This is a genomic window from Nocardia asteroides (assembly GCF_021183625.1).
GTDB classification, from domain to species: Bacteria; Actinomycetota; Actinomycetes; order Mycobacteriales; family Mycobacteriaceae; genus Nocardia; species Nocardia asteroides_A.
Window position 1 is genome coordinate 5082307 of the sequence record NZ_CP089214.1, and the last position, 227831, is coordinate 5310137.

Annotated in this window: 215 protein-coding genes, 3 tRNA genes, 3 rRNA genes and 3 pseudogenes (2 of these 224 only partly in view); 126 read left to right on the forward strand and 98 right to left on the reverse strand. The window is 71.4% G+C overall.

Annotation, left to right across the window (positions count from 1 at the left end):
• The 5 genes from LTT61_RS23535 to LTT61_RS23555 form a co-directional block, all read left to right on the forward strand.
• On the forward strand, positions 1-31 hold the final stretch of the coding sequence (locus tag LTT61_RS23535) for a 5-(carboxyamino)imidazole ribonucleotide synthase (RefSeq protein ID WP_332909201.1). 1190 nt of this gene lie to the left of the window's left edge; only the last 31 of its 1221 coding nucleotides appear in the window; its start codon lies off the left edge, out of view; it ends in the stop codon at positions 29-31.
• Entirely contained in the window at positions 24-524 is a 501-nt protein-coding gene (gene purE, locus LTT61_RS23540) for a 5-(carboxyamino)imidazole ribonucleotide mutase (protein WP_233016227.1), read from the forward strand. Before LTT61_RS23535 ends, purE begins: the two co-directional genes overlap by 8 nt.
• A 22-nt stretch (positions 525-546) precedes the next feature.
• A complete protein-coding gene (locus tag LTT61_RS23545) occupies positions 547-1221 on the forward strand; it encodes a TetR family transcriptional regulator (RefSeq protein ID WP_233016228.1) in 675 nt (224 codons plus the stop codon).
• 133 nt (positions 1222-1354) lie between these two features.
• Entirely contained in the window at positions 1355-2512 is a 1158-nt protein-coding gene (locus LTT61_RS23550; RefSeq protein WP_233016229.1) for an acyl-CoA dehydrogenase, read from the forward strand.
• A 184-nt stretch (positions 2513-2696) separates the two neighbouring features.
• A complete protein-coding gene (locus LTT61_RS23555) occupies positions 2697-2939 on the forward strand; it encodes a hypothetical protein (protein ID WP_233016230.1) in 243 nt (80 codons plus the stop codon).
• Position 2940: 1 nt separating this feature from the next.
• On the opposite strand, the gene LTT61_RS23560 is transcribed toward LTT61_RS23555, so the two are convergent.
• Positions 2941-3222 (reverse strand): GNAT family N-acetyltransferase, encoded by a 282-nt coding sequence (locus LTT61_RS23560; RefSeq protein WP_233016231.1) that lies wholly within the window; start codon positions 3220-3222, stop codon positions 2941-2943.
• Positions 3223-3262: 40 nt separating this feature from the next.
• Positions 3263-4621 (reverse strand): FAD-binding oxidoreductase, encoded by a 1359-nt coding sequence (locus tag LTT61_RS23565; RefSeq protein WP_233016232.1) that lies wholly within the window; start codon positions 4619-4621, stop codon positions 3263-3265.
• A gap of 149 nt (positions 4622-4770) precedes the next feature.
• Between LTT61_RS23565 and LTT61_RS23570 the strand changes: the two genes are divergently transcribed.
• Both LTT61_RS23570 and LTT61_RS23575 read left to right on the forward strand, forming a co-directional pair.
• Entirely contained in the window at positions 4771-5073 is a 303-nt protein-coding gene (locus LTT61_RS23570) for a hypothetical protein (RefSeq protein WP_233016233.1), read from the forward strand.
• A gap of 56 nt (positions 5074-5129) precedes the next feature.
• Entirely contained in the window at positions 5130-5633 is a 504-nt protein-coding gene (locus tag LTT61_RS23575; protein ID WP_233016234.1) for a GtrA family protein, read from the forward strand.
• 3 nt (positions 5634-5636) lie between these two features.
• On the opposite strand, the gene LTT61_RS23580 is transcribed toward LTT61_RS23575, so the two are convergent.
• Genes LTT61_RS23580 through LTT61_RS23590 form a run of 3 tightly spaced genes read right to left on the reverse strand, consistent with a single transcriptional unit; the run spans position 5637 to position 7568 of the window.
• Positions 5637-6275 carry a Type 1 glutamine amidotransferase-like domain-containing protein gene (locus tag LTT61_RS23580; protein WP_233016235.1) on the reverse strand — a complete coding sequence of 213 codons (639 nt, stop codon included), beginning with the start codon at positions 6273-6275 and terminating at the stop codon, positions 5637-5639.
• Positions 6275-7108 (reverse strand): maleylpyruvate isomerase family mycothiol-dependent enzyme, encoded by an 834-nt coding sequence (locus LTT61_RS23585; RefSeq protein WP_233016236.1) that lies wholly within the window; start codon positions 7106-7108, stop codon positions 6275-6277. Before LTT61_RS23585 ends, LTT61_RS23580 begins: the two co-directional genes overlap by 1 nt.
• A gap of 28 nt (positions 7109-7136) precedes the next feature.
• Positions 7137-7568 carry an HIT family protein gene (locus LTT61_RS23590; protein WP_233016237.1) on the reverse strand — a complete coding sequence of 144 codons (432 nt, stop codon included), beginning with the start codon at positions 7566-7568 and terminating at the stop codon, positions 7137-7139.
• A 375-nt stretch (positions 7569-7943) separates the two neighbouring features.
• On the opposite strand from LTT61_RS23590, the gene LTT61_RS23595 reads away from it, so the two are divergent.
• From LTT61_RS23595 to LTT61_RS23605, 3 genes are read left to right on the forward strand one after another with little or no spacing between them, the layout of a single operon-like run.
• Entirely contained in the window at positions 7944-9059 is a 1116-nt protein-coding gene (locus tag LTT61_RS23595) for a Re/Si-specific NAD(P)(+) transhydrogenase subunit alpha (RefSeq protein WP_233016238.1), read from the forward strand.
• On the forward strand, positions 9059-9370 hold the full coding sequence (locus LTT61_RS23600) for an NAD(P) transhydrogenase subunit alpha (protein ID WP_233016239.1): 312 nt from the start codon (positions 9059-9061) through the stop codon (positions 9368-9370). The genes LTT61_RS23595 and LTT61_RS23600 overlap by 1 nt, the downstream gene beginning before the upstream one ends.
• 5 nt (positions 9371-9375) lie before the next feature.
• On the forward strand, positions 9376-10797 hold the full coding sequence (locus LTT61_RS23605; RefSeq protein WP_233016240.1) for an NAD(P)(+) transhydrogenase (Re/Si-specific) subunit beta: 1422 nt from the start codon (positions 9376-9378) through the stop codon (positions 10795-10797).
• 25 nt (positions 10798-10822) lie between these two features.
• On the opposite strand, the gene LTT61_RS23610 is transcribed toward LTT61_RS23605, so the two are convergent.
• Positions 10823-12016 carry an MFS transporter gene (locus LTT61_RS23610; protein WP_233016241.1) on the reverse strand — a complete coding sequence of 398 codons (1194 nt, stop codon included), beginning with the start codon at positions 12014-12016 and terminating at the stop codon, positions 10823-10825.
• A gap of 110 nt (positions 12017-12126) precedes the next feature.
• Here LTT61_RS23610 and LTT61_RS23615 point away from each other — a divergent pair, with 110 nt between their 5' ends.
• Entirely contained in the window at positions 12127-13080 is a 954-nt protein-coding gene (locus LTT61_RS23615) for an AraC family transcriptional regulator (protein WP_233016242.1), read from the forward strand.
• Between the two features lie 26 nt (positions 13081-13106).
• The gene (locus tag LTT61_RS23620; RefSeq protein WP_233021160.1) at positions 13107-13511 is read left to right on the forward strand and encodes an acyl-CoA thioesterase; all 405 of its coding nucleotides are present in this window, start codon (positions 13107-13109) and stop codon (positions 13509-13511) included.
• On the opposite strand, the gene LTT61_RS23625 is transcribed toward LTT61_RS23620, so the two are convergent.
• Positions 13500-14300 (reverse strand): SDR family oxidoreductase, encoded by an 801-nt coding sequence (locus LTT61_RS23625; RefSeq protein ID WP_233016243.1) that lies wholly within the window; start codon positions 14298-14300, stop codon positions 13500-13502. The two genes, LTT61_RS23620 and LTT61_RS23625, sit on opposite strands and share 12 nt — an antisense overlap.
• Before the next feature lie 10 nt (positions 14301-14310).
• On the reverse strand, positions 14311-14799 hold the full coding sequence (locus LTT61_RS23630) for an Lrp/AsnC family transcriptional regulator (protein ID WP_233016244.1): 489 nt from the start codon (positions 14797-14799) through the stop codon (positions 14311-14313).
• A 136-nt stretch (positions 14800-14935) separates the two neighbouring features.
• On the opposite strand from LTT61_RS23630, the gene pdhA reads away from it, so the two are divergent.
• The 3 genes from pdhA to LTT61_RS23645 all read left to right on the forward strand — a co-directional run bounded on the left by pdhA (position 14936) and on the right by LTT61_RS23645 (position 18516).
• Entirely contained in the window at positions 14936-16048 is a 1113-nt protein-coding gene (gene pdhA, locus LTT61_RS23635) for a pyruvate dehydrogenase (acetyl-transferring) E1 component subunit alpha (RefSeq protein WP_233016245.1), read from the forward strand.
• Positions 16045-17019: an alpha-ketoacid dehydrogenase subunit beta gene (locus LTT61_RS23640; protein WP_233016246.1), complete on the forward strand. Its 975-nt coding sequence runs from the start codon at positions 16045-16047 to the stop codon at positions 17017-17019. The genes pdhA and LTT61_RS23640 overlap by 4 nt, the downstream gene beginning before the upstream one ends.
• A gap of 66 nt (positions 17020-17085) precedes the next feature.
• On the forward strand, positions 17086-18516 hold the full coding sequence (locus tag LTT61_RS23645; RefSeq protein WP_420094828.1) for a dihydrolipoamide acetyltransferase family protein: 1431 nt from the start codon (positions 17086-17088) through the stop codon (positions 18514-18516).
• A 98-nt stretch (positions 18517-18614) separates the two neighbouring features.
• On the opposite strand, the gene LTT61_RS23650 is transcribed toward LTT61_RS23645, so the two are convergent.
• Positions 18615-19814, reverse strand: coding sequence for a benzoate/H(+) symporter BenE family transporter (locus tag LTT61_RS23650; protein ID WP_233016248.1), 1200 nt, complete (start codon positions 19812-19814; stop codon positions 18615-18617).
• Positions 19815-19955: 141 nt separating this feature from the next.
• Between LTT61_RS23650 and LTT61_RS23655 the strand changes: the two genes are divergently transcribed.
• Entirely contained in the window at positions 19956-20759 is an 804-nt protein-coding gene (locus LTT61_RS23655) for a sulfurtransferase (RefSeq protein WP_233021161.1), read from the forward strand.
• A 1-nt stretch (position 20760) separates the two neighbouring features.
• Here LTT61_RS23655 and LTT61_RS23660 read toward each other — a convergent pair whose 3' ends face one another.
• The gene (locus LTT61_RS23660) at positions 20761-21459 is read right to left on the reverse strand and encodes an HNH endonuclease family protein (protein WP_233016249.1); all 699 of its coding nucleotides are present in this window, start codon (positions 21457-21459) and stop codon (positions 20761-20763) included.
• A gap of 158 nt (positions 21460-21617) precedes the next feature.
• Between LTT61_RS23660 and LTT61_RS23665 the strand changes: the two genes are divergently transcribed.
• Positions 21618-24380, forward strand: coding sequence for a DEAD/DEAH box helicase (locus LTT61_RS23665; RefSeq protein WP_233016250.1), 2763 nt, complete (start codon positions 21618-21620; stop codon positions 24378-24380).
• A complete protein-coding gene (locus tag LTT61_RS23670) occupies positions 24377-25096 on the forward strand; it encodes an SWIM zinc finger family protein (protein ID WP_233016251.1) in 720 nt (239 codons plus the stop codon). Before LTT61_RS23665 ends, LTT61_RS23670 begins: the two co-directional genes overlap by 4 nt.
• A gap of 168 nt (positions 25097-25264) precedes the next feature.
• Here the strand turns inward: LTT61_RS23670 and LTT61_RS23675 are convergent, their stop codons facing one another.
• Together LTT61_RS23675 and LTT61_RS23680 are read right to left on the reverse strand one after the other, a co-directional pair.
• On the reverse strand, positions 25265-26752 hold the full coding sequence (locus LTT61_RS23675) for a flavin-containing monooxygenase (RefSeq protein WP_233016252.1): 1488 nt from the start codon (positions 26750-26752) through the stop codon (positions 25265-25267).
• On the reverse strand, positions 26749-27585 hold the full coding sequence (locus LTT61_RS23680) for an SDR family NAD(P)-dependent oxidoreductase (protein ID WP_233016253.1): 837 nt from the start codon (positions 27583-27585) through the stop codon (positions 26749-26751). Before LTT61_RS23680 ends, LTT61_RS23675 begins: the two co-directional genes overlap by 4 nt.
• Positions 27586-27688: 103 nt before the next feature.
• Here LTT61_RS23680 and LTT61_RS23685 point away from each other — a divergent pair, with 103 nt between their 5' ends.
• Positions 27689-28321 (forward strand): TetR/AcrR family transcriptional regulator, encoded by a 633-nt coding sequence (locus LTT61_RS23685; RefSeq protein ID WP_233016254.1) that lies wholly within the window; start codon positions 27689-27691, stop codon positions 28319-28321.
• A gap of 3 nt (positions 28322-28324) precedes the next feature.
• Here LTT61_RS23685 and LTT61_RS23690 read toward each other — a convergent pair whose 3' ends face one another.
• A complete protein-coding gene (locus tag LTT61_RS23690) occupies positions 28325-29413 on the reverse strand; it encodes an amidohydrolase family protein (RefSeq protein ID WP_233016255.1) in 1089 nt (362 codons plus the stop codon).
• A 184-nt stretch (positions 29414-29597) separates the two neighbouring features.
• On the opposite strand from LTT61_RS23690, the gene LTT61_RS23695 reads away from it, so the two are divergent.
• The 7 genes from LTT61_RS23695 to LTT61_RS23725 all read left to right on the forward strand — a co-directional run bounded on the left by LTT61_RS23695 (position 29598) and on the right by LTT61_RS23725 (position 36205).
• On the forward strand, positions 29598-29777 hold the full coding sequence (locus LTT61_RS23695) for a hypothetical protein (RefSeq protein ID WP_233016256.1): 180 nt from the start codon (positions 29598-29600) through the stop codon (positions 29775-29777).
• Between the two features lie 31 nt (positions 29778-29808).
• Complete coding sequence (locus LTT61_RS23700) at positions 29809-30651, forward strand: alpha/beta hydrolase fold domain-containing protein (RefSeq protein ID WP_233016257.1); 843 nt, start codon at positions 29809-29811, stop codon at positions 30649-30651.
• 106 nt (positions 30652-30757) lie between these two features.
• On the forward strand, positions 30758-32257 hold the full coding sequence (locus tag LTT61_RS23705) for a CoA-acylating methylmalonate-semialdehyde dehydrogenase (RefSeq protein ID WP_233016258.1): 1500 nt from the start codon (positions 30758-30760) through the stop codon (positions 32255-32257).
• A gap of 2 nt (positions 32258-32259) precedes the next feature.
• Entirely contained in the window at positions 32260-33399 is a 1140-nt protein-coding gene (locus LTT61_RS23710) for an acyl-CoA dehydrogenase family protein (RefSeq protein WP_233021162.1), read from the forward strand.
• A 36-nt stretch (positions 33400-33435) separates the two neighbouring features.
• On the forward strand, positions 33436-34527 hold the full coding sequence (locus LTT61_RS23715; RefSeq protein WP_233016259.1) for an enoyl-CoA hydratase/isomerase family protein: 1092 nt from the start codon (positions 33436-33438) through the stop codon (positions 34525-34527).
• On the forward strand, positions 34524-35417 hold the full coding sequence (mmsB, locus tag LTT61_RS23720; protein ID WP_269821789.1) for a 3-hydroxyisobutyrate dehydrogenase: 894 nt from the start codon (positions 34524-34526) through the stop codon (positions 35415-35417). Before LTT61_RS23715 ends, mmsB begins: the two co-directional genes overlap by 4 nt.
• Complete coding sequence (locus LTT61_RS23725) at positions 35414-36205, forward strand: enoyl-CoA hydratase (protein ID WP_269821790.1); 792 nt, start codon at positions 35414-35416, stop codon at positions 36203-36205. The genes mmsB and LTT61_RS23725 overlap by 4 nt, the downstream gene beginning before the upstream one ends.
• Before the next feature lie 180 nt (positions 36206-36385).
• Here LTT61_RS23725 and LTT61_RS23730 read toward each other — a convergent pair whose 3' ends face one another.
• Both LTT61_RS23730 and LTT61_RS23735 read right to left on the reverse strand, forming a co-directional pair.
• On the reverse strand, positions 36386-37477 hold the full coding sequence (locus LTT61_RS23730) for a hypothetical protein (protein ID WP_233016260.1): 1092 nt from the start codon (positions 37475-37477) through the stop codon (positions 36386-36388).
• A gap of 68 nt (positions 37478-37545) precedes the next feature.
• Positions 37546-38112 carry a MarR family winged helix-turn-helix transcriptional regulator gene (locus LTT61_RS23735; protein WP_233016261.1) on the reverse strand — a complete coding sequence of 189 codons (567 nt, stop codon included), beginning with the start codon at positions 38110-38112 and terminating at the stop codon, positions 37546-37548.
• Between the two features lie 90 nt (positions 38113-38202).
• On the opposite strand from LTT61_RS23735, the gene LTT61_RS23740 reads away from it, so the two are divergent.
• Both LTT61_RS23740 and LTT61_RS23745 read left to right on the forward strand, forming a co-directional pair.
• A tRNA-Cys gene (locus tag LTT61_RS23740) sits at positions 38203-38277 on the forward strand.
• Between the two features lie 22 nt (positions 38278-38299).
• Positions 38300-38701, forward strand: coding sequence for an Imm7 family immunity protein (locus tag LTT61_RS23745; RefSeq protein WP_233016262.1), 402 nt, complete (start codon positions 38300-38302; stop codon positions 38699-38701).
• A 34-nt stretch (positions 38702-38735) separates the two neighbouring features.
• Here LTT61_RS23745 and LTT61_RS23750 read toward each other — a convergent pair whose 3' ends face one another.
• Positions 38736-39515: a hypothetical protein gene (locus LTT61_RS23750; protein ID WP_233016263.1), complete on the reverse strand. Its 780-nt coding sequence runs from the start codon at positions 39513-39515 to the stop codon at positions 38736-38738.
• 176 nt (positions 39516-39691) lie between these two features.
• Here LTT61_RS23750 and pyrE point away from each other — a divergent pair, with 176 nt between their 5' ends.
• Complete coding sequence (gene pyrE / locus LTT61_RS23755) at positions 39692-40231, forward strand: orotate phosphoribosyltransferase (protein ID WP_233016264.1); 540 nt, start codon at positions 39692-39694, stop codon at positions 40229-40231.
• Positions 40232-40333: 102 nt separating this feature from the next.
• Here the strand turns inward: pyrE and LTT61_RS23760 are convergent, their stop codons facing one another.
• From LTT61_RS23760 to LTT61_RS23790, 7 genes are all read right to left on the reverse strand, one after another.
• Positions 40334-40582 carry a type II toxin-antitoxin system RelE family toxin gene (locus LTT61_RS23760; RefSeq protein WP_233016265.1) on the reverse strand — a complete coding sequence of 83 codons (249 nt, stop codon included), beginning with the start codon at positions 40580-40582 and terminating at the stop codon, positions 40334-40336.
• A gap of 29 nt (positions 40583-40611) precedes the next feature.
• Positions 40612-40896: a type II toxin-antitoxin system Phd/YefM family antitoxin gene (locus LTT61_RS23765; RefSeq protein ID WP_233016266.1), complete on the reverse strand. Its 285-nt coding sequence runs from the start codon at positions 40894-40896 to the stop codon at positions 40612-40614.
• Between the two features lie 92 nt (positions 40897-40988).
• Complete coding sequence (locus tag LTT61_RS23770) at positions 40989-41159, reverse strand: hypothetical protein (protein ID WP_233016267.1); 171 nt, start codon at positions 41157-41159, stop codon at positions 40989-40991.
• A gap of 213 nt (positions 41160-41372) precedes the next feature.
• Positions 41373-42560, reverse strand: a complete 1188-nt coding sequence (locus LTT61_RS23775; RefSeq protein ID WP_233016268.1) for a helix-turn-helix transcriptional regulator — start codon at positions 42558-42560, stop codon at positions 41373-41375.
• A 107-nt stretch (positions 42561-42667) separates the two neighbouring features.
• Positions 42668-42740: transfer RNA gene (locus tag LTT61_RS23780), tRNA-Arg, on the reverse strand.
• 49 nt (positions 42741-42789) lie between these two features.
• Positions 42790-43512, reverse strand: a complete 723-nt coding sequence (locus LTT61_RS23785) for a DUF305 domain-containing protein (RefSeq protein WP_420094689.1) — start codon at positions 43510-43512, stop codon at positions 42790-42792.
• A complete protein-coding gene (locus LTT61_RS23790) occupies positions 43509-44420 on the reverse strand; it encodes a DUF3105 domain-containing protein (protein ID WP_233016269.1) in 912 nt (303 codons plus the stop codon). The genes LTT61_RS23785 and LTT61_RS23790 overlap by 4 nt, the downstream gene beginning before the upstream one ends.
• Positions 44421-44515: 95 nt before the next feature.
• On the opposite strand from LTT61_RS23790, the gene argS reads away from it, so the two are divergent.
• The 29 genes from argS (at position 44516) to LTT61_RS23935 (ending at position 75494) form a co-directional block, all read left to right on the forward strand.
• Positions 44516-46174 carry an arginine--tRNA ligase gene (gene argS / locus LTT61_RS23795; protein ID WP_233016270.1) on the forward strand — a complete coding sequence of 553 codons (1659 nt, stop codon included), beginning with the start codon at positions 44516-44518 and terminating at the stop codon, positions 46172-46174.
• A 46-nt stretch (positions 46175-46220) separates the two neighbouring features.
• Positions 46221-47639, forward strand: coding sequence for a diaminopimelate decarboxylase (lysA, locus tag LTT61_RS23800; RefSeq protein WP_233016271.1), 1419 nt, complete (start codon positions 46221-46223; stop codon positions 47637-47639).
• Between the two features lie 73 nt (positions 47640-47712).
• Positions 47713-49062 (forward strand): homoserine dehydrogenase, encoded by a 1350-nt coding sequence (locus LTT61_RS23805; protein WP_233016272.1) that lies wholly within the window; start codon positions 47713-47715, stop codon positions 49060-49062.
• The gene (gene thrC / locus LTT61_RS23810) at positions 49059-50153 is read left to right on the forward strand and encodes a threonine synthase (RefSeq protein ID WP_233016273.1); all 1095 of its coding nucleotides are present in this window, start codon (positions 49059-49061) and stop codon (positions 50151-50153) included. Before LTT61_RS23805 ends, thrC begins: the two co-directional genes overlap by 4 nt.
• 26 nt (positions 50154-50179) lie before the next feature.
• The gene (gene thrB / locus LTT61_RS23815; RefSeq protein ID WP_233021166.1) at positions 50180-51109 is read left to right on the forward strand and encodes a homoserine kinase; all 930 of its coding nucleotides are present in this window, start codon (positions 50180-50182) and stop codon (positions 51107-51109) included.
• A gap of 456 nt (positions 51110-51565) precedes the next feature.
• Positions 51566-53776, forward strand: a complete 2211-nt coding sequence (gene rho / locus LTT61_RS23820; protein ID WP_233016274.1) for a transcription termination factor Rho — start codon at positions 51566-51568, stop codon at positions 53774-53776.
• 6 nt (positions 53777-53782) lie between these two features.
• The gene (locus LTT61_RS23825; RefSeq protein ID WP_233016275.1) at positions 53783-54100 is read left to right on the forward strand and encodes a hypothetical protein; all 318 of its coding nucleotides are present in this window, start codon (positions 53783-53785) and stop codon (positions 54098-54100) included.
• 207 nt (positions 54101-54307) lie between these two features.
• On the forward strand, positions 54308-54550 hold the full coding sequence (gene rpmE, locus LTT61_RS23830) for a 50S ribosomal protein L31 (protein WP_233016276.1): 243 nt from the start codon (positions 54308-54310) through the stop codon (positions 54548-54550).
• Between the two features lie 81 nt (positions 54551-54631).
• Positions 54632-55702, forward strand: a complete 1071-nt coding sequence (prfA, locus tag LTT61_RS23835) for a peptide chain release factor 1 (RefSeq protein ID WP_233016277.1) — start codon at positions 54632-54634, stop codon at positions 55700-55702.
• 33 nt (positions 55703-55735) lie between these two features.
• Entirely contained in the window at positions 55736-56596 is an 861-nt protein-coding gene (gene prmC / locus LTT61_RS23840; protein ID WP_233016278.1) for a peptide chain release factor N(5)-glutamine methyltransferase, read from the forward strand.
• Positions 56597-56629: 33 nt separating this feature from the next.
• Positions 56630-57295 carry an L-threonylcarbamoyladenylate synthase gene (locus LTT61_RS23845; RefSeq protein WP_233016279.1) on the forward strand — a complete coding sequence of 222 codons (666 nt, stop codon included), beginning with the start codon at positions 56630-56632 and terminating at the stop codon, positions 57293-57295.
• 20 nt (positions 57296-57315) lie between these two features.
• Entirely contained in the window at positions 57316-58455 is a 1140-nt protein-coding gene (locus LTT61_RS23850) for an MraY family glycosyltransferase (RefSeq protein WP_233016280.1), read from the forward strand.
• A gap of 66 nt (positions 58456-58521) precedes the next feature.
• The gene (locus LTT61_RS23855) at positions 58522-58938 is read left to right on the forward strand and encodes a hypothetical protein (RefSeq protein WP_233021167.1); all 417 of its coding nucleotides are present in this window, start codon (positions 58522-58524) and stop codon (positions 58936-58938) included.
• 237 nt (positions 58939-59175) lie between these two features.
• Positions 59176-60024: a F0F1 ATP synthase subunit A gene (gene atpB / locus LTT61_RS23860; protein ID WP_233016281.1), complete on the forward strand. Its 849-nt coding sequence runs from the start codon at positions 59176-59178 to the stop codon at positions 60022-60024.
• Between the two features lie 75 nt (positions 60025-60099).
• Entirely contained in the window at positions 60100-60348 is a 249-nt protein-coding gene (locus LTT61_RS23865; protein ID WP_233016282.1) for an ATP synthase F0 subunit C, read from the forward strand.
• Positions 60349-60353: 5 nt separating this feature from the next.
• Entirely contained in the window at positions 60354-60914 is a 561-nt protein-coding gene (locus LTT61_RS23870; RefSeq protein ID WP_233016283.1) for a F0F1 ATP synthase subunit B, read from the forward strand.
• 19 nt (positions 60915-60933) lie between these two features.
• Positions 60934-61743 carry a F0F1 ATP synthase subunit delta gene (locus LTT61_RS23875; protein WP_233016284.1) on the forward strand — a complete coding sequence of 270 codons (810 nt, stop codon included), beginning with the start codon at positions 60934-60936 and terminating at the stop codon, positions 61741-61743.
• Positions 61744-61793: 50 nt separating this feature from the next.
• A complete protein-coding gene (atpA, locus tag LTT61_RS23880; RefSeq protein WP_233016285.1) occupies positions 61794-63431 on the forward strand; it encodes a F0F1 ATP synthase subunit alpha in 1638 nt (545 codons plus the stop codon).
• Between the two features lie 41 nt (positions 63432-63472).
• Positions 63473-64447 (forward strand): F0F1 ATP synthase subunit gamma, encoded by a 975-nt coding sequence (locus LTT61_RS23885; RefSeq protein ID WP_233016286.1) that lies wholly within the window; start codon positions 63473-63475, stop codon positions 64445-64447.
• Positions 64448-64477: 30 nt separating this feature from the next.
• Positions 64478-65926: a F0F1 ATP synthase subunit beta gene (gene atpD / locus LTT61_RS23890; RefSeq protein WP_233016287.1), complete on the forward strand. Its 1449-nt coding sequence runs from the start codon at positions 64478-64480 to the stop codon at positions 65924-65926.
• A gap of 6 nt (positions 65927-65932) precedes the next feature.
• Complete coding sequence (locus LTT61_RS23895) at positions 65933-66310, forward strand: F0F1 ATP synthase subunit epsilon (RefSeq protein WP_233016288.1); 378 nt, start codon at positions 65933-65935, stop codon at positions 66308-66310.
• Between the two features lie 198 nt (positions 66311-66508).
• Positions 66509-66931, forward strand: a complete 423-nt coding sequence (locus tag LTT61_RS23900) for a DUF2550 domain-containing protein (protein WP_233016289.1) — start codon at positions 66509-66511, stop codon at positions 66929-66931.
• Between the two features lies 1 nt (position 66932).
• A complete protein-coding gene (locus tag LTT61_RS23905) occupies positions 66933-67529 on the forward strand; it encodes a cob(I)yrinic acid a,c-diamide adenosyltransferase (protein WP_233016290.1) in 597 nt (198 codons plus the stop codon).
• A 113-nt stretch (positions 67530-67642) separates the two neighbouring features.
• The gene (murA, locus tag LTT61_RS23910; RefSeq protein WP_233016291.1) at positions 67643-68908 is read left to right on the forward strand and encodes a UDP-N-acetylglucosamine 1-carboxyvinyltransferase; all 1266 of its coding nucleotides are present in this window, start codon (positions 67643-67645) and stop codon (positions 68906-68908) included.
• Positions 68909-69299: 391 nt separating this feature from the next.
• A 16S ribosomal RNA gene (locus LTT61_RS23915) occupies positions 69300-70818 on the forward strand.
• Positions 70819-71086: 268 nt separating this feature from the next.
• A 23S ribosomal RNA gene (locus LTT61_RS23920) occupies positions 71087-74221 on the forward strand.
• Between the two features lie 64 nt (positions 74222-74285).
• A 5S ribosomal RNA gene (gene rrf / locus LTT61_RS23925) occupies positions 74286-74402 on the forward strand.
• Together the 16S, 23S and 5S rRNA genes form the textbook arrangement of a ribosomal RNA operon.
• 79 nt (positions 74403-74481) lie before the next feature.
• Positions 74482-75174, forward strand: a complete 693-nt coding sequence (gene nucS, locus LTT61_RS23930; RefSeq protein WP_233016292.1) for an endonuclease NucS — start codon at positions 74482-74484, stop codon at positions 75172-75174.
• A 23-nt stretch (positions 75175-75197) separates the two neighbouring features.
• Positions 75198-75494 carry an ATP/GTP-binding protein gene (locus tag LTT61_RS23935; RefSeq protein WP_233016293.1) on the forward strand — a complete coding sequence of 99 codons (297 nt, stop codon included), beginning with the start codon at positions 75198-75200 and terminating at the stop codon, positions 75492-75494.
• 90 nt (positions 75495-75584) lie between these two features.
• Here LTT61_RS23935 and LTT61_RS23940 read toward each other — a convergent pair whose 3' ends face one another.
• Together LTT61_RS23940 and mce are read right to left on the reverse strand one after the other, a co-directional pair.
• Positions 75585-76586 (reverse strand): hypothetical protein, encoded by a 1002-nt coding sequence (locus tag LTT61_RS23940; RefSeq protein ID WP_233016294.1) that lies wholly within the window; start codon positions 76584-76586, stop codon positions 75585-75587.
• 86 nt (positions 76587-76672) lie between these two features.
• Positions 76673-77158, reverse strand: coding sequence for a methylmalonyl-CoA epimerase (gene mce / locus LTT61_RS23945; protein WP_233016295.1), 486 nt, complete (start codon positions 77156-77158; stop codon positions 76673-76675).
• A gap of 93 nt (positions 77159-77251) precedes the next feature.
• Between mce and LTT61_RS23950 the strand changes: the two genes are divergently transcribed.
• From LTT61_RS23950 to LTT61_RS23960, 3 genes are all read left to right on the forward strand, one after another.
• Positions 77252-78439 carry an acetyl-CoA C-acetyltransferase gene (locus LTT61_RS23950; protein WP_233016296.1) on the forward strand — a complete coding sequence of 396 codons (1188 nt, stop codon included), beginning with the start codon at positions 77252-77254 and terminating at the stop codon, positions 78437-78439.
• A gap of 78 nt (positions 78440-78517) precedes the next feature.
• Positions 78518-78886: a DUF3817 domain-containing protein gene (locus LTT61_RS23955; protein ID WP_233016297.1), complete on the forward strand. Its 369-nt coding sequence runs from the start codon at positions 78518-78520 to the stop codon at positions 78884-78886.
• Between the two features lie 90 nt (positions 78887-78976).
• On the forward strand, positions 78977-79843 hold the full coding sequence (locus LTT61_RS23960) for a tetratricopeptide repeat protein (protein WP_233021168.1): 867 nt from the start codon (positions 78977-78979) through the stop codon (positions 79841-79843).
• Positions 79844-80143: 300 nt separating this feature from the next.
• Here the strand turns inward: LTT61_RS23960 and glgB are convergent, their stop codons facing one another.
• The 4 genes from glgB to LTT61_RS23980 all read right to left on the reverse strand — a co-directional run bounded on the left by glgB (position 80144) and on the right by LTT61_RS23980 (position 86280).
• Positions 80144-82303 carry a 1,4-alpha-glucan branching protein GlgB gene (glgB, locus tag LTT61_RS23965; protein ID WP_233016298.1) on the reverse strand — a complete coding sequence of 720 codons (2160 nt, stop codon included), beginning with the start codon at positions 82301-82303 and terminating at the stop codon, positions 80144-80146.
• A complete protein-coding gene (locus LTT61_RS23970) occupies positions 82300-84303 on the reverse strand; it encodes an alpha-1,4-glucan--maltose-1-phosphate maltosyltransferase (protein ID WP_233016299.1) in 2004 nt (667 codons plus the stop codon). The genes glgB and LTT61_RS23970 overlap by 4 nt, the downstream gene beginning before the upstream one ends.
• A 95-nt stretch (positions 84304-84398) precedes the next feature.
• A complete protein-coding gene (locus LTT61_RS23975) occupies positions 84399-84980 on the reverse strand; it encodes a GNAT family N-acetyltransferase (RefSeq protein WP_233016300.1) in 582 nt (193 codons plus the stop codon).
• Positions 84973-86280, reverse strand: coding sequence for a hypothetical protein (locus LTT61_RS23980; RefSeq protein WP_233016301.1), 1308 nt, complete (start codon positions 86278-86280; stop codon positions 84973-84975). Before LTT61_RS23980 ends, LTT61_RS23975 begins: the two co-directional genes overlap by 8 nt.
• Before the next feature lie 213 nt (positions 86281-86493).
• Between LTT61_RS23980 and LTT61_RS23985 the strand changes: the two genes are divergently transcribed.
• From LTT61_RS23985 to LTT61_RS24005, 5 genes are all read left to right on the forward strand, one after another.
• Positions 86494-86697, forward strand: a complete 204-nt coding sequence (locus LTT61_RS23985; RefSeq protein ID WP_233016302.1) for a hypothetical protein — start codon at positions 86494-86496, stop codon at positions 86695-86697.
• A complete protein-coding gene (locus LTT61_RS23990) occupies positions 86694-87134 on the forward strand; it encodes a hypothetical protein (RefSeq protein WP_233016303.1) in 441 nt (146 codons plus the stop codon). Before LTT61_RS23985 ends, LTT61_RS23990 begins: the two co-directional genes overlap by 4 nt.
• Positions 87131-87406, forward strand: a complete 276-nt coding sequence (locus LTT61_RS23995) for a hypothetical protein (RefSeq protein WP_233016304.1) — start codon at positions 87131-87133, stop codon at positions 87404-87406. The genes LTT61_RS23990 and LTT61_RS23995 overlap by 4 nt, the downstream gene beginning before the upstream one ends.
• A 129-nt stretch (positions 87407-87535) precedes the next feature.
• Positions 87536-90109: an alpha-glucan family phosphorylase gene (gene glgP, locus LTT61_RS24000; protein WP_233016305.1), complete on the forward strand. Its 2574-nt coding sequence runs from the start codon at positions 87536-87538 to the stop codon at positions 90107-90109.
• Positions 90110-90169: 60 nt separating this feature from the next.
• Positions 90170-91792 (forward strand): NCS2 family permease, encoded by a 1623-nt coding sequence (locus LTT61_RS24005; protein ID WP_269821791.1) that lies wholly within the window; start codon positions 90170-90172, stop codon positions 91790-91792.
• A 1-nt stretch (position 91793) separates the two neighbouring features.
• On the opposite strand, the gene LTT61_RS24010 is transcribed toward LTT61_RS24005, so the two are convergent.
• The 3 genes from LTT61_RS24010 to LTT61_RS24020 all read right to left on the reverse strand — a co-directional run bounded on the left by LTT61_RS24010 (position 91794) and on the right by LTT61_RS24020 (position 95808).
• A complete protein-coding gene (locus tag LTT61_RS24010) occupies positions 91794-93836 on the reverse strand; it encodes an ATP-dependent DNA helicase (protein ID WP_269821792.1) in 2043 nt (680 codons plus the stop codon).
• A gap of 63 nt (positions 93837-93899) precedes the next feature.
• Entirely contained in the window at positions 93900-94466 is a 567-nt protein-coding gene (locus tag LTT61_RS24015; protein ID WP_233016307.1) for an isochorismatase family protein, read from the reverse strand.
• Between the two features lie 28 nt (positions 94467-94494).
• On the reverse strand, positions 94495-95808 hold the full coding sequence (locus LTT61_RS24020; RefSeq protein ID WP_269821793.1) for a nicotinate phosphoribosyltransferase: 1314 nt from the start codon (positions 95806-95808) through the stop codon (positions 94495-94497).
• Positions 95809-95955: 147 nt separating this feature from the next.
• Here LTT61_RS24020 and clpS point away from each other — a divergent pair, with 147 nt between their 5' ends.
• From clpS to rdgB, 10 genes are all read left to right on the forward strand, one after another.
• Positions 95956-96309, forward strand: coding sequence for an ATP-dependent Clp protease adapter ClpS (gene clpS / locus LTT61_RS24025; RefSeq protein ID WP_233016308.1), 354 nt, complete (start codon positions 95956-95958; stop codon positions 96307-96309).
• Positions 96310-96329: 20 nt separating this feature from the next.
• On the forward strand, positions 96330-96899 hold the full coding sequence (locus LTT61_RS24030; protein WP_233016309.1) for a DUF2017 domain-containing protein: 570 nt from the start codon (positions 96330-96332) through the stop codon (positions 96897-96899).
• Entirely contained in the window at positions 96896-97936 is a 1041-nt protein-coding gene (locus LTT61_RS24035) for a P1 family peptidase (RefSeq protein ID WP_233016310.1), read from the forward strand. The genes LTT61_RS24030 and LTT61_RS24035 overlap by 4 nt, the downstream gene beginning before the upstream one ends.
• A gap of 80 nt (positions 97937-98016) precedes the next feature.
• The gene (locus tag LTT61_RS24040; protein ID WP_269821794.1) at positions 98017-98430 is read left to right on the forward strand and encodes a M67 family metallopeptidase; all 414 of its coding nucleotides are present in this window, start codon (positions 98017-98019) and stop codon (positions 98428-98430) included.
• A gap of 25 nt (positions 98431-98455) precedes the next feature.
• Positions 98456-98767 carry a MoaD/ThiS family protein gene (locus LTT61_RS24045; protein ID WP_233016311.1) on the forward strand — a complete coding sequence of 104 codons (312 nt, stop codon included), beginning with the start codon at positions 98456-98458 and terminating at the stop codon, positions 98765-98767.
• Between the two features lie 4 nt (positions 98768-98771).
• The gene (locus tag LTT61_RS24050) at positions 98772-99734 is read left to right on the forward strand and encodes a PLP-dependent cysteine synthase family protein (protein WP_233016312.1); all 963 of its coding nucleotides are present in this window, start codon (positions 98772-98774) and stop codon (positions 99732-99734) included.
• Between the two features lie 40 nt (positions 99735-99774).
• Complete coding sequence (locus LTT61_RS24055) at positions 99775-100443, forward strand: rhomboid family protein (protein WP_233016313.1); 669 nt, start codon at positions 99775-99777, stop codon at positions 100441-100443.
• Positions 100444-100514: 71 nt separating this feature from the next.
• Entirely contained in the window at positions 100515-101279 is a 765-nt protein-coding gene (locus tag LTT61_RS24060) for a cyclic nucleotide-degrading phosphodiesterase (RefSeq protein WP_233016314.1), read from the forward strand.
• Between the two features lie 44 nt (positions 101280-101323).
• Positions 101324-102097, forward strand: coding sequence for a ribonuclease PH (rph, locus tag LTT61_RS24065; RefSeq protein ID WP_233016315.1), 774 nt, complete (start codon positions 101324-101326; stop codon positions 102095-102097).
• 2 nt (positions 102098-102099) lie between these two features.
• A complete protein-coding gene (gene rdgB / locus LTT61_RS24070; protein ID WP_233016316.1) occupies positions 102100-102708 on the forward strand; it encodes an RdgB/HAM1 family non-canonical purine NTP pyrophosphatase in 609 nt (202 codons plus the stop codon).
• Here the strand turns inward: rdgB and LTT61_RS24075 are convergent.
• The 3 genes from LTT61_RS24075 to LTT61_RS24085 are packed head-to-tail and all read right to left on the reverse strand — an operon-like array spanning position 102705 to position 104388.
• The gene (locus tag LTT61_RS24075) at positions 102705-103067 is read right to left on the reverse strand and encodes a DUF3817 domain-containing protein (RefSeq protein WP_233016317.1); all 363 of its coding nucleotides are present in this window, start codon (positions 103065-103067) and stop codon (positions 102705-102707) included. The genes rdgB and LTT61_RS24075 overlap by 4 nt on opposite strands.
• Positions 103064-103462, reverse strand: coding sequence for a transcriptional regulator (locus LTT61_RS24080; RefSeq protein WP_233016318.1), 399 nt, complete (start codon positions 103460-103462; stop codon positions 103064-103066). The genes LTT61_RS24075 and LTT61_RS24080 overlap by 4 nt, the downstream gene beginning before the upstream one ends.
• 50 nt (positions 103463-103512) lie before the next feature.
• Entirely contained in the window at positions 103513-104388 is an 876-nt protein-coding gene (locus tag LTT61_RS24085) for an oxidoreductase (protein WP_233016319.1), read from the reverse strand.
• A 122-nt stretch (positions 104389-104510) separates the two neighbouring features.
• Between LTT61_RS24085 and LTT61_RS24090 the strand changes: the two genes are divergently transcribed.
• A complete protein-coding gene (locus tag LTT61_RS24090) occupies positions 104511-106541 on the forward strand; it encodes an MDR family MFS transporter (RefSeq protein ID WP_233016320.1) in 2031 nt (676 codons plus the stop codon).
• Positions 106542-107244: 703 nt separating this feature from the next.
• On the opposite strand, the gene LTT61_RS24095 is transcribed toward LTT61_RS24090, so the two are convergent.
• From LTT61_RS24095 to LTT61_RS24110, 4 genes are all read right to left on the reverse strand, one after another.
• The gene (locus LTT61_RS24095) at positions 107245-108030 is read right to left on the reverse strand and encodes an HNH endonuclease family protein (RefSeq protein WP_233016321.1); all 786 of its coding nucleotides are present in this window, start codon (positions 108028-108030) and stop codon (positions 107245-107247) included.
• Positions 108031-108170: 140 nt separating this feature from the next.
• Positions 108171-108842 carry a phosphate signaling complex PhoU family protein gene (locus LTT61_RS24100; RefSeq protein ID WP_233016322.1) on the reverse strand — a complete coding sequence of 224 codons (672 nt, stop codon included), beginning with the start codon at positions 108840-108842 and terminating at the stop codon, positions 108171-108173.
• A 69-nt stretch (positions 108843-108911) separates the two neighbouring features.
• A complete protein-coding gene (locus LTT61_RS24105) occupies positions 108912-109292 on the reverse strand; it encodes a DUF5313 family protein (protein WP_233016323.1) in 381 nt (126 codons plus the stop codon).
• Positions 109289-109762: a MarR family winged helix-turn-helix transcriptional regulator gene (locus LTT61_RS24110; protein WP_233016324.1), complete on the reverse strand. Its 474-nt coding sequence runs from the start codon at positions 109760-109762 to the stop codon at positions 109289-109291. The genes LTT61_RS24105 and LTT61_RS24110 overlap by 4 nt, the downstream gene beginning before the upstream one ends.
• A 139-nt stretch (positions 109763-109901) precedes the next feature.
• On the opposite strand from LTT61_RS24110, the gene LTT61_RS24115 reads away from it, so the two are divergent.
• The 3 genes from LTT61_RS24115 to LTT61_RS24125 all read left to right on the forward strand — a co-directional run bounded on the left by LTT61_RS24115 (position 109902) and on the right by LTT61_RS24125 (position 110767).
• On the forward strand, positions 109902-110360 hold the full coding sequence (locus LTT61_RS24115) for a hypothetical protein (RefSeq protein WP_233016325.1): 459 nt from the start codon (positions 109902-109904) through the stop codon (positions 110358-110360).
• A 69-nt stretch (positions 110361-110429) separates the two neighbouring features.
• The gene (locus LTT61_RS24120; RefSeq protein ID WP_169811498.1) at positions 110430-110585 is read left to right on the forward strand and encodes a DUF6131 family protein; all 156 of its coding nucleotides are present in this window, start codon (positions 110430-110432) and stop codon (positions 110583-110585) included.
• An 8-nt stretch (positions 110586-110593) separates the two neighbouring features.
• Positions 110594-110767: a CsbD family protein gene (locus LTT61_RS24125; protein WP_233016326.1), complete on the forward strand. Its 174-nt coding sequence runs from the start codon at positions 110594-110596 to the stop codon at positions 110765-110767.
• Between the two features lie 53 nt (positions 110768-110820).
• Here LTT61_RS24125 and LTT61_RS24130 read toward each other — a convergent pair whose 3' ends face one another.
• Positions 110821-111828, reverse strand: coding sequence for an AraC family transcriptional regulator (locus LTT61_RS24130; protein WP_233016327.1), 1008 nt, complete (start codon positions 111826-111828; stop codon positions 110821-110823).
• 70 nt (positions 111829-111898) lie between these two features.
• On the opposite strand from LTT61_RS24130, the gene LTT61_RS24135 reads away from it, so the two are divergent.
• Entirely contained in the window at positions 111899-113374 is a 1476-nt protein-coding gene (locus tag LTT61_RS24135; RefSeq protein WP_233016328.1) for a flavin-containing monooxygenase, read from the forward strand.
• Positions 113375-113377: 3 nt separating this feature from the next.
• Here LTT61_RS24135 and LTT61_RS24140 read toward each other — a convergent pair whose 3' ends face one another.
• Positions 113378-113590, reverse strand: coding sequence for a hypothetical protein (locus tag LTT61_RS24140; RefSeq protein ID WP_420094690.1), 213 nt, complete (start codon positions 113588-113590; stop codon positions 113378-113380).
• Positions 113591-113729: 139 nt separating this feature from the next.
• On the opposite strand from LTT61_RS24140, the gene LTT61_RS24145 reads away from it, so the two are divergent.
• Positions 113730-114140, forward strand: coding sequence for a nitroreductase family deazaflavin-dependent oxidoreductase (locus tag LTT61_RS24145; RefSeq protein ID WP_233016330.1), 411 nt, complete (start codon positions 113730-113732; stop codon positions 114138-114140).
• A 57-nt stretch (positions 114141-114197) separates the two neighbouring features.
• On the opposite strand, the gene LTT61_RS24150 is transcribed toward LTT61_RS24145, so the two are convergent.
• Positions 114198-114452 carry a hypothetical protein gene (locus LTT61_RS24150; protein ID WP_233016331.1) on the reverse strand — a complete coding sequence of 85 codons (255 nt, stop codon included), beginning with the start codon at positions 114450-114452 and terminating at the stop codon, positions 114198-114200.
• A 115-nt stretch (positions 114453-114567) separates the two neighbouring features.
• On the opposite strand from LTT61_RS24150, the gene LTT61_RS32710 reads away from it, so the two are divergent.
• The 5 genes from LTT61_RS32710 (at position 114568) to LTT61_RS24170 (ending at position 117172) form a co-directional block, all read left to right on the forward strand.
• Positions 114568-114702: a hypothetical protein gene (locus LTT61_RS32710; protein WP_269821795.1), complete on the forward strand. Its 135-nt coding sequence runs from the start codon at positions 114568-114570 to the stop codon at positions 114700-114702.
• A gap of 12 nt (positions 114703-114714) precedes the next feature.
• Positions 114715-115272 (forward strand): CGNR zinc finger domain-containing protein, encoded by a 558-nt coding sequence (locus LTT61_RS24155; RefSeq protein ID WP_233016332.1) that lies wholly within the window; start codon positions 114715-114717, stop codon positions 115270-115272.
• Between the two features lie 94 nt (positions 115273-115366).
• Positions 115367-115675 (forward strand): hypothetical protein, encoded by a 309-nt coding sequence (locus LTT61_RS24160; protein ID WP_233016333.1) that lies wholly within the window; start codon positions 115367-115369, stop codon positions 115673-115675.
• A 99-nt stretch (positions 115676-115774) separates the two neighbouring features.
• Positions 115775-116698, forward strand: a complete 924-nt coding sequence (locus LTT61_RS24165) for a bile acid:sodium symporter family protein (protein WP_233016334.1) — start codon at positions 115775-115777, stop codon at positions 116696-116698.
• Between the two features lie 24 nt (positions 116699-116722).
• The gene (locus LTT61_RS24170; protein ID WP_233016335.1) at positions 116723-117172 is read left to right on the forward strand and encodes a MarR family winged helix-turn-helix transcriptional regulator; all 450 of its coding nucleotides are present in this window, start codon (positions 116723-116725) and stop codon (positions 117170-117172) included.
• On the opposite strand, the gene LTT61_RS24175 is transcribed toward LTT61_RS24170, so the two are convergent.
• Positions 117169-117840, reverse strand: a complete 672-nt coding sequence (locus LTT61_RS24175; protein WP_233016336.1) for a TetR/AcrR family transcriptional regulator — start codon at positions 117838-117840, stop codon at positions 117169-117171. The two genes, LTT61_RS24170 and LTT61_RS24175, sit on opposite strands and share 4 nt — an antisense overlap.
• Before the next feature lie 104 nt (positions 117841-117944).
• Between LTT61_RS24175 and LTT61_RS24180 the strand changes: the two genes are divergently transcribed.
• From LTT61_RS24180 to LTT61_RS24190, 3 genes are all read left to right on the forward strand, one after another.
• Complete coding sequence (locus LTT61_RS24180) at positions 117945-119414, forward strand: cytochrome P450 (protein ID WP_233016337.1); 1470 nt, start codon at positions 117945-117947, stop codon at positions 119412-119414.
• Positions 119411-119602: a ferredoxin gene (locus LTT61_RS24185; protein WP_233016338.1), complete on the forward strand. Its 192-nt coding sequence runs from the start codon at positions 119411-119413 to the stop codon at positions 119600-119602. The genes LTT61_RS24180 and LTT61_RS24185 overlap by 4 nt, the downstream gene beginning before the upstream one ends.
• A gap of 75 nt (positions 119603-119677) precedes the next feature.
• Complete coding sequence (locus LTT61_RS24190) at positions 119678-120481, forward strand: SDR family oxidoreductase (RefSeq protein ID WP_233016339.1); 804 nt, start codon at positions 119678-119680, stop codon at positions 120479-120481.
• A 3-nt stretch (positions 120482-120484) separates the two neighbouring features.
• Here the strand turns inward: LTT61_RS24190 and LTT61_RS24195 are convergent, their stop codons facing one another.
• A complete protein-coding gene (locus LTT61_RS24195; protein WP_233016340.1) occupies positions 120485-121306 on the reverse strand; it encodes an SAM-dependent methyltransferase in 822 nt (273 codons plus the stop codon).
• Between the two features lie 122 nt (positions 121307-121428).
• A complete protein-coding gene (locus tag LTT61_RS24200) occupies positions 121429-122850 on the reverse strand; it encodes a WGR domain-containing protein (protein WP_233016341.1) in 1422 nt (473 codons plus the stop codon).
• A 216-nt stretch (positions 122851-123066) separates the two neighbouring features.
• Between LTT61_RS24200 and LTT61_RS24205 the strand changes: the two genes are divergently transcribed.
• Together LTT61_RS24205 and LTT61_RS24210 are read left to right on the forward strand one after the other, a co-directional pair.
• Positions 123067-123348, forward strand: coding sequence for a hypothetical protein (locus LTT61_RS24205; protein ID WP_233016342.1), 282 nt, complete (start codon positions 123067-123069; stop codon positions 123346-123348).
• Between the two features lie 30 nt (positions 123349-123378).
• Positions 123379-124218, forward strand: a complete 840-nt coding sequence (locus LTT61_RS24210; protein ID WP_233016343.1) for a DUF72 domain-containing protein — start codon at positions 123379-123381, stop codon at positions 124216-124218.
• 40 nt (positions 124219-124258) lie between these two features.
• Here LTT61_RS24210 and LTT61_RS24215 read toward each other — a convergent pair whose 3' ends face one another.
• From LTT61_RS24215 to LTT61_RS24230, 4 genes are read right to left on the reverse strand one after another with little or no spacing between them, the layout of a single operon-like run.
• Entirely contained in the window at positions 124259-125101 is an 843-nt protein-coding gene (locus LTT61_RS24215) for an NAD-dependent protein deacetylase (RefSeq protein WP_233016344.1), read from the reverse strand.
• A 21-nt stretch (positions 125102-125122) separates the two neighbouring features.
• Positions 125123-126487, reverse strand: a complete 1365-nt coding sequence (locus LTT61_RS24220) for an aldehyde dehydrogenase family protein (protein WP_233016345.1) — start codon at positions 126485-126487, stop codon at positions 125123-125125.
• 40 nt (positions 126488-126527) lie between these two features.
• A complete protein-coding gene (locus LTT61_RS24225; protein ID WP_233016346.1) occupies positions 126528-128087 on the reverse strand; it encodes an MDR family MFS transporter in 1560 nt (519 codons plus the stop codon).
• On the reverse strand, positions 128084-128590 hold the full coding sequence (locus LTT61_RS24230; RefSeq protein ID WP_233016347.1) for a MarR family winged helix-turn-helix transcriptional regulator: 507 nt from the start codon (positions 128588-128590) through the stop codon (positions 128084-128086). The genes LTT61_RS24225 and LTT61_RS24230 overlap by 4 nt, the downstream gene beginning before the upstream one ends.
• Positions 128591-128799: 209 nt before the next feature.
• Between LTT61_RS24230 and LTT61_RS24235 the strand changes: the two genes are divergently transcribed.
• The 3 genes from LTT61_RS24235 (at position 128800) to LTT61_RS24245 (ending at position 130562) form a co-directional block, all read left to right on the forward strand.
• Complete coding sequence (locus LTT61_RS24235; RefSeq protein WP_233016348.1) at positions 128800-129024, forward strand: hypothetical protein; 225 nt, start codon at positions 128800-128802, stop codon at positions 129022-129024.
• Between the two features lie 114 nt (positions 129025-129138).
• Positions 129139-129831 carry an MspA family porin gene (locus tag LTT61_RS24240; protein ID WP_233016349.1) on the forward strand — a complete coding sequence of 231 codons (693 nt, stop codon included), beginning with the start codon at positions 129139-129141 and terminating at the stop codon, positions 129829-129831.
• Positions 129832-129893: 62 nt separating this feature from the next.
• Positions 129894-130562, forward strand: a complete 669-nt coding sequence (locus LTT61_RS24245; RefSeq protein WP_233016350.1) for an MspA family porin — start codon at positions 129894-129896, stop codon at positions 130560-130562.
• 60 nt (positions 130563-130622) lie between these two features.
• On the opposite strand, the gene LTT61_RS24250 is transcribed toward LTT61_RS24245, so the two are convergent.
• Positions 130623-131255, reverse strand: coding sequence for an MBL fold metallo-hydrolase (locus tag LTT61_RS24250; RefSeq protein WP_233016351.1), 633 nt, complete (start codon positions 131253-131255; stop codon positions 130623-130625).
• On the reverse strand, positions 131252-132337 hold the full coding sequence (locus tag LTT61_RS24255) for an S-(hydroxymethyl)mycothiol dehydrogenase (protein ID WP_233016352.1): 1086 nt from the start codon (positions 132335-132337) through the stop codon (positions 131252-131254). The genes LTT61_RS24250 and LTT61_RS24255 overlap by 4 nt, the downstream gene beginning before the upstream one ends.
• 147 nt (positions 132338-132484) lie before the next feature.
• On the opposite strand from LTT61_RS24255, the gene LTT61_RS24260 reads away from it, so the two are divergent.
• The 3 genes from LTT61_RS24260 to LTT61_RS24270 all read left to right on the forward strand — a co-directional run bounded on the left by LTT61_RS24260 (position 132485) and on the right by LTT61_RS24270 (position 137658).
• Complete coding sequence (locus LTT61_RS24260) at positions 132485-133828, forward strand: LuxR C-terminal-related transcriptional regulator (RefSeq protein WP_233016353.1); 1344 nt, start codon at positions 132485-132487, stop codon at positions 133826-133828.
• A gap of 315 nt (positions 133829-134143) precedes the next feature.
• Positions 134144-136333: a hypothetical protein gene (locus LTT61_RS24265; protein WP_233016354.1), complete on the forward strand. Its 2190-nt coding sequence runs from the start codon at positions 134144-134146 to the stop codon at positions 136331-136333.
• A gap of 116 nt (positions 136334-136449) precedes the next feature.
• Entirely contained in the window at positions 136450-137658 is a 1209-nt protein-coding gene (locus LTT61_RS24270; protein ID WP_233016355.1) for a zinc-dependent alcohol dehydrogenase, read from the forward strand.
• 52 nt (positions 137659-137710) lie between these two features.
• On the opposite strand, the gene LTT61_RS24275 is transcribed toward LTT61_RS24270, so the two are convergent.
• Together LTT61_RS24275 and kdgD are read right to left on the reverse strand one after the other, a co-directional pair.
• Complete coding sequence (locus LTT61_RS24275; RefSeq protein ID WP_233016356.1) at positions 137711-139303, reverse strand: aldehyde dehydrogenase (NADP(+)); 1593 nt, start codon at positions 139301-139303, stop codon at positions 137711-137713.
• Between the two features lies 1 nt (position 139304).
• Positions 139305-140213, reverse strand: a pseudogene (gene kdgD / locus LTT61_RS32995) (5-dehydro-4-deoxyglucarate dehydratase).
• 74 nt (positions 140214-140287) lie between these two features.
• On the opposite strand from kdgD, the gene LTT61_RS24285 reads away from it, so the two are divergent.
• From LTT61_RS24285 to LTT61_RS24295, 3 genes and pseudogenes are all read left to right on the forward strand, one after another.
• Positions 140288-141193, forward strand: a complete 906-nt coding sequence (locus LTT61_RS24285; protein WP_233016357.1) for a LysR substrate-binding domain-containing protein — start codon at positions 140288-140290, stop codon at positions 141191-141193.
• Positions 141194-141303: 110 nt separating this feature from the next.
• Positions 141304-142218, forward strand: a pseudogene (locus LTT61_RS24290) (MFS transporter); the annotation flags it as partial.
• 39 nt (positions 142219-142257) lie between these two features.
• A pseudogene (locus tag LTT61_RS24295) lies at positions 142258-143166 on the forward strand (enolase C-terminal domain-like protein); the annotation flags it as partial.
• A 4-nt stretch (positions 143167-143170) separates the two neighbouring features.
• Here the strand turns inward: LTT61_RS24295 and LTT61_RS24300 are convergent.
• From LTT61_RS24300 to LTT61_RS24310, 3 genes are all read right to left on the reverse strand, one after another.
• Positions 143171-143386, reverse strand: coding sequence for a DUF4287 domain-containing protein (locus tag LTT61_RS24300; protein WP_233016358.1), 216 nt, complete (start codon positions 143384-143386; stop codon positions 143171-143173).
• A gap of 57 nt (positions 143387-143443) precedes the next feature.
• Positions 143444-143923 carry a hypothetical protein gene (locus LTT61_RS24305; RefSeq protein ID WP_233016359.1) on the reverse strand — a complete coding sequence of 160 codons (480 nt, stop codon included), beginning with the start codon at positions 143921-143923 and terminating at the stop codon, positions 143444-143446.
• Between the two features lie 131 nt (positions 143924-144054).
• On the reverse strand, positions 144055-144861 hold the full coding sequence (locus tag LTT61_RS24310; RefSeq protein WP_233016360.1) for an SDR family NAD(P)-dependent oxidoreductase: 807 nt from the start codon (positions 144859-144861) through the stop codon (positions 144055-144057).
• Between the two features lie 114 nt (positions 144862-144975).
• On the opposite strand from LTT61_RS24310, the gene LTT61_RS24315 reads away from it, so the two are divergent.
• Positions 144976-146112, forward strand: a complete 1137-nt coding sequence (locus LTT61_RS24315) for a mechanosensitive ion channel family protein (protein ID WP_233016361.1) — start codon at positions 144976-144978, stop codon at positions 146110-146112.
• Between the two features lie 89 nt (positions 146113-146201).
• On the opposite strand, the gene LTT61_RS24320 is transcribed toward LTT61_RS24315, so the two are convergent.
• The 12 genes from LTT61_RS24320 to LTT61_RS24375 all read right to left on the reverse strand — a co-directional run bounded on the left by LTT61_RS24320 (position 146202) and on the right by LTT61_RS24375 (position 157606).
• Complete coding sequence (locus LTT61_RS24320; protein WP_233016362.1) at positions 146202-147071, reverse strand: LLM class F420-dependent oxidoreductase; 870 nt, start codon at positions 147069-147071, stop codon at positions 146202-146204.
• Between the two features lie 42 nt (positions 147072-147113).
• Positions 147114-148271 (reverse strand): serpin family protein, encoded by a 1158-nt coding sequence (locus LTT61_RS24325; protein WP_233016363.1) that lies wholly within the window; start codon positions 148269-148271, stop codon positions 147114-147116.
• Between the two features lie 178 nt (positions 148272-148449).
• Positions 148450-151578 (reverse strand): helicase HerA domain-containing protein, encoded by a 3129-nt coding sequence (locus LTT61_RS24330; RefSeq protein WP_233016364.1) that lies wholly within the window; start codon positions 151576-151578, stop codon positions 148450-148452.
• Complete coding sequence (locus tag LTT61_RS24335; RefSeq protein WP_233016365.1) at positions 151575-152180, reverse strand: hypothetical protein; 606 nt, start codon at positions 152178-152180, stop codon at positions 151575-151577. The genes LTT61_RS24330 and LTT61_RS24335 overlap by 4 nt, the downstream gene beginning before the upstream one ends.
• 22 nt (positions 152181-152202) lie before the next feature.
• A complete protein-coding gene (locus tag LTT61_RS24340) occupies positions 152203-153174 on the reverse strand; it encodes a hypothetical protein (RefSeq protein WP_233016366.1) in 972 nt (323 codons plus the stop codon).
• Positions 153175-153177: 3 nt separating this feature from the next.
• Complete coding sequence (locus LTT61_RS24345) at positions 153178-153714, reverse strand: DUF4365 domain-containing protein (RefSeq protein WP_233016367.1); 537 nt, start codon at positions 153712-153714, stop codon at positions 153178-153180.
• 78 nt (positions 153715-153792) lie between these two features.
• A complete protein-coding gene (locus LTT61_RS24350) occupies positions 153793-154671 on the reverse strand; it encodes an SDR family NAD(P)-dependent oxidoreductase (protein ID WP_233016368.1) in 879 nt (292 codons plus the stop codon).
• A 181-nt stretch (positions 154672-154852) separates the two neighbouring features.
• On the reverse strand, positions 154853-155275 hold the full coding sequence (locus tag LTT61_RS24355) for a hypothetical protein (protein ID WP_233021172.1): 423 nt from the start codon (positions 155273-155275) through the stop codon (positions 154853-154855).
• A 68-nt stretch (positions 155276-155343) separates the two neighbouring features.
• Positions 155344-155607, reverse strand: a complete 264-nt coding sequence (locus LTT61_RS24360) for a hypothetical protein (RefSeq protein WP_233016369.1) — start codon at positions 155605-155607, stop codon at positions 155344-155346.
• A complete protein-coding gene (locus LTT61_RS24365; protein WP_233016370.1) occupies positions 155604-157004 on the reverse strand; it encodes a hypothetical protein in 1401 nt (466 codons plus the stop codon). The genes LTT61_RS24360 and LTT61_RS24365 overlap by 4 nt, the downstream gene beginning before the upstream one ends.
• Positions 156992-157291: a WXG100 family type VII secretion target gene (locus LTT61_RS24370; protein WP_233016371.1), complete on the reverse strand. Its 300-nt coding sequence runs from the start codon at positions 157289-157291 to the stop codon at positions 156992-156994. Before LTT61_RS24370 ends, LTT61_RS24365 begins: the two co-directional genes overlap by 13 nt.
• Before the next feature lie 3 nt (positions 157292-157294).
• Positions 157295-157606 (reverse strand): WXG100 family type VII secretion target, encoded by a 312-nt coding sequence (locus tag LTT61_RS24375; RefSeq protein ID WP_233016372.1) that lies wholly within the window; start codon positions 157604-157606, stop codon positions 157295-157297.
• Positions 157607-157739: 133 nt separating this feature from the next.
• On the opposite strand from LTT61_RS24375, the gene LTT61_RS24380 reads away from it, so the two are divergent.
• Both LTT61_RS24380 and LTT61_RS24385 read left to right on the forward strand, forming a co-directional pair.
• On the forward strand, positions 157740-158585 hold the full coding sequence (locus LTT61_RS24380; RefSeq protein ID WP_332909202.1) for a helix-turn-helix transcriptional regulator: 846 nt from the start codon (positions 157740-157742) through the stop codon (positions 158583-158585).
• A gap of 9 nt (positions 158586-158594) precedes the next feature.
• Positions 158595-160085, forward strand: coding sequence for an MFS transporter (locus LTT61_RS24385; protein ID WP_233016374.1), 1491 nt, complete (start codon positions 158595-158597; stop codon positions 160083-160085).
• Here the strand turns inward: LTT61_RS24385 and LTT61_RS24390 are convergent.
• Both LTT61_RS24390 and LTT61_RS24395 read right to left on the reverse strand, forming a co-directional pair.
• Positions 160073-161284 carry a cytochrome P450 family protein gene (locus tag LTT61_RS24390; RefSeq protein ID WP_233016375.1) on the reverse strand — a complete coding sequence of 404 codons (1212 nt, stop codon included), beginning with the start codon at positions 161282-161284 and terminating at the stop codon, positions 160073-160075. The two genes, LTT61_RS24385 and LTT61_RS24390, sit on opposite strands and share 13 nt — an antisense overlap.
• 16 nt (positions 161285-161300) lie before the next feature.
• Positions 161301-162572, reverse strand: a complete 1272-nt coding sequence (locus LTT61_RS24395; protein ID WP_233016376.1) for a cytochrome P450 — start codon at positions 162570-162572, stop codon at positions 161301-161303.
• Positions 162573-162912: 340 nt separating this feature from the next.
• Here LTT61_RS24395 and LTT61_RS24400 point away from each other — a divergent pair, with 340 nt between their 5' ends.
• Entirely contained in the window at positions 162913-163572 is a 660-nt protein-coding gene (locus LTT61_RS24400; protein WP_233016377.1) for a GTP pyrophosphokinase, read from the forward strand.
• Between the two features lie 32 nt (positions 163573-163604).
• Positions 163605-164003: a hypothetical protein gene (locus LTT61_RS24405; RefSeq protein ID WP_233016378.1), complete on the forward strand. Its 399-nt coding sequence runs from the start codon at positions 163605-163607 to the stop codon at positions 164001-164003.
• Here LTT61_RS24405 and LTT61_RS24410 read toward each other — a convergent pair.
• On the reverse strand, positions 163927-164985 hold the full coding sequence (locus tag LTT61_RS24410) for a threonine aldolase family protein (protein WP_233016379.1): 1059 nt from the start codon (positions 164983-164985) through the stop codon (positions 163927-163929). The two genes, LTT61_RS24405 and LTT61_RS24410, sit on opposite strands and share 77 nt — an antisense overlap.
• 90 nt (positions 164986-165075) lie before the next feature.
• Between LTT61_RS24410 and LTT61_RS24415 the strand changes: the two genes are divergently transcribed.
• From LTT61_RS24415 to LTT61_RS24425, 3 genes are all read left to right on the forward strand, one after another.
• Positions 165076-165609, forward strand: a complete 534-nt coding sequence (locus LTT61_RS24415; protein WP_233016380.1) for a hypothetical protein — start codon at positions 165076-165078, stop codon at positions 165607-165609.
• Between the two features lie 95 nt (positions 165610-165704).
• Positions 165705-166103, forward strand: coding sequence for a DUF3052 family protein (locus LTT61_RS24420; RefSeq protein WP_233016381.1), 399 nt, complete (start codon positions 165705-165707; stop codon positions 166101-166103).
• A 99-nt stretch (positions 166104-166202) separates the two neighbouring features.
• Positions 166203-167516, forward strand: coding sequence for a lipase family protein (locus tag LTT61_RS24425; RefSeq protein WP_332909203.1), 1314 nt, complete (start codon positions 166203-166205; stop codon positions 167514-167516).
• Positions 167517-167519: 3 nt separating this feature from the next.
• Here LTT61_RS24425 and LTT61_RS24430 read toward each other — a convergent pair whose 3' ends face one another.
• The 3 genes from LTT61_RS24430 to LTT61_RS24440 all read right to left on the reverse strand — a co-directional run bounded on the left by LTT61_RS24430 (position 167520) and on the right by LTT61_RS24440 (position 170563).
• Positions 167520-168029, reverse strand: coding sequence for a hypothetical protein (locus tag LTT61_RS24430; protein WP_233016382.1), 510 nt, complete (start codon positions 168027-168029; stop codon positions 167520-167522).
• A gap of 38 nt (positions 168030-168067) precedes the next feature.
• Positions 168068-169216 carry an alkane 1-monooxygenase gene (locus LTT61_RS24435; protein ID WP_233016383.1) on the reverse strand — a complete coding sequence of 383 codons (1149 nt, stop codon included), beginning with the start codon at positions 169214-169216 and terminating at the stop codon, positions 168068-168070.
• A gap of 126 nt (positions 169217-169342) precedes the next feature.
• Positions 169343-170563 (reverse strand): PucR family transcriptional regulator, encoded by a 1221-nt coding sequence (locus LTT61_RS24440; protein ID WP_233016384.1) that lies wholly within the window; start codon positions 170561-170563, stop codon positions 169343-169345.
• A gap of 448 nt (positions 170564-171011) precedes the next feature.
• Between LTT61_RS24440 and LTT61_RS24445 the strand changes: the two genes are divergently transcribed.
• Positions 171012-172169 (forward strand): esterase/lipase family protein, encoded by a 1158-nt coding sequence (locus LTT61_RS24445; RefSeq protein WP_233016385.1) that lies wholly within the window; start codon positions 171012-171014, stop codon positions 172167-172169.
• Between the two features lie 57 nt (positions 172170-172226).
• Here the strand turns inward: LTT61_RS24445 and LTT61_RS24450 are convergent, their stop codons facing one another.
• A complete protein-coding gene (locus tag LTT61_RS24450; RefSeq protein WP_233016386.1) occupies positions 172227-173048 on the reverse strand; it encodes a SigB/SigF/SigG family RNA polymerase sigma factor in 822 nt (273 codons plus the stop codon).
• A gap of 219 nt (positions 173049-173267) precedes the next feature.
• Here LTT61_RS24450 and LTT61_RS24455 point away from each other — a divergent pair, with 219 nt between their 5' ends.
• Together LTT61_RS24455 and LTT61_RS24460 are read left to right on the forward strand one after the other, a co-directional pair.
• Positions 173268-174785, forward strand: a complete 1518-nt coding sequence (locus LTT61_RS24455) for an MDR family MFS transporter (protein ID WP_233016387.1) — start codon at positions 173268-173270, stop codon at positions 174783-174785.
• 117 nt (positions 174786-174902) lie between these two features.
• Complete coding sequence (locus LTT61_RS24460) at positions 174903-175439, forward strand: DUF5134 domain-containing protein (protein WP_233016388.1); 537 nt, start codon at positions 174903-174905, stop codon at positions 175437-175439.
• Position 175440: 1 nt separating this feature from the next.
• Here the strand turns inward: LTT61_RS24460 and LTT61_RS24465 are convergent, their stop codons facing one another.
• Positions 175441-175770 (reverse strand): DUF732 domain-containing protein, encoded by a 330-nt coding sequence (locus tag LTT61_RS24465; protein ID WP_233016389.1) that lies wholly within the window; start codon positions 175768-175770, stop codon positions 175441-175443.
• Between the two features lie 456 nt (positions 175771-176226).
• Here LTT61_RS24465 and LTT61_RS24470 point away from each other — a divergent pair, with 456 nt between their 5' ends.
• Genes LTT61_RS24470 through LTT61_RS24495 form a run of 6 tightly spaced genes read left to right on the forward strand, consistent with a single transcriptional unit; the run spans position 176227 to position 195790 of the window.
• A complete protein-coding gene (locus LTT61_RS24470; RefSeq protein WP_233016390.1) occupies positions 176227-181251 on the forward strand; it encodes a non-ribosomal peptide synthetase in 5025 nt (1674 codons plus the stop codon).
• A gap of 25 nt (positions 181252-181276) precedes the next feature.
• A complete protein-coding gene (locus LTT61_RS24475; RefSeq protein WP_233016391.1) occupies positions 181277-185887 on the forward strand; it encodes a condensation domain-containing protein in 4611 nt (1536 codons plus the stop codon).
• 1 nt (position 185888) lies between these two features.
• Entirely contained in the window at positions 185889-186653 is a 765-nt protein-coding gene (locus LTT61_RS24480) for a thioesterase II family protein (protein ID WP_233016392.1), read from the forward strand.
• The gene (locus LTT61_RS24485) at positions 186650-187957 is read left to right on the forward strand and encodes a polyketide synthase (RefSeq protein ID WP_233016393.1); all 1308 of its coding nucleotides are present in this window, start codon (positions 186650-186652) and stop codon (positions 187955-187957) included. The genes LTT61_RS24480 and LTT61_RS24485 overlap by 4 nt, the downstream gene beginning before the upstream one ends.
• Positions 187950-192350, forward strand: a complete 4401-nt coding sequence (gene nbtC, locus LTT61_RS24490) for a nocobactin polyketide synthase NbtC (protein WP_233016394.1) — start codon at positions 187950-187952, stop codon at positions 192348-192350. Before LTT61_RS24485 ends, nbtC begins: the two co-directional genes overlap by 8 nt.
• 5 nt (positions 192351-192355) lie before the next feature.
• A complete protein-coding gene (locus LTT61_RS24495; RefSeq protein ID WP_233016395.1) occupies positions 192356-195790 on the forward strand; it encodes a non-ribosomal peptide synthetase in 3435 nt (1144 codons plus the stop codon).
• Here the strand turns inward: LTT61_RS24495 and LTT61_RS24500 are convergent.
• Positions 195787-197136: a SagB family peptide dehydrogenase gene (locus LTT61_RS24500; RefSeq protein WP_233021174.1), complete on the reverse strand. Its 1350-nt coding sequence runs from the start codon at positions 197134-197136 to the stop codon at positions 195787-195789. The genes LTT61_RS24495 and LTT61_RS24500 overlap by 4 nt on opposite strands.
• A gap of 22 nt (positions 197137-197158) precedes the next feature.
• Positions 197159-198139: an ABC transporter substrate-binding protein gene (locus LTT61_RS24505; RefSeq protein ID WP_233016396.1), complete on the reverse strand. Its 981-nt coding sequence runs from the start codon at positions 198137-198139 to the stop codon at positions 197159-197161.
• A 150-nt stretch (positions 198140-198289) separates the two neighbouring features.
• Here LTT61_RS24505 and LTT61_RS24510 point away from each other — a divergent pair, with 150 nt between their 5' ends.
• Positions 198290-198625 (forward strand): YnfA family protein, encoded by a 336-nt coding sequence (locus LTT61_RS24510; protein WP_233016397.1) that lies wholly within the window; start codon positions 198290-198292, stop codon positions 198623-198625.
• Between the two features lie 14 nt (positions 198626-198639).
• Here the strand turns inward: LTT61_RS24510 and LTT61_RS24515 are convergent, their stop codons facing one another.
• From LTT61_RS24515 to LTT61_RS24545, 7 genes are all read right to left on the reverse strand, one after another.
• Positions 198640-198939 (reverse strand): DUF222 domain-containing protein, encoded by a 300-nt coding sequence (locus LTT61_RS24515; protein ID WP_233016398.1) that lies wholly within the window; start codon positions 198937-198939, stop codon positions 198640-198642.
• An 84-nt stretch (positions 198940-199023) separates the two neighbouring features.
• Positions 199024-200106 (reverse strand): alpha/beta hydrolase, encoded by a 1083-nt coding sequence (locus LTT61_RS24520; RefSeq protein ID WP_233016399.1) that lies wholly within the window; start codon positions 200104-200106, stop codon positions 199024-199026.
• Between the two features lie 141 nt (positions 200107-200247).
• The gene (locus LTT61_RS24525) at positions 200248-200823 is read right to left on the reverse strand and encodes a class I SAM-dependent methyltransferase (RefSeq protein ID WP_233016400.1); all 576 of its coding nucleotides are present in this window, start codon (positions 200821-200823) and stop codon (positions 200248-200250) included.
• Positions 200820-201476 carry a PIG-L deacetylase family protein gene (locus LTT61_RS24530; protein WP_233016401.1) on the reverse strand — a complete coding sequence of 219 codons (657 nt, stop codon included), beginning with the start codon at positions 201474-201476 and terminating at the stop codon, positions 200820-200822. The genes LTT61_RS24525 and LTT61_RS24530 overlap by 4 nt, the downstream gene beginning before the upstream one ends.
• Before the next feature lie 94 nt (positions 201477-201570).
• Positions 201571-202503, reverse strand: a complete 933-nt coding sequence (locus LTT61_RS24535) for an acyl-CoA dehydrogenase family protein (RefSeq protein WP_233016402.1) — start codon at positions 202501-202503, stop codon at positions 201571-201573.
• A complete protein-coding gene (locus LTT61_RS24540) occupies positions 202500-203207 on the reverse strand; it encodes a glycosyltransferase (RefSeq protein ID WP_233016403.1) in 708 nt (235 codons plus the stop codon). The genes LTT61_RS24535 and LTT61_RS24540 overlap by 4 nt, the downstream gene beginning before the upstream one ends.
• A 272-nt stretch (positions 203208-203479) precedes the next feature.
• Positions 203480-203950: an SRPBCC family protein gene (locus tag LTT61_RS24545; protein WP_233016404.1), complete on the reverse strand. Its 471-nt coding sequence runs from the start codon at positions 203948-203950 to the stop codon at positions 203480-203482.
• A 205-nt stretch (positions 203951-204155) separates the two neighbouring features.
• Here LTT61_RS24545 and LTT61_RS24550 point away from each other — a divergent pair, with 205 nt between their 5' ends.
• Positions 204156-204686: a hypothetical protein gene (locus LTT61_RS24550; protein ID WP_233016405.1), complete on the forward strand. Its 531-nt coding sequence runs from the start codon at positions 204156-204158 to the stop codon at positions 204684-204686.
• A gap of 112 nt (positions 204687-204798) precedes the next feature.
• The gene (locus LTT61_RS24555) at positions 204799-205122 is read left to right on the forward strand and encodes a hypothetical protein (RefSeq protein WP_233016406.1); all 324 of its coding nucleotides are present in this window, start codon (positions 204799-204801) and stop codon (positions 205120-205122) included.
• 79 nt (positions 205123-205201) lie between these two features.
• On the opposite strand, the gene LTT61_RS24560 is transcribed toward LTT61_RS24555, so the two are convergent.
• Positions 205202-205573 (reverse strand): hypothetical protein, encoded by a 372-nt coding sequence (locus LTT61_RS24560; RefSeq protein WP_233016407.1) that lies wholly within the window; start codon positions 205571-205573, stop codon positions 205202-205204.
• 786 nt (positions 205574-206359) lie between these two features.
• Between LTT61_RS24560 and LTT61_RS24565 the strand changes: the two genes are divergently transcribed.
• Entirely contained in the window at positions 206360-207193 is an 834-nt protein-coding gene (locus LTT61_RS24565) for an abortive infection family protein (RefSeq protein ID WP_233016408.1), read from the forward strand.
• Between the two features lie 169 nt (positions 207194-207362).
• Here LTT61_RS24565 and LTT61_RS24570 read toward each other — a convergent pair whose 3' ends face one another.
• The 6 genes from LTT61_RS24570 to LTT61_RS24595 form a co-directional block, all read right to left on the reverse strand.
• Positions 207363-207842, reverse strand: a complete 480-nt coding sequence (locus LTT61_RS24570) for a transposase (protein ID WP_332909204.1) — start codon at positions 207840-207842, stop codon at positions 207363-207365.
• Between the two features lie 79 nt (positions 207843-207921).
• Positions 207922-208761 (reverse strand): hypothetical protein, encoded by an 840-nt coding sequence (locus LTT61_RS24575; protein ID WP_233016409.1) that lies wholly within the window; start codon positions 208759-208761, stop codon positions 207922-207924.
• A 16-nt stretch (positions 208762-208777) separates the two neighbouring features.
• Positions 208778-209589, reverse strand: a protein-coding gene (locus LTT61_RS24580; RefSeq protein ID WP_233021176.1) for an IS5 family transposase whose coding sequence is annotated in 2 segments (ribosomal slippage) — positions 208778-209251 and positions 209254-209589 — 810 coding nt in all. Because the reading frame shifts where the segments join, the coding sequence is not laid out codon by codon here.
• A gap of 90 nt (positions 209590-209679) precedes the next feature.
• Positions 209680-210482 (reverse strand): IS5 family transposase gene (locus LTT61_RS24585; RefSeq protein ID WP_233016410.1). Its coding sequence is split into 2 segments (ribosomal slippage): positions 209680-210146 and positions 210146-210482, totalling 804 coding nucleotides; the frame shifts between segments, so codons are not numbered across the junction.
• A gap of 96 nt (positions 210483-210578) precedes the next feature.
• Positions 210579-212171, reverse strand: a complete 1593-nt coding sequence (locus LTT61_RS24590; protein WP_233016411.1) for a caspase family protein — start codon at positions 212169-212171, stop codon at positions 210579-210581.
• Complete coding sequence (locus tag LTT61_RS24595; protein WP_233016412.1) at positions 212168-212536, reverse strand: effector-associated constant component EACC1; 369 nt, start codon at positions 212534-212536, stop codon at positions 212168-212170. The genes LTT61_RS24590 and LTT61_RS24595 overlap by 4 nt, the downstream gene beginning before the upstream one ends.
• Positions 212537-212816: 280 nt before the next feature.
• On the opposite strand from LTT61_RS24595, the gene LTT61_RS24600 reads away from it, so the two are divergent.
• A complete protein-coding gene (locus tag LTT61_RS24600; protein ID WP_233016413.1) occupies positions 212817-213632 on the forward strand; it encodes a cutinase family protein in 816 nt (271 codons plus the stop codon).
• A 30-nt stretch (positions 213633-213662) separates the two neighbouring features.
• On the opposite strand, the gene LTT61_RS24605 is transcribed toward LTT61_RS24600, so the two are convergent.
• From LTT61_RS24605 to LTT61_RS24625, 5 genes are all read right to left on the reverse strand, one after another.
• Positions 213663-214454, reverse strand: a complete 792-nt coding sequence (locus LTT61_RS24605) for a DUF2637 domain-containing protein (protein ID WP_233016414.1) — start codon at positions 214452-214454, stop codon at positions 213663-213665.
• Positions 214451-214831, reverse strand: a complete 381-nt coding sequence (locus LTT61_RS24610; protein WP_233016415.1) for a hypothetical protein — start codon at positions 214829-214831, stop codon at positions 214451-214453. Before LTT61_RS24610 ends, LTT61_RS24605 begins: the two co-directional genes overlap by 4 nt.
• Before the next feature lie 21 nt (positions 214832-214852).
• Entirely contained in the window at positions 214853-215482 is a 630-nt protein-coding gene (locus LTT61_RS24615) for a hypothetical protein (RefSeq protein ID WP_233016416.1), read from the reverse strand.
• Positions 215479-215910: a hypothetical protein gene (locus tag LTT61_RS24620; RefSeq protein WP_233016417.1), complete on the reverse strand. Its 432-nt coding sequence runs from the start codon at positions 215908-215910 to the stop codon at positions 215479-215481. Before LTT61_RS24620 ends, LTT61_RS24615 begins: the two co-directional genes overlap by 4 nt.
• Positions 215911-216080: 170 nt before the next feature.
• Positions 216081-216162: transfer RNA gene (locus tag LTT61_RS24625), tRNA-Leu, on the reverse strand.
• A gap of 381 nt (positions 216163-216543) precedes the next feature.
• On the opposite strand from LTT61_RS24625, the gene LTT61_RS24630 reads away from it, so the two are divergent.
• Complete coding sequence (locus LTT61_RS24630; RefSeq protein ID WP_269821796.1) at positions 216544-225894, forward strand: type I polyketide synthase; 9351 nt, start codon at positions 216544-216546, stop codon at positions 225892-225894.
• An 11-nt stretch (positions 225895-225905) separates the two neighbouring features.
• Positions 225906-226343: a holo-ACP synthase gene (locus tag LTT61_RS24635; protein WP_233016419.1), complete on the forward strand. Its 438-nt coding sequence runs from the start codon at positions 225906-225908 to the stop codon at positions 226341-226343.
• A 52-nt stretch (positions 226344-226395) separates the two neighbouring features.
• Here LTT61_RS24635 and LTT61_RS24640 read toward each other — a convergent pair whose 3' ends face one another.
• On the reverse strand, positions 226396-227028 hold the full coding sequence (locus LTT61_RS24640; protein WP_233016420.1) for a TetR/AcrR family transcriptional regulator: 633 nt from the start codon (positions 227026-227028) through the stop codon (positions 226396-226398).
• Positions 227029-227321: 293 nt separating this feature from the next.
• On the opposite strand from LTT61_RS24640, the gene LTT61_RS24645 reads away from it, so the two are divergent.
• On the forward strand, positions 227322-227831 hold the beginning of the coding sequence (locus tag LTT61_RS24645) for a hypothetical protein (protein ID WP_233016421.1). Its footprint extends 795 nt past the window's final position; 510 of the gene's 1305 nt are visible here — the first part of the coding sequence; it begins with the start codon at positions 227322-227324; its stop codon lies off the right edge, out of view.

Below are 227831 nucleotides of genomic sequence, written 5' to 3' on the forward strand. Positions count from 1 at the left end.
ATGGACCGACGGATGGGATCCGCATGAGTGAACCGCAGGTCGGCCTGATCATGGGCAGCGACTCGGACTGGCCGGTGATGGAGGCCGCCGCCGAGGCGCTCGCCGAGTTCGGCATCCGCTTCGAGGTGGGCGTGGTCTCCGCGCACCGCACCCCGCAGCGCATGCTCGACTACGCGAACTCCGCGGCCGAGCGCGGCATCCGGGTGATCATCGCCGGGGCGGGCGGCGCCGCGCACCTGCCCGGCATGGTCGCCGCCGCCACCCCGCTCCCGGTGATCGGCGTCCCGGTGCCGCTGAAGTACCTCGACGGCATGGACTCCCTGCTCTCGATCGTGCAGATGCCCGCGGGCGTCCCGGTCGCCACCGTCTCCATCGGCGGCGCCCGCAACGCCGGTCTGCTCGCCGCCCGCATCCTCGGCACCGCCGACCCGGCGCTGCGCGCCCGCATGGAAACCTTCCAGGCGAATCTCGAGCAACTCGTCCTCGGCAAGGACGAAGCGCTGCGCGCGACGCTGCTCGGCTGAGCTTCTCGATACGCTCGAGTCCGTGACCATCGACGAATCCGCGCGAATCCGTGCAGGCGCCGACACGGCTCGGTTCCGGCTCGCCGTGGTGGAGCAGGCGCTGCTGCTGTTCGCCCAGAAGGGCTACGAGGCCACGACCGTCGACGAGATCGCGGAGGCGGCGGGGATCTCGCGGCGGACCTTCTTCCGGCAGTTCCGGTCGAAGGAGGACGTGATCTTCGCCGACCACGAGTCGCAGCTGGCGCAGGCGGCGGCCTTCCTCGACGGCTCGGACGGCGATCCGTGGGAGGCGGTCTGCACCGCGGTGGTGCAGGTGTTCGAGCGGTTCACGCAGTGGCGGGAGATCGCGGCGCGGCGGTACCGGGTGGTGCGGCAGGTGCCCGCGCTGCGCGAGCGCGAGATCGTCACGGTGTTCCGCTACGAGCGGCTCTTCACCGACTTCCTGCGCGAGCGGCTGCCCGAGGTGCCTGACCTGAGCCGGGTGCAGTTCACCGCCGCCGTCACCGCGACGCACAACTACCTGCTGCGCCGGATGGTGCGCGGCGAGTCCGACGCGGGCGCCGCCGACCTGCGCCAGGAGCTGGCCGCGATCCCGCGCGGGGCGCCGGGCGAGGAGATGGTGGTCGCGGTCTTCCCGCGTGGCATGGCGCCTCGGCGGGTAGCCGACCTGGTGACCAGGCAACTCGGTAGTCTGTGACCCTGGTCACTATCACCGGCCACCTGGCACTGAGTGCCACTCACAAGCCCTGAGTAGCTGAAAAGCGCTCTATACTGAAGGAAAGTGTGGCACGCAGTGCCGGTGAGCACCGACAACCAGAAGTGGAGCCGTCATGGCGGGTAACCCCGATTTCGACCTGTTCAAGCTGGAGGACTTCCACGACGAGCTGCGCGCCGCCATCCGCGCGCTGTCGGAGAAGGAGATCGCCCCGTACGCCAAGGACGTGGACGAGAAGGCCCGCTTCCCCGAAGAGGCGCTGGCGGCGCTCAACGCCTCCGGCTTCAACGCCGTGCACGTGCCGGAGCAGTTCGGCGGCCAGGGCGCCGACTCGGTCGCCACCTGCATCGTGATCGAGGAGGTCGCCCGGGTCTGCGGCTCCTCCTCGCTCATCCCCGCGGTGAACAAGCTCGGCACCATGGGGCTCATCCTGAACGGCTCGGACGAGCTCAAGCAGCAGGTCCTGCCCGACATCGTGAACGGCGAGATGGCCTCCTACGCGCTCTCCGAGCGCGAGGCGGGCTCGGACGCCGCCTCCATGCGCACCCGGGCCAAGCAGGACGGCGACAGCTGGGTGCTCAACGGCTCCAAGTGCTGGATCACCAACGGCGGCAAGTCCTCCTGGTACACCGTGATGGCGGTGACCGACGCCGAGAAGGGCTCGAACGGCATCTCGGCGTTCCTCGTGCACTCCGATGACGAGGGCTTCGTGGTCGGCCCGCTGGAGCACAAGCTCGGCATCAAGGGCTCGCCCACCGCCGAGCTGTACTTCGAGAACTGCCGCATCCCCGGCGACCGCATCGTCGGCGAGCCGGGCACCGGCTTCAAGACCGCGCTGCAGACCCTCGACCACACCCGCCCCACCATCGGCGCGCAGGCCGTCGGGCTGGCCCAGGGCGCGCTGGACGCCGCGATCGCCTACACCAAGGACCGCAAGCAGTTCGGCACCAGGATCGCCGACTTCCAGAACACCCAGTTCATGCTGGCCGACATGGCGATGAAGATCGAGGCCGCCCGGCTCATGGTCTACACCTCCGCGGCCCGCGCCGAGCGCGGCGAGAAGAACCTGGGCTTCATCTCCGCCGCCGCCAAGTGCTTCGCCTCGGACGTCGCCATGGAGGTCACCACCAACGCCGTCCAGCTCTTCGGCGGCGCCGGCTACACCACCGACTTCCCGGTGGAGCGGATGATGCGCGACGCCAAGATCACCCAGATCTACGAGGGCACCAACCAGATCCAGCGGGTCGTCATGTCGCGCGCACTGCTGCGCTGATTCAACCGACTCCGGCGCTGATCCCCGGTACCGTTCGGGTATCGGGGTTCACGCGTGCGCGCGTCCGTATCCGAATCCAGGGTGTCGGGCCACCGCGTACAGGAGGACGATTTCAGGCATGAGTGGGGTGGAGATAACCGACAGATATGTCCGGCGCACTCTTCCCGGCGGGCGGGTCGAGGAAGTGAGCTGGGCGGATCTCGCGGAGGTTCGCATCATCACCAGTACCGACGGGCCCTTCGCCGACGACGTGTTCTTCGTCCTGATCGGGGCGAAGGGCAACGGCTGCGCGGTGCCGCAGTCGGACGGCGGGAAGTCGCTGCTGCACCGGCTGCGGGCGCTGCCGGGCTTCGACAACGAGGCCGTGGTGGCGGCGATGGGGTGCACCACCGATCACCAGTTCCTGTGCTGGCGGCGGTCGAACTGAGTCAGGACGCGACGAGGTCGCGGTATTCGTTGTGCGCGGCGATGAACTGCTCCACGTACCAGCAGGTGGGCAGCACGGTGAAGCCGTGCTCGCGCGAGTCGCGCAGCGCGTACTCGACCACCTCGGCGGCGACCCCGCGGCGGCGGAACTCGGGGAACGTCACGGTGTGGTTGAAATCGCGGACGGTGCCGCGCTCGGCGTAGTCGGCGTACCCGGCCAGCACCTCGTCCACATAGATCTCGAACCTGGTGTCCTCGGCATTGTGTTTGAGCTCGGTGTTCATGCCGGGTAGAACCGCGCGGCGAACCCCGATGTTCCGGTCCTCACAGGATCGCGCCGGGGTTGAGGATGCCGGTCGGGTCGAGCGCGTCCTTGATCCGCCTGGTCAGCGCCATCACGTCGGGGCCGACCTGATCCGGCAGCCAGGCCTTCTTCAACCGGCCGACGCCGTGCTCGCCGGTGATGGTTCCGCCGAGCGCGATGGCCAGGTCCATGATCTCGCCGAAGGCGCGGTGCGCCCGCGCGGTCTGCTCGGCGTCGGCCGGGTCGTGCACGATGAGCGGGTGCGTATTGCCGTCCCCGGCGTGCGCGATCACCGAGACCGTCACCGCGTTGCGCTCGGCGATCTCGGCGATCCCGGAGACCAGGTCGGCGAGCCGGGGCAGCGGCACCCCGACGTCCTCGAGCAGCAGCGGCCCGAGCCGCTCCACCGCCGGGATGGCGAACCGGCGGGCCGCGGTGAACGCCTCGCCCTCCTCCGGGTCGGCGGTGCTGAAAACCTCGGTGGCCCCTGCCTTCTCGCAGGCGGCGACCATCAGCTCGGCCTCGTGCGCGGCGAAGGCGCCCGGCGCGTCGGAGCGGGCGACCAGCAGCGCGGCGGCCGAGCGGTCCAGCCCCATGCGCAGCTCGTCCTCGACCGCGTTGACCGCGACCGCGTCCATGAACTCCAGCATGGCCGGGCGCAGCGCGGCGGTGATGGCGAGGATCGCCTCGGTGGCGGAGTGCAGGTCGGCGAAGCTCGCGACGACGGTGCTGAGCGGTGGCTGCGCGGGCAGCAGCCGCAGGGTGAGCTCGGTGATCACGCCGAGCGTTCCCTCGCTGCCGACGAAGAGCTTGGTGAGCGAGAGCCCGGCGGAGTCCTTGAGCCGCGGCCCGCCCAGCCGCACCGGGGTTCCTTCGGCGAGCACCACCTCCATGCCGAGCACGTAGTCGCTGGTCACGCCGTACTTCACGCAGCAGAGGCCGCCCGCGTTGGTGGCCGCGTTGCCGCCGATCGAGCAGATCTCGAACGACGACGGGTCCGGCGGGTACCACAGCCCGTGCTCCGCGACGGCCCGCTTGACCTCGGCGTTCAGCAGCCCGGGCTGCACCACCGCGGTGCGCGTCACCGGATCGACGCTGATCGCGCGCATCCGCTCGGTGCAGAGCACGATGCCACCCGCCACCGCGGTCGCGCCGCCGGAGAGCCCGGAGCCCGCCCCGCGCGGCACCACCGGAACGCCGTGCGCGTGCGCCCAGCGCAGCGTGGCCGCGACGTCCGCGGTGGCGGTGGCGCGGACGACGGCGAGCGGGGTGCCCGCGCCGGGATCCTTCGCCCAGTCGTGGCGGTACCCGGCCAGCACGTCCGGGTCGGTGACGACGGCGCCCGCGGGGAGCGTGGCGATCAAGTCCTGTAGCTGCACTCTTGCCACGCTAGCTGGCCGAAACACGGATTTCACCGGCGTTCGCTTGGTGGCGGGCCGGGTGCGGGGCCACAATCATCCGACAGGGGTCGCGGAGTTCGAAAACCGCGAGGGTCGGGTGTCATTCAGCGCGCAGGAGGGATTTCAGCATGACCGCTACACCGGACTACCGCGAACTCGTCACCGCGGTGATCGGCCCCGAGGTGGCCGAGGCAGGGCTGGACGACGAGACCGTGCGCCGGATCGAGGCGGGCGAGATCGACGACTGGCTGGCCGCGCTGGCGAGCTCGGGGCTCTTCGACAAGCCGACGCTGGCCGGCATCGGGGCGCAGTGGCGGCGCGATCCGCGGCTGCTGGCCGAGCTGCTGCTGGAGCACGCCGACGACCTCACCAGGCGCAGGCTGGCCGCGCTGCGCCCGGCGGGCGGCGGCCGCAGCAGCCGGATCGGCTGACGCCGGGTTCGCCCGCCGCTCACCCGGCCGTCACCTGCCGGTGGCATCCTGCGGGCGTGGGCGAACCGGCGGACCTCCGCGACGAAGCAACGGCACCCGAATCGTCGCTGGACGGCATCGCGGACCGCTTCGGCCGCTGGTGCGAGCGGGTGGTCGCGCTGCTCCCGCTCGGCCTGGACCGGCTGATCCCGCCGACCTTCCTCGGCTTCGCGCTGATCAATACCGGCACCTTCGGCGTCGACCTGCTGCTGCTGACGATCATGTACGGCGGCCTCGGGCTGCCGATCTGGTTCGCGGTGAGCGCCGCCTACGCCTGCGCCTTCGGGCTGGCCTTCGTGCTGAACCGGAGCTTCAACTTCCACTCGCACGCGCCGGTGGCCGGGCAGGCGGCGGTGTACACGGTGGTCGTGGTGGTCAACTACGCGGCCTTCATCCTCGGGGTCGGCGGCGGGCTCGTCGCGCTCGGCGTCGACTACCACCTGTCCCGGATCCTGGCGGGCGGCTGCGAGGCCGTCTACATGTACAGCGCGATGCGCTGGGTCGTCTTCCGGCGGCGCTGACGCTCAGTTCAGCAGCTCGGGCCGGCCGCCGTCGACGATCACCGCGTCGTCGTCGGTGAGGGCCCAATGCGGCTTGCCTTCGGCGCGGAAGCGCGCGGCGAGCCGGGTGCAGCTGCCGTCCGGGTCGGTGGGGGAGTCGATGTGCGGCACGATCGGGCGGTCGATCAGCCCGAGCCCGTCCCAGCGAGGTTCGGCGCCGGTGGCCGGACGCACCTCGGCCGGGTCGTCGGCCTCCTCGATGCCGTGCAGGTCCGGGCTCAGCAGGCAGGCGCCCGCGCTGTACCCGGCGTAGACGAGGGCATCGTCGGCGAGCAGCGCGGGCAGCACGGCGTCCGCGCCGCTGCGGGCGAACTGGGCGCGCAGCACGAAGGTGTTGCCGCCGCGCACCCAGAGCAGCGGGAACCCGGCGAGGGTGGCGCGCAGCTTCTCCGGCGCGCCCGCGTACTCGCGCAGGTCGACCACCTCGGGGCGGAAGCCGAGGCGCCGCAGCGGCACCTCGTCGCTGGTCACCGCGGAGTGCCAGGCGGCTGGCCAGGCGTCGCAGGCATTCGGGATCAGCCCGACCCGGCCCGGGGTGCCGACCAGCTCGAGCAGCCGGTCGGCGTGCGCGCCGAAGCGGTAGCTCGCCAGGAAGAGCCGCATCAGATGGTGAAGGCGAGCGAGCGCACGAGCCGCTTGCCGAGCTCGGTGTCGCCGCGCAGCGCGATCTCGCCCTCGTGCGCGGTGGCCGGGGTGCGGCCGCCGCCGAGCCGGGTGAAGAGCCCGGAGTCGAGGGCGATCGCGGCGTCCGGCGGGCCGTCGAGCGCGTCCACGAAACCGGCTCTGCCCGTGACCGCGACCCGCAGCGTGCGGGCGAGCGCGCCGCTCAGCTCGATCTCGATCCGCGCGCCGTCCGGCGCCTGCCCGCGCTTGACCAGCACCCGGGGGATCGAGCCGAGGAACTCCTGGAACGCCACCTCGCCGCGGCAGCCGCCCTCGGCCACGGTGACGCCGAGCGCGTCCGCGATGTCGATCTCGTGCATCCAGCAGTCGAAGAGCCGCACCCGCATGAAGCGGCCGTAGCTCACCTCGCCGATCGGCGAGGGGGTCATCGCGGCCCACGCCTCGGCGTCCAGCGCGCGCAGCGCGGCGGTGCGGCGCTCGGTCACCGAGGTGTAGAGCTCGAACAGCCCGGCGGGCGGCAGCGGGCGCAGCCGGTCCACCCAGATCTCGTTCAGCACGCCGGTCTCGTTGCGCACGTGCGGCAGCTCGCGCACGTCGACCTTGGGGCGCAGCGGGTCGGCGGCGGGCGGGCGCTCGCCGAGCAGCCAGGACTCGGTGCCGATCACGTGCGCCAGCACGTCGAAGACGGTCCAGCCGGGCAGCGCCGTCGGGGTGCGCCAGCCGGGCTCGTCCAGGTCGGCGACGAGGCGGCCGAGCGCCTGCCACTGCTCTGCCAACAGGTCGATCAGCTCGGCCTGCTCGGGTTCGCTCACCGGTGTGCTCCCTCGTGGTCGGTGTCGGTCATCGCGCGTCGAGCGCGGCCAGGCCGGCGCGGATCGCGGCGGCGGTGGATTCGGCGTCGTGCGGCCGCCGCAGCAGCAGCCCGGCGGCGAAGCGGGCCCTGTCGCCGGAGCGGCGCGGGATCACGTGCAGGTGCACGTGCCCGACGGTCTGGAAGGCGGCCTTGCCGTCGTTCAGCACCAGGTTCGCGCCGTCCGCGGCGAGCCCGCCGCGGCGGGCCGCGCGGGCCAGCCGGTGCCCGGTGCGGAAGACGGCGGCGCCGAGCTCGGGCTCCAGCTCGTCGAGCTCGGTGGCGTGGCTCCTCGGGATCACGAGCGTGTGCCCGCGGGCGATCGGTCGGATGTCGAGGAACGCCAGCACGTCCGCGTCCTCGTGGACGACGGTCGCGGGGGCGGTTCCGGCCACGATGGCGCAGAAGACGCAGTCGGTCACACCGAGCGACCTTACGGCGTACGAGCCGCGGGCGACACCCGCCATATGACACGCGTCACTCGTGTCGGAACCCCGTGTCGTGGCCGCATTCGCCGGGGGCGGGGGTACAGCGTGCCCGGCTGCCCGTTCCCGTCCGGTTTCACCTGCGGCGACGGCGGGAGGCGGCGCTCGGCGAATCCGGCGAAGCCGCGGGCACCGGGAAGACGCTGCGGAAATGCAAATTTGCGAAACCGGCGAAACAACAGTTGCGAACTTCGCCACGTGATCGGCATCTCAGCTACGCTCACCGCGGTCCGGATACAGTTGCGAGGATTCGACCTAGCTTACTCGCCAGTAACTTAGGGATCGCTGCCAGCACGAGAAGGAAACTGACAAGTGGAGACAACGCAGAGCGCAGGCGACCCGTCGCCGCGCGGCGCGCGTGTCGGGGTCGTACGCGAGTCCGGCACGGGCGAGCGGCGGGTGGCCCTGGTGCCCAAGATCGTTCCGAGTCTGCTCGCGAAGGGCGTCGATGTCGTGGTGGAGGCGGGCGCCGGAGCGGGCGCGCTGATTCCCGACGCCGCCTACGTGGAGGCGGGCGCGACCGTCGGCGACCCCTGGTCCGCCGATGTGGTGGTGAAGGTGGCCCCGCCCACCGACGCCGAGGTCGGCAAGCTGACCAGCGGGCAGACGCTGATCGGGTTCCTCGCCCCGCGCAACGCCGAGAACCAGATCGGCGCGCTGAAAACGGCGGGCGTGCAGGCGTTCGCCGTGGAGGCCATCCCGCGGATCTCGCGCGCGCAGGTCATGGATGCCCTTTCCTCGCAGGCGAACGTCGCCGGGTACAAGGCCGTCCTGCTGGCCGCCTCGGAGTCGACCCGCTTCTTCCCCATGCTGACCACCGCGGCGGGCACCGTGAAGCCGGCCACCGTGCTGGTACTCGGGGTCGGCGTCGCCGGGCTGCAGGCGCTGGCGACGGCGAAGCGGCTCGGCGGCCGGACCACCGGCTACGACGTGCGGCCCGAGGTGGCCGACCAGGTCCGCTCGGTGGGCGCGCAGTGGCTCGACCTCGGCATCGACGCGGCCGGTGAGGGCGGGTACGCCCGCGAGCTCACCGACGAGGAGAAGGCGAAGCAGCAGCAGGCGCTGGAGGATGCCATCAAGGGCTTCGACGTGGTGATCACCACCGCGCTCGTCCCCGGCCGCCCCGCGCCGCGACTGGTGACCGCCGCCGCGGTGGAGGGCATGAAGCCGGGCAGCGTGATCATCGACCTGGCCGGCGAGACCGGCGGCAACTGCGAGCTGACCGAGCCGGGGCAGACCGTGGTCAAGCACGACGTCACCATCGCCTCGCCGCTGAACCTGCCCGCCACCATGCCCGAGCACGCCAGCGAGCTGTACTCCAAGAACATCTTCGCGCTGCTCGACCTGATGCTGGCGGACGGCAAGCTCGCGCCCGACTTCGGCGATCAGGTCCTCGCCGATTCCTGCGTCACCCGTGAGGCGGTCTGATGTACACCGAACTGCTCGCGAACATCGCGATCCTCGTGCTCTCCGGGTTCGTCGGGTTCGCCGTCATCTCCAAGGTCCCGAACACCCTGCACACCCCGCTGATGTCGGGCACCAACGCCATCCACGGCATCGTCGTGCTCGGCGCCCTGGTGACGCTCGGCAAGGTGCAGGACCCCTCGATCGGCATCCAGATCATCCTGTTCGTCGCCGTGGTCTTCGGCACGCTGAACGTCATCGGCGGCTTCGTGGTGACCGACCGCATGCTCGGCATGTTCAAGGGCAAGAAGCCCGCCCCGAAGGCTGGTGAGTGAGTCCGATGGACAACTTGGTCAATATCCTCTACATCATCTCGTTCGCGCTCTTCATCTACGGCCTGATGGGGCTGACCGGCCCGAAGACGGCGGTGCGCGGCAACTGGATCGCGGCCTTCGGCATGGGGCTCGCGGTGGTCGCGACGCTCATCGCGGTGCGCGACACCGGCAACTGGATCCTGATCGTCGGCGGCCTCGTGGTCGGCGTCGTGCTCGGCGTCCCGCCGGCGAAGTACACCAAGATGACGGCGATGCCGCAGCTGGTCGCGGCGTTCAACGGCGTCGGCGGCGGCACGGTCGCGCTGATCGCGTGGGCCGAGTTCCTGGACACCACCGGGTTCTCGAACTTCAAGCACGGCGAGTCCCCGACCGTCCACATCATCGTCGGCTCGCTCTTCGCGGCGATCATCGGCTCGATCTCGTTCTGGGGCTCGCTCATCGCCTTCGGCAAGCTGCAGGAGATCCTGCCCGGCAAGCCGATCGGCCTCGGGCGGTTGCAGCAGCCGCTGAACCTGCTGCTGCTCATCGCCGCGGTCGCGGCCGCGGTGGTCATCGGGCTCGGCGCGAGCGACGGCGGCGCCGAGTGGTGGTGGATGGTGCTGCTGCTGGTCGCGGCGGGCATCCTCGGCCTCATGGTGGTGCTGCCGATCGGCGGCGCGGACATGCCGGTCGTGATCTCGCTGCTCAACGCGCTGACCGGGCTCTCCGCCGCGGCGGCCGGGCTGGCGCTGAACAACACCGCCATGATCGTGGCGGGCATGATCGTCGGCGCCTCGGGCACGATCCTGACCAACCTGATGGCCAAGGCGATGAACCGCTCGATCCCGGCGATCGTCGCGGGCGGCTTCGGCGGCGGCGGTGCTGCGCCGGGCGCGAGCGGAGACGGCGAGGCGAAGACGGCCAAGGCGACCAGCGCGGCGGATGCCGCGATTCAGATGGCCTACGCCAACCAGGTCATCGTGGTCCCCGGCTACGGCATGGCCGTGGCCCAGGCGCAGCACGCGGTCAAGGAGATGGCGGCGCTGCTCGAGGCCAAGGGCGTCGAGGTCAAGTACGCCATCCATCCGGTGGCCGGCCGCATGCCGGGACACATGAACGTGCTGCTGGCCGAGGCCGAGGTCTCCTACGACGCCATGAAGGAGATGGACGACGTCAACGGCGAGTTCAACCGGACCGACGTCGCCCTGGTGATCGGCGCGAACGACGTCACCAACCCGGCCGCCCGCGAGGACACCAGCAGCCCGATCTACGGCATGCCGGTGCTCAACGTCGACCAGGCCAGGAGCGTCATCGTGCTCAAGCGCTCGATGAACTCCGGCTTCGCGGGCATCGACAACCCGCTGTTCTACGCCGACCACACCTCCATGCTGTTCGGCGACGCCAAGAAGTCCGTCGGTGCGGTCACCGAGGAGCTCAAGGCGCTGTAGCCACGGTCCCGCCGAACGCCCCCGCTCAGGACCGAGCGGGGGCGTTCGGCGCGTCGGGGGCGACCACCCCGGCGAACCAGGAGCAGACCAGCACCAGTACCAGCGGCACCGCGAGCGCGGTGCCGAGCGGGACCAGCTCGGTGAGCCAGCCGATGATCGCGGGCCCGGCCAGCAGCCCGACGTAGCCGATGGCGAAGACCCGGGACATGTCGGTACCCGCCGACCCGCCGGAGCCGAGGTTGCCCGCGGCGGTGAAGATCTGCGGCACCCCGCCGGAGAGCCCGATTCCGCACAGCGCCCAGCCGAGCAGGGTGGCGGGCAGCCAGCCGGAGCCGACCACGAGCGCCAGCCCGAGCCCGGCCGTGACGCAGCCCCAGCGCACCACGAAGACCGGGCCGAAGCGCCCGCTCACCCGGTCCGCCACCAGCCTGCCCGCGGTCATGGTGGCGGAGAAGGCGGCGAAGGCGAGGGCCGCGGTTGACTCGGTGGTGCCGAGGTGGTCGCGGACCTGCAGCGCGCTCCAGTCGGCGGCCGCGCCCTCGGTGAGCAGCAGCACGAAGGCGATGGCGGCCAGCGCGAGAACCCGAAGCCCGCGGGCGCTGCGCGGTTTCGGCGCCGCGGCGGCCGCCGCCGGCTCCGGCTCGGGCAGCTCGCGCAGCAGCCGCGGGACCAGTGCGGCGGTGAGCAGCAGGCCGGTGGCGGCGGCCAGCACCAGGGTGAGCCGCAGGTCGAGCCCCGCGCGCTGGGTCGCGGCGCCGATCAGCGCGCCGAGGAAGCCGCCGCCGGAGAAGAGCGCGTGGAAGGCGGACATGATCGGCCTGCCGTAGGCCCGCTCGACATGCACCGCCTGGGTGTTCATCGAGACGTCGAGCGCGCCGTTGCCGAAGCCGAACAGGGCGAGCGCGAGCGCGAGGGTGAGCGGGCCGGTGGCGAAGCCGGGGCCGAGCACGCCGAGCGAGACCAGCACCGCGGCGGCCGCGACCAGCGCCCGGCTGCCGAACCGGTCGGCCAGCGGCCCGGTGATCCGCATGCCGACGATGCCCGCCCCGGCCAGCAGCAGGATGAAGGTGCCGAGCTGGGCGGGGGCCACCCCGGTGCGATCGGTGATCGCCGGGATGTGCACCACCCAGAGCGAGAGCAGCAGGCCGTTGAGCGCGAAGACGGTGAACACCGCGGCCCGCGCGGCGCGCACCGGGGGCGCCGGTGTCGTCGAGAGCATCGTCCCGACGGTACCGAAGCCGGGCGGGGCCGGAAAACCCTTTCCCGCAGCGCCGTTCCGTGCCGCGATCGTGCTCGACCGCGCGGCCGGGCGCCGTCTACCCTCGAACGGTGGACGCACTCGCCAGCCTGCTCGAGGGTCCCCGCGCCCGCGGCGCCTTCCTGATGTGCTCGCTGCTCGACCCGCCGTGGTCGCTGCGGATCCAGGACGAGGCGCCGCTCACCGTCGTCGTGATGGTGCGCGGGCACGCCTGGTTTCTCACCGACGACGGCGAGCGGCGCCGCCTCGGCACCGGCGACGTCGCGATCGTGCGCGGCCCCGATCCCTACACCGTCGCCGACGACCCGGCCACCCCGCCGCAGATCGTCATCCACCCGGGTCAGGTCACTAAAACGCCGGAGGGCGAGATCCTCTGCGAGACCCTGAGCCTCGGCGTCAGGCAGTGGGGCACCGACCCGCACGGCGCCACCGTCATGGTCACCGGCACCTACGAGTCGGTCGGCGCGGCCAGCCGCAGGCTGCTGCGCGCGCTGCCGCCGACCGTCGTGCTCGGCTCCGGCGAGGTGGACGGCAGACTGCTCGCGCTGCTGGTGGACGAGGTCACCGAGGACCGCCCGGCCCAGGGCGCGGTGCTCGATCGAGTGCTCGACCTTGTCCTGATCGCCGCGCTGCGCGCCTGGTTCGCCAGGGCAGAGGCGCCCGCCTGGTACCACGCCTACAGCGACCCGCTGGTCGGCAAGGCACTGCGGCTGCTGCAGCACAACCCCGCGCACGGCTGGACGGTGGCCGGCCTGGCCGAGGCCGTCGGCGCTTCGCGAGCGGCGCTCGCCCGCCGCTTCACCGAGCTGGTCGGCGAGCCGCCGATGGCCTTCCTCACCGAGTGGCGGCTTGCCCTCGCCGCCGACCTGCTGCAGGAGAGCGACGCCACCATCGAGGCGATCGCCAGGCAGGTCGGGTACGGCAGCGCCTTCGCGCTGAGCACAGCCTTCAAGCGGCACTACGGCGTCAGCCCGCGCGACCACCGGCAGGGCGCGGCGCCCGCTGAGCTATCGTCGGCCGGGTGACGCAGCAGTATCCCGTGCTCTGGCCGATGCCGACCCGGTGGGCGGACAACGACCACTACGGCCACGTGAACAACGTGACGTACTACTCGTACTTCGACACCGCGGTGAACGGCTGGCTGATGGCGGCCACCGGCACCGACATCAGGGAGCTGCCCGAGCTCGGCGTCGTCGCGCAGACCTCCTGCCGCTTCCACGGCTCGGTGAGCTTTCCGGACATGCTGCGGGTCGGCATCCGGGTCGCCCGGCTCGGCAACTCCAGCATCACCTACGACCTCGCCATCTTCCGGGAGACCGAGGCCGAGCCGGAGCTCGCCGCCACCGGCAGCTTCACCCACGTCTACGTGGACGCGGAGACGCGCAGGCCGGTGCCGATTCCGGAGGTTATCCGCAAGGCGGCGGCGACCATCGTGGCGGCGGAGCTACCCGCGTAGCGCGGCCTGGTAGCGGCGCATGCCGCCGATCCAGCGGTCGTAGTCGGCGCCCTTGTGCCGGTACATCTCCAGCACCTCGGGGTGCGGCAGGATCAGGAACCGCTCGGCCGCGACGCCGGCGATGATGTCGTCGGCGACCCGCTCGGGGGAGAGCACCGCGCCCGCCGTCGTCACCGCCCTGATCGCGAGGTCGCCGTCGGCCTCGGAGCCCTCGGGGACCATGCCGGTGTGCAGCAGCTGGGTGTCGACGCCCATCGGGCAGACGCAGCTCACCTTGACGCCCCGGTCGCCGTAGGTCACCGAGAGCCACTCCGCGAAGCCGACCGCCGCGTGCTTGGTGACGGCGTACGGCGCCGAGCCGAGCTGGGTGAGCAGCCCGGCCGCCGAGGCGGTGGTCACGAAGTAGCCGCCGCCGCGCTCCACCCAGCCGGGGACGAGCAGCTTCGCCGCGCGCACGTGCGCGAGCACATTGACCTCGAGCGCGGCCGCCCACTGCGCCTCGGTGGCGTCCAGCCCGCCGCCGCCCCCGATCCCGGCATTGGCGAAGTACAGCTCGACCGGGCCGAACTCGCGCTCGGCGGTCTCGATCGCGGCGCGGATGACGGCCTCGTCGGCGACGTCACCCGCCACCGCGGCGGCACCGGCCCGCTCGGCCACCGCGCGCACCGCGGCCTCGTCCAGATCGACGGCGACCACCCGCGCACCGCCCGCGACCAGCCGCTGCGTGAGCGCCGCGCCGATGCCGGCGCCCGCTCCGGTGACGACGGCGACCCTGCCCGAAATCTCCATGCCCCGCACCCTAGCCCGGCGGGCGGCCGGTCCGGGCCAGCCGCTGTAGCAGCGGGGTGCTGCGCGGGCCGACCAGCTCGCGCATGACCAGCGCCATATTGGTCCGCTCGACGCCGGGGATCTTCAGGATCTGCCCGGCGATGCGGTAGAGGTCGTCGGCGTCGGTGGCGACCACCCGGACGGTCAGGTCGGTCTCGCCGGTCATCCCGCACACCTCGGTGACCTCGGGCACCTCGGCCAGCTCGGCCACGACGGGGTCGAGCCGGTGCTGATCCACCACCACCGCGACGAAGGCGGCGAGCGGGTAGCCGAGGGCGCGCGGCTCGACCCTGCGCTCCACGCTGCCGAGCACGCCGCTCGCCTCCCAGCGGTTCAGCCTGGCCTGCACGGTGTTGCGGGAGAGGCCGAGCCGGGTGGCGAGCTCGACCCCGGTGGCGCGCGGGTTGTGCACGAGTTCGAGCAGCAGCCTGGCGTCGGTGGCATCGAGCGAACTGGACATGCGACGCAGTATGACACCGCGCGACCCCACCGGATTGCGCATTGTGCGCAGTCGTGTCGCCATCGGTTGCGCGGATGGCCTGATCGTGGATGCTGAGTGATATGGCTCACAAGGCCGGCACGACAGGAGGCGGCACATGTCCGAGAAACCGCGCGAGCGCACGTACCCCGTGCAACTGGTCCAGCCCGACGGCAGGCGCGTGCTCGACCCCGAGTACGCCGCGCTCGTCGCCGACATCGGCACCGCCGAGCTCCGCGAGTTCTACGCCGACCTGGTGATCGCGCGCCGGATCGATACCGAGGGCACCGCGCTGCAGCGGCAGGGGCAGCTCGGGCTGTGGGCGCCGCTGTACGGCCAGGAGGCCGCGCAGATCGGCTCGGCCCGCGCGCTGCGCCGGGACGACTACGTGTTCTGCAGCTACCGCGAGGCCGGGGTGGCCTGGTGCCGCGGCGTCGACCCGGCGGACATGACCCGGCTCTGGCGCGGGGTCGCGCACCACTGCTGGGATCCGGACGCCGTCGGCATGACCAACCCGGCCATCGTGGTCGGGGCGCAGGGGCTGCACGCCACCGGCTACGCCTACGCCGCGCACCTGGACGGCGCCGAACTCGCCACCGTCGCCTACTTCGGCGACGGCGCGACCAGCCAGGGCGACATCGCCGAGGCGCTCGGCTTCGCCGCGAGCTGGGCCGCGCCGGTCGTCTTCTTCTGCCAGAACAACCACTGGGCGATCAGCGCGCCGGTCCGGGTGCAGAGCGCGGTGCCGCTGGTCCGCCGGGCCTACGGCTACGGCATGCCCGGCATCCGGGTGGACGGCAACGACGTGCTCGCCGTGCTCGCGGTGACCAGGCAGGCGCTCGCGCGGGCGCGCTCCGGCGGCGGCCCCTCCTTCATCGAGGCGCTCACCTACCGGATGGGGCCGCACACCACCGCCGACGACCCCACCCGCTACCGCGCGGCCGCCGAGGCCGACGAGTGGCGTGGCCGCGACCCGATCGACCGGGTGCGCAGGCTCCTGGAGCGGGAGTCCGGCTGGGACGTGGAGTTCGAGCGCGAGGTCGGCGAGCGGGCCGATGCCGTCGCGCACCGCCTGCGCAGCGCCACGCTGGAGCTGCCGGACCCGGCACCGGAGACGCTCTTCGACCACGTCTACGCGACCCCGCACGCCGAGCTCGAACGGCAGCGGGCAGCGTTCGCGGAGTACCTCGCCGACGAGCGGGGCCCGGCGCGGCAGGGGGTGCCGGCGTGATCACCACCTTCGCCGCCGCGCTGAACGCCGGACTGCGCGCCGCGCTCGACGACGACCCGAAGGTCGTGCTCATGGGCGAGGACGTCGGCAGGCTCGGCGGCGTCTTCCGGGTCACCGACACGCTGCAGAAGGACTTCGGTGAGCACCGGGTGATCGACACCCCGCTGGCCGAATCCGGCATCATCGGAACGGCTTTCGGCATGGCGCTGCGCGGCTACCGGCCGGTCTGCGAGATCCAGTTCGACGGCTTCGTCTACCCGGCCTTCGACCAGATCGTCTCGCAGGTCGCCAAGATCCACTACCGCACGCAGGGCAAGGTGCGCGCCCCGCTCACCATCCGGATCCCGTTCGGCGGCGGCATCGGCTCGGTGGAGCACCACTCGGAGTCGCCGGAGGCGTACTTCGCGCACACCGCGGGGCTGCGGGTGGTCGCGCCGAGCACGCCCGATGACGCGTTCCACATGATCAGGCAGGCCGTCGCGCTGGACGACCCGGTGATCTTCTTCGAGCCCAAACGCCGGTACTGGGACCGCGGCGAGGTCGATGTGGAGGCCACGCCCACGCTCCCGCTCGACCGCGCGCGGGTCTGTGTCCAGGGCGACGACATCACGATCGCCGGGTACGGCGGCACCGTCGCCACCGCGCTGAAAGCGGCCGAAATCGCGGCGGCCGAGGGACATTCGGTCGAGGTGATCGATCTGCGCAGCCTGAGCCCGCTCGACCTGGACACGGTGGCGGAGTCGGTGACGAAGACCGGGCGGCTGGTGGTGGTGCACGAGGCCCAGGTCTCCGGCGGTATCGGCGCCGAACTCGCCGCGCGGATCTCCGAGCGCTGCTTCTACCAGCTGGAGTCCCCGGTGCTGAGAGTCGGCGGCTTCGACATCCCCTACCCCCCGGCTAAGCTCGAGAAACACCACCTGCCCGACGCCGACCGCATTCTGGCCGCGGTCGACCGCTCCCTCGCCGCTTGAATCGCTCCGTGAGAGGTGTCCCCCGTGCACGATGCCGCCGTTCGAGACCCCGCCACCCCCGGTCCGGTGCTGGAATTCCGGCTACCCGACCTGGGCGAGGGGCTCGCCGACGCCGAGCTCGTCTCCTGGGCCGTCGCGGTGGGCGACGAGGTGGAGCTGAACCAGGTGATCGCCGAGGTGGAGACGGCGAAGGCGGTGGTGGCGCTGCCCTCCCCGTTCGCCGGGGTGGTCGCGGAGCTGCTCGCGCAGCCGGGCGAGACGGTGCCGGTGGGATCGCCGCTGATCCGGGTCAGGGGCAAGGGTGATACCGCCACGCCGGTGAAATACTCCGCGCCGGAGCCGATTTCGGGCGCGCCGCAGGGCGGGGTGCTCGTCGGCTACGGGCCCTCCGTGGACGCGGATTCGCGGCGCGGGCCGCGCGGTGCGGCCGAGGCCGCCGGTACCGCCGCTCGCGCCGAGCCGGCCGCAGGCCGGCCGTCGGCGGTTGCCGGTGATATCGCGAATTCCTCTCTGGTGCAGCGCAATCAGGCTGCGAACGGGCGCCCGCGCTCGCCGCTCGGGGGCGACCCGAAGGCGCGCAGGGCCGCGGCGACGCCCGCGGCCCGCAAGCTCGCCAAGGAACTCGGGATCGACCTGTGGTTCCTGGCCGGCTCCGGCCCGGAGGGCGCGGTCACCGTCGACGACGTGCGCGCCGCCGTCCCCATCTCGCAGCCCCGCCGCGCGTCCGGCGCCGAGCCCGCCGATCCCGAACCGCACGTCGCCTCGGACGCGCGCACCGGCGTCATCCGCCCGGTGTCCAGGGAGACCCGCACCCCGATCGCCGGGGTGCGCAAGCGCACCGCCGCCGCCATGGTGGTGAGCGCGCGGACGATTCCGCAGGCGGGCGCCTCGACCACGGTCGATTTCACCGCCGCCATGGAGCTGCTCGACCACCTGCGCAACACCGCCTCGTTCGAGGGGCTCCCGCTCACCCCGCTCACCCTGGTGGCGAAGGCGACGCTGGTCGCGCTCGGCGACTTCCCGGACCTGAACGCCTTCTGGGACGACGCGAACCAGCAGATCGTCACCAAGCACTACGTGCACCTCGGCATCGCGGTGGCCACCGAGCGCGGCCTGCTCGTCCCGAACCTCAAGGAGGCGCACACCCTGTCGCTGCGCGAGCTCTGCCGCGAGCTGGGCTGGCTGGTCGAGACCGCGCGGGCGGGCAACGCCGCCCCCGCCGACCTGCGCGGCGGCACCTTCACCATCACCAATATCGGCGTGTTCGGGGTGGACAGCGGGGTGCCGCTGGTGAACCCGGGCGAGGGCGGCATCCTCTGCCTCGGCGCGGTCCGCAAGCGGCCCTGGGTGGTGCGCGACGAACTGGCCGTGCGCTGGGTGACCACGCTCGGCGTCTCCTTCGACCACCGGATGATCGACGGCGACACCGGCGCCCGCTTCCTCGCCGACATCGCGCACCTGCTGGAGGATCCGCTCACCCTGCTCAGCCGGGGCTGAGCCGGGGACGGGCCGCCGATCGCCCGGCGGGCTCGCGGGCTCGCGGGCTCGCGCTGCCTGCCGCGCGGTCACTCCCGGCCGAACGGCACGCGCGCTCCTCAGCCGGGGGCGACCGTGCGTCGGGACAGCGCGGCGCGCACGAGCAGCCCGGCCAGCAAGGCCCAGAACGCGGCGCCCACCCCGAGGAAGGCGACCCCGGAGGCCGCGATCAGGAAGGTCACCACCCCGGCCGTCCGATGCTCCTCGTCGGCGAGCGCACCGGTCAGCGAGGTGGCCAGGGTGGCGAGCAGCGCCAGCCCGGCGACCGTCTCCAGCACCCCCGCCGGTGCGGCCGCGACCAGCGTCACCAGCGCGGCCGATGCCGGGGCGAGCACCAGGTAGCAGCCGCCCGCGGTGAACGCCGCGACCCAGCGGCGCGCGGGGTCCGGGTGCGCGGACGGCCCCGCGGCCAGCGCCGCGCTGATCGCGGCCAGGTTGATGGCGTGCCCGCCCGCCGGGGCGCCGAGCACGGTGCCGATGCCGGTGACGGTCATCGCCGCCCGCCACGGCGTCCGGTACCCGAACGAACCGAGCACCGCCGTCCCCGGAATGTTCTGCGACGCCATGGTGACGATGTACAGCGGCACCGCGAGCCCGATCACGGCCTGCCAGCTCCAGTGCGGCCAGGTCAGCTGTAGCGCCGGGATCATGGCGCCCGCGTCCAGCGGGGTGTCGCGCACCGCGATGGCGATCCCGGCGCCGGCCGCCGCCGTGCCGAACGCCGCGAGCACCGCCCAGCGCGGCGCGAACCGGGTCAGCACCAGCCACACCGCGATCACCGGGAGCACCACCGCGGGCGAGCTGCGCACCGCCTCGACCGGCGCCAGGCACAGCGGGACGAGCACCCCGGCCAGCATGGCCTGCGCGATCGGCACCGGGATCGCGGCAACCAGCGAGCCGAGCCGCCCCCACAGCCCGGTCAGCACGATCAGCGCCCCCGTCAGCGCGAATGCCCCGACCGCAGCGGGCCAGCCGCCCGCCACCGCGCCGGTGCTCGCCAGCAGCGCCGCGCCCGGCGTCGACCAGGCCAGCGTGATCGGCATCCGGAACCAGCGGCTCAGCAGCAGCATCCCGATCGCCTGCGTCACGCAGAGCGCGGCCAGCCCGGAGGCGGCCTGCGCCTGCGTCGCGCCGACCGCGGTGATCCCGGCGAGGACCACCGCGAACGAGCTGGTGAAGCCGACCAGCGCGGTCACCACGCCCGCGCCGACTGGTTGCGCCGGGTTCGCCTGTAGTTCGGGACCGTTCACCTCCGGCATCCTGCACCCCGGCGCCCCCGATGTCCGTAGCCGGTCCCGCTGAACTGGCCCGATTCTCGTAACCCGCGCGCGCTAGGGTGGTCGGATCCGCACGCGAGGACGCGTGACCGGCGACTACGAGGAGCTGTGGTGAGCGGGGTACTGATCTTGCCGTCCGACCTGCGCGCGAAGGTGGCGGAAGGTCGGCTCCGGCTATTGGATGTGCGCTGGGCACTCGGGGATCCCGAAGGCGCGCAACATTATTCGGACGGTCACATTCCGGGCGCGGTCTTCGTCGACCTGGATATCGAGCTCGCCGCGCCGCCGTCGCCCGCCCGCGGCAGGCATCCGCTGCCCGACCTCGCCGCGCTACAGCAGTGCGCCAGGAGCTGGGGAATCAACCAGGGCGACGCGGTCGTCGTCTACGACGCCACCGGTGGCCTCGCCGCGGCCCGCGCCTGGTGGTTGCTGCGCTGGGGCGGGATCGCCGACGTGCGGATCCTGGACGGCGGGCTGCCCGCCTGGGTCGCCGCCGGTGCGCCGGTCGCGGCAGGCGCCGAGGCCGAGACGCCGTTCGGCGACGTCGTGCTGACCCCGGGCAACCTGCCGGTCATCGATGCCGACGCCGCCGCCCGATGGCCCGGCGCGCTGCTCGACGCCCGCGCCGCCGAGCGGTTCCGCGGCGAGACCGAGCCGGTCGACCCGCGCGCCGGGCACATCCCCGGCGCGGTGAGCGCCCCCACCGCCGAGAACCTGGACGGCGACGGCCGCTTCCGGCCCATCGACGACCTGCGCGCACGCTTCGCCGGGCTGGACGGGCCGGTCGCGGTGTACTGCGGGTCGGGGGTCACGGCGGCGCACCAGATCGCGGCGCTCGCCGTGGTCGGGATCGAGGCGGCGCTCTACCCGGGCTCCTGGTCGCAGTGGGCGCACGACCCCAAGCGGCCGGTGGCGACCGGGGCCTGAGCTACGGGCAGCGCGCGGCGATGTCGCGCAGCGCGGCGCTGTCGTCGGCGGTGAGCGGGAGGTCGTAGTCGGCCGCGACGCTCAGGTACTTGCCCGCGTAGAAGCAGTGGCCGGAGATGGCGGGCGGGAGCCACTCGCCCGGCGTGCCGTCGCTCTTGGCCTGGTTGGTCGCGCCTGCGGTGGCGACCAGGTTCACGGTGAGATCGTTGGCGAAGCGAATTCTTCGCGCCTGCGGCCAGGCGGCGGCGCCCAGATCCCAGGCGGCGGCCAGCGGGAAGACGTGGTCGATCTGCACGGCCCCGGCGTCGGACTTGTCGAAGGTGATGTGGGTGCCGGTGTACGGGTCGTCCAGGCCGCCCGCGAGCACCACGCAGTTCCGCGTGCCCGGGCGGAACTGCACCGCTGTCAGCTGGGCGGCGAGCACGTTGTTGCGGGTGTCGCAGCCGTCGTGCCCGCCGGGGGCGTCGCTGGCGTCGGTCCAGGACTCGCCGAAGACGCAGCCCTGGCCGTCCTTGCACCCCCGTTCGTACCCGCCGGGGTGCGGGCGCTCCGGCACCACCCGCACCTGTCCCAGCAATTGCTCGAGCTCGGCCCGGGTCGGGCTGCCCGGGGCGGGGGCCGGAGCCGGGCCGAGCACCGAACACCCGGCAGCGAAGACGACGGTGAGAGCGACGAGCAGGCGGAGCAGCGGCGCGGTCATGGCTCACCTCTGTACCGCGCGGCACCGACAGGCCGCGGTCTTCGCTGCCGGGGGCTGGGGACAGAACGGAACGCTCCACAGCGGCGCTCTTCCCGCCGGTGTCACCGGCGATCGCGGGCAGCGGGTGTGATGTCGGGGCTGGGTGCTTGGATGAGCGCATGTTGCACGCTCTGTGGTCGCCCGGCGCGGGCCTGCTGCTGTGGCGTGACGAGCGGCCGGGCGCCGAGCCGCCGGAGCCGCTCGGCGGGCTCCTCGCCCGCGCCCGCTTCCGGCACCGCGCCGAGGCGCTGCACCCGACCGGCGCCGTCGCCGAGGTCCCCGCGCACGCGCTGGCACCGGCGGCCGCCGCCGAGGTGCTGCGGCAGCGGCTCTCACCCGAGACCGCCGCAGGGGACCTGCGCTTCCTGGCGCACGTGGCGCACGGCATCGAGCGCTGGGTGCGCGCGGGCCGGGTGGTGCCGCAACTGCGCCGCGCCGACGGGCAGTGGTGGGCCCGCTGGGAACTCGTCGGCGGCGCCAGGCAGCGCGCCTGGAGCGCCGAACTCGCCGCGCTCATGCCGCCCGCCCTGCGCGTGCCGGGCAGGCCGACCGCGGTCCTGGAGGACCTGCTCGCCGAGCTCACCGACCCGATCGCCCGCTCCCTGCTCGGCACCGCCCCGCGCTCGGCGCACCCGCTGATCGCGGGGCTGCGCGACGACGAACCGGTCGAGCCCGGCGGCTACCGCCCCGCCGAGGTGCTGGAGCGCTGGCGCGCCGGGCTGGAGACCGAGGAGTACGAGCTGGTCCTCCGCCTCGGCGAACCCGACGGCGACGGCGGCGAATTCACCCTCTGGCGCCTCGAGGTCTGCATCCGCGCCGCCGACGAGGCGCCGGAGCCCGTCGCCCTGCACGGCGACCCGGTGCGGCTGCGCACCGGCATGGCGAAGCTGGAGCAGGCCAGGGCCGCCTACCCCCGGCTGCGCGACCTGCCAGGCGACGACGCCACCCTCGACCTGCTGCTACCCACCGAAGTGGTGTCCGACCTGGTCGAACACGGCGCCGCCGCGCTGCACGCCGCGGGCATCCGGCTCCTGCTGCCCCGCCCGTGGACCGTCACCGCCCCCACGCTGAAACTGCGGGTGAGCAGCCCGCCCGCCGCGGAGAGCGCCGTCGGGCTGCCCGGCATCCTCTCCTACCGCTGGGAACTCGCGCTCGGCGACACCGAGCTCACCGAGGCCGAGATGCGCGGGCTGATCACCGCCGAATCGGATCTGGTCCGGCTGCGCGGGGAATGGGTGCAGGCGGATCGCGCGGCGCTCAGCGCGGCCGCGCGGTACGTGGCCGCGCAGCGCGGCGACGAGGCGACGCTGGCCGCGCTCTTCGCCGAGCTCGCCCGCGAGCGGGTCGACGGGGTGCCGATCACCGAGGTCACCGCCACCGGCTGGGCCGCCGAGCTCTTCGACCGGCACACCGAGACCGTCGAGGTGCCCGACCCACCCGGTTTCGGCGCCACCCTGCGCCCGTACCAGCGCCGCGGCCTGGCCTGGCTGGCCACGATGAGCAGGCTCGGGCTCGGCGCGATCCTCGCCGACGACATGGGGCTCGGCAAGACCGTGCAGGTGCTGGCGCTGCTGCTGCACGAGCGCGCCGCCGCGCCGACGCTGCTGGTCTGCCCGATGTCGGTGGTCGGCAACTGGCAGCGCGAGACCGCGCGGTTCGCGCCGGAGCTACGGGTGCTGGTGCACCACGGCCCCGCGCGGCTCTCCGGCGCCGCGCTCGCGGCCGCGGCGGCCGGGGCCGATCTGGTGATCACCACCTACGCCCTGCTCGCCCGCGACGTCGCCGACCTCGCCGAATGCCGCTGGGAGCGGCTGGTTCTGGACGAGGCGCAGCACGTGAAGAACGCCGCGACCAGGCAGGCGCGCGCCGCCCGCGCGGTGCCAGCCCGGCACCGGCTCGCGCTCACCGGCACCCCCATGGAGAACCGGCTGGAGGAGCTGCGCGCGCTGGTCGACGTCGTCGTGCCCGGGCTGCTCGGCAGCGCCCAGGCGTTCCGGTCCCGGTTCGCGGTGCCGATCGAGCGCGAGGCCGATCAGAACGCGGTCACCCGGTTGCGCGCCATCACCGGACCCTTCGTGCTGCGCCGGGTGAAGACCGACCCCACCGTCATCGACGACCTCCCGGAGAAGCTGGAGATGACGGTCCGCGCCAACCTCACCGCCGAGCAGGCCGCGCTCTACCAGGCGGTCCTGGACGACATGGTGGAGAAGCTGCGCTCCGCGGAGGGCATGGCCCGGCGCGGCGCCGTGCTGGCCGCGCTCACCCGGCTGGCCCAGGTCTGCAACCACCCCGCGCACTTCCTCGGCGACGGCTCGCCGGTGCTGCGCCGGGGGCGGCACCGCTCCGGGAAGCTGGCGCTGCTGGAGGACATCGTGGACGGCGTGCTCGGGGACGGTGAGAAGGCGCTGCTCTTCACCCGGTTCCGCGAGTTCGGCGAGCTGGTGGTGCCGTTCCTGGCCGAGCGGTTCGGCACCCAGGTGCCGTTCCTGCACGGCGGGGTCGCGCGCGGGGCGCGGGACGCCATGGTCGAGCGGTTCCAGAGCGCGGACGGGCCACCGCTCATGGTGCTCTCGCTGGCCGCGGGCGGCACCGGGCTCACCCTCACCGCAGCCAACCACGTGGTGCACATGGACCGCTGGTGGAATCCGGCGGTGGAGAACCAGGCCACCGACCGGGCCTACCGGATCGGCCAGCGCCGCGCCGTCCAGGTGCGCAAGCTGGTCTGCGTCGACACGCTGGAGGAGCGGATCGACGAGATGATCGCGCACAAGCGCAAACTCGCGGATCTCACCGTCGGGGTCGGCGAGAACTGGGTCACCGAACTCGGCACCGACGAACTCCGCGACCTCTTCGCGCTCGGCGCCGAGGCGGTGGGGGAGTGAGCCCCGCTCCCCGCCGCGGCGGCGGTGCGGTGCGAGCCGCTCCACGCTGGGGGCGGGCGCTGCTCGCCGGTATCGACCGGGTGGGTGAGACCGGCAGGCTGGCGCGCGGACGGGCGGTGGTGCGGGCGGGTCAGGTACTGAGCTGGCGGGCGGAGCCGGGGGTCGTGGTCGGGGAGGTGCAGGGCAGCCAGCCGCGGCCGTTCACCGCGGCGCTTGTCGTGCGCCGCATGCGCCCGGAGGAGCTGGAGCTGCTGGTCGAGGAGATCCGCGCGACCCCGGGCACGCTCGCCGAGGTGGTCGCCGGCCTTCCGCCCGCGAGCCTGGAGCCCCTGCTCCTCCCGGACACCGCCGCCGACCTCGACTTCGACTGCACCTGCCCGGATTCCGCCCGCCCGTGCAAACACGTCGCCGCCATCTGCCACGTCTTCGCGGACCGCCTGGACGAGCACCCGCGCGACCTGCTCACCGTGCGCGGCGTCGACCCGGAGGCTCTGATCGGCGCGGTCGAACGAGAGAGCGACGCCGCCGACCCGGCCGACCCCTACGGCGAGGCACTCGAGCTCCCCGCGCTCCCGCGCCCGGCTCCGCGCCCGGCCCTGGACGATCTGGACCCGGTCCTGCTCCGCCAGGCCCTGCGCAGCACCGCACCGGACGAGGCGATCGCCGCCGCGGGCTGGAAGGATCTGGCCGCGCTGTACCGCGCGCTGGAGGAGTGATGAACACCCGGCGCCGGGGCCGAAGACACACCGGGGCTCGTGGGCGGGGCCATCGGGTGTCGAGTGGGGGCCGGAACTTCCCGGCGTCGGGTGCCGTTCTCCAGTGTGATCCGGCTGACTCCCAGCGGGAAGGCGGCGCCGCTGCCCGCCCACTGCCCTACACCCGCCTCAGGCGGCGGCGTCGAACCGGTAATCGCCCAGATCGAAGTGCCCGGCCCGCCACGCCGCCTCCAGCGTGGTCGACGGCCGCAGCGGCACGTCGCCGTGTTTGTCGAAGTAGTAGCTGTTCGCCGTCGCGCAGCTCTCCTGCCAGAACACCTGCCCGCCGCGGCGCGACAGCATCTCCCGGAAGTACCGGTCGTTGGCCGCCTCGGTGATCTCCACCCGGCTGGCGCCGCGCTCCCTGGCGTGCTCGAGGCAGCGCAGGATGTGCTTCGTCTGGTTCTCGATCAGGGTGAAGTACGAGGCGCCGTTGTAGCCGTACGGCCCGATCACGCAGAAGAAGTTGGGGAAGCCGGGAATGCTCACGCCCTCGTACGCCTGCAGCCGGTTCTCGTCCCACCACTGCTCCAGGTCGCGCCCGCCGACCCCGCGCAGGTCGAAGGTCGGCATGCTGCCCGCCTCCATCACCCGGAACCCGGTGGCCAGGATCAGCACGTCCACCTCGTGCTCGACCCCGGCGGCGGTCCGCACCCCGGTCGGGGTGACGGCGGCGATCGGGTCGGTCTCCAGCGCGACGTTCGCCCGGTTGAACGTGCTCAGGTAGTTGTTGGAGAAGCTGGGCCGCTTGCAGCCGAGCGCGTAGCGCGGAGTGAGCTTCTCGCGCAGCTCGGGGTCGCGCACCGAGCGGCGCAGGTGCGCGTGGCCGATCCGCTCCGCGGCCGCCGCGGTGGGCAGCGTGGCGTAGTAGTGCGCGGCCACCGGGAAGGTGAGCTCCACGTAGGTCTGGCTGGCCAGCCGGGTGAGCAGCTTGCCGCCGGGCAGTTTCAGGGCCAGCCGCAACGGGCCGGGCAGCGGCGCGTCCGGCCGGGGCAGGCACCAGATCGGGGTGCGCTGGAAGACGGTGAGCCGCTCCACCTCCGGCGCCACGGCCGGGATGATCTGCACCGCCGAGGCACCGGTGCCGATGATCGCCACCCGCTTGCCGCGCAGCTCCTGCTCGTGATCCCAGCGCGCGGTGTGCATGGTGATCCCGGCGAACTCGTCGATGCCGGGGATCTCCGGCGGCTTCGGCCTGGTCAGCGCGCCGGTGGCGCCGACGAGGAAGCGGGCGGTGAGCTCCGCGCCGTCGCCGGTGCGCAGCCGCCAGCGGTGCGCGGCCTCGTCGAACTCGGCCCGCTCGATGGTGGTGCCGAAGCGGATGTGCCGGCGCAGCTCGTACTTGTCGACGCAGGACTCGGCGTACGCCTTGAGCTCCCGGCCCGGCGCGTACACCCGAGACCACTCGTCCCGCTGCTCGAAGGAGAACTGGTAGCTGAAGGACGGGATGTCCACCGCGACACCGGGGTAGGTGTTCCAGTGCCAGGTGCCGCCGACGCCGTCCGCCTCGTCGACGATCAGGAAGTCGTCGAACCCGGCCCGGCGCAGCTGGATTCCGGCGCCGATTCCGGAGAAACCGGCGCCGACCACGATGATCTCGTGGTCGGCCGCGCTCATCGGACCAGCCGGTTCATCAGCCCGGCCGCGCGGGTGTAGGCGGTCGGGGCGAGCCGCTTGGTCGACCAGGCCAGCTTCGCCTCGACCTGCGGCACCACGTACAGCTCGCCGCCGTCGACCGCGTCCAGCGTGGTCCTGGCGATGGCCTCCGGGGCCCGCCCGGTCCAGCGCAGCAGCGGCCCGCCGACCTGCTCGGCGAAGCCGTCCAGCGGCGCCTCCGGGGTGAGGATATTGGTCTTGACCGCGGTCGGGCAGAGCACCGTGACGCTCACGCCGGTGCCGGAGAGCTCGGCCGCCAGCGTCTCCGACAGGGCGAGCACCCCCGCCTTGCTGACGTTGTACGCCGACATCCGGGGCGCCGTACCGAAGGCCGCCGCCGAGGCGACGTTGACGATCGCGCCGCGCCCGGCCGCGCGCAGCCGGGGGGCGAAGACGTGGCAGCCGTAGATCACGCCCCAGAGGTTCACGTCGAGGGTGCGCTTCCAGTCCTCCAGGCTCACCTCGCCGATCAGCGGGCCGCCCTGGCCGATACCGGCGTTGTTGATGACCAGCGTCGGGGGGCCGCCGAAGAACTCGTCGGCGATCCCGGCCAGCAACGCCACCTCGTCGGCGGATCGCACGTCGCACCGGGTCTCCAGCGCCTTGCCGCCGGCCTGCACGACCAGGTCAACGGTCTCCGCAGCGCGCTCCTGATCGATGTCGGCGACGAGCACCCGCCCGCCGCGCCTGCCGAGCTCGACGGCGAAGGCCCGGCCGATGCCGCTGCCCGCGCCGGTGACCACCGCGTCGGCGTTCGCGGTCCGCCGGGGGCCGCCGAAGGGATTGAGCCGCATGCACACTCCTCGGGAGTCGTGGGAGGGGCCCAAACTGGTGTCAGGTGACCCCATTGTCCGCACCTGCCACCAATCACACGCGGCCGGTGATACTTTGTCAACCGTGGCCGTACCTGTTCCCGCGCGCACCTGGGGTGGCCGCACGGCGGCCGAGCGCAGCGCCGAGCGGCGTGGCCGGCTGATCGATGCGGCGCTCGCGCTGTGGGCGGAGAGCGGCTGGGCCGCGGTGACCATGCGTCAGGTCTGTATCCGCACCGGGCTGAACGATCGCTACTTCTACGAGCACTTCGCCGATCGCGACGAGCTGCTCGGCGCGGCCTGGGACGACGTCTGCGCCGAGGTCTTCGCGCACCTGGCCGGCGCGGTGACGGCGGAGCGGCCGCCGCTGGAGATCCTGCGCGAAGCGGTGCGGCGCGCAGTGCGCTTCCAGGTCGACGACCAGAGCAGGGCCCGCATCCTGCTCGCCGACCACGCGGGCAGCGCCGTGCTCGAGCAGCGCCGCAAGCGGATGATCGGCGACGCCACCGACCTCATGATCGAGCTCTCCCGCCCCTACCTGCGTTCCGGCGTCGACGAGACCGACTTCCGGATCAGCACGCTGATCGGCATCGGCGGCTTCGTCGAGCTGCTCACCGCGTGGCGCACCGGCACCATCGAGATCGACGCCGACCGGATCGCCGAGCACATCCACCGGGTGGGCGCGGTGCTCGGCGCCCGCTTCCTCCCGGTGCCCTGAGGCTCAGCCCTCGATCCGGTAGAACCGGCGCGCGTTCGCCCCGAACACCGCGCGCAGCTGCTCCGCGCCGTACCCGGATTCGGCCAGGACCAGCGCGACCGCCTCGGCGCTTCCCGGGATCGTGGTGATCGGCTTGTCCACGGGGAAGTTGGAGCCCCAGATCAGCCGCTCCGCGCCGAAAACGCTGTGCGCGTGCGTGAGCAGCGGCCCGAACCGGTCGACCAGCGCGTCCACCGGGGTGGTCGTGCCGCGCTTGGGCACCGGGTGCCCGAGCACCGGCATGCCGAGCCCGCTCACCTTGGCCACGACACTCGGGTGCGCGGCGAGCGCGGCGGTGTCGTCGCGCCAGCGCAGCAGCAGGTCGCGGCGGGCGCCCGCGTCGGCGCCGGTGCGGCTGCCCAGCTTGCCGAAGAGCCCCGCCGGGGTGCCCAGATGGTTCAGCACGATCGGCACCTCCGGGTACCGCTGCGCCACCGCGGTGACCTGCGGGATCTGGTGCGAGTAGACCCACGCCTCGAAGCTGAGCCCGCGCTCGGCGAGCTGCGCGAAGCCGTCGAGGAAGGCCGGGTTCTCCAGCGCGTCCGGGGCCGGGGTGAAGGAGCGGACGTCGGGGTCCGGGTGGTTGGCGACCATGGTGCGGATGCCCCGCAGCACCGGCGAGGCCGAGCCGTGCGCGTCGAGCAGGGCGGCGAAGGCGGGGGCGGCGGGGTCGGCCGAGGCGATCAGCGCGGCCAGGGCCGGGGTGTCGACGCCGAACGGCAGGCTCTGCACCCAGCGGGTCTCGTCCGCCTTGCCGAGCGGGGCACTCGCGTGCCAATCCACCTCGATGTGCACGATGCCTGCCACCGGGAGCGGGCCCGCGTCGGCGCGGTAGTCGGCGGGCAGGTACGGCCTGGTGTAGGCGGTCGGGTCGCCGACGAACTCGCGATCCCGCTTCTTCGCCACCCGCACAGCGAGGTCGATCGGCACCGGCAGGTACTTGAAGAGCTTGGCCAGCGAGCTGAAGTCGCGCGGGGTGCCGAGCGGGTCCCACTGGTGGATGTGCGCGTCCAGGACGCGGAAATCGCCGAGCTCGGTACCGGCCAGCCGCATCCTGATCTCCTGTCGTCGCGGTGCGCAGCGATTGTCACACGGCCCCGGTCGCCGACCGGGCTGTTTCGCCCCCGCGTCGAGCCCGGATTCGGCTCGGCTCGAGCACAACCCGCGACTTCCGCGCCCGAAATCGCTGCAATGGCAACGACGACCGCGATCCCCGGACCCCCGCGAGGTGTGCACCGTGCCGACCCGAACCCGCACCGGCGAACTTCCCGCCCTCGGCGTGGCCGACCCGGCCGGCCTGATCGACCCGCGCGGCACCCGCTTCGCGTTCCGCCCCGAGCCGGAGCAGCCGCGGCCGCAGTTCGCCGGGGCGCCGCTGTTCGGGCTGGAGTGGCTGGCGCTCGGCGGACTCGGCTGACCAACCGCCGCGCATGCCGGAGAATCCGGGCATGTCCTGGCAGATGCACGTCCTCGCCGGCTTCATCCGGCTCACCCGGCACCGCCGCTACGCCACGGCCGAGAACGCCCGCGCCTACCTCGCCGAACCCAAGCGCCCGGCGCAACCGCCCGCCCGGCTCCGGGAGCGGCTGAGCACCCGTGCCGTCGACGGCTTCCCGGTACACACCGTCGAGCCGGAAACCGTGCGAGGCCCGGGCAGCACCGTCTACCTGCACGGCGGTGGCTACGTCGGCGCCATCGCCACCCAGCACTGGGACCTGGTGGCCGATATCGCCACCGCCACCGGCCGCCCGGTGCACGTCCCGCGCTACGGCCTCGCCCCGCAGCACACCGCCCGCGACGCGCACGCCCTGCTCGCGACGCTGCTCGCCGAACTCGACGGCCCGATCCACCTGGCGGGCGATTCGGCGGGCGCCGGGCTCGCGCTCGCGGCCGCCCTGAACGCCGCACCCACCGGCCTCACCCTGATCGCCCCCTGGCTCGACATCGCGCTCACCAACCCGGAGATCCCGGCCATCGAACGCCGCGACCCGTGGCTCTCCGCGGCCGGCCTGAGACTCTGCGGCGAGGTGTGGCGCGGCGACCTCGCCCCGGACGACCCGCTGGTCAGCCCGCTCTTCGGCGACCTCACCGAGCTCCCGCCGATCGACCTGTACATCGGCGGCCGTGACATCGCGCTGGCCGACTGCCGCCTGCTGCGCGACCGCGCACCGGCCGTTGCCATGCACGAAGAGCCGGGCGCCATCCACGACTACCCGCTGCTCCCGTTCGCACCGGAGTCCCGCGCCGCCCGCCGCACCCTGCTCGGCAATATCGCCGCCACCTTCGGCTGAGCCGGAGGATAATCGTGCCGTGGGTCACATTCGGTGACCTACCGGTAATTACTTGGACGTCCAACTATAGGATGACCGCAGAACTTCCCGAGAGAACAGGACGAACATGGTTCGCGAACTCACCCACTTCGTCGGAGGCCAGCACGTAGCCGGCACCTCCGGCAACTTCGCCGACGTCTTCGATCCGAACCTGGGGCAGGTGCAGGCCCGGGTTCCGCTGGCCGGCAAGTCCGAGGTCGAGGCGGTCATCGCCAACGCGGAGGCGGCGCAGGCGGCCTGGGCGGCCACCAACCCCCAGCGCCGCGCGCGCGTGCTGATGAAGTTCCTCACCCTGGTGCAGGACGAGATGGACAGCCTGGCCGCGCTGCTCAGCTCCGAGCACGGCAAGACCATCCCGGACGCCAAGGGCGACATCCAGCGCGGCCTCGAGGTGATCGAGTTCGCCGTCGGCATCCCGCACCTGCTCAAGGGCGAGTACACCGACAGCGCCGGTACCGGCATCGACGTCTACTCCATGCGCCAGCCGCTCGGCGTGGTCGCGGGCATCACGCCGTTCAACTTCCCGGCCATGATCCCGCTGTGGAAGGCGGGCCCGGCGATCGCCTGCGGCAACGCCTTCGTGCTCAAGCCCTCCGAGCGCGATCCATCGGTGCCGCTGCGGCTGGCCGAGCTGTTCCTGGAGGCCGGGCTGCCGCCGGGCATCTTCAACGTGGTCAACGGCGACAAGACGGCCGTCGACACGCTGCTGCACGACCCGCGGATCAAGGCGGTCGGCTTCGTCGGCTCCACCCCGATCGCGCAGTACATCTACGAGACCGCGACCGCGAACGGCAAGCGCGCGCAGTGCTTCGGCGGCGCCAAGAACCACGCGATCATCCTGCCCGACGCCGACCTCGACGATGTCGCCGATCAGCTGATCGGCGCCGGCTACGGCTCCGCCGGCGAGCGCTGCATGGCCATCTCGGTGGCGGTGCCGGTCGGCGAGGAGACCGCGGAACGGCTGCTGGAGAAGCTCACCGAGCGGGTGCACAAGCTCAACGTCGGCAGGTCCGACGATCCGGGCGCCGACTACGGGCCGCTGGTCGGCAAGGACGGCGTCGACCGGGTCGAGAAGTACATCGACATCGGCATCGAGGAGGGCGCCGAGCTGGTGGTCGACGGCCGCGGGCTGGTGGTCGACGGCGCCGAGGACGGCTACTTCGTCGGCGCGACGCTCTTCGACCGGGTGACCTCCGAGATGCGCATCTACAAGGAGGAGATCTTCGGCCCGGTGCTCACCATCGTCCGTGCCAAGGATTACGAGGAGGGGCTGCGCCTCGCCAACGAGCACGAGTACGGCAACGGCGTCGCCATCTTCACCCGCGACGGCGACACCGCCCGCGACTTCGCCTCCCGCGTGCAGGTCGGCATGGTCGGCATCAACGTGCCGATCCCGGTGCCGATCGCCTACTACACCTTCGGCGGCTGGAAGCGCTCCGGGTTCGGCGACCTGAACCAGCACGGCCCGGACTCGATCCGCTTCTACACCAAGACCAAGACCGTCACCCAGCGCTGGCCCTCCGGCCTCAAGGAGAGCAACGCGTTCGTGATTCCGACAATGGAATGACGATGTTCGACCTGGACGAGGACGAGCGCGCGATCCGGGACACGGCTCGCGAGTTCGCCGACGAATTCCTCGCACCGAACGCGCTGGACTGGGACGAGCGCAAGCACTTCCCGGTCGACATCCTGCGCAAGGCCGGGCCGCTCGGGCTCGGCGGCATCTACGTGCGGGAGGAGGTGGGCGGCTCGGGGCTGCGCAGGCTGGACGCGGTGCGGATCTTCGAGCAGCTCGCCACCGGCTGCCCCGCCATCGCCGCGTACATCTCCATCCACAACATGGCGACCTGGATGGTCGACCGCTACGGCAACGCCGAGCAGCACGAACGCTGGCTGCCCGGGCTGACCTCGATGCAGCTGCTCGCCAGCTACGCCCTGACCGAGCCCGGTGTCGGCTCGGACGCGGCGGCGCTGAGCACCAAGGCCGTGCGCGACGGCGACGACTACGTCTTCAACGGCGCCAAGCAATTCATCTCCGGCGCGGGCGCCACCGACGTCTACGTGGTGATGGCCCGCACCGGCGCGCCCGGCGCGGGTGGCATCTCGGCCTTCATCGTGCCGGGCGACACGCCCGGCATCTCCTTCGGCGCCAACGAGAAGAAGATGGGCTGGAACGCCCAGCCCACCAGGCAGGTCATCTTCGACAACGCCAGGGTGCCCGCCGCCAACCTGCTCGGCAACGAGGGCGACGGCTTCCGGATCGCGATGAACGGCCTGAACGGCGGGCGGATCAACATCGCCGCCTGCTCGGTCGGCGGGGCCCAGGCCGCGCTCGACAAGACCGTGCCCTACCTGGCCGAACGCCAGGCCTTCGGCAAGGCGCTGCTGAAGAACCAGGCGCTGCAGTTCGACCTCGCCGACATGCGCACCGACCTGGAGGCCGCCCGCACCCTGCTCTGGCGGGCCGCGGCGGCGCTGGACGCGGACGCCCCCGACAAGGTGGAGTTGTGCGCGATGGCGAAGCGGTTCGCCACCGATGCCGGGTTCGAGGTTGCGAACAAGGCGCTGCAGCTGCACGGTGGCTACGGCTACCTGGCCGAGTACGGAGTCGAGAAGATCGTGCGCGACCTGCGCGTGCACCAGATTCTCGAGGGCACCAACGAGATCATGCGGGTGGTCGTCGCCCGCGCGGTGGTAGGAGCGGCATGAGCGACGGCCGGCCGCTCCTGCCGGGAAGGGCGGAGCATGAGCGGAACGACTGATCCGGAGGTCCTGATCGAGCAGCGGGACGGCCTCGGGCTGATCACGCTGAACCGGCCGAAAGCCATCAACGCGCTGAATCACGAGATGGCGCTCGCCATCACGGACGCGCTGCGGGGCTGGGCCACCGATGACGCGGTGCGCACCGTCGTCGTCACCGGCGCGGGGGAGCGCGGGCTCTGCGCAGGCGGCGACATCGTCGCCATCCACTCCGACGCCAAGGAGCTGGGCGGCGCCACCGGCGCGGCGGCCGCGGACTCCGCGACCGGCCGGTTCTGGCGCGACGAGTACATCCTCAACGCGCTGATCGGCCGCTACCCCAAGCCGTATGTCGTGGTCATGGACGGCATCGTGATGGGCGGCGGCGTCGGCCTCTCCGGCCACGGCAGCCACCGCATCGTCACCGAGCGCTCCAAGATCGGCATGCCCGAGGTCGGGATCGGCTTCATCCCCGACGTCGGCGGCACGTACCTGCTCAGCCGCGCGCCCGGTGAGATCGGCGCGCACGTCGCGCTCACCACCGCCCGGATGACCGCAGGCGACGCCATCGCCACCGGCTTCGCCGACTACTACGTGCCATCGGAGCAGATCCCGGCCCTGCTGGAGACCCTGCGCACCGAGAGCGCCGACGACGCCATCGCCAAGTACGCGGCGGCGGCACCGGAATCGGCGCTGGCCGGGCAGCGCTCCTGGATCGACGCCGCCTACAGCGCGGCCACGGTCGAGGAGATCGTCGCCCGGCTCGAGGCGAACGACGCGCCGGAGGCGAAGGCCGCCGCGGCGGACATCCTCGGCAAGTCGCCGGTGGCGCTCAAGGTCACGCTGCGCTCGCTGCGGCACGCGCGCGAGCTCGCCACCCTGGAGGCGGTGCTGAACGAGGAGTACCGCGTCTCCATCGCCTCGCTCGCCTCGCACGACCTGGTCGAGGGCATCCGGGCGCAGGTCGTCGACAAGGACCGCAACCCGCAATGGCAGCCAGCCACCCTGGCCGAGGTCACCGACGGGCTGGTCGGGGAGTACTTCGCCGAGCTCGGCGACCGGGAGCTCGGGCTCACCACATCGGAGGACGAACAGTGAAGATCGGATTCCTCGGTCTCGGCCACATGGGTGCGCCGATGGCCGCCAACCTGGTGAAGGCGGGCCACGACGTGCTCGCCTTCGATCCCGTGCCCGCCGCCCAGGAGCAGGCCCGCACCGACGGCGCCACCGTGGTGCCGACCGCCGTCGAGGCGGTGGCCGGGCGCGAGGTGGTCATCACCATGCTGCCCAACGGCAAACTGGTGCTCGACGTCTACGCCGACATCCTGCCCGCCGCCGAGCCGGACACCCTGTTCATCGACTGCTCCACCATCGACGTCGCGGACGCCAAGACCGCCGCCGAGCGGGCGGTGGCGGCGGGGCACCGGGCGCTGGACGCCCCGGTCTCCGGCGGCGTCGCCGGCGCCACCGCGGGCACGCTGACCTTCATGGTCGGCGGCGCGGAGGCCGACTTCGCGGCCGGGCTCCCGGTGCTCGAGGTCATGGGCGGCAAGGTGGTGCACTGCGGCGGCGCCGGCGTCGGCCAGGCCGCCAAGATCTGCAACAACATGCTGCTCGGCGTCTCCATGGTCGCGCTCTCCGAGGCGCTCGTCCTCGGCGAGAAGCTGGGGCTGAGCCACCAGTCCTTCTACGACGTGGTCTCCACCGCGTCCGGCCAGAGCTGGTCGCTCACCACCTACTGTCCGGTGCCGGGCCCGGTGCCGACCAGCCCCGCGAACAACGACTACAAGCCCGGCTTCGCCACCGCGCTCATGACCAAGGACCTCGGCCTCGCCGCGAACGCGCTGCAGGCCAACGGGGTCGACGGGCAGCTCGGCGCCCTGGCCGCGGAGATCTACACCCGCTTCAACCAGACCGATGCGGCGCGGGACTTCTCGGCTATCGTCACCGATATCCGTGACCGCTCGAACCAGGAGGCCTCCGAGTGACCGATTTCGAGACGATCCTGCTGGAGCGCAAGGGCACCGCCGAGACCGGTGTCGTCGGCTGGATCACGCTGAATCGGCCCAAGGCGCTGAACGCGCTGAACGCGCAGGTGCTGGACGACATCCTCGCCGCGCTGGACGAGCTGGAGCGCGACGACGAGGTCGGCGCCATCGTGATCACCGGGTCGGAGAAGGCCTTCGCGGCGGGCGCCGACATCAAGGAGATGCAGCCCAAGTCGTACATGGAGATGTTCCTGGACGACTACTTCGCCAAGTGGGAGCGGCTCGCGCAGTTCCGCAAGCCCACCATCGCCGCGGTCGCCGGGTACGCGCTCGGCGGCGGCTGCGAGCTGGCCATGATCTGCGACATCCTGCTCGCCGCCGACACCGCCAAGTTCGGGCAGCCGGAGATCAAGCTCGGCGTCATCCCCGGCATCGGCGGGTCGCAGCGGCTGACCAGGGCCATCGGCAAGGCCAAGGCGATGGATCTGGTGCTCACCGGGCGCAATATGGGCGCCGAGGAGGCCGAGCGGGCCGGGCTGGTCGCCCGGGTGATCCCGGCGGCCGAGCTGCTCGACACCGCGCTCGAGGTCGGGCAGGCGATCGCCTCGATGTCGCTGCCGGTCGCCATGATCGCGAAGGAGTCGGTGAACCGCTCGTTCGAGACCACGCTCGCCGAGGGGCTGCGCTTCGAGCGCCGGGTCTTCCACTCGCTCTTCGCGCTGGAGGATCAGAAGGAGGGCATGAGTGCCTTCACCGAGAAGCGGAAGCCGAAGTTCGTGAATCGCTGAGTTTTACGCTTCGCGTGCCCCGGTCCGGGTTCGGGCCGGGGCACGCGGCGTTTTCGGCCGGGGGCGTGTCCGGTGTTCAGGCCGGGCGCCATGTCCCGGGCCGGGGCGTTCAGTGGGGGCGTGGTCCGGGTTCAGACCGGGCGTTCAGCGGGTGCTGTGTCCCGGGCCGGTCCGGAGCGTTCAACCCGGGGGTGTGGTCGGGGTGTCGGCGACCTCGATCGTCGCGACGGGCGGCGCGGCCGGGGCGGGGTCGTCCCGGTCCAAGAGGAGTAGCCCCGCGACGGTGGCGCCGAGTACCGCGGTGACCCCGGCGGCGGCGAGCACCGCGCGCCGGTCGCCGCGATGCTCGTGCCCCGCCTGCCTGGCCGCCTTCGCAGCCGCTGCCTTGGCGGGCAGCGCCGCCAGCGCCGCCCCGACCCGGCGACGCCGCATCCGCACCTCACCGCCGCGATGCCCGGCCGCGACCAGCACCGCCCCGCGCGCCGAGACGTACTCCGGCTCCGGGTCGTAGATCACCGGCAGATCGACCAGCCCGGCCAACTCCGCCCGCATCTCCGGATTGCGGGCGCAACCGCCGAGCAGCACCAGCGCGTACGGCGGCTCCTCGGCGTCGTCCACCAACCTGCGCACCAGCGTCGCCGAACGCCGCACGCTCTGCGAGCAGAGCTCGGCCAGGTCGCTGCGGGTGATGACGGCGCGCCCGCCGGTGTCCGGGTCGCTGGCGGTGACCACCCTGGCCCGGCTCAGCGCCTCCCGGTGCTGCCGGACGGCGTCCTCCTCGGGCTGCACGCCGTCCTGCGCGAGCCGCTGCCGGAGCAGCGTGTCGTAGCGGTCACCGCTCACCGCGGCGCTGTGCAGGCTCTCCAGGACCGTCTCGGTGCCGGTGTCGGCGTGCGTCAGGGTGAGCCCCGAGCTGCCCAGGTCGTAGAGCAGCACCGGCGCGTCGTCGCTCACCTGCCCGGAAAAACGCAGGTAGCGCAGCTGCGCCAGCGGCTCGTCCACGATGATGACCCGCTCGATCCCCGCCGCCGCCCGCACGGTGTCGGCGTGCGGCGCGCAGCGACAGGTGACCGCCGTCCCGGTGATCAGCTCGTCGCGCGCGCTCGCCGCCGCGCGCATCAACCGCACCGCCTCGAAGACGGCGGCATCGACATTGTCCGGCGTGCCGGGAACGTGGCAGCGATCGATCGGCGGCAGGTGCGGCTGATCCGAATGCGTCAGTACCGCGCGGGCGCCGCCGGCACCCGCCGATACCCCCAGCACCAGCACCATGCGTTCATGGTGGACCCTTTCCGGCACGGTGCCAAGCTCGGGCCGATATCGGTTGGCTCCCGCGGGCGTCAGTCCGGGCTGCGCACCCGATCACGGGCCGGAGCCCAGTGCGCCGGGTCTTCGCCCGCGTCGAAGTCACCGGCCGCCCGGCGGAACTCCGCGAGCAGTTCGAGCAGCGTCTGCAGCCGGTCCGGCGCCAGCCCCGGCAGCGCGAAGACATTGCTGTTCAGCGCCTCGGTGGCCGCCGCGACCAGCGCCCGCCCCGCCTCGGTGATCTCGATCAGGATGGCCCTGCGGTCGCTCGGATGCGGCACCCGCAACACCAGCCCCGCCGCCTCCAGCCGGTCGACGGTATTGGTGACGCTGGTCGGATGCACCTGCAACCGCTCGCTCGCCTTGGCCATCGGCACGGCCCCCGTGCGGCTGAAGCTCAGCAACTGGAGCAGCTCGTACCGGGAGAAGGTGAGGCCACTCGGTTTGAGTGCCTCGTCCACCCGCGCCATCACGATCTGCTGCGCCCTGACCAGCGACGTCACCGCCGCCATCCCGTCCGCGACCTCGCCCCAGCCGTGCGCCGTCCACTGGCGGTGCGCCTCCGCGATCGGATCCTGCGGCAGCGGGCGTGGGCGGGACATGGGAGTGATCATATCGGCGCCCCCTTCGAATCACCCTGAGTGCAACCGTGTTCCCGGCCCCGGTGATCGCGCAGGATCTACTCCTGTCACGCGGGCGTGGCTGAGTGGTTGAGGCGACGGTCTGCAAAGCCGTCTACGCGGGTTCGATTCCCGCCGCTCGCTCCAGGCTCGGACATAGGGTTTTCCCGTGTTCGAGTATCACGGGTGGATTTCACTGCGGTCCACCGCAGCGGCGACCGACGACGAGCCGCCGCTCCGGCTGCCGGAGATCGAGGCATTGATCGCCGAGTTCGCCGGGTACGGGCTGATGGATCTGCGGCCCATGAATGTGGGCTACTACCTGCACATGGGCGGGCATCCGAATCACGGGGCCGCTCTGCGCCCTCGGCTGGTGGAACTCTTCCGGCGGATCGGCGAACTCGCGCCGGGTTCCTACGGGCTGCTGCACACGCAAGACGACGAAGACCAGGAGCACCCGCAGGACTTCCTGGTGTACCGCATGGTGCGGGGCGTCGTGACGGTCGAGATCGACCCACACCTGTCGCCGGTCATCCCGACGCTGGAGGATCAGTGGGAGCACACCCCGTGACGGCCGCGACCGAACGCGGGAGCAATACTCCGCCTCAGGCCTGATCCTCCGCCGAGCAGACCTTCCACGTGCCATCTTCCTTCTTCACGTGCTCCTCGGTGTCGGTATCGGTGTCCGGGCTCTCGCCCGGCACCGTCAGCGTCATCCGCCCGGTGATGGTCGCGGTCGCCCGATCCCCGGTGATGACGATGTCCGTGATCTCGTTGATCACGATCGACACCTGCGTCTGATCGAACTCCCGCTTCTGATCCTCGCTCAGCGCCTCGAACTCGTCCCGATCACCCGCGCAGGCCGTCGCCGCGGCGGCCGCGAACCCGTCCTCCCCGAGGGTCTCGTAGAAGTCGCGGATCGCCACCTCGATCTTCTTCTCGTCCGAGGCAAGGGGCGTTCTCCCCTGTGCGGTGAGCACGATGCCCGCGGTGATGCCGCCCGCGATGACGAGAAACAGAACGATCAGGCCGATGATCAGCCCGGTCCGGCTCTTCCGTGGCCGAGGCTGCCCCTGGCCCGAGGGCGGATAGCCCGGTTGCTGCCCATAGTTCGGCTGCCCCCACTGCTGGCCGTAACCCGGCTGCGGATTCCCCGGCGGCGGCCCGTAGCCCGGCTGTGCGCCCCCGGGCGGCGGCCCGTAACCCGGCTGCGCGGCGCCCGGACTCTGCCCGTAGCCGGGCTGCTGATACCCGGGATTCTGACCGTAACCGGACTGACCCTGCCCGAAGCTCGGGTCGTACCCCCCGCCGGGCGGATAACCGGGCTGCTGAGCCCCCCACCCCTGATTCGGATCCGGCTGCGACCCATACGGCGGATAGCTCATAGCGTCCTCCAACCCGGCTGTTCCCGCAGCCTACGTCAGCCCCACCCGCTTCGCCCTCCACCTCGGCCAGCCGCCGCGCCTGCCTTCGGATGCTCACGACGTTGCTGCTGCGCATGTGTCATGTGATCCAGGGGCGGCGATAGCCCGCGGCGAAGCTCGCTGACAGGATCACGTCCGTGAACGATCCCGCGCTGCTCGACCTCGCCCGTGATATCGACGCCCGCTGCCGTCTGCACGGGCAGTTCACCCTGCGCTCGGGTGCCACGAGTACCGAGTATTTCGACAAGTATCTGTTCGAGGCCGACCCACCACTGCTGTTCCGGGTGGCCGAGCAGATGGCCGCTCTGCTCCCCACCGATACTGACGTTCTCGGTGGACTCGAGCTGGGCGGTGTGCCCTTGGCCACGGTGCTGAGCCAGATCACCGGCTTACCCGCGGTGTTCGTGCGCAAGCAGGCCAAGACCTACGGCACCTGCCGCCTGGCCGAGGGTGGGGAAGTCGCCGGTGCTCGGGTAACCCTGATCGAGGATGTGGTCACCACCGGTGGCGCGGTCCGCGCTGCCGCGACCGAGTTGCGGACTCGCGGCGCAGTCATCGACACCGTTGTGTGCGCCATCGACCGATCTGCGCCCGGCGAACTTCCCCTGGCCTCCGCGGCAGTCGTGGTGCGCGCGGTCCTGACCAAGTTCCTTCTCGACCAGATGAGCGGTCACTGAGCCGGACCTGCGTCCGGCTGCGAGCGGTCGATCATTGCGGGATGGCGCTGATGATAAGGGGCTGCGACACGATCAGGTGGCAGTGATTACGTGGATTGCACGCTATGTGCGATAGACATCGCGTCGGTGGCGAACCGAGTGGATCTCGACGGAACGCTTGTCCTCGTTGATGCGGTAGACGATTCGGTAGGTACCCCGCCTGGCTGAGTAGAAGCCGTCGAACGGTTCGTTCAGGGGTTTGCCGACGCGATGCGGATTCGTCGCGATCGGCCCGGAAATCGCCTCCATCGCAGCCAGGGCGACGTCCAACGGCAGATTCTCGTGAATATTGCGCCGCGCCTGAGCGGACAAGACTATCGAGTAGGGCTCCGAAGTCCCGGTCACGCGACGCCGCGCCGGCGCTTTTCGAGCTCGGCCCGCACCTGGTCGACATCGAAGGTCTCCCCCGAGGCGAAGTCCTCCCGAGACTGCCGCAGATCCGCCAATGTGTCTCTGTCGCTGAGGATCTCCAACGTCTCCTGCATCGATTCGTACTCGACAACGGAAATCAGCATCACATCGGCCCGGCCGTTGCGGGTGATCGTAAAGTGGTCGTGCTCCCGCGCCACGCGGTCAGCGAGTTCCGCGATGCGCGCCTTGGCCTCGGTGATAGGGATGATTTCCATAGGTCGAGTCTATCAGGACGACCTTTATTATGGTCAGAACTCTGACCTGTGCTGCGGATGGCTGCCTATGAGGCCGAGTTGAGACCGCCATTTCACGGCAACTCGACCTGACGCGGGGCGCGCACTCGGCATGGTGGTGGCTCGTGCTGTTCGTCTTCGTGCTGCTGCGTGGGGTAGGGAACGAGGCACAGGGCGATGATCACGCCGGCGGGCAGGGCTATTGCAATGGTCATGAGCAGCAACGTCATTGGCTCGTTGAGCACGGGGTGCGCCTCTCCACACTTGGGGCTACGTGGTAGGCGCCCGCCGCCGGGGATACAGCCAAGCAGGGGAATTGGGCGGGTTCGCTTGTCTGTGGGGCTCACCCGGCGGCGGGGCCGAGGCAGACGCTCTCAGCGTGGCGTTGATCTTCGATATGGCGGTACGAGGCGCGTTATCCGCGAACAGTTAAGAAGAGTCGAGACTGCTTGTGCTGCTTAGTATTCCAAGTTCACGAAGTCGGCCAGCTCTCGCATGTCCGGCGTGAGGGTCCGGCGCTCCGAAACCACGGTCTGCACGATGTCACGGGCGTAGCGCTGCTGAGTCAGCCACTCGGGTGCGGCGGTGCGGAGTTCGGCAAGGGTGCCCATCGCTTCGGGCCACTGGCGCAACTGGGCATGGGCGTTGGCTACGTCGAGCCGGTGCCGTAGCCGCGATGCCGACCCACCCGAAGGAACGGCGCTCGGCAGGCTCTCCGCGATGGCAAGCGCTCGTGTCGGCTGATCCGTGACCACCGCTGTCTCCACGGCAATGTGTGCCACGCTGACCGGCCCGAACGTCCGGACAGGCAAGCGCTCGAAGAATATTTCCCGGCCCACCCGGGCGGCAGCGGCACGAGCGACGGAGAGGGCATCATCGGCGGCGCCGGGGGAGTTGTCCCGCACGGCCACGTTCGCCAGATGCATGTAGACCTTGCCCCAGCGAGCGAGCTCCTTCGGAGTGGCGCGCGAAAACCGTTTCGGCTCGATCTCATCGGCCCAGTGCTCCGCGAGTTGGCGTGCGGCGTCGAGGTTTCCCTGCCGCAGATGGGACCAGACCAGTGCCTGCACGGCACCGACCACGATCTCTGGGTCGTCTGCGATGTCGAGGGCTCGATCCACGGTGAGCGCGGCGGTGTCGAACTGCCTGTTCTGAACGAGCGTCCAGGCGGTGAACCGCAGCAACCGGGCGCGAACCCCCCGGCCCTCATCCCCCAGCGCGGCGGCATCGACCAGAGCACTCGGCAGCAACGCGGCTACTTCGGCGTACCGGCACGCCTCTTCCAGCGCCGCGAGTGTCCGCATGGGAGCCTCCAGATCGGCCGCAGAGGTGCATACGGGCTCATCGGGGTGTTCACCCTCTACCCTCGGGGCCACCAGGGCGCGTCTGACAGGCTCCCAGAGGTCGAGGGTGGCGGCGCTGGCGTGCTCGGCATCGGTCGATCCGCCCGGTTGCAGCACCGATGTCCGCACCTGGAGGGCAATAGCGAGCTTCCGCAGCGTGGCGAGGCGCACCCCCTGATGCCCACCCGTCTCGAGTTGGCGGATGCGCGCCAGGCTCACCCCGGAAAGGTCGGCCAATTCCTGTTGCGTCAGGGCCCGCCGTTTCCGCACGGACTTCACGAGTTGTCCCAGCTCGGCAGTCATTCATCCAGGCTAGGCGCGGGTTTCCACCCCGTCGAGGCGAGCGGAAACGAGCCAATCCGAAAGATGCGAAAAGGCCCCGATCGCGAACGATCGGAGCCTTCGAACTGTGCCCTCGGCAGGAATCGAACCTGCGGCCTTCTGCTCCGGAGGCAGACGCTCTATCCCCTGAGCTACGAGGGCGGGATAGCGGGATGAAGCGTAACGCATGGCTCGCCACCCCGCCAAAACGTCAGTTGAGGGGCAGGGGTTTCGCGCCGCGGGCGGCGAGCATGCCGCTCATGAGCTGGGATTCGCCCTCCTGGGTCTGCACCATGGTCTGGGCGAGGCTGCGGACCGGCGTGGTCTCGGCGTGGTCGGCGGCGTAGCGGATCATCTCCAGCCCGCCCTGGTGGTGGCGGAGCATGAGCTGCAGGAAGAGGGTGTCGAGGCCGGGGCCCATGGCTTGGCGGAGGCTGGCGAGTTCCTCCTGGGAGGCCATGCCGGGCATCATCGCCACGGGAGCGGCCGCGGACGACGAGCCGCCGTGCGCGTGACCGCCTTCGGGGGAGGTCATCCAGGCCATGTGGCCGTCGGTGCTCTGCGCGGGTTCGCCCCACAGCTGGAGCCAGCCCTGCATGCGGCCGACCTGGTTCTGCTGGGTGGTGAGGATGTCGTAGGCGAGCCGCCGCACGTCGGTGTCGGTGCTGCGGACGAGCAGGACGCCGGCCATCTCCACCGCCTGCGCGTGGTGCGCCGACATGTCCTGCAGGAATCCGACGTCGACCGGGCCGGGGTCGGGCTGGCGGGGGCCGTCGATGGGGAGCCGGGCCAGCGCGCCCAGCGCGAAGCCGATGAGCATCGCGCCGAGCACGCCGAAGACCAGCAGCGCGGTGCGCTGGCGGCGGAACTGGCCCGCCAGCGATTCCGGGCGCTCGGTCGCCGAGCGCTCCGCTGTGTCGGGCTCCCCGCTCACTGCGGCACGCCGGGCGCGCCCGGCACGGGGAACTCGTTGCCGGGCATACCGGGCAGGCCGGGGATGCCGCCGGGCAGCCCGCCGCCGAGTTCACCCTGGTCGGGGGTCAGCCCGGCACCGTCCATGGGGACCGCGTCCGGCCCGGGCGGGGTGGCGTCGAAGGGCGGCGGGTTGTCGGTGTCGAAGGCGATGGTGGAGCAGTCGGCGCCGACCTCGGGGTAGGTGTAGTTGTTCAGCCGCAGCGCGGTGATGAACTGGCCGACCCGCTTGTCGTCGGCGCTGTCCAGCTTGAGCTGGTGGCCCCAGGACTGCAGCGAGACGGCGGAGTCGAGGCCGGGGAACGGCGACATCAGCGTGTACGGCTTGCCCTCGACCTTGGCGGCCAGGGTCTCGATGCCGTCGCTGTCCACCTTGTCGGGGTTGTAGGCGATCCAGACGGCGCCGTGCTCCAGCGAGTGCACCGCGTTCTCGGTGCGCAGCGCCTTGTCGTAGACGACGCCGGTGCAGGTGGCCCAGGACGAGTCGTGCGGGCCGCCGAAGGCCGGCGTCTTGTCGTAGGCGACGCGCTGGGTCGGGCCGATGTGCAGCCCGGCCGGGTACTCCTGCTTGACGACGCCGTCGATCTGGTCGGAGGGGTCCTGCCGCTCGGCGCTGGGGGTGAATCGGTCGAGCTCGGCCTGCTCCTGGTACTTGGGGACCAGGTTGTAGGCGAGCGCGCCGACGAGTGCGACAATGACCGCGGCCGCGCCGATCGTCATCCAGGGGATCTGCCGCTTCTGCAGGCCGCCGGGTCCACCGCCGCCTCTGCGGTCACCGTTCTTGCCTGACGGTGCGACCTTCCCGGCGGCGCGGACGGCTTTCGCCGACTTGGAGGCACCGGACGACCTCGGGGCGTTACTACTCGGCATCGCTCGCTGTGCTTCTTTCGACGTGACGGAAATGGGCATGGCCGCGCGGTGCCCACCTGCGGTGCACACCCGCCGAGACCATAGGATAGAGACTCGTGACTCCAGCTGACCTTGCAGATCTCCTTCGCGGTACCGCGGCGAAGGTGCTCGTCGAACGCGGGCTCGATCCCGCGGTGCTGCCCGACGAGGTCACCGTGGAGCGTCCCCGTAATCCCGAACACGGCGACTATGCCACGAATCTGGCGATGCGCGTCGGGAAGCCTGCCGGGGTGGCCCCGCGCGACCTGGCATCGTGGCTGGCCGAGGCGCTTTCCGCGACCGATGGGGTGGCCTCGGCCGAGGTCGCCGGGCCGGGCTTCCTGAACATCAGGCTGGCCGCTTCGGCGCAGGGCGCGATCCTCGAGCAGGTGCTCGCGGCGGGCACCGGCTACGGCACCGCGCAGGCGCTCGCGGGCACCAGGATCAACCTGGAGTTCGTCTCCGCGAACCCGACCGGCCCGGTCCATCTCGGCGGCACCCGCTGGGCCGCGGTCGGCGACGCGCTCGGCCGGATCCTGGCCGCGCAGGGCGCCGACGTCACCCGCGAGTACTACTTCAACGACAACGGCGCGCAGATCGACCGCTTCGCGCAGTCCCTGGTCGCCGCCGCCACCGGCGCCCCGACCCCGGAGAATGGCTACGCAGGCGCCTACATCGGCGAGATCGCCGCGCAGATCACCACCGCGCACCCCGGCGCCGCCGAGCTGCCCGAGCGGGAGCGGCTGGAGCTGTTCCGGCGCGAGGGCGTCGAGCTGATGTTCGCGCAGATCAGGCAGGCCCTGCACGACTTCGGCACCGACTTCGACGTCTACTTCAACGAGTCCTCGCTCTTCGCCTCCGGCGCGGTGGAGCGCGCGGTGAACACGCTCAAGAACTCCGGCGACCTGTACGAGAAGGACGGCGCCTGGTGGATCGCCAGCTCCGCCTACGGCGACGACCAGGACCGCGTCGTCATCAAGAGCGACGGCAACTCCGCCTACATCGCCGGTGACATCGCCTACTTCCAGGACAAGCGGGCCCGCGGCTTCGACCTGTGCATCTACATGCTCGGCGCGGACCACCACGGCTACATCGGCCGGCTCAAGGCGGCCGCGGCGGCGTTCGGCGACGACCCGGCCACGGTCGAGGTGCTGATCGGCCAGATGGTGAACCTGGTCCGCGACGGCCAGGCCGTCAAGATGAGCAAGCGGGCGGGCACCGTCGTCACCCTGGACGACCTGGTCGAGGCGATCGGCGTCGACGCCGCCAGGTACTCGCTGGTGCGCAGCTCGGTCAACTCGAGCATCGACATCGACCTGAACCTGTGGACCAGCCAGAGCGCCGAGAACCCGGTGTACTACGTGCAGTACGCGCACGCCCGCACCGCCTCGATCGGGCGCAACGCGGCGGAGTTCGGCTTCGCCGAGGTGACCCCCGATCTCGCGCTGCTCACCGCCGACGAGGAGGGCGAGCTGATCCGCACCCTCGGCGAGTACCCGCGGGTGCTCGGCACCGCGGCCGGGCTGCGCGAGCCGCACCGCGTCGCCCGCTACCTGGAGGAACTGGCAGGCGCCTACCACCGGTTCCAGACCAACAAGACCCTGCGGGTGCTCCCGCTCGGCGACGAGCCGGTCTCGCCGACCAACGCCGCCCGCCTGGTACTGGTGAACGCGACGCGGCAGGTGCTCGCCAACGGCCTCGGGCTGCTCGGTGTCACCGCCCCGGAGCGGATGTGACCACCCCCGTCGACGGCGCGCACCGCGCGGCCTGGAAGGAAGCACGATGAGCGCCCATCCCGCCGGACCCCGGCACGCCTCCGAGATCCCGAACTCGCCGAACCTGCCGCAGCGCCCGGCCGACCCGAGCGTCATGATCGACCTGCCCGCGCACGTCTGGCCGCGCAACGCCGAGCGCGGCGCGGACGGCGTCGTCACCCTGGCCGGGGTCCGGGTGGACGAGCTGGCGAGTGAGTTCGGCACCCCGCTCTTCGTGGTGGACGAGGACGACTTCCGCTCCCGCTGCCGCGACATGGTGCGCGCCTTCGGCCCGGACGCCCGCGTGCACTACGCCTCCAAGGCCTTCCTCTGCGGCGAGATCGCGCGCTGGATCCGGGACGAGGGGCTCTCGCTCGACGTCTGCTCCGGCGGCGAACTCGCCGTCGCGCTGAACGCAGGCTTCCCCGCGCACCGGATCGCGCTGCACGGCAACAACAAGTCGGTCGCCGAGCTGGAGTCCGCGGTGGCCGCCGGGGTCGGGCACGTCGTGGTCGACTCGCTGATCGAGATCGAGCGGCTGGAGACGGTCGCCGGCCGGGCAGGCACCGTGCAGGACGTGCTGGTCCGGGTCACCGTCGGCGTCGAGGCGCACACGCACGAGTACATCTCGACCGCGCACGAGGACCAGAAGTTCGGCTTCTCGATCGCGGGCGGCGACGCCATGGAGGCGCTGGCCCGGGTCTTCGAGGCGGACAACCTGCGGCTGGTCGGGCTGCACAGCCACATCGGTTCGCAGATCTTCGAGATCGACGGCTTCGAGATCGCCGCGCGGCGGATGCTCGGGCTGCTCAGGGACGCCGTGGACAAGTTCGGCGCCGAGCGCACCGCGCGGATCGCGACGCTCGACCTCGGCGGCGGCCTCGGCATCTCCTACCTGCCCTCGGACAACCCGCCGCCGCTGGACGAGTTCGCGGCCAAGCTGCGCGAGCTGGTGGTGGCCGAGGCGGCCCGCGCCGGGCTCGCGGTGCCGACCATCGCGGTCGAGCCGGGCCGCGCCATCGCCGGGCCGGGCACCGTCACGCTCTACGAGGTCGGCACGATCAAGGACGTCTCGCTCGAGGGCGGGCAGCGCAGGCGCTACGTGAGCGTCGACGGCGGGATGAGCGACAACATCCGCCCCGCGCTCTACCAGGCCGATTACGACTGCAGGCTGGTCTCGCGCTCGTCCGACGCGCCCGCGGTGGTCGCCCGGGTGGTCGGAAAACACTGCGAGAGCGGCGATATCGTGATCCGCGATACCTGGATGCCCGCCGACGCGGGCCCGGGCGACCTGGTGGCCGTCGCCGCCACCGGCGCCTACTGCTACTCGATGTCCAGCCGCTACAACCAGCTGACCAGGCCCGCTGTCGTCGCCGTTCGCGACGGGGAGGCGCGGCTGGTGCTGCGCCGCGAGACGATCGCGGACCTGCTCTCGCTGGAGGTCTGATGACGCGCGTCCGCGCGCCCCGCGCCACAGTCAAGGCGCGGGGTGCCCGGCGCATCGATACGGAGGTGGAACCATGACCGGAGTACCGCAGGCCGGGTGGGGGCCCGATCGGCCGATCGGGGTGGCCGTGCTCGGCATGGGCAATGTCGGCACCGAGGTGGTGCGCATCCTGCGCGACCACGCCGACGACCTGCGCGCCAGGGTCGGCGCGCCGGTGGTGCTGCGCGGCGTCGCGGTGCGTGGCATCAAGGATCGCGGGATCCCCGCGGAGCTGCTCACCACCGACCCCGACGCGCTGGTCGCGCGGGACGACGTCGACGTGGTGGTCGAGGTGATCGGCGGTATCGACCCGCCGCGCCGGCTCATCCTGGCCGCGCTGAACGCGGGCAAGTCGGTGGTCACCGCGAACAAGGCGCTGCTCGCCGATTACACCGGCGAACTCGCCGCTGCGGCCGAGCGCAGCCGCGCCGACCTGTACTTCGAGGCCGCGGTGGCGGGCGCCATCCCGGTGGTGCGCCCGCTCATCCAGTCGCTCGCGGGCGACCGGGTGAACCGCGTGGTCGGCATCGTGAACGGCACCACCAACTTCATCCTCTCCGCCATGGACGAGACCGGCGCCGACTACTCGGCGACGCTCGCCGAGGCGACCAGGCTCGGCTACGCCGAGGCCGACCCCACCGCGGACGTCGAGGGGTACGACGCCGCCGCCAAGGCCGCCATCCTGGCCACGCTCGCCTTCCACACCCGGGTCACCGCCGCGGACGTGTACCGCGAGGGCATCGCCAAGATCACCGCCGAGGATCTGGAGACGGCCTCCGCGGTCAACTGCACCGTCAAACTGCTCGCCATCTGCGAGCGGGTGCCGGAGGCGCCCGGCGAGCCCGCGCCCGCGGACGGCGGCAAGGAGCGGGTGTCGGTGCGGGTGTACCCGGCGCTCATCCCGCGCAAGCACCCGCTGGCCACCGTGAGCGGCGCCTTCAACGCGGTGGTCGTCGAGGCCGAGGCCGCGGGGCGGCTGATGTTCTACGGCCAGGGCGCCGGCGGCGCGCCGACCGCCTCCGCCGTGCTCGGCGACCTCGTCATGGCGGCCAGGAACAAGTTCTACGGCGGTCGCGCGCCCGGCGAATCGGTTTATGCTGAGCTACCGATCGCGCCGATCGGCGACACGCCCACCCGATACCACGTGAACCTGCAGGTCGAAGACCGGCCGGGGGTCCTGGAGAAGGTCGCGGGCGAATTCGCCGCACACGGGGTGAGCATCTCGACGGTCCGTCAGGGCGGGCACGGCGAGCTTGCGCGCCTGGTGGTCGTCACCCACCACGCGCTGGAGTCGGCGCTGGCGGATACCGTCGCCGCACTGGCGGAGATGGATTCCGTCACATCGGTCACCAGCGTCCTGAGATTGGAAGGCACCGAGGAATGAGTACGACTGGCGTCGCACCGCAGGCAGGGGTGCACTCCCGCTGGCCCGGCCTGATCGCGGCCTACCGCGGGCGGCTCGCGGGCGCGGCCGACTGGGAGCCGGTCACGCTGCTGGAGGGCGGCACCCCGCTGGTGCCCGCTCCGCACCTCTCCGAGCTGACCGGGTGCGAGGTGTACCTGAAGGTCGAGGGAGCCAACCCGACCGGCTCGTTCAAGGACCGCGGCATGACCATGGCCATGACCGATGCCAAGTACCGCGGGCAGCGGGCGGTGCTCTGCGCCTCCACCGGCAACACCTCCGCCTCGGCCGCGGCCTACGCGAGCAGGGCCGGGCTGAGCTGCGCGGTGCTGATCCCGCAGGGCAAGATCGCGATGGGCAAGCTGGCCCAGGCCGTCATGCTCGGCGCGAAGATCATCCAGGTGCAGGGCAACTTCGACGACTGCCTGGAGCTGGCCCGCAAGGTGACCTCCGACTTCCCCGAGGTCGGGCTGGTGAACTCGGTGAACCCGGCGCGGATCGAGGGGCAGAAGACCGCGGCCTTCGAGATCTGCGACGTGCTCGGCCGGGCCCCCGACGTGCACGCGCTCCCGGTCGGGAACGCGGGCAACATCACCGCCTACTGGCGCGGGTACCGGGAGTACTACGCCGACGGCGTCACCGCCGGGCTGCCGCGCATGCTCGGCGTGCAGGCCGCGGGCGCGGCGCCGCTGGTCAACGGCGCGCCGGTGAAGGATCCGGAGACCATCGCCACCGCCATCCGGATCGGCGCCCCCGCATCCTGGAACGGCGCGGTGGAGGCCAAGGAGCAGTCCGGCGGCGCCTTCCGGGCGGCCACCGACGACGAGATCCTGGCGGCGTACCGGCTGGTCGCGGCGCGCGAGGGCGTCTTCGTCGAGCCGGCGTCGGCGGCCAGCGTGGCGGGGCTGCTCGCGGCGCGCGCCGATGGCTGGCTGGAGCCGGGGCTCACCGTGGTCTGCACGGTCACCGGCAACGGCCTGAAGGACCCGGACACCGCGCTGGCCGGCATGCCGGAGGTGCAGGCGATCGCGGTCGACCCGATCCGGGTCGCGGCCGAACTCGAGCTGGCCTGACGGTGACCCCGCGCGACAGCCAGGTGCTGACGAGGACGCTGCCCGCCGAGCTCACGGCGACCGCCCGGGTCCCGGCCTCCACCGCCAACCTCGGCCCGGGCTTCGACTCGCTCGGCATGGCGCTCGGCATCTACGACGAGATCGAGGTGCGCACAACGGCTACCGGGCTGAGCGTCCGGGTCGAGGGCGAGGGCGCCGATGACGTGCCGTGGGGCCCTTCGCATCTCGTCGTCCGCGCGATCGAGCGCGGGCTGGAGGCGGCCGGCGTCTGGGCGGACGGCCTCGACGTGGTGTGCCGCAATGCCATTCCGCACTCCCGCGGGCTCGGCTCGTCGGCCTCCGCCGTGGTCGGCGGGCTGGCGGCCGGCTGCGCGCTGGCGGCCAGGTTCGACCCGGCGCTGGCGGTGCGGCCGGACCGGCTGGTGCAGCTGGCCTCGGAGTTCGAGGGCCACCCGGACAACGCCGCGGCCAGCGTGCTCGGCGGCATCGTGGTCTCCTGGACGGAGTCGGCGCAGGCGGGTGAGGTGCGCTCGTACCGGGCCGTCCGGCTGGAGCCGCACGCGACGCTGCGCCCGGTGGTACTGATCCCGCAGGAGCGCTCCTCCACCGCGCACACCCGCGGGCTGCTGCCGGAGACGGTGCCGCACGGCGACGCCGCCTTCAACGTGAGCCGGGCCGCGCTCGCCGTCGTCGCGCTCACCGAACGCCCCGACCTGCTGCTGCCCGCCACCGCGGACCGGCTGCACCAGGGGCAGCGGGCGCCCGCGCTCCCGCTCACCACGGCCTGGATCGCGCGGCTGCGGGCGGCCGGGATCGCGGCCACCGTCTCCGGGGCCGGTCCGACCGTGCTCGCCCTCACCACCAGCGGTTTCCCCGACGAACTGCGCGAGCAGGCGGCCGCCGACGGGCTCCGGGTGCTGGAGCCGGGGGTTGCCGAGGGAGTGCTGGCCGACTGACGGCGAGTCCGTCTTGCCGAGTTTCACACCGGCCAGCTATCCTGGTGATGTCCGTACATCGTGCGCATCAGACGCCGGTGCTTCATCAGGGCAATCGCTCCAGCGGGCTCCGGCCTCGAACCTCCACTCCATGGAGGTGCTGCGCAGCCGCTGCAACTGGAATGATCCTTCCCACCTTTCACCATCGGTGGTGCCCCTGGTGGTCGAGCCGCCGGTCCGGCGGGCAGGCGATACGGCACAATCCCGGCTCGGCACAGTGCCCGGGCTGCGGAACGAACCCTCGAATCAGCACACGGCACTCGAGGGAAGGAAAGGATTTCCGTGACAGATACGGACCTGCTCGCGACACCCGGGGTGGAATCCAACCCAAATTCCCCGGGCGGCCGCGAAAGTGACTCCGGGCAGATTTCGACTCTGAGCGAGAATACCGACGTCGCACGATCGGGGCTGACTGGAATGTTGTTGCCGCAGTTGCGCGCACTGGCCGGGGAGCTCGGTATCCGAGGCACCTCCGGCATGCGCAAGGGAGATCTGATCGCCGCCATCAAGGCGAATCAGGCCGGTGGATCCGCTCCGGCGCCGAAGGTGGAGAAGCCCGCCCGCGCCGAGAAGCCCGCCAAGTCCGAGAAGACGCAGGCCGCCGACCCCGCGGCCGAGGCTCCCGCGGAGCCGCGCCGGGGCCGGGGCAAGGCCGTGCAGGCGACGCTCGACGTCGCCCCGGCCGAGGTCGCGGTGGCCGAGGCGGCCGCGCCCGCGGTGCAGGCTCCCCAGGGTGCCGCGCCGCAGGCGGAGACGCCCGCGGATGCCGGGCGGACGGACGCGCCCAAGAACGACGCGCCGCAGAGCGATGCGCCGAAGGCCGATGCGGTCCGCAGCGATGCTCCGAGGAACGACACGCCGCGCAATGGCGACGCCGCCGACGGCAGGAACGCCGACGGTGCCGACTCCGGCGACGACTCCGGCCGGGACGGCTCGCAGCGTGGCCGCGGCAGGCAGCGGCGCGGCCGTGACCAGGTGCGTTCCGGTGGCGAGGCGCAGGGCGAGCCCCGCGGTGCCGGCGGGGATGCCGACGGCGACCAGGGCGACCGCGGCCGTCGCGGCCAGAACGGCCGGGGCAGCGAGAACCGGGCAGGCGAAAGCCGCGGCGGGGACAGCCGCAACGACAACCGTGGCGGGGACAACCGTGGCGGGGACAACCGCGGCGGTGAGAACCGCAGCGATAGCCGCGGCGGGGACAACCGCAGTGACAGCCGCGGCGGCGACAGCCGCAATGACAATCGCGGCGGCGACAGCCGTGGGGACACCCGCGACAACAGCCGCAACGACAGCCGCGGTGGCGACAGCCGGGGCGGCGACGCCCGTGGCGATCGCGGCAACGACAACCGCGGTGGCGACGACGAGGAGGGCCGCGGCGGCAGGCGGGGCAGGCGCTTCCGCGAGCGCAGGCGCGGCCGTGACCGCGACGGCGGCACCGGCGGCGGCCTCGGCGGCGAGACCCGCGAGCCGGAGCTCCGCGACGACGACGTGCTGCAGCCGGTCGCGGGCATCCTCGACGTGCTGGACAACTACGCCTTCGTCCGCACCTCCGGGTACCTGGCCGGGCAGAGCGACGTCTACGTCTCGATGAACCTGGTGCGCAAGAACGGGCTGCGCCGCGGCGACGCCATCACCGGCGCGGTCCGCGCGCCGCGCGACGGCGAGCAGGCCAACCAGCGGCAGAAGTTCGACCCGCTGGTCCGGCTGGACACCGTCAACGGCGGCGACGTCGAGGCGGCCAAGCGGCGCCCCGAGTTCGGCAAGCTGACCCCGCTCTACCCGAATCAGCGGCTCCGGCTGGAGACCCAGCCGAACAAGCTGACCACCCGGGTGATCGACATGATCATGCCGATCGGCAAGGGCCAGCGCGCGCTCATCGTGTCGCCGCCGAAGGCGGGCAAGACCACGATCCTGCAGGACATCGCCAACGCGATCGCGACCAACAACCCCGAGTGCTACCTCATGGTGGTGCTGGTCGACGAGCGTCCGGAAGAGGTCACCGACATGCAGCGCTCGGTGAAGGGCGAGGTCATCGCCTCGACCTTCGACCGGCCGCCGAGCGACCACACCTCGGTCGCCGAGCTCGCCATCGAGCGGGCCAAGCGGCTGGTGGAGATGGGCAAGGACGTGGTGGTGCTGCTCGACTCGATCACCCGCCTCGGCCGCGCCTACAACAACTCCTCGCCCGCCTCCGGCCGGATCCTCTCCGGTGGTGTCGACTCGACCGCGCTCTACCCGCCGAAGCGTTTCCTCGGTGCCGCGCGCAACATCGAGAACGGCGGCTCGCTGACGATCATCGCCACCGCGATGGTGGAGACCGGCTCGACCGGTGACACGGTGATCTTCGAGGAGTTCAAGGGCACCGGCAACGCCGAGCTCAAGCTGGACCGGAAGATCGCCGAGCGCCGGGTGTTCCCCGCGGTCGACGTCAACCCGTCCGGCACCCGCAAGGACGAGCTACTGCTGAGCCCCGACGAGGCGGCCGTGCTGCACAAGCTGCGCCGCGTGCTGTCCGGGCTGGACTCGCACCAGGCGATCGATCTGCTGATCGACCGCCTGAAGAAGTCGAGGAACAACCTGGAGTTCCTCATGCAGGTGAGCAAGACCGCGCCGGGCGCACTCGACGAGTGAGCTGAGGTGTTCCCGGACGGGGGTTCCGCTGCGGCGGGGCCCCCGTTCGCGGTCTCCGGGCGGGGCGAAGAAGAGCGCGCCGATCCCGGCGGCGCCCGCCACCAGGAAGGCCGTGATCACCGCGGCGGGGCCGGGGTGCGGCTGGACCGCGGCGGCCTCGGCCACCCGCATCGCGGGGGCGGGCGCGGCTTCGTGATCCGTCGCGGGCAGCGCGAGCGCGCCTGCGGCGGCGAGGACGGCGAGCAGCGCGAGAACGAGGGCGGCACCACGGACGGTCACGGTCCCTCCTCGGAGTCGGCGGCTGACGTCGCCGTTCGAATCTAGGGGCGGCAGCACCGCCGAGTCCCGAGTAGCGCACTACCCGACTGCCGGGAATGAACTGCCGGCCGGAGGCGTTTTGGGAGCGTAAGGGCTGCTCTGGCATACTGAGCGGCTGTTGCGCCTGCTTGTTCGAGCAGGGCTCCCGCCTAGTCGGTTCCGGTTCACGTCGACGTTCGTCGGCGACCCGGCGACCATTTCGAGAGGACACCCATGAAGGCCGGAATCCACCCCACCTACGTCGACACCACCGTCGTCTGCGGTTGCGGTAACACCTTCCAGACCAAGAGCACCAAGGAGTCGGGGCAGATCAACGTCGAGGTCTGCTCGCAGTGCCACCCCTTCTACACCGGCAAGCAGAAGATCCTGGACACCGGCGGCCGCGTGGCCCGCTTCGAGGCCCGCTACGGCAAGCGCGCGGGCAAGAAGGCGGATGCCGAAGCCGACGCCAACTAGCGATCACTCCGACGCCCGGCCCTGCGCGAGCAGGCCGGGCGTCGGTGTTTTGTCGGCACCCGATTCGATGAAGGAAGCACCGTGACGCAACCGTCCGCGATCGACGACATCCTGGCCGAGCACGCGGGGCTGGAGAGCCGGCTTTCCGATCCGGCGCTGCACAACGACCCGGGCGCCGCGCGCCGCGTGGGCAAGCGCTTCGCCGAGCTGGCGCCGGTCATGAGCACCTACCGCAAGCTGACGGCCGCCCGCGACGACCTGGAGGCCGCCGAGGAGCTGGCCGCCGACGACGCCTCCTTCGCCGCCGAGGTGCCCGAGCTGCGCGCGCAGGTGGAGGAGCTGGAGCGCGCGCTCGCCGACCTGCTCGCCCCGCGCGACCCGCACGACGGCGACGACGTGGTGCTCGAGCTCAAGTCGGGGGAGGGCGGCGAGGAGTCCGCGCTCTTCGCCTCCGACCTGGCCCGGATGTACCTGCGCTACGCCGAGCGGCACGGCTGGCGGGTCGAGGTGCTCGACGCCACCCCGTCCGACCTGGGCGGCTACAAGGACGCGGTGCTGTCGATCAAGAGCAGGGACCCGGCACGCGACGGCGTGTGGTCGCGGCTCAAGTTCGAAGGCGGCGTGCACCGGGTGCAGCGGGTGCCGGTCACCGAATCGCAGGGCCGGATCCACACCTCGGCCGCCGGGGTGCTGATCTACCCGGAGCCGGACGAGGTCGAGCAGGTGCAGATCGACGAGACCGACCTGCGGGTCGACGTCTACCGCTCCTCCGGCAAGGGCGGCCAGGGGGTCAACACCACCGACTCCGCTGTTCGCCTCACCCACCTGCCCACCGGCATCGTGGTGACCTGCCAGAACGAGCGCTCGCAGCTGCAGAACAAGGCGCGCGCCATGCAGGTGCTCGCGGCCAGGCTGCAGGCGCTGGCCGAGGAGCAGGCGGAGCAGGAGTCGGCCGCCGGGCGGGCGGCGCAGATCCGCACGGTGGACCGCTCCGAGCGGATCCGCACCTACAACTTCCCGGAGAACCGGATCACCGATCACCGCATCGGCTTCAAGGCGCACAACCTGGACGCCGTCCTCGACGGTGAGCTGGACCCGGTCCTGGACGCCCTCGGCAAGGCGGATCGCGAAGCGCGCATGGCGGCGGAGTAACCGCGGCGCGTCCCGGTGCGGCAGAGTGTCGGCGTGCGCCGTGTTCCCGTTCGTCCCGAGATCCAGGCCGCCGCCGAGCGCCTTGCCGAGGCCGGGGTGGCGAGCCCCCGGTTCGATGCCGAGGCGCTGGCCGCGCACGTGCTCGGCACCGAGCGCTCCCGGCTCGCGCTCGCCCCGCTGCTCGAACCCGAGCAGGTGACGCGCTACCGCGAGCTGGTCGAGCGGCGCGCGGGGCGCGTCCCGCTGCAGCACCTCACCGGCACCGCGCCGATGGGCCGGATCGACCTGGCCGTCGGCCCCGGCGTCTTCGTCCCGCGCCCGGAGACCGAGCTCCTCTTCGCCTGGGCGCTGGCCCGGCTGGAGACCAGCCACGCCCCGGTGGTCGTCGACCTCTGCACCGGCTCCGGCGCCCTCGCCCTCGCGCTGGCCGACGCCCGCCCGGACGCCGCCGTGCACGCGGTCGAGCTGGACCCCGCCGCGCTCACCTGGGCCCGGCGCAACGCCGATGCCATGGCCGCCGCGGGCGCCACCCCGATCACGCTGTACGCGGGTGACGTCACCGCCGCCGACACCCTCGCCGAGCTGAACGGCCGGGTCGACCTGCTGGTCGCCAACCCGCCCTACGTCCCCGACGGCGCCGAACTCGATCCCGAAGTGGCCGAACACGATCCGCCGCTCGCCGTGTTCGGCGGCGCGGACGGCCTCCGCGTCATCCGCGCCATGCTGCCCACGATCACCCGCCTGCTGCGCCCGGGCGCCGCGGCGGGCGTCGAGCACGACGACTCGCACGGCGCGCAGGTCGCGGCGCTGTTCACCGCCGCCGGTTACACCGCGACCACCGAGCACCGCGATCTCGCCGACCGCCCCCGCTTCGTCACCGCGACCCGTGGCTGAGCCCGGCGGACGGCGCGTGACAGGATGGGGCCCGTGAGTACCGTCTACGACTGCGCGGATCCCGATTCGCGCGCGGCCGGACTGACCGCGGCGACCAGCGCGCTGAAATCCGGGCGCCTGGTCGTGCTGCCGACCGACACCCTCTACGGCCTCGCCGCCGACGCCTTCGACTCGTCGGCCGTCGCCGCCCTGCTCGCCGCGAAGCGGCGCGGGCGCGACATGCCGGTGCCGGTGCTCGTCGGCTCCTGGAACACCATCGACGGCCTCGTCTTCTCGGTCCGCCCGCAGGCGCGCGAGCTGATCCAGGCGTTCTGGCCGGGCGGGCTCAGCCTGGTGGTGCAGCAGGCGCCGTCGCTGGCCTGGGATCTCGGCGACACCCGCGGCACCGTCATGCTGCGGATGCCGCTGCACCCGGTGGCGCTGGAGCTGCTGCGCGAGATCGGGCCGCTCGCGGTCTCCAGCGCGAACGTCTCGGGGCAGCCGCCGGCCACCACCGCCGCGCAGGCCCGCGAGCAGCTCGGCGAGCTGATCGGGGTGTACCTGGACGGCGGCCCCGCCGACCACGCGGTGGCCTCCACCATCGTCGACCTGACCGCCGACCAGCCGCGCGTGCTGCGCGAGGGCGCCGTCTCCGTTGCCGACATCGCCGAGGTGCTCGGCATGTCGCCGGAGGCGCTCGGCAGCCCCGTCTCCCGGTAGCCGGGGGTTCGAACTCACCGATGATCGGTTCGGGCGCTGTTGTCCCCCTGCGCGAGCTCGTGCTCGTGCTGCTCGTCTCCGCCACCGTCACCTTCCTCGCCACCGGTGGCATCCGGGTGCTGGCGATCGCCTTCGGCGCGGTCGCCGTCCCGCGCGACCGCGACGTGCACATCAAGCCGATCCCGCGGATGGGCGGGGTCGGCATGTACATCGGCGTGGTGGCCGCGGTGCTCTTCGCGCACCAGTTGCCCGCGCTCCGACGCGGTTTCGACTACGCACCGGACATCCCCGCGGTGCTGGCCGCGGCGACCATCATCGTCGCCGTCGGCATCGTCGACGACCGCTGGGGGCTGGACGCGCTGACCAAGTTCGCCGGCCAGGTCACCGCGGCCGGGGTGATGGCCGTGATGGGGCTCAGCTGGTACGTGGTCTACAACCCGTTCGGCAACACCACCGTCGTGCTCGACGCGCTGCAGGGCGGGCTGGTCACCGTCGCGGTCAGCGTCACCCTGATCAACGCGATGAACTTCGTCGACGGGCTGGACGGCCTCGCCGCCGGGCTCGGGCTGATCTGCGCCATCGCCGTCTTCGTCTTCTCCGTCGGGCTGCTCTACGAGCAGGGCGGCGACGTCAACACCTATCCGCCCGCGCTGCTCGCGGCCGCGCTGGCGGGCGGCTGCCTCGGCTTCCTCCCGCACAATTTCCAGCCTGCCAAGATCTTCATGGGCGACTCCGGCTCCATGCTGATCGGGCTGATGCTGGCCGCCGTCTCCACCGGCGCCTCCGGCCGGATCCCGCTCACCGGGTACGGCCCGCGCGACTTCGTCGGCCTGCTCTCGCCGCTGCTGCTGGTCGGCGCGGTCATGTTCATCCCGGTGCTCGACCTGCTGCTCGCCATCCTGCGCCGGGTGCGCGCCGGGGTCAGCTTCTCCACCCCGGACAAGATGCACCTGCACCACCGGCTGCTGCAGATCGGGCACTCGCACCGGCGCGTCGTGCTGCTCATCTACTTATGGGTCGGCGTGCTCGCCTTCGGCGCCGTCGGCACCTCGCTGATGGACCGCCGCCTTGTCGTGCTGCTGATGGCGGGCGGGCTGGTGTTCGCGCTGGTGGTGACGGCCGTGCCCGGCATAAGGCAGCGCCAGCGGGCCGAGCACTGAACCGCCTTCGGTAGAGTCGCCCCCGTGACTTCCGCGCCCCGCACCGAACCAGGTCCCGACGCGCCGATGCGCGCCGCGCTGCGGTACGGGGTGATCGGCCTCGCCGTGCTGCTGGTGCTGTCGGTGGCGCTGGCCACCGCGCTCGCGGGCACCGCCGGGCTCTGGGGCGCGCTGCTCGGCTCGGCCATCGGCGGCGGGTTCATCCTGGCCACCGCGATCATGGTGCTGTTCACCGGAAAGCTGGAGCCGAGCACCGCCCAGCTGGTGATCCTGGCGAGCTGGGCCGGGAAGCTGCTGCTGGCCCTTGTCGTGGTCGGCGTGCTGCGCCGCTTCGATTTCTTCGATCCGGTCGCGCTGTTCTTGACCGTGGTCGCCGCCTTGCTCATCGTGCTCGGCGCGGAGACCTACGGTGTCGTCAGCACGAAGGTCCCCGTCGTCGATCCGCCCGCCGGTAACACGGGCGAAACCGCTGGCCAGAGCTGAATACGCCCCACCTACACACTGTCGTAGACAACTTGGTAAAGTAAAGGTAAGCAAGCGACCGTGCGGGTGGATCCGAAACGTCCCGAACCGGCCGCTATGCTTACTGCCGTACCGGGCCGGGAGGCTCCGGTTCTGCATGTCGACGAATGTCGCCGACACACGTACAGACGCCAATGCGGAATCCCGCTCAGCTGCTGACGACCTCGCGCCGACCTGAGTCGACCACCATGATCGTCAATGTCCGATCGAACCGCGGATACGAGAGAACCCGCGGCCCGAACACGGGAGAGAACGCTGAGCGTCACCACTTTGGCCGCGGAATTCCACGCGCCATCGCTAACCGACTTCTTCCCTCCGGCGCTGCTGTTCGAGGGAACCCCGTTCGAACTCGATCGTTTGATGCTCGTTCGCCTGCTGATGACGGCGGTGCTGGTCGCGTTCCTGCTGGTGGCTTTCCGCAATCCGCGGCTGGTGCCGCGCGGCCTGCAGAACATCGGCGAGACCGCGGTGGTCTTCGTCAAGGAGCAGATCGCCGAAGAAGTGCTCGGCAAGGAGAGCGGCCGCAAATTCCTGCCGCTCATCGCGACCATCTTCTTCACGGTTCTCTTCCTGAACTTCTCCGGCATCATCCCGGGCCTGAACATCTCGTCGAACGCGCGAATCGGTATGCCGATCGTGCTGGCCGCGATCGCGTACATCACGTTCAACTACGTGGGCATCAAGAAGTACGGCTTTCTGAAGTACATGCGCAGCAGCATCGTGGTGCCGAACGTCCCGCCCGCGCTGCACCTGCTGCTGATTCCGATCGAATTCGTCTCGACGTTCATCCTGCGGCCGTTCACGCTGACCGTCCGACTCATGGCCAACATGCTGGCCGGGCACATCATGCTGGTGCTGTTCTTCAGCGCCACCTGGTACTTCCTGTTCGACGCCACGTCCTGGATGAAGGTGTTCTCGCCCTTCTCGCTGATCGCGGGAATCGGGTTCACCCTGTTCGAACTGCTGGTCGTCTTCCTGCAGGCCTACGTGTTCGCACTGCTGACCGCGGTGTACATCAGCCTCGCGCAGCACGCCGATTCTCACTGACCGCATACCGCATACCGCATACCTGCTGCACCCAGCCGACCGGCGGGTGAGCAACAGAAAGGGAATGGAAGACTCATGAGCCTCTCGTACCTGGCCCAGGAAGCTGCCAACACCGAGTCGACTTTCCGTGGCCTCGGCGCCGTGGGTTACGGCCTGGCCGCGATCGGCCCCGGCATCGGCGTCGGCATCGTGGTCGGTAAGGCGATCGAGGGCATCGCCCGCCAGCCCGAGCTGCAGGGCACCATCCGGACCAACATGTTCCTCGGCATCGCGTTCACCGAGGCGCTGGCCCTGATCGGCCTCGTGGCCGGCTTCATCTTCTGATTCCGATGAACGCCTACGCCGTATTCGCAGCGACCGAGGGCGAGGATGTGAATCCTCTCCTCCCCGCGACCTACGACATCGTCTGGTCGATCGTCTGCGTCGCCATCATCGGGTTCGTCTTCTACAAGTACGTGATCCCGCGCCTGACGAAGGTGCTCGACGAGCGCTCGGACAAGATCGAGGGCGGGATCGCACGGGCCGAGGCCGCGCAGGAAGAGGCCAAGCAGACGCTGCAGCAGTACCAGCAGCAGCTGACCGACGCCCGCACCGACGCCGCCCGCATCCGCGAGGAGGCGCGCACCCAGGGCCAGCAGATCCTCGCGCAGCTGCGCGCGGAGGCCCAGGCCGAGAGCGACCGCATCGTCGCCTCCGGCCACGCCCAGCTGGAAGCCCAGCGCCAGCAGATCCTGACCGAGCTGCGCTCCGAGGTCGGCCGCACCGCCGTCGACCTGGCCGAGAAGATCATCGGTCAGTCGGTGTCCGACGAGGCCAAGCAGGCCGCGTCGATCGACCGGTTCCTGAACGAGCTCGACCAGTCGGATGCCGGCATCGGGGTCGGAAGGTAGCGACGCGAAAGTGAGAAGCATGTACGCAGCGAGCCGAGAGGCCAGCTCCCGATCCAGGGAGGCGCTCCGGGCCGCTCTGACCGGAAGTGACAGCGCAGCCGCCACCACGGGGTCGGAACTGTTCGCCGTTGTCTCCGTGCTGGACGACCAGCGTCCGCTGCGTGTGGCGCTCGCGGACGCATCGGTGCCCGGCTCGGCGCGAGCCGAGCTCAGCGAGCGGGTCTTCGGCGGCAAGGTCAGCCCCGCCACCCTGGCGGTGCTGACCACCGCGGTCGCCCAGCACTGGTCGCGCACCTCCGACCTGGTCGCCACCCTGGTCCTGCTCGGCCAGGAGGCGTTGCTCGCCTCCGCGTCGGACGGCGCCCGGCTGGACGCGGTCGAGGACGAGCTGTTCCGGCTCGGCCGGATCATCGCCGACAACCCGGAGCTGGACCAGGCGCTCTCCGACCGGAGCAAGCCGGTGCGGGCCAAGCGCGAACTGCTCGACCGGCTGCTCTCCGGCAAGACCGAGAGCATCACCCTGACCCTCGCGGAGCAGGTTGTCTCCCGGCAGCGCGGTTCGCTCGGCGCGGCCTTCGACGACCTGTCGTCGCTGGCGGCGGCGCGGCGCGAGCAGATCGTCGCCCATGTGCGCGCGGCGGTCGAGCTGACCGAGCAGCAGCGCGACCGGCTCGCCGGTTCGCTGCGGCGCATCTACGGCAAGCCGGTCACCGTGCACGTGCAGGTCGACGCGAGCTTGCTCAGCGGCCTCGTCGTGCACATCGGCGACGACGTGATCGACGGCAGTGCCACCGGCCGACTGGAGCGGCTGCGCCGGGCGCTGGCCTAGGCGCGCCCACCCCCCGACATTCGAGACCAGACAGCGAGAGCAGGAAGAACATGGCGGAGCTGACGATCTCCACCGACGAGATCCGTAGTGCGATCGAGAGCTACACCCAGAGCTACACCCCCGAGACCTCCATCGAAGAAGTGGGTGTCGTCACCGACACCAGCGACGGCATCGCGCATGTCAGCGGCCTGCCCTCGGCGATGTCGAACGAGCTGCTCGAGTTCCCCGGCGGCGTGCTCGGCGTGGCGCTGAACCTGGAGGACCGCGAGATCGGTGCGGTCATCCTCGGTGAGTACGCGAACATCGAGGAGGGCCAGGAGGTCCGGCGCACCGGCAACGTGCTCTCGGTCCCGGTCGGCGACAAGTTCCTCGGCCGCGTGGTGAACCCGCTCGGCCAGCCCATCGACGGCCTCGGCGACATCGAGGCCGAGGAGCAGCGCGTCCTCGAGCTGCAGGCCGCGTCGGTGCTGGAGCGCCAGCCGGTCGAGGAGCCGCTGGCCACCGGCCTCACCGCCATCGACGCCCTGACCGCCATCGGCCGCGGCCAGCGCCAGCTGATCATCGGCGACCGCAAGACCGGCAAGACCGCGGTCGCGATCGACGCGATCCTGAACCAGAAGGCGAACTGGGAGACCGGCGACCCGGCCAAGCAGGTCCGCTGCATCTATGTCGCGATCGGCCAGAAGGGCTCCACCATCGCCGGTGTGAAGACCGCTCTGGAGGAGCACGGCGCGCTGGAGTACACCACCATCGTGGCGGCCCCGGCCTCGGACTCGGCCGGCTTCAAGTGGCTGGCCCCGTACACCGGCTCGGCCATCGGCCAGCACTGGATGTACCAGGGCAAGCACGTCCTGATCGTGTTCGACGACCTGACCAAGCAGGCCGAGGCGTACCGCGCCATCTCGCTGCTGCTGCGCCGCCCGCCGGGCCGCGAGGCGTACCCGGGTGACGTGTTCTACCTGCACTCCCGGCTGCTGGAGCGCTGCGCCAAGCTCTCCGACGAGCTGGGTGCAGGCTCGATGACCGGGCTGCCGATCATCGAGACCAAGGCCAACGACATCTCGGCCTTCATCCCGACCAACGTCATCTCGATCACCGACGGCCAGGTCTTCCTGGAGTCCGACCTGTTCAACAAGGGCGTCCGCCCCGCGATCAACGTCGGCACCTCGGTCTCCCGCGTCGGTGGCGCGGCGCAGACCAAGGGCATGAAGAAGGTCGCCGGTTCGCTGCGCCTGGAGCTGGCCCAGTACCGCGAGCTGGAGGCGTTCTCCGCCTTCGCCTCCGACCTGGACGCCGCCTCGCTGGCCCAGCTGGAGCGCGGTGCGCGCTGGACCGAGCTGCTCAAGCAGGACCAGTACACCCCGGTCGCGGTCGAGGACCAGATCGTCTCGATCTACCTGGTCGACGCCGGCTACTACGACACCGTGCCGGTGGGCGACGTCCGCCGCTTCACCCGGGATCTGCTCGCCGACCTGCACAGCAGCGTGCCGGAGGCGTTCGAGTCGATCGCCGGCGGCAAGGTGTTGCAGGGCGAGGCCGCCGACGCCATCAAGGCCGCGACGGACAACTTCAAGCAGGGCTTCCTCGCCTCCGACGGCAGCCGCGTGGTGAACGAGGCGGACGCGGGCGAGCTGGGCCGCGAAGAGGTCGAGTCGCTGTCGGTCACCCGCAAGACGATCGACAAGTGACGAGCAGCCCGACCACGGGAACGAAGGGAGTGTGATCAGCGATGCCCAGCTTGCGTGAACTGCGCTCCCGCATCCGTGGCGTGAACTCGATCAAGAAGATCACCAAGGCCCAGGAGCTGATCGCGACCTCGCGCATCTCCAAGGCCCAGGCGCGGGTCGCGGCAGCCAAGCCGTACGCCGAGGAGATCACCAAGGTGCTCGGCGAGCTGGCGAGCGCGTCGAAGAACCTGACGCACCCGCTGCTCAGCGAGCGGGAGAACCCGCGCCGCGCCGCCATCCTGGTCGTGACCAGCGACAGCGGCATGGCCGGTGGCTACAACTCGAACGTGCTCAAGCGCGCCGAGGAGCTCATCACCACGCTGCGCGGCGAGGGCAAGGAGCCGGTGCTCTACGTCATGGGCAACAAGGGCCTGACGTACTACACCTTCCGCAACCGTCCGGTGGTCGCGTACTGGACCGGGTTCTCGCAGCAGCCGAAGTACACCGATGCCTCGCCCGCGTGCAGGCACCTGGTGGAGGCCTTCATGGCCGGTTCGGAGGGCACCGTCGCGGCGCCGGACGGCACCGGCGACATCGAGGGCGTCGACGAGCTGCACATCGTCTACACCCGGTTCGTCTCCATGCTGACGCAGGCCCCCGAGGTCCGCAGGCTGGCGCCGATCCAGGTGAGCTTCGTCGACGAGCACATCGAAATGGGCGAGGACAGCCTCAGCGACTCGCCGAACGCCGCCGACGTGACGGCGCAGTACGAGTTCGAGCCCGACGCCGACCTACTGCTGGCGGCGCTGCTGCCGAAGTACGTCAACACGCGTATCTACGCGTCGTTGCTCGACGCGGCGGCATCCGAGTCCGCGGCTCGGCGCACCGCGATGAAGGCCGCCACCGACAATGCCAACGAACTGGCGAGCGTCCTGTCCCGGCAGGCCAACTCGGTGCGTCAGGCCCAGATCACGCAGGAAATCAGCGAGATCGTCGGCGGCGTCAACGCCCTGGCGGCCAGCTCGGACCGCGACTGAGCACATCGACATCAGGAAGAGAACCAACCAATGACCGCAGCTGTCACCCAAGACAACACGAGCCGGACCGGTGGCGCCGCAGGCCGCGTCGTCCGGGTCATCGGCCCCGTCGTGGACGTGGAGTTCCCGCGCGGCGCGATCCCCGAGCTCTTCAATGCCCTGAACGCCGAGATCACCCTGACCGCGGTGGCCAAGACGCTCACGCTAGAGGTCGCCCAGCACCTCGGCGACAACATCGTGCGCACCATCTCGATGGAGCCGACCGACGGCCTGGTCCGCGGCACCACCGTCACCGACTCCGGCAAGCCGATCTCGGTGCCGGTCGGTGACATCGTCAAGGGCCACGTCTTCAACGCCCTCGGCGAGTGCCTGGACAGCCCCGGCCTCGGCCGCGACGGCGAGCAGTGGGGCATCCACCGCAAGCCGCCGAGCTTCGACCAGCTCGAGGGCAAGACCGAGATCCTGGAAACCGGCATCAAGGTCATCGACCTGCTGACCCCGTACGTGAAGGGCGGCAAGATCGGCCTCTTCGGCGGCGCCGGCGTCGGCAAGACCGTGCTGATCCAGGAGATGATCACCCGTATCGCGCGGGAGTTCTCCGGCACCTCGGTGTTCGCCGGCGTCGGCGAGCGCACCCGTGAGGGCACCGACCTCCGGCTGGAGATGGAGGAGATGGGCGTCCTCCAGGACACCGCGCTCGTCTTCGGCCAGATGGACGAGCCGCCGGGCACCCGCATGCGCGTCGCGCTCTCGGCGCTGACCATGGCGGAGTACTTCCGCGATGTGCAGCACCAGGACGTGCTGCTCTTCGTCGACAACATCTTCCGCTTCACCCAGGCCGGCTCCGAGGTCTCCACGCTGCTCGGCCGGATGCCGTCGGCCGTCGGCTACCAGCCGACCCTGGCGGACGAGATGGGCGAGCTGCAGGAGCGGATCACCTCGACCCGCGGCCGCTCGATCACCTCGCTGCAGGCGATCTACGTGCCCGCGGACGACTACACCGACCCGGCCCCGGCCACCACCTTCGCCCACCTGGACGCGACGACCGAGCTCTCCCGCCCGATCTCGCAGAAGGGCATCTACCCCGCCGTCGACCCGCTGACCTCCACGTCGCGGATCCTGGAGGCGTCGATCCTGGGCGAGCGGCACTTCGCGGTGGCCAACGAGGTGAAGCGGATCCTGCAGAAGTACAAGGAGCTGCAGGACATCATCGCCATCCTCGGCATGGACGAGCTCTCCGAGGAGGACAAGGTCCTCGTCGGCCGGGCCCGCAGGCTGGAAAAGTTCCTCGGCCAGAACTTCATCGTGGCCGAGAAGTTCACCGGTCAGCCGGGGTCGGTGGTTCCGCTGGAGCAGACCATCGAGGACTTCGAGCGGGTCACCAAGGGCGAGTTCGACCACCTGCCGGAGCAGGCGTTCAACTCCTGCGGCGGGCTCGACGACGTCGAGGCGGCCGCCAAGCGGATCGCCGGGAAGTAGTCCGCCATGGCTGAAATGTCGGTGGACCTGGTCGCCGTCGAGCGGCGGCTCTGGTCCGGCACGGCGTCCTTCGTCAGTGCGCAGACCACCGAGGGCCAGATCGGCATCATGCCGGGCCACGAGCCGCTGCTCGGCCAGCTGGTCGAGGGCGGCACCGTGAGCATCGTGCCCGTCGACGGCGAGCGCATCGTCGCGGCGGTGCACGGCGGCTTCTTCTCGGTGACCGCCAACACGGTCCGCGTGCTCGCCGAATCGGCGGAGCTGGCGGGCGAGGTCGACGTGGAGGCCGCCCGCGGCGTGCTCTCCGATTCGGCGGCCTCCGAGGACGAGGTGCGGATCGCCCAGGGCCGGGTGCGCGCCTACGAGCGCAACGCCGAGTCCTGACTCCGCGCAAGCGCTACATCCACTGTCGGCGGCGAGAATTTCTCGCCGCCGACAGTGGCTTTTCCGCCCTTGTTCAGGCGATGTTCGGCTGCGGCCGGGCGACCCGGGATTCCGGCACTTCCGGCTCGTGATTGAATGGCGACGAGGGACCCGCGAATCGGCGGTGCGAGCGAGAGGACCACAGCATTGGGAACCGGGATGATTCTGTTGATCATTCTGGTGTTGCTGCTCGTCTGTCTCGCCCTCGCCTCCAGCTATCGCCTGATCATGTTGCGGCGCGGCGGAACCGCCGCGATCCTGCGGGTGCTGCCCGCCCGCGGCGGCTCGGGCTGGCGGCACGGCCTGATCCGCTACGACGAGGATCGCCTCATCTTCTACAAACTCACCAGTCTCAGATTCGGGCCGGATTCGGTGATCACCCGGCTCGGTATCGAGATCGGTGACCGCCGCGGCCCGCGCGGCGACGAGTTCGACATCATGACCGACGACATCGTGGTGATCGCGGTGGCGGACAAGGAGGGCGAGTTCGAGCTGGCGCTCGACCGCAACTCGCTCACCGCCTTCCTCTCCTGGGTGGAGTCGCGCCCGTCGGACCGCTCCCGCCGCATGCAAGGCAGATGACATGAACGTGCACCTCACCCGGATCTACACCCGGACCGGCGACGACGGCAGCACCGGGCTGAGCGATTTCTCCCGGGTCTCCAAGAACGACCCGCGGCTCGCCGCCTACGCCGACTGCGACGAGACCAATGCAGCGCTCGGGGTCGCGCTCGCGCTCGGGGCGCCGCCGCCCGCGATCGCCGAGGTGCTGCGCGGCATCCAGAACGACCTCTTCGACGCGGGCGCCGACCTCTCCACCCCGGTGGTCGCCGAGCCGAAGTACCCGCCGCTGCGGATCACCGAGCCCTACATCGAGCGGCTCGAAGCCTGGTGCGACGAGTTCAATGCCGAACTCGCGCCGCTGAATTCGTTCATCCTGCCCGGCGGCACCCCGCTGGCCGCGCTGCTGCACACCGCGCGCACCGTCGCCAGGCGGGCGGAGCGCTCGGCCTGGGCGGCGCTCGAGGCGCACCCGGACGACACCTCGGTGCTGCCGGCCAAGTACCTGAACCGGCTGTCGGATCTGCTCTTCATCCTGTCCAGGGTCGCCAACCCGGGCGGCGACGTGCTCTGGCAGCCGGGCGGGGGGCGCGCCGCCGACGGCGGCCGGGAAGCATGAGCCGACGAACCGGGTGAGACCGGATACCGGCAACCTGCGCGGGCAGCCCACCGAGGGCAGGCGCCGCAACTATCCTTGCATCCAACGGTGCGCCGACAATGCGGAGAGGCGGCATGGAACGGTTTCTGGTCACGGGCGGTAATCGCCTGGTCGGCGAGGTCGAGGTGGGGGGCGCGAAGAACAGCGTCCTCAAGCTGATGGCAGCCGCCCTGCTCGCCGAGGGCACCACCACGATCACCAACATCCCGGACATCCTCGACGTTCCGCTGATGGCCGAGGTGCTCCGCGGCCTCGGCTGCGAGGTGACGATCGACGGCTCGGCGGTCAGTATCGACACCCCGGCCGAGCCCAAGTACCACGCCGACTTCCCGGCGGTCACCCAGTTCCGCGCCTCGGTGTGCGTGCTCGGCCCGCTCATGGCGCGGTGCAAGCGGGCGGTGGTCGCGCTGCCCGGCGGCGACGCCATCGGCTCCCGGCCGCTGGACATGCACCAGGCCGGGCTCCGGCTGCTCGGCGCGACCAGCGAGATCGAGCACGGCTGCGTGGTCGCCAGGGCCGACGAGCTGCAGGGCGCCCGGATCCGGCTCGACTTCCCCTCGGTCGGCGCCACCGAGAACATCCTGATGGCCGCGGTGCTCGCCGAGGGCGAGACGGTGCTCGACAACGCCGCCCGCGAACCGGACATCGTCGACCTCTGCACCATGCTCAGCCGGATGGGCGCCCGGATCAGCGGCGCGGGCACCTCGGTGCTCACCATCCAGGGCGTGAAGCGGCTCGCGCCGACCACGCACCGGGTGATCGGCGACCGGATCGTCGCGGCCACCTGGGGCATCGCCGCCGCCATGACGCAGGGCGACGTCCGGGTCACCGGGGTCAACCCCAAGCACCTCTCCCTGGTGCTGGACAAGCTGCGCTCAGCCGGCTCGCGGATCTCCTTCGAGCCCAACGGCTTCCGCGTGGTCCAGCCGGAGCGGCCGCGCGCGGTGAACTTCTCCACGCTGCCGTTCCCCGGCTTCCCGACCGACCTGCAGCCGATGGCCATCGGCCTGGCCGCCGTCGCGGACGGCACCTCGATGATCACCGAGAACATCTTCGAGGCGAGGTTCCGCTTCGTGGAGGAGATGATCCGGCTCGGCGCCGACGCCAGGACCGACGGGCACCACGCCGTGGTGCGCGGCATCCCGCGGCTCTCCAGCGCCCCGGTCTGGTCCTCGGACATCAGGGCGGGCGCCGGTCTGGTGCTGGCCGGCCTGGTGGCCGACGGCACCACCGAGGTGCACGACGTCTTCCACATCGACCGCGGCTACCCCCGGTTCGTCGAGCAGTTGCAGGAGCTGGGCGGCGCGGTCGAGCGCGTGACCGTTGAAAAACGTTCCTGACCAGGCGATTTGACATCGTGCAGCGAGCGACGTAACTTTTAACCCGTCAGAGCGACACGGACACCGACCCGGGAGACCGGGACACGAGGTTGGACGGTCGAGCGCCTGACGGATTTGGACACCTGCTCTTGATGAGCTAAGCTGGTCCAACAGCCGCACGGAAACTCCGGAGAATATCCGGTTCGGATGTGTGTGCGTGTGTTCTTTGAGAACTCAATAGTGTGTCGATGAATGTCAGTGCCAAATGTTTATTTGGTTCTCGATTCTTGCACCCCCGTGTGAGGGTCGGGACTTTTAGTCAGCAAATTTTTTGCTGGCGTTTTGTTTTGCTGGGTTTTCGGACTCGCGTTTTCTTTCGATTGCGCCTCTTCGGGGGTGTGGTTGTGAGTCTTCAACGGAGAGTTTGATCCTGGCTCAGGACGAACGCTGGCGGCGTGCTTAACACATGCAAGTCGAGCGGTAAGGCCCTTCGGGGTACACGAGCGGCGAACGGGTGAGTAACACGTGGGTGATCTGCCTCGCACTCTGGGATAAGCCTGGGAAACTGGGTCTAATACCGGATAGGACCACTGATCGCATGGTTGGTGGTGGAAAGATTTATCGGTGTGAGATGGGCCCGCGGCCTATCAGCTTGTTGGTGGGGTAATGGCCTACCAAGGCGACGACGGGTAGCCGGCCTGAGAGGGCGACCGGCCACACTGGGACTGAGACACGGCCCAGACTCCTACGGGAGGCAGCAGTGGGGAATATTGCACAATGGGCGAAAGCCTGATGCAGCGACGCCGCGTGAGGGATGACGGCCTTCGGGTTGTAAACCTCTTTCGACAGGGACGAAGCGCAAGTGACGGTACCTGTAGAAGAAGCACCGGCCAACTACGTGCCAGCAGCCGCGGTAATACGTAGGGTGCGAGCGTTGTCCGGAATTACTGGGCGTAAAGAGCTTGTAGGCGGTCTGTCGCGTCGTCCGTGAAAACTTGGGGCTCAACCCCAAGCTTGCGGGCGATACGGGCAGACTTGAGTACTTCAGGGGAGACTGGAATTCCTGGTGTAGCGGTGAAATGCGCAGATATCAGGAGGAACACCGGTGGCGAAGGCGGGTCTCTGGGAAGTAACTGACGCTGAGAAGCGAAAGCGTGGGTAGCAAACAGGATTAGATACCCTGGTAGTCCACGCCGTAAACGGTGGGTACTAGGTGTGGGTTTCCTTCCACGGGATCCGTGCCGTAGCTAACGCATTAAGTACCCCGCCTGGGGAGTACGGCCGCAAGGCTAAAACTCAAAGGAATTGACGGGGGCCCGCACAAGCGGCGGAGCATGTGGATTAATTCGATGCAACGCGAAGAACCTTACCTGGGTTTGACATACACCGGAAACCTGCAGAGATGTAGGCCCCCTTGTGGTCGGTGTACAGGTGGTGCATGGCTGTCGTCAGCTCGTGTCGTGAGATGTTGGGTTAAGTCCCGCAACGAGCGCAACCCTTGTCCTGTATTGCCAGCGGGTTATGCCGGGGACTTGCAGGAGACTGCCGGGGTCAACTCGGAGGAAGGTGGGGACGACGTCAAGTCATCATGCCCCTTATGTCCAGGGCTTCACACATGCTACAATGGCCGGTACAGAGGGCTGCGATACCGTGAGGTGGAGCGAATCCCTTAAAGCCGGTCTCAGTTCGGATCGGGGTCTGCAACTCGACCCCGTGAAGTTGGAGTCGCTAGTAATCGCAGATCAGCAACGCTGCGGTGAATACGTTCCCGGGCCTTGTACACACCGCCCGTCACGTCATGAAAGTCGGTAACACCCGAAGCCGGTGGCCTAACCCCTTGTGGGAGGGAGCCGTCGAAGGTGGGATCGGCGATTGGGACGAAGTCGTAACAAGGTAGCCGTACCGGAAGGTGCGGCTGGATCACCTCCTTTCTAAGGAGCACATAGCATTTCGGGTCCGAGTGTGGCCCGGTGTTGCTCACGGGTGGAACGCTGACGCTTCTTCCTCTTCGGAGGAAGGTATATCGACACACTGTTGGGTCCTGAAAGAACACGCGGAAGCGAGTTTTTTCGAGGAAGAAGAATACGACAAGACCGGTCTTCAGTCATACCGCGGGGCTTTGTGCCTTGGCTGGTGCTGAGCAGGGATGTGGTCTTGTGTGTTGTTTGAGAACTGTACAGTGGACGCGAGCATCTTTGTTTGTAAGTGTTTAAGAGCGTTCGGTGGATGCCTTGGCACCAGGAGCCGATGAAGGACGTAGGAGGCTGCGATAAGCCTCGGGGAGCTGTCAACCGAGCTGTGATCCGAGGATGTCCGAATGGGGAAACCCGGCACGAGTGATGTCGTGTCACCCGCATCTGAATGTATAGGGTGTGTGGAGGGAACGCGGGGAAGTGAAACATCTCAGTACCCGCAGGAAGAGAAAACAACAGTGATTCCGTGAGTAGTGGCGAGCGAAAGCGGATGAGGCTAAACCATGCGTGTGTGATAGCCGGCAGGTGTTGCACGTGTGGGGTCGTGGGGTCATTTTTCCCGGTTCTGCCGAGCTGGGCGACAGTCAGAAAGGTGCGTGTTAGTCGAAGTGGTCTGGGATGGCCGACCGTAGACGGTGAGAGTCCGGTAGACGAAAACATGTTCCCTGTCGTAGGTGATGCCCGAGTAGCAGCGGGCCCGTGAAATCTGCTGTGAATCTGCCGGGACCACCCGGTAAGCCTGAATACTCCCTGGTGACCGATAGCGGACTAGTACCGTGAGGGAAAGGTGAAAAGTACCCCGGGAGGGGAGTGAAATAGTACCTGAAACCGGACGCTTACAATCCGTCAGAGCCTGTGCACAGTTTGGTCTGTGGTGGGTGATGGCGTGCCTTTTGAAGAATGAGCCTGCGAGTTAGTGGCATGTGGCGAGGTTAACCCGTGTGGGGTAGCCGTAGCGAAAGCGAGTCCGAATAGGGCGTTGAGTCGTGTGTTCTAGACCCGAAGCGGAGTGATCTACCCATGGCCAGGGTGAAGCGACGGTAAGACGTCGTGGAGGCCCGAACCCACTTAGGTTGAAAACTGAGGGGATGAGTTGTGGGTAGGGGTGAAAGGCCAATCAAACTCCGTGATAGCTGGTTCTCCCCGAAATGCATTTAGGTGCAGCGTCACGTGTTTCACTCCGGAGGTAGAGCTACTGGATGGCCTAGGGGGCCCACAAGCTTACCGAAGTCAGCCAAACTCCGAATGCCGGGGTGTGAGAGCGTGGCAGTGAGACTGCGGGGGATAAGCTTCGTAGTCGAGAGGGAAACAGCCCAGATCGCCGGCTAAGGCCCCTAAGCGTGTACTAAGTGGAAAAGGATGTGGGGTCGCGAAGACAACCAGGAGGTTGGCTTAGAAGCAGCCACCCTTGAAAGAGTGCGTAATAGCTCACTGGTCAAGTGATCCTGCGCCGACAATGTAGCGGGGCTCAAGTACACCGCCGAAGCCGCGGCACTCCCACAATACATCGGCTCGATCCTGCGGGGTCGTGTCTAGTGGTGGGGGTGGGTAGGGGAGCGTCGTGCATCCTGGGAAGCAGCAGCGTGAGCTAGTTGTGGAGGGTGTGCGAGTGAGAATGCAGGCATGAGTAGCGAAAGACGAGTGAGAAACTCGTCCGCCGAATGACCAAGGGTTCCTGGGCCAGGTTAATCCGCCCAGGGTGAGTCGGGACCTAAGGCGAGGCCGACAGGCGTAGTCGATGGACAACGGGTTGATATTCCCGTACCCGTGTATCCGCGCCCAATGGCGAATCATCTGTGCTAAACGCCCTGAACCGGATCCATCACCTTCGGGTGAGGAGAGGGGGATGCGCGTGACCCTGGGTGTAGTAGTCAAGCGATGGGGTGACGCAGGAAGGTAGCTGGGCCCGGTAATGGTTGTCCGGGTGTAAGCCTGTAGGGCGTTGTGTAGGCAAATCCGCACAGCATATAGCCTGAGAGGTGATGCGTAGCCGATTGAGGTGAATTCAGTGATCCTATGCTGCCGAGAAAAGCCTCTAGTGAGTTGGTACACGGCCCGTACCCCAAACCGACACAGGTGGTCAGGTAGAGAATACCGAGGCGATCGAGAGAACTGTGGTTAAGGAACTCGGCAAAATGCCCCCGTAACTTCGGGAGAAGGGGGACCAACACTGGTGACCGGATTTACTCCGTGAGCTGGTGGTGGTCGCAGAGACCAGAGAGAAGCGACTGTTTACTAAAAACACAGGTCCGTGCGAAGTCGTAAGACGATGTATACGGACTGACGCCTGCCCGGTGCCGGAAGGTTAAGAGGACCGGTTAGCCCTTTAGGGGGCGAAGCTGAGAATTTAAGCCCCGGTAAACGGCGGTGGTAACTATAACCATCCTAAGGTAGCGAAATTCCTTGTCGGGTAAGTTCCGACCTGCACGAATGGCGTAACGACTTCTCTGCTGTCTCAACCACAGACTCGGCGAAATTGCATTACGAGTAAAGATGCTCGTTACGCGCGGCAGGACGAAAAGACCCCGGGACCTTCACTATAGCTTGGTATTGGTGTTCGGTACGGTTTGTGTAGGATAGGTGGGAGACTGTGAAGCGGGCACGCCAGTGTTCGTGGAGTCATCGTTGAAATACCACTCTGATCGTATTGGACTTCTAACCTCGGGCCATGATCTGGTTCAGGGACAGTGCCTGGTGGGTAGTTTAACTGGGGCGGTTGCCTCCCAAAATGTAACGGAGGCGCCCAAAGGTTCCCTCAGCCTGGTTGGCAATCAGGTGTCGAGTGCAAGTGCACAAGGGAGCTTGACTGTGAGACTGACAGGTCGAGCAGGGACGAAAGTCGGGACTAGTGATCCGGCACCGGCATGTGGAAGCGGTGTCGCTCAACGGATAAAAGGTACCCCGGGGATAACAGGCTGATCTTCCCCAAGAGTCCATATCGACGGGATGGTTTGGCACCTCGATGTCGGCTCGTCGCATCCTGGGGCCGGAGTAGGTCCCAAGGGTTGGGCTGTTCGCCCATTAAAGCGGCACGCGAGCTGGGTTTAGAACGTCGTGAGACAGTTCGGTCTCTATCCGCCGCGCGCGTCAGAAACTTGAGGAAGGCTGTCCCTAGTACGAGAGGACCGGGACGGACGAACCTCTGGTGTGCCAGTTGTCCTGCCAAGGGCACTGCTGGTTGGCTACGTTCGGAAGGGATAACCGCTGAAAGCATCTAAGCGGGAAGCCTGTTCCAAGATGAGGTTTCTCACCACCATCGAGTGGTTAAGGCCCCCTACAGACCATGGGGTTGATAGGCCGGAACTGGAAGCGCAGTAATGCGTGGAGGTGACTGGTACTAATAGGCCGAGGGCTTACCAACAAAGATTGCTACGCGTCCACTGTACGGTTCTGAAACAACACGGTTCGTGTTCGTTTCACAGAGTTACGGCGGTTATAGCGGCAGGGAAACGCCCGGTCCCATTCCGAACCCGGAAGCTAAGCCTGCCAGCGCCGATGGTACTGCACTCGACAGGGTGTGGGAGAGTAGGACACCGCCGGAACAAATTGTCACTGAAGGCCCCACCAATTCGTTGGTGGGGCCTTCAGTCGTTTCCGGGGACGTGATCTACACTCGGCCCGGTGCGCCTTGTGATTGCCCGTTGCCAGGTCGACTACGTGGGGCGGCTGACCGCCCACCTCCCGATGGCCCGCCGGCTGCTCATGACGAAAGCCGACGGTTCGGTGCTGGTCCATTCCGACGGTGGCTCGTACAAGCCGCTGAATTGGATGAGCCCGCCCTGCTGGGTCGAGGAACGTGGTCCGGAGTCCCCCGAGTTCCCCGAGGGCGCTGTGGCGCTCTGGGTGGTCACCAACAAGGCCGGGGAGCAGCTCCGGATCACCATCGAGGCGATCGAGCACGACTCCTCGCACGAACTCGGCATCGACCCGGGGCTGGTGAAGGACGGCGTCGAGGCGCACCTGCAGGAGCTCCTGGCCGAGCACGTGCAGACGCTCGGCACCGGCTACACCCTGGTGCGGCGGGAGTACATGACCGCCATCGGGCCGGTCGACCTGCTCTGCCGGGATGCCGGGGGGTCGACCGTGGCGGTGGAGATCAAGCGCCGCGGCGAGATCGACGGGGTCGAGCAACTTACCCGCTACCTCGAATTGCTGAATCGCGACCCGCTGCTGGCTCCGGTCGCCGGCGTGTTCGCGGCGCAGCAGATCAAGCCGCAGGCGCGGACGCTCGCCGAGGACCGCGGGATCCGCTGCCTGACCCTCGATTACAACGCCCTGCGCGGCACGGAGAGCAACGAGTTCCGGCTCTTCTGAGACCGGGCCGCTACCCTGGCGGCATGTCACGCAGAAAAGCGCGTGCCGCCCACCGGACGGACTCGCCGCGGCCGCTCGGCGATGTGTTCGGGCGGAGCGAGCCGGGGCCGGACGGGGACGAGGTCTACACCGTGCGGACCATCCCCGGCAGCCGTGCGCTCAAGCCGTACCGCTGCCCGGGGTGTGACCACGAAATAGCCCCGGGCGTGGCGCACCTGGTCGCCTGGCCCGCCTACGGCGGGGAGGAGGACCGGCGGCACTGGCACCGGGGCTGCTGGGAGGGGCGGGGGACGCGGCGCATCACCCGCCGATGGTCATGAAACTCGTGCCGGCGATACCAGCACGAAGGCCGCCCCTGCTGGGACGGCCTTCGTGGGTACTACATCGTCGCCGTCACGTCGAAGCCGACGTCAGTTGCTGAGGTTGGCGTTCTCCCGCTCCTCGACGACGTCGTCGTCCTCGTCGGCGGCTTCCTGGATGGCCTTCGGCCGCGTCCCGGCGACCGGCTTGGCGCCGTTGCCGATGGACTTGCGCTGCTGCTCAGGGGAACCGTCGAGCAGTTCGCTCTCCCGGTTGACCGCGGCGAGCATCGCGGGCACCGAATCGAGCTGGCCGCGGATGCCGAGCAGCTGGGCGAGCACCCGCCCGCGCAGCACGCGCATCTCCTCGGCCAGTTCCTTGGCGTGCGCGATCTTGCGATCGGAGGTCTGGGTGGCCGACGAGATGAGGCGGTTGGCCTCGTCCGTGGCGTCCTTGATCCGCTGCGCGGCCTCGGCGCGGGAGGTGGCCTCGAGCTCCTCCATGGCGCGGGTCAGCTTGGTGCGCCGCTCCGCCATGGTGACCTCGAAGTCCTGCTGCGCGGCCTTGCGCTTGGCCTCCGCCTCCTTGGCGATGCGATCGGACTCGGCCTGCGCGGCCTCGATGATCTTGCCGGACTCGGAGCGCGCGTTGGCGAGGGTCTGCTCGTACTCGATCTCGAGCGCCTCGCGCTTCTCCTTGGTCTCGGAGAGCAGCGACTCGTACTTGCCGCGCATCTCGGTCGCCTGCTGCTCGGCGATGGAGACCATCTCGGCCGCCTCGGCCTGCGCGAGCGCGCGGACCTCGGAGGCCTCGTCGGAGGCGAGCCGCAGCATCCGGGAGATGCGGTCGGACATGCCCTCGGCGGTGGTCGGCGGCACCGAGAGGCGGTCGACCTCCTTGCGGAGCTCGTCGATCTCGTCCCTGGCATCCTCCAGCTGGGCCGCGAGGTTGCGGGCCTGAGCGGCGGCCGCGTCGCGGTCGGTGGCGGTGACGCGCAGCTCGGCATCGAAACGGTCGAAGTAGTTACGCACCTCGTCTTGCGCATAACCCTTGCGCACAACGGTGAAGGGGAGCGCAACGAAGCGATTGCGATCGGACTCGGGTGACGACATGGCACACAAACTACAGCGTGTTGGGGATTGATGGTGACTCGACCGGGAAGGAGATTTCGCCGATTTCCCCGGTCGTGCGTCCGATACTAATTCGTGACATTCGCCTTGGGCTGCACCAACTCGATCAGCACACCCCCGGCATCCTTCGGATGGATGAAGTTGATGCGGGAATCCGCCGTTCCGCGGCGCGGCTCGCTGTACAGCAAACGCACCCCGCGATCGCGGAGATGGGTCGACACAGCCTCGATGTCGGTGACCCGATAGGCGAGCTGTTGCAGGCCGGGGCCACTGCGATCGATGAACTTCGCGATGGTCGAATTCTCGTCCAGCGGGGCCAGCAGTTGGACGGCGGTGGCGCCCGCCGGTGCGTTCGGCAGCGAGAGCATCGCCTCGTGCACACCCTGCGCCTCGTTCACCTCCCGGTGGGTCTCGATCATGCCGAGGTGCTCGGCGTACCAGGCGACGGCGGTGTCCAGATCGGGGACGGCGATGCCCGCGTGGTCGATCGCGACGACGTAGTCGCCGGGGACGATCGCTGCGGGCGTGGTGGCGGATTCGGTTACGTTGCTCACGTACTCGACGGTAGCGCGGGACCATCGATCAGGTGGTGCGGTCGTACCGGTTACCGTGGAGTACAGAACTCGACAACGAAGGTGAGGTTCGTCGTGACCACTTCCGTGATCGTCTCCGGAGCGCGTACCCCGGTCGGTCGGCTGCTCGGCGGACTCAAGGACTTCAGCGGCTCGGATCTCGGCGGCGTCGCCATCAAGGCGGCGCTGGAGCGCGGCGGGGTCGCACCGGAGCTGGTCGAGTACGTGATCATGGGCCAGGTGCTCACCGCGGGTGCGGGGCAGATCCCGGCCAGGCAGGCCGCGGTGGCGGGCGGCATCCCGATGAGCGTGCCCGCGCTGACCCTGAACAAGGTCTGTCTCTCCGGCATCAACGCCATCGCGCAGGCCGACCAGCTGATCAGGGCGGGCGAGTTCGAGATCGTGGTCGCCGGTGGCCAGGAGTCCATGAGCCGGGCGCCGCACATGCTGGAGAAGAGCCGCGAGGGCTTCAAGTACGGCGATGTCACGCTGCGCGACCACATGGCCTACGACGGCCTCTACGACATCTTCACCGACCAGGCGATGGGCGCGCTCACCGAGCAGCGCAACGCCGGTGACCGGCCCGACTTCGTGAGCCGCGAGGAGCAGGACGCCTTCGCGGCGGCCTCGCACCAGCGCGCCGCGGCGGCCTGGAAGAACGGGCTCTTCGACGACGAGGTGGTGCCGGTCTCGGTGCCGCAGCGCAAGGGCGACCCGCTGGTGATCGGGCAGGACGAGGGTATTCGCGCCGACACGACGGCGGAGTCGCTGGCCAAGCTGCGGCCCGCGTTCAGCAAGACCGGCACCATCACCGCGGGCAGCGCCTCGCAGATCTCCGACGGCGCGGCCGCGGTGGTCGTGATGAGCAAGGCGAAGGCGGAGGCGCTCGGGCTGGAGTGGCTGGCCGAGATCGGCGCCGCCGGCGTGGTCGCCGGGCCGGACTCGACGCTGCAGGACCAGCCGGCCGACGCCATCGTCAAGGCGTGTGCGCGCGAGGGGATCGCCCCATCGGAGCTGGATCTGATCGAGATCAACGAGGCGTTCGCCGCGGTCGGCATCGCCTCGACCCGCAAGCTCGGGATCGACCCGGCCAAGGTGAACGTCAACGGCGGCGCCATCGCGATCGGGCATCCGCTCGGCATGTCCGGTGCGCGCATCCTGCTGCACCTGGTGCTGGAGCTGAAGCGGCGCGGTGGCGGCGTCGGCGCCGCTGCGCTGTGCGGCGGCGGTGGCCAGGGTGACGCGCTGATCGTGCGGGTGTAGGGCCGGCGCGAGCGCGAAATTGTCCGTTGTGACCGGATCGACTACGACCCTCTGTAGTTGATCCGGCACAATGTCGGCATGAATTTCTTCGATCTGCGCAGCGTCGCCGGTAGATTCCGCTTCTTCGCCGTGCTGGAGGCGCTGTCCTGGCTCGGCCTGCTCGTCGGCATGGCCTTCAAGTACATCCCGGATCCGGGCAACGAGATCGGGGTGAAGATCTTCGGCCCGATCCACGGCGCGGTCTTCGTGCTGTTCGTGCTCTCCGCGCTGCTCGCCGCCCGTGAGCTGGGCTGGAGCCTGAAAACGACGGCGCTGGCGCTGATCTCCAGCATTCCGCCGTTCTGCACCGTGCTGTTCGAGATCTGGGCCGTGCGCACCGGCAGGCTCGGCGAGCTGAGCGCGCCCGGCACCCGCGTCGGTGCGCAGGCCGACAAGGTCGCGTCGTAGAGCGGATGGTGACGACCGGCGGGGTCGTGACAAACTGAATCCGTGACCAGACCAGCCAGTCGTCGTCCCTCGCCCGCCGTTGCCGCTGCCATGTCGGGGGCGGTCGACCTGTCCAGCCTCAAGCAGCCTCCGGCCGGTGCCCCGGGTGCCGGCAGCGGGTCGGGCGACTATGCCGTCGGGGAAGCGGATTTCGAGAACAGGGTGCTGCGCCGCTCCACGCAGGTGCCGGTCGTGGTGGTGCTGTACTCGCAGCGCAGCCCCGGCAGCGTGGAGCTGGTGCGGCTGTTCGAGACGCTCGTCGCCGAGAGCGGCGGCGCCTGGGATCTCGCGGCCGTCGAGGCCGAGGCCAATATGCGGATCGCGCAGGCGCTGCGGGTGCAGGGGATTCCGACCGTCGTCGCCATCGCGGCCGGGCAGCCGCTCGCCGATTTCGAAGGGGTGCAGCCGGAGCCGCAGGTGCGGCAGTGGTTGACCGCGGTTGTCGATGCCGTCGCGGGCAAGCTCGAAGGCGGGGAACCGGGGGAGCCGGGGGAGCCGGAGCCGGAGGAGGATCCGCGGTTCGTGGCGGCCGAGGAGGCGCTGGAGCGGGGGGATCTCGCCGGGGCCGAGGCGGTGTACGAGGCGATCATCGCGGCGGAGCCGGAGAACGACGAGGCCAAGGGGGCGTTGCGGCAGTTGCGGTTCCTCGGGCGGGCGCAGGGGTTGTCGCCGGAGGTGCTCGCTACCGCGGACGCGAATCCCTCGGATGTGGAGGCGGCTGTTCAGGCGGCCGACTTCGAGCTTTTCAATCAGCAGCCCGAGGCGGCGTTCGAGCGGTTGATCCGCACGGTCAAGGTGACGGCTGGTGATGATCGCACTGCGGCGCGGACGCGGTTGCTCGAGCTGTTCGAGCTGTTCGACCAGGGGGAGCCGTTCGTCGTCGCCGCGCGGCGCAAGCTCGCTGCCGCCCTCTACTGACGCTCCCGCCCTCCGGGCGGTCGCGTCACCGTGACGGTGTAACCCGGGCCCTGCGGGCCCGGACCCGCCCCGCTCCGCGGAACCCGCGCCCCGCTCCGCGGAACCTACGCGCCGCTCCGCGGAACCTACGCGCCGCTCCGCGGAACCTACGCGCCGCTCCGCGGGACTCACGCGCCGCTCCGCGGAACGCCCGGCGCCGGTCCGTGAACCCCGTGCGCCGCTTCGCGCGGGCGGTGCTCCGGCCCGCAGGGCCCTCGTGCTCGGTGGGGTTCGGGGCCGCCAGGCCCCGAGAAAAACCTTTTACTCTTTTTCTGGAGCCAGCCAGATGGCGGTGTTGGGGGCCAAGGCGACGGTGGCGCTGGCGGGACGCCCGTGCCAGGGGTGGGGTTCGGCGGTGACCCCGCCGAGATTGCCCATTCCGGAACCCCCGTAGTCGGCGGCGTCGGTGTTGAGAATCTCGGTCCAGCGGCCGACGTGCGGGAGGCCGACGCGGTATTCGCCGTGGGCCCCCCCGGAGAAGTTGAAGACGCAGGCCACGACCGACCCGTCCGATCCGTAGCGGAGGAACGCCAGGACGTTCGAGGCACTGTCGTCCGCCTCGATCCAGGAGTACCCGCCGGGGGCGGTGTCCTGACTCCAGAGCGCGGGGCGCCCGCGGTAGGTGGCGTTCAGGTCGCGCAGGACGCCGAGGATTCCGGCGTGCAGCGGGTTCTCCAGCTCACCCCAGTCGAGCCCGCGCTCGTGCGACCACTCCCGGTGCTGGCCGAAATCCTGCCCCATGAAGAGCAACTGCTTGCCGGGGTGCGCCCACATGTAGGCGAGCAGGGCCCGCACCCCCGCCGCCTTGGCGAAATCGTCACCGGGCATCCGGGTCCAGAGCGTGCCCTTGCCGTGCACCACCTCGTCGTGGCTGATCGGCAGCACGTAGTTCTCGCTCCACGCGTACACCAGCGAGAAGGTGACCTCGCTGTGGTGCCAGGAGCGGTGGATCGGATCGCGCCCCAGGTAGCCGAGGGTGTCGTGCATCCACCCCATGTTCCACTTCATCGTGAAGCCGAGCCCGCCGACATCGGTGCCGCGGGTGACCCCCGGCCACGCCGTCGACTCCTCCGCGACCGTGACCACGCCGGGGTGCTCCCGGTGCAGCGTGGCGTTGAGCTCCTGCAGGAAGTCGACGGCCTCCAGGTTCTCCCGCCCGCCGTGGATGTTCGGCTCCCACTGCCCGGCGCCGCGCGAGTAGTCCAGGTAGAGCATGGAGGCGACGGCATCGACCCGCAGCCCGTCGATGTGGAACTCCTCGACCCAGTACAGGGCGTTCGCGACCAGGAAGTTGCGCACCTCGTTGCGGCCGTAGTCGAAGACGTAGGTGCCCCAGTCGAGCTGTTCGCCGCGGCGCGGGTCCGGGTGCTCGTAGAGCGGCGCGCCGTCGAAGCGGGCCAGCGCCCACTCGTCGCGCGGGAAGTGCGCGGGCACCCAGTCCAGCAGGACGCCGATACCCGCCGCGTGCAGCCGGTCCACGAAGGCGCGGAAATCGTCCGGGCTGCCGAAGCGCGCGGTCGGGGCGTAGTAGGAGGTGACCTGGTACCCCCAGGAGCCGCCGAACGGGTGCTCCGCCACCGGCAGCAGCTCCACGTGCGTGAATCCGGCGTCGGCGACGTACTCGGCGAGCTGGTCGGCGAGCTCGCGGTAGCCGAGCCCGGGCCGCCAGGAGGCGAGGTGCACCTCGTAGACGCTCATCGGCTCGGCGGTGGGGTCGGCGGTGGCGCGGGCGGCAACCCAGGCGGCGTCGTCCCAGGTGTAGCTGCTCTCCGCGACGACGGAGGCGGTGGCGGGCGGCAGCTCGGTGGCGAAGGCGAGCGGGTCGGCGTGGTCGACGGTGCGGCCGTCGGCGCCGTGCACCCGGTACTTGTACCTGGTGCCCGGTCCGACGCCGGGAACGAAGAGCTCCCAGACCCCGGACGAGCCGAGCGCGCGCATCGGTGCGCTGGTGCCGCTCCAGCTGTCGAAGTCGCCGACCACGGTGACGCCGCGCGCGTTCGGCGCCCACACCGCGAACGAGGTGCCGGTGACCTCGCCGTCCAGCGTGGTGTAGCGGCGCGGGTGCGCGCCGAGCACGTCCCAGAGCCGCTCGTGCCTGCCCTCGTTGATCAGGTGCAGGTCGAGCTCGCCGAGCGTGGGCAGGAAGTGGTAGCCGTCGGCGCTCAGTACGGTCTGGCCGCCCTGGTAGGTGGCGATCACGCGGTAGTCGTCGAGCTGCGGGAAGGGGAGCACCGCGGCGAAGACCCCGTGGCCGAGCGGCTCCAGCGGGTGGTCGGTGCCGCCGACGCGCACCGCGACGCGCTCGGCGAGCGGGCGCAGCACCCGGACCGCGGTGCCGTCGGCGTGCGCGTGCGCGCCGAGCACGGTGTGCGGGTCGTGGTGCGTGCCCGCGGCCAGCAGCATCAGGTCGCGGCGCTTCATCGCAGCGTCCGGCGCTGGGCGAGTTGCGGGCGCAGCCGCTGCGGCACCGACGGCAGCGCGAGGATATGCGCGACGGCCTGCGGCGGGTCGAGCCGGACGTAGTTGGTCTGGCCCCAGTGGTACTCCGCGCCGGTGACCTCGTCGACCACCACCGGGCGGTCGTGCCACTCCCGGCCGATGGCGGGCAGATCCAGCGAGACCAGCCCCTGCTCGGCGCCGAAGGGGTTCAGGTTCACCACCACCAGCACCGCGTCCCCGGTGGCCGGGTCGAACTTGGAGTAGGCGATCAGCGCGTCGTTGTCCACGTGATGGAAGTGCACGTAGCGCAGCTGTTGAAACGCCGGGTGGGCGCGCCGGATCTCGTTCAGCCTGGTCAGCCAGGGTTGCAGTGATTCGCCGCGGGCCAGCGCGCCGGCGAAGTCGCGCGGCCGCAGCTCGTACTTCTCCGAGTTCAGGTACTCCTCGCTGCCCGGGCGCACCGCCTCGTGCTCGAAGAGCTCGAAGCCGGAGTAGACGCCCCAGCTGGGGGCGAGCGTCGCGGCGAGCACCGCGCGGATGGCGAACATGCCCGGCCCGCCGTGCTGCAGCGATTCGTGCAGGATGTCCGGGGTGTTGACGAAGAGGTTGGGCCTGGCCTCGTCGGCCTTGGCGGCCAGCTCCTCGCCGAACTGGGTGAGCTCCCACTTGGCGATCCGCCAGGTGAAGTAGGTGTAGGACTGGCTGAAGCCGCGCCGGGCCAGCCCGTAGAGCCGGGCCGGGCGGGTGAACGCCTCGGCGAGGAAGATCACGTCCGGGTCGTCCGCGCGCACCGTCGCGATCAGCCACTCCCAGAAGTCGGCGGGCTTGGTGTGCGGGTTGTCGACCCGGAAGATTCGCACGCCGAGCCCGATCCAGTACCGGACCACGCGCAGGATCTCGGCGTAGAGACCGTCCGGGTCGTTGTCGAAGTCGATCGGGTAGATGTCCTGGTACTTCTTCGGCGGGTTCTCGGCGAAGGCGATGGTGCCGTCCGGCAGCGTGGTGAACCACTCCGGGTGCGCGGCGACCCACGGGTGGTCGGGGGCGCACTGCAGCGCCAGGTCGAGCGCGACCTCGAGGTTGAGCTTGGCCGCGGCGGCGACGAAGGCCTTGAAATCGCGGACCGTGCCGAGCTCGGGGTGCAGCGCGTCGTGGCCGCCCGCGGCGGAGCCGATGGCCCACGGCGAGCCGACGTCGCCGGGCCCGGCGATCAGCGAGTTGTTCGGGCCCTTGCGGTTGACCTCGCCGATCGGGTGCACCGGCGGCAGGTAGACCACGTCGAAGCCCATGGCGGCGATCCGCGGCAGCTCCTTCGCCGCGGTCTTGAAGGTGCCGTGCACCGGCCTGCCCTCGGCGTCGCGGCCGCCGGTGGAGCGCGGGAAGAACTCGTACCAGGCGCCGAAGAGCGCGCGCCTGCGCTCCACGTGCACGGTGTGCTGCGGGCCGCGGGTGACCAGCTCGCGCAGCGGGCTGGCCCGCAGGATCTCCCCGATGTCGGTGGCGAACGCGGGGGCGACCCTGGCCGGTAGCTGCTCGGCCGAGCGGAGTGCGGCGGCCACCGCGCGCAGCTTCTCGAACTGGCGCTTCGGCACCGCCTGGGCGGCCCGGTCGAAGAGGCGGGCGCCGATCTCCAGGTCGTTGGCGAGGTCGGCGGCGGTCTGGCCGACGGCCAGCTTCTTCTCGACCGCCGAGCGCCAGGTGGCGATGGGGTCGCTCCAGCCCTCGATGCGGAAGGTCCAGGTGCCGGGGGTGGACGGGATGAAGGCGCCGTTGAAGACGTCCGGCTCGAGGTCGGGGGTCATTCGGCTGCGGACCGCGCGGGACGAGCCGGGGGCGCGGACGGTGAGGGTGGCGGCGACGGCGTCGTGCCCTTCGCGCCAGACGACCGCGCGGACCGGGAAGACCTCGCCGACGGCGGCTTTCGCGGGGCGGTTGCCGGGGATCGATGGGGCGGTGTCGTCGATGGCGATGCGGCCGGTCACGGGGATCAACCTACCGGGTGCGTGTCGGAGTCACCGGGTACGCGCGGGGGAGGGGTTTCCGATCCCGTTGCAGACTTTCTCCGGCGCCGGTCTGTTCACCCGCCGCTGGGGCCGAGCGGGAGCGGCAGGACCAGGACGTCGAAGGTCGGGGCGTCCGGCCAGTTGGGACGAAGAGTGCCGGCTCGCTGCCATCCCCAGCGACGGTATCGGGCATAGGCGCGATCGTTGTCGGGGTTCACCAGCAGCGTCGCGCGCTCCTCGTTTCGGCCGCGCAGCAGTTCGTCGTGCAGTGCTCGCGCCAGCCCGTGGCCGGTGTGCTCCACCGCGATCATGATTTCGGAGAACGCGAACGTCCGCGCCCCGTCCTCGCGGGTGAACTCGGCGAGGACGGCGCCGGCCTCGTCGAGGGTCAGCCCCTCCCACCACCCGGAGCGCTGCCCCAGCGGCCACCCCCATGCCTGCCCGACCGGCTCGCCGTCGACCGCGAGCACCAGCAACTCGAACCCCGGCGGTCGCGCCGGGGCGGTGTAGGCGTCGAATCGCTCCATGAATGCGGCGACCTGCTTGAACGGGTCGCCGGACTCGATCGCCGCGCCTTGCGAGCGCCGGAAGATCGTCTCGACGACCTCGCGGATACCTCGGGCACCGGCAGCGTCGTAGCGCTGGAACTCACTCATACACATCAACTTTCGTTGTCATCAACATGTCGAACCGTTCTCCGAATTCGCCGCCGACTGCCGCTCGTACCGGGCGCAGCGCGGTCAGGGTCCGGATAGAGGAGACTTCCCGCTCCAGCGCGGCGAGCACATGAAGCCCGGCATCCGCCGCACCGGTATGGTCGCCCAGCTGTGCCCGCGCCACGCTCAGCCAGGCCAGGCTGTTCGCCCGGTTGCGGGGCCCCGCCGGCTCCGCGCACGCGACCTCGTAGAGCGAGATCGCCTGCGGCAGGTCACCGAGATCGTGGTGCGCACCCGCCTCGTGGGATCGGATCTCGGAGTGGGTGACGAAGGCCAGCCAGGGCGGGCACTCGTCGAGTGGCTCGTGTTCGACGGCGTAGTCCATCTCCCGCCACGCCATCGCTGCGGCCCTATGGGTGCTGGCCCGGTCCCCGGCCACCCCGTGCGCGCCGGCTTCCCTGGCGGCGATCAGGGCGTGGATGCGGCCGGGCGGCTTGCGGCGCACGAGGTCGGCGGCGCGCCGGATCAGCGCCAGCCCGTAGGACGGCGAGCCGTGCCCTTTGCGGGCGAGCGCGATGGCCTGCAACGCCTCGTTCAGGCAGGCGTGCGCCAGCAGCTCGGAGTCGTCGGCGGTGGAAGCGAGCGACACCGCGTCGGTGTAGCAGCGGCGGGCGAGCGTATGCCGGTCGGAGTCGTAGGCGAGGAACCCCGCGCGCAACGCGAGATCACCGATCGCTGCCATGAGTCGGCTTCCGTCCGCCTCGCTGTAGGTGCCGTGGCGCAGCAGCGCGAGCGCGGTATCGAGCGCGGTGGCGGCGTGCTCGACCAACGGTGCCCCGCCTATCCGCTGCTCAGCCGCCCGGAGGTCTTCGGTCATTGCGGTCAGACGCGCGATCTCCGCGGCGCCGAGCCGTGGCGTGCTGGTGCCGTCCCAAGTGGGCAGGCCCGCGGCAGTGAGCGCGGCGAGCTTGCCGAAGTCACGGCGTCTCACATCGGCATCCTCCTCGATCACGGCTACAGACTGCGTAGCCGCGCTTCCAGGATGCATCGAGCGGGCGGGGCGGTGCTGGGTGAGGGCGGCGGCGAAGCGCTGCAACTGCTCGCCGGTGAGGTCGCTGAGCACGGTGTCGAGGTCCTCGGCCCGGTTCGCGCGCACGCACCTCCCGTCGACCACCCGCTCCCACTTGCGGATGGTGGGCACACCCCAGCCGAGCCGCTCGGCGAACTGCTCTTGCGTGTCGCGAAGTGCCGCTGTGCGAAGGGCTTTCACCTCGACGGAGGTCCACCGTTCGACGATCATGCGCTCCCCCTGTCAGCACCTGTCACGTCCGTGACGGAAGCGTATCGGTAGCGCATCGCCTTAGACCCTGGGTTCCGCCGTACCGGTCGATGAGTCTGAGAACGCATCCGGCGCAGGGAGGGTGCGACCGACGCCCGCCTCCGGTCCGTGCGGCCCGCCGTTCTTCGTCATCGGGCCACCGGCGCCGGGTGCTCGACGCAGCAGGGGAGAACCATGGTGAGCCAGCCGGACGATGCCGACAGATCGCGCCGCTACGACCAGCGAAGCGGGACGCGCACTTACCGGTGTACCGAGCCGCCTCCGGCGCTGCAGCGCTGGGACGCCTCGAGCCTGCTCACCCAGCACGCGGGACACGATCCAGCGCAGTGCCTGCCCTACGCCGCCGCGCTCGCGCGCCTGTCCACTCCGCTGTCGTGACCCCGGCGCGCCCTGAGCTCCCGCACTGGCGCGAACTCACAGCGGTGTTCCGCTTCCCGCTGCGCCAGCACGACACCACGCTGCTCGAGCGAGCTCGGATGCTGGCCGCGATACACCGCGTGCGCGGTGTCTATCCGGGAGATGACGCGGTCTTCGTGACCAGCAGGACCGCGCTGCGGCGCCAGATCGCGGAATGGATCATCGAGCACACCGGTGCCCGGCCCAGCGCCGCCGCCTCGTGCGCGGCCGTCATCGACGACATGGCCGCCGCGCACGTCACCGCGGAGCGGCTGTTGCGCACGGATCCGCCGCCGAGCGCCGAGCAACTGCACGCTGCGTGGTCCGATGTCGGCTACCTCGCTGGGCACTGGGCCGACCTGGTGGCCGAGGTGATCGACGGACAGCCGCCGGTGCCGTGGCCGCTGGAGCGTCGGTGATCCTGTTCGGCACTGTGGCCGCGCTGCTGCTGGCGCTGCTCGTCGTCGGGTTGTGGGACCGCTGTCGGCCCGCCCCGTCCGGCCGTCCGACCGTCGCCGACATCCAAGCACGCCTTGACGCCGAGCAGCACCGCCGATCGCGGCCGCCGACCTCGGTTGCCACCCGCGCTGACGCGCCGGTCGCCTGGACGGCGTGCGGCTCCGTAGCTGAGCAGAACGGTGCCTTCGGGAGTTCTTTCGTGACCGGATCGATCGAAAATGAGGGGAGTTGAGCGGTTGGCCGAAGAATGTGGCGCTGACCATACGGCTCGTCCGGCTTCGATGAATCGCCACGTCAGAGCCATCCGTGAAGCTCCTTCCGTGTCCTGTCGATTCCCCTTGATCCGTGTAGGGTTCCGCCCGTGAAGGCATTGCGTCGATTCACCGTCCGTGCCCATCTGCCCGAGCGGCTGGCGGCGCTGGGGGAGCTCTCCACCAACCTGCGGTGGTCCTGGCACTGGCCAACGCAGGATCTCTTCGCGGAGCTGGATCGGGAGCGCTGGGCCGAGCTCGGCCACGATCCGGTGCGGATGCTCGGCGAGGTCGCGCCGGCAAGGCTGGACGAGCTCGCGGGCGATGCGGAGTATGTCCGGCGGGTGGATGAGGCCGCTGCGGACCTGCGTGAATATCTGGAGCGGCCGGCCTGGTTCCAGCGCAACACCGACGGCGACGGGGTGCGCGGGATCGCGTACTTCTCGATGGAGTTCGGCGTCACCGAGGTGCTGCCGAACTACTCGGGCGGGCTCGGGATTCTGGCGGGGGATCATCTCAAGGCCGCCTCCGATCTGGGGTTGCCGCTGATCGGGGTGGGGCTGCTGTATCGCAGCGGCTACTTCCGGCAGTCGCTCTCGGCGGACGGGTGGCAGCTGGAGCACTATCCGGCGCTGGATCCGCAGGGGTTGCCGCTGCGGTTGCTGACCAGTGACGGGTCGCCGGTGCTGATCCACGTGGCGGTGCCGGATCAGCGGGTGCTGCGGGCCAGGGTCTGGGTGGCGCAGGTGGGGCGGGTGCCGCTGCTGCTGCTCGACAGCGATATCGCGGAGAACGATCCGGAGCTGCGCGCGGTGACCGACCGGCTGTACGGCGGCGACCAGGACCATCGGATCAAGCAGGAGATCCTGGCCGGGATCGGCGGGGTGCGCGCGGTGCGCGCCTACACCCGCGCGACCGGGCTGCCTGATCCCGACGTGTTCCACATGAACGAGGGGCACGCCGGTTTCCTCGGGGTCGAGCGGATTCGCGAATACGTCTCCGGCGGCATGGATTTCGACAGCGCGCTGACGGCGGTGCGAGCCGGGACGGTGTTCACCACGCACACCCCGGTGCCCGCCGGCATCGACCGCTTCCCGGCCGAGCTGGTGCGGCGCTACTTCGGCGGCGCGCACGGCGAGGCGGAGTCCGCGCTGCTGCCGGGGCTGGAGGTGGAGCGGATTCTGGCGCTCGGCCGGGAGAACGACCCGGCGGTGTTCAACATGGCGCACATGGGATTGCGGCTGGCGCAGCGGGCGAACGGCGTCTCGAAGTTGCACGGTGAGGTCAGCCGGGAGATGTTCGCGGGGCTGTGGCCCGGCTTCGACCCGGCCGAGGTGCCGATCGGCTCGATCACCAACGGGGTGCACGCGCCGACCTGGGCAGCACGCGAGTGGCTGGAGAAGGCGCGCGAGCTGATCGGCGCGGAGTTCGTGCAGGAGGCGCGCGGCTGGGAGCAACTGCGCGATGTCGACCCGGGCGAGCTCTGGGCGACCAGGAACACGCTGCGCGCGGGGCTGGTCGCCGAGGTGCGGCGCCGGGTGCGCGCCTCCTGGCTGGAGCGCGGGGCCGCGCCCGCCGAACTGGGCTGGGTGGACGAGGTTTTCGATCCGGGTGTGCTGACTGTCGGGTTCGCGCGGCGGGTGCCTACCTACAAGCGGCTCACCCTGATGCTGCGCGATCCGGAGCGGCTGCGGTCGCTGCTGCTGGATCCGGAGCGGCCGGTGCAGCTGGTCGTCGCGGGCAAGAGCCATCCGGCCGACGACGGTGGGAAGGCGCTGATCCAGCAGGTGGTGCGGTTCGCCGATGACGCCGAGGTGCGGCACCGGATCGTGTTCCTGCCGGACTACGACATGTCGATGGCGCGGCACCTGTACTGGGGCTGCGACGTCTGGCTGAACAATCCGCTGCGGCCGCTGGAGGCGTGCGGCACATCGGGGATGAAGTCGGCGCTGAACGGCGGGCTCAACCTCTCCATCCGGGACGGGTGGTGGGACGAGATGTACGACGGCGAGAACGGCTGGGCCATCCCGAGCGCGGACGGCGTCGCCGACGAGCAGCGCCGGGACGATCTGGAGGCGGCGGCGCTCTACGACCTCTTCGAGCGCACGGTCGCGCCGCGCTTCTACGACCGGGACGGGGCCGGGCTGCCCGCGCGCTGGGTCGAGATGGTGCGGCACACGCTGCAAACGCTCGGGCCGAAGGTGCTGGCCTCGCGCATGGTCAGGGACTACGCGGTGACCTACTACGGGCCGGCCTCGGATTCGTTCGGGCGGGTCGCGGCGGACGGGTTCGCCGGGGCGCGGGAACTGGCCGAGTACCGGCGGCGGGTCGAGCAGGCGTGGCCGGGGGTGACGGTGGTGCAGGTGGACAGCGCCGGGCTGCCGGACACGCCGGTCATCGGCGCGCCGCTCTCGCTCACCGCGCGGGTCGACCTGGCCGGGCTCGGGGTCGGGGACGTCGCGGTGCAGGCGGTGTTCGGGCGGGTCTCGGCAGCCGAGGAGCTCTCCGATGTCACCGCGGTGCCGATGGCGCACACCGGGTCGGACAACGGGTTGGAGCTGTTCACGGTGGAGACGCCGGTGCCGCTCTCCGGTGCGGTCGGGTACACGGTGCGCGTCCTGCCGCACCACGAGCTGCTCGCCTCCGACGGCGAGCTGGGGTTGGTCACCGCGCCCAACGCGTGATCGGCCGCGCTCCGGGGTACAAAGCGCTGGAGCGGATGGTTCACGAGGACGGAGAGTCCCATGGGTAGCGATTCCGAGAATCGGCACGGTTCGGGTTCCGCCGGACCGGCCGGCGCCGCAGCGGGGGGCTCGGGCGCTGCGCGGCCCGCGAGCGCGGATGCGGGCGCTGCGGCCGGTGATCCGGCGCAGCCCACCGGCGATCCGGCATCCGGTGGACCCGGCGGCGCCACGGGCGAGCAGCGGAGCACCCTGACCGACTCCGGCCCGGACGCGGGCGAACAGGGGCTCGGCTGGACCGGCGACGAGCCCGCCCCCGCACCCCCGGCACCTGCCGCGCCCGCGAAACCCCGCGGGAAGCTGGACGCGTACTTCCAGGTGACCGAGCTCGGCTCCACCTACCGCCGCGAGCTCATGGCGGGCACCGTCACCTTCCTCGCCATGTCCTACATCCTGGCGGTGAACCCCTCGATCCTCGGCGACGAGGGCCCGCTCGGCGCGCTCGGCATCCCGACCCAGGCGGTCTTCACCGCGACGGCCGTCGCCGCCGTCTTCGGCACGCTGGTGATGGGGATCTGGGCGCGCTACCCGATCGCGCTCGCCCCCGGCATGGGGCTGAACGCGTTCTTCGCGTTCACGGTGGTGCAGAGCATGGGCATCCCGTGGCAGACCGCGCTCTCCGGCACGCTGCTCTCCGGCATCATCTTCTTCGTGCTCGCGGTGACCAAGGTCCGCGAACGCATCCTGGACTCCATCCCGATGCAGCTGAAGCTCGCGGTCGGCGCGGGGATCGGGCTGTTCATCGCCTTCATCGGGCTGAAGAACGCGGGCTTCGTGGTCGCCAGCGAGGCCACCTTCGTCAAGCTCGGCGACCTCACCGAGGGCCGGACCCTGCTCGCCTTCTTCGGGCTGGTCGTGACCGTGGTCTTCCTGGTGCTCGGCAGGCACGGCGCGGTGCTGATCGGCATCGTCTCGACCACGGTGCTCGGGATGCTCACCGGCCTGGTCGAGCTCCCGGACGGCGTCGCGGCGCTGCCCCGCGGCCTGGACCAGACCTTCGGCCAGGCCATCGTGCACCTGCCGGACGCCTTCACCGGGCAGATGATCGTGGTCGTGCTGACCATGCTCTTCGTCGACTTCTTCGACGCCTCCGGCACCCTGATCGGCGTCGCCAAGCAGGCCGGGCTGCTGAATGAACGGGGCAGGTTGCCGCGCGCGGCGAGCGCGCTGGCCGCCGACTCGGTGGGCACCACCGCGGGCGCGATCATCGGCACCTCGACCACGACCGCCTACGTGGAGTCCACCGCGGGCGTCTCGGCGGGCGGCCGGACCGGGCTGACCGCGGTGACCACGGCGGGGTGGTTCCTGATCGCCATGTTCTGCTACCCGATCTTCGCGGTGGTCGCCTCGGCCGGGGAGGTGACGGCGCCCGCGCTGATCGTGGTCGGCGTGCTGATGGCCCGCTCGCTCGGCGAGATCGAGTGGGGGAATCTCGAGTACGCCATTCCGGCCTTCCTCACCATCGTGCTGATGCCGCTGAGCTACTCCATCGCCAACGGCCTCGCCATGGGCATGCTCTTCTACCCGATCGTCATGGTGGCGCGCGGCCGGATCCGCGACGTGCACCCGGTGATGTGGGTGCTCATGCTGGTCTTCCTCGGCTACTTCTTCTTCCTGGCCGAGTAGGTCAGGAGGCGGTGAGCCGGGCCAGCGCCTTGGCGACGACCTGCGGGTCCGCGGTCTCCCAGTAGGGCGGTAGCGAGGCGCGGAGGTAGCCGCCGTAGCGGGCGGTGGCGATCCGGGAATCCAGGATCGCGATCACGCCGCGGTCGTCGACGCTGCGCAGCAGCCTGCCGGTGCCCTGGGCGAGCAGCAGCGCGGCGTGGTTCGCCGCGACGGTCATGAAGCCGTTGCCGCCGCGCGACTCCACCGCCCGCTGTCGCGCGGTGAGCAGCGGGTCGTCCGGGCGCGGGAACGGGATGCGGTCCAGCAGGACCAGGCTCAGCGACGGGCCGGGCACGTCGACGCCCTGCCAGAGCGAGAGCGTGCCGAAGAGCGAGGTGGCCGGGTCCGCGGCGAAGGCCTTGACCAGCGCGCCGGTGGCGTCGTCGCCCTGGCAGAGCACGGGGGTGTCGAGCCGCTCGCGCATGGCCTCGGTGGCGGCCTTCGCCGCGCGCATGGAGGAGAAGAGCCCGAGGGTTCGGCCGCCCGCGGCCTGGACGAGCCGCTCGATCTCGTCCAGCACGGCGGGGGACATGCCGTCCCGGCCGGGGGGCGGCAGGTGCTTGGCGACGTAGAGGATGCCGGAGCGGGCGTGGTCGAAGGGCGAGCCGACGTCCAGCGACGACCAGCGCACCGTCTCGGTATCCGACGGGGCCTGCGCGCCGTTGGCGGTGCCGGTATCCGGCCGGTTCGCGGCCTGCGCGGGCAGCCCCCAGGTGCTCGCGAGGCCGTCGAAGGAGCCGCCGATCTGCAGCGTCGCCGAGGTGAGCACCACGGTGGAGGCGCCGAAGAGCCTGCTGCGCAGCAGCCCGCCGACGGAGAGCGGCGCCATCCGCAGCGTGCGCCTGGTGACCCCGCGCAGCTCGTCGGCGGCGAGCCAGATGACGTCGCGGCGGGCCGCCGGATCCGGCTCGTCGAAGGCGGAGAGCGCGCGCACCGCGCTGTCGTGCACCTCCTCCACCGCGACCAGCGCCTGGTTGCGCGCGGCCGCGGCCTCCGGGTCGCTGCCCTGCGCGGTGGTGCCGCCGGGCGGGGAGAGCGCGGTGCGGACGTTCCAGGCGGCGTCGCGGATCAGCGCGAGGACCGGGGTGGCGCTCTCCGGGAGCCGCTCCCAGCGGGCGGCGGGCAGCTCGTCGAGCACCTCGTGCCAGGCCTCGCCCGCCTCCTCGAGGCGGTCCAGCTCCCGCTCGTCCACCAGCTTGACGCAGCGCTTGGCGGCGGCGGTGACGGTGGCGGGGGCCAGTTCGGCGGTGGCGACGCCGGTGACCCGGTCGACCAGCTCGTGCGCCTCGTCGATGATCACCACGTCGTGCTCGGGCAGGATCTGGATGCCGCTGATGGCGTCGATGGCGAGCAGCGCGTGGTTGGTGACCACCACGTCGGACTGCGCGGAGTCGGCGCGCGCCTTCTCGGCGAAGCAGTCCTGGCCGAAGGGGCAGCGCGACTTGCCGAGGCACTCCCGGGAGGAGACGCTGACCTGCCGCCAGGCGCGGTCGCTCACGCCGGGGGTGAGCTCGTCGCGGTCACCGGTCTCGGTGTCGGAGGCCCAGGTGTTCAGGCGCTGGACCTCGCGGCCGAGGCGGGAGACGGCGAAGGCGTCGAAGAGCTCGGCCTCGGCCGGGTCCTCCGGGACGGCGCTGTTCATCTTGTTCAGGCAGAGGTAGTTGTTGCGGCCCTTGAGGATCGCGAAGCGGGCGGTGCGGCCGAGCGGTTTCGTGAGCGCATCGGCGAGCCGGGGGAGGTCGCGGTCGACCAGCTGGCGCTGCAGCGCGATGGTGGCGGTGGAGACCACGACGGTGCGGCCGGTGCGGACCGCGTGCCGCAGCCCGGGCACCAGGTAGGCCAGCGACTTCCCGGTGCCGGTTCCCGCCTGCACGGCGAGGTGCTCGCCGGTGTCGATGGCGTGCGCGACGGCCGCGGCCATGGTGACCTGCCCGGTCCGCTCGGTGCCGCCGAGCGCGCGGACGGCGGTGGAGAGCAGTTCCGGGACCGGCGGCAGTTCGGGCACGCGCAGCAGCCTACTGCGGTGCGCCGACATGCTCGGCGCGGGCGCGGTGCCGCGCCGAGCGGCTCAGTGGCCGAGGTCGCCGTCGAACTCCACGCCTGCGGCGGCCATGCGCTCCATGGCGACGGTCGTGGTCTCGGGTGCGACCCCCGCAGTGAGGGCGAGCAGCACCCTGGTGTCGAACCCGGCCTCGCGGGCGTCCAGCGCGGTCGCCCGGACGCAGTGGTCGGTGGCGATTCCGACCACGTCGACGGCGTCGATATCGCGCGCCCTCAACCACTCCGAGAGCGACGAACCATCCTCGGCCGCACCCTCGAACCCCGAGTAGGCGGCGGCGTACTCGCCCTTGCTGAACACCTCGTCCACGGCGTCGGTGCTGAAGTTCGGGTGGAAATCGGCGCCCGGCGTGCCGACCCGGCAGTGCGGCGGCCAGCTGTCCACGTAGTCCGGGGTGTCGGAGAAGTGGTCACCCGGATCGATGTGGTGGTCCCGGGTAGCCACCACCGCGGCGTAATCAGCGCCGAGCAGGTAGTCGCTGATCCGCCCCGCCACCGCGGCCCCACCGGTCACGGCGAGCGACCCGCCCTCGCAGAAATCGTTCTGCACGTCCACCACGATCAACGCTCGTGCCATGACTACCTCACCTCTCGGAGACCGACCTCTATTCTGCCGCGAAGGTGGTCGGCACCGCCGGTTCGCCCGCGGAGAGCTTGAGCCCCTCCCACGGCAGGCTGACCAGCCCGCGCGCCACCAGGTCGCGGCTCTCGGCCAGGCTCGGCTGGTCCGGCGTGACCTCGCCCCCGCGCACCAGCGGAACGTGCAGCTCGCGCGGGGTGAACTCGCCGGTCGCGGGCGTGGAGCCGGCCGGGAAGACGACCTCCTCGACGATGGTGCCGCTGGCCCGGGCCAGCCGGATCGCGCCCTTGGTGCCGCCGCGCGACTCCTTGTGGCTGCTCCGCTTGGCGACCGGAACCCCGTCCACCTCGACCAGCTTGTAGACCATGCCCGCGGTGGGCGCGCCGGAGCCGACGACCAGCGAGGTGCCGACGCCGTAGACGTCGACCGGCTCGGCGCGCAGCGCGGCGATGGCGTACTCGTCCAGGTCGCCGGAGACCACAATCCGGGTGCGGGTGGCGCCGAGGCCGTCCAGCTGGTCGCGGACCTGCCCGGCCAGCACCCCGAGGTCGCCGGAGTCGATCCGCACTCCGCCGAGCTCGGGGCCTGCCACCTCGATGGCGGTGGCGACGCCCTGCGTGATGTCGAAGGTGTCGACCAGCAGCGTGGTGCCGATGCCGAGCGCCCGCACCTGGCTGCGGAACGCCTCGGCCTCGTGCTCGCCGTCGCTGCCGCTGTGCAGCAGGGTGAAGGCGTGCGCGCTGGTCCCGGCGCCGGGGACGCCGTAGCGCCGCACCGCCTCCAGGTTCGAGGTGGCGTCGAAGCCGGCCAGGTAGGCGGCGCGCGAGCTGGCCGGGGCGGCGAGCTCGTGGGTGCGGCGCGAGCCCATCTCGATCATCCGGCGCCCGGCCGCCGCGCTCACCATGCGGGCGGCGGCGGAGGCGATGGCGCAGTCGTGGTTGTAGACGGAGAGGATCAGCGTCTCCAGGATCACGCACTCGGCGAAGGTGCCGCGCACCGAGAGCACCGGGGAGTTCGGGAAGTACAGCTCGCCCTCGGCGTAGCCGTCGATGTCGCCGCCGAAGCGGTACGCGCGCAGCCACTCCAGCGTCCGGTCGTCCAGGAAGCGCGCCGCGACCTCGAGTTCGGCCGGGCCGAAGCGGAATCGGGTGAGGGACTCCAGCATCCGGCCGGTGCCCGCGACGACGCCGTACCGCCTGCCGTTCGGCAATCGCCTGGCGAACACCTCGAAGGTGCAGCGCCGGTGCGCCGACCCGTCGGCGAGCGCGGCGGCGAGCATGGTCAGCTCGTACTGGTCGGTCAGCAGCGCGGTGCTCGCCCGCCCGTCGATGGTCTCCACCCGGGCCACTCTAGACATCGCCCGGCCGCTGATCGGGGAGCATGATAGGCGCGCTGGCCCCCGGCCGGGCCGGAACGGGGGCCGCGGAGCGGGAAAGGCCGCACCTCGGATGGTTGTGTATTCCGCCCGCCGTCGTACCCTGGACGCATGGCCCAGTTCGACCGAGTCGATGCCGGCGATCGCGCGGCGGCCGTTGCCGTCGTCGCGCACGCGACACCGTCGGCGACACCCGAAGCCATCGAGCGCAGCGAGATCCTGGAGGCCGTCGACCGGCCCTGGGTCACCGTGGTCTGGGACGACCCGGTGAACCTCATGCACTACGTCACCTACATCTTCCAGAAGCTCTTCGGCTACAGCAAAGCCAAGGCGACCGAGCTCATGCTGCAGGTGCACAACGAGGGCAAGGCCGTGGTGACCTCCGGCCCGAGGGACAAGATGGAGCACGACGTACAGCGGCTGCACGCCGCCGGGCTGTGGGCGACGATGCAGCGCGACGAGTGAGTGCGGCTACCGTAGGCATCGTGCGTAAGTGGAGCCGGAAGAATTCGCTGGGCGGCCTGAAACTGCGTTCCGAGATGGACGGCAGGGAGGCCGCGGTGCTGCGCTCGCTGGTCGGGGCGGTGTGCGGCCTGCTCACCGAGCGCGCCGACTCCGGCCCTGACGACGAGCTCGCCGCGCTCACCGGGATGCGGACCGGTAACTCGACCCCGCCCACCGACCCGCAGCTGCTCCGGCTGCTGCCCGATTTCCACCGCGCCGAGCCCGGCTCGCCGGACGCCGACCGGGCCGGGCTGAACAACGCGCTGCGCAGCCTGCACGAGCCGGACATCATCGAGTCCAAGGTGGCGGCGGGCGCGGTGGTGCTGCGCACGGTGCCCGAGGACGGCGGCAAGGTGACGCTCTCGCCGGAGCAGGCCGACGCCTGGCTGACCGCGCTCAACGACGTCCGGCTCGCGCTCGGCACGGTGCTGGAGATCGACGCCGACACCCCGGAGGAGCTGCAGCCGGGCGACCCGCGCGCACCGCACCTCGACGTCTACCACTGGCTCACCTGGATGCAGGACTCGCTGCTCTCGGCGCTCGCCCCGTGATCGGCCCCGGCAACGCGCTCACCGACGTGGTCGGGGTGCTCGTCGGGCACCACCACGAACTCGATCCGGAGGCCACGCTCGGCTCCGGCGCCGCCACCGGCTGCACGGTGGTGCGGGTGCCGGGCGGCGCGGTGGCCGCGGTCGACGTCCGCGGCGGCGGGCCTGGTACCAGGGAGACCGACCTGCTCGACCCGGCCAACTCGGTGCGCCGCGCCGACGCCGTGCTGCTCAGTGGGGGCAGCGCCTACGGCCTCGCCGCCGCCGACGGGGTGATGCGGTACTGCGAGGAGGCGGGCCACGGCATCCCGCTCGACCCGCTCGACCCGGCCCGGGTGGTGCCGATCGTGCCCGGCGCGGTCATCTTCGACCTGCCGGTGGGCGACTGGAACGTCCGCCCGACCGCCGAGTTCGGCTACCGCGCCGCCGCGGCCGCGAGCCGGGAGTTCGAGCGCGGCTCCGTCGGTGCCGGGGTCGGGGCACGGGCGGGCGCGCTCAAGGGCGGCATCGGCACCGCCTCCGTCCTGCTCGACATTGGGATCACGGTGGCCGCGCTGGTGGTGGCGAACCCGGTCGGCTCGGTCTTCGACCCGCGCACCGGGCTGCCCTGGGGCGCGGGCACCGACGGCGCCGAGGCGTTCGGGCTGCGCACCCCGACCCCCGAACAGCTCGCCGCGGCCAACGCGCTGCCGGTGAAGGGCACCGTGCTCAACACCACCATCGGCGTGGTCGCCACCGACGCCCCGCTGGACAAGGCAGGCTGCCGCCGGATGGCGACGACCGCGCACGACGGCCTGGCCCGCGCGGTGCGCCCGGCGCACTCGCCGCTGGACGGCGACACCTTCTTCGCGCTGGCCACCGGCACCGCCGCGCCGCCGCCGGGCCCGCTGCCGCCACCCGCCTTCCCGCCGAACCTGGGGCTGCTGGACGCGGTCTGCACCGCGGCGGCGGTGGTCGTGGAGCGGGCCATCGTGGACGCGGTGCTCTCCGCCCGCTCGATCGCCGGAATCCCCTCCTACAGCGAGCTGTTCGGCGGCTGATCGGGGTGCGCCCGCCGGGGCGGGAATAGCCGAATAAGCTGGCTCGTTGTCGAGTGCGTTGTCGCGGGAAGGGTGTTGTCGTGCTGGTGCTCAGGGCCGACCTCGTCGAGGCGATGGTGGCGCATGCCCGCGCCGACCACCCGGACGAGGCGTGCGGGGTGCTCGCGGGTCCAGAGGGCTCGGACCGCCCGGAGCGGTTCATCGCCATGACGAACGCCGCGCGCTCGCCCACCTTCTACCAGTTCGACTCCGGTGAGCATCTGAAGGTCTGGCGCGAGCTGGACAGCGCCGACGAGGAGCCGGTGGTGATCTACCACTCGCACACGGCGACCGAGGCCTACCCGAGCCGTACCGACATCACGCTCGCGCAGGAGCCGAACGCGCACTACGTGCTGATCTCCACCCGCGACCCGGAGCAGCACGAGCTGCGCAGCTACCGCATCCTCGAGGGCGAGGTCACCGAGGAGCCGGTGCGGGTCGTCGACGCCTACTGAACCCGTTCAACCCCGAGGAGAACCGATGCCGGTAACCGTGTCCATCCCGACCATCCTGCGCAACCTGACCGGCGGCGAGAAGCGCGTGCAGGCCGAGGGCGCGACGCTCTCCGCGCTCATCGCCGACCTGGAGGCGAACCACCCCGGGCTGTCCGAGCGGCTGCTCACCGACGGCAAGCTGAACCGCTACGTCAACATCTACGTCGACGACGAGGACGTGCGCTTCGCCGGTGGGCTGGAAGCCGAGGTGCCGGCGGGCGGCAGCGTGACGATTCTCCCGGCCGTCGCCGGAGGCGCACTCGGCTACACCGGGGCCGGCGCCCTCGAGATCTCCTGATCCGGTGGCACGGTACGAATCGCTGATCGCGACGCTCGGCGACACTCCGCTGGTCGGGCTGCAGAACCTCTCGCCGCGGTGGGCGGGCGAGCAGCCGGTGCGGCTCTGGGCCAAGCTGGAGGACCGCAACCCCACCGGCTCGATCAAGGACCGCCCCGCGCTGCGCATGATCGAGCAGGCCGAGGCCGACGGCAGGCTCACCCCCGGCTGCACCATTCTGGAGCCGACCAGCGGCAATACCGGGATCTCGCTGGCCATGGCGGCCAAGCTCAAGGGGTACCGGCTGGTCTGCGTCATGCCGGAGAACACCTCGGTGGAGCGCAGGCAGCTGCTCACCATGTTCGGCGCCGAGATCATCGGCTCGCCCGCGGCGGGCGGCTCCAACCAGGCGGTGGCCAAGGCCAAGGAGATCGCCGCGGCCAACCCGGACTGGGTCATGCTCTACCAGTACGGCAACCCGGCCAACGCGCTCGCGCACTACGAGACCACCGGCCCGGAGATCCTCGCCGACCTGCCCGAGATCACGCACTTCGTGGCCGGGCTCGGCACCACCGGGACGCTCATGGGCACCGGCCGCTTCCTGCGCGAGCACGTGCCAGGCATCGAGATCGTCGCGGCTGAGCCGCGCTACGGCGAGCTGGTCTACGGCCTGCGCAACATCGACGAGGGATTCATCCCCGAGCTGTACGACGAATCCGTGCTCACCAGCCGCTTCTCCGTCGGCCCGCTGGACGCGGTGCGCCGCACCAGGGAGCTGGTGCTGGAGGAGGGGATCTTCGCGGGCATCTCGACCGGCGCCATCCTGCACGCGGCGCTCGGCGTCGCGCGGAAGGTGATCAAGGCCGGTAAGAGCGCGGACATCGCCTTCGTCGTCTGCGACGGCGGCTGGAAGTACCTCTCCACCGGCGCCTACGACGGCACGCTGGAGGAGGCCGAAGAACGGCTGGAGGGGCAGCTCTGGGCCTGAGCCCCGGTACGCTCGATGCCAGAGCTACGCAGGAGGTGCCATGGTCGTCGGTCCTGGTTCGGGGTCCCCGCCGAACAGTCCATCGGTCGGCTCCCGCGCCGTCGCGGTGATCGGGAAGCTCTGGGCGCAGGCGGCCGCGCTGATGCTCGGCTTCGTCGCGCTGCTCTACGGCATCGAGGGCGTGGACAGCCTGCAGGGCGTCGACCTGGACAGCGAGGGCATCCGCCCGCGCGACCCGGACGGGCTCTGGGGCGTCATCTGGGCGCCGCTGCTGCACGGCAACTGGGATCACCTGATGGGCAACACGCTGCCCGTGCTGATCCTCGGCTTCCTCACCCTGCTCTCCGGGATCGGCCGCGGATTGGCCGCGACCGCCCTCATCTGGCTGATCGCCGGCGCCGGAACCTGGCTCATCGGCGGCGCGGGCACGGTGCACGTCGGCGCCTCCTCGCTGGTCTTCGGCTGGCTCACCTACCTCATCTCCCGTGGCTGGTTCGCCCGCAACCTCACCCAGATCGTGGTCGGGCTCGCGGTCTTCGCGATCTACGGTTCACTGCTCTGGGGCGTGCTGCCCGGCCAGCCGATGATCTCCTGGCAGGGCCATCTCTTCGGGGCCGTGGGCGGCCTCGTCGCCGGCTGGGTACTCTCCGGGGACGAACGTCGTCGCCGACGCGCCACGGAACCGCGCCCGATCGCACACCCCCGGTGACCACGTCGCACACCCGTGAGAATTTGGGGGATCCCTTCGTGACCGGTGAAACGTCGTGGCAGCATGGGGGCATGCGCCTTACCGTCCTCGGGTGCTCGGGCAGCGTGTCCGGCCCGGACTCCCCAGCGTCGGGGTATCTGCTGACCGGTCCGGACCTGACGCCGACGGTCATCGATTTCGGTCCCGGCGTGCTCGGCGCGCTGCAGAAGTACGCCGATCCCGGTGCGGTCGACATCTTCCTGACGCACCTGCACGCGGACCACTGCCTCGACCTGCCCGGCCTGCTGGTCTGGCGCCGCTACCACCCGAGCCCGCCGGTCGGCCGCGCCATCGTGCGCGGGCCGTCGGATGCCCCGCTGCGGATCGGCAACGCCTCGGCCGAGGTCGGCGGCGAGACCGACGACTGGTCCGACGTCATCGACCACCGCACCTGGCGGGAGGGCGAGACCGTCGAGTTCGGGCCGGGGCACACGATTTCGGCGCGCCGGATGTACCACCCGCCGGAGTCCTACGGGCTGCGCATCACCAGCGCCGAGGGCCGGGTCTTCGTCTACACCGGCGACACCGCCGTCTGCGACGCGGTCTTCGAGTTGGCCGAAGGCGCCGACGTGCTGATGTCCGAGGCGTCCTGGACGCACGACCCGGCGAATCGGCCGCCCGGCATCCACCTTTCGGGGCACGAGGCCGGGCTGATCGCGGCCCGCGCCGGGGTCAAGGAGCTGCTGCTCACGCACATCCCGCCGTGGACCTCGCGGGAGGACGTGATCGCCGAGGCGAAGTCGCAGTTCAGCGGGCCGGTGCACGCGGTCGCGCCCGGGGAGAGCTTCGATCTGTAGCACCGCCGCCCGGCGCCGCGCCGGGTGCGGTTAGGCTGACCCCCGTGTCGAGACGAGTGGACGGCAGGGCGGACGACGAGCTCCGCGAGGTCAGGATCACCCGCGGATTCACCACGCATCCAGCGGGATCGGTGCTGGTCGAGTTCGGCCAGACCCGGGTGCTGTGCACCGCGAGCGTCACCGAGGGAGTGCCCGGCTGGCGCCGGGACAGCGGCCTCGGCTGGCTCACCGCGGAGTACGCCATGCTGCCCGCGGCCACGCACACCCGCAGCGGCCGGGAGTCGGTCAAGGGCCGGGTCGGCGGCCGCACCCAGGAGATCAGCAGGCTGGTCGGGCGCTCGCTGCGCGCCTGCATCGACCTCGCCGCCATCGGGGAGAACACCATCGCCGTCGACTGCGACGTGCTGCAGGCCGACGGCGGCACCCGCACCGCCGCGATCACCGGCGCCTACGTCGCGCTGGTCGACGCGGTGACCTACCTCGCGGCGGCGGGCGCGCTCGCCGACCCGCAGCCGATCTCCTGCGGCATCGCCGCGGTGAGCGTCGGCGTCGTCGACGGCCGGGTCCGGCTCGACCTGCCGTACGAGGAGGATTCGCGCGCCGAGGTGGACATGAACGTGGTCGCCACCGACACCGGCACCCTGGTCGAGATCCAGGGCACCGGCGAGGGCGCCACCTTCCCGCGCTCCACCCTGGACAAGCTGCTCGACTCCGCGCTGGCCGGCTGCGAACAGCTCTTCGTGGTGCAGAAGGAGGCGCTGGCCAAGCCCTATCCCGGCACACTGCCGAAGCGCGCCGAGACCGGGAAGCGGCGGTAGCGGTGGCCCGCCGGGTGCTGCTCGCCAGCCGCAACGCCAAGAAACTGACCGAGCTGCGCCGCATCCTGGACGAGGCGGGCGTTGCCGGGATCGAGATCGTCGGGCTCGCCGACGTGCCGGAGTACCCGGAGGAGCCGGAGACCGGTGCCACCTTCGAGGAGAACGCGCTGGCCAAGGCGCGCGACGGCGCCGCGGCGACCGGGTTGCCGTGCGTCGCCGACGATTCCGGGATCGAGGTGGACGCACTGAACGGAATGCCCGGCGTGCTCTCCGCGCGCTGGTCCGGTGGGCACGGGGACGACGCGGCGAACAACGCGCTGCTGCTCGCGCAGCTGAAGGACGTCCCGGACGAGCGCAGGGGCGGGCGGTTCGTCTCCACCTGCGCGCTGGTGTCGCCGGACGGCACCGAGACCGTGGTCCGCGGTGAGTGGCCAGGACGGATCGCCCGGGAGCCGCTCGGCGAGCACGGATTCGGCTACGACCCGCTCTTCGTGCCGGAGGGTGGGGGCCGCTCGGCCGCCCAGCTCACCCCCGCCGAGAAGGACGCCGTCTCCCACCGCGGGCGAGCCCTGAAGCTGCTGCTCCCGGCCTTGACGGCGCTGGCCGACTAGAGGTCGAAGTCCCGTTTCACCTGGACGGCGTTGCGGTGCTCGACGAAGAACGAGAGCAGCGGGACGGTGCCCGCCAGCAGGGTGCCGACGGTGCGACCGAGCGGCCACCGCACCTTGACCGCGAGGTCGGCGGTGAACAGCAGGTAGACGAAGTAGACCCACCCGTGCACCACGGCGATCCAGCTCGGGGTGTCGGCGCCGAAGCCGTACTTGGCGATCATCTCGACGGTGAGCAGCAGCAGCCAGAGACCGGTGGCCCAGGCCAGCACGCGGTAGCGCAGCAGCGCGCCCGCGATCTTTCCGGCATCGGCCGTCCGCTTCGCGGGGCGGGTCTCGGCGGGGTTCTCGCTGGTGGTCAACCGGCGCTCCTGTCGGGGGTGGCCGGGCGGTTCAGCTCGGCGAGGTAGCTGTTGTAGGCGGCGAGCTCGGGATCGTCGTCCCTGGCGGCGGCGGGCCGCTCCGGCAGGATGCCTGCCGGGATCTCGCGCGCGGCGCTCGGCCGGGGCGGGGCCTCGGCCGCCTCCTCGTCGTCGCGCTCCAGCCGCACGAACCGGAAGTACGCGAAGACCACGAACCCGGCGAAGAGCGGCCACTGCAGCGCGTAACCGAGATTCTGGCCGGTGCCGCTCGACGACTCGAACCGCTCCCACTGCCACCAGCCGAGCGCCAGGCAGGCGAGCGCGGCCACGACCACCAGGGCGATCAGGGCCGGGCGGCTGTGGGCCGGGCGGTCCGGCTGAGGTGAAGCGGGCACGCTCCCACGGTACCCGCTTCTACTACAGTCGACGTAGGGCAGCTCCCCGGTCAGAGCGTGGTGCTGATCCCGGTCAGCCGCTCCGACTCCTCCCACAGCCGGCGCTGCAGCTCGGCGTCGCGGGAGAGCCTGGTCGACGGGCACGGGCCGACCGGGCCGCGGGACTGGAACAGCCAGGTCGGGCCCCAGTAGGTGTTCGGGTCGGCGTCCGGCTCGGTGGCGGCGAAGAGCGTCGACTCCGCCGCGTGCCGCGGCGAGTGCCCGACCAGCCGGATGAACGGCTTGCTCACCAGGTCCAGCGGGGTCTCGGTGCGGGTGAAGAGCTCGGTGGCCGAGACGCCCGGGTGCACGCCGTAGGAGCGCACCGCGGAGCCGTTGCTCGCCAGCCTGCGCTGCAGCTCCCTGGCGAACATCAGGTTCGACAGCTTGGCCTGCGAGTAGGCGGCGCCGCGCTGGTAGCCGCGGTGCTCGTAGTTGAGGTCGTCGACCCGGAGCCTCCCCGCCTGCTTGTGCGCGACGCTGGAGACGGTGACCACCCGGTCCCGGATCTTCGGCAGCAGCAGCGCGGTGAGCGCGAAGTGGCCGAGGTGGTTCACGCCGAACTGGGTCTCGAAGCCGTCGGTGGTGCGGGAGAACGGGACGTTCATCAGCCCGGCGTTGTTGATCAGGACGTCGAACCCGCCGGTGGACTCGGCGAAGCCGCGGACCGAGGCGAGGTCGGCCAGGTCGAGCTGCTCGACCCGGACATCGCCGTCGATCTTCTCGGCGATCGCCTTGGCCTTGTCCGCGCTGCGGCAGGCCATGATCACCGTCGCGCCCTTCGCGGCGAGCGCCTTGGTGGCCTCGGTGCCGATGCCGCCGTTGGCTCCGGTGATCACGAAGGTGCGACCGGTCTGGTCCGGGATCTGTGAGGGTTTCCACGCCATGGCGCCCACCTTGGCACACTTTCTGAGACGGGGTGCCCGGACCCCGTTCGCGCCGCACCCCCGATGGTTCGCTGCCGTGTCGCTGAGAGGGTGTTTTGCCGGGGAAGTCGCATACTGAGGCGATGAACGGTGCCGTTGCTGCCGCCACTCCGGCGGAGCCGCTGAGCCGCGCGCGCACCAATGTCGTCTTCGGCACGGTGGTGCTCGGCATGCTCATGGCCGCGCTGGACCAGACCATCGTCTCGACGGCGCTGCCGACCATCGTGGCCGATCTCGGCGGGGCCGGGCACCTGGCCTGGGTGGTCACCGCCTACCTGCTGGCCGAGGCGGTCGCGACGGTGCTCGCGGGCAAGCTCGGCGACCTCTTCGGCCGCAAGCTGGTCTTCCAGCTGAGCGCGCTGATCTTCATCGCGGGCTCCATGGTGGCCGGGCTCGCGGGCGGCATGGCGGTGCTGGTGACGGCGCGGGCGGTGCAGGGCATCGGCGCGGGCGGGCTCATGGTCACCTCGATGGCGCTGATCGCGGACGCCATCCCGCTGCGCGAGCGCGGTAAGTACCAGGGCGCGCTCGGCGCGGTCTTCGGCGTCACCACGGTGATCGGGCCGACGCTGGGCGGGTTCTTCACCGACAGCGTCGGCTGGCGCTGGTGCTTCTACGTCAACGTGCCGCTGGCGATCCTGATGATCGCGGTGGCGGCGCGCAGCATTCCGAAGGTGCGCGCCGCGGTCCGGCCGGTCGTCGACTACGCGGGGATCGGGCTGGTCGCGGTCGGCGTCTCCGCGCTCATCCTCGGGCTGGAGTGGGGCGGGCAGGAGTACCCGTGGGTGTCGTGGCAGATCATCGGGCTCTTCGTGCTCGCGGTGCTGCTGCTCGCCGCGTTCGTCGGGGTGGAGTTGCGGGCGGCGGAGCCGATGCTGCCGATGGCGCTGTTCCGCAGCCGGGTCTTCACCGTGTGCTCGGTGCTCAGCTTCATCGTCGGCTTCGCCATGCTCGGGGCCATGACCTACCTGCCCGCGTACCTGCAGTACGTGGACGGGGTGAGCGCGACCGCCTCCGGGGTGCGCACGCTGCCGCTGGTGGCCGGGCTCTTCCTCACCTCGATCATCTCCGGGCAGGTGGTGGGGCGCACCGGGCGCTACCGGATCTTCCCGATAGCGGGTACCGCGCTCATGGCCGTCGGGCTGCTGCTCATGTCGACCATGGGACGGGGGACGAGCACACTGCGGGAGTCGTTCTCGATGCTGGTGCTCGGGCTCGGGATCGGGCTCGCCATGCAGGTGCTCACCATCGTGGTGCAGAACACCGTGCCGTACGCGCAGCTCGGGACCGCGACCTCGGGGGTCACCTTCTTCCGGACGCTCGGCAGCGCCTTCGGCACCGCCGTCTTCGGCACGCTCTACAGCAACGAGCTGAGCGCGCGGCTGGCGATCGCGCTGGCCGCGAACCCGGGGGTGCCGGTCGAGGCGGCGCAGAACCCGGAGGCGCTGCGCCGGTTGCCCGCCGAGCAGGCGGCGCCGATCATCGACGCCTACGCCGCCGCCATCGACCACGTCTTCCGCTGGGTGGTCCCGGTGGCGCTGGCCGGGTTCGTGATCGCCTGGTTCCTGAAGGAGGTGCCGCTGCGGGACAGCGCCAAGGCGGCGGCGGGCGATGTCGGGGACGGGTTCTCGGTGCCGGGGCCGGACGATCGGGTGGCGCTGCTGGAGCGCGAGGTCGGTACCGCGCTGCGCCGGGCGCGGGCCGCCGGGCCGGTCGGGCCCGAGTTGCTCGCCGCCGCGGGGAGCGGGCTCGGGCGCGGGCAGGCGTGGGCGCTCGGGCAGGTGTACGTGCTGCGGCGGTATCGCGGGGAGGCGACGCTCGGGGCGATCGCACTCGCGCACCGGGTGCCGGAGGAGGTGCTGCTGCCGGTCTTCGCCGAGCTGATCGACTCCGGGTATCTGGCGCGCGGTGGTTCGCGGCTGTTGCTCACCGAGAGTGGACAGCTGGAGGTGGATCGGATTCGCGAGGCGTGGCGGCGGTGGCTGGATGCCCGGCTCGACGACTGGTCGGCCGATGATCCGGCGGATCGTGCGCTGTTGGCGCAGGCGATGGACAGTATCGCGACGAAGTTGCTCGACGAGGGGGTTCGGCAGCGGGAGCTGACCGGGGTCTAGTTCTGCTCGCCCGCAGGGGGTTTCTCGGCCTCGTCCGGAGTCACCGAACCCTGCCCCTTCGCTCCCGCGAACGGACTCGCGCCCTTCGCCTCGGGAGCCGGTTCGGCTCCGGCATCGGCGGGAGCCGCTTGCGTGCCCGCGGTCTCGCCCCCCGAGGGGGCGGTGGGTGTCGCATCCGTCGGAGCCGCTGCTGTGGTCGACCCTTCGGCGGGGGCCGCCGGAGTTGGAGGTGCCGCTGCGGTGCCCGCCTCCGCGGGGGTCACCTGACTCGCGTCCGCCGGGGCGGTCGGTGCGGCCTCACCTTCCCCGGGGGCCGATACCGGACTCGCATCCGGCGCGGGAGCCGCTTCGGCTTCGGCGGGCGCGGCCGCACTCGCGGCGGCGGGGTCCGAAGACCCGTCGGGGGAGGGGGTTCCGCCGACCGGATCGTCCGGGCCGGCGGCAGGCGCTTCGAAGGGGATCACGTTGCCGGCGAAATCGCGCTCGCCGAGCGCCGCTCGCACCGCGCTGACCAGCGCGGCGAGATCGACCCAGGTGCAGGGCGGCTCGGCGTCGAGGTTCCCGATCCGGTACCACTTCTCGGTACCGCGGTAGCGGACCAACCCGTGGCCGCTCTCGTCGAGCGAGAGATCGAGCTCGCCCGAGACCGTTCCCTCCTCTTCCGTGAGGACGGCGGCCCTGCTCTCCAGTGCGTGGATCTCGCTTATGCGAACCCTCCTCGGCTGACGCAGTCGTCGATCGCGGTTTTCAGCGCGGTCTGCTCCGCACCGTCGACGGTGAGGCCGTACTTTACCTTGATCTGCAGGTAGTGAACCACGTAGGTGCAGCGGAACTCGCCGGGCGGCAGGTAACTGGACACGTCCTGATCACCCTTGGAGCGGTTCGCCGTCGGGTCGGAGGCGACGAGATTCGTTGCGTCGTTGGCGATCGCGCGCCTGGTCTCCAGATCCTTGCCGCCCGCGCCGGAGCGCCACGCCTCGGCCAGCGGGACGATGTGCTCGGCGTCCACCTTGGCGGGATCGGTGATGAAGGCGTAGGGCTTCAGCGTCCCGGTCTTGCGGTCGACCACGCCGTAGTGGTCCTGCCAGCCGCCGTTCTTGCCGATGCTGAGCTTGCAGGACTTGGGGTCGAGCGAGACCGGGCCGGTGGCGTCGCGCAGCATCATGACGTCGCGGGTGGTGCACTTCGCGTACTGCGAGAACTCCGGGCCGAAGCCGTGGTCGAGCGGGGCGGTGTCCCAGTGCGGGAACTTGTCCCGGTCGTACCCGGCCATCTCGGCCTCCGGCGCGACCTTCAGCTGCCCGAGCAACGCCGTGGCATCGGCGGCGGGGACCCCGGCCGAGGAGACCGGGCCCTGCTTGCCGGGCACGCCGGGCTGCTCGGTCGCGGTGCAGCCGCTCAGCACCCCCGCCACCAGCAGCGGAACGACAACGGCAAACGTTCGGCGCGCACCGCGCCGAACAGGAGCAAACTTCACCACGATACCCACCGAACCGGAGTCGAACCACGAACCGCGCCACCGTACTCGGTGCTGCGGTGAACGAATGTGATTGTCGCATATGAGCTACCCCACACCGTTGTTTACGGTCTGGAATCGGGTGGCGCCGGGGTGAATTCGGGGCAACCGCCCTATTCGACCGGCGTGTCGGCGGCTTCCCGCTGGGCGGTCGGCGGCACTCCGGTCTCCAGGAAGCGGATGAGCCGGTCGATCCGGCCGGTGTGATCGACGCAGCGCTCCAGGTGCTGGCCGAGCAGCGCGAGGTCGATGGCGGCGCCGATCGGCCGGTCGGCGGGGGAGCCGGCCAGCGCGGTGCGCAACCGCCCGTGCAGCTCGCGCATCTCGGTGACGGCGGCGGCGTGGTCGGTGGCGGGGCGCCCGTTCGCGACGCCGTCGACGGCGACGGCGGTGCGCGCGGTGGCGAGCCTGCCCATGGCGCCGATCGCGTCGGCGACCGGGCCGCGCGCGATCGGCTCCGGGTGCGCGCCGTACACCAGGTCGGCGACCCCGCTGGTGAGGCTGCCGATCCGGGAGAGTTCGCCGGCGATCTGGATGGCGGTCACCACGTGCCTGAGGTCGCGGGCGACCGGCGCCTGCAGCGCGAGCAGCACGACGGTGCGCGCCTCGCAGGCGGCGTACATCTTCTGCAGCTGTTCGTCGAGCGCGAAGACCTCGTAGGTGGCGGCGAGGTCGGCGGCGGCGAGCGCGTGCGTCACCCGCTCGGCGGCGTCGTTGGCGAGCCGGCACATCTGCGTCAGGTCCTGGGTCAACGCGACGAGCTCGCGGGTGAACTGGGTTCGCACGGGCTGCATTCTCGCGCACCGGGAGCGGTGCGGGCGAGCATTGCTGGCGCGCCGCTCGCGCTCCGCGCGTCAGTGGCCGTAGCGGGCGGCGTACCTGGCGCGATCGGCGTCCGCGCGGCGGGCCTGCGCCGGATTCCGCAGATCCTGCGGGAAGCCGTGCTTCGCCAGCCGGTGCGCCCGGTTCATCGGCATGAAGGCGACCGTATAGAAGAGGGCGAGCAGCAGGGCGAGCAGCACCATCGACCCGCGCAGCCAGAGCTCGCCGGGGAAGAGCAGGAAGGCCGCGAACAGCGGAGTGAACGGGACGATGCCGCGCAGCACGTGCCTGGCCGCGGCGTGGTCGCCGGTGAGGTCGCGGCGCACCCAGTCCCGCATGGAGTCGGGGAGGCGGCGGCCGAAGGCGTAGCCGATCCAGCGGATCGGGCCGGGGCGGCGGGGTTCGCGGGTCACGGGAGCTCCTCACGGGCGGGTGGCCGGGTGGCGGCGCGCCTGGCGGCGGCGTTCACCCGGTTCAGGACGGTGTGCAGTTCCTCGAGGTCGCCGAGGGTGACGCCGAGCCGCTCGACCACCGCGGGCGGGATCTGCTCGGCGCGGGTGCGCAGCGCGCGGCCCGCGTCGGTCAGGTCGACCTGCAGGGAGCGCTCGTCCTCCGGGTCGCGGCCCCTGCTGATCAGCCCCGCGCCCGCGAGCCGCTTCAGCAGCGGCGAGAGCGTGGCGGAATCCAGTTGCAGCGCTTCGGCGATGGCCTTCACCGACATCGGCGCCTCGCCCCAGAGCGCCAGCAGCACCAGGTACTGGGGATGCGTCAGCCCCAGCGGCTCCAGCAGCGGCCGGTACACCGCGAGCACCGAGCGGTTCGCCACGGCGAGCGCGAAGCACACCTGCCGATCCAGGCGGAGCGGGTCCTCGGCAATGGTCATGCTGCGAGTTTAGCCCACGAACACTTCGTGCACTAACTGTTCGTGGGCGAAGTCATAAATTCGAAATTAGCGCAGTTTGGTCCTGAAAAAGCCGGGAATAGCTGGCCTGTAGGAAAACTCGACACCAGCAGGAAGTGTCATGATCATTCTCATCGGGCTACTGATCCTGGTCGCCGCCGTGATCGTCGGCGTCGCCGGAACCGTGGCCAATACGGGCGAGAGCCAGTACCTGGCAAGTGATTTCACGGTCTTCGACTACCACTTCTCCGGGTCGAGCGGGCTGCTGTTCTTCGACGGCATCGTGCTCGGCGCCGTGGGGATGTTCGGCTTCGTGCTGGTGGTCGGCGGCTCCTGGTTCGCCAGCAGGCGCGCGATGCTGGCCCGCCGCGAGCTACGGCAGTCCCGCAAGGAGGTCGCCGCGGCCCGCAAGGACCTGGCGGCCACCCAACCCTCGGTCCCGGTGCCGGCTCCGGTCGCCGCCGCGCCCGCTCAGAAGGTCGCATCGACCGACCAGAAGGTCGCATCGACCGAACAGAAACCCTCGTGGAGCTGGAACCGCTTCCTCAACCGATCCGGCGCGGCCACCGCGAGCAAGTAACGGCCGCGAGCGCTGCGACTCGCGTCCATCCAACCCCCTCACCCGCAGAACGAAAGTAAGGACAGGAAAATGATTGTTCTCGGCCTGATTCTCCTCCTCGTCGGCTGGCTGCTCGGCATCCCGCTGCTCACCACCGCAGGCATCGTGGTGCTGCTCGTCGGCGCCGTCCTGCTGATCGCCGGTTCGGTCGGCCGCCCGGTCGGCGGACGTAAGCACTATTTCTGACCTTCGCCATGGCATTCGAGGATCGAGTGGCCCACCGGGTGCAAGCAGCCAGGGGGAACGCGAAGAAGGTGCTCGGACGCGCGGTCGGTAATCGCCGGCTGGAGGCGTCGGGGCGCAAGGACCAGGCAACCGGCAACCTGAAGCGCGCGGCCTCGGCCGTGCGGGACGCCTTCCGGCGCTGATCCACCCTCGAGCGGGGCGGGTGCGGATTTCCGCACCCGCCCCGCTCGCGTGTTCATGGCCTGCCGCGCCGGATCGCCGTCGGGGTGCTGCCCCACCAGCGGCGGCAGCAGCGGGTGAGCGTGGCCTGCTCGGCGAGGCCGAGCAGCGAGGCGATCTGGCTCATCGGCATGGCGGTCGTGGTCAGGTAGCGCTGCGCCTGCTCGCGCCGCAACTCGTCCAGGATCGCCGCGAAACTCGTTCCCTCCCCGGCCAGCCTGCGCTGCAGGGTGCGCGGGTGCACGGTGAGCAGCTCGGCGACGACGCCGATCTCCGGCGGGGCGGTGCCGAGCAGCTGGCGGAGCGTCGTCCGCACCCGCGGCGCGGCGGCGGCGCCGTCGCCCGCGGTCTGCGCGGCGAGGAAGGCCAGCGCCAGCCGGTGCAGCGTCTCGTCGCCGCCTGCCAGCGAGCGCGTCTCCAGCCCGCGCGGCACCCGGAGCAGCGCGGCAGGCCGCCCGGCCCGAACCGGGGCGCCGAAGAAGCGTTCGTACTCGGCGAGCGGGGCGGGCGGGCGGTACGGCAGCTCCACCGAGCGCAGCCCGTAGCGCGGGGCGACGAGCCGCTGGATGGTCCGGTGTACGAAGCCGAGGCCGAGGTCGGTGCCCTGTACCGGGGCGGGCAGGTCGTCGCTGCGCACCTCGTAGCGCAGCGCGACCACGTGCTCGTCGCCGTACGGGTCCGGCTCCAGGCCGAGGCTGAGCGAGGGCGCGTGCACGAAGAGGTAGCGCGCGGTGCACTCCATGACCCCGGCGAGCGTCGGCGAGTTGCGGATGGCCAGCGCGAGCGGGCCGAGCATGTCCAGGTCCTGCCGGTAGGAGATGCGCAGCCCGAGGTCGGGGCAGCCGAGCCGGTGCGCGGCCAGCTCCAGCACCGCGGCGACGGCGGTGTCCGGCACCAGCATGTCGTCGGTGTCCAGCGCGGCGGCGGGCAGCCCGGCGGCGGCGGCCAGCGCCTCGGCATCGCCGCCCAGCTCGGCCACGGTGGCGCGGAAACCGCGCAGGCCGGCGGAGCGGATGACGGACATGTCGTCCAGGATCAAAGTTTTGTCGCGTGAAAGCAAGAGGGCCCGGCCGCGGCCGGGCACACTGGGTGCCATGACCGAACACCTCGACGTCGTGATCGTCGGCGCAGGGCTCTCCGGAATCGGCGCCGCGTACCGGTTGCAGACCGAGTGCCCCGGCAAGAGCTACGCCGTGCTCGAGGCCCGCGCGGCGCTCGGCGGCACCTGGGATCTGTTCCGCTACCCGGGGATCCGCTCGGATTCGGACATGTTCACCCTCGGCTACCCCTTCAAGCCGTGGCGCGACGCCAAGTCCATCGCGGACGGCCCGGCCATCCTGCGCTACATCACCGAGACCGCGCGGGAGTACGGCATCGACCGGCACATCCGCTTCGGCACCAAGGTGCTCGGCGCCGACTGGTCGTCGGAGGAGCTGCGCTGGACCCTGACGCTGCTGCGGACCGACGCCGACGGCCACTCCGTCGAGGCGACGGTGACCTGCGGCTTCCTCTACAGCTGCGCGGGCTACTACAACTACGACCGCGGCCACGCGCCGGAGTTCGCCGGGCGCGCCGACTTCACCGGGCAGGTGGTGCACCCGCAGTTCTGGCCGGAGGAGCTGGATTACACCGGCAAGCGGGTGGTGGTGATCGGCAGCGGCGCCACCGCGGTGACGCTGGTGCCCGCCATGGCCGCGGACGCCGAGTCGGTCACCATGCTGCAGCGCAGCCCCACCTGGATCAGCGCGGTGCCGGGCCGAGACAAGATCGCCGACAGGCTGCGCGCGACGCTGCCACCCCAGCTCGCGCACCGGCTCATCCGCACCAAGAACATCCTGTTCAGCATGGGTTTCTACCAGTACTGCCGACGCCGCCCCGAGGCCGCGCGCAAGCTGCTCACCGGGCTCACCACCCGCATCCTCGGCGACGAGAAGCTGGTGGCCGAGCACTTCACCCCGGCGTACGACCCGTGGGACCAGCGGCTCTGCGCGGTGCCGAACGCCGACTTCTTCAAGGCCATGAAGAAGGGGAAGGCGGAGGTCGTCACCGACCGGATCGACCGCTTCGTGCCGGATGGCATCCGGCTGGCGTCGGGCCGGGTGCTGCCCGCCGACATCGTGATCACCGCGACCGGGCTGGAGCTGCTCGCCTTCGGCGGCATCGCGCCCTCGGTGGACGGCGCCGAGGTGCCGCTGCCCGAGCAGTACGTGTGGCAGGGCGCCATGCTCACCGGGGTGCCGAACTTCGCCGTCTGCATCGGCTACACCAACGCCTCCTGGACGCTGCGCGCCGACCTGAGCTCCCGGCTCGTCTGCAAGGTGCTGAACTTCATGGACCGCAGGGGGTATCGGGCGGTGGTGCCGGCGCCCGCCGGCGAGCTCGGCGAGCAGCCGCTGCTCGACCTGGCGTCGGGGTACGTCCAGCGCTCGATCGGCGACTTCCCGCGGCAGGGCGACCGGCACCCGTGGAAGGTGCGGCAGAACTACCTGCTCGACTCGGCCACCACGCTCCGCACCGACCTGGGCAAGACGCTGCGGCCGGTGCGGCCGCAGGTGCCCGTGCGGGTGTGAGGCTCAGTCCGGCATCCGCCGCAGCTCCAGCAGGGTGAGGCCGAGCGCGTCGATCCTGGCCAGCAGGCCGCGCAGCGCGGCGGCGTCGGTGACCGGGCCGTACAGGGTGGTCACCGCGCCGGGCGCCCGTTTCGAGGCGGTGAGCTCGGGGAAAGCGGCGAGCGCGCGCTCGGAGAGGTCGCCGTCGATGATGAACTGGTAGCGCAACGGGCCCACCACCGCTCCTTCCGCCGATTCCCGTGCCCCGAGCCTGCCCGGCCCGGCGCGCCGCCGCGTCACCCGGAGCGGGTGAGATCGTGGGCCGGTAGCCTCGGGTCCGCGCGGACCCGCGCACCTGCCATCGGAGGGAGCGGCTGTGGCCGAGGATTTCAACGCGAAGATCATCGCCGAGTTCCGGGCCAATGCGGGGAAGGTCGGCGGGCCCTTCGCCGGCGCCGAGCTGCTGCTGCTCACCACGACCGGGGCGAAGAGCGGCGCGCAGCGGGTGAGCCCGCTGGCCCAGGCCAGGGATGGGGAGCGCTTCGTGATCGCGGCCTCGAAGGCGGGCGCCGACACCAACCCGGACTGGTACCACAACATCAGGGCCAACCCCGAGGTCACCGTGGAGTTCGGCACCGAGACCTTCCGTGCCGTCGCCACCCCGATCGAGAGCGGCCCGGAGCGCGACCGGCTCTACGGCAAGCTGATCGAGCTCATGCCCGGCTTCGCCGAGTACGAGACCAAGACCGACCGGGTGATCCCGGTGGTCGTGCTCGAGCGCGTCTGATCTGTCGAACGACGAAGGCCCGCCCGGAATTCGGGCGGGCCTTCGTCGTCCGGCGGATCAGCTGTTCTCGCAGCCGATCCCGTTGCCGTCGCGGTCCAGGTCGTACTCGTCCGGGCCGATGACCTCGACCCGGCCGCTGTAGACCGGGCCGTTGCCGCTGCCCCCGGCGCAGTCCACGTCCGAGGTGATCGGGGTGCAGGGGCGGTAGGAGGCGTGGCAGCCGGACTGCGGCGCGGCCGATGCCGGGGCCGCGGCGGCGAGGAAGGCGGAGACGGCGGCGCCGGCGACGCCGAGCAGGAGTGCGTTTCGCATTGTGTCCCTTCGTGATTCGAGCCAGCGAAAGATAGCAGCACACACCGGGCGAACGCGACGTTTCGGTGCGGATTAGGGGCAGGAACGGACCAGGTCGCTGCCGCCCGCGGTCGCGGTGAGCGACTCCGCCTCGGTCACCAGCCACTGCCCGCAGACGCAGCGCCAGTACCGCACGGTGCCGTGCGCGGAGAGCAGGGTCGGGGTGGGCCAGGAGCATGCGGTGCAGGTGACGGTCATGGCACCAGCCTGATGTAATGGTTCTATGCATTTCAACCCTTACGGCGGCGCGGCGGCCGAGCTCGCCGCCCGGCTGGTGAACGCCGCCCCTGACACCGATCTCGCCGCGCTGCTCACCGCGGCCGGCTACCTCCCGGTCGGGCCGGTGAGCGCGGCGCAGGCGGCCGAGCTCCGCCGCTGGGCGGTCCGGCTGGAGCAGGTCTTCCACGAGCCCGGGGTCGAGGTGGTGAACGCGCTGCTGGCCGAGACCACCAGCAGGCCCTACATCTCCACGCACGACGGCCGGGCGCCGCACCTGCACTACGCCGCCGATCGGGCGCCGCTGGACGAGCGGGTCAAGGCGTACACCGCGGCGGGGCTGGCCGAGCTCTTCTGCGCGGACCCGGCCCGGATCGGCGTGTGTGCCAGGGCCGGTTGCGACCTCGTCTTCGTCGACACCTCGCGCAACGGCCGCAGGCGGTTCTGCTCGGACCGCTGTGCCAACCGGGTGAACGTAGCCAACCACCGGTCCAGGTCGGCGCGGTCGGCAACCTCGCCGCACACCCGCGAACGGTTCCGATTGGAATCCGATCGCACTGGGTAACTCTGGTCGGAGATCGCCGGCCCCGCCTACCCCCGCACGTCGGGCAGCCGCTCGGCGACCGACCGCGGAACGCCGATGGAAGGAACCGATACCGATGACCGACAGCCCCGGGCCCGCAGCAGCGGACCCGCGCCACGACGTGCTCGTGACCGGAAGCCTGCTGGTTGCCGGGGAGGCGGTCTCGGTGACGGTGCACCGGCCGGCGCCGATCCCGCCGCCGCGCGGCTCCGGGTACTGGTGCAGGCTCGCGGTCGACCGGGCGCGGGCGGCGCCGGCCCAGTCGATCGTGGTGGGCCGGGATTCGGCGGGGGCGCTGGCCTCCGCGCTGACGCTGATCGAGACCAGGTTCGGGGTGAGCCCGGCGGAGTTCCTCGCCGACGCCACCATCGGCGCCGCGCGCTGACCCGCCCCAGGATTGGTGGCATGCCCGCCGCCCGCCCGCCGACCTAGAGTGGCCGCCAGCGGCGAACTGCGCCGGTAGGGGCGGGCGCGGGAGGTCGGCATGGGGTCGTGGCCGGTCACCGTGCTGCTCCCGATCGTGCTCGCGCTGATCATGTTCGGGCTCGGGCTCGGGCTGACCGTCGCCGACTTCACCGGGGTCGCCCGGTACCCGAGGGCGGTGCTGGTCGCGCTCGGCTGCCAGCTGGTGCTGCTGCCCGCCATCGCCTTCGGGCTGGTGGTGGCGACCGGCCTCGCCCCCGCCTCGGCGGTCGGGGTGATGCTGCTGATGGCCGCGCCGGGCGGGGCCACCGCCAACCTGCTCAGCCACCTGTTCCGCGGCGACGTCGCGCTGAACGTCACGCTCACCGCGATCAACGCGCTGCTCGCCGTGCTGACCCTGCCGGTGGTCGCGAATCTCGCGCTGACCTACTTCGCCCCCGCCGGGCAGGAGCGGCTCGGGCTGCAGTCGGGCAAGCTGCTCCAGGTCTTCGCGCTGGTGCTGGTCCCGGTGCTGGCCGGGATGCTGACCAGGGCGGCCCGGCCCGGGTGGAGCGCGCGGCTGGACCGGCCGGTGCGGTGGCTCGCGCTCGGCTTCCTCGCCGTGGCCACGGTGGCGGCGCTGGTCGTCGAGCGCCGCAATATCGGCGGCTACCTGGCCGAGCTCGGGGTGCTGATCCCGGCGCTCTGCGCGCTCGGCCTCGGCGTGGGCTACCTGGTGCCGATGGCGGCCGGGCTGGCGCGGCCGCAGGCGCTGGCCTGCGCCATGGAGGTCGGGATCCACAACAGCGCGCTGGCGATGACGATCGCGGTGAGCGTGCTCGGCGACCTCCGGATGGCGGTGCCCGCCGGGGTCTACAGCATCGTGTCGGTGCCGCTCGCGCTGCTCGCGGGGTGGCTGATCACAGCGGGCACCGCGCGGCCGGGGCCGGCGTCGGCACCGCGATTCCGCGCACAGTCGATTGCCCGCAACCGATCGGCTCGCTAACTTCGAAGCAGGAGGTGGTGCGGGATGTCGCGAACGGATGCGCTGGCACTGGACCAGCAGCTGTGCTTCGCCCTGTATTCGGCGTCCCGTGCGGTCACCCGGCTGTACCGGCCGCTACTGGAGGCGCTCGGGCTGACCTACCCGCAGTACCTGGTGATGCTGGTGCTCTGGGAGCGCGGCACGGTGACCGTCAAGGAGCTGGGCCAGGCGCTCGACCTGGACTCCGGCACGCTCTCGCCGCTGCTCAAGCGGCTGGAGGCGAACGGGGTGGTGGCGCGGGTGCGCTCGGCCGCGGACGAGCGCTCGGTGCTGATCGCGCCGACCGAGGCGGGCGCCGCGCTGCGCGAGCAGGCGGCCACGGTGCCGGAGCGCATCGCCTGCGCCAGCGGAATGGACCCGCGCGACCTCGTCGGCTTCCGGGATCAGCTCAGGGAGATGACCAGGATCGTCAACGAGACCGAGGTGGATCCCTAGGAGGCCGCGGACTTCTTCGTGGCCTGCAGCCGCTCGGCGAGCGCGGGGATCCGGGCCAGCATGTCCACGGCGAAGTCGGCGAGCAGGTCGACGAGGCCGTCCCGGTCGACCTCGAGCTGACCGTCCAGCCAGATCAGCACCAGCTCGGCGGAGCCCCCGGTGATGAGCTGCGAGGTGACGGCGACGGCGGCGTCCTGCCCCTGCGGGAGGTCGAGCACCACCCTGGTCTGCTCGATGATCACCTCGGCCACCCGGCGCATGCCGTCGAAGCGGCTGCGCATCAGCGCCTCGCTGCCGTACGCCTGCGCGAAGACGATCTTCGCCCGCCGCGGGTCGTCGGTGAGCTCGGTGATCAGCGCGGCGACCCCGGCGCGGATCCTGGCCTCCGGGTCGGCCGAGGTCTCGGCGATGGCGCGGCGGGCCCGGTCCAGCCCGGCCTGCTGGATGCGGAGCAGCAGCTCGGCGGCGAGCGCGTCCAGGTCGGCGAAGGCCTCGTAGAAGAAGCGCGGCCCGACCTTGGCCTGCTCGCAGACCCCGCGCACGGTGAGCGCGGAGAGCCCCCTGGTGCCGATGATGCCGAGCGCCGCGTCCAGCAGCCGATTGCGCCGATCCTCGCGACGCTCCTCCGAGGAGGCGCCCCGGTAGGTGCCGGTCGATGCGCGGGTCATCCCGCCAGCTTGGCACAGCACCAATTGGGAAACAATCGTTTACGGAAACGAACGTTTCCTCTATCGTCGTTCCTGTTCGCAAAGAAGCGAAGGGATGACCCGTCATGAGTCTTCTGCTTGCCCCGCCCACCGTCGACGGTCTCACCGAGAAGTACCGTCACGTCCGCGCCAGGGCCGCCTTCAGGGTCCAGCGGGCCGCCGTGCGGCTGGCCGACCGGATTCCGAGCCGGGTGCGGCCGCTCGCCGAGCCGCCGCCGGGCAGCGGGCTGAAACCGGTGCTCGGTGATTCCGGCCCGCCGGTGATCGGCTACACCTTCCACTCCATCGTCGACCCGCTCGGCTTCGGCCAGCGGCGCTACGACCGCTTCGGCGATGTGCAGTGGGTCGGGGTGCTCGGCCGCAAGGTGGTCTTCGTCGGCAGCCCGGCCGCCTTCGAGGCGGTGCTGCTGGACCGGAACAAGGTGATGTCGGCCGAGCGCGGCTGGGAGTACCTGATCGGCCCGTTCTTCCGCGGCGGGCTGATGCTGCGCGACTTCGAGGACCACCTGCACCACCGCCGGATCATGCAGCAGGCCTTCACCAGGCCCCGGCTGGAGGGGTACCTCGCGCTCACCACGCCGCTGCTGGAGCGCGCGGTGGCGGAGTGGGAGCCGGGCCCGCGGTTCCACGTCTACCCGGCGATCAAAAAGATGCTGCTGCAGCAGGCCACCGCGGTCTTCGCCGGCGCCGAGCTCGGCCCGATCGCGAACCGGCTGGAGCACGCCTTCGAGGACGCGGTGCACGGCGGCATGGCGATCATCAGGGCGAACGTGCCCGGTGGGGTCTGGGCGCGCGGGCTGCGCGGCAGGCGCACGCTCTCCGAGTACTTCCGCAGCGAGCTGCCCGCCAAGCGCGCGGGCGACGGCGCCGACCTGTTCAGCGTGCTGACCCGGGCGCGCAGCACCGACGGCCACGCCTTCACCGACGAGGAGGTGGTGGAGCACATGATCTTCGTGATGATGGCGGCGCACGATACGAGCACCATCGCCTCCGCCATGCTGATCTACGAGCTGGGCAGGCACCCCGAGTGGCAGGAGCGGGTGCGCGCGGAATCGCTGGCACTCGGCAAGGATTCACTGGACTACGCCGATCTGGAGCAGCTGCCGTCGCTGGATCTGGCCTTCCGCGAGGCGCTGCGAATGTGGGCGCCGGTCGGCCAGCAGGCCCGCGAGACCACCTCCGATACCGAGCTCTGCGGCCACTTCGTGCCGAAGGGGACGCTGGTGATGACCGGGCCGTTCGGGCTGATGCGCAACGCCGAGTTCTGGCACGACCCGGACACCTTCGACCCGGAGCGCTTCATCGACGGCCGCCGCGAGGACAAGTCGCACCGCTTCGCCTTTCCGCCCTTCGGCGGTGGCGCGCACAAGTGCATCGGGCTCTACTTCGGCGGCATGACCGTCAAGGCGGTGCTGCACCGGATGCTGCTGAGCTACCGCTGGTCGGTGCCTGCCGGGTACCTGCCGCCGATGGTGCCGACCACCGGCCCGACCCCGGCGGACGGGCTGCCGATCCGGCTGGAGCGGCTGGCGTGACCAGGGTGCTCGCCGACACCGAGCGCTGCGAGGGCCACGGCATGTGCGAGGCGGTGGCGCCGGAGCTGTTCCGGGTCGGCGACGACGATGTGGTGATCGTGGCGCCGGGCGAGCTCGCCGCCGCCGACCTGGAGAACGCGCGGCTGGCGGCGGACAGCTGCCCGATGGCTGCGCTGCGGCTGGAGTGAGGCGGGCTCCGGCTCCGCTAGGGTCGGGATGGCCCGCGCCCGATGGCGCGGGCTTTCGCACCACGAGGAGTTCGGATGTCGCAGACCGTCGTCGTCACCGGAGCGTCGTCGGGGATCGGCCGCGCTACCGCGGCCCTGTTCCTCGCGCAGGGGTACACGGTGATCGGCACCAGCCGCGACCCGGAGCGGATCCCGGCGGCGAACCGGATCGACGGCGTCGAGTACCGGGCGCTCGACCTCGCCGACGCGGAGTCGATCGAGGCGTTCGGCACCGGCCTTCCCGCGGTGGACGTGCTGGTCAACAATGCGGGCGAGAGCCAGTCGGGCCCGCTGGAGGAGCTGCCCGCGGACGCGCTGGACCGGCTCTTCCGGATCAATGTGCTCGGCCCGGTGCGGCTCACCCAGCTGGTGCTCCCTGGGATGCGCGAGCGCGGCGCGGGCCGGGTGATCATGGTCGGCTCGATGCTGGCCAGCTTCCCGCTGGCCTACCGCTCCTCGTACGTGGCGACCAAGGCCGCGCTCAAGGGCTTCGCGCACGCGGCGCGGCTGGAGGTCTCCCCGTTCGGGGTGGCGATCAGCACGGTGGAGCCCGGATCGATCGCCACCGGGATCGGCGAGCGGCGCACCGCCTACATCGCCGCCGACTCCGCGCACCTGGCCGACTACCGGACCATGATCAGCAAGCTCGACCACAACGAGCAGAACGGCATCGCGGCCGAGCAGGTGGCCGCGCTGATCGTGAAGGTGGCGCGGGCCCGCAGGCCGAAGCCGCTGTACGCCACCGGAAGCCGGGCACCGCTGGTCTTCGCGCTGCGCAGGCTGCTGCCCGCGGCGGCGATCCACCGGATCACCGCGCGGGCGCACGGCCTGAAGCGCTGAGCGTCAGCGCTTGTAGCCCACCCCGGCCACGATCAGCCGCTCCCAGATGGTGAGCTCGCGCTCGGCGCTGCCGATGGCGTCCGGGCCGGTGCTGTCCGGGCGCCACTGCACGGCGGGCACGATGCCGGGCTCGGCGATGTCCAGCCCCTCGAAGAAGGCCGCGATCTCGGAGTCGCTGCGCCAGCGGCCGCGGCCGAAGGTCTCCTGCAGCTTGCCCTCCGCGGCCTTGGTCTCCTCGTTGTCGCCGGAGCGGAAGTGCGAGATGAACAGCGCGCTGCCCGGCGCAACCTGGTCGCGCCAGAAGCGCACGATGCCGAGCGGGTTCTCCCGGTCCTCCAGGTGGTGCAGGATCGCGCTGAAGATCACCGCGACCGGCTGGTCGAAATCGATGAGCCGCCGCAACTCCGGGTGGTTGCGGATGCCATCCGGGTCGACCGCGTCGGCCTGGATCACCACGGTGTTGTCGTCGGTGGCGAGGATGGCCCTGCCGTGCGCGAGCACGATCGGGTCGTTGTCGACGTAGACCACCTTCGACCCCGCGGCGTGCCTGGCCGCGACCTGGTGCACGTTGTCCGAGGTCGGCAGCCCGCTGCCGAGGTCGATGAACTGCCTGATGCCGTCGGCGGCGAGCTCGCGGACGGCGCGGACCAGCACGTCCCGGTTGGTTTTGGCGATGGCGACCGAACCGGGCAGGTTGTTGATGAAGTGATCACCGATCGCCTGGTCGACCGGGTAGTTGTCCTTCCCGCCGAGCACGTAGTCGTAGACGCGGGCAATGCTTGGCTTGCTCTGGTCGATCTCGACCGAGGGGGAATTGTCGGACACAGGCGGGAACCTCACGTTCGATGGACCGTAATCGCCCCTATCCTAGGGCGCGGCGGGCCGCGATGACCGCGTGGTAGCTCGAAAGATACCGCGAGGTACCGTAATTGAGCTCGACGTGGGGTTCAGCGCAGCCTGCGGATGTCCCCGCGCACCCGGTAGAAGCCGCCGCGGCCGGACTCGGCGATGGCGTCGACCACGTAGCGCGCGCCCGCCTCCCTGATGTCCCGGGGGAACTGCACGTTCCAGCCGTCCCGGTACCCCGGCGAGACCACCCGCACCCGCAGCCCGCCGCTCTGCTCGACGCACTCCACCACGATGCCGTCGCCCGCTCTTGTGGTCACCTCGACGGTCGAGCTCGGCGCCACCGCGGAGATCTCCGGTGCCTTGATCGAGACGGTGCGCGGCAGCACGCCCTGCTCCGCGCCGCGGATCGCGCTCTCGGTGACGTCGAGGCAGGCCAGCGCGCCGGTGGTGGTGACGAGGTAGAGCCGGTCGGCGTGGTACTGCATGGAGTACGCGGAGCCGCAGCCGGTGCCGAGCTTCCAGAGCCGCTGCCCGCTCGCGTCGAAGCAGTACACCGAGGAGTGGTTGTCACCGGCGAAGACGTAGCGGCCGTCCGGCGAGGTGGCGCAGGAGAAGACCGCGGCGTCGCAGCGGTAGGTGATCGCGTCGGTGCCGTCCTTGCCGATCATCCGGACATCGTTTCTGCTGGTGCCCGCGTAGACCGCGCCGGATTCCTGCCAGCCGAAGAGCACCGGGCCGGTGGGCACCTGCCAGAGCTGCTCCCCGCGCTCCAGGCCGTACTTGCTGACGCCGAGCGAATGCCCGTGGTAGACCCCGGTGTCGTCGATCCGCACCATCCACCCGGAGTCGCCGCGGCTGCGGTGCGACCAGAGCGACTCCTCCTCGTGGTCGATCACGGTGACGCCGCCCTCGCAGTCGGAGACGCCGAGGATGCCGTCGTGGATGTCGAGCCAGTAGATGTCGACGTCGGCGGCGATCTCGTAGGCGGCGCGCGGCACCTTGCCGGAGAGGTCGTAGACCCGGCCGTCGTCGCACCCGGCGTAGATCCAGAAATCGTCCGCCACAATGCACTTGACGGCGTCCGGGAGGCGGAAGCGGCCGGTGACGGTGCCGTCGAGGGCGAGCGTGAAGACGTCGCCGGTCTCGTTGCCGACCCAGCAGCGCTCGTCGTCGACGAAGATGCCGAAGGCGGAGGCACCGGAGTCGAAGCTCCACAGCACCGGGGCCGCCTTCGCCGTGGAGCGGGTGCTGGTGATGGTGCGCCTGGTGCCCTGCCGCTTGGCGCGCTCCCCCCGCACCGCGGGGGCGTACCCCTTGCGCACCTTCTCGCCGATCTTCTTGGCCGCCGCGGCGCGCGCCTTGTCCTCGGTGGGAAAGCCGCTGACCTTGACCTGGCCCTGGTCGCCGATCCGGCCGTACCGGATGGTCACCTGGGTGCCGGTTACGCCGACCTCGTAGAACTTGTGCGCCGAACCGTCGTCCTCGGACAGTTCCAGGTAGGTGCAGGTACCGGTCGTCATCGTCTTGCCCCGCTTCGTCGTTCGGTCGATCTCGAGCGAGAAGGTAGCAATGCGAACCGACAAGCCGGGTGCGGCGGCGGAAGTGCCGGTCGGATAGCGCAAACCGTTCGGTTTGCCACGCCGATGCTGGTCGTTGACTAGGTGCTGCTTTCCCGCGCATAATCCGAGGAGATCACTGTTTGCGCAACGGTTGCGGAATCCTCAGGGGAGCCCCATATGGTCTTCAGCACGGCGCACGACATGTTCCTGCTCGCTCAGGTGGGCAACCCGACTCCGGAGGCGCCGCCGCTCTCCGGCGAGATCCTGCAGATGGTCAGGTACATCACCTGGTTCTCGATCCTGTCCGGGGTCGCCGGGATCACGGTCGCGGGCGGCAAGTTCGCCTGGGAGAAGTGGCACGGCAGCAGCTTCACCTCGCCGAAGATGATCGCCGGCGGCATGATCGGCGGGGTGGTGGCCACCAGCGCGGGCACCATCATGAACACGCTCATCTCCTGAGCGCGCACCCCGCTGCGCTAGCGTGGCGGGATGCGACTCCACGTGGGGTGTGCGATGTGGTCGCACGGGTCCTGGTTCGAGCGGCAGCCGCCTGCCGCCGAGCGGTTGCGCCGCTATGCGGAGCACTGCACCGCCGTCGAGGGCAACACCACCTTCTACGCCACCCCGGCGCGGCGCACCGCGGAATCCTGGGCTGCCCAGCTGACCCCTGAGTTCCGCTTCTACGCCAAGCTGCCGCGCCCGGTCACCCACGAGCACCGGCTCGGCGGCGGCGCGGCCGAGCTCGCCGCCTTCCTGGACGCCATGGAGCCGCTGGGCCCGAGCCTGCACGCGCTCTGGGTGCAGCTGCCGCCGACGTTCGGGCCGAACGACCTCGGCGCGCTCGCCGACTTCCTGCCCGCGCTGCCCGCGGGGCCGGGAATCGCGGTCGAGGTGCGGCACCCGGCCTTCTTCGAGGATGTCGAGCAGGCGCGGCGGCTGGTGCGGGTTCTGAACGCGGCGGGCGCCGAGTGGGTCACCTTCGACACCACGACGCTCTACGCCGCGCCGCCGCGCACCCCGGCCGAGCACGAGGCGTGGGGGAAGAAGCCGCGGCTGCCGCGCCGCACCCCCGCGCTCGGCCCGCACCCGGTGGTCCGCTACCACGGCCGCGACGACGCCGAGGCCACCGCCGCGGGCTGGGCGCCCTGGCTGGAGACGGTTTCGGGGTGGCTGCGGGAGGGGCGCTCGCCGACGGTCTTCGTACACACCCCGGACAACGGCGACGCGCTCGGCCTGGCCAGGCGCTTCCACGCCGAGGTGCGGGATCTCGTCCCGGAGCTGGAGCCGCTACCCGAGCCGGAACCGGCGGAGGCCCCGACCCTGTTCTGAGCCGACCGCCGGTGGCGCGCCCGCCGCTGAGCCCGGCGGCTCAGCCCAGGCGCTCGGCGAGCGCGGCGAGCACGGGGGAGCAGCCCGCGTCGACGGTGCGGGTGGCGCACTCGTCGCCCCTGGTGCTGCCGCGGTTCACGATCACCACCGGTTTACCCTGCTTGGCCGCGTGCCGGACGAACCGCAGCCCGGACATGACGGTCAGCGACGACCCGGCGACCAGCACCGCGTCCGCGGCGTCCACCAGCGCGAAGGCCGCGGCGACCCGGGGCTTGGGGACGTTCTCGCCGAAGTAGACGATGTCCGGCTTGAGCATCCCGCCGCAGCGCGCGCAGTCGACCATCCGGAAGGTGTCGGTGCGCGCGATCACGGCGTCCGCGTCCGGCGCGACCTCCAGCCCGTCGGCCGCGGCGGCGGCCGCGAAGCCGGGGTTGGCCGCCTCCAGCCGGTCGGCCAGCGCCATCCGGGAGATCAGCCGCTCGCAGCCGAGGCAGCGCACCCTGGCGTAGGTGCCGTGCAGGTCGATCACCGCGCGGTGCCCGGCCTTGGTGTGCAGCAGGTCGACGTTCTGCGTGATCAGCCCGGTGACCACGCCCGCGCGCTCCAGCCGGGCCAGCGCGCGGTGGCCCGGGTTCGGCCGGGAGCCGTCCATGGTGCGCCAGCCGACGTGGTTGCGCGCCCAGTAGCGCTGCCGGAACACCGGGTCGCCGACGAACTGCTGGTAGGTCATGGGGTTGCGGGGCGGGGAGCCGGGGCCGCGGTAGTCCGGGATCCCGCTGTCGGTGGAGATCCCGGCGCCGGTGAGCACGGCGAGGCTGCGCCCGGCGAGCAGTGCTGCGACGGACTCGACGGACTCGGCGCCGCGCTCCAGGACTTCGGTCACGAAGTCCAGCGTACGACCTGTTCAGGGGTGCTCGGGCGGGCTCGCCAGGTGCACAACCTTGACCGTGCTGAATTCGTCGAGCAGCTCCGGCCCGTAGCCGAAGCCGGTACCGGAGCGGCCGCGCGGCTGGGCCGCACCGCCCGGCGCCCCGCCGAAGACCGCGTTGATCTTGACCGTGCCCACCGGCAGCGCGCGCCAGGCCCGCTGCGCGTGCGCCATGTTCGCGGTGAGCACGGTGGCGGCGAGGCCGTGCTCGTCGTCGGCGGCCTCGGCCAGCCCGGTCGCGAAGTCGGGAACCACGCGCACCGGCGCGACCGGCCCGAAGGTCTCCTCGCGCAGCACCCGCATGCCCGGCTCGCACTCGGTGAGCACGGTGGCCGGGTAGTGGGCGCCGGGGCCGGGCTCACCGCCGGCCAGCACGCGGGCGCCCGCCGCGACGGCCTCGCTGACGTGCGCGTGCACGTGCGCCCGCTGCACCTCGTCGACCAGCGGCTGCGGGTCGGCGTTCCAGCGCTGCGCCGCGGCGACCAGCGCGGTCAGGAACGGCTCGGCGACGGCGCGGTGCACGTAGATCCGCTCCACCGAGACGCAGATCTGCCCGGCGTTGGCGAAGGCGCCGAGCGCGGCCTGCTCGGCCGCCCACACCGGGTCGACATCGGCGTCGACCAGCAGCGCGTCGTTGCCGCCGTTCTCCAGCAGCACCTTGGCCCCGGTGCGCGCCGCGGCCGCCGCGATCGAGCGGCCGGTGGCGGTGCCGCCGACGTGCGCGACCACGTCGACCTCCGGCGCGGCGGCCAGCGCGGCGCCGACCTCGCCCGCGCCGCCCAGGGTCTGCAGCACGCCGTCCGGCAGGTGCGCGGCGAGCAGCTCGCCGAGCCGGGCGCCGGTGCCGGGGCAGCGCTCGCTCGGCTTGTGCAGCACCGTGTTCCCGGTGACGAGCGCGGCGCCGAGCAGCCCGCAGGCGATGGCGACCGGGTCGTTCCACGGGGTCAGCGCCGCGACGACGCCGCGCGGCTCGGGGACCATGAAGTCGGTGGCGTCGGCGCCGCCGCGCAGCGTCCGGCCGCGGTGCACCGGCCCGAGCTCGGCGTACTGCACCAGGGTGCCCGCGCCCGCCTCGACGCCCTCCGCGCCGGAGGCGGCCGGGCGGCCGGTCTCCCGCTCCAGGATCGCGGCGAGCTCGTCGGCGTGCGCGCGCAGCGTGGCCGCGGCGGCGTGCAGCGCGGCGGCGCGCTCGGTAGCCGGGGTCGCCGCCCAGCCGGGCTGCGCGGCTCGGGCGGTGCGCAGGGCGTGCGCGATCTCGAGTTCGGTCGCGGTGCCGGGGTCGGCCGCATTTCCGTTCGTGCGGGTGCGCAGGCTCGCGAGGTCGATGTCGGTGTTGGTCATGGGGCCGCTGTACCCCGGGCCGGGCGGGAAAACCCGCGGGTCAGAGTGGTTCGACCGGCTCCGGCTCGCGCAGCGGGATCTCGTCGAGGAGGAGCAGCACCAGCGCGGCGAGGAAGGCGACGGCGGCGGCGGTGTAGAAGACCGGGTGCATGGCCTCGGTGAAGCCGATCAGCACCGGGGTCCGCACCGCCTCCGGCAGCGCGGCGATGCCGCTGGTGTCGCTGCGCAGCACGTCGAGCAGCGCCGGGTCGGTTCCGGCGGGCAGCGCCCCGCCCGCCGCCGCCAGGATCCGGGCGGGCAGCAGGCTGAAGAGCACGGTGAGGAACGCCGCCACGCCGAGCGTGCCGCCGATCTGCCGGAAGAAGGTCGCCGCCGCGGTGGAGGCGCCCATGTCCGCGCGCGGCGCGGCGTTCTGGATGGCGATGATCAGCGTCTGCAGACTGGTGCCGAGCCCGATCCCGACCAGCCCGCCGATGCCGAGCGGCAGCCACAGCGGGCTGTCGTGCGCCAGCTGGGCGAAGCAGAGCCCGCCGATCCCGACCAGCACGCTGCCGACGACCGGGAAGACCTTGTAGCGCCCGGTCATCCGGGTCACCCGCCCGGCTACCTGCGAGCCGAGCGTGATGCCGACGACCATCGGCAGCATCATCAGCCCCGCCATCGTCGGCGAGAGGCCCTGCACCACCTGGAGGTACTGCGGCAGCATGGCGAGCCCGCCGAACATCGCGATCCCGATCAGCAGCCCGCCCGCGATCCCCGCGCTGAAGGTCCGGTTCCGGAAGAGCCGCAGCGGGATCAGCGCGGCATCCCGCATCCGCCGCTCGACCAGGATGAACAGCGCGGTGCCCGCGGCCCCGACGCCGTAGCAGAGCAGCGCAGGCGGCGAGCTCCAGCCCCAGCTCCTGCCCTGCTCGGCGACGAGCAGCAGCGGCACCACCGCGAAGGCGAGCGCGACCGCGCCGAACCAGTCGATCCGGTGCCGCTGCGGCCGGTGCGGGGTGCTGAGCACCTTGGCGACGACGACCAGCGCCACGATGCCGATCGGGACGTTCACCAGGAAGACCCAGCGCCAGCCGGTGAGCCCGAGCAGCGTGTCGTGCGTGGCGAAGAAGCCGCCGAGCACCGGGCCGAGCACGGTGGCGATGCCGAAGACCGTCGTGTTGTAGCCCTGGTAGCGCACCCGCTCCCGAGCGGGAACCAGGTCGGCGATGATGGTGAAGGCCAGCGACATCAGCCCGCCCGCGCCCAGCCCCTGGAAGGCGCGGAAGGCGGCCAGTTGGTGCATGGTGGCGGCGCAGGCGCAGGCCGCCGAGCCGAGCACGAAGATCCCGATGGCGAGCAGGTAGAGCGGCCTGCGGCCGTAGATGTCGGCGAGCTTGCCGTACAGCGGGGTGCTGATGGTCGCGGTGATCAGGTAGGCGGTGGTGGCCCAGGCCTGCTGGTCGAAGCCGTTGAGGCTGTTGGCGATGGGCACGATCGCCACGCTGACGATGTTCTGGTCCAGCGCGGCGAGGAAGAGCCCGAGCAGCAGCCCGGAGAGCACGGTGAGGATCTGCCGGTGTTCGAGCTGTCCCGGCGTCCGCTCGATGGTGCCGGTCACCCGCGCGCCGCCGCGCCGGGCTCGGAATCCCTCGGGTCCGCCTCGATCCCGTCGTTCAGCCGGTCCAGCAGCACGGTGAGCTGCCCGACCTCGGCGGCCGACCACCCCGCCACCAGCCCGGCCAGCCACTCGCTGCGCCGCTGCCTGGCCTGCTCGAAGACGCGAACGCCGTCCTCGGTGGCGGTGAGCACGCTGGCGCGGCCGTCGTCCGGGTCGGACCGCCGCTCGACCAGCCCGAGCTGCACCAGCGTCCTGGTCTGCCTGCTGACCAGCGAGATCTCCGCATAGAGCAGGTCGGCGAGGCGCCCGGTGCGCTGCGGGCCGTGCTCGACGAGCCGGAAGAGCATGGCGTAGGCGAGCTTGTCCAGGTGCCTGGCGTCATCGGCGGCGGAGCGGTGCCGCACCCGGTTCAGCGCGCGGGCGAACCGCACCAGCTGCCTACCGAGCCGGTCGGCGGCCGCGAGTTCGGCGTCGCTCGGCGCGCCGGAATCGGCAGGAGACATGTACTTGACCACCTCAACTAGTTGCTTCCGCCAACTATAGGGTGGTGCCCGCAGAAGTGGAAACGGGATTCTCGGACATGCCGTTTCGGGAGGTTTGTCCGATAGGTGGAGTCGTCCGCGCGTTGGAGTGTTCACGTTGACGCGGTGGTGCGCGTGACCAACTATGAGGTATGGCCGTTTTCGCTTCGTGTCGCCGCTGAGCACCGCCGATGCCCGACGAATCCGATCGCGAGCAGGCCCGGTTGCTGTATGCTCTGCTCCGGCGCGAAGCCGGCGAACTCGCCAGGGTGCTGGAAGCGGATCTCACCCGCCGCGGCACGCCCAGATCGACCACCGAGTCCCGGCGGCTGACGCGTGATCTGCAGGAAATCCGGCGTTGTCTCGCGAATCTAGCGACCCGCTTTCCCGAGGTAGTCGGGACGGATCCGCACTAGATCGCGAAGTTCTGTCGCACGACCGCACCAAGCTGGTTGCCTCACCGTACTCGAGCGTTCATATCAAGTTTTCCTGGCCTGAACTCTGCGAAGAATTCTGTGATGAGGGGAAAAATGACCAACCACCGCACCACCGGTGTGCGCGTCGCCGGTATCGGCGCCGCGGCCGCCGTAGCCCTGGGACTCTTCTCGACCGGCGCTGCCAATGCCGACACCTTCGTGCCGCTGCCGGACGGCCAGAAGCTCGGCCCCGGTGTCACCGTCAGCCGCACCGGGGAGCACGCCATCGTCTCGCCCTCGCTCGCGGCCAATGGCGCGGGCCGGGTCGTGTGGGTCTCCGGCAATGCCGTCGCCGATGTCACCGCAACCCCCGAGGGTGAGATCGGGCCGTTCAACGGCCCCGCCGACGACCCGGGGAGCAACAACTCCTCCACCCACGGCGCCTCGCAGCTGAATACCGGCTACATCGTCGGTTGCCAGGTATCGATCAGCGACGAGGCCATCTCGGCCGGGCTCGGTGGCGGCCTCGGCCTGACCTTTCCCTTCGACGGGAGCGAAGCCCTCGGCGACGGCGCCTTCGAGGGCTCCATCGGCCTCGACCTCGGCCCCGGCGAGGTGAAGTTCGTGCAGATCGAGATCAAGGACATCACCGAGCCCGGTGTCTACGCGGTGGAGTACCAGGACGTGGAGATCGAGATCCAGGGCTGTGCCGGCTACGCGCAGGCCCGCGCCTACACCGTGGTCGAGATCATCGGCGACGACTACTCGAAGACGTCCCTCTACGGCCTCCCGTTCAGCATCGGCTGATCAGGTCTGTTCGGTCGAATCACACACTCGCTGAAGCGGTTTCAATCCAAGAGGGGTTACTCATGCGCAACAGCAACACACTGGCGCGGGTGGCGGGTATCGGCGCCGCCGCCACGGTCGCCGTCGGCCTGTTCTCCACCGGTGCCGCCAACGCCGACACCTTCGTCGCCCTGCCGGGCGGCAGCATCACCAAGGCGCTCTCCGACGGCACCGTGGTGACGGTGAGCCTGGTCGGCGAGTCGGCCAACATCAACCCGTCGCTGGGCTCGACCCCGGCGCACCGCAATGCGTGGGTCTCGGGCTCGGCGCAGGTCAGCGTGGAGGGCGGGGAGGATATCGGCGGCAAGATTTACCCCGGCTACGTCGTTGGCTGCCAGGTGAACATCTCCGGCGGTGGAGTGGAGGGCGCTCTCGCGGGCGGCTTCGACGTAGGGGACGAGGAATCCGTGCTCGGTGTCGAGTCCGGCGGCAACCTCTCGCTCGGCCCCGGCCAGGCGACCTCGTTCTACATCCTCGACATCGAGAAGCCGGACGACTACGGCAGCGAGGACCACGCGACCAACAACTCGTTCAAGGGCAACAACGGCTCGGTGACCTGGGCCGACTCCACCATCGGGCTGACCGGCTGCGGCGGCTACGCCCAGGCCCGCGCCTTCGTGCGGGTCAAGGTGGAGACCGATCACGTGCAGTCGGTGGTGACCCTGTGGGGCCAGCCGTTCAGCATCGGCTGACGCACCGCTCGGAGCGCGGGGCCCGGCGCGCAGGCGCCGGGCCCCTCGTCGCGAGCGGGCTCAGTGGCCGCGGGCGATCCACTCCTCGAGGTGCGGCGCCTCGGCTCCGACGGTGGTGCCGTCGCCGTGGCCGGTGTGCACCCTGGTCTCCGCCGGGAGCGTGAGGATCCGCTCCCGGATCGAGCCGATGATGGTCGGGAAGTCGGAGAAGGAGCGGCCGGTGGCGCCGGGGCCGCCGCTGAACAGGGTGTCGCCGGAGAAGAGCACCCCGGCCTCGGGCAGGTACAGGACGACCGAGCCGGGGGAGTGGCCCGGGGTGCTGATCACCCGGAGGTCGGTGCCGGCCACCGGGATGCGCTGGTCGTCGGCGAGCGGCCGGTAGGCGGCGTCCGGGTGCGTCATCCGCCAGAGCGGCTCGTCGCCGGGGTGCAGCAGGATCGGGGCATCCAGCCGCTCGGCGAGTTCGGGTGCCGCGGTGACGTGGTCGTTGTGGCCGTGCGTGCAGACCACGCCGAGCACCCGGCGGCTACCGACGGCCTCGGCGATCCGGCCCGCGTCGTGCGCGGCGTCCACGATCAGCACCTCGTCGTCGTCGCCGACCAGCCAGACGTTGTTGTCCACGTCCCAGCTGCCGCCGTCCAGGGTGAAGACCCCGGAGGTCACCACCTGATCGATGCGCAGCTCGCCGCTCACAGCACCACCACCGAGCGCAGCACCTTGCCGCCGTGCATGGTGTGGAAGGCCTGCTCGACCTGGTCCAGCCCGATCCGCTCGGTGACGAACTTCTCCAGCGGCAGCCTGCCCTGCCGGTACAGCTCGACCAGCACGGGGAAGTCGCGCTCCGGCAGGCAGTCGCCGTACCAGGACGACTTGAGCGCGCCGCCGCGGGAGAAGAAGTCGATGAGCGGCAGCTCCAGCCGCATCTCCGGGGTCGGCACGCCGACCAGCACCACGGTGCCCGCCAGGTCGCGGGCGTAGAAGGCCTGCTCGTAGGTTTCCGGGCGGCCGACCGCCTCGATCACCACGTCGGCGCCGAAGCCGCCGGTGAGCTCCTGGATGGCGGCGACCGGGTCGGTCTCCGCGGCGTTCACCGTGTGCGTGGCGCCGAGCTCCCGCGCCCACTCCAGCTTGGTGTCGTCCCGGTCCACGGCGATGATCGGCGTCGCGCCGACCAGCTTGGCGCCCGCGATGGCCGCGTCGCCGACGCCGCCGCAGCCGATCACCGCGACCGAATCGCCCCGGCTCACGCCGCCGGTGTTCACCGCGGCGCCGATGCCCGCCATCACCCCGCAGCCGAGCAGCCCGACCACGGCGGGGTCGGCCTCGGGGTCGACCTTGGTGCACTGGCCCGCGTGCACCAGCGTCTTCTCCACGAAGGCGCCGATGCCGAGCGCCGGGGTGAGTTCGGTGCCGTCGGTCAGCGTCATCTTCTGGGTGGCGTTGAAGGTGTCGAAACAGTACTGCGGGCGGCCGCGCTTGCACGCCCGGCAGCGGCCGCAGACCGCGCGCCAGTTCAGGATGACGAAGTCGCCCACCTCGACGGTGTCTACGCCGGCGCCGACGCTCTCCACCGTGCCCGCGGCCTCGTGGCCGAGCAGGAACGGGAACTCGTCGTTGATCCCGCCCTCGCGATAGTGCAGGTCGGTGTGGCAGACGCCGCAGGCGGCGACCTCGACCACCACCTCGCCCGGGCCCGGGTCGGGAATCACGATGTCGGTGAGCTCGACCGGAGCCCCCTTACTCCGCGCGACCACCCCGCGAACCTGCTGTGGCATGGCTGTTCATCCCTTCAGACGACGGTATGGACGCATGCGTGTACCCGCATGGCTACCTCGACCGTATCGGTGCGGAGGCCGGGGGTGTCCTGGCCGGACGGACAGGAAAACCTCGCCTTTCGGTTAGGTCGCCTAGACTCGGCCGCGATGGCCGAGCCCGCCGTGACCCCTGCTGACCTGCCCGCCCTGCGCGCTGTGATCGACGGCCCGCTGGCCGAGATCGCCCGCCGCTGCTCCCGGTACCTGGCCGAGCGGTGGCCGCACGACGCGCTGGTGATCTTCACCAGGGAGTGCACCGGGCGGCCGCGCAAGGTGGCGGGGGCCGCCGAGGTGGTCGACCGGGTCGGCATCGGCGAGCTGGAGGCGGTGCGCTCCGCACTCGCCCCCGGCGAGCACGCCGAGCTCACGGCGCGGCTCGGCGAGGCGGAGCGTCGCCTGTGGGCGGTGCTGGACCGGTCCGGAATCCTGCTCGTCCTGGTGCCGCGGGAACCGGCCCGGCCCGTGCGGGCCGCGCGGGCGACCGCCGGACGGGACCCCGTCGACCCGGCCGCGACCTTGCCGTGCGAGGCCGACGAGCGCTGCGCGCTGCCCGGCGCGGCCGAGCTGGCCGCCCGCTTCGGCATCGTCGCCACCTCGATCCGGCAGCAGGTGGCCCAGGCCAGCCCGGAGTACCTCACCGAGGCCCGCGCCGCCTCCGCGGAGCGATCCCGCGCCGTCGCCGAGCTCACCGCCGCGCACGAGGCCACGCTCACCGCGGTCCTCGCCACCCTGCGCGCCACCGGGCTCGACGACCGGCAGGCGCGGGCCGCCGCCGTCGAAACCGCCTCCGCCGCACTGCTCGCCGCCCGCGCGGGCAGGGCGACCGAGCGCGCGCTGGCCGAGGAGCCGCCCGCCGCCGCCTTCGACCGGCTGCGCGCCGAGCTCGCGCCGGTGCTCAGGGACACCGAGGTGCTCTTCGCCGCCCCCGGCGCGGGCGCCCCGCTGCCCGGCGAGATCGCCGTCGGCGCCAGGGCCATGACCACCGCCGTCGTGCTCGCCTTCGTCGGCCAGCCCGGGCTGCGCCGGCTCCGGGTCGGCTGGGAGCACGCCGACGCCGCGCTCCGCATCGATGTGCGCGACCAGGAATCCGGCGTCATCGACGCCGACGCCCTGCGCCGCGCCCTCGAGGGCCGGGTCCGCACGCTGCGCGCCGCGCTGGAGATCGAGGCGCTGCCCGGCTGGGGCAGCCGGGTGGCGCTGCGGCTCCCGCTCGCCGCACCCGCGGTGCGCAGGGAGCGCGGCGCGCTGGACCGGCTCAACCGGCGCGAGCGCGAGGTGCTCGGGCTGCTCGCCGCGGGCAGGCGCAACCGCGCCATCGCCGCCGAGCTGGGGGTCGCGGAGAGCACGGTCAAGTTCCACGTCACCGGCGTGCTGAAGAAACTGGCGGTCTCCACCCGCGGCGAGGCCGCCGCGCTCGGCGTGCGCGCCGGGCTGCTTCCCGGCGCGCCGTGAACACCGATCCCCTGCTGCCGGAGCCGCTTTCGGCGTGCGGCGGGGCAGACCGCCTGCCGCGCAACGCCGGTCGGTATTGATATATTTCGCCACCGTCTCCGGTGCTACGCCGAGGTGGCGATACGCTCGGCGCCGAAGTCGATCGCGCCCGCGCTTCGGGCGGGACCGTTCGGACCCGCGGGATCCGCGGAATGAGCGATAGCGAAAGGGCATGAAAGCAATTCGGCCACGACGGTGCGACGAACGGCGAAGCCGGGTACCGTACCCACGCGTGATCACTTGTCTGCCATCGTATCGTCCCGGCAGGGAGTCGCAGTGACCATCGACCAGAACAACGAAGACGATGTCACCGCGCTGGCGAGGCGGGTCGAGCGGGCGAGAGGCCGTCTCGCGTACCAGTTCGATCCGGCGCTGACCCAGGCGCTCTCGGAGGACGAACTACGCGCCGAGCGCGAACTCGCCGAGCGCATCCGCATCGAGGAGCGCGGGCAACGGTGGAAAGAGGTGCAGGCCGCCGCCTCGGCCTCGGACCGCGCCAGGCAGACCACCGAAGCCATCGAGAAGGCCGACATGCGAGATCTCCTGCTCGCCCGTAGAGCGATCGCCGCGCAGCGGCGCGAGTCGAGCCCGCACGCCAAACTCGCCTCGCTCTACCGGCATCGCGCCTGGTCGCTGCGGGCCCTCGCGGGCGTCGTCACGGCGGGCATGCTGTGGTCGGCGGTCAACGTCCAGCAGAACATCGCGCCCGGCGGCCCGTCCGACCCGCTCTTCTGGTTCAGCTACCTGCTCGAGGCGATGATCAGCGCGTGTCTGATCATCATCATGATCGGCACCAACAAGGTGGCCGAGTGGGGCGTCATCGACAACCGGCGCCAGGTGCTCGCCGCCGAGGCCGCGCTGCTGCTGCTCACCGTCTCGCTGAACACCTATCCGTATGTCCGGCTGGGCAACTGGTACGACGCCGCGGTGCACGCGGTGGCGCCGGTGATGATCGGCGTCGCGCTGCTCATCCACGACGCGGTGAGCGCCCGCTACGGCCTGGCGATCGCCAGGGCGACGGCCCAGGTGCGCGACCTGCCGGACGCCACCGACCAGATCCGCCTGCGGATGCCCGGCGCCTACCGCGGCAGCGCCATCACCGAACTCGGCAGGCCACCGATCGACGAGCCCGCCGCGCTGCCCCCGATGGCCGAGGGCGAGTACGAGGTCGTCGAAGAGGACGAGCTGCCGCCGGAGGACCCGGACAACGATCCGGACGCCGCCGAGCAGCCGGACGAGGACGAGCGCACCGAGCTCACCGGCGGCGCCGAGGGGGCGAGCGCCTTCCGCTCGCCGAATCAGCCCGCGCGGCAGCCGGTGACGGCCGAGCTCGCCGAGGTCGAGGAGGAGGCGGCCGAGGAGCCGAAGAACGCCCCGGCCAAGCGCACCAAGGCCGTCGTCAAGGCCACCAAGCCCGTGGCGGCGACGCCGCAGCGCGCTGCGGATGAGGTGGCCGCGGACGACGCCCCGACCGGCGTGATCCCGGCCATCGACGCCGAGGCCGACGTCCCCGTCGAGCCGCAGCCGGCCAAGCCGGCCCGGAAGACCGCCGCCAAGGCGGCTCGGCCCGCCGCGAAGACGGCCACCAGGACCGTCGCCGCGAAGCAGGCCCCGGTCGAGGAGGCCGCGCCCGCCGTCGAGGAGCAGCCCGCGCCGAAGCCTGCCGCGAAGGTCGCCCCGGCTGCCACGGTGCGGGTCGCGGCCGAGCCCGCCGCGGTGCGGTCGAAGCCGACCGCTGTCCCGGAGCCCGCTCCGGAGCCCGCGGCCGCCGAGCCCGTCGTCCGGCCCGCCGCCGCCCGGGTGGCCGAGCCGATCGCCGCGCCCGCGGCGCAGCCCGCCGCCGCGCGGTCCGCGCAGCCCGCGGCGGTACAGTCCGCCCAACCTGCGGCCGCACGGTCCGCGCAGCCCGCGGCGGCCCGGTCCGCCCAGCCCGCGGCGGCAGCACGGTCCGCCCGGCCTGCGGCAGCGGCCCGGTCGGCGCAGCCGGCCGCGGCGGCACGCTCCGCGCAGCCTGCCCGCGTCGCCCAGCCCGCCGCTCGGGCGGCGGGCCAGGGCAGGTCGGCCGCCGCGGCGCAGCCGGTGTCCAGGCAGGCCACCGCCCGCGCGACCGCGCCGGTCGAGGTTCCGGAGGCGGATCGCCCGGCCGCGCCGGTGATCAGCTTCGCCAGCAAGGCCGCCGCCCGGCCCACCGCGGATCTCGACCCGATCATGATGCCGATCGAGCCGACCCCCTCCCGGCCGCGCTCCTCCGGCCCGCGCACCGGCCCGCTGGCCGCCGTCGGCAGGAAGAAGAAGGCCCCCGAGCCCGAGCCCGCGCCGATCCCGGCCACCTCGGACGTCTACGACACCGGCGCGCTCCGGGTCGCCGACATGCTGGAGCAGGAGCTCGCCGAGCTCCGCGAGAAGCGGCGCCAGGCGCGCGCCGCCGGTCGCAGCAGCCGCTCCTCCTCGAGCCGGGACTACTGAACCGGCCGCAACACCGAAGCCACAGGGCCCTGACCCCCACCCGGGGGCCGGGGCCCTGTTTTCGTCTCCGGACCTCGGGTAGCCGCACCCCGACCTACCGAGCAGAGGAGAACGACGTGAAAGCAGTCGTCTGGCACGACGTCGGTGACATCCGCCTCGACGAGGTGAGCGACCCGAAGATCCAGGAGCCGACCGACGCGATCGTGCGGATCACCACCTCCGCCATCTGCGGCACCGACCTGCACCTGGTGCGCGGCACCATGCCCGGGCTGCTGCCGGGCACCGTGCTCGGGCACGAGGCGGTCGGGGTGGTCGAGGAGACCGGCTCCGCGGTGCGCGGTTTCGCGAAGGGCGACCGGGTGGTGGTGTGCTCCACCATCGCCTGCGGCCACTGCGGCTACTGCCGGGCCGGCTACTACGCGCAGTGCGATGTCGCCAATCCGAACGGCCCGCAGGCGGGCACCAGCTTCTTCGGCGGCCCCGAGGGCACCGGCCCGGTCGACGGGCTGCAGGCCGAGTACGCGCGGATCCCGTACGCCGCGACCACCCTGGTCAAGGTGCCGGACGCGGTCACCGACGAGCAGGCCATCATGGTCTCCGACGTGCTGCCGACCGGCTGGTTCGGCGCGAAGCTGGCGCAGGTCACGCAGGGTGACACGGTGCTGGTGTTCGGCGCCGGGGTGGTCGGGCAGTGCGCGATCGCCTCGGCGAAGCGGCAGGGGGCGTCCCGGGTGCTGGTGGTGGACGGCCTCGCCGACCGGCTGGAGATCGCCCGCTCGCAGAACGCCGAGCCGATCGACTTCAACGCCGAGGACCCGGTGGCCGCGGTGCGCGAGCTGACCGGCGGAATCGGCGTCGACCGGGTGATCGACGCGGTCGGCGTCGACGCCCAGCGCCCGAAGTCCGGCCCGGCGGAAGCGAACCTGCCGGTGGACGCCGATACCTTCGAGGCCGAGCGCAGCCAGGCGGCACCCGAAGGCAATACCGGCGAAGGTCAGTGGCTGGCGGGTGACGGCCCGAGCCTGGTGCTGCGCTGGGCCGCCGACGCCGTCGCCAAGGCGGGCAGCATCGGCATCATCGGGGTGTACCCGCCGGACTTCGACGCCTTCCCGGTCGGCGCGACGGTGAACAGGAATCTCACAGTCCAGGGCGGCAACTGCAACCACCGCCGCTACATCCCCGGCCTGCTCGGCCGGGTCGCGCGCGGCGACATCGACCCCACCCGCTTCATCACCCAGCGCATCGAGACGGTCGCCGCCATCGATGCCTACCGGGAGTTCGACCTGCGCCACGACGGCTGGCTGAAAACCGTGGTGAACGTCTAGGAAGCAACGACGCGCGCCCGGCCGGGCAGCCGGGCGCGCATCGCGGTGCTGATCATTCCCTGGTGAGGGAGCCGTCCACCCGCCGCCAGATGCCGAGCGGGTTCGCCGCGCGGATTTCGTCGGCGAGCAGGGCATCGGGCACGTTCTGGTAGGCGACCGGGCGCAGGAAGCGCTCGATGGCCAGGCTGCCGACCGAGGTGGTGGCGGGGGCGCTGGTGGCGGGGAAGGGGCCGCCGTGCACGACCGCGTGCCCGACCTCGACGCCGGTGGGCCAGCCGTCGAAGAGCACCCGGCCCGCCACCAGCTCCAGCTCCTCCAGCAGGGCGGCGGCCTGCTCGCGGTCGCCCGCCGCGGCGTGCACGGTGGCGGTGAGCTGCCCCTCCAGCTCGGCGGCGAGCGCGGGCAGCCGGTCGGCGCCCGCCACCCGGACCACGAGCGAGGACGGGCCGAAGACCTCGTCGCGCAGCGCCGGATCGGCGGCGAAGCGCTCCGCGTCGGTGACGAACAGGTGCGGAACGCCGGTGCAGGTATCGCTCGCGTCGGTGCCGGAGGCCGCGATGGTGACTCCCGCGCTCCCGGTCAGCCTGCGCACGCCGCTGGCGAAGGCGGAGGCGATGCCGGTGTTCAGCATGGGTGCGGCGGCCGCCCCGCCGACCGCGGCGCTCGCCGCGGCCACGAACTCGTCCGCGCCCGGCCCGTCGGCCAGGAAGACCAGCCCCGGGCTGGTGCAGAGCTGGCCGACGCCGGTGGTCAACGAGGCGACGAACTCCGCGCCGAGCTGCGCGCCGCGCTCGGCGAGCGCAGCGGGCAGCACGAAGACCGGGTTCACGCTGGACATCTCGGCGAAGACCGGGATCGGCACCGGCCGCGCCGCCGCGGCCGCGACCAGGGCGAGCCCGCCCTGCCGCGACCCGGTGAAGCCGACCGCGGCGATCCGCGGGTGCCGCACCAGCGCCAGCCCCGGCTCGACGCCGCCGTGCACCAGCGAGCAGGTGCCCTCCGGAAGCCCGTTGGCCCGCACCGCGTTCCGGATCGCGCGGCCGACCAGCTCCGAGGTGCCCGGGTGCGCGGGATGCGCCTTGACGACCACCGGGGCGCCCGCGGCGAGCGCGGAGGCGGTGTCGCCGCCCGCCACCGAGAAGGCCAGCGGGAAGTTGCTCGCCGCGAAGACCGCGACCGGGCCCAGCGGCACCCGGCGCTGCCGCAGGTCCGGCTTGGGCAGCGGGCTGCGCGCGGGGTCGGGGGTGTCCAGCCGGGCGCCGGTCCAGCTGCCCTCGCGTACAACGGCGGCGAAGAGCCGCAGCTGGCCGGTGGTCCGGCCGAGCTCGCCGCGCACCCGCGGCTCGGGCAGCCCGGTCTCGGCCATGACCCGCTCGAGCAGCTGGTCGCCGAGCGCCTCGAGCTCGGCGGCGATGCTCTCCAGGAAGGTCGCGCGCTGCTCGAGGCCGGTGCGGCGGTAGAGCTTGAAGGCTCGGTGCGCGAGTTCGGCGGCCCACGCGACGTCCGCGTCGGTCGACGGCCGGAAGACCGGGTCCAGCGTGGCGCCGGTCGCCGGATTCACGGCGCGGAATGGCGTGCCCCCGCCGGGTACGTCGGCATTGCCGATCAGCGCGGCGCCGGTCAGGAGTGTTTCGGTGGTGGTCAAATCAGCTCACCCGCTTCACGAGATCGGCCAGCTCGGCCAGTTCCACGTCGTCCAGGTCGGTCAGCGGGCTGCGCACGGGGCCGGCCGGGCGGTCGACCACCGTCATGCCCGCCTCGATGATGCTCACCGCGTACCCGGATCTCCGGTTGCGCAGCTCGCAGTAGGGGATCACGAAGTCGTTCAGCGCGTTCCGCACGAACTCGGTGTCGTTCGCGCGCACCGCCCGGTAGAAGGCGAGCGCGAACTCCGGCACGAAGTTGTAGATGGCCGAGGAGTAGGTGGTGACGCCGAGCGCCAGGTACGGCAGTGCGAAGAGCTCCGCGGTCGGCCCACATAGGTGAGCCGCTCGCCGACCCGGGCGAAGATCCTGGTCATCTGCTCGATATCGCCGACGCCGTCCTTGAAGCCGACCAGGTTCGGGCAGCTGTCGGCCAGCTCGGCGACGGCCACGTCGGAGAAGACGGCATTGGCCCGCGAGTAGATGGTGACCCCGAGCTCGGTGGCCGCGCACACCCGTTTCACGTGCTCGACCAAGCCCCTCCTGGCTCGCCTCGGTGAGGTAGGGCGGCAGCAGCAGGAGGCCGTGCGCCCCTGCCCGCTCGGCCGAGCGGGCCATCTCGACGGCGGTGGCGGTGCCGTAGCCGGCCGGTGCGATCACCGGAAGCCCGGCGGGCGCCTCCCGCACGGCGGCGGTGACGACCTGCTCGACCTCGCCGGGGGTCAGCGAGAAGAACTCGCCGGTGCCGCCCGCGGCGAAGAGCCCGGCGGCGTCGAACTGCCCGAGCCAGGCGATGTTCTCCCGGTACGCGGCCTCGTCGAACGAGCCATCGGCGCGGAAGTGGGTGACGGGGAACGAGAGCAGGCCCGAGCCGAGCTGCGCGGCGATCTCCTGCGGCGATGTGGTGGTCATGACCTCACGGTAGGAGCACCTATGATTCACGTCCAACACTGTTTTCCTCTCTATCAATACAAGGTCGGTATCGAGTGTTCACCTTCGTCCAGCTCACCCACTTCGTCGCGGTGGCCGAGGAGCTGCACTTCGGCCGCGCCGCCGAGCGGCTGCGGATGACCCAGCCGCCGCTCAGCAGGCAGATCCAGCTGCTGGAGCGGGAGGTCGGCGCGGAGCTCTTCGACCGCTCCAACCGCACCGTCCGGCTGACCAGGGCCGGCCGCGCCTTCCTCGTCGACGCCCGCAGGCTGCTACAGCAGGCCGAGCGCGCGGCGCTGGCGGTGCGCCGGGTCTCGGACGGCACCGGCGGCGTGCTCCGGGTCGGCTTCACCGGCGCCAGCGTGCACTCCGGGCTGCCGCTCGTCCTCGGCACCACCCGCGAGCTGCTGCCCGACGTCGACGTGGAGCTGCGCGAACTGGTGACGATGGACCAGGTCGAGGCGCTCTCCGAGGGCTCGCTCGACCTCGGGCTGGTCCGCCCGCCGATCGCCAGGCCGGACCTCGCCACCCGGACCTTCGTGCGCGAGGGGCTGGTGCTGGCGCTGCCCGCCGGGCACCCGCTGGCCGAATCCGGTGAGCCGGTGCCGCTGACCGCGCTGCACGGGGTCGAGATGGTGATGCACGCGCCGGTCGAGGCCCGCTACTTCCATCAGCTGGTGACCAGCGTGCTGCACGACGCGGGGGTGATTCCGCTGGTCACCCAGTACATGACCCAGGTGCACAGCCTGCTCGCGCTGGTGAACCTGGGCTGGGGCGTCGCGCTGGTGCCGGAGTCGGTGACCGGGATGCACTTCGACAACGTGGTCTACCGCGAGCTGCCCGGGGTCGCCGCGCGGGTCGAGCTGGAGCTGATCTGGCGGCAGGGCAACGAGAACCCGGCGCTGGCCCGGCTGCTGGCCGAGCTCAGGCACGATACCTTTCCTGTATCGATTCACACATAATTAGTGTTGGACGCGCATCGCGGACGATGTCGTTCACTCGGCCGATATCGGCGGACCTGGACACCGCGGTCGCCAAGTTCTTCCGCCGCGTCGTCCCGCTGTTCATCGTGATGTTGATCTGCAACCAGATCAACCGCTCCAATATCGGCTACGCCAGGGAGTACCTGGAGGCGGATGTCGGCATCGGCGCCGCCGAGGCCGGCTTCTTCCCCGCCGTGATCTTCTACCTCGCCAAGTGGCTGCCGAACTCGCACCGCGGCCGGGCCACCGCGCTCTTCGTCGCCGGGTCGTCGGTGGCGGCCGCGATCTCCGGGCCGCTCTCCGGCCCGCTGCTCTCACTGCACGGCGCGGGCGGGCTGCACGGCTGGCAGTGGATGTTCGGCATCGAGGGGCTGTTCTCGGTGGTCGTCGGCTGCGTCGCCTACTTCTTCCTCGACTCCAAGATCTCCGACGCCACGTGGCTGACCGCGGGCGAGCAGCGCGCGCTCACCGAGACCATCGGGGCCGAGGAGGTGCGGAAGGCCGCCGACTCCGGCGTCTCGCACCGCGGTTCGCGCTGGAAGATGCTGCTCGACCCGAAGCTCATCCTGCTCTGCTGGATCTACTTCGCCATCCAGCTCTCGATCTACGCCAACACCTTCTGGCTGCCGTCCATCGTGCGCCGGATCGGCGGGCTCACCGACATCACCGTCGGGCTGCTCTCCTCGCTGCCCTGGATCTGCGCGGTGTTCGCCATGTACCTCTCCTCCCGGGTCGGCGACCGGACCGGGAACCGTAGGCCGCTGCTGATCATCGCGCTGCTCACCGCCGCCGCGGGCACCTACCTCGCGGCGATCGCCTCACCCTGGCTCGCCCTGGTCTTCCTCTGCGTCGCCGCCATGGGCTTCAAGAGCGCGAGCCCGCTGTTCTGGTCGATCCCGCAGTCCGGGCTGCACCCGCTGGTGCTGGCCCCGGCGATCGCCATCATCAACTCGCTCGGCAACCTCGGCGGCTTCGTCGCGCCGTACGGCTTCGGGCTGATCAAGTCGGCGACCGGCGAGGTCACCTGGGGGCTCTACGCCCTGGCCGCCGCCTACCTCTTCTTCGTCGGCGACCGGGAGCGCACCGACCTGCCGTACCGCTCGGCCGCCGACGAGCCCGCCGACGCCGACGCCTGGAGCAGGCTCCGGCACGCCGAGGCGCTCACGCCGGATGCCGTCGTCGCGCTGGCCAGGGCGGCCGGGGAGCGCTACGGTTTCCGCGACTTCAAGCTCGAGGGCGGGGTGCTGCCCGCCCGCGAGGAGGCGGCCGCGGTGCGCGCGCTGGCCGCGGAGTTCCCGGAGGCGCGGGTCACGCTCGACCCGAACGGCGGCTGGCTGCTGACCGAGGCGATCGAGATCGGCCGCGAGCTCAGGGACGTGCTCGCCTACGCCGAGGATCCGGTCGGGCCGGAGGGCGGCTTCTCCGGGCGCGAGGTGATGGCCGAGTTCAAGCGGGCCACCGGGCTGCCGACCGCCACCAACATGATCGCCACCGACTGGCGCGAGCTCGGCCACACCGTCCGGGCGGGCGCGGTCGACATCCCGCTGGCCGACCCGCACTTCTGGACCATGGCCGGTTCGGTGCGGGTGGCCCAGCTCTGCGACGCGTTGGGCCTCACCTGGGGTTCGCACTCGAACAACCACTTCGACGTCTCGCTGGCCATGTTCACCCACGTCGCGGCCGCCGCGCCGGGCAGCATCACCGCCATCGACACGCACTGGATCTGGCAGGACGGCCAGCGCGTCACCCGCGAGCCCTACCGCATCGCCGACGGCTCGCTGACCCTCCCGGACCGCCCCGGCCTCGGCGTCGAGCTCGACGAGGAGCGCGTCGCCGCCGCCAACGAGCTGTACCTGCGCGCGGGGCTCGGTGACCGCGACGACGCGGCCACCATGCAGTACCTGGTGCCCGGGTGGAGCTTCGACAGCAAGCGCCCCGCGCTGGTGCGCTGAGCCGTCAGCTCGCCCACTTCTCCGGGTTCAGGTGGTGGGCGGCGAGCGCGGTGGCGTGGCCGTGGCCGAGCCCGTGCTCGCTCTTCAACCAGTCGACCAGCGGCTTCTGCTTGTCGTGGCCCGCGGCGGCGATGATCGCCAGCCACTCGGGGATGCTGCGGCCGTACTTCGCCTCGATGGAGGGGAAGTAGGAGGCCGGGCCCTTTGGCTTGTCGGTCATGTCGAACTCCTTCTCGCGGATCGCTTCGTCAACGGTGACGGGGCGGCGGGAGGGAATTCATCGCAGCGGGTAGGCCAGGGCGAGGAAGGCGTGCACGGTGCGGAGGAGTTCCCGACCGAGGGCGCGGTCGTCGTCGTGCGCGGGGAGCGCGAGCGACCAGCGGGTGAGGGTCTGCTCGGCCTCGGTGGCGAGGTGCAGCAGGGGGAGGCGGTCGGGCCCGAGGCCGAGGACTACCAGGCGGGCGCAGCGGTCGGCGATGTCGAGGACGGCGAGCAGCTCGGCGGGGACCGCGGTGCCGGAGTGCGCCCCCGCCAGCGCGGCGGCGCCGTGGCAGCGCTGCGCCACCTCGCCGAGCGCCGCCGCGAGCCGAGCCGAATCCGGCGCGACGAGGTTGGCGCGAACCGTCGATACCGCGGCCTCGATACCGCGCAGCCGGAGCCGGATCATCCGCGGATCGCGATCCGCGTCGAACTCGGCGCGAGCGGCGGCGATCGAGGTCGCGGCTGCTCGGACCCCGATGCTGGTCGCTGCGGTCATCCGCCCCGCCTTCCGTTCGACCCGGCCTTCCTGAACAGCCGCCCAGGAAGGAATCGGACGTAACATACTCCCGGTCCAGCTGACCCGCCACCTGGCTTTATATGGAACGGCGATTCACATGTTCCGGCGGTTCAGACCGCTTTACGCAACCCCGCGTCGACCAGCAGATCGGCCCCGGTGGTGCTGGCCGAGCGCGGCGAGCAGAGCAGCACGACGGCGTCCGCGATCTCCTGCGGATCGATCAGCCGCCCGGTCGTGAGCGCCATCATGGCCGCCGCGCCGCCGCCGAGCACGGCGTCCCGATCCGAGCCGGTGGCCGCGGCGATCACCTCAGCGGCCCCGCCCGGCTCGGTCCACCAGGGCGTCAGCACCGGGCCCGGCGAGACCGTGTTCACCCGGATGCCCCGCGGCCCGTACTCCTCGGAGAGCGCCTTGGTGAGGTTGTTGATCCCGGCCTTGGCCACCCCGTAGTCGACATTGATCGCGCTCGGCACGTGCGCGTGCGTCGAGGAGATGTTGACGATCGCGCCGCCGCCGCGGGCCAGCATGAGCGGCACCGCCGCGCGGACCGCCCGCACCGTCGCCATCACGTTGAAGTCGAACATGGCGAGCCAGTCGGCATCGTCCAGCGCGGTGAAGGAGAAGCGCGGGAGCACCGCGCCCGGCGGCGGGCCACCGGCATTGTTGACCAGCACGTCGACCCCGCCGAAGAGCTCGGCCGCGCGCTCGATCGCGCGGGCGGGGCCGTCCGGGGTGGCCAGGTCGGCGGCGACGTGCGCCAGCCGGTCGCCGGTGAGTTCGGTCAGCTCGGGGGTCGGGCGGCGGGAGACCGCGACCACCAGCGCGCCCTCGGCGCGCAGCGTGCGCGCGGTGGCGAGCCCGATGCCCTTCGACGCCCCGGTGACCACCGCGACCTTGTCCTGCAACAGAAGATCCATGCGGGAAGCCTCGCCCGTGTCGCCCTCCGGTGCTGGCGGCTTCCGGCCCTCGCGCTGGGCGGGTGGCGCGGATCGCACCCCGAGTGAGCCCGCGGCGCGTGGGTAGCCTGTCGGGTGGACCGCACCGAACGACTACACGACAAGGAGTTCTACGCCTTGGAGGACGTCATCCGGCCGCTCATCGTCTTCGGCGTCACCGTCGTGATCACCGTGCTCGCCGGGCTGGTCATGGACCGCCTGCTGCGGTACAGCGCGACGCAACGCCCGGACAACCGATTGCCGCTCCTGCTGCGGCGCCTGCAGTTACCGGTGCAGGTGCTGCTCGGAACGGTGGCCCTGCACCTCACGTACCCCCTCGCGGAACTGCATCTGAAGCAGGACGCGATGATTCGCAACATCCTCGCCACGATGGCCGTCATGGCCCTGGCCTGGACCGTCATCCGCTTCGCCGACGCGGTCGCGGAGAACACCCTCTCGGCCTACTCGCACCGCACCCAGGACATCGCCAGGGTGCGGCAGCTGCGCACCCAGCTCGGGCTGGTGCGCCGGATCATCACCTCGATCCTGGTGGTCACCACCGCTGCGGTGGCGATCCTGCTGCTCTTCCCGACCATGCGCACGCTCGGCACCTCGCTGCTCGCCTCGGCGGGCGTGATCGGCATCATCGCCGGTGTCGCCGCGCAATCCACGCTGAGCAACCTGGTGGCCGGGCTGCAGATCGCCTTCGGCGACTCGGTCAAGATCGGCGACACCGTGGTGGTCGAGGGGGAGATGGGCACGGTCGAGGAGATCACCCTCGCCTTCCTCACCGTGCGGATCTGGGACGACCGCAGGCTGACCATGCCGGTCTCGTACTTCAACAACATGCCGTACGAGAACTGGTCGCGCGGGGGGTCGCAGATCACCGGGACGGTGTTCCTGCACCTCGATCACTGCACCCCGATCGACGAGCTGCGCGACCATCTGCGGGAGTACCTGAAGCAGCGCCCGGATTGGGACGGCCGCAACTGGAATCTGCTGGTCACCGACAGCACGCCGACCAATATCGTGGTGCGCGCGTCGATGTCGGCCGCCGATTCCGACGATGTCTGGACGCTGCGCTGCGCGGTGCGCGAGGAGCTCATCGGCTGGCTCGGTGAGCACCACCCGCGGGCGCTGCCCAAGGTGGCGACCGCGGTGATCGGGGGCGGCGAATTCGAGATGCCGTCGGCGGAGAAGCGGATGCTCGACGGGGTCGGGGCGGGCCGCTGATCAGGGCCGGGTAGCGGGCTGCTTCCGAGCCCAGGCGGGGCGGTGCCACGCGGGCGAGCCGGCATTCCCAGGCTCGCCCGCGACCCGTTTCAGCCCAGTTCGGCGAGCTGCGGGACGACCGGCGCCAGGCTGTCGATCCACGCCGCGGGCGAGCCGGGCGGCGGCATGACGATGGCCTGGTGCACGCCGATCTTCGCGTAGTCGGCCAGCCCGCGGACGAAGCCGTCGTGATCGTCCGGGTTCGGCGAACCCGCCATCACGGTCACCCGGATCTCGGCGAAATCCCGGCCGACGGTGTCGCAGTGCCCGCGCAGCACGTCGAGCTTGTGCTCGACATCGGCGGCCGAGGTGCCGAACAGGTTGCAGCGGTCGGCGTACTGCGCCACCAGCCGCAGCGTCTTCTTCTCGCCGCCGCCGCCGATCAGCACCGGCGGCGTGCGCAGCGGCTGCGGCGCGCACAGCGTCTCCGCGAGCTGGTAGTGCTTGCCCTCGAACGGCCCGTTGTTCGCCGGGTCCCACATCTGCTTCGCGATCCGCAGCGCCTCCTCGAGCCGCTCGAACCGCTCCGCGATCGGCGGGTACGGCACGCCGAGGCCGAGGTGCTCGCGCTCGAACCAGGCCGCGCCGATGCCGAGCACCGCCCGCCCGCCGGAGAGCACGTCCAGCGTGCTGACGATCTTGGCGAGCAGCCCCGGGTGCCGGTAGGTGACCCCGGTGACGAGCAGCCCGAGGTCGATGGTGCTGGTGTGCGCGGCCAGGTAGCCGAGGGTGGTGTAGCCCTCGAGCATGTTCGCCTCGGCGGGCAGCCCGGTCGGCTCGATCTGGAAGAAGTGGTCCATGAAGGAGAGCCAGGTCGCGCCGGACTCCTCCGCGGCCCGGCCGACCGCGGCCAGCTCACCGGCGATGGCCGCGGGCCCGCCGTCGATGTCGAAGATGGGAACGTGGATGCCGAGCTGCATGAACCCTCCTGGGTGTCGGTGACGAACTCGGTACCGACGCTATTACCTGGAGTGCACTCCAGGGCAAGCCGACACCCAGCCCGCCACCACCGCGAGCCCGCCGGCCCGGTGCACGAGCAGGAAACCGAAGGGGCGGTCGAACCGCACCCGCAGCGCGGTCGTCGTGCGCTTCGGCGGCCGCGCCGGCCCGGCCGACCCGGCCCGCATCCCGAAGGCGCTGACCGCCGCCGCCGTGAAGCCGGTCGCGCCGAACTCCGCGAGCACGTCCTGCGCCCCCTGCTGCACCGCGAGCGGCTCCGGCGAGAGGCCGGGGAAGTGCCCGCGGGCCGGGTCGAGCGCCGCGCGCAGCCCGAACAGCTCCGGCCGCTCGAGCAGGTCGTGCTGCGAGCGGACCAGGAAACTCGGCAGCTCGACCCGCAGCGAATCCTGCTGCCGGTGGCCGTACACCTCTTCCCTGGTGAGCCCGGGGCCGTCGGCATCCAGCCCGGTGCGCACCGGGACCGCGTCGGCGAGCGCGGCGATTCCCGCGCCGAGCACCGCGCCGGGCCGCTCCGGGCCGAGCAGCAGGTGCACGTCGGCGTCGCCGATGCCCTCGACCACCAGCCGCGTCACCGGCGTCTCGGCGTCGAGCACCGCGATGTCGGTGACCCACGGGACCGTGCGGGTGAGCCCCGCCGCCCGCTGCCCGCGCCACGGGCCATCCTCCGGGGTGAGCGTGGTCTTCTGGAATTCGCTGCGCCACCGCAGGTCAGCGGCGAGCGCGGTGGCCAGTACCAGCAGCGTGCCCCGGTCGACGGTGAGCGGGAAGCGCTCGATCAGCCCCTTCGTGTAGCGGCGGGCCCAGTCGTCGAGCGCCTGCTGCCCGGTGAGCGGCGCGACCGTCCCCGCGGGCACCGACGCGCGCCACTCCGGGCGCAGCGGCAGCCCGTCGCGCACCCAGAAGCCGAGCGCGGCGGAGAGGTCGTCCGAGTTCGCCAGCAGCTCCAGCAGCCGCAGCCCGCCCGCGTGCGCTTCCGCCGCCGGAATGCCGAGCGCGGCCTCCAGCTCGGTGCGCGCAGGCCCATCGGCAGCGCCGGTGAGCAGCGCGAGCAGCGGCCACACCCCCGCGCCGGAGAGCACGAAATCGCCGGACCCGGCGGCGGCGGCCCAGCGCGCGGTCAGCGCGTTGGCGGCGGTGGACTCCGGTGAGTTGGTGCGCACGGCACCAGGATACGAAGCACCGCTATTCTCCCGGCATGCCCGACCCGGTGCCCGCGGCCCGCGCCCGCTCGATTGCTTCGTCGCCGACGAGATGAGCGCCGCCTCGGTGCCCGAGTTCGCGGGTCTCGCCGAATGTGGTTCGGCGGGGAGGTGGAGGTGCAGTTTCCGTTCTGAGGGGTCAGGGGCGGGTGGTGCGGGCTCGGGCCAGGACTTCGTCCTCGGTGAGGGCGCTGGGTGGGTGGTGGCTCAGGCACATGGGCACCGCGAGCCGGGCGAAGCCGGCGCCCTCGGTGGTGCCGTAGAAAGCGCCCGCGCCGAGCCGGGCGATGTCGTCCACCTGGCCGCCCTTCGCCCTGGCCAGCTCCGTGGCGGCCTGGATCTGGACGGGTGCGTTCAACCTGCCGAAGAACTGGGTGGCGGCATTGCCGGTGACCCGGTTGTCCAGCGCCTTCGGCGCCTGCGTCGCGTACACCATGCCGAGCCCGTACTTGCGCGCCTGCGCCGCCAGTTGCAGCGTGCTCTCGCTGGAGACCACGGTCTTGCCCTGCGGGACGAAGGTCTGCGCCTCGTCCAGCACCAGCAGCCCGCCGAGCGGGCGGTCCCCCGCCGGATTGCGCTTGATCCAGGCGAAGAGCGCCAGCTGGAGCTGGTTCACGAAGGTCTGCCGCTGCTCGTCCACCGGGAGCCCGATGCAGCTGATCACCGAGATCCTGGCCCGCTTGCCCGGGCGCGGCGTGAGCAGCATGCCGGGGTCGAGCCGGGTGCCCGCGCCGCCGAAGACCGGGTCGTTGATGGTGGCGGCGGCGAGTTCGTCGGCGATGCCGCTCGCCAGCTTGGCCGCGTCCCGGATGGTGCTGACCCCGTCGGGCAGGTCGCCGAGGAGGTCGACGAACCCGCCGAGGTCGCTGCCGCCGTCTCTGGCGAACTTCGTCAGGGCCTGGATCAGCACCGCCTTCCCGGTCGCGGTGCGGCGGCCGGTGAGCCCGGTGCGGGGGAGCAGGCCGGCCACCGATGCGTCGATCGCGATGCGGAACTCGTCCTGGTCGTCCAGGACGCCTGCCAGGTCCGGGAGCGGGTTCAGCGCGATCGGGTTGCCGGTCTCGCGGCGGGGTGTCCAGATCACCACGTCGGTGTCGTCCAGGTAGCGCTCGGCGCGGGCGGCGTCACCCTCGATCCAGCTCGGCGGTGGGGTGGGCCAGGCGTCGCCGAGGCGGGCCAGGTCGTTGTTGGTGTCGATCAAGATGGAGGAGACGCCGTGCAGTGCGGCCTCTTCCACCAGGCGGCGGAGGAGGACGGTCTTGCCGGAGCCGCTGCCGGCGAAGACAGCGGTGTGTTTGCGCAGGAGGACGAGTGGGGTGCGCAGGTCTTTGCCGGTCTGGGTCTTGCGGCCGAGGAGCACGGTGGGCTCGTCCGGGTTGTCCGGCTCGACCGGGTTTCTGGTTCCCGACGGGTCAATCACCGGCGGGGCGGGTGTCAGTTCTTTTCGGTCCGGTAGGTCGGGCCTCCGGGCGCCGGCGTCCGGTGCATGGTGACCGTTTCCCGGCTCGCCGAAGATCCGCAGGAACAGCTCGGTATGGCTGGCCGGGCGCCGCGCCGCCAACCACCCCGCCAACCCGGGTGCGCGCTCGGCGAGCAGCGTCTCCAGCGCGGTGAAGGTCTTGAGATCGGCGGCCGAGATCGGCATCGCGACCCCTTGCGCCGCTTCGAAGTCGGCGAGCGTGGTCGTGGTGACCGGCCCGGTGGAGAAGGTGGAGTTGCGCAGCACCACCAGGTGGCGCTTGGCCGCGTTCGGCTGGATCCCCGCCTCCAGCGAGGCCGAGCGCAGCCGGGCCAGCACGGCGCGGTGGTGGCTGTGCGCGATGGCGCGGAAGCTCCAGTGCTCCTCGTCCTCGCTGGCCTCGTCCAGGGTGCGGCGGAGGCGGGCGTGCAGGGCGGGGGAGACGGTGCGGTCCGGGTCGATGGTGAGTTCCTGGCTGCCCCGGTTCTGCTCCAGTACGTAGCACTGCAGGGCCGCGTTGAGCAGCGCGACCATGCGCTCGTCCTCGAACCGGGGGTCGAGCGGGCTGATCACGTCGGCGGACTCGTGGAGTGCGGTGAAGCGGGCGTCGAACGCGCCCAGTTCGGTCCGGTCCGCCGCGGGAGCCACTGCCGGTTCGGCTACGGCGCCGAAATCATCCAGCTCGACGACGGTGTCGCGTGCGAGGCATTGGGCCACGTGCTTCTCCAGTTGCTGGAGCAGCCTGCGGGGGGTGAAGTGCACCACCGGGAGGCGCTCGAACGCGGCGGGAAGCACCGGCCAGGTGGGGTACGGCGGCTCGAAGCCGATCTCGCCGTAGAGCGCGCCCAGGTGCCGCTCCACGATCGCCCTGGCGACATCGGCACCGGGCATGGTGGTGGAGAGATTCAGCTTGGTGAACCGGTCGGCGGCCGAATTCACCGCGCGATTGCTGATCAACAACCAGGAATTCGGAATGCACGCCGCGACGATCACGGTGCGCGTGGTCTCCTCGCGCATCCGCATCAGCCCGTCGGCGAGCCGGTTGGCCAGCCCGTCTTCGTCGTTCTGGTCGGACTGGGCGATGACGGTGTCGAGCTGGTCGATGGCGAGCACCACCGGCCCGGCGAGGGCGAAGATCCGGCACAGGTCGTGGAAGAGCAGCTGCGACGGCTTGCCGCGCTGTCGGAATCCCCACTCCTGCCGAGCCGATTCCTCGATGCCGTCGTCCAGGGTGAGGTAAGCGAGACCGATTTCGCGCAGCGGCCCACGCGCCCGGTAGAGCACCAGCGCGCGGAGGGTGTCGGCGCACTCGGTGGCCACCTGGATGTCGAGATCCTCGATGCGCGCGACGAAGTCCTTCAGATGTGGAGGCTGCACCTCGAGGTTGCCGCGCAGCCGCATGGTGAGCTCTTTGTCGCAACCGGTGCGTTCGGCCAGCTCTCCGAGGAGCCAGCCCAGCCGTCCGCCCTCGGCGAGCAGCCGCGAGACGATGCCGTGCACCGCACCGGCCCAGAACGACGCGCCGTCGATCAGCTTGGGCATGAAGAAGGCGCCGCCCGCCTCCTCGACCAGCTCGCGCAGCCAGCCGAGCATGTGGGTCTTGCCGACACCGCGTTCGCCGTGGAGTACCAGGCCGGTCGGCGAACGCCGCGGGTGGTCGGCCGCCCGTCGCACCGCCCGCTCGATCTGCGCGGCAGCCTTCGGATGCAGGCCGTCCACGTGATGGCTCAGCGGACTCCAGATCTCGTCCGGAGTGAGCGCGCTGCTGAACTGGATCGAGGCGAGGGCGTGGTACTGCTCCTCGTTCACCGGGCGGCTTCGATGGTGAGCAGATGCCGGGACGTACCGCCGAGTTCCACCGCGGCATCGTGGTCCCGGTCGGTCAGCGTCTTCTGATCGGCCTCGGACCGTACGTGTATTCCGTCCCGGCGTGCCAATTGCTCGATGGCCACGTCGAATTCGCTCCGCGACACGTCGGTCAACCGCTCGCGCAGTACGGCGAGCCGGATCGGTTGATCTCCGCCCTTGGTGACCGCCGCATACGCCGCCACCACGCGGCTCGGCACGTCCGGCCGAAAGATCTCGGCAACCACCTGTCCGGTGCCGTCCAGATGCCTGCGCAACCCGGCGAGCACCGAGTACAGTGCCCCACCCGCGGGGCCGGAGCGGGCGGGGCGCGTGGCGCTCATCTCGTCGGCACACCACACCGCTCCCCGATCGGTGAGCTCGTGCGCATACGTCCGCCCGACCTTCGTGCTCGCGATCAACGCGAGCGCGTTCAACTGCTCCCGCTGCGGCCGCTCCAACCGCAACCCGGCGAGCCCGTACAGCTCGGCATTGGTGAGCTCCCTCGCCTCGGCCAGCAGGACGAGCAGGACGCAGCGCTGGGTGAGGGTCAACCGGTCGGACATGCGGGTTCCGTTCTGTCGGGAGTCAGGGGTGGTCGAGCACGGTGAAACCGCCGGGTGCGGCGGCGATGCCGCGGGTGCGGCCGTCGGTGACGGTGCCCTCGGCGCGCACGGACCGGCCGTCCCGGTGTGCGGCGAGGGCGCGTTCGTAGTCGGTCTCGGTGCGGAGCCGGACCGGGACGGTGCGGCGGCGTCCGGTGGCGGTGCCGTCCAGTTCGAGCACGCCGCGCACCCGGATCAGCCTGCGCTCGCCCTCTTCGTCGTCGAAGAGACCGGTGACCGGTCCGGAGACGACGGCGGTCGCGGATTCGGCGACGGTGGCGGCGGCGTGGATGCGCGCGCCCGCGCCGGCCGGGAAGGCGACCACCTCGTGCGGGCGCGGGTCCAGCGGCGACCATCGGAAGGCCAGCTCGAAGGCGCGGGCGCGCCCGGTTCCGGCCAGGTCGGCGACGGCGAGGCAGATCGGCTCCGGCACGCCGTCGGGGGCGGTGCCGGTGTCGGCTGCCCGCCGCACCGCGGTGCAGGTGCGCAGCAGCCGGAGCACGGTGCCGCGGCCGCCGTCGGCGGGGAGGACCAGGTCGACGCCGAAGAGTTCGTCGCCGACGGCGATCCGGGCGCGGTCGAGGAGGGTGTCGGCGGAGCCGTCGTCGCCGAGGGCCTCCCGTGCCGAGTGCGCGAGCAGGTCGCGCACGGCCTGCACCGCGCGCAGCCCGGCGGGCACTGATTCGGTGGGCTCGGAGCCGCGGTAGCCGATCACGTCGAAGCGGACCCGGCCCAGGTCGCGCCAGACCGCGGCGGGCGTCCGCCGCTCGGCGTCGGCGACGCAGCGCGTGAGCTCCCTGAGCCGGGCGGCGCTGTCGGGTAACTCGAGCGCGGACGGGATCAGCACGTCGAATTCGTCCCGGCTCCAGACCTCGGCGCCCCGCCACTGCCCGGTGCCGGTCCAGCCGGTGGCGCGCAGGTAGCCGGTGATGTCGCCGATCGGCGGGATGGGCACCGGCTACCCCGCCGGTACCGCGGCGCTGCCGGTGACGAGGCCGCGCAGGCTCTCCACGGTCAACACGTTGCCCAGCGGAATCCGGACCCGGATGCTCTGCCTGGTGTCACCGACGGCGAGCGGCGGCTGCTCGCTCAGCGGCAGGTAATACCCGATAGTGCGGAGCAGCAGCCCCGCGCTGAGCACGGCGGCGTACTCACCGGTCGTCTTCGGCACGTGCACGACGAACAGGTACCGGGGCACGATCGACCCGGCCCCGGCCAGCCGGTTGTACTGCGGCTTGCTCAGCCCGTCGAAGGCCAGTGTCCCGTTCCCGATCAATGGCTTGCGCACGGTCTTGACCTGCACATCGATCCGCGGCGAGAACCCGCGCGGAGTGCGGCCCGGCAACTTCAGACACAGGTCGACCCCATCCAGATCCACATCGTCCTGCGCCCACAGCAACCCCGCCGCCGTGGCGAGCACCCGCACGTAGTCGGCACCGAACTTGCCCTGCTGGTTGTTCTGGTCGATCCCCTGTGCGCGGCTGGTGGCGAGCACCGGCATCCCCTCCCGACGGTCCGTCGAGAGACGGTAGCGATGCCGGGACCGCCGCGGTGTCGGTCGAAAAGGGGACAGCTATGCGACGACGTCCTCCAGCGCGGCGAACAGCTGCCGCTCGCGCTGCTCGTCGTAGGACTCGGGGGACGACCGCGCCTCGCGATCGCGATCGATGTACCCGCCGGTCGGGGCGGTGACCTTGCCGAGCAGCACCGCCGCCAGTTGTGCTCCCGCCGTGGTCATGTCGGTGGCGAGCGGGGTGCGGGCGAGGGCGGGGAGCGCGCGCCGGGCGACGAGGCGTTCGAAGGCTCCGGCGTTGCGGGCGAGTCCGGTACCGGGCACGAAACCCGGGTTGTAGGAGACGATGTCGACGCCGACGGGCAAGCGGCGGGCCCACTCGTGCACGAGGTACTGCACGGCGAGTTTGCTGGTCGAGTAGGCGGTGCGGCCCGCCGCGGTGCTCGCCGGGCTGCGGAAGGCGGCGGGGCGGGTCAATCTGGCCGGGTCCTGCCAGACCGGGGCCGGGACCAGCCCGAGGTTGTGCCTGAGATCCCCGAAGTGGGTGTCGCTACCGGTGAGCACGATGCGCGCCGGGGCGGTGAAGCGCTTCTCCAGGAGCCGGAGCAGCAGGTGGTTGGCGAGCACGTTCACGGTGAAGGTGGCCTCGTAGCCGTCCTCGCCGGTGGTGGTCGCGTTCGTGTACTGGATGCCCGCGTTGCCCGCGAAGCCGTGCAGCGGGGGCAGGTCGCCGCTGTCGAGCAGGGCGGTGATCCGCTCGGCGGCGGTGCGGATGCTCGCGAGCGAGCGGAGGTCGGCGGGGATCGCCGTGGCGCGCGGGTCGACGGTGGCGGGGTCGCGGGCCAGGACCACGAGGCGCAGGTCGGGTTCGGTGAGCAGGTGTTCGGCGGCGATCCGGCCGATGCCGCCGGTCGCTCCGGTCATGACGAGGGTGTGCATGTGGCCAACCTTCGGCGCCCACCGGTCTCGCAACCAGGGCCCGGCGCAACGTACGGACCGCCGGTACCTAGGCTCGGCGCGACGCGCCCGGAAATCGGCCTGCGGCCGATCGCTCGGAGCTGGCGCCTACACCGGGTGGCCGCTTCAGCGGCATTGCCTATCAGGAGATTCCGACGCCCGGTCAGCGGGCATCGGTCCAGCCGTCGCGGTTTCTGCGTTCGAAGTAGGCATCATCGGCGGCCCGGATTTCCTCGTCCGAGAGTGATCGCCCGCGGTTATCGAGCGGTTGTCGCGCGTGCAGCCGTTGGATCTGGTCGTGAATACGGGGGTCGGCCGTGTTGAGCAGCCGGTCGACTTTGCTTTTCGCATCGGCCCGCGCCCTACGGTGGCAGTCGAGCAGCGCGGCGGTGAGTTGGTTGCTACTCGAGCGCATGGCGCCGGGGGCGATCCGGAGATCGGTGATGTCGCCGCCGGCGTCGACCTCGACGAGGACACCACGCCCGTCGCCCCGACCGCGCACGGCGGCGACGGCATCAGCCAGTCGGTCACCACTGCGACGGATCTCGGCGAGTTCCCGCTCGAGTCGGCGTTCCCATTCCTGCATATCGGTCACCGCTGCGCACCTTCCCCACCTGAACTGAACCGACCGAGTTCGAATCCATTCGCACGCAGTCATTCCCGACGCTGGATCACGGTACCGACGGTGACGATGGAACGCAGGTCGGAATCCAAGACGATCGTCGTCAGCCCGGGTCGGCTGTGCAGTTCGATCGATTTGATCGTCGTGATCGTCGACAGGTCGCCGTTCTGGATAGCCACTCGATCGCCGATATTGACCGGCTCGCCCGAGAGCACGCCGGTAACGAACATCCATCCGGCCCGGCTCGGAAGAACATCGACCCGCTCGACGACCAGTCGCGAAAGCTCTTCGGTCATGGTGTGTTCCTCCGCCAGGTCTCGACGAACGCATCCTCGGCCGCGTATGCCTCGTCCTCCAGGCCGCTTGTCATCGAATTGATCTTGCCCTCCGCGTATTGACGGACATGCACATTCTCATGGGCCAGCGTACGTACCAATGTCTCCGGATCCTGAAAGGATGCCGGTCCCAGCTGCACTCCCTGGGAGTCGGTCCTCGCTATAGCGCACTGGAAGTCGAGGTAGGAGATCGTATCGGCGTCGTCGAGGATCTCGATCTTCGCGCCGCGAAGGTCGATACCCGCCAATCGGGCGTATTCCTCGATCGTCTCCATAGTTCTGGGAAGACCGATATCGCCGTCCAACACTTCACGATTGGTCAACGCTCCGCCACGCGAGAACAGGGCGTTGGGGCCGCTGCGACCGAGGAACTTCGCCCGGGCTGCCTGTACCCACGACCGAACCTTGTCGACAAGCGGTTTCAATCGTTCGACGAGTGGCCTGACGACATCGGTGACGATCCTGGCTACCCGTGCCGCGAGCTCGCCGATGATCGTGGCGATCCGGCGGGCCTTGGCGGCTGTGCGGACGGCCAGCGCGGTGTTGCCGACCCATTCCGAAACTGTCGCCGTGACCGGTGCCAATGCCAAGAAGACCGCTTCCGCGGCGACAGTTTCGACGGCGATGTCTCTGAGTTCTTCGAGGATCCGAGAATGAGCGTCATCGAGATAGTGCGCGTACTCACCGCATGCGTCGCCCAGCGCCTGACAGGAGTCGGCCAACTCGTTCAGATCGGTTTGACGAGTGGTGCAGGTCTGTACCCCGATCTCGATCTCGGCGGACTGCTGATTTCTCAGCAGATCGACTGCGCTCGGGACCGTGCCGGCCACCGTCCGGAAATCCGACGAGGCCGTGTGCCACGCAGTCTTCGCGGAATTCAATTGGTCCTGATGCCCGTTGGGCCACGCCCACCCGACCAGATCCTTGATGAGCGACCACCCGAACGGCTCCGGCATACCGTCCCCCGCCGCCGAAGCCGCGGTCTCGGGCAGGCACGGGTCCACCGACAGCGACGGTGCCGGAGGATCCGGCAGTGCTCGAAGGCTGGCGGTCGCCTCGGCGACCTGATGGTTGTAGGCACCGACCACGATCAGGTCTCTGGTCTGCCCACACGCGGTGGTCAGATTCGACGAGGTCGACAGCGCGAGCTGGGCGGCTTCGTCGTAGCCTGCCGCCCACTGCTCACCGACGCTGTCGCTGCCTGCCATCCCCTGGTGTGCCGTCAGCACCCTGAACAATCCGGAGTGGGTGGTCATACAATCGGCGGATATCTGGCCGAATACTTCCCCGGCGGAGGTGTATTCGTCCGCCCGGCACACGATGATCGGCACCGTGGGCGTCGGGGTCACTGCGGCCACATCTCCACGTTGGTCTGGACCGCGGTGGTGTAACTCGTATGCGCGCGGCGGGCTACCGCACGCAATTCATCGAGGTTCTCCCGCATCTCCTCGGCCCCGGCCAGCCACCGATCATGCACGTCACGTTGTGCCTGTGCGGCTGGGCTCGACCACGACAGATGTAGCTCGGCAACCTTGGCGTCGACCTCCTGCAGCCACCCCTCGACCTCGGTGCCGAAGGCGGCCATCGTGGTGATCGCTTCATCGAGTTGTGTGAGATTCACCCGATAGCTGTTGTCGCCCGACATCCCCTACGCCTGCTCGCCGGCGCGATTGATCGCGTCACTGCTGGCGGAGTCGCGTGCTTCGTACTCGTCGGCCGCGACCAGTAGCTTCGTCGCGGACACCTCGAGGGCCGCGACGACCTCAGCGGCACCCTGCTTCCACTCCACCCACGACTCGTCGTAGACCGACGCAGCAATTCCCTGCCAACCATCCAACAACAATTCCCGCCCCACCGTCGCATCCAAGATCTGCAGCCTGTCCCTGATGACCTGGGCCCTCTCGGAGATGAACCGCGCCGCAGCACGCAGCTGGCCCACCTCGACCCGCAACTCGAACATGCCGCCCCCCTTGCGCAGTTCCCCCACTCATCATAAGACAGCCTCCGACACCGCTCGTCTGCCGATCCGGCCGGTCTTGGCAGCTATCGGTGGTACCCAGGCGTTCGCCCGAGGGCAGGCCAGAATGGGAGCCATGTCCTTCGGCCCACTGCTACACGCTTGGCGCGACCGGCTCGACCCGGCCGACGCCGGGCTGCCCGCGGGCAGGCGCCGGGCGCCGGGACTCAGGCGCGAGGAGCTTGCGCAGCTGGCGGGTATTTCGGTCGACTACGTGCTGCGGCTGGAGCAGGGGCGCGCGACCCGTCCGTCAGCGCAGGTGGTCGGGGCTCTGGCCCGCGCACTGCAACTCTCCCGCGCCGAGCGCGACGAACTCTTCCGCGCCGCCGGGCTGCTCCCGCCGCGCGACGGGACGATCGGCACCCACGTCCCGGCGGGGGTGCAGCGACTGGTCGCCCGGTTGGGCGACGTGCCGATCGGCGTCTTCACCGCCGCGTGGGACCTCGTCTCCTGGAACCCGCACTGGTCCGCATTGCACGGCGACCCCGCCCAGCTGCCGCCCGCCGAACGCAACCTGGCTCGGCTCCTCTTCGGCCCGTACGCGGCCGCCCTGCATCCCATGCGCTCCGAGCGCGGAACGGACGCCTTCGCCGCATCGATCGTGGCCGACCTCGGGGACGCCGCCGCCCGGTACCCGACCGACCCGCACCTCACCGGCCTGGTCCGCGACCTGCGCGCGGAATCGGCCGAGTTCGCCCGGCTCTGGGCGGCCCCGACCCCGCCGCAGCCGCACGCCAGCGAGCGCAAGACCATCACGCATCCCGAGGTCGGCGAGATCACCATGGACTGCGATGTGCTGCTGGTGCCCGGCGCCGACCTGCGACTGGTCACCTACACCGCGGCGGCGGGCTCGCCGGATGCGGGGAAACTCGAGCTGCTCCGTGTCACCGGTGGGCATACGGGCACCCCGCGCCGGGGCTAGGTTGGGCGGGTGGCAACCCCCGAGCTTCCCCGGCTGGCCTCGACCCCCGGCCGCTGGATCGTGCTCGCGACCGTGCTCGGCTCGTCGGTCGCCTCGCTGGACGCGACCGTCGTCAATATCGCGCTGCCGCGGATCGGCGAATCGCTGGATACCGATGTCGCCGGGTTGCAGTGGACGTTGAACGGCTACACGCTGACGCTGGCCTCGTTCATCCTGCTCGGCGGCTCGCTCGGGGACCGGCTCGGCAGGCGCCGGGTCTTCGTGTGGGGCGCGATCGCCTTCGGCATCACCTCGGTGCTCTGCGGCGCCGCGACCAGTATCGAGATGCTGGTGGCGGCGCGGATCCTGCAGGGCGTCGCGGGCGCCATGCTGACCCCGGGCAGCCTGGCGCTGATCTCGGCCTCGCTGGACCGCAGGGACCAGGGCGCGGCGATCGGGCTGTGGTCCGGGTTCGCCGGGGTCGCGGGGGCGCTCGGGCCGTTCCTCGGCGGCTGGCTGATCGACTTCGCGGGCTGGCGTTCGCTGTTCTTCCTGAACGTGCCGCTCACCCTGGTCGTGGTGCTGGTCGCGCGCAAACACGTGCCGGAGAGCCGCGATCCGGACGCCCCCGCCCGGCTGGACATCCCCGGCGCCTTCGTGATCGCGCTCGCGCTCGGCGCGCTGACCTTCGGGCTGATCGAGACCCAGCCGCTGCTGCTGGTCGCCGGGGTCGCGTTGCTCGCGGCGTTCGTGGTGATCGAGCTGCGCAGCGACCATCCGCTGGTGCCGCCACGGCTTTTCAACTCCCGGGTGTTCACCGCGGCCAACCTGGTGACGCTCGCGGTCTACGCCGCGCTCGGCGGCGTCTTCTTCCTGCTGGTGCTGCAGCTGCAGCTGGTCGCCGGGTACTCGCCGCTGCTCTCCGGCGCGGCGACGGTGCCGATCACGCTGATCATGCTGGCGCTCTCCGCACCGGCCGGACGCTGGGCGCAGCGCAACGGCGCGCGGCTGCCGATGACGGCGGGGCCGCTGCTCGCGGCCGCGGGGCTGCTGCTGCTCATGCGGATCGGCCCGGACAGCCCGTACCTGCGTGACGTGCTGCCCGGCGTGCTGGTCTTCGGGCTCGGGCTGGCGGCGCTGGTCGCGCCGCTCACCGGGGCGGTGCTCGGCGCGGTGCCCGCGGGGGAGGCGGGGATCGCCTCAGGGGTGAACAACGCGGTGGCGCGCACCGCGCAGCTGCTCGCGGTGGCGGCGCTGCCCGGGCTGGCCGGGCTCTCGAACGCGCTGGACGACCCGGTCGCGTTCGACCAGGGGTTCGGCCGGGCCATGGCGATCTGCGCCGGGCTGCTGGTCACCGGTTCGCTGCTGGCCGCCGTGCTGCTCCGGCCCAGGCACACCGCGAACCTGGACGGCGTCGATTGCATGCCGCAGTGCGCCGCCGCCACCGGACCGGCGCTGGCACCGGCCCGGAGCGGCGCCGATCGCCCGCCGGACGACCCGGGCGACGCTCAGCCCAGGTAGACCGGAAGCCGCTGGTGCCCGTTGGAGACGAAGCTGCCCATCGGCACCAGCTCCGCCGGGTCCACCGCGAAGCGCAGCTCGGGGAACCGCTCGAACAGCGCGGGCAGCGCGATCGACGCCTCCAGCCTGGCCAGCGGCGCGCCGATGCAGTGGTGCGCGCCGTGCCCGAAGGAGAGGTGCTCCTTGTTCGCCCGGTGCACGTCGAAGCGGGCCGCGGTGGCGCCGTGGATCTTCGGGTCCCGGCCCGCGCCCGCGTAGGAGGCGAGGATCGCGTCGCCCTGCCGGATCGTGGTGCCGTCGACCTCGATGTCGGAGACCGCGTAGCGCAGCGGCAGGTGCGCGACCGGGGCCTGCCAGCGCAGCGCCTCCTCGACCACCTCCGACCACGGCACCCGCCCGGCCAGCACCTCGGCCTTCTGCTCGGGGTGCGTGAGCAGCGCGGTGATCGCCTGGTCCAGCAGGTTCACCGTGGTCTCGTGGCCGGCGTTGATCACCAGCATGAGGGTGTCGACGAGCTCCTTCTCGGAGAGCCGGGAGCCGTCGTCGGCCCTGGTCGAGATGAGCACGCTGGTCACGTCGTCGCCGGGGTGTTCGGTCCGGTACGCGACGAGCTGGGCGACCAGGCCGTACATCTCGATGTAGTTGGCCTGCGCGGCCTCCGGGCCGAGCGAAGTGTCGAAGAAGCCGTCCACGCACTTGTGCAGCGGCCCGCCGAGCTCGGCGGGGACGCCGAGGATCTCGGTGATCACCGAGATCGGCACCGGGTAGGCGAAACTCGGCCGCAGGTCGGCGATCTCGCCCGTCGGGGTGGCCGCGAGCCGGTCCAGCAGCTCGGTGGTGATCTCGACGACGCGCTCGCGCATGCCGGTGCTGCGCCGGTGCGTGAAGGCGGGCGAGACCAGCGTGCGCAGCCGCCGGTGCTCGCTGCCGTAGGCGGTGAACATGTTCTCCGCGGCCACCCACGGGTGCAGCGGCCAGGACTCGTCGATCGCGCCCTCGCGGAACGCCGTCCAGTGCTGCCTCGGGTCCTTGGAGACCCGCGGGTCGGCGAGCAGGCTCTTCAGCGCCGCCGCGTCGGTGACCGACCAGGCGGGCACGCCGCCGGGCAGCAGCACCGGCGCGACCGCGCCGCCCGCCCGGATCCGCTCCGACTCGCCCTGGATATCCGCGCCGGTCAGGTCGAGCGCGATCGCGTTCATGGTCGGGAACTCCTTGTCAGATGTGCATCGGCGGGGACGGCGGGAAGGTGACCGGGAGCCCGGCCAGCGCGCGGTGGAACGGGCCGGGGCGGCGCTGCAGCTCCGCTTCGGGCACCGCGAGTTCGAGGTCGGGCAGCGCGTCCAGCAGCTGGTCGATGGCCTCCTGCACGACCAGGTAGGCGACCGACTTGGCCGGGCAGGCGTGCGGGCCCGCGCCCCAGGCCAGGTGCGAGCGGTTGCCGGTGTGGTCGGCGGCGCGGATCTGCGGGTCGTTGTTCGCGCCGGAGAGGCTGATCACCACCGGCTGGTGCGCGGGCAGCCAGGTGTTGTCGATCAGGATCGGCTGGCGCGGGTAGGAGGTGCAGAAGTTCGCCATCGGCGGGTCGTCGAAGAGCACCTCGTCCAGGGCGTCCCTCGTCGAGAGCGCGCCGCCGAGCATGTTCCCGCCGAACCGGTCGTCGGTCACCATGAGCAGCAGCGTGTTCGCGATCAGGTTCTGCTGCGGCTCGATGCCCGCGCCGTAGAAGCTGATCAGGTTGCTCAGCATCTCGGTGTCGTCCAGCCCGGCCGGGTGGTGCGCGAGCCGGGAGGTGACGTCGTCGCCCGGCTCCCTGCGGCGCAGCGCGATCAGCTCCAGCAGCGCGGTGCTCAGCATCTCCATGCCGCGCGCCGCCTCGACGGTGTCGAAGAGCATGGCCATGCCCTGCGCCACCCGTGCCCCGAGCTCGGCCGAGCAGCCGACCATCCGGTTCAGCACCTCGAAGACCAGCGGAAAGGCGTACTGCCCGATGAGATCCGCCGAGCCGGTGGTGCAGAACTGGTTGATCAGCGGGATCGCGATCGTCTCCACGGTGGCGTGCAGGGCGTGCAGGTCGATCCCGTCGATGGCGGCGACGTAGGCCTGCCGGTAGCGCAGGTGCGCCTGGCCGCTGTTGCGCAGCGCGTTCGGGTACCACTCCATCATCGGCTTGACCGGGGAATCCGGCGGGATGCTCTCCTGCCAGGCGCGCGGGTCGGCCGGGAAGTGCTCCGGGTCGTTCAGAATCCGCACCGCGGTCTGGTGGCCGAGCACCAGCGTCGCCGGGACGCCCGGCGCCAGCTCGATCGGCGCCATCGACCCGTACTTCGCGCGCATGGCGCCGTAGGCACCGTGCGGGTCGGCCGCGAATTCCGCGGTGTGCAGCGGGATCCGGGGGCCGTCGGTCTCGACGGGCGAACCGTGCGCAACCGGGCAGCCCCCGGTCGGCGCGTCGGACAGCGGGGACGGGGCGGATCGGGGGGTGTTCACAGACGCGGCTCCAAGCAGGGAAACAGGACGACGCCCGGGGCGGTCGGTGCGGAATCCGGCCGCGCCCGGGGAGCCACCGGTGCGCACTCGCGACCGATCGACCCCACGCTTCCCCCAGCCTGTTGGCACCGCCAACCCGGGAAACCCCGGGCGTGAATCCGGTGACGTGGCCGCGAAAAGCGGGCTTCGTCACAATGGACCCGCCTACGGTAACAGCGGTTCCGCGTGAGCGCACTGGTCGGTATTCCCGGGCTCGAGGATGCGCGGCGCCCGCTTCGCGGCCCCGAACCGCGCGTGCTGCCGGATAGCTGAGGTCCGCGCACTCCGTACCCTGGGAACGGTGGAATCGGAACTGGTCACCTTCATCGCCCGCGAGCGCAACGAGCTCGAGCGGTTCCTGCTCGAGCACCAGTTCGCCGTCGACGAGCTGCTGACCAAGGTGACCATCCTGCGCCGGGAGTTCATGCACCTGCGGCACTACAACCCGATCGAACACGTCACCTCGCGGGTCAAGACGCCGGCGAGCATGCTGCAGAAGGCGCTGCGCAAGGGCGTGCCCGCCGACCTCGACAGCATCCGCGCGCAGCTCACCGACATCGCGGGCATCCGGATCACCTGCAGCTTCATCGCCGACACCTACCTGGTGCTGGAGACGCTCACCGCGCAGAGCGACGTCCGGGTGCTGGAGATCAAGGACTACATCGCCAGGCCCAAGCCGAACGGCTACAAGAGCCTGCACGCCATCGTGGAGATCCCGGTCTTCCTCTCCACCGGCCCCAAGCACATGAAGGTCGAGCTGCAGATCCGCACCGTGGCGATGGACTTCTGGGCCACGCTCGAGCACAAGATCTTCTACAAGTACGACGGCGACGTCCCGCCGCGGATCATCGACGACCTGGCCGAGGCGGCGCGGGTGGCGGGCGAGCTGGACCGCCGGATGGAGGAGCTGCACGAGGAGGTGCACGGCGCCGACGACCCGGTCCAGGCCGCCGTGGAGTAGCGGTGTCGGTGCCGTCAGGTAGGCAGGGAGCCATGACCTCGCCGGTGGTGCTGCGCGCGGGCTGGGAGCGGGACTGGGCCGCGCTGCTCGAGCAGCTCGCCGACGGCACCGGGCACCCGTTCCGGGCGCAGGCCGCCGCCGAGATCATCATGCTCACGCACAACGAGCAGCTGCACGAGGTGAACCTGGGCTGGCACCCGAAGGCCGAGGAGCTGCTCTGGCACCCCGCCGAGCAGCAGGCGAAGCGCTCGAACGGTGGGATGTGGAATGTGCGCTACCGCAACGATCGCAAGGCCGCCGGGGTCGCCACGCTGACCGAGCTGATCGCCGCCGCACGCCCTGGCTCACCGTGCGCTACGCGTTCTGAGTCAGCGCGCGCACCGCGGCGAGCAGGTCGTCGATATCGGCGGGCCGGTGCGCGAACGAGGTGACCAGCCGGACCACCCCGGGCTCCCAGCGGTCGGCGTAGAAGGCGTAGCCGCGCTCGCGCAGCCCGGCGGTGAGCGCCGCCGGGAAGTGGCAGAACAGGATGTTGGCGCCGAGTTCGCCCGCCACCCGCACGCCGGGCGCCACCGCCAGCCCGGCGCGCAGCCGCTCGGCCATGGCGTTGGCGTGCGCGGCGCTGCGCAGCCAGAGGTCGTCGGCGAGGTAGGCGCCGAGCTGCGCGGTCTGGAACCGCATCTTGGCGGTGAGCTGGCCGCCGCGCTTGTGCCGGAAGGCGAGCTCGGTGGCGAGCGCGGGGTCGAAGCAGACGATGGCGTCGGCGGTCATGGTGCCGTTCTTGGTGGCGCCGAAGGAGAGCACGTCGACGCCGCTGCGCCAGCTCAGCTCGGCCGGGGTGGCGCCGAGCGCGGCGAGCGCGTTGGCGAAGCGCGCGCCGTCCATGTGCACGCGCAGCCCGGCCTCGCGGGCGATGCCGGTCAGGGTCCGGAGCTCGGCCACGCTGTAGACGCTGCCGGTCTCGGTGGCCTGGGTGAGGCTCAGCACCGAGGGCTGCACGCTGTGCACGTCGCCGCGCTTGCGGCCGGCCGCCGCGCGCAGCGCCTCCGGGTCGATCTTCGAATGCGCCCCGCCGACCGAAACGATCTTCGCGCCGTTCGTGAAGAACTCCGGCGCGCCCGCCTCGTCGTTGTCGATGTGCGCGTCCGGGTGCGCGAGCACGCTGCCCCACGGCGGGGTCAGCGCGGCCAGCGCGATGCCGTTCGCCGCCGAGCCGGAGCTGACCGGGAAGACCGCGACCGGCCGCTCGAACAGCTCGTCGAAGCGCCGGTACACCGCCTGCGAGAGCGGGTCGTTGCCGTACGGCGCGGCGGGCCCGGCCGCGGCCGCGGCCACCGCGGCGAGCACCTCCGGCGCCGCACCGGCGGCGTTGTCGCTGAGGTAGCCGCGCAGGAGCTGCTCGGAGGCGGTCATCGGAGCCTTTCGGGACGCTGTGCGGTTGCGGGTTTGATCCTCGCGCATCGGGACATCCGGCGCTCAGCCGAGGGAGCAGGAGCAGGTGGCATGGATTCGGAGCATCTCGACCTGCCGACGGGTGCGAGCGCGCGGCTCGCTGCCCTGCTCACCCGGCGGGCCGGCGTCGCGGTCGAGGTCGACGCGGGCGGGCCGGACGGCGCGCGCACGGTGCGCTGGATCGACGGCCCGACCGTCGCGCAGCTGACCGAGCTCGTCGCCGAGCTGCGCGAGGACGAGCTGCCGCGGCCCGGAACGCTGAACTACGAACACCGCCCGAGCAGCCACGGCCGCGCGGTGACGGCGCTGCTCTGGCTGGACGAGGCGCCGGAGCGCTGCGGGCTGCACGAGGCGGTGATCGCGGACCGCGCGGAGCGCGACATCGGCTGCCCCGAGCTCGCCGAGCACCACTGGCAGCGCCGCGCGGGCGCGCTGCTCAGCCTCGGCCCCGGCGGGCAGCGCTTCACCCTGACCGCGCTGCGGCTGCTGCTCGAGGTCGCGCGGACGTACGGCTGGGCCGCCGGGCTCACCTGGCTGGACACCAACGCGAGCGCGCCGCGCACCCGGTTGCGGGTCGTGCGCTGAGGACACGCCCGCCGACCGGCGGCTGCGGGCGAACGAACGGGCGCCCTGGTTGGGTGGCAGCCGACACTCGGCAGGGGATCGCGAGGGGGTTGAACATGCACGCCGCAGGCACACGGGCGCGTCGGCTGGACCTGCGCGCGGATATGCCGGTCCGGGAGTACGGCGCCGCCGGGGTCGTGGACGAGCAGCTCAGGGCGGAGCTCGCCGCCCAGCTCGGGGCCGGGCTCGCCGCCCCGGTGCCCGAGGCCGCGCTGGTCTGGTTGCGCGCGGGAGACGCGGAGGCGGTCGACCCGGCCGAGATAGCCGCCGCATTGCCGCCGTACGCGCCGATCTGGGTGCTCACCCCGAAACCCGGCCACCCCGGCCACATTCCGGCGGCCCAGCTCGGCGAGCTCGCCGACCGGGCCGCCGTTGTGATCACCGACCACACCGGGATCACCGGCGGCTGGACCGCGACCTGCATGCGCCGCCGCCGCGCGGAGCCGGGACCTTGACGCACCGGGTGTGAGCGGCAACACTACTGACCAGTAAGTCGGACGGTCTCGTCCGGTTGGAGCGCCGCTCGGGCGCGCCTCGACGAAGAGGATGGCACAGTGGGAACTGGGCGGGTAACCCTGGCGGTAGCAGCGGCCGCCGCCGCCGTGACGATGCTGGCGGGCGGCACCGTGCCGCCGGTCGCGAACGCGGCGCCGGACAACAGCTTCTTCGCCCACGGCGGGCAGGCGCCGCTCGGGTCGTACGCGCCGGGAACGGTGCTGGCCAGCCGGGTGCTGCCCTACCACCTGCTCGGCATCCCGACACCGCTCACCGCGGTGCAGATCCGCTACCGCACGACCGACGCGCAGGGCAGGCCGAGCGCCAACATCACCTCGGTGCTGCTGCCACCCGGCGGCGTCGACCCGTCCCGGGTCGTCACCTACGGCTCGGCCTACGACTCGCTGAACCCGGAGCACAGCCCGTCCCGCTCGGTCGCGGGCAACGTCAGCTTCGGCGGCGCCATCGCCGACTCCGAGGGCGCCGTCATGGGGCTCTTCATCGCGCAGGGCTTCACCGTGATCGTCCCCGACACCGAGGGGCAGTCGGCGAACTTCGCCGCGGGGCCGGAGTACGGCATGAACACCCTGGACGCCATCCGCGCCGCCACCAGCACCGCCGCCACCGGGCTGAACCCGGCGTCGCGGGTGGGGCTCTTCGGCTACTCCGGCGGCGCGATCGCCACCAACTGGGCGGCGGCGCTCGCGCCGGAGTACGCGCCGGAGGTGAACGCCAACCTGGTCGGCGTCGCCGAGGGCGGCGTGCTGGCGAACCCGGCGCGCAACCTGCGCTACATCGACGGCAGCCTCGGCTGGGCCGGGGTGGCCGCCATGGCGATCATCGGCATCGCCCGCTCCTACGACATCGACTTCACGCCCTACCTCAACGACTTCGGCGCGCGGATCGCCGCGCAGCTCTCCTCGGCGTCGATCGCCAACGTGCTGTTCCAGTACCCGGGGCTGACCTGGGCGCAGCTGACAAAGCCGGAATTCGCCAACCCGAACAGCGTGCCGCCCTTCGTGGAGACGGTCGCCAAGATCGACCTCGGCCTCGCGCCGACGCCGACCGTGCCGATGTTCATCGGCCAGGGCGCCAACGGCATCCTGGAGGGCACCGAGGGCACGAAGCCCGGCGTCGGCCCCGGCGACGGCGTGATGATCGCGGGCGACGTGCGGGCGCTGGCCAGGCAGTACTGCGACACCGGCAACGCCACCATCACCTACCACCAGTACGACGCGCTCAGCCACATCCCGGCGCTGACGGTCTGGTCGGTGGAGGCGACCACCTGGCTGCTCGATCGGTTCGCCGGCAAGCCCGCGCCGAACAACTGCGCCTCGATCGCCCCGGGGAACTCGCTCGCCCCCGAGCTCTGAGCGCTACAGCTCGGCGCTCGGCCCGGCCGCCGCGAGCAGCACCATGATCGCCTCGCGAGCGGCGGCGTCGGGCTCGGGGAGCGCGCGCAGCTCCTCGAGGTAGAACCGCGGATCGGTCAGCTGGATGGCGCGGCGGGCGCAGGCGTGCACCCGGCGTGGCAGCTCGGCGCGGATGAGGTCGAGGTCGCTCTCCAGCGCATGGCCGGGCTGCTCCGGGTCCAACCGCAGCGACCAGGGCGGATGCGGGTCGGCGAGCCGGACGATCTCGACCGCGGCGCCCCGCCACGTGACGTAGTCGCGCCAGGCATCCGGCACGGCGCCCGCGTGCAGCCCGAACCGGACGACCTGCTGCCCGTTCGTCCAGGTCCGGGTCACCCGGGTGCGCTCGACCACCGCCGTCCCCGCCCGCTCCGCCCGCGCCCAGCTCGGCTCCGACCCCGCGAACCCGTACGGCTCCAGCAACTTCCCGGTTGTCCGCCACAGGCGGCGCAGCGCCGAATCGGGTTTGACCATCGGGGAAGGGTAGCGGGCGGGGGTGACACGGCCGCCGGTCAGCGCCCGGACGGTACCGCGGCCAGGTAGTGCTCGCGCTTGCCCGGCTGGATGTTGGCGCGCCCGGCATCGCCGCCGTAGTGCGCGAGCACCCGGTGGTCCATGCACCGGCGCCAGAGCGGGGGGAGCGCGGCGAGCACGATCATCCCCGCGTAACCGGCCGGGAGCTGCGGGGCGATCTCGGTGCTGCGCAGGGTCTGGTAGCGGCGGCCGGGGTTGGCGTGGTGGTCGCTGTGCCGCTGCAGGTGGAACAGGAAGATATTGGTGACCAGGTGGTCGCTGTTCCAGCTGTCGCGCGGGGAGCAGCGGGCCCAGCGGCCGTCCGGGCGGCGCTCGCGCAGCAGGCCGTAGTGCTCGACGTAGTTCACCGTCTCCAGCAGCCCGGCGCCGATCGCCGCCTGCAGCAGCAGCCACGGCGTGATCTCCCAGCCGAAGCCGGCGATCAACCCGCCGAAGAGCACCAGCGTCATGGCCCACGCCTGCAGGATGTGGTTGCGCGGGCTCCACCACCCGGAGCCCGTGCGCGCCAGCCGCTCCCGCTCCAGCCGCAGCGCCGAGCGGAACCCGCCCGCCACCGAGCGCGGCAGGAAGGCGTACAGCGATTCGCCGAGCCTGGCGCTGGCCGGATCGTCCGGGGTGGCCACCCGCACGTGGTGCCCGCGGTTGTGCTCGACGAAGAAGTGCCCGTACCCGGACTGGGCGAGCGCGATCTTGGCCAGCCAGCGCTCCAGGTGCTCGGCCCGGTGCCCGAGCTCGTGCGCGGCGTTGATGCCGATCCCGGAGACCAGCCCCAGCGTGGTCGCCAGCCCGACCTTGTCCCAGATCCCCAGCTCCGCGCCGCCCCACATGGCGCAGGCGAGCAGCAGCCCGACCAGCTGGACCGGCAGGAACAGGTAGGTGCACCAGCGGTAGTACCGGTCCTCGGAGAGCAGCTCGTAGTCCTCGTCGCGCGGATTCGAGCCGTCCGCGCCGATCAGCAGGTCGAGCAGCGGAATGGCGGCGAGCACGATGACCGGGCCGATCCACCAGAACACCGGCAGCCCGGTCCGGTACACCAGCTGCGAGGGAAGCAGCGCGGAGGCGGGGGCGATCAGCCCGAGCATCCACAGGTGCCGTTTCGGGTCGTGACCCCGCTCGCTCGCCCACATCGTCCCGGCACCTCGTACTCGATCGCGGCCGCGGAGTCCGACCCTCCTCGCAACCGTCGTGCCAGGTACATCGCCCGAAGTGTCAGCAATGTTTCGGCAACGACACGCCGACGGTTCGGGCCCCTCTCAGCCTCGGCAATCCGGGCGCGCGGTCGCGATCATCGCGGCGTGCAGGTACCACCAGTCCCTCGGCTCGGTGGTGTTCAGCCCGGTGAGCTCGCCGACCCGGCGCAGCCGGTAGTCGAGGGTGTTGGGGTGCACGTGCAGCCGCTGCGCCGCGAGCTGGCGGTGCCGGTTCGCCTCGATGTAGACGCGCAGGGTGTGCAGCAGCTCGGGGTGCTCGGCCAGCGGGGCGAGGTGGGTGCGCAGCAGGTCGCGCCCGATGCCGGGGCGGGTGAGCTGGTACTCCAGCGCGAGTTCGTCGAAGCGGTGCACGCCCGGCGCCAGCCCGAGCTGCTCGACGGTGTCCAGCAGCTCGTGCGCCTGCCTGGCGGCGGTGGCGACGGTCTCCGGGGTCGCGCTGAACGCGGTGGCGGTCAGCGGAACCCGCGCGGCCGCGGCCAGCTCCCGCACCAGCCCGTCGATCTCGGCCTCGGAGCAGTGGTCCTCGGGCACGAGGATCGTCCCGCCGTCCACCGAGAGCAGCGAGAGCGCGTGCTCGCCGAACCGCCCGGCCAGCGCGGACTGCAGCCTGCGCAGTTTGCGCCTGGCCACGACGGCGCGGTCCAGCCCGGGCCGGTGCTCGTCCGGGTGCGCCGGAACGGCGAGCGCGAGCACGAAATACCCCGGCGCCAGCGGAATCCCGGACTCCCACGCCATGGCCGAGCCCCCGTGCCCGCCGAGCAGCGCCGAGGTCAGCGTGTGCACGGCGGTCTGGTGCCCGGCGGCGGTCCCGCGCAACTCCCGGATGTAGGTCTTGCTGACGGTGCAGCTGATCAGGTCGAGCAGCTCGACCACGGCCGTGGTGCCGGTGCTGATGTCGAACCCCGCCGCCGGGCCGGGGAAGAGCGCGTCCAGCCCCGCCCGGACGCCGCGGTGCACGCCGCGCAGCACGGTGTCGATGGGAACGCCGTCCCGCGCCCACTCGGCCGCGGCGGGCTCCAGCCGCTCGATCCGCCCCTCCGGCGCCCGCCCCTGCTCCAGCCGCTGCACGAGCCAGCCGAGGCAGGCGCGCACGACCGCGGTGAGGTCGGCGCCCGCGGGCGCGTTCGGCGCGCCCGCGCAGGCGATGCCGGAGCGCGCCAGCTGCGCGGTCAGGTCGCGCGATATTCTATGGATCTCCTGTCGGGCCGGTGATATCGGGGAATTGCCGGGTCCGGATTCGGGCCGGACGGTGCTCTCGGCCATCACGGGTGACCTCCTCGCGTCGAAACCGCCGCGTCGCCGTTTCTCCTCGACGAGTACGGCGTTATCGAACGGTAATAGGCGCTGTCGCTCGCTTTCCACTCCGTTCTCCTCCGTTCCGGCCGACGGCTGTGAGCTGCGCGAACGCGGCGTCGGACGGGAACGGGCGAGAGGGTCGGTGCCGCATTCCGCCGATAGTGCTCATTTTCCGGTGTCCGAAAAGTCCGCTCCCGTACGGGATTCAGGGCATCTGTGGCGGGCCACGGCGCTTTCCGAACGAACTTCGTGAGCATTCCAGTAACCGCCGCTGACCCGGGTATTCGGCTTCGTTTCCGCCGTAGCGTCAGCCCGCAGTCGCGGTCGGCGACGTCATCCGGAGAACGGTGCCGTTCTCGCAGAAAGGCTCGGAATGAATCATCGTAGGTGTGGTCGGGTAGTTGGCTCGGCGGTGATGCTGGTGGTCTCGGTGCTCGCGGTCGGGTTCACCGGGGTGGCGCAGGCGCAGCCGGTGGCGTCGGCGGACGAGCAGGTGCTGGCCGATTACATCGCGGCGGGTCGCACGGGTGCGCCGGTGGCGGATTCGGGGAGCGCGTCGGGGTCGGCGTGCGATTCGGGCAGCGGTGCGGGGTCGGGGAACGGCTCGGGTGACTGCTACGGCGGGTCGGGCTCGAGCTCCGGTTCCTCGGGCGGATACGCCAGCGACACGGTGGGTTTCGGCCCGGAGCAGTCGGCGTGGGTGGCGGCCTTCGCGTACGGGCTCGGCAACCCCGATGTCGCCCCGCCCGGGACGAACGACTGGAACTGCAAGCCGACGGCGGCGCACCCCAAGCCGGTGGTGCTGGTGCACGGGACGTGGATGAACGCCTACAACGGGTTCGCCTACATGTCGAAGCCGATCACCGACGCGGGGTTCTGCACCTTCACCTTCAACTACGGGCGGTCGAACCTGCTGGAGGGCGGCGGCCTCGGCGCGGTGCTGCCGGGTGTGATGGGCACCGGGTACATCCAGGATTCGGCGAAGCAGCTGGCGACGTTCGTGGATCGGGTGCTGGCCGCGACCGGGTCGAACGAGGTCGACCTGGTTGCCCACTCCCAGGGCGGGTCGATGGCGAACTGGTACACCAAGTTCGATGGCGGCGCGGCGAAGGTCGACAAGCTGGTCACCTTCGGGGCGACCCACCACGGGACCAGCCTGGTCGGAATCGGCGCGCTCGGGCGGGCGATCAACAACCTCGGGATCGACATCCTCGGCTTCATCGAGATCTTCGTCGGCCACGCCGGGATTCAGCAGACGATCGGCTCGGACTTCGTGAATACGTTGAACGCCAACGGTGACACGGTCGCGGGCGTGGACTACACGGTGGTCGGGACCCGCTACGACGAGATCACCAACCCGTACGACCTGACGTTCCTGAAGGCGGGCCCCGGTGCCTCGGTCCGCAACATCACGCTGCAGGACGGCTGCGAGCAGGACGTCTCCGATCACCTGACGGTGATGTACTCCCCGCGGGCCCTGTCGATCACGCTGAACGCGCTCGATCCGCAGGCACACCCGAGCCTGGAGTGCACCTTCAACCCCTGGGTGATCGGCGGCGGCGGGAAACTCTGACCACCGGAAACGACGGGGAGCCCTGGACTTTCGCCCCGGGGTCCCCGTTCTCGTTCGTCAGGCCACGGCGGGCTCGGACAGCGCCTGCTCGCGCAGCGTCGTCAGCACCCGGGTGAGGATCCGGGACACCTGCATCTGCGAGATGCCGAGCCGCTTGGCGATCTCCGACTGGGTGAGGTTGTCGCCGAAGCGCCACATCAGCACCTGCCGGTCGCGCTCGGGCAGCGCCGCGAGCAGCGGGCCGACGGTGATCGCGTCCTCCAGCAGGTTGTAGCCGGGGTCGGGGGCCGCGAAGGCGTCCAGCGCCGAGGAGGTGCCGGAGTCGTCGTCGCCGCGCGGCTGCTCGATGGGCTCGGCGGCGTAGCCGTTGCGGGCGATCAGCGCCTGGGTGACCTCGACCAGATCGACGTCGAGGTGCGCGGCGATCTCGCGCGCGGTCGGCATCCGGTGCAGCTTGTGCGAGAGCACCTCGATCGCGGGGGCGAGCCGCTGCTGCAGCTCCTTGGTCGCGCGCGGCACCCGGACCGCCCAGGTGCGGTCGCGGAAGTGCCTGCGCACCTCACCCATGATGGTCGGCACCGCGAACCCGACGAACGAGGCGCCCACCGTGACGTCGAAGCGGTCGACGGCCTGGACCAGGCCGACCATGGCGACCTGCACCAGGTCGTCCGCGTTCTCCCCGCGGCCGGCGAACTTCATCGCGATGTGCTCGGCCAGCGGTAGCGCCGCGGTGATGATGTCCTCGCGCAGCCGGGCGCGGGCCGGATCGGCCTGGTCCAGGGTGGCGAGTTCGGTGAAACGGGGCTCGAGGTTCTCGTAGCCGCCTTTGCTGGTGCGGCGGGCGACATCGCGGTAGGCGGTCATCGTCGTCGAGTTCATCGGGTTCCTCTTCCGGCCGAGCAGGGCGAACGCACGTCCTAGCTGGTACCCGGAGTAGTTGACCGCAAACACTTCCGGGAAATTTTTCCCCGAGCGGGACGAACCGGGCAGCAGCCCCGCTGACCAGGCAAACGGCATTTCGGACACTGGCCGGGCTGCGTACGCCGCCGGACGGGCCGCCCGGCATACTCGGGGAAACTCGGCCCGATTGGAGCAGGCATGGACACCGCCGCCGCCGCACCCCCCGAAGAACTGGATCGCGGCGTGATCGTCACCGGCCTGGTGATCGTGGCCGGGATGATCATGGTGGTGCTCGACACCACGATCGTGAACGTGGCACTGGACTCCCTGAGCACCGAACTCGGCGCGCCACTCTCCACCACCCAGTGGGTGGTCACCGGCTACCTGCTCGCCGTCGCCCTCGTCATCCCGCTGACCGGCTGGGTCATGGACCGCTTCGGCCCCAAGCCGACCTGGCTCACCGCCGTGACGCTGTTCGTGCTCGGCTCCGCGCTCTGCGCGACCGCCTGGTCGGTCGAGAGCCTGGTCTTCTTCCGGGTACTGCAGGGGCTCGGCGGCGGCATGCTGCTCCCCGCCGGCCAGGCCATCATCACCAGGGCGGCCGGGCCGAACCGGCTCGGCCGGGCCATGAGCATCATCGGCGTCCCGATGCTGCTCGGCCCGGTCCTCGGCCCCGTGCTCGGCGGGCTGCTCGTGGAGTACACCGGCTGGCACTGGATCTTCCTGGTGAACGTGCCGGTCGGCGCCGTCGCCATCGCGCTCGCGGTGTGGAAGCTGCCCGCCGGTGACGCGCTGCCCGACCCGGGCAAGCTGGACCTGCGTGGGCTGGTCCTGCTCTCCGGCAGCCTGGTCTGCCTGCTCTACGGCCTCTCCGAGGCGGCCTCGCACGGCGGGTTCGGCGAGTGGGGCGTGCTCGGCTGGCTGCTCGCCGGTGCCGTCGGCCTCGCCCTGTACACCTGGCACAGCCTGAACCGCGGCTCCGCCTCGATCATCGATGTCCGGCTGCTCGGCAACCGGCTCTTCGCCGGCGCGACCTTCGCGGTGTTCCTGGTGGCCATCGGGCTCTTCGGCGGCATGCTGCTGCTCCCGCTCTACTACCAGACCGTGCGCGGCGAGGGCGCGCTCGGCGCCGGGCTGCTGCTCGCCCCGCAGGGGCTCGGCGCGATCGTGGCCATGGTGGTCGGCGGCAGGCTGGTCGACCGGATCGGCGCCGGTTACGTGGTGCCGGTCGGTGTGCTGCTCGCCCTGATCGGCACCTTCCCGTTCACCCAGGTCGGCACCGACACCTCCTACGTCTGGCTGAGCGTCGCGCTGTTCGTGCGCGGCATGGGGCTCGGCTCGGTCATGATGCCGACCATGGCCGCCGCCTACTCCAGCCTCGACCGCGACATCGTCTCGAGGGCCGCGCCGACGCTGTCGGCCATCCAGCAGGTCGGCGCCGCGCTCGGCAGCGCCCTGCTGGTGACCGCGCTGACCCAGCGCCTCACCGAGCAGCTCGACGAGAAGGGCATCAGCGCGGCGGGCGGCGGCGCCGACCAGATCAGCACGCTGCCGCCGGAGGCGCTGCCGATCGTCGGCCCGCTGCTGGCGAACGCCTTCGGCTTCGCCTTCTGGGTCGCCTTCGCGCTGACCGCGGTGATCATCCTGCCCGCCATGTTCCTGCCCCGGCACCGCACCGGGGTACCGAAGAAGACCGCGATCGCGCCCGGCGTCTAGCGAAAGCTCAACGCCTTCCGATTGATTCGAATCGGTGCGCACCCCGTCCGCGCCCGGTTACCGTTGACGACGGCGATATCGCCGCGGCCGCGGCGCTACCGGACGTGCGGGGGGCCGATGGGGGAACCGCAGCAGTGGATCGTGCCGGTGACGGCGGCCCTGGTCGCGGTCTCGGCGCTGGCCCTCGCCTGCCCGCACCCCTGTGCGGGCCGCGGCCGGGTCGCGCACGGGGTGCTCTGCGTGGCGATGGCGGCCATGCTGGTCCCCGCCTACGACCCGCTGGGGCCGCTGCCGCTGGCGCTGCTGCTCGGCGGGGTCGGGCTGTGGCTGGCCGACACCCCGGTTCCGCTCGCCCTCCGGCTGCCGGTGATCGCCGATGTGCTGGTCATGGCGGTGCTGCTGCTCGCCGTCCCCGGTGCGGATGGTGCGGTGGCCACGCCGGGTGCGGCACATCAGCACGGCGGGGGAGCGGGGCCGGGCTGGCTCTCGCTCCCGGTCCTGGCGCTGGTCGCGTGGGGCTGGGTGCGGCTGCACGTGTGGTGGGCCGGGCGCGGGGTGCGCGACCCGGCCCGGTCGACCACCGGCACCGTCGCACACCTCTCGATGACCGCCGCGATGCTGCTCATGGGGCTGAGCCACCTGCAGCACCGGTGATTCAGCCGGCGAAGTCCGGGCAGAGGTTCGTCGACGCGGCGCTGACGAAGAGCGTGCCCTGGTCGAAGTGGTAGGTCTGCTCGACCGCGGAGATCTCGTCCAGGATCGATCCGCCCGCCCGCAGGTGGCCGCAGGTCTGGTACCCCGCCACCACCATCTCGTCCGCCGACTTCCCCGGCAGTGTGGCGTTGTTGATGCCGATCTCCTCCAGGAACGCGACCTCGGCGCCGCCGGTGTCGGCCGCCGCGGTGGCGACGGTGCCGCCGAGCGCGGCGAAGGCGATGGCGGCGGCGACGGTGAGAGTGCGGAGGTGGGTGCGGGTGGTGCTCATGGCCTGGTCCTCGGGTTCGGGTGGTTCCGGCGGTGTGATCTCAATGATTCCGCCGCGAGGCCGGGTGGAGAACCCACCCAAGGGGTGGGACGGGCAACCCTCGGATGCGGGTGCTGCCCTCCTGTAAAGTAAGGCTTGGCTTCGTGGTTCTCCCGCGCGGCCCGGAAGCCGCTGTGTTCGTGGTTGATTCATCCCACGTTCGGACTTTTCTCGCTTTCCCAGACCCGCATGAAATAGGCTAGGCTAACCTTGCATTCGCTAGGAGGGGGTCGGGTCATGCGGGAGCTGTCGTTCGAGCCCGAGATCGACAGATGTGCGGCAGGCCCGGCCATTACGTGCGCGAGCCGCTCGGTGGCGGCCTGATCGTCGCGCCGAGCGGAGGGGACGGACCCCGCCCGCTCCCATCGGAACTCACCGGTACTCCCCTGCCCGAACCGAGACAGTCGAAGGATGAAGATGGCAGACGACATTCTCGAGCGCCGCAAGCAGCTGCTCCAGCGCCGACTGCGGGAGCACGGCGTCGAGGCGTCGTCGCGGGAAGCCGCTGTCCCGGAACGTGATCCGGGGCAGCCGGTCGCGCTCTCGGCGGCGCAGCGGCGGCTGTGGTTCGTGCAGCGGCTCGATCCGGCCGATGCCGCGCTGAACGTCGGAGTGGCCTATCGGCTGGCGGGCGAACTCGATCCGGAGCGGCTGCGCGCCGCCATCGCGTCCGTGGTGGACAGGCACGAGATCCTGCGCACCACCTATCACGTCGGCGACGATGGCGAGCCGTACCAGGTCTCGCACCTCGATCTCGGAATCGACTGGCAACGGCAGGATCTCGATCATCTTCCCGAGCCGGAGCGGGTAGACCGCACCCTCTCCATCGCGCGGGAGCTGCTCACCCGGCCCTTCGACCTCGCGGCGGACCCGCCGCTGCGCGCGACCCTCATCGCGCTCGGTGACCAGGCCTGGGCACTCGTGCTCGTGGTGCACCACATCGCCTGGGACGACGATTCCTGGCCGGTGTTCTTCGCCGAACTCGCCGCCGCCTACCGCGGCGCCGAGCTGCCCGCGCTGCCGGTGCAGTACGTCGACGTCGAGCTGCGCGACCACACCGGCGACGAGGCGGGGCTGGAGTACTGGCGCACCGCCCTGACCCCGCTGCCCGAACCGCTGGAGCTGCCCGGCGGCGGGACGGGCGGCGGTGCGGACCGGGTGCTGCGGGAACTCCCCGCCGCGCTCGTCGAGCAGGTCGCCGCGGCCGCCCGGGAGCGGTCGGCGACGCCGTTCATGGTGCTGTTCGCGGGTTTCCAGGCGGTGCTGCAGCGCTACACCGCCGCCGCCGACTTCCTGGTCACCGTCCCGGTCACCGAGCGCCGCGACCCCCGCGCGGAGCCGCTGATCGGCTACTTCGGCAACGCGCTGCTGGTGCGCGCGAAGCCGGACGGCGCCGAGCCGTTCGCCGCGCTGCTCGACCGCACCCGCGCCACCGTCTCCGGCGCCTTCGCCAACCAGGGCGTCGGCGTGGACCGGGTGATCGCCGCGGTCGCCCCGCAGCGGACCGGCGGCGGGGACGCGCTGCACCAGCTGGTGCGGGTGAGCTTCAGCGTGCGCAGCGCTGCCGACGGCGTCGAGCTGCCCGGGGTGCGCAGCACCGAGCTGGCGATCCCACCGGTCGCGGCGCAGGAACCGCTGGGGCTCATGGTCGTTCACGACCGCGCCGGGGCCAGGATCGAGGCCACCTTCCGGCCGGGCGCGCTGGCCCGGCCGCTGGTCGAGCGGCTGCTCGGGCACTATGTCCGGCTGCTGGAGAGCGCGCTGCGCGACCCGGCCGCGCCGCTGCGCACGCTGGACCTGCTCGGCCCGGCGGAGCTCGAGCGGGCGCTCGCCGACTCCCGCGGCACGCTCGTCGCCGAGCGGCCGGACACCATGATCGACATGGTGCAGCGGCAGGTCGCCGCAGGCCCGGAGCGCACCGCGGTCCGCTCCGACGAGGTCGAGCTCACCTACCTGGCGCTGAACGAGCGCGCGAATCGGCTGGCACGGTGGCTGATCCGCGCGGGAGCGGGCCCGGAGCGGCTGGTCGCGCTGCGCATGGCCACCTCGGTGGAGTTCGTGGTCGCCGCGCTCGCGGTGCAGAAGGCGGGCGCCGCCTACCTGCCGATCGACCCCGCCTACCCGGCCGAGCGCACCGCCTACCTGCTCGCCGACGCCCGCCCCGCGCTGGTCATCGACCCGGAGGCGCTGGCGGCGGCCGAGCGGGAGGCCGCCGGGCTGCCCGCGCACGACCCCACCGACGCCGATCGGCGGGCGGCGCTGCACCCGGGGAACACCGCCTACGTCATCTACACCTCGGGCTCGACCGGGCAGCCGAAGGGCGTCCCGGTGCCGCACGCCGCGATCGCCGAGCACCTCTCCGGGTTCACCGCCGAGTGGAGCCTGACCCCCGACGACCGGGTGCTGCAGTCCACCTCGGTCAGCTTCGACGCCTCGCTGCTCGACATCTTCGTGACGCTCACCGCGGGCGCCTGCGTGGTCGTCCCGAAGCCGCACGCGTACCGGGACGTCCCCTACGTCGCGGAGCTGGTGCGGCGGCACGGCGTCACCGTGCTGCACATGGTGCCGTCCATGCTCGCGACCTTCCTCGTCCTGCCCGCGGCGGGCGACTGGAGCACGCTGCGGCACGTTCCGGTCGGCGGCGAGGCGCTGCCCGGCGAGGTCGCCGACCGCTTCGCCGCCCGGTTCGACGCCGAGCTGCGCAACCACTACGGGCCGACCGAGGCCGTGGTCTGCTCGGCGCACACCGTCGTCACCGGGGCGCAGGGCACCGGCGTGGTACCGATCGGGCGCCCCAACCGCAACGTGCACCTCTACCTGCTCGACGCGGCGCTGCGGCCGGTGCCGGATGGCGCGGCGGGCGAGATCTACCTGGGCGGCAACCAGCTGGCCCGCGGCTATCTGAACCAGTACGGCCGCACCGCCGAGCGGTTCGTCGCCGATCCGTTCACACCGGGCGGGCGGCTCTACCGCACCGGCGACCTGGCCCGCAGGAACGAGGCCGGACTGATCGAATTCCTCGGCCGCGCCGACGAGCAGGTCAAGGTGCGCGGGCACCGGATCGAGCTCGGCGAGGTCGAGGCCGCGGTGGCCGCTGCGCCTGAGGTGGCGCAGTGCGTCGTCGTCGTCGCCGAGCACGCCGCCCTCGGCCCCGCGCTGGCCGCCTACGTGGTACCCGTCGCGGGTGCCGAACCGGAGCCGGGCGCGCTGCGCGAGCGAGTGGCCGCGGTGCTGCCGGAGTACATGGTGCCCGCGGCCTTCACCGTGCTCGACGCGATCCCGCTGACCGCGCACGGCAAGCTGGACCGCCGCGCCCTCCCCGCCCCGGTCTTCGCCGAGGCCGGGACCTACCGCGAGCCCGCGACGCCGACCGAGACCCGGGTGGCCGAGCTGTTCGGCACGCTCTTCGAGCGGGACCGGATCGGCGCCGACGACTCCTTCTTCGAGCTCGGCGGGCACTCGCTGCTCGCGGCGCGGCTGATCACGATGATCCGCGCGGAGTTCGGGATCGAGATCGACATGCGGGTGCCGTTCGACAAGCCGACGGTGACCGCGCTGGCCGGGCACCTGGTCGAGACCTTCCGCGCCGAGTTCGAGATCGACCTGGACGAGATCGACCTGCTCGACGACGCCGACGAGCTGGAGCCCGTCCCGCTGCCGCACGCCGCGCGCGGCAAGCCCGCGCTGGTGCGCCGCGAGCGCCCCGCGCACGTCCCGCTCTCCTACTCGCAGCGGGTGTACTGGCTGCAGCGGCGGCTGGAGGGGGCGATCGACGGCGAGAACGTCAGCTACCCGGTGCGCTTCGACGGCGAGCTCGACATCGCCGCGCTGCGCACCGCCATCGACGACGTGGTGGCGCGGCACGAATCGCTGCGCACCACCTTCCCCGAGCACGACGGCACGCCCTACCAGCTGGTCGCGCCGGCCGCGCCGGTCCAGGTGCCGGTCGTGGAGATCGCCGAGGCGCAGCTCGACGCCGAGCTCGCGGCCGACTGGGACTACGTCTTCGACCTCGCGGCCGAACCCATGGCCCGGTTCCGCATCCTGCGGCTCGGCCCGGACCGCGCGGTGCTCTCGATCCTGATGCACCACATCATCGCCGACATGCGCTCGTGCCAGATCTTCCTGGCCGACCTGACCACCGCCTACCGCGCCAGGGTCACCGGCGCCGCGCCCGGCTGGGCCGAACTGCCGCTGCAGTTCGCCGATTTCGCGATCTGGCAGCGCGAGATCTTCGACCGCGGCGCCGACCGCGCGGTCAGCTCGTACGGCCAGGCCGAGCTGGACTACTGGCGCGCCACCCTGGCCGGGCTGCCGGACGAGATCGCGGTCGCGCACGACCGCCCGCGCCCCGCCGTGCTCGGCCGCAACGGCACCAGCGCCACCAGGGTGCTGCCCGCCGCGACCTGGGACGCGCTGCGCGCCACCGCCGATGCCGTCGGCGCCACCGAGTTCATGCTGTGCCAGGCGGTCAGCGCCGCGGTGGTGAACGTGCTCAGCGATATCGAGGACGTGGCGATCGGCGCCGCGGTCGCGAACCGGATCGGGCAGACCACCGACGAGCTCGTCGGGCTCTTCGCGAACGTGGTCGTGATGCGGCACAACGTCTCCGGCGCGCCGACCGCGCGCACCCTGCTGCAGCGGACGCGCGCCGCCGCGCTGGAGGCCATCACCCACCAGGGGGTGCCGTTCGAGCGGCTGGTCGAGTCGATCAACCCGCCGCGCTCGCTCTCCAGGAACCCGCTGTTCCAAGTGATGATGCACTTCCGGCACCGCCCGGTTCCGGTGCCGTTCAGCGCCGACGGGGCGACCACGATGGCGGGCATCGCCGGCTACTACGACGTCTCCTTCATGGACTTCCACCTGGACTACTCGGTGGACACCACCGGCGAACTGGTGGCGCGGGTGGTGGTCAACCCCGACCTCTACGACCCCGCCACCGGCGAGATCTTCGCCGACGTGCTGACCGGCGTGCTGCGCGCCTTCGCGGCGGAGCCGGACCGCCCGCTGGCCGAACTCGGCATCCGCCCGCAGGGCTGGGACACCAGCCGCTCGGTGGTGCGGCGCGGCCAGGCCGCCGTCGCCACGGTCTACGTCGAACCCGAGACCGAGACCGAGCGGGCGCTCGCCGTGTTGCTGGAGGAGCTGCTCGGGGTGCCGAAGATCGGCCGCGAGCACGGGTTCTTCGGGCTCGGTGGCGACAGCGTGATCGCCGTCAAGTGGGCCGCCCGCGCCGCCGAGGAGGGGTTGCCGCTGAGCCCGCAGATGGTCTTCGAGCACTTCTCCATCGCCGAGCTCGGCAGTGCGGTGGACGCGGCGCTCGCCGACCCGCCCGAGCGGCGGCCGGGCGCGGCCGACGAGCGGCAGCACGCCCCGATGTCGGTGTCCGGGCTCGACGCCGACGCGCTCGCCGCGCTGCAGAGTTCCTGGTCGCAGCGCTGATCCGCGCGTGGAGGAGGAGAACCGGATGACCCAGGCCCCGGCCGAGATCGAGGACGTGCTGGCGCTGAGCCCGCTGCAGGAGGGGCTCTTCTCGCTGGCCCGGCTGGCGGGCGACGGCCCCGACGTCTACACGATCCCGTTCGTCGTCGACCTCGACGGCCCGCTGGACGCGGCGCTGCTGCGGCGCTGCCTGGAGGCGCTGCTGCGGCGGCACCCCAACCTGCGCGCGGTGTTCTGGGACCGCGACCTGCCCCGGCCGGTGCAGATCGTCCCGCGCGCGGTCGCGCTGCCGTGGACCGAGCGCGCCGCCCGCGACGAGGAGCTGGCCGGAATCGAGGCCGAGGAGGTCGCGCGCCCGTTCGACCTCGGCAGCGGGCCGTCGCTGCGCGCCACCCTGGTGACGCTGCCGCCGGGCCCGGACGGCACGCCCCGCGCGCGGCTGATCCTCGCGGTGCACCACATCCTGCTGGACGGCTGGTCGCTCGGCGTGCTCTTCGGCGAGCTGCGCGCGCTGTACGCGGCCGGGGGCGCCGCGGACGCGCTGCCCGCCGCCAGGCCCTACCGCGACTACATCGGCTGGCTGGCCGCCAAGGACATGTCCGAGGCGCAGCGCTGGTGGCGCGCGAAGCTGGAGCTGCTGACCGGGCCGCTGATGGTCGCCGACGGCGCCGCCACCGGCGGCATCGCCGAGGTCACCCGCTTCGGGCTCGGCGCGGGCGACACCGAGCGGCTGCGCGGCTGGTCCCGCGCGCACGGGCTGACCGTGAACTCGGCGGTGCAGTTCGCCTGGACGCTGCTGCTGTCCCGGCTGACCGACCGGCGCGACATCGTCTACGGCACCATCGTGACCGGGCGGCCGGAGAGCATCGCCGGGGTCGAGCGCATGGTCGGGCTGTTCCTGAACACCATCCCGGTGGTCTTCGAGCTCGACCCGGCGGCCGCGGTCGGGGCGGAGTGCCTGCGGCTGCAGCGGGAGTCGGCGGCCATGCGCGACGCCGGGTTCCTGAGCCTGTCGGCGGTGCAGCGCGCGGCCGGGCACAGCGCGCTCTTCGATACGCTCTTCGTGTTCCAGAACGCGCCGATGACCGAGGTGCTCGGCGGGGGAGCGGCGGGCGGGGTCGGGTTCCGGCCGCAGATGGCCAAGAACCTCACGCACTATCCGCTCACCGTCGTCGCCTACCTCGAGGGCGACGAACTCGCGGTCGTGGTGGAGGCGGACGCGGCGGCGATCCCCTTCCCGCCCGCGGATATCGGCGCCGCGCTGCTCGCCGTGCTGCGCCGGCTGCCGGACGCGGCCGAGCTGCGCTGCGACGACCTGGACACCGCCGCCGAGCACACCGCCCGCGCCGTAGTGACTCCCGCGCTGCCGGAGCTGGAGCCGGAGGCGACGCTGTTCGCGCTCATCGAGCGGCAGGCCGCCGCGACCCCGGGGGCGATCGCGCTGAGCAGCGCCGACGGCGCGCTCACCTATCGCGAGCTGACCGCGCGGGCCAGGGGTCTCGCCGCCGAGCTGGTGGCGCGCGGCATCGGCCCGGACGATGTCGTCGCGCTGTACCTGCCGCGCTCCGAGCGCGCGATCGTGGCGCTGCTCGCGGTGCTCGCGGCGGGCGCCGCCTACGTGCCGGTCGACGTCGCCCTGCCCGCCGCCCGGGTGGCATCCATCCTGCGCCAATCGAACCCGGCGTTGACCGTGGTGGCTGGCGGCGGTTTTTTCCTTGCTCCGCTGCTGGACTCGGACGGCCTGGGCCCGGCCCCGCTGCTCGACTTGGACGGCCTGGGCCCGGCCACGTTGCCCGACTTGGACGGCCTCGGCTCGACCCCGTTGCCCGCCTTGGGCGGCCTGGGCCCGGCCCCGCTGCTCGACTTGGACAACTTCGACCTGGCCGCCCACGCCCGCACCGACACGGTCACCGCCACACCGCGCCCCGGCAACCTCGCCTACCTCATCTTCACCTCCGGCTCGACCGGCGAGCCCAAGGGCGTGGCCGGCACGCAAGCGGCGGTGGTCTCGTACTGCACCGACCACCGCGCCCGGGTCTACCGCCCGGCCACCGCCCGCCTCGGCCGCCCCCTGCGGATCGCACACGCCTGGTCACTGAGCTTCGACGCCTCCTGGCAGCCACTGGCCGGCCTGCTCGACGGGCACACCGTGCACCTCGTCGACGAGCCGACCATGCGCGACGCCACCCGCCTGGTCGCCGAACTCCGCGAACACGGCATCGACATGATCGACACCACGCCCTCCATGTTCCGGCAGCTCGCCGCCGCCGGACTGCTGGAGCAGCCACCAGCGGTGCTCGCGCTCGGCGGCGAGGCCATCGACACCGAGCTGTGGGCCCGGCTGCGCGCGCTCCCCGGCGTCGCGGTGCACAACTGCTACGGCCCGACCGAGACCACGGTGGAGGCGGTGGTCGCCGACGTCACCGCCGCGGGCCCGACGCCGACCATCGGCGCGCCCACCGCCGGAACGACCGCGCACGTGCTGGATTCCCGGCTCCGCCCGGCAGCGACCGGCGCGGTGGGGGAGCTGTACCTGGCGGGCGCACAGCTGGCCCGCGGCTACGCCGGACGGCCGGGGACCACCGCGGAGCGCTTCGTCGCCGACCCCACCGGCACCGGCGCGCGGATGTACCGCACCGGCGACCTGGTGCGCGGGCTGCCCGGCGGGGCACTCGGCTACCTGGGCCGGGCCGACGACCAGGTGAAGATCCGCGGCTACCGCATCGAGATCGGCGAGGTGGAGACCGCGCTGCGCACCGCGCCCGGCATCACCGCGGCGGCGGCGACCGTCGTGCGGCGCGGCGACGCGGTCACCCTGGTCGGGTTCGTGGTCGCCGATACCGAGCCGGACACCGTCGCGCTCCGCGCCGAGCTGGCCGAGCGGCTCCCCGCCTACATGATCCCGGCCCGGCTGCTTCCGCTGCCCGAGCTGCCGGTGACGAGCAACGGCAAGCTCGACGTCCGCGGGCTCGCCCTGCGCGCCGAGGCCGCACTGGCCGGGGACGGCGGGGCGGCCCCGGCGACCGAGACCGAGCGAACCCTCGCCATCGTGCTCACCGAGGTCTTCGACGGCCGCACCCCCGGCGTCGAGGAGGACTTCTTCGCCTTCGGCATGGACAGCATCGTCGCCATCTCCCTGGTGAACCGGGCGCGCGGCCACGGCCTCGCGCTCGACGTGCGCACGGTCCTTGCCGCGCCGACGATCCGCGACCTGGCCGCCGCGCTCGACCGGGCAGCGGCGCTACCAACGCCCGTTCCCGAGGAACACGACGGCTACGGCCCGGTGCCGCCGCTGCCCATCGTCCAGTGGCTGCACACCCTCCCGGCCTCGCGCAGACTCGCCCAGAGCCTGCTCACCCGGCTCCCCGCCGGGCTGACCCGCGCGGATCTGACGGCGGTGCTGCAGGCGGTGCTCGACAGCCACGACACCCTCCGCGGCTTCCTCGACCACACCCCCGACGGCCCCCGCCTGGTCACCCGCGAGCCCGGCGCCGTCGCCGCGGCCGACATCCTCACCACGGCCGACGCCACCGGCGACGCCCCCGCCACGCTGGCCGCGCAGAGCGACGCCGCGCTGGCGGCGCTCGACCCGGCGGCGGGCGCGCTGGTGCGCGCGGTGTGGCTGCGCGGCGCACCCGGCGGCGACCTGCTGCTGCTCACCGTGCACCACCTCGCCATCGACGTGGTGTCCTGGGGCATCGTGCTCGCCGACCTGGCCGCGGCGTGGGAGCAGGTGGCGGCGGGCGCGGTCCCCAAGGCCGTCGCCGAGGCGACCGGCTACCGGCACTGGTCACGGCTGCTGTGGCAGCGCGCGGAGACCGCCGAGGTGCTGGCCCAGCGCGACTACTGGGCCGGGCAGCTGCGCGGCCCCGACCCCACGCTCGGCCGCCGCCCGCTCGCCCCCGGCGACACGTGGGCGACGCTGCGGCTCACCACCACAACCGTGCCCGCCGACACCACCGCGCGGCTGCTCGGCGCCGCCGCCCGCGGCGACGGCATGCGCGAACTGCTGCTCACGGCGCTGGCGCTGACCGTGGTCTCCCGGCGCCGCGAGCGCGGGCAGCCCGCCGACGGCGGCACCCTGGTCGGGCTGGAGAGCCACGGCCGCGCCGACGCGGTGGTCGGCGCGGACACCTCGGGCACCGTCGGCTGGTTCTCCGCGCCCTACCCGGTGCGGCTCGGCGCGGGCGCCGCGATCGGGGTCGAGGAGGCCGAGCGCGACCCGGCTGCGGCGCGCGCACTGCTCGGCTCGGTGGTCGCGCAGCTCGCGGCGGTCCCCGCGCAGGGGCTCGACTTCGGGCTGCTGCGGTCGGTGGCCCGGGTACCCGAGCTCGCGGAGGCGCCGTGGCCGCAGCTCGAATTCAACTACCTGGGCCGCACCGACCTGCTCGGCGGCGGCGAGCGGGCCTGGGGGATGGTGACCGACCCCGCGCTCACCGCCGCGCTGCCGATCGCGCCGGAGCCCGACCTGCCGCTGCGCTACGCGCTCGGGCTGATCGCCGCGGTCGGGCCTGGCCCCGAGCTGACGCTCACCTGGCGCTGGAGCAGCGAACTCTTCACAGACACCGAGATCGACGATCTCGCAGCACTTCTCGGCCGCGCCGTCGCGGCACTATCGCGGAAGGTGGACCGATAGCATGCAGCACAACCAGGGTTGGATCAGGAAGTTCCACGAGGCGGAGTCGCCGCACCGGCTGCCGCTGCTGATCTTCCCCCACGCAGGCGCGGGCGCCTCCGCCTACCGGGCGCTCTCCGCCGCGCTGGCCGCGCACTACGACGTCATCGTCTTCCAGTACCCGGGCCGCCAGGACCGTGCGGCCGAGCCCGCGCTCGGCTCGCTGCCCGACATCGCGGTCGGCGCCTACGGCGAGTTCCGGATGTCGCCGTACAACCGGGACACCCCGATCGTCGTCTTCGGGCACAGCATGGGCGCCTTCGTCGCCTTCGAGTTCGCGCGGCTCGCCATCGCGGCGGGCGTCGACGTCAGGCAGCTCACCGTCTCGGCCGCGGTGGCGCCCTCGCGCGCGCAGTTCCGCGAGCCGACCCCGGAGGGCGACGAGGAGCTGCTCGACCACCTGGTCTCCCTGGAGGGCATCGACGCCGACGTGCTCGCCAGCCGGGAGATGATGCGCTTCTCGCTGCCCGCGATCAGGGCCGACCACTGCGCCTCCGAGGCCTACCGCTGCCCGGAGAGCGTGCGGGTGGCGACCAGGGTGCACGCTATCGGCGGCGACCGCGACCCCATCGTCTCGATGGCCGACCTGCACGGCTGGAGCCGCCACAGCGACGATGTCGAGGTCACCCTGTTCGAGGGCGGGCACTTCTACCTGCAGCAACACCTCGAGGCGGTCACCGGGCTGCTGGCGCAGCAGGCGTACCCGGACCCGGCGGCGCGGCGGTGACCGCCGCCGACCCGATCGTCATCGCCGGGTTCGCCGTCGAGGCGCCCGGCGGCATCGACACCCCGCGCGCCTACTGGGCGGCGCTGGAATCCTCGACCGAGCTGATCGGCGCCTTCCCCCGGGATCGCGGCTGGCCGCTCGACGAGCTGTTCTCGGTCTCCGAGCTGGACGACTGGGGCGCCGTGCAGGACGCGGGTGGATTCCTCACCGGCGCGGCAGATTTCGATCCGGCGTTCTTCGGGATCGGCCAGCGCGAGGCCATCGCCACCGACCCGCAGCAGCGGGTCGCGCTGCGGGTGGCGTGGCGCGCGCTGGAGAACACCGGGCTCAACCCGGGTGCGCTGGCAGGCGCCGACGCGGGCTGCTTCATCGGCTGCTCGCCGATGGAGTACGGACCGCCCGGCGCCCAGGTCGACGAGTACAGCGGGCTGCGGATCATCGGCCACGGGCTGCTCAGCGCCGCCGCGCGGATCTCGCACTGCCTCGGGCTGATCGGGCCGTCCATGACGGTGGACGCCGCCTGCGCCTCCTCGATCACCGCCCTGCACCTGGCCGCCGCCGCGGTCCGCGACGGCGACTGCGAATGGGCGCTGGCGGGGGCCGTCTGCGTGATGGGCTCGCCGCTGGCGTTCTACGAGTTCGCCAGGCACAACGCGCTCTCCGCCGACGGGCACTGCCGCTCGTACTCCGACGACGCGACCGGCACGCTGTGGGGTGAGGGGGCCGGGGTCGTCGTCGTCGAGCGCGAGTCACGGGCGCGCGAGCTCGGGCACCGGATCCACGGCACACTGCTCGCCTCGCACCACAACCACAACGGCGCCGGCAAGCCGATCCTGGTGCCGCGCACCGACGCCCAGGAGCGGCTGATCCGGCGCACCATCGCCAGGGCCGGGATCGACCCCGCCGACGTCGGCATGATCGAGGGCCACGGCACCGCGACCCGTGCGGGCGACCCGGTCGAGCTGCGCGCGCTGCAGAACACCTACGGCGCGGCAGGCTCCGCCCCGCTGCTCGGCTCGGTGAAGTCGAACGCCGGGCACGCCCAGGCCGCGGCGGGGATGCTCGGCCTGGTCAAGCTGCTGCTGGCCGGGCAGCACGGCCGCATCCCGCCGACCCTGTTCGCCGACAACCCGACCACGAAGGTCGACTGGGAGCGGTCGAGCCTTCGCCTCGCCGCGAAGGTCGAGCCGTGGGAGCCGAGGGACGGCAGGCGCTACGGCGCGGTCTCCTCCTTCGGCGCGGGCGGTTCCAACGCGCACGCGATCCTCGCGCTGCCGGTCCACGAGGAGAACGACGATGCCTAGCCATCGCCTGCCCGACGGGTCGATCCCGGTACTGCTCTCCGCGGACAGCCCGGCGCTGCTGCGGGCCGAGGCCGCCGCTCTGCTCGGCTACCTCGCCCAGCACCCGGCCGTCGCGCCGGGCCGGGTGGCGGAGCAGTTGCTGCGCACCCGGGTCGCGCGCGGGTATCGCGCGCTGCTCGCCGTCACCGACGGGGTCGAGCTCGCGGCCGCGCTCACCGCGGTGCGGGACGGGGTCGCGCATCCGGGCGTCGTCTCCGCCGCCGAACCCGCGCTCGCGCGGAGCGTCGCGTTCGTGCTTCCCGGGCAGGGCACCCAGCGCAACGGGATGGGCCGGGTCTTCTACGAGGGAGTCGAGGCGTACCGGGCCGAGGCCGATCGCTGCGCCGCGCTGTTCGAGGAGCAGTTCGGCGCCTCCCCGCTGCCCTACCTGCTCGGCACCGGCGACGAGGCGGAGGAGTCCGCCGCCGTCGTGCAGCCCGCGCTCTTCACCCAGATGGTGGCGCTCGGCGCGCTGTGGCGGTCGTTCGGCGTGCGGCCCGCCGCCACCGTCGGGCACAGCCAGGGTGAGATCGCCGCCGCGTACCTGTCCGGGGTGATGAGCCTGGCGGACGCCGTCGTCGTGGTCGGGACCAGGGCGCACGCCGTGGACAAGATCACCTCCGATCGCTACGCCATGGCGGTGGTCGCCGCCGACCGCGAGGAGTGCGAGGACGTCATCGCCCGGCTGCCGGGCTGGGCCCAGGTCTCGGTGCGGAACGCGCCGCGCATGGTCGGGGTCTCGGGGGAGCGGCACACCGTGCGGGCCGTGGTCGAGGCGCTCGCCGGGCGCGGGCGCTTCGCCCGGGTCATCCGGGTCGGCTATCCGGCGCACACGGTGCTGCTCAACGAGTTCCGCGACCTGATCCACGACGCGGTGCACAGCCGGCTCGACAGCACCCGGTTCCTGGACTCCGAGATCCTGTGCATCGGCTCGACGCTCGGCGCCGCCGTGACCCCCGAACTGCCGGTCGACGAATACTGGTTCTGGAACCTGCGCAACCCCGTTCGCTTCGACCGCGCGATCGGCGCCGCCGTCGCCGCGGGCGTCGACACCTTCGTCGAACTCGCCGAGCACCCGACGCTGCACCTCGCCATCGAGGAGAACCTGGCCGAGATCGCCTCCACCAGGACTTTCGGCACCTCGCTGCGCACCGCGACCGACCTGCGCGAGTTCACCCGCAACCTGGCCGAGCTCGCCGTGGCCGACCTCGGATTCGCCTGGGACGGTCTGCGCACCGGCGACCGGACCCCGCCCGCGCCACCGCTGCTCGACTTTCCCAATGTCGCCATGAACGAGCTCACGCTGTGGCTCCCGTACGACACCTCCATCGGGCGGGCTGATCGCACCGATGCCCCCACCATCAGGCGTGGTCAGGCTGATCGCACCGACGCCCCCACCGTCGGGCTCAGTCAGGCTGATCGAGCCGGTGGGCACGGCGAGCCGCGAACCGTTGTGGCCGCGGGGCCGCAACCGCAGCTGCTGGTGGACACCTGGGTCCGGCTGAGCCAACGCTCGGTCACCGCGCCGCGACGGCTCGGCATCGTCGACCACACCGGCGAGCAGGCCGCACTCGCCGCCGAGTTGTCCGAGTACGCGAGCAGGCAGGGGCTCGACGGGCGGCTGCTCGGCCCGGACACCCCCGCGGACGATATCGACACCGTCGTGGTGCTGCTACCGACGCGCCCGGCACCGGACGCCGCGACGGCAGTCCGCGAACTCGCCGCCTTCCTCGGCGAACGCGGCTGGTGGAGCCCGCCCGGCGCAGCGATCGCCGAGTACTGGCTGATCACCACCGGCGGCGAGGCGGTGCTGCCCGATGACGCCCCGCCACACCCGGTGCACGCCGCCGCGAGCGCCGCCTTCCGCTCCGCGGGCGCGGAGTACCCCGGCATCGCCTTCCGCCACCTCGACCTCGGCGCCGAGCGCACCGCACCCGCCATCGTCACCGCCCTGCACACCGCGGCGGAGCCGGAGCTGGCACTGCGCGAGGGCAACCTCTACGCCAAGCGGCTCACCGAGGCCGACCCGGCCGCCCTGCTCACCGGGCCGATCCGCGCCGCCGACGTCCTCGTGACCGGCGGCACCGGCAGCCTCGGGCTCGAGTTCTGCGAGCACGCGGTGCGCTCCGGCGCGCGCCGGGTGACGCTGCTCAGCCGCTCCGGCGAGACCCCGGCGGTGACCGCGCGGCTGCGCGGGCTGCGCGCGCTCGGCCCCGCCGAGATCGAGGTCATCGCCTGCGATATCGCCGACCCCGGCGCCGTGGCCGCGCTCGCCGATCGCCTCGCGACGGTCGGGGCGCTGGTGCACGCCGCCGCCGACAATGCGGCGATCGGCCCGGGTGGGCTCACCGACATCACCGCCGACCAGGTCGAGCGGGCCGTGCGCGGCCGGGTGCTCGGGCTCGAGCTGGTGCTGGAGCGGCTGGCGCCGGAGTGCGAGATCGTGCTCTGCTCCTCGCTCGCCGCCACCATCGGCGGCCGCGGCACCGTGCTGTACGCGGCCGCCAACCGCCTGGTGGACGCACTCGCCAAGCGGTACCGCGCGAGCGGCAGGCACTGCGTGGCCGTGCAGTGGGGGCAGTGGGCGGTCTTCCGCGGCAGCGGGGACGCCGAGCTGGCCGGGCTCGCAGAGGTCGGCTACCTGCCGATGGAATCGGCCGACGCGCTCGCACTCGGCCTCGGCGGGCTGCGCACCGACGCCGCGGTCGCCGCCTTCGACTGGGAGCGCGGCCGGAACATACTCGGCGCCTTCGGATACGGTCCGCTGCTCGCCGACCTGAACACCCCGGTTGCCGCCGCCAGCCCCGAGCACGCTGCTGACCCCGCACACGCTGCTGACCCCGCACACGCTGCTGAGCCCGCACCGGTCGCTGGGCCTACGGCTGATGTCGCAGCGCACGTTGCCACCTTGCTGGCCGGAATCATCGGCGCCGACGATCCCAGCTCCATCGACGGCACCCGCCCGCTGGTCGCCATCGGCCTCGACTCGCTACAGGCGCTCGCACTACGCAGGCAGGTCGCGAGCACCTTCGACGCAGACATACCGGTGTCGGAGCTGATCGGCGGGGCATCGCTGAACGACGTCATCCGGCTCATCGGCGTACCCGCCGCCACCTCGGCCGCGGCCCCGGCAGCACGGTCCGACGCCCCGGCCTCGGCGGCACCGGCCCGTGCCGCCCGGTCCACCCCGGATTTCGCGGCCACCCCGGACCTCACCCCCGCCGAACGCCTCACCAGGGCGAAAGCGGCGGCCCAGCTCGCGGTCCCGACCGACTTCGACGAGAACACCTTCCACTCCGCCCGCCGCGACCTGGACCTCTTCGGCCTCCACGCCATGCTAACCACCCTGCGCCCCCACCTGTCGCACACCGAACCGCGCACCGCCGACGACCTCGCCGACCGCCTCCACTTCGCCTCCCGACACCGCTGGCTACTCCGCCAGTGGCTCCAAGCCCTCACCACCGACGGCTGCCTCACCGGCGACCGGTCCACCGGCTACCGCTACGCCCGCGAGGTCGCACCCCCGGAACGCCCCGACCTGGCACAGGTCTGCGCCGACCTCGGCTACCCCCGCCCCCTCGCCGACTTCTTCCAGTCCTCCGACGACCACCTGACCGAGCTGGTCCAGGACACCATGCGCCTCCAGGAGCTGCTCTTCCCGGACGGCCACATGACCACCGCCGAAGCCGCTTACCGGAACAACCTGAGCAGCCGATACCTGAACCTCGCCGCGGGCCGCGCGGTCGCCGACCTGGTCACCGGCATCGCACGGCGCCACACCCCGGCCCTGGTACTCGAGCTGGGCGCCGGAATCGGCGGTACCACCGACGAGGTCGCCGCGGCCCTGGACGGCCTCCCGGTCGAGTACCACTTCACCGACGTCTCCGACTTCTTCCTGACCGCCGCGAAGCACCGCTTCGCCCGCTACCCGTGGATGCGCTACGCCCTGGTCGACATGAACCGCGACCTGAAGACCCTCGCCCCCGCCGACATCGTGATCGCCGCCAACGTCCTGCACAACGCGCACGACATCGGCGTCACGCTGCGGCAACTGCACGACCTGCTGCGACCCGGCGGCGCGCTGGTCGTGCTCGAAACCTGCCACGCGCACTGCGAACAGCTCACCTCGGTGCACCTGCTCATGTCCCCGCAGCCCGGCCAACCGCACGCAGGCCTGGCCGACGTGCGCGCGGGCACCGACCGCATCTTCCTCACCGAGGACGAGTGGCGCGCCGAACTCCGCGCGGCCGGCCTCACCCCCGACCTGGTCCTGCCGCAGCGAGACCACCCGATCGCCGCCCTCGACCAGCGCGTCTTCACCGCCATCCGCGACATCGAACCGGGCAGGAAGTGAGCACCGTGGACAGCACCGGAGCCCCCGCGGCCATCGACCGGACCGAGATCACCGCCGCGATCGCGGCCGCCCTCGGCATCGAACCGGACGCGATCGACAGCGACGCCGACCTGATCGAACTCGGCCTCGACTCCATCCGGATCATGAAACTGGCGGGCGGCTGGCGCAAACGCGGCGCCGCGATCAACTTCGCCCAGCTCGCCGCCGCCCCCACCGTGGCGGCCTGGCAGGAGCTGCTCGGCGCCCACGAACCGGAGCCCCCCGCACCGGCCCCACCCGACCCCGGCGCCGACGACGAGCCCTTCCCGCTCGCGACCATGCAGCACGCCTACTGGATCGGCCGCGCCGACGAGCAGGAGCTTGGCGGCGTCGCCGCGCACCTCTACGTCGAATTCGACGGCAACTCGATCGATCCCGCCCGGCTGGAGCGGGCGGTGGCCGACCTGGTCGCCGCCCACCCCATGCTGCGCACCCGCGTCCTACCCGACGGCACCCAGCAGACACTCCCCGCACCCGGCCGCCCGGTCTTCGCCGTCACCGATCTCCGCGACCACCCGGACGCCGAAGCCGAGCTGAACCGGCTGCGCGACAGCAAGACCCACCAGCGCCTCGCCATCGAGGACGGCCAGGTGCTCGACGTCACCCTCACCCTGCGCCCCGGCGACCGCTGCCGCCTGCACCTCGACGTCGACATGATCGCGGGCGACGCCATGAGCTACCGCGTCCTCGTCGCCGAACTCGCCGAGCTCTACCACGGCGCCACCATCACCGCCCCCGGCTACACCTACCGCCGCTACCGCACCGAGCACCGGCTGGACGAGGCGACCAGGGAGCGCGACCGCCGGTGGTGGCAGCGGCGGCTGCCCGAGCTCCCCGGCGCCCCCGAACTCCCGGCGGTGCCGGTGGGCGAACGCACCGCCCCGCACCGCACCGTCCGCTACGACCACTGGCTCGCCCCCGAGGCCAAGCGGCGGTTGCTCGCCGCCGCGCACGAGCGCGGCATCACCCCGGCCATGGCGCTGGCGGCGGTCTTCGCCGACACCATCGGCGGCTGGTCCGCGCAGAGCCGCTTCCTGCTCAATGTGCCGCTCTTCCACCGCGAACCGGTGCACCCCGAGATCGACCGGGTGATCGGCGATTTCACCTCCTCGATCATGCTCGACGTGGATGTCACCGCGGAGCTGACGGTGACCGAGCGGGCGCGGGCGCTGCAGCGCGCCGTGCACGAAGCCGGCGCGCACGCCGGGTGGTCCGGGCTGGAGGTGCTGCGCGACCTCGGCAGGCAGCGCGGCGAGCCGGTGCTCGCCCCGATCGTCTACACCAGCGCGCTCAACCTCGGCGAGCTCTTCGCGGAGCGGGTCACCGAGACCTTCGGCGACCCGGTCTGGATCATCTCGCAGGGCCCGCAGGTACTGCTGGACGCGCAGGTCACCGAGGTGCGCGGGGGACTGCTGCTGAACTGGGACGTGCGCGACTCCGCCTTCCCGGCCGGGCTGGTCGACGCCATGTTCGCGCACTACACCGCCGCCGTCGCCCGGCTCGGTGCCGAGGCCGGCGGCTGGGCGGCCGGTGCCGCCCCCGCGCTCCCGGCCGCGCAGGCCGCGGTGCGGGCCGCCGTGAACGCCACCGACGGCCCGGTCAGCGGCCGCCGCCTGCACCAGGGCTTCTTCGAACACGCCGCCGCGAACCCCGCCGCACCCGCGGTGGTCGGCGAGCCGGGCTGGAGCTACGGCGCGCTCGCCAGGGCCGCGCTGGCCGTCGCGGGCGCGCTGACCGCCGCCGGGGTGCGCCCCGGCGACGCCGTCGCGGTCCAGCTGCCGAAGGGGCAGGACCAGATTCTCGCCGTGCTCGGCGTGCTCGCGGCGGGCGCCGCGTACGTGCCCATCGGCTTCGACCAGCCCACCGCGCGCCGCGCCGAAATCCTCCGCACCGCCGATGTCGCCGTCGCGCTCACCGTGCCGGGCGCCGACCTCGGCCCCGATGTCACAACCGTGGCCATCGCCGACGCCCGCACCGCGCAGCCGCTCGCGCAACCCGTGTACCCGGACCCCGAGGCCATCGCCTACGTCATCTTCACCTCCGGCTCGACCGGCAAGCCCAAGGGCGTCGACGTGCCGCACCGCGGCGCCATGAACACCATCGACGCGGTGAACGAGCACTTCGGCGTCGGCCCCGCCGACCGGGTGCTCGCGCTCTCGGCGCTGGAGTTCGACGCCTCGGTCTACGACATCTTCGGCATGTTCGCGGCGGGCGGCGCGATCGTCGCGGTCGACGCCGAGCAGCGCGCGGAGGCCACCACCTGGGTGCGGCTGCTGCGCGAGCACCGGGTCACCATCCTGAACTGCGTGCCGAGCATGCTCGACATGATCCTGGAGACCGGCGGCGACCGGCTCGGCGACGCGCTGCGCGCGGTGACGCTCGGCGGCGACTGGGTCGGCGCCGACCTGGCCCGCAGGCTGGCGAAGCAGGTGCCCGGGTGCCGCTTCGCCGGACTCGGCGGCGCGACCGAGACCTCGATCCACAACACCATCTGCGAGGTGCGCGGCGAGCCGCCCGCGCACTGGGCGACGGTGCCGTTCGGGGTGCCGCTGCGCAATGTCCGCTGCCGCGTGGTCTCGCAGGCCGGGCGGGACTGCCCGGACTGGGTTCCCGGCGAATTCTGGGTCGGCGGCGCGAACGTGGCGGCCGGGTACCGCAACGACCGGGAGCGCACCGCCGAGCGCTTCGTCGAGTACGACGGGTTGCGCTGGTACCGCACCGGCGACCTGGCCCGCTACTGGCCGGACGGCACCATCGAATTCCTCGGCCGCGCCGACCACCAGGTGCAGCTCCGCGGCTACCGGGTCGAGCTTGGCGAGGTGGAGAGCGCGCTGCGCACCGTGCCCGGGGTGCGGCACGCGGTCGCCGCCGCCATCGGCCCGAAGCTGGTGGCCGCCGTCTCCGGCGCCGAGATCGGCGACCCCACCGCCGCCCTCGCCGAGCTGCTGCCCGGCTACATGATCCCGGCCCGGATCGAGCACCTGGCGCAGATGCCGCTCACCGACAACGGCAAACTCGACCGCCGCGCCGTACTCGCGTTCCTGGAATCGGCCGGGGACACGGCCGAGCACGTCGCGCCGCGCGACGACCTGGAGGCCGCGCTCGCCGACATCGCGCGCGGCGTCCTCGGCTCCGGCCCCATCGGCGTGCACGACGACTTCTTCGGCCTGGGCGGCGACTCCGTGCTCGCGACCAGTTTCGTTGCCCGGGTGCGGGAGTGGCTGGAGACCGACCACGCCCTGGTCTCCGACGTCTTCGCCACCCGGACCGTCGCCGCGCTCGCCGCCCGGCTCACCGCGCGCGAGGCCGGCCGCGGCACCCCCGACCGGCTGCCGGTGGTCGCCCGGCTCTACCTCGAGGTCGCGGCCATGAGCGACGAGGAGGTCATGGCCTCCGGCTAGCAGCCCGGCAGCGGCGTCCCGACGATGATGCTGCCGACGCTGCACTCCTCGAGCTCGTCCACCCCCGCGGCGCGCACGAACGCAGCGGTGTCGCCGAAGCCCTGGGCGCAGGCGCCGAGCCCCATGGCCGTCGCGGCCAGGTACACGGTCTGCATGAGCACCCCGACGTGCTTGAGGATCACCGCGTAGGAGACCTGCTCGTAGGTCCACATGACCCGCCCGGTCCGCGCGCCGATGACCAGCAGCACCTGCGGCTCCGCGCCATCGGCGAGCGTCGCCGACGTCGACTTGACCAGGGTGGAGACCGCCGGGCTCGCCGCATCGGCGATCGGCCGCAGCGCGTGCTCGTGCGCGTCGTAGTGGTACATGCCCGGCGCCAGCCCCGCGACAGCGCGGACCACCGGATACAGCTCCAGCTCGTACACGCTGCCCCCGCTCGGGTACGGCTTGGAGACCAGCTCCTCTCCGGGCACCTCGGACCGCACCCCCCGGCTCCGCGCGGTGCGGAAGAGCAGCTCGGCGAGCTGCCCGAGCGTGATCGGCGCGGCGTCGTCGAAGGCGCGGGTGGAGACCCGGTCCTCCAGCACGGCGGTGAGCGTGGGGTCGGTGGCGCGCAGGGCCTCCAGGTCGGGGCGCGGCAGCGGGATCGGTTCGGCCGGGTACTTCGGCTTGCGCGCGGGTGGCTGCGGGAACTGCCCCTTCGCCCACTTCGTCGGCCCGAAGTGCTCCCAGGTCACAACGCGCTCGCCGAGCGTGCTGCGCCGGTGGAACCACAGGTCGGGCGCGCTCCAGCTGCGGCTGCTGAACGCCTGCTCCTCGGTGGCCGGATCGGCCAGGAAACCGCCGCGGTGCAGATCCGCCCGGAAGCGGTCCGCCGCGGGCAGCCCCGAGCCGGAGGGCTCCAGCAGCGCCAGGTACCGCGGATCGTGGATCCGGATGTCGCACCAGGACAGCGGGTGCTCGAGCACGAACCCGTCCGCATCGCGGTGCAGCACCGCGAACTTGGAGAGGGTCGCGGTCGGCGGCAGCGGCGCGGGCTCGCCCTGCGGCGGGGTCCCGAACGGCAGCACCGTGTACAGGTCGCGCCCCTCCGCGCGCACCGTGACCGCCAGCCAGCCCGCCCCCGCGAGCCGGTCCAGCAGCGGCGTGACGTCCTCGCCCGCTGCCGTCGCCAGCTCGGCGACCGTGGCGGGCCCGCGATTGAGCGTCTTGAGCGCGAGCAGCTGCCCCCGCGGCAATCCGCTGAGCTTCTGCTTCCGTGGCGGGTTCAGCAGCACCGCCGCCGCCGGGGTGATCACACAGGTGGCACCGGCCCGGAGCGCGAGCCGCGTCTCACCGGACGACATCAGAACGGGCACAGCGCGATTCCTACCGGCTGCCGACCGCGACCAGGGCCGGGTTCAGCTTGTCCAGGATGAACGGCACCGAGAGCACGGTCGGCTGGTTGACGGCGGTGATCTCCATCGTGTTCAGGAAGACCGTCGCGTTGTTCCGCACCGCGGGCAGCGCGCCGTAGCCGGGCAGCTGGCGGAACTTCTCCTCGTAGCCGGGGGAGTACCCCGCCAGCAGCAGGTCCGCGGTGACCTCGTCGATGCGCTCGGTGGAGAGCGCCAGCCTGCCGCCGGTGGCGGGCTGGTCGGCCAGGTTCTTCGGGATGGTGAGGCCGAGCGCCGTGAACACCTGCCCCGACCCGTCCGCCGCGTCGGTGAGCACCATCAGCTGGGTGGGGGTGCCGAGCCAGGTGCTGGCATAGGTCTTGCCCTTCAGCCCCGGATTGGCCGCCACGATGCCGTCGATCTTGGACTGCACCCCGCCGATGATCGCCGTCGCGTCACCCTCCCGCCGCAGCACCTTGCCGAGCGTCGTCACCTGGTCCTGCCAGACCGCCGCGGAGTTCTTCGACAGCCCGGGAATGGTCGGCGCGATCTTGGACAGGCTGTCGTAGGTCGCCTGGTCGGCGATGAACGGGTCGGCCAGGATCAGATCCGGCTCCAGCGCCGCCACCTGCTCGGCGATCCCCGCCATGCTCGCGATGGACTTCGCCGAGCCGAGCTTGTCCGGCTGCCACGGCGGCGTCGTGCGCGAGGCGATCGCCACGTTGTCGACATAGCCGACCGGGATCACGTCGAAGGCCAGCGTGGTGTCCAGCCACTGATTCCCGAGCGCGACGACCTTGGCCGGCGTCCCGTCCACGGTGGTCTCGCCGAGCGCGTGCGTGACGGTGACCGAGCCGTCCCCGCCGCCCGGCCCGGAGTCCGATCCGCAGCCGGCGATGCCGAGCGCGAGCACGCCCGCCACGGCGGCGATCACCGCGCGCCTGGCGACCCGCGGGGTCCGGACAGCGTGCATCGTCGTCTCCTTCATCGGGGCCAACCCCTCGGTCCGGTGCCGAAAGTCGCTCCGGCGCAATTGAGCCAAGGCTAACCTAGGTCGGGGTGCGCCGGTAAGAGTCCGCGAGTTCCGGGTGCCGTCGGTGGTGACGCGATACCGTCCCCTCCCGTGCTGGTATTGCGCTCGATCCTGCTGTTCGCCCTGGCGGCCCTCGCCGAGATCGGCGGCGCCTGGCTGGTCTGGCAGGGGGTCCGCGAGCACCGCGGCTGGCTCTGGATCGGCGCCGGAATCATCGCGCTCGGCGCCTACGGCTTCGTTGCCACCCGGCAACCCGACGCCGACTTCGGCCGCATCCTCGCCGCCTACGGCGGCGTCTTCGTAGCCGGCTCCCTCCTGTGGGCCATGGCCGTGGACGGCTTCCGCCCCGACCGCTACGACGTCACCGGCGCCCTGCTCTGCCTCGCCGGTGTCGCGGTCATCATGTACGCCCCCCGCCCCACCTGACCCCGCCCCGGGTCTCAGCTCGCCGCCGCCAGCACCTTCCACACCTTCCGCGCCCGCGGCCGCCCCTGCGGAATCGCGAACTCGATCCGCCTGCGCGCCTCCTGAACGCTGATCCGAAGCAGATCGGTCAACAGCTCCGCCGTGTCCCGATACCCGGTGTCGACGGCGAGCCCACGCCGCTCGGCCTCGGCCACGGCCGCGCGCATGGCGGCGTCCAGCCGCCGCCTGCGGCGTTCGGTCTCGACGAGGGTGCGCAGCAGGTCGACATCGGCCAGGTCCGGCCAACCCGGTGCGGGGGCGTACTGAGTGGTCACCGAGGAAGCGTACCGCAGAATAGAACATATGTTCGATAACTGACCCGCAACGAAATCGGCGACGACTTCACCGACGTGCCTCGCCTAGGGAAGGGCGGTCGTGGCCTGGGGGGCGGAACCGGCCAGGGTGGCGGCGAAGAGTTCGGCGATGTGCCGGACAGCCGGTCCGAAGGCGAGGCCGTTGTTGGCGAAGCCGTGGGTGTAGCCGTCGAAGCGGTGTTCGGTGACCGGGACTCCGTGTTCGCGCAGGCGCTGCGCGTAGCGCGAGCCTTCGTCGCGGAGGGGGTCGAATCCGGCGGTCACGATCAGCGCGGGCGCCACCCCGGTCAGGGTCGGGGCCGCCAGCGGGGACACGCCGGGGGCGGCGCGGTCGACGGTGGGCGGCAGGAAGCAGCGGTCGAAGAACTGCAGGTCGGTGCGGGTCAGGTCGAACCCGCGGGCCAAGGTCTGGCGGGAGGGGCACGCGCCGGTGAGGTCGGTGACCGGATACAGCAGCAGCTGTGCCAACGGATCGGGGGTGTCCCGGTCCACCGTGTGCTGGGCGACCAGGGCGGCGAGGTAGCCGCCCGCGCTGTCCCCGCCGACCGCGATCCGATCGGGCGCGGCCCCGAATTCGGCTGCGCGGGCGACGATGTCGGCATAGGCGGCGCAGGCATCCTCGACGGGTGCCGGGTAGGGGTGTTCGGGTGCGAGCCGGTAGGCGACCGAGACGACCGTGGTTGCGGTGCCCGCGGCGAGGGTGCGGCACAGCCGGTCGTGGGTGTCGAGATCACCGGCGACCCAGCCGCCGCCGTGGAACCACACGAGCGCGGTGTCGCCGGCCCCCGCCGGGGTGTAGACGCGGGCGGGCAGCGACGTCTCGGCACCGGCGACGGTGCTGTCGGTGACGGGCATGGGCTCGGCTCGACCGGCGCTGATGCCTGCCATGCGGCGTGCGGCGGCGCGCATGCGCGGCGGTGAGGTCACGGGGTCCAGGCGCGGGCGGGGCCAGGCGCTGCTGATCCGCAGCAGCATCTGGGTGTCGAGGTCCAGCTCCAGCCCGTCGCGCCGGATGGCGGGGCCGGCGATCCTGCGTTTCCATCGTGGTGGCAACCCGAGCAGCCTGCGCATCGTCGCGCTCGCGCTCCGCGCGCCCTTGCCCGCTGACCGGGAGTTGTTGTTCCGCATCCGCCACCTCATCACTCACGACACCGCACCGAGCTCCGCACCGCTCGCGACCGGTTCCCGAGTCGGGTTCGGCAGCGCCGGTTTTCACGACGGAGGCTCGCGGGTGCCGGATACCCGCGCAGCGCGGTGGTACGCGGCGGGTCAGCGGGTGGTGAGGACGTCGATGACGACGTCGTCGTCGCGGTAGTGCGCTACGTGGTGGTGGGGCAGGGTGGTGCGGATGATGTGGTGGGCGCGGTCGCCGTCGAGGTGGTGGTCGGGTTCGGTGTGGCGCCAGTGCGCGGCCAGCACGGTGGTGCCGCGGTCGAGGTGGGTCCGCATGTCGGCGATGGTCGTGGTGAGGGCGGGGGCGGGCTGGTAGTAGGCGACTTCGCTGAGCACGACCAGGTCGAAGCGGTCCGTCCACTGCCAGGGTGCGCCGAATGCCCATCGGTGCCGGGTGACGTGCGGAAGGTCGCGGCAGCGGGCGCGAGCCAGCTCCAGTGCGTGCGGCGCGATGTCGGTGGCGGTGACGCGGTCGCAGCGCTGCGCCAGTGCCTGGGTGAGGTGGCCGTTGGCGCAGCCGGGTTCGAGGGCGTGGCGGTAGCGCGGCGCCGGGAGCATCGCGGTCAGGAGGGTGCGTTTGCGGATCTCGTACCAGGCGGTGTCGAAGCGCCACGGGTCGGGATCGGCGCGGAACATGGCGTCGAAGAACTCCGGGTCGCTGCGCGGGCTCACTCGAACACCACCTCCGGCAGGTCGAGTAGCCGGGCCAGGACGTGGGCGGGCAGCACCGCGCGGTCGGCGGGGTGCGCGGAGAGGGGCGCGATCTGGGAGGTGAAGGCCAGCGCGGCGCGGCGCTTGCGCTCGGCGCCGCCGGGGGTAGCGGGTAGCCGCCGGGCGCGGGTCCAGTCGATATCCGGGTCGTCGGGGCGCGACCAGTGCCACAGCCAGATCGGGTACTGGAGCACGAGCAGACCGCGGGCGCGGGCGGCCGCTGCCCCGGCGCGGGCGGTGGCCTCGTGGTCGGGGTGGCCGTCGGCGTGGAAGGGAACGGCCACGGTCGCGCCCGCGGGCAGGTGCGGGGCGAGGAGTTCGCCCAATCGGTCTTCGTGGTCGGTGACGGCGCCGTCGGGCAGGCCGAGGTGGACGATCTCGGTGACACCGAGCACGGCTGCGGCGGTGGCGGATTCGCGGCGGCGCAGCTCGGCGAGAGCGGCCGGGGTGTGGGTCGGGGATCCGGGATGGGAGGCGTCGCCGTCGGTGACGGCGACGATCGTGACCGGCACTCCGCGGTCGGTGAGCGCGGCGGTGAACGCGCCGAGTCCGAGCACTTCGTCGTCGGGGTGCGGAGCGATCAGGACCAGCGCGTCGATGTCGGGCTCGGCCACCGGCAGCCCCGCGACCAGGGGCTGCCAGGTCGCGGTCGGCGTTCCCGGTTCGGCGGGTTCGAAGTGTCGGGTGGCGATGACTGCACCTCCGTGGTCAGGACCGGGCCACGAGGGCCCCGAGGTCGGCGAGGTCGTGTTCGGCGTGGCTCTGGCGCAGGTAGAGGGTCAGGTCGGCGACCCGCTGGGCGTGCACCCGATCGTGGGCCAGCGGGGCGGCGCCGAGCGCCCGGCCCACCCGGTCGATGGTGTCGGCGGCGGCGGTCTCGACGATCGCGCGGACCCGCCGGGCCCGGATCCGGGCGGCGCGGATATCGGCCGGATCGGCGTCGATCTCGGTGGCGGCGCAGGTCAGCGCGGAGTGCGCCGAGTAGAGGGCGGCGTCGACGGCGCCGCGGTGCGCGCGGGTGATCGGGTCGTCGCGACCGGAGGTCAGCAGGGGCTCGGCGACGGCCTGCGCGGCGCCGAGCCAGCAGGCGCTCACCCCGATCGCCCCGTGCCAGAACCCGGGCCGCCCCACGTACGCGCCCGGGGCGCCGACGAGCAGCGCGGGCACAGCGTCGAAGTCGACGGACAGGGTCGCCGATCCGGTCATGCCCACCCCGTGCCAGCTTCCGGGAAGCACCGCCACGCCCGGCGCCGACACATCCACGGCGAACAGGGCCGCACCGCTCCCGGTTTCGGCGGTCACCAGCGCGTGCGTGCAGATGCCCGCACCCGAGCACCACGGTTTGCGGCCCGAGAGGAGTGTGCGGCCGCCCGCGGTGTGCGCGCGCAGGACCGGTTCCGGGGGCTCGGCCGCCCACACCCCCCACAGCTCGCCGGGGCGCGGCGGGGGTGCGCCCAGTTCGCGGGTGATCGCGCAGGCGTCGGCATGGGCTTCGGTCAGCCTGCCGATGACGATGTCCGCCCGGGTAGCTGTGGTCAGTGCCTGCCAGCGCGTGCCGGTGGCGCCGTGTCCGGGCAGCGGCCAGGTCGAGGCTTCGTCGGCGGGGATCTCGTCGCGGGCGGGTGCCTGCCCGGCCCTCATGCGCAGTCCGGCGTGGCGTCGGCCAGGTCCCGCAGGTGACCGCCGAACCCGCCCTCTACCCGGTTGTCGCTGCGGTCGCAGGTCAGGACCGCGGGGTGCTCGGGCCAGGCCGTGCGGGCACCGGCGCGGCGCAGCCGCACGACCAGGTCGACGTCTTCGTCCGCGGGCAGCGGCGCGAAACCGCCGACCGCGTGATAGCGGGAGGCGCGGAAGCCGAGGTTGGCGCCGTGCACGTGGCCATGCGCGCCGGGAGCGCCGCGGCGGTGGCGGCGCTCGTATTCCGCGCGCACCGCGGGCCGCTGCTCGCGCCAGCGCACCGCGACGGTTCCGGCGACCAGGTCCGCGGTGCGCGCGTGGTGCAGGTGGGCGGTGAGCCAGTCGATGGGGACCACCGAGTCGGCGTCGGTGGTCGCGTACCACACGCTGCGCGGATCGAGGTGGCTCAATTCCGCTGCCGCGAAGTCGAATCCGGTGGCGCGGGCGACACCGACATTGCGCGCGCCGGTGTGCAGGGCGCGTGCCCAGTCCGGCACCCGGAGTCGCGAGTCGTCGCTGCACGCGTCCAGCACCACGATCGTGACCACCGGTACCGGCACCGCCGCGGCCGCGCGCCGCACCGCCCGCAGACAGTGCGGCAGCAACCGCTGCTCGTTGTGCACCGGAATCACCACCGCCACCGCGGTCGCACCGGCTTCGGACAGCACGCGGGCCCCTGCGACCTCACCGTTCACCTTTTACCTCACCCTGCTCCACACCGCTTCGCGTTACCGCGTCAGCATGGGGGCGGTACCCGGCGCGGCGCTTGCGCAAACGATCCGCACACGTGCGGGCCGAGTTCGGAACCGTGTGTGTGCCGCGTGCTCGAACCGGGCTGGTTCGACGAGGCTGCAGCGGGGTGTGGTCGCGGAACGCTGCTATCGCGGCGGCGATGGCAGCGCGGTAGCGGACCCTGTCCGCATCGAACCCCAGATCAGCGTCAGAGGGGATTCTGATCGGGCCGGGAGACGTCGCCCCGCCAGGCACCGGTCTCACCGGGCTGGTTCTCGATGAACTGCTTGAACCGGCGCAGGTCGCCCGCGACCCGGGTATCGAGCACGCCGAGCTTGTCGGCGAGGTTCTCGGCGAACCCTTCGGGGTCGATGTCCATCTGCGCGGTGACGCGGGTGCGGGTGTCATCGAGACGGTGGAACGTGACCACTCCGGCGTGCCGCGGGCCGGTGTCGGAGGTCCAGGCCACGCGCTCGTCGGGGTGCTGCTCGGTGATCGTGGCGTCGAACTCCCTGGTCACCGGCCCGACCTTGACCAGCCAGCGGGTGTGCGTGGCGTCGAGCTGACGGATCTCCTCGACCCCATCCATGAACTGCGGGAAGGACTCGAACTGGGTCCACTGGTTGTAGGCGGTACGCACCGGCACCTCGACATCGACGGATTCGGTAATCGTGCTCACCAGGGCATCCCTTCGCACCGAGCCGGGTCACGGATTCGCCCGTGTCCGTGCTCTGTTCACGCTGTCGGCCCACGGCTACCCGCCGCCGAGCGCGGCGAAACGGAGCGGATCGCGCCGGCGGAGGTTCTCGTGACTCGGTCGGAGCGGCGAACACCCGTGCGCTCGGGGTGAGGCCGGCTCAGGAGGTGCACTAAATTTTCAGGCTGTGAACGGCGGTGTGCAGGGGGCGCGTGAGCCCGCGCTCTCATGGTTCTTCCGGCTCGAGCGAGCCGATCAGGTTCGGCTGCTCAGCGATCCGGCCGCGGCGGTGGCCCCACGGCTGGTCGCCGAGTTCGGAGCCGACGCCTCCGCGGTGGTCGGCACCAGGGTTGAGCCCGACGGCAGCCGCTCCTATCGGCTGCGCAGGCGGGCCGCCGCGATGCTGACCGAACGTCGCGCGCAGCTGCTGGCCTGGTGGAACCGCGTGCCGACCGACCGGCGCGGTGGACTGCTGGCGCACCGCCACACCTGGTTGCCCGCGGCATACCGGGAGTTCGTAGCCGACTCCGGGACCGTCGTGGTCGAACGCCACGTCGCTGCGGGGGGAATCGAGGAAAGGGTGATCCCGACTCCGATGATGCAAGTCTTCCTGCACTGGCAGGCCGAGCAGCCCGGGGTGCCGGCAACACGCGGCGCGGAGCAGCCGGATTCGGGAAAGTGGCCCGACGGCTGCGCCGGCACCCCGCCGGATTGCTGAGCTTCGAGCCGGGTATGACTCGGCGAAGTGTTTCGCTGCGAAGACGGGTGTCGGTTTGCTGGTTGTAGTCGAGATCCCGGCACGATTCGAGCAGCTGCGGCCGCTGCGAGCGATGACCCGGTCGCTGGGATCGGGGCTGGGCCTGAACGAAGACGCGGTCGCCGATTTCGAGCTGGTCGCTCACGAACTCGCGGCGGCATTGATCCCGGGCGCGGCCAGAGACGCGGACGTGCGCTACGAGTACCGGGAGGAGGCCGCCGGAATCCGGGCGGTCATCACCTCCCATGCCACGGCCGCATCGGTCCTGCACGGCCTGGGCTGGCGGCTCGTGCGCAGTCTGGTTACCGATCTCGCGCAGGGTTGCGGTTCCTTCGATCGCGCTCGGGCCGGGCACCCGGTCACCGTCGGCTTCTCCTGGCCGCACCCGCAGGAGTAGGAGTCGCGCGACCCCGCTGCGCCGAACTGGCCGCGATGGCGGACGCTCGCCCTCGCACAGCGGCCCGGTCCGGCTCGTCCTAGTCGGGTGAGCGGCCCCAGGTGAAGCCCACGCGCACCTCCTGCCCTCCGGGGTCCGAGCCGAAGTGGTCGTAGTCGATCACGACATCGGTGGCCAGGGCGCGCACGATGTGCCAGCCGAGTCCGCCCGGCACGGGTTCGGCGCGGGCACGGGCGCTGATATACACCCGGAGCAGGGTGGCTTCCTGGCAATACTCGTAGCGGACGACCGCCTCGGGGACCGCGACCGCGACCAGTACGGCGGCGATCTCGTTGACGACGAGTTCCAGATCGGCCGCCTCGTCGATTCCCAGCCCCAGCCCGAATCCGATTGCGAGGGTCAGTACCCGCACCATTCCGAGCTGTTCGGGCCGCGCCCCGATCTGCACCACTACCGGATCCCGCACTGTCGAGCACCTGTCCTCGCCACTCCCGGATGAATCCACGCGGCCCTACCCGAGCGGCGACCGTCCAACCCGGCGCCGAGCGCTCTTCCACGGCCCTCGGACCCATGATTACGGGTCCTTCTGCCGGAAGGGGCCCCGGGAGCGATCTCCTCCAGCTCGGCTTTCAACGGCTCGTCCAAACGCCGGCCGGGCCACTCGGTGACCAGGTCTGCCGGTGCGATGCCGATCTGCGACAGCAACACTCGTGCAGCGGCTACCGCCTCGGCGCTCGGCGCGGTGGTGGTCACGAGGTCGCCTCCGCAAGGGGGGCGAGCGGGTCGCACACGCTCAGCGTGGTGGGCGGCAGGATCACCATGCGCCGGTGGGTCCGGTGCGCCAACAGCAGGACATGGTCACCGCTCCGGGTGTTCGAGTGGACTCGAACACCCCGCACGCAGAAGCGTCACCAACGACGGGGATCTGTGCGCGAGAGGGGACTCTGAGCTTGCGCTGCAGCAACTTTGAGACACGGAGGTGTACGAGTCGACATAAGATTATGTTGCTGGAGGGTTGCAGTCAACCGCGACGAGGGCCCTTGCGCGGCTGTACTTCGCAGCAAATCTCACACGGATCTCCACTTCGTCGTATGCGGCTGGGGAAGGAGCGTTGAGAGTCGCAGCAGTGTGGTTCCAACGGCCCAACCGCGCGGCTGCGGCACGGCGGCAGGGGGCGCGGGTGCCGCACCGGGAATGTCGATAGCTGGAAGACATATACACCCCTATCCTTCATGAGGTGCACAGAGAGTCATCGCGACCTGATTTGGTATCGCCAGCGACCAGGCGCGCATTCCGTGAACACGCGACCGACATTGTCCTGCGCGAGATCGACGGGATGTGGAATGACGAGGGATTCGCGCCGGGACCGGAGCCCGAACTCGATGGTCAGCGCCGGAGCCGCTACCAGGGCTACTTGGATGTGGTCGACTGGACCGACCACAGCCATGTGCGGCGCGCTCTTCGGGTCTTCGAGCGTACAATCGAGGGCTCCGATGAGGCGTATCTCCGCACGGTCAAGCGGGAGCTGGAGCGCGACGGCTATCGACTCGAAGCCAACGGTCGAATCACCGGCGGTTCGGCCGCACAGTTGCGTGATGGCGCGCTTGCCGCAGTCGCGGACGCATCGGCGCTTCGGGAGCACCTTGAGCGAATCGGGCGGGCTGTAGAGAGCGAGGATCCCGCCCAGGTTATCGGCTCGGCGAAGGAACTAATCGAGAGCACCGCCAAGATCGTGCTCATCGAGCGAAGCTTGCCTGTGAACGACAAAGACGACCTACCCAAGTTGGTCGGTCTCGCCGAGCAAGCCCTGCTCGTGCACCCGAAGAATTTTACGGTCGGACCGGATACAAACGATGCTGTGCGCAAGATTCTAGGTGCCGCAATCACCGTTACGACAGGAATCGCAGAACTGCGCAACCGCGGTTATGGAACTGGGCACGGGCAAGTCGCTAAACGCGTAGGGCTCAGCGCGCGGCATGCGCATCTTGCACTCAATGGCGCCCGCATGTGGTGCGAATTCATGCTGGATACACTCGCGGATCCGAACGCGCCTTGGCGCGATCAACCCTGACATAGTGCTGCGTGAAGGCCTATTCGTGTAGAGAGTTTGCAGCAATCGAGATGCCCGCGCAGTGTTGCGAAACCGGGGTCGGAGTCGCACCATCAGCGCGAAACTTTGGATTGGTAGCACGATCTTCGAGCAAGACTCCAAAGCGTTAGGCGATGTTGTGAAGTCGCGGTCATTCGTCGTGTGGCCCTTGATCGATGGCTGCAATGTGAACGCATGCGAGGTCGCGGACGGCCAGTTTGTCATAGCGGGTAGCGACGGCTCGGTGTTGTCTAAGCTGGTGGATGCCGCGTTCGACAGCGTTGCGGTCGCGGTAGACGACCGGATCGGATGCCAGGGGCTGGCCCCCGGCCCGGCCGCGGTGGCGTGCGTGGTCGGCCGGGCTCGGGATCGTGGCCGCGATGCCGTGGCGGTGTAGCCAGGCCCGGTTGGCACGTGAGGAGCAGGCCTTGTCATCCAGCTTCTGAGCTGGCCGCTTTCTAACCCGCCCCCGCCCGTGGCGTGGGACCGCGATTGCATCGAGGGCAGGCGGCAAGTGCGGGCTGTCACCGGCTTGCCCCGCTCGAACCGCAGCCGTTTCGCTGGCCACGACGTTCCCGGTCGGCGGATGTTTGGCTTGGTCGCTAAACACCAGCACCGGAGACCTCGCCACGTCACTTCGTTGGGATATGCGATGACTCAACAAATCTCAGACGGCCCGGTGCGACCCGCGCGGATCATTTTGCAGCTGCCTAGTGCTGAGTAGGTTCAGATAGTGAAATTCGCAAGGATGCTGTATCGGCCTGAATATCGATTTCGAGCGTGAACTCCAGCCCAGTGTCTAAAATCAATTCAACATCGGTATGGTCCTCGGACTGGATTTGAGCAACTACCGTCTGCTCTTTATATAGAACTATTGGTTGGGGTATGACTCCTCCTCGTGCGGGCTCTAGCGACAAGGCCGCATTTTGATTCAACGCCGTGTCGTTGACCATGCGTAAGTTGACAGTTGCGACACCGTTTTCCAGCAGTGCCTTCAGAAGGCTTCGACTTCGAATTCTCGTGAATTCAAGCAGATCAAGAACCTCAGAAGGTGATGCAGCAAATTGCTCCCTCCATTCGGATATTCCCATCGATGCCAGCCAGGAACGTAGGTCTTCGCGTGTCGACGAGATTTCCGCTGGCATTTCTCGTATGATTGCGTGAGCAAGCCGACGCGACCGGATCCCGGAAATCATGAGAAGCAGTGCACGCTCATTGTTCACGCCATAACGGATAAAGCCACCCAGTTCTGGGCAGAAGGAAATATCCGACCCGACTTCTTCAAGTCCGTTGTTCACCAGCTCGACCAGGGCTCCGATAGTCCATGCCAAGAAATGTTCGAAATGTTTAGTTACGGCATCGACCATCTGCTCGATGCGCCAGCTGGGGTCACTGACTGAGTCGAGGTGCTCGTCCGCAAGTGCAGGCAAAGAGTTTCCCGAAATCCAACCGACCAAAAGATCTACCGGCTCCACATCAAGATTTGCTCCCCTGGTGGTCACTCTAAACCGCCATTCTGGGGCTTCAGGAAGTTTGAGCAAGGCTGCCACAACCTTAGACCGTGTCTCATGTGGGCCGGGCGACCTTCGTCAGCTTCTTGTATCCGGTCAACGCCGCCGCCAGGGTGAGGAAGCCCAGGAAGTGCGCGGCTTTGCGGTCGTAGCGCAGGTTGAGCCGGTGATAGCCGGTCAGCCAGGAGATCGTTCGCTCGATCACCCACCGGTGCCGGCCGAGGCGTTCGCTGGACTCGACGCCCTTGCGAGCGATCCGGACTCCGATGCCGCGGTCGCGGACCCACGCGCGGACTTCGGCGTGGTCGTAGGCTTTGTCGGCGTGCAGTTTCGCCGGTCGGCGCCGGCGTGGGCCGCGTCGTGACCGGACGGCCGGGATCGCCCGTACCAGCGGTCGCAGGGCTTGGGCATCGTTGGTGTTGGCCGCCGACACCGCGACCGCCAGGGGGATTCCGGCAGCGTCGGAGAGCACGTGCAGTTTCGAACCGGACTTGGCGCGGTCCACCGGGCTCGGACCGGTCAGATCGCCCCCCTTTTCGCCCTGACCGATGCGGCGTCGACCACCGCACGAGTCCGGTCGATCGAGCCGGTCGCACCGAGTTCGTCGAGGACCGCTCGATGAAGCCTGCGCCACACTCCGGCCTCGGTCCACGCGGTGAACCGGCGATGCGCCGTGGGAACCGAGACCCCGAACGAGGGCGGCAACATCCGCCACGCACACCCGCTGGTCAGCACGAACACCACTGCGGTGAACACCGCCCGCTCATCGACCGGCGCGGTCCCGCCGCCCTGGACACGAGCCTCGAACTTCGGCAGCAGCGGCTCGACCAGCGGCCACAAACCGTCCGGCACCAGCCGCTGCGACAACACATCGACCACGACCAGACATCATGCAACACAGCCCATTACCCGCGCCGCCCAGACGAACACTTACGACGTGAGACACGGTCTTACTGATCAGTTCAGAATGAGATGTCGTAGGCAGATCATGGAGCAGGCCAGGCTCAGCAGGGCTTGATGGACATCGGCGCGGCGTTCGGTGCGGACACGCAGTCGGCGGTAGTTCTTGATCCAGGCGAAGGTCCGTTCGACCGGCCAGCGGTGGGTGCCGAGACCGGATCCGTGGCCGGTGCCGCGGCGGGCGATGAGCGGGGTGATGCCGCGGGCGCGGACCAGGCGGCGGTACTTGTCGTGGTCGTAGCCGCGGTCGGCGTAGATCCGCCGCGGCCGGCGAAGCGGGCGCCCGAGCATGCCTCGGATGGGCGGGATGGCTTCGATCAGTGGGAGCAGCTGGGTGACGTCGTGGCGGTTCCCGCCGGTCAGGAGGACTGCGAGGGGGATTCCGGTGGCGTCGGTGATCAGGTGGTGCTTGGAGCCGGGTCGTGCGCGGTCGACCGGGCTGGGGCCGGTGTGGGCCCCCCTTTGAGCGCGCGCAGGTGGGTCGCGTCGACGAGGGCGGCCGACAGGTCCAGCTTTCCGGCCGCGCGGAGTTCGGCGAGGAGTTCTTCGTGCAGTCGCTGCCACACCCCGGCCTCGTGCCACTCGGTGAGCCGCCGCCAGCAGGTGGCCCCGGAGGCGCCGAACAATGCGGTGGGCAGCCGGTTCCATCCGATGCCGGTACGGGTGACGAACAAGATGCCCTCGAGGGCGGCACGGTCGTCGGCTCGTCTGCGTCCGGGGTAGCGGAAACGTCTGGGCTGCTGCGGGATCAAGGGTTGCAGTCGCGTCCACAGTTCATCGGTCAGGATCTCCTCACGCACACCGGCATCATCGATGCCGTTGCTGGGCAGGAGAAGACGACACGCCAGTTCATTCTGAACTGATCTCTTAGGATGATCGAACGAAATCCCAGCACGTTATGAAACTGCAACATCCTGGATGCAAGAGGTGTACTCGAGAGGAGTGAGGGGTTGAGGCGGCGAATTGTGGTGGGGCGTTGCAGGAGTGCGGGGTACTGAGCGAAGTGGGCGCGAGTTGCTGTCGCGGTGGCCCGGTGTGGCGGTCGATGACGATGGTCGGGAGCTGCGGTCGTTCTGCCGATGTGGTCGACGGGGAGCGGTGATGCGGGCTGGTCGCCTCGGTAGGCGAATCCGGGTGCACAATCGCCGCGCTGGGATGCGCTTAGCTACTCCGCGGGCCGTCGCCGCGGCAGCTGGCCGTGGGGCCTCGTCCACCGGTTTCCGTAGGCGTCGCTGAACGCGACGTCGCCCGGGGCAGCCGCCGTGCACCTCGTAGACCACGGCTGCCTCCGTGCCGGCTGCGATGCGGTCGGGGTGGGCATTCGGCATGGCGGCCATCGCGCTGCTGAAGAAACTGCTGGCGGTACTCATCGCCTGATCCTCGATGGCGGAGGTGCTGAGAGCGCCCAGGGCTTCGAGGGGAGTGCCGATCAGGGGATTCAAGGGACCGAATCTCGCTCGAAGCCTCGCGCGCACGTCTGCCTCGTAGGTCCGCCACAGCTCGCGGTGGCCTTTGGCGGGAACGCACTCGTTCTCTGTGCGGTGGCCCGCGGCATCGACGGGGTGGATGTCGACGTGGAGCTCGGTGATCGGTGTGGCGCTGCCGTTGCGCACGGCGATCTCCCAGAAGCAGTCCGGGTAGCCCGGAGCCGGTCGCGGGTCGGCCACCACACGTCGTGCTTCGTCGAACTCGTAGCTGTGGTCGGTCGCCGCGTGTTCCACGGCGGTCTGCGAGACGCCGGCAGGAGGAAAGCCGAAGAGCACCAGGTCGCCGGCCACATAGACGCTTCGCCGGCGGGGTTCGGGTCGGTCTGCCGTCCGCAGGCGCTGTCGCGTGGCGCGATAGAGCTCCTCGAGTGTCAGCCCGGGTTGTTGCCGAGCGCTGGCCAAGAGGGCGCCGGTGAACGCCGTGTACTCCTCGGCCTCCGGAGCGAAGGAAGGTTCGTTCGAGGCGGAAGAGGTGAGGGTGTACGTTCCCTGGATCTCGAATCGGCCGATGTGTCGGGACTCCATCTCGCCCATGGACTCGAAGGCTCGGCCGGAGTAGCAGCAGTCCAGGATCAGGACTCGTATCTCGGCGGGACTGTCCAGCAGGGTCTCGCGCAGTGTCTCGAATGGCAAGGCGGTGTAGGACAGGCGTCGCGGGTGTGTACCGGGCAGGCCGAGGAACAGCCGTCCGCGGCTGTCGACGAGCCCGTGGCCGGTGTAGTACACCAGCAGCACATCTTCGGCTGCGCGAGCTGCCGCGTCGAGGGTGCTCCCGATCTCGTCGAATTCCTGGGGGCTGTCCACCACCGCGCAGTGCTCGGGGTCGAAGGATCCCGGGCCGGGCTCGGTGAGCAGTTGCTGGAGCCCGCGCAGGTTGGCGGGTACCGCGTCCAGTGCCGGGAGCGCTTCGGCCAGGTCCGAAGCGGATGATTCGTCGGTTCGGTATTGGCCGACACCGATCAGGACCGCCCGGGATCGGCCGGCGTCCGGTCGTCGCGTCATCGAGCGCGGGTCTGGGAATCGAGCAGCCGCTGCAGGTGCTCGAACGTCTCCTTCTGCTTGACCCTATTGGCGTCGAGTGAGACCTCGGTGCCGTCGGGAAGCGTGAGGGAGAGCGAGAGGTCGGAGTGCCGAGTCGCGAACCATGCCCTGAGCGAACTGACCAGGACGGTGCCGGCCCCGCCGGCGCCGAGTGCGACCGTCACTACGTCCGCGACACCACCCATCTGCCCGTCCCGCGGCGGCTGACTGTGAAGTTGCGCTCGCCCGCGCAGAGCATCGTCACGGCGAAACCAATCCAGCAGTTGGATCAGCTCTGCGTGTTCGCCGCCGATCTCGATCGGTACCTGCCCACCCTGATTCGACATACGGCTATCGTGCCGCAACCCACTGACACTCCTCGTCGAGATCGTGTTCGGCAGATGCCGCCTCTTCTCATGCTTCCGAATGGAAGCGTGTCATTGGCAGCTGTACGGCTGCGATGTCCTGCGATCAGACGATAGTTCGGGCCTTCAGAGCGGTGCTAGAACTTTGCGGGACTGCAAGTCGGCCATGAACCCGGAGGTAGCCGTGCGTTCTTCCTGCTCTGCATCAGTGCCCCGACGCCGCCCGGCGAGGTCAGCCGGGATCCGCGTGTCCGTTGTCGCCGTGTTCGCCGCACTGCTCGCCGCCTTCGTTCCGGGCGCTCCGGCCCAAGCGGCCGGGCCGCCTGTTCCGGTGAACACCATGATTCAGGCCTGTCGCACGGCCAGCGTCGTGCTGATCGCGGCCCGCGGGTCCGGTGAAGGCGCGAACCAGAACTACGGGCTCGGCCCGACGATGTGGTCGGCATACAGTTCGATGTACGACGAGATCAAGAACCATGGGTTCAACGGTCAGGAACTGCGCGTCGTGCCGGTCATCTACGACGCCCAGCCGGTTTGGAGCCTGCCTTTCGTTGTTCAGGGGCAGAACGCCTTCTTCCGCTCCATCGCCGTCGGTATCCAGAACACCAAGTCTCTGCTCGACGACTACCGGTCCCGGCCGGAGTGCGCGGGGAAGCCGCTGATACTCGCGGGCTACTCGCAGGGAGCCATGGTCATGCACCGGGTTCTCAACGACAGCCACGCGCTGCGGCAGGTCAACGTGTGGACGCCGTTGCTGGTGGCGGACGGTGATCGGGTCGCGAACGATCGCGTCGCGCGATGGGGTGGAGCCGATCCCGCCAAGCAGGGAATCGGCCAGTACTTCCCGGCGATCTCCGGGAGCAACAACGCGAAGTCGAACAATCCGGGCTTCATCCGGGACGTGTGCGCTCCGCTGGACGTGGTGTGCTCCCCGGAGTTCGGCGCGCGCCCCTGGTGGTGCAACGGCGCTTGCGTCGCCGCTTGGCAGGCGGGTGTTCTCGCCGGCCAGATCTGGGTGCACCAGCAGTACGCGAACTCCACCGCTCTCGACCAAGCAGCACGCGCCATACCGCGGTAGCGGGCCGTCGAGTCGGATCCCGCGGGCTCGCTACCGGTTCACCCGCTGGTCGGCGGCCGATAGCTCGTGTGGCCGCGGTCCCTCGATCTCCGGATGGTTCGAGATCAAATGGTTGGCGTCGCTGAGTATGCGGCTGATCGTTGACCGATTCTTGTGCAGCACGCGACCGATGCGGGTTGGATTCCAGCCGTCAAGGTGATGGTGCGCCAGCACCTGCGCCACCAGCTCCGGAGCGCGTCGGCGCGCCGGATCGCGTGCGCACAATCGCGCGGCGATTTCGGCGAGGGTGTCGTCGGAGAGCTCGGATGCGCTCGGCGCGTGCGCACGCTGTGCGGTTGGCCGGGCAACGAGTGCACCGTCATCGGCGTGTGCTGCATTGCCGAGTGCGGAGGTTCGGGCTGGCGCGTGCGCGAGCGTGAGGAGTGCGACGGTCGCCTGTGCCATGGACCCTTCGATGATCAGTGGCCACAGCCAGGCTTCGTGCGTCGGCACGCCCGCGGTGACCGCCAGGGCGCGCAGGGCGGTGTAGGACAGCCAGAATGCTCCGGCTGCGATTAGCGCGGTCATCGCGATCGCGACCAGGTGGGTAGCGTCGGCCCTCCCTTGCGCGCGGGCGAGGACCGTGACTCCGTGTACGGCGGCGAGTAGGGCCAGTGGTGGGATGACGGCGACTGCGGCGGCGACCGCCGGGAGGGCGGTGGTGTGCAGGAGGGCCTTGGTGGCGTTGCCGGTGATGCTCACGGCGGTTGCGGTGGTGAGCACTGTCCAGAAGAAGTTGTGCGCACGCGGTCTCGTCGTGGGCGCGGTGGCGAGTTCGGTCATCGGGGCTCCTCGGTGTGCGCACGCGGGAGGTGGGGGACAAGGGGGTGGGGTTCGCCGGTGAGCACGGCGAGCGCGGCAGCGACCTCGTGCAGGTCGGCTTTGACGTAGGTGGCGGTGGTGCCGCGGGACTTGGTGGCGTGCCCGGCGTAGGCACTGGCGACGGCGTAGCCGAAGGTGCGTTCGACCCAGGTGAGGGTGGTGTGGCGGAGCCAGTGCATGGTGATGCCGTGCGCGGAGACCCAGGGCAGCTCGGTGCCGAGCCGGTTCCAGATGTAGTCGAAGCGCCGCGAGCTGATCGGGCGGCCGCTGCGGTACCGCAGCAACGGGCCGGAGCGCGGGCTGCGGCGCTTGTCGGCGTGGTCGAGCAGGTGTCGCATGAGGGTGGGGGAGACCGGCTGCTAGCGGTCCACTCCGTCCTTCTCACGCAGATAGATCAGGCACTGATCCGGGTCGAGGTCGTGCGGGCGCAGGGCCAGGGCTCCGCCTCGGCGGCAAGCGGTTTCGATGTGCAGGCGCAGCAGCAGTGAGTCGAGTTCGGGGTCGTTGCCCGTGACCGCCGCTATTTGGCAGATCTCGGCTAGCTGGCCCGAGGGGATGGCGTAGCGCTTGGACGGGCGCCGAGTGGGCATCTTCAGGTTCCGGGCCGGGTTGTCGCCCGGCCGGATCGAGCCGTTGTCCTCGGCGAGGCGGTACAGGCAGCGGACGGTGCTCACGAAGTGCTCGGCGGCGCTGGTGCCGCCGCGGGAGGCGCGGTTGGCGCGTGCACCCGCTTGCACGGACTTGGCCATCTCCTCGAACTCGGCCTTGGACGGTTCGTCGAGACGGCGGTCGGGCCACTGCGTCTCGAGCCGGTTTAGGTGGGTGCCGTAGGTGCGCAGCGTGCCCTCAGACAGCTGCGCACGGACGTGCGGGACGAACTCGGCGAAGGTCGGTGCCGGCGCGGCGGCGGTGACGAGATCGCCTGGCGCGATACCCATCTGCTGCAGGAGCAGCCGCGCGGCGGCGATGGTCTCCGCGGTGGCCGTCATCGGCAGGCCTCGGTCAGCCGGAGCAGGGACTCCGCGAAGAGGCGATCCAAGGCGACCGGAGCGTGGATCAGCAGCCGATCGTGGACACGGTGCCCGACCAGCAGGGCACGATCGCCGCTGAACAGGCTCGCTCGCCGACGCAGGCGGTACGGGATCCGGAGAAATCCGGCCGCGGTCATCACCACCGGCCCGTCCGGGTCAGGGCAGGCCAGCAGGAGCCCGAAGTCCGGAACCGTCAGGGACAGTCGGGTTCCGGGCCCCCAGCCCAGCGAAGTGAAGGCCGGTTTGTCCACCAGGCGCCCGGCCTCGCCGAGCGTGGACATCCCGTAGACCACGTCGGGGTCCGACGTCGCCACCACGGGAGCGAGGGCGGGGCCGTGCAGCAGCTCGTGCAGAGGCGACTGCGGCGGGACGATGGGCGTGATCACCGGCGCTCACCGCCCTCAGCAAACATTCCGAAGGGTACGAACCGGGCCGGATCCGGCAGATCTGCCGGGTATCGGCGCAGGTGAGAGTGGAAAACCACTGGTCAACCTCCGCGTGTGAGAGTGCACTCGAACACACGGCACCGATATCCAACAGACCTGTTGCAGCTTTGTGCGCGAGAGGGGACTTGAACCCCTACGTCCGAAGACACCAGAACCTAAATCTGGCGCGTCTGCCAATTCCGCCACTCGCGCGTGCTGGTACGGCCGTCCAAACTCTACCGGCCGGAGCGCGCTGCGCGAAGCGCCGCGCGGAGTGTCTCTACTCACGAGTAACCCGACCTGGGATTATAACGATGCGGTAACGGTCAAGGTGAGGGGCACTCATGTTTCCGGAGGGTGTCCGTGGACCTCACCAGCGGGATCGAACGTGAGGGAGGGTCATGTTTCCTTTCGTTCTGGTACGGCAGTGCGAGAAAACTCGGGAGTAGGCGGCGCGCCGGAAGAGGAACGTGAGGTTTTCCTCATGATTCTCTGGCATCCTCGCAATTACCAGGCCCTGGACAGGGGAGACCCCTGCGCACCGGAGCGGAGCGTCCCCCCGGGCTACCTCGCGAGAGTAGGAAGTCGAGCGTCTTGACGATCAACGAGAACACTGAGACCGGGACCGGATCGCGCCGCAAGGCGGGACGGTCCCCCGAGGTGGAGGCGTCCCGGTCGCCCTTGCTGGATCGTTTGTCGAACGGCACCGCGTACGCGCTGGCGTTCGGCGGGCAGGGCGCGAAGTGGCTGGGCGAGCTGGAGGAGATCGAACGGGACAGCGCGCTGGAGCCGGAGCTCACCGCCCTGGTGAACGAGGCCGCCGCGCTGCTGGAGCCGGTCGCGAACCAGCTGCTCGTGGTGCGGCCGGTCGGCTTCGACCCGATCGGCTGGATCCTGGAGAACGAACTCGCCGAAGGGGACGACGCCGAGAGCTCGGCCGCGCCGTCGGAGCGCGTGCTGCGCTCCGCCGCGGTCTCGATGCCCGGCGTGCTGCTCACCCAGCTGGCCGCGCTGCGCGCACTCAAGCTGCAGGGGCTCGATGTCGTCGAGCACCCGCCGGTCCGGATGGTCGGGCACTCGCAGGGCGTGCTCGCCGCTGCCGCGCTGCGCGACGGCGGGCGCCGGGATGCCGAGCTGCTCGCGTTCGGGCAGATGATCGGCGCGGCGGCGAGCCTGGTCGGGCGGCGCCGCGGGCTGATGCCGGTCGGTGAGCAGTCGCCGATGGTCGCGGTCTCCAATGTCGATCCGGAGCAGCTGCGGGCTGTTGTCGCGGAGGTGTCCGCCGGGGTCGATCCCGCGGTCGCGGCGGTGGTCTCGATCCGCAACGGGCGCAGGCGCGCGGTGCTCTCCGGCACCCCGGCGCAGATCGCGCGGGTTCGGCAGCGCTGCACCGAGATCCACGACGAGCAGAGCGCCGAGCGGGACGCCAAGGCGCGCGGCGGCTCGGTCTTCGCGCCGGTCTTCGAGGACCTCGCGGTCGATGTCGCCTTCCACCACCCGGCGCTGACCGACACGGTCGACCTGGTCTCCGGCTGGGCGCGGCAGTGCGGGCTCGACGCCGAGCTGGCCGGTGCGCTGGCGCAGGAGATCCTGGTCGACCCGATCGACTGGGTCGGCACGGTGGACGACGTGGTCGCGGCAGGCGCCGAGTGGATTCTCGACCTCGGCCCCGGCGATCTGCTCTCCCGGCTCACCGCGGGCACGCTCAGGGGCACCGGCGTCGGCGTGGTCGCCGCCGCCACCCGCGAGGGCCAGCGCAGCCTGCTCACCCCGGGCGCGGCGCCGCAGGTGCCCGCGCCGTGGTCGGAGTTCGCGCCGAAGCCGGTGCGGCTGCCGAACGGCCGGATCGTGGTCGAGACCTCCTTCACCCGGCTCACCGGGCGCTCCCCGATCCTGCTCGCCGGCATGACGCCGACCACGGTCGACGCCAAGATCGTCGCCGCGGCGGCCAACGCGGGCCACTGGGCCGAGCTGGCCGGTGGCGGCCAGGTGACCGAGCAGATCTTCGCCGATCGCGTCGAGGAGCTGCAGACGCTGCTGCAGCCGGGCCGCGCGGTCCAGTTCAACTCGCTCTTCCTCGACCCCTACCTGTGGAAGCTGCAGCTGGGCGGGAAGCGGCTGGTGCAGAAGGCGCGGGCGGCGGGCGCGCCGATCGACGGCGTCATCGTCACCGCGGGCATCCCCGAGCTGGAGGAGGCCGTCGCGCTGATCTCCGAGCTCACCGAGGCCGGGATCCACCACGTCGCCTTCAAGCCGGGCACCGTTGCGCAGATCCGCGCGGTGCTCCGGATCGCCGACCAGGTCCCCGGCTACCCGGTGATCGTGCACATCGAGGGCGGCCGGGCCGGCGGGCACCACTCCTGGGAAGACCTGGACGACCTGCTGCTCGCCACCTACGCCGAGCTGCGCACCCGCGACAACGTCGTGGTCTGCGTCGGCGGCGGCATCGGCACGCCGGAGCGCGCCACCGAGTACCTCACCGGCCGCTGGTCCGCGGCGCACGGCTACCCGGTCATGCCGCTGGACGGCGTGCTGGTCGGCACCGCCGCGATGGCCACGCTGGAGGCGACCACCGCCCCCGAGGTCAAGCAGCTGCTCGTCGACACCCCCGGCACGCCGGACTGGGTCGGCGCTGGCACCGCGATCAACGGAATGGCCTCCGGCCGTTCGCAGCTCGGCGCCGACATCCACGAGATCGACAACGCCGCCTCGCGCACCGGCCGCCTGCTGGACGAGGTCGCGGGCGACGCCGCCGCCGTCGCCGCGCGCCGGGACGAGATCATCGCCGCGCTGAACGCCACCGCCAAGCCGTACTTCGGCGACGTCGCCACCATGACCTACCTGGACTGGCTGGAGCGCTACGTCGAGCTGGCCGTCGGGCTGGACCGGCGCCGCGACTTCGACTGCGGCTCCGACCTGGGCGACGCCATCCGCGAGGCCACCCGCTCGCAGTGGCTCGACAGCACCTGGCGGGATCGCTTCGCCGAGATGATCCGGCGCGCCGAGGCGCGGCTGCACCCGGCCGACCGCGGCGAGATCCCGACCCTCTTCGGCTCGGACCGGGAGCTCGAGGACCCGGTCGGCGCCATCTGCACGCTGCGGGAGCGCTACCCGGCCGCCGCGGAGACGCTGCTGCACCCGGCCGACGTCCCGTTCTTCGTCTCGCTCTGCAAGATCCCCGGCAAGCCGGTGAACTTCGTCCCCGTCGTCGACGGCGACGTCCGGCGCTGGTGGCGTTCGGACTCGCTGTGGCAGGCGCACGACCTGCGCTACTCGGCGGACCAGGTCTGCATCATCCCGGGCACCGTCGCGGTCGCCGGGATCACCCGGGTCGACGAGCCGGTCGGCGAGCTGCTCGACCGCTTCGAGCAGGACACCGCGTACTCGCTGGTGCGCGACGGCGTCGTCCCCGCCGCGGTGGACGCCAGGCGGGTCGCCGGCGTCACCGCGGGCCCGATCGACGCCGTGCTGGCCGCGCCGGACGTGCGCTGGTCCGGCCGCACCACGGTCAACCCGGTGCACCGCCTCGGCGACCTGGACGGCTGGGTGGTCGACGGCAAGGGCGCCGTGCACCCGGCCACCGGCGCCACCCTGGCCGAGACCACCGGCCCGGACGCCGAGAACAGCTACGTCGAGCTGACCGTTCCGCTGCTCGGCCGGGACACCGTCAGCATCCGGATCACCGTCCCGGTCACCGTCTACAACGGCGGCGCCCCGGTGATCACCGAGGCCGATGCCGAGACCGCCATGAGCGCGCTGCTCGCGGTGGCCGCCGGGCAGTCGCTGCCCGAGGTCAGGGGCTCGGTCGCGCACGTGAACGTGGCCTGGACGCCGGATCTCGGCGCCGATCACGCCGGCGTCAGCGGCGGCGGGCTGCCGGAATCGCTGAGCACGCTCGGCCGGGTCGTGCCGGACGTGCTGGTCGGCGCCTGCTGGCCCGCGGTCTTCGCGGTGCTCGGCGCGGCTCGCACCACCGCGGGCGGCAGCGTCATCGAGGGCATGCTCGACCTGGTGCACCTCGACCACCAGGTGCACCTGCTCGCCGAGCTGCCCGACGCCACCAGCGTGCTCACCGTGCGCGCCGAGGCGGGCGAGACCCTGGACACCGATCTCGGCCGCGTGGTCGAGGTCAAGGTGCGGATCACCGGCATGCTGGACCGGCCGGAGACCGGGCTCTCCATGCCCACCCTGGCCACGCTCACCGAGCGCTTCGCCATCCGCGGCCGCACCGGCGCCGGCGAGCTGACCGACCCGCCGCGGGCAGGCGGCTCGGTCTCCGACGACGCGCGCGAGACCGCGCGGCGCAGGCGCAGGGACGTCACCGTGCGCGCGCCGCACGCCATGCACGCCTTCGCCGCCGTCTCCGGCGACCACAACCCGATCCACACCAGCTCCTCGGCCGCCAAGCTGGCCGGGCTGGGCAGCCCGATCGTGCACGGCATGTGGCTCTCGGCCGCGGCCCAGCACGTGGTGGCCGCGCTCGACCCGGCGAGCGGCATCCCCGCCCGCACGGTGACCGCCTGGACCACTCGGTTTCTCGGCATGGTCCGCCCCGGCGCGGAGATCGACGTCCGCGTGGAGCGGGTCGCGATCGATGCGGGCGACGAGATCGTCGAGGTCTCCTGCCGCGCCGACGGCGACCTGGTGATGGCAGCGACCGGCCGCACCGCCGCGCCGAAGACCGCCTACGCCCTCCCGGGCCAGGGCATCCAGCGCAAGGGCATGGGCATGGAGGCGCGCACGCGCTCCAAGGCCGCCAAGGAGATCTGGGACCGCGCGGACAAGCACACCCGCAAGGCGCTCGGCTTCTCCATCCTCGCGGTGGTCCGCGACAACCCGACCTACCTCAAGGCCCGCGGCGTCGAGCACCGGCACCCGGACGGCGTGCTGCACCTGACCCAGTTCACCCAGGTCGCGATGGCCGTCGTGGGCGTGGTGCAGGTGGCCGAGCTGCGCGAGGCAGGCGCCTTCGTCGAGGGCGCCGTGCTGGCCGGGCACTCGGTCGGTGAGTACAACGCGCTCTGCGCGGTCGCCGGGGTGCTGCCGCTGGAGGCCACGCTCGAGGTGGTGTTCCAGCGCGGCTCCGCCATGCACCAGCTGGTCCCGCGGGATTCGCAGGGCCGCAGCGACTACCGGATGGCCGCCATCCGCCCCTCGCAGATCGACCTGCCGGACGAGGAGGTCATCGGCTTCGTCGCCGCGATCGCCGAGCGCACCGGCGCGTTCCTCGAGGTGGTCAACCTCAACCTGCGCGGCTCGCAGTACGCCATCGCGGGCACGCTGGCCGGGCTGGAGGCGCTGGAGACCGAGATCGACCGGCGCCGCGAGATCACCGGCGGCAAGCGCGCCTTCATCCTGGTGCCCGGCATCGACGTTCCCTTCCATTCGACGGTACTGCGCAAGGGCGTGCCGGAGTTCAGGCAGAAGCTGGAGCAGCTGCTCCCCGCCGACCTGCACCCGGAGATCCTGGTCGGGCGGTACATCCCGAACCTGGTGCCGCGGCCGTTCTCGCTGGAGCGCTCGTTCGTCCAGGAGATCGCCGACCTGGTTCCGTCGGAGCCGCTGGCCGAGGTGCTGACCGACTTCGACGGCTGGGCCGCGCGCCCGATCGAGCTCTGCCGCGTCGTCCTGGTCGAGCTGCTGGCCTGGCAGTTCGCCAGCCCGGTGCGCTGGATCGAGACCCAGGACGTGCTCTTCACCGACGCCGCGCACGGCGGCCTCGGGGTCGAGCGGTTCGTGGAGATCGGGCTGGCCGCCACCCCGACGGTGGCGAACCTGGCGAGCCAGACGCTCAAGCTCCCCGCCTTCGGCAACACCGCGGTCGAGGTGCTGAACATCGAGCGCGAGGCCGGCGTGGTCTTCGGCACCGACACCGACCCGGCCCCGGCCGACGAGCCGGTCGAGGAGGCCGCGGCAGCCACCGCGGCTCCCGCCGCTGCCGCCCCGGCCCCGGCCGCCGCGCCCGCGGCAGCCTCCGGCGGCCCGCGCCCGGACGACATCGCCTTCACCGCCGCCGACGCCACCAAGGTGCTCATCGCGCTCTGGACCAAGCTGCGGCTGGACCAGATCGGCCCGGTCGACACCATCGAGGGGCTCTGCGACGGCGTCTCCTCGCGCCGCAACCAGCTGCTGGTCGACCTCGGCTCGGAGCTCTCGCTCGGCGCCATCGACGGCGCCGCCGACGCCGACATGGGCGCGCTCTCGGCCACCGTCGAGCGGCTGGCGCGCACCTACAAGCCGTTCGGCACGGTGCTCTCCGACGCCATCAACGACCACCTGCGCAAGGTCTTCGGCCCGTCCGGCAAGCGCCCGGCCGCGGTCGCCGACCGGGTCACCAAGGTCTGGGAACTCGGCGACGGCTGGGCCAGCCACGTCACCGCCGAGCTCTCGCTCGGCACCCGCGAGGGCGCCAGCGTGCGCGGCGGCGACCTGGGCGGGCTGGTCTCCGGCGGGCTCGGTGACGGCTCCTCGGTGGACGCCGCGATCGACGCCGCCGTGCAGGCGGTCGCCGCTCGCCGCGGCATCGCGGTCTCGCTGCCGAGCGCTGGCGGCGGGGGCGGCGCGACCGTCGACGCCGCCGCGCTCGGTGAGTTCACCGCGCAGATCACCGGCAGGGACGGCGTGCTCGCCAGCGCCGCCCGCGTGGTGCTGGAGCAGCTCGGCCTCGCCGAGCAGGCCAGCGCCGCCGTCGCCACCCCGGACACCCTGGTCGACCTGGTCGCCGCCGAGCTCGGCTCGGACTGGCCGCGGCTCGTCGCCCCGGCCTTCGACAGCCGCAAGGCCGTGCTGCTCGACGACCGCTGGGCCAGCGCCCGCGAGGATCTGGCCCGGCTCTGGCTCGGCGCCGACGCCGACGCGGCCGAGCTGCCGGTCAACGGCTACCTCGGTGCGGGCGAAGCCGTCGCCACGCAGGCGAATTGGTGGCGGGACCGGGCCAAGCACGAGGCCCGCTCGGTGCTCGCGGGCGCCTACGAGCGGATCGCAACGGCGGCGCTGACCGCCGAGGAGCCGGGCGAGTGGTCCTCCGACGTCGCGGTGATCACCGGCGCCAGCAAGGGCTCGATCGCCGCCGCCGTCACCGGCAGGCTGCTCTCCGGCGGCGCGACCGTCGTCGTCACCACCTCGCGGCTGGACGACTCCAGGCTCGGCTTCTACAAGAAGCTGTACCGGGAGCACGCGCGCAGCGGCGCCGCGCTCTGGGTGGTGCCCGCCAACATGGCCTCCTACACCGATATCGACGCGGTGATCGACTGGGTCGGCGGCGAGCAGGTCGACTCGGCGGGCGGCGCCAAGGTGAAGATCAAGGACGCCATGACGCCGACCCTGCTGCTGCCGTTCGCGGCGCCGCGGGTGGCCGGTGACCTCTCCGACGCGGGCTCCCGCGCGGAGATGGAGATGCGAGTGCTGCTCTGGTCGGTGGAGCGGCTGATCGGCGGGCTCTCGGCGCTCAACGCCGACCACGACGTCGACGCCAAGCTGCACGTGGTGCTGCCGGGCTCGCCGAACCGCGGGCTCTTCGGCGGCGACGGCGCCTACGGCGAGTCCAAGGCGGCGCTGGACGCCGTCGTCGGCCGCTGGCGGGCGGAGAAGTCCTGGTCGCAGCGGGTCACCCTGGTGCACGCGCTGATCGGCTGGGTGCGCGGCACCGGACTGATGGGGCAGAACGACCCCATGGTCTCGGCGGTCGAGGCGGCAGGCGTGCAGACCTGGTCCACCGCGGAGATGGCCGACGAGCTGCTCAAGTGGTGCACCTCGCAGGCCAGGGCGATCACCGTCACCGCGCCGCAGCAGATCGACCTCACCGGCGGCCTGGCCGGTGTCGACCTCGACCTGCCCGCGCTCGCCAAGCAGGCGGCCGAGGAGGCCGCGGCGGCCGAGGAGCAGGTCGAGATCGTCCCGACGGTCGACGCGCTGCCCGCCCCGCCCACCCGCAGCTCCGCGCTGCCGGTGCCGGAGTGGAGCGCGGTCACGACCGACCTCGCCGACATGGTGGTCATCGTCGGCGCCGGCGAGCTGGGCCCGTACGGCTCGGCCCGCACCCGCTTCGAGATGGAGGTCTCCGACGAGCTCTCCGCCGCGGGCGTGCTGGAGCTCGCCTGGACCACCGGGCTCGTGACCTGGGAGAACGACCCCAAGCCGGGCTGGTACGACGTGGCGTCCGGCGACTTCGTCCCCGAGCACGAGGTGGCCGAGCGCTACCACGACGCCGTGGTCGAGCGCTGCGGCGTCCGCCGCTACGCCGACGACGCGGCCATGGTCGACAACAGCGCCCCGCTGATGACCTCGGTCTTCCTGGACAAGGATCTGACCTTCACGGTCGGCTCCGAGGCCGACGCCCGTGGCTTCGAGGCGGCGGCGCCGGAGCACACCGTCGTCGTCCCGGCCGGTGACGGCGGCGACTGGCAGGTGACCCGCAAGGCGGGCACCGAGATCCGGGTGCCGCGCAAGGCCAAGCTGTCCCGCACCGTCGGCGGCCAGATCCCGACCGGCTGGGATCCGACCGTCTGGGGCATCTCGGCGGACATGGCGTCCTCGATCGACCGGGTCGCGCTGTGGAACATCGCCTGCACCGTCGACGCCTTCGTCAGCTCCGGGTTCGACCCGGCCGAGCTGATGAGCTGGGTGCACCCCAGCCAGGTCGCCAACACCCAGGGCACCGGCATGGGCGGCATGTCGTCGATGCGCTCGCTCTACGTCGACAACCTGCTCGGCGAGCCGCGGCCGAACGACATCCTGCAGGAGGCGCTGCCGAACGTCGCGCTGGCGCACGTGGTGCAGTCCTACGTGGGCAGCTACGGCGCGATGGTGCACCCGGTGGCGGCCTGCGCCACCGCCGCGGTCTCGGTCGAGGAGGGCGTCGACAAGATCAAGCTCGGCAAGGCCGACGTGGTCGTCGCCGGTGGCTTCGACGACCTCGGCATCGAGGGCATCGTCGGCTTCGGCGACATGTCCGCGACCGCCGACTCCGCGGTGATGGCGGGCAAGGGCATCGCCGACCGGTACTTCTCCCGGGCCAACGACCGCCGCCGCGGCGGGTTCGTGGAGTCGCAGGGCGGCGGCACCGTGCTGCTTGCCCGCGGCGACGTGGCGCTGGAGATGGGGCTCCCGGTCCTCGGCGTGGTGGCCTACGCGCAGTCCTTCGCGGACGGCGTGCACACCTCGATCCCGGCGCCCGGGCTCGGCGCGCTCGGCGCGGGCCGGGGCGGGCGCGAGTCCAAGCTCGCGGCCGAGTTGCGCGGGCTCGGCGTCACCCCGGACGAGGTCGCGGTGGTCTCCAAGCACGACACCTCGACCGCGGCCAACGACCCGAACGAGTCGGAGCTGCACGAGCGGCTCGCCGCGGCGATCGGCCGGTCGGCGGGTGCCCCGCTCTTCGTGGTCTCGCAGAAGTCGCTGACCGGGCACGCCAAGGGCGGCGCCGCCGCCTTCCAGCTGATCGGGCTCTGCCAGGTGCTGGAGCAGGGCGTCGTGCCGCCGAACCGCAGCCTCGACTGCGTCGACGACAAGATGCGCGAGTACCCGCACCTGGTGTGGGTGCGCGAGGCGCTGCGGTTCGGCGAGCGGTTCCCGCTCAAGGCCGGGCTGGTCACCTCGCTCGGCTTCGGGCACGTCTCCGGGCTGCTCGCGGTGGTGCACCCGCAGGCGTTCGTGGCCGCGGTCCCGGCCGAGCGCAGGGACGACTACCTGCACCGCGCCGAGCAGCGCCGGCTCAACGGCAGGCAGCGCTTCGCCGAGGCGATGTGCGGCGGCTCCGACCTCTACGAGCGGCCGGCCGACCGGCGGCTCGGGGCGGACGGAACCCCGGCGTCGCGAATCCGTCAGCTCGAGGCCGACATGCTGCTCTCCGGGGATGCCCGTCTCGGTGCCGACGGCACGTACCGTGCCGACGGCAGGGGTTGCGAGACGGGCCGGTTCGCCCCGGCGTCCGAGACCGAGCGGTCATAGGTTCCCGGCCCATGGCAATCATCGGTATCGGGCTCGACCTGGTGACCATCTCGGAGTTCGGCGAGCAGCTGGAACGCGTGGGCACCACCATGCTCAGGGAGAGCTTCACCGCCGCGGAGCGGCGCTACTGCCAGAGCAAGGCGACGGATCCCACGCGCAGCTACGCGGCGCGGTGGGCGGCCAAGGAGGCCGTGCTCAAGGCATGGGCCTCCTCCCGGTTCGCCCGCCGCCCGCAGATCGGGGACAACCCGTACCCGCTGATCGAGGTGGTCAACGACGCGTGGGGCAGGCCGAGCATTCGCCTGCACGGCCTCGCCGCGGAGTTCCTGCCGCGGGTGCGCGTGCACCTCTCGCTCACCCACGACGGTGACACCGCGGCGGCGATGGTCGTCCTGGAAGACCCGGGCGAACTCGCCGACCTCATCGAGGGCAGGGAATCCTCGAGCTGAAACGAAACGGGGCCCGAGCCGCACTGCGGCTCGGGCCCCGTCGGTTTCGCCGCTAGGAGCGCGAATCCTTCTCGGCGACCAACAGATACGCCACCATGAGCCGCTTCAGCTCGGCGACCGCCTCGCCGTGGCTCTGCTGGTCCTGCACCGAGAAGTTGAGCATCGAATAGACCACGTGCACCAGCACCTGGGCCATGGTGGTGCGCCGCTCGCGCGGGGTGCGCGGGGTGAGCGGGCGCAGCATCTGCGCGACCACCTCGGCGAACTCCTTCTCGTGCTTGGCGCCGGTGGCCCGGGTGGACGGCGTTGACTGCATGGCGAGCCAGACCTCGCGGCGCGAGGGGTCGGTCATCCACAGATTCGCCAGGTGGTCGACGAACTGGTTCATGTGCCGCAGCCAGTCCAGCGAGGGGACGCCGCCGTGGAAATCGGCCAGCTCCCGGGAGACCGCGACCAGATCCTGCCGGTTCAGCTCGCAGACGATCACGTACTTGTTCGCGAAGAACTGGTAGAGGGTGCCGATCGGCACCTCCGCGCGGGCCGCGACCTCTTCACAGGTGAACGATTCGAAACCCACCTCGACCAGCAGTTCCCGCGAGGACTGGAGCAGCGCGTCGAACTTCCGTTTGCTGCGCTCCTGGGTCGGGCGGCGCCGCGGCATGAGCTCCTGCGGATCGTCCTGCATCTCCAACGCAGGGTCGGGCCGGCGTCTCGACCTGGCCTCCGCGTGTAGTTCCACCTGTCCAGGCTAACGTGACCACGGCGCTGCCCGGAACGGGCGTTTCCCCTCGTCTGTGACAGTTCACCCCCATCCGTCCCGCACGCCGTGCCGAACCACCGGTGTATCCGCGTGTCGGCGCCGTACCTGAGCCGATAACGGCGTCCCGCGCGCGATGATCGTTATCCACCAAGGGGCGGGATCGACCGGCGGCACGAGACCCTGCGGCGCCGGGGCCCCCGCGGGCAGGAGGCGTGGCTGTGGCGGCACGAGCGAGCGGCACGAGCGCGGCGCCGGTGGTGTTCGGGGTGAGTACCGAGCACGGCGCGGTGCACGCGGTGGCGCTGAGCGGGGCGGGGGAGCGGCTGCCGGAGCGGGTGCTCGCGCAGTGCACCGTCGCGATCGATGGCGACCGGCGCGCGGCACCGGCCGCCGTGATCGCCGCGCTGGACCGGCTCGCCGCCGAGCTGCGGCGGGAGCCCGCCGGGGTCGCGATCGCCTACCACGATCCCGCCGAGCGCCGCGCGCTCGGTATCGGGCTGGCCGCGGGCCGCTGGCGGGCCGCCTCGCTGGTCTCGACCAGGGCCGCGCACCTGAATGTGGCCGGTGCCATGACCTGGCTGGCCGAGTTCGACGACCTGCTGCTCTGCGACGTGGTGCCGGGGCACCTCACGCTGACCCTGGTGGATCGGGACCGCGGCCGGGTGCTGGCCGGGGTCACCCGGACCGGCGGGGTGACCAGCGACGCGCTCGGCGCCGCCGTCACCGCC

Bases quoted from the DNA above. Each gene is read 5' to 3' on its own strand.
- purE (WP_233016227.1), top strand. From the start codon at position 24: ATGAGTGAACCGCAGGTCGGCCTGATCATGGGCAGCGACTCGGACTGG.
- LTT61_RS23550 (WP_233016229.1), top strand. From the start codon at position 1,355: ATGGCGGGTAACCCCGATTTCGACCTGTTCAAGCTGGAGGACTTCCAC.
- LTT61_RS23560 (WP_233016231.1), bottom strand. From the start codon at position 3,222: ATGAACACCGAGCTCAAACACAATGCCGAGGACACCAGGTTCGAGATC.
- LTT61_RS23570 (WP_233016233.1), top strand. From the start codon at position 4,771: ATGACCGCTACACCGGACTACCGCGAACTCGTCACCGCGGTGATCGGC.
- LTT61_RS23580 (WP_233016235.1), bottom strand. From the start codon at position 6,275: ATGCGGCTCTTCCTGGCGAGCTACCGCTTCGGCGCGCACGCCGACCGG.
- LTT61_RS23600 (WP_233016239.1), top strand. From the start codon at position 9,059: ATGTACACCGAACTGCTCGCGAACATCGCGATCCTCGTGCTCTCCGGG.
- LTT61_RS23605 (WP_233016240.1), top strand. From the start codon at position 9,376: ATGGACAACTTGGTCAATATCCTCTACATCATCTCGTTCGCGCTCTTC.
- LTT61_RS23610 (WP_233016241.1), bottom strand. From the start codon at position 12,016: ATGCTCTCGACGACACCGGCGCCCCCGGTGCGCGCCGCGCGGGCCGCG.
- LTT61_RS23620 (WP_233021160.1), top strand. From the start codon at position 13,107: ATGCCGACCCGGTGGGCGGACAACGACCACTACGGCCACGTGAACAAC.
- LTT61_RS23625 (WP_233016243.1), bottom strand. From the start codon at position 14,300: ATGGAGATTTCGGGCAGGGTCGCCGTCGTCACCGGAGCGGGCGCCGGC.
- LTT61_RS23630 (WP_233016244.1), bottom strand. From the start codon at position 14,799: ATGTCCAGTTCGCTCGATGCCACCGACGCCAGGCTGCTGCTCGAACTC.
- pdhA (WP_233016245.1), top strand. From the start codon at position 14,936: ATGTCCGAGAAACCGCGCGAGCGCACGTACCCCGTGCAACTGGTCCAG.
- LTT61_RS23650 (WP_233016248.1), bottom strand. From the start codon at position 19,814: ATGCCGGAGGTGAACGGTCCCGAACTACAGGCGAACCCGGCGCAACCA.
- LTT61_RS23660 (WP_233016249.1), bottom strand. From the start codon at position 21,459: ATGACCGCGCCGCTGCTCCGCCTGCTCGTCGCTCTCACCGTCGTCTTC.
- LTT61_RS23665 (WP_233016250.1), top strand. From the start codon at position 21,618: ATGTTGCACGCTCTGTGGTCGCCCGGCGCGGGCCTGCTGCTGTGGCGT.
- LTT61_RS23675 (WP_233016252.1), bottom strand. From the start codon at position 26,752: ATGAGCGCGGCCGACCACGAGATCATCGTGGTCGGCGCCGGTTTCTCC.
- LTT61_RS23680 (WP_233016253.1), bottom strand. From the start codon at position 27,585: ATGCGGCTCAATCCCTTCGGCGGCCCCCGGCGGACCGCGAACGCCGAC.
- LTT61_RS23690 (WP_233016255.1), bottom strand. From the start codon at position 29,413: ATGCGGCTGGCCGGTACCGAGCTCGGCGATTTCCGCGTCCTGGACGCG.
- LTT61_RS23700 (WP_233016257.1), top strand. From the start codon at position 29,809: ATGTCCTGGCAGATGCACGTCCTCGCCGGCTTCATCCGGCTCACCCGG.
- LTT61_RS23705 (WP_233016258.1), top strand. From the start codon at position 30,758: ATGGTTCGCGAACTCACCCACTTCGTCGGAGGCCAGCACGTAGCCGGC.
- LTT61_RS23710 (WP_233021162.1), top strand. From the start codon at position 32,260: ATGTTCGACCTGGACGAGGACGAGCGCGCGATCCGGGACACGGCTCGC.
- LTT61_RS23715 (WP_233016259.1), top strand. From the start codon at position 33,436: ATGAGCGGAACGACTGATCCGGAGGTCCTGATCGAGCAGCGGGACGGC.
- LTT61_RS23730 (WP_233016260.1), bottom strand. From the start codon at position 37,477: ATGGTGCTGGTGCTGGGGGTATCGGCGGGTGCCGGCGGCGCCCGCGCG.
- LTT61_RS23735 (WP_233016261.1), bottom strand. From the start codon at position 38,112: ATGTCCCGCCCACGCCCGCTGCCGCAGGATCCGATCGCGGAGGCGCAC.
- LTT61_RS23750 (WP_233016263.1), bottom strand. From the start codon at position 39,515: ATGAGCTATCCGCCGTATGGGTCGCAGCCGGATCCGAATCAGGGGTGG.
- LTT61_RS23765 (WP_233016266.1), bottom strand. From the start codon at position 40,896: ATGGAAATCATCCCTATCACCGAGGCCAAGGCGCGCATCGCGGAACTC.
- LTT61_RS23775 (WP_233016268.1), bottom strand. From the start codon at position 42,560: ATGACTGCCGAGCTGGGACAACTCGTGAAGTCCGTGCGGAAACGGCGG.
- LTT61_RS23790 (WP_233016269.1), bottom strand. From the start codon at position 44,420: ATGCCGAGTAGTAACGCCCCGAGGTCGTCCGGTGCCTCCAAGTCGGCG.
- lysA (WP_233016271.1), top strand. From the start codon at position 46,221: ATGAGCGCCCATCCCGCCGGACCCCGGCACGCCTCCGAGATCCCGAAC.
- LTT61_RS23805 (WP_233016272.1), top strand. From the start codon at position 47,713: ATGACCGGAGTACCGCAGGCCGGGTGGGGGCCCGATCGGCCGATCGGG.
- thrC (WP_233016273.1), top strand. From the start codon at position 49,059: ATGAGTACGACTGGCGTCGCACCGCAGGCAGGGGTGCACTCCCGCTGG.
- rho (WP_233016274.1), top strand. From the start codon at position 51,566: ATGTTGTTGCCGCAGTTGCGCGCACTGGCCGGGGAGCTCGGTATCCGA.
- rpmE (WP_233016276.1), top strand. From the start codon at position 54,308: ATGAAGGCCGGAATCCACCCCACCTACGTCGACACCACCGTCGTCTGC.
- LTT61_RS23850 (WP_233016280.1), top strand. From the start codon at position 57,316: ATGATCGGTTCGGGCGCTGTTGTCCCCCTGCGCGAGCTCGTGCTCGTG.
- LTT61_RS23855 (WP_233021167.1), top strand. From the start codon at position 58,522: ATGCGCGCCGCGCTGCGGTACGGGGTGATCGGCCTCGCCGTGCTGCTG.
- atpB (WP_233016281.1), top strand. From the start codon at position 59,176: ATGTCCGATCGAACCGCGGATACGAGAGAACCCGCGGCCCGAACACGG.
- LTT61_RS23865 (WP_233016282.1), top strand. From the start codon at position 60,100: ATGAGCCTCTCGTACCTGGCCCAGGAAGCTGCCAACACCGAGTCGACT.
- LTT61_RS23870 (WP_233016283.1), top strand. From the start codon at position 60,354: ATGAACGCCTACGCCGTATTCGCAGCGACCGAGGGCGAGGATGTGAAT.
- LTT61_RS23875 (WP_233016284.1), top strand. From the start codon at position 60,934: ATGTACGCAGCGAGCCGAGAGGCCAGCTCCCGATCCAGGGAGGCGCTC.
- atpA (WP_233016285.1), top strand. From the start codon at position 61,794: ATGGCGGAGCTGACGATCTCCACCGACGAGATCCGTAGTGCGATCGAG.
- LTT61_RS23885 (WP_233016286.1), top strand. From the start codon at position 63,473: ATGCCCAGCTTGCGTGAACTGCGCTCCCGCATCCGTGGCGTGAACTCG.
- atpD (WP_233016287.1), top strand. From the start codon at position 64,478: ATGACCGCAGCTGTCACCCAAGACAACACGAGCCGGACCGGTGGCGCC.
- LTT61_RS23895 (WP_233016288.1), top strand. From the start codon at position 65,933: ATGGCTGAAATGTCGGTGGACCTGGTCGCCGTCGAGCGGCGGCTCTGG.
- LTT61_RS23900 (WP_233016289.1), top strand. From the start codon at position 66,509: ATGATTCTGTTGATCATTCTGGTGTTGCTGCTCGTCTGTCTCGCCCTC.
- LTT61_RS23905 (WP_233016290.1), top strand. From the start codon at position 66,933: ATGAACGTGCACCTCACCCGGATCTACACCCGGACCGGCGACGACGGC.
- murA (WP_233016291.1), top strand. From the start codon at position 67,643: ATGGAACGGTTTCTGGTCACGGGCGGTAATCGCCTGGTCGGCGAGGTC.
- LTT61_RS23935 (WP_233016293.1), top strand. From the start codon at position 75,198: ATGTCACGCAGAAAAGCGCGTGCCGCCCACCGGACGGACTCGCCGCGG.
- LTT61_RS23940 (WP_233016294.1), bottom strand. From the start codon at position 76,586: ATGTCGTCACCCGAGTCCGATCGCAATCGCTTCGTTGCGCTCCCCTTC.
- LTT61_RS23955 (WP_233016297.1), top strand. From the start codon at position 78,518: ATGAATTTCTTCGATCTGCGCAGCGTCGCCGGTAGATTCCGCTTCTTC.
- LTT61_RS23960 (WP_233021168.1), top strand. From the start codon at position 78,977: ATGTCGGGGGCGGTCGACCTGTCCAGCCTCAAGCAGCCTCCGGCCGGT.
- glgB (WP_233016298.1), bottom strand. From the start codon at position 82,303: ATGAAGCGCCGCGACCTGATGCTGCTGGCCGCGGGCACGCACCACGAC.
- LTT61_RS23975 (WP_233016300.1), bottom strand. From the start codon at position 84,980: ATGAGTGAGTTCCAGCGCTACGACGCTGCCGGTGCCCGAGGTATCCGC.
- LTT61_RS23980 (WP_233016301.1), bottom strand. From the start codon at position 86,280: ATGATCGTCGAACGGTGGACCTCCGTCGAGGTGAAAGCCCTTCGCACA.
- LTT61_RS23985 (WP_233016302.1), top strand. From the start codon at position 86,494: ATGGTGAGCCAGCCGGACGATGCCGACAGATCGCGCCGCTACGACCAG.
- LTT61_RS24005 (WP_269821791.1), top strand. From the start codon at position 90,170: ATGGGTAGCGATTCCGAGAATCGGCACGGTTCGGGTTCCGCCGGACCG.
- LTT61_RS24015 (WP_233016307.1), bottom strand. From the start codon at position 94,466: ATGGCACGAGCGTTGATCGTGGTGGACGTGCAGAACGATTTCTGCGAG.
- clpS (WP_233016308.1), top strand. From the start codon at position 95,956: ATGGCCCAGTTCGACCGAGTCGATGCCGGCGATCGCGCGGCGGCCGTT.
- LTT61_RS24045 (WP_233016311.1), top strand. From the start codon at position 98,456: ATGCCGGTAACCGTGTCCATCCCGACCATCCTGCGCAACCTGACCGGC.
- LTT61_RS24055 (WP_233016313.1), top strand. From the start codon at position 99,775: ATGGTCGTCGGTCCTGGTTCGGGGTCCCCGCCGAACAGTCCATCGGTC.
- LTT61_RS24060 (WP_233016314.1), top strand. From the start codon at position 100,515: ATGCGCCTTACCGTCCTCGGGTGCTCGGGCAGCGTGTCCGGCCCGGAC.
- LTT61_RS24085 (WP_233016319.1), bottom strand. From the start codon at position 104,388: ATGGCGTGGAAACCCTCACAGATCCCGGACCAGACCGGTCGCACCTTC.
- LTT61_RS24090 (WP_233016320.1), top strand. From the start codon at position 104,511: ATGAACGGTGCCGTTGCTGCCGCCACTCCGGCGGAGCCGCTGAGCCGC.
- LTT61_RS24110 (WP_233016324.1), bottom strand. From the start codon at position 109,762: ATGACCATTGCCGAGGACCCGCTCCGCCTGGATCGGCAGGTGTGCTTC.
- LTT61_RS24115 (WP_233016325.1), top strand. From the start codon at position 109,902: ATGATCATTCTCATCGGGCTACTGATCCTGGTCGCCGCCGTGATCGTC.
- LTT61_RS24120 (WP_169811498.1), top strand. From the start codon at position 110,430: ATGATTGTTCTCGGCCTGATTCTCCTCCTCGTCGGCTGGCTGCTCGGC.
- LTT61_RS24125 (WP_233016326.1), top strand. From the start codon at position 110,594: ATGGCATTCGAGGATCGAGTGGCCCACCGGGTGCAAGCAGCCAGGGGG.
- LTT61_RS24130 (WP_233016327.1), bottom strand. From the start codon at position 111,828: ATGTCCGTCATCCGCTCCGCCGGCCTGCGCGGTTTCCGCGCCACCGTG.
- LTT61_RS24135 (WP_233016328.1), top strand. From the start codon at position 111,899: ATGACCGAACACCTCGACGTCGTGATCGTCGGCGCAGGGCTCTCCGGA.
- LTT61_RS24150 (WP_233016331.1), bottom strand. From the start codon at position 114,452: ATGCGAAACGCACTCCTGCTCGGCGTCGCCGGCGCCGCCGTCTCCGCC.
- LTT61_RS24155 (WP_233016332.1), top strand. From the start codon at position 114,715: ATGCATTTCAACCCTTACGGCGGCGCGGCGGCCGAGCTCGCCGCCCGG.
- LTT61_RS24160 (WP_233016333.1), top strand. From the start codon at position 115,367: ATGACCGACAGCCCCGGGCCCGCAGCAGCGGACCCGCGCCACGACGTG.
- LTT61_RS24165 (WP_233016334.1), top strand. From the start codon at position 115,775: ATGGGGTCGTGGCCGGTCACCGTGCTGCTCCCGATCGTGCTCGCGCTG.
- LTT61_RS24170 (WP_233016335.1), top strand. From the start codon at position 116,723: ATGTCGCGAACGGATGCGCTGGCACTGGACCAGCAGCTGTGCTTCGCC.
- LTT61_RS24175 (WP_233016336.1), bottom strand. From the start codon at position 117,840: ATGACCCGCGCATCGACCGGCACCTACCGGGGCGCCTCCTCGGAGGAG.
- LTT61_RS24180 (WP_233016337.1), top strand. From the start codon at position 117,945: ATGAGTCTTCTGCTTGCCCCGCCCACCGTCGACGGTCTCACCGAGAAG.
- LTT61_RS24190 (WP_233016339.1), top strand. From the start codon at position 119,678: ATGTCGCAGACCGTCGTCGTCACCGGAGCGTCGTCGGGGATCGGCCGC.
- LTT61_RS24200 (WP_233016341.1), bottom strand. From the start codon at position 122,850: ATGACGACCGGTACCTGCACCTACCTGGAACTGTCCGAGGACGACGGT.
- LTT61_RS24205 (WP_233016342.1), top strand. From the start codon at position 123,067: ATGGTCTTCAGCACGGCGCACGACATGTTCCTGCTCGCTCAGGTGGGC.
- LTT61_RS24210 (WP_233016343.1), top strand. From the start codon at position 123,379: ATGCGACTCCACGTGGGGTGTGCGATGTGGTCGCACGGGTCCTGGTTC.
- LTT61_RS24220 (WP_233016345.1), bottom strand. From the start codon at position 126,487: ATGACCAACACCGACATCGACCTCGCGAGCCTGCGCACCCGCACGAAC.
- LTT61_RS24230 (WP_233016347.1), bottom strand. From the start codon at position 128,590: ATGTCTCCTGCCGATTCCGGCGCGCCGAGCGACGCCGAACTCGCGGCC.
- LTT61_RS24235 (WP_233016348.1), top strand. From the start codon at position 128,800: ATGCCCGACGAATCCGATCGCGAGCAGGCCCGGTTGCTGTATGCTCTG.
- LTT61_RS24240 (WP_233016349.1), top strand. From the start codon at position 129,139: ATGACCAACCACCGCACCACCGGTGTGCGCGTCGCCGGTATCGGCGCC.
- LTT61_RS24245 (WP_233016350.1), top strand. From the start codon at position 129,894: ATGCGCAACAGCAACACACTGGCGCGGGTGGCGGGTATCGGCGCCGCC.
- LTT61_RS24255 (WP_233016352.1), bottom strand. From the start codon at position 132,337: ATGCCACAGCAGGTTCGCGGGGTGGTCGCGCGGAGTAAGGGGGCTCCG.
- LTT61_RS24260 (WP_233016353.1), top strand. From the start codon at position 132,485: ATGGCCGAGCCCGCCGTGACCCCTGCTGACCTGCCCGCCCTGCGCGCT.
- LTT61_RS24300 (WP_233016358.1), bottom strand. From the start codon at position 143,386: ATGACCGACAAGCCAAAGGGCCCGGCCTCCTACTTCCCCTCCATCGAG.
- LTT61_RS24305 (WP_233016359.1), bottom strand. From the start codon at position 143,923: ATGACCGCAGCGACCAGCATCGGGGTCCGAGCAGCCGCGACCTCGATC.
- LTT61_RS24310 (WP_233016360.1), bottom strand. From the start codon at position 144,861: ATGGATCTTCTGTTGCAGGACAAGGTCGCGGTGGTCACCGGGGCGTCG.
- LTT61_RS24320 (WP_233016362.1), bottom strand. From the start codon at position 147,071: ATGCAGCTCGGCATCCACGTTCCCATCTTCGACATCGACGGCGGGCCC.
- LTT61_RS24335 (WP_233016365.1), bottom strand. From the start codon at position 152,180: ATGTCCGACCGGTTGACCCTCACCCAGCGCTGCGTCCTGCTCGTCCTG.
- LTT61_RS24350 (WP_233016368.1), bottom strand. From the start codon at position 154,671: ATGCACACCCTCGTCATGACCGGAGCGACCGGCGGCATCGGCCGGATC.
- LTT61_RS24355 (WP_233021172.1), bottom strand. From the start codon at position 155,275: ATGCAGGAATGGGAACGCCGACTCGAGCGGGAACTCGCCGAGATCCGT.
- LTT61_RS24360 (WP_233016369.1), bottom strand. From the start codon at position 155,607: ATGACCGAAGAGCTTTCGCGACTGGTCGTCGAGCGGGTCGATGTTCTT.
- LTT61_RS24370 (WP_233016371.1), bottom strand. From the start codon at position 157,291: ATGTCGGGCGACAACAGCTATCGGGTGAATCTCACACAACTCGATGAA.
- LTT61_RS24375 (WP_233016372.1), bottom strand. From the start codon at position 157,606: ATGTTCGAGTTGCGGGTCGAGGTGGGCCAGCTGCGTGCTGCGGCGCGG.
- LTT61_RS24380 (WP_332909202.1), top strand. From the start codon at position 157,740: ATGTCCTTCGGCCCACTGCTACACGCTTGGCGCGACCGGCTCGACCCG.
- LTT61_RS24390 (WP_233016375.1), bottom strand. From the start codon at position 161,284: ATGAACGCGATCGCGCTCGACCTGACCGGCGCGGATATCCAGGGCGAG.
- LTT61_RS24405 (WP_233016378.1), top strand. From the start codon at position 163,605: ATGACCTCGCCGGTGGTGCTGCGCGCGGGCTGGGAGCGGGACTGGGCC.
- LTT61_RS24410 (WP_233016379.1), bottom strand. From the start codon at position 164,985: ATGACCGCCTCCGAGCAGCTCCTGCGCGGCTACCTCAGCGACAACGCC.
- LTT61_RS24415 (WP_233016380.1), top strand. From the start codon at position 165,076: ATGGATTCGGAGCATCTCGACCTGCCGACGGGTGCGAGCGCGCGGCTC.
- LTT61_RS24420 (WP_233016381.1), top strand. From the start codon at position 165,705: ATGCACGCCGCAGGCACACGGGCGCGTCGGCTGGACCTGCGCGCGGAT.
- LTT61_RS24430 (WP_233016382.1), bottom strand. From the start codon at position 168,029: ATGGTCAAACCCGATTCGGCGCTGCGCCGCCTGTGGCGGACAACCGGG.
- LTT61_RS24435 (WP_233016383.1), bottom strand. From the start codon at position 169,216: ATGTGGGCGAGCGAGCGGGGTCACGACCCGAAACGGCACCTGTGGATG.
- LTT61_RS24440 (WP_233016384.1), bottom strand. From the start codon at position 170,563: ATGGCCGAGAGCACCGTCCGGCCCGAATCCGGACCCGGCAATTCCCCG.
- LTT61_RS24445 (WP_233016385.1), top strand. From the start codon at position 171,012: ATGCTGGTGGTCTCGGTGCTCGCGGTCGGGTTCACCGGGGTGGCGCAG.
- LTT61_RS24450 (WP_233016386.1), bottom strand. From the start codon at position 173,048: ATGAACTCGACGACGATGACCGCCTACCGCGATGTCGCCCGCCGCACC.
- LTT61_RS24455 (WP_233016387.1), top strand. From the start codon at position 173,268: ATGGACACCGCCGCCGCCGCACCCCCCGAAGAACTGGATCGCGGCGTG.
- LTT61_RS24460 (WP_233016388.1), top strand. From the start codon at position 174,903: ATGGGGGAACCGCAGCAGTGGATCGTGCCGGTGACGGCGGCCCTGGTC.
- LTT61_RS24465 (WP_233016389.1), bottom strand. From the start codon at position 175,770: ATGAGCACCACCCGCACCCACCTCCGCACTCTCACCGTCGCCGCCGCC.
- LTT61_RS24470 (WP_233016390.1), top strand. From the start codon at position 176,227: ATGGCAGACGACATTCTCGAGCGCCGCAAGCAGCTGCTCCAGCGCCGA.
- LTT61_RS24475 (WP_233016391.1), top strand. From the start codon at position 181,277: ATGACCCAGGCCCCGGCCGAGATCGAGGACGTGCTGGCGCTGAGCCCG.
- LTT61_RS24480 (WP_233016392.1), top strand. From the start codon at position 185,889: ATGCAGCACAACCAGGGTTGGATCAGGAAGTTCCACGAGGCGGAGTCG.
- nbtC (WP_233016394.1), top strand. From the start codon at position 187,950: ATGCCTAGCCATCGCCTGCCCGACGGGTCGATCCCGGTACTGCTCTCC.
- LTT61_RS24500 (WP_233021174.1), bottom strand. From the start codon at position 197,136: ATGTCGTCCGGTGAGACGCGGCTCGCGCTCCGGGCCGGTGCCACCTGT.
- LTT61_RS24505 (WP_233016396.1), bottom strand. From the start codon at position 198,139: ATGCACGCTGTCCGGACCCCGCGGGTCGCCAGGCGCGCGGTGATCGCC.
- LTT61_RS24520 (WP_233016399.1), bottom strand. From the start codon at position 200,106: ATGCGGAACAACAACTCCCGGTCAGCGGGCAAGGGCGCGCGGAGCGCG.
- LTT61_RS24535 (WP_233016402.1), bottom strand. From the start codon at position 202,503: ATGAGGGCCGGGCAGGCACCCGCCCGCGACGAGATCCCCGCCGACGAA.
- LTT61_RS24555 (WP_233016406.1), top strand. From the start codon at position 204,799: ATGACCCGGTCGCTGGGATCGGGGCTGGGCCTGAACGAAGACGCGGTC.
- LTT61_RS24590 (WP_233016411.1), bottom strand. From the start codon at position 212,171: ATGACGCGACGACCGGACGCCGGCCGATCCCGGGCGGTCCTGATCGGT.
- LTT61_RS24595 (WP_233016412.1), bottom strand. From the start codon at position 212,536: ATGTCGAATCAGGGTGGGCAGGTACCGATCGAGATCGGCGGCGAACAC.
- LTT61_RS24605 (WP_233016414.1), bottom strand. From the start codon at position 214,454: ATGACCGAACTCGCCACCGCGCCCACGACGAGACCGCGTGCGCACAAC.
- LTT61_RS24610 (WP_233016415.1), bottom strand. From the start codon at position 214,831: ATGCGACACCTGCTCGACCACGCCGACAAGCGCCGCAGCCCGCGCTCC.
- LTT61_RS24615 (WP_233016416.1), bottom strand. From the start codon at position 215,482: ATGACGGCCACCGCGGAGACCATCGCCGCCGCGCGGCTGCTCCTGCAG.
- LTT61_RS24635 (WP_233016419.1), top strand. From the start codon at position 225,906: ATGGCAATCATCGGTATCGGGCTCGACCTGGTGACCATCTCGGAGTTC.
- LTT61_RS24640 (WP_233016420.1), bottom strand. From the start codon at position 227,028: ATGCAGGACGATCCGCAGGAGCTCATGCCGCGGCGCCGCCCGACCCAG.